General features: G+C 52.2%; 214 protein-coding genes, 7 tRNA genes, 1 other RNA gene, 4 pseudogenes, 1 riboswitch and 1 other annotated feature (2 of these 228 running past the window's edge). Of the genes and pseudogenes, 142 read left to right on the top strand and 84 right to left on the bottom strand.

Features of this window, described 5'->3' with window-relative positions:
- Positions 1-2,091: the 3' portion of a two-component system sensor histidine kinase KdpD gene (gene kdpD, locus ACMHLI_RS03460; protein ID WP_413528300.1), read on the top strand. 609 nt of this gene lie to the left of the window's left edge; the window shows 2,091 of its 2,700 coding nt (coding positions 610-2,700); its start codon lies beyond the left edge, outside the window; it ends in the stop codon at positions 2,089-2,091.
- Positions 2,088-2,777 (top strand): two-component system response regulator KdpE, encoded by a 690-nt coding sequence (gene kdpE, locus ACMHLI_RS03455; protein ID WP_413528247.1) that lies wholly within the window; start codon positions 2,088-2,090, stop codon positions 2,775-2,777. Before kdpD ends, kdpE begins: the two co-directional genes overlap by 4 nt.
- Here kdpE and ACMHLI_RS03450 read toward each other — a convergent pair.
- The 3 genes from ACMHLI_RS03450 to seqA all read right to left on the bottom strand — a co-directional run bounded on the left by ACMHLI_RS03450 (position 2,767) and on the right by seqA (position 5,886).
- Entirely contained in the window at positions 2,767-3,498 is a 732-nt protein-coding gene (locus tag ACMHLI_RS03450; protein WP_413528246.1) for a PadR family transcriptional regulator, read from the bottom strand. The genes kdpE and ACMHLI_RS03450 overlap by 11 nt on opposite strands.
- Before the next feature lie 171 nt (positions 3,499-3,669).
- On the bottom strand, positions 3,670-5,313 hold the full coding sequence (gene pgm / locus ACMHLI_RS03445) for a phosphoglucomutase (alpha-D-glucose-1,6-bisphosphate-dependent) (protein WP_413528245.1): 1,644 nt from the start codon (positions 5,311-5,313) through the stop codon (positions 3,670-3,672).
- Positions 5,314-5,337: 24 nt separating this feature from the next.
- Entirely contained in the window at positions 5,338-5,886 is a 549-nt protein-coding gene (gene seqA / locus ACMHLI_RS03440) for a replication initiation negative regulator SeqA (protein ID WP_413528244.1), read from the bottom strand.
- Positions 5,887-6,124: 238 nt separating this feature from the next.
- Here seqA and ybfF point away from each other — a divergent pair, with 238 nt between their 5' ends.
- Both ybfF and ybfE read left to right on the top strand, forming a co-directional pair.
- Positions 6,125-6,913, top strand: coding sequence for an esterase (ybfF, locus tag ACMHLI_RS03435; protein ID WP_413528299.1), 789 nt, complete (start codon positions 6,125-6,127; stop codon positions 6,911-6,913).
- Positions 6,914-7,168: 255 nt separating this feature from the next.
- Positions 7,169-7,450, top strand: coding sequence for a LexA regulated protein (ybfE, locus tag ACMHLI_RS03430; protein WP_413528243.1), 282 nt, complete (start codon positions 7,169-7,171; stop codon positions 7,448-7,450).
- Between the two features lie 79 nt (positions 7,451-7,529).
- Here the strand turns inward: ybfE and ACMHLI_RS03425 are convergent, their stop codons facing one another.
- Positions 7,530-9,194 (bottom strand): methyl-accepting chemotaxis protein, encoded by a 1,665-nt coding sequence (locus ACMHLI_RS03425; RefSeq protein ID WP_413528242.1) that lies wholly within the window; start codon positions 9,192-9,194, stop codon positions 7,530-7,532.
- Between the two features lie 419 nt (positions 9,195-9,613).
- Here ACMHLI_RS03425 and fldA point away from each other — a divergent pair, with 419 nt between their 5' ends.
- Together fldA and fur are read left to right on the top strand one after the other, a co-directional pair.
- Positions 9,614-10,141, top strand: coding sequence for a flavodoxin FldA (gene fldA, locus ACMHLI_RS03420; RefSeq protein WP_056771565.1), 528 nt, complete (start codon positions 9,614-9,616; stop codon positions 10,139-10,141).
- Positions 10,142-10,455: 314 nt separating this feature from the next.
- On the top strand, positions 10,456-10,911 hold the full coding sequence (gene fur, locus ACMHLI_RS03415; RefSeq protein ID WP_013576469.1) for a ferric iron uptake transcriptional regulator: 456 nt from the start codon (positions 10,456-10,458) through the stop codon (positions 10,909-10,911).
- A gap of 144 nt (positions 10,912-11,055) precedes the next feature.
- Here the strand turns inward: fur and ACMHLI_RS03410 are convergent, their stop codons facing one another.
- The 5 genes from ACMHLI_RS03410 to nagE form a co-directional block, all read right to left on the bottom strand.
- A complete protein-coding gene (locus tag ACMHLI_RS03410) occupies positions 11,056-13,737 on the bottom strand; it encodes a beta-N-acetylhexosaminidase (protein WP_413528241.1) in 2,682 nt (893 codons plus the stop codon).
- A gap of 14 nt (positions 13,738-13,751) precedes the next feature.
- Positions 13,752-14,093 carry a ChiQ/YbfN family lipoprotein gene (gene chiQ, locus ACMHLI_RS03405; protein ID WP_413528240.1) on the bottom strand — a complete coding sequence of 114 codons (342 nt, stop codon included), beginning with the start codon at positions 14,091-14,093 and terminating at the stop codon, positions 13,752-13,754.
- A gap of 13 nt (positions 14,094-14,106) precedes the next feature.
- On the bottom strand, positions 14,107-15,570 hold the full coding sequence (chiP, locus tag ACMHLI_RS03400; RefSeq protein WP_413528239.1) for a chitoporin ChiP: 1,464 nt from the start codon (positions 15,568-15,570) through the stop codon (positions 14,107-14,109).
- A 419-nt stretch (positions 15,571-15,989) separates the two neighbouring features.
- Positions 15,990-17,660 (bottom strand): glutamine--tRNA ligase, encoded by a 1,671-nt coding sequence (glnS, locus tag ACMHLI_RS03395; protein ID WP_413528238.1) that lies wholly within the window; start codon positions 17,658-17,660, stop codon positions 15,990-15,992.
- A gap of 214 nt (positions 17,661-17,874) precedes the next feature.
- Entirely contained in the window at positions 17,875-19,827 is a 1,953-nt protein-coding gene (gene nagE / locus ACMHLI_RS03390) for a PTS N-acetyl glucosamine transporter subunit IIABC (protein ID WP_413528237.1), read from the bottom strand.
- A 394-nt stretch (positions 19,828-20,221) separates the two neighbouring features.
- On the opposite strand from nagE, the gene nagB reads away from it, so the two are divergent.
- From nagB to ACMHLI_RS03335, 11 genes are all read left to right on the top strand, one after another.
- On the top strand, positions 20,222-21,022 hold the full coding sequence (gene nagB, locus ACMHLI_RS03385) for a glucosamine-6-phosphate deaminase (protein ID WP_112169006.1): 801 nt from the start codon (positions 20,222-20,224) through the stop codon (positions 21,020-21,022).
- 78 nt (positions 21,023-21,100) lie between these two features.
- A complete protein-coding gene (nagA, locus tag ACMHLI_RS03380) occupies positions 21,101-22,240 on the top strand; it encodes an N-acetylglucosamine-6-phosphate deacetylase (RefSeq protein WP_413528298.1) in 1,140 nt (379 codons plus the stop codon).
- 20 nt (positions 22,241-22,260) lie between these two features.
- On the top strand, positions 22,261-23,484 hold the full coding sequence (gene nagC, locus ACMHLI_RS03375) for a DNA-binding transcriptional regulator NagC (protein WP_112169007.1): 1,224 nt from the start codon (positions 22,261-22,263) through the stop codon (positions 23,482-23,484).
- A 57-nt stretch (positions 23,485-23,541) separates the two neighbouring features.
- Entirely contained in the window at positions 23,542-24,294 is a 753-nt protein-coding gene (locus ACMHLI_RS03370; protein WP_112169008.1) for an HAD-IIA family hydrolase, read from the top strand.
- Positions 24,295-24,643: 349 nt separating this feature from the next.
- Positions 24,644-26,308 carry an asparagine synthase B gene (asnB, locus tag ACMHLI_RS03365; protein WP_112169009.1) on the top strand — a complete coding sequence of 555 codons (1,665 nt, stop codon included), beginning with the start codon at positions 24,644-24,646 and terminating at the stop codon, positions 26,306-26,308.
- Between the two features lie 228 nt (positions 26,309-26,536).
- Positions 26,537-26,613, top strand: a tRNA-Met gene (locus tag ACMHLI_RS03360).
- Between the two features lie 7 nt (positions 26,614-26,620).
- Positions 26,621-26,705, top strand: a tRNA-Leu gene (locus tag ACMHLI_RS03355).
- A 23-nt stretch (positions 26,706-26,728) separates the two neighbouring features.
- Positions 26,729-26,803 (top strand) — tRNA-Gln (locus tag ACMHLI_RS03350).
- Positions 26,804-26,868: 65 nt separating this feature from the next.
- Positions 26,869-26,943: transfer RNA gene (locus ACMHLI_RS03345), tRNA-Gln, on the top strand.
- A 91-nt stretch (positions 26,944-27,034) separates the two neighbouring features.
- A tRNA-Met gene (locus ACMHLI_RS03340) sits at positions 27,035-27,111 on the top strand.
- 52 nt (positions 27,112-27,163) lie between these two features.
- A tRNA-Gln gene (locus ACMHLI_RS03335) sits at positions 27,164-27,238 on the top strand.
- Positions 27,239-27,335: 97 nt separating this feature from the next.
- Here ACMHLI_RS03335 and ubiF read toward each other — a convergent pair.
- Positions 27,336-28,520, bottom strand: a complete 1,185-nt coding sequence (gene ubiF, locus ACMHLI_RS03330) for a 3-demethoxyubiquinol 3-hydroxylase (RefSeq protein WP_413528236.1) — start codon at positions 28,518-28,520, stop codon at positions 27,336-27,338.
- 192 nt (positions 28,521-28,712) lie between these two features.
- On the opposite strand from ubiF, the gene miaB reads away from it, so the two are divergent.
- The 9 genes from miaB (at position 28,713) to ACMHLI_RS03285 (ending at position 38,148) form a co-directional block, all read left to right on the top strand.
- Positions 28,713-30,137: a tRNA (N6-isopentenyl adenosine(37)-C2)-methylthiotransferase MiaB gene (gene miaB / locus ACMHLI_RS03325; protein WP_413528235.1), complete on the top strand. Its 1,425-nt coding sequence runs from the start codon at positions 28,713-28,715 to the stop codon at positions 30,135-30,137.
- A gap of 244 nt (positions 30,138-30,381) precedes the next feature.
- Positions 30,382-31,452 carry a PhoH family protein gene (locus tag ACMHLI_RS03320; RefSeq protein ID WP_413528234.1) on the top strand — a complete coding sequence of 357 codons (1,071 nt, stop codon included), beginning with the start codon at positions 30,382-30,384 and terminating at the stop codon, positions 31,450-31,452.
- Positions 31,449-31,922 (top strand): rRNA maturation RNase YbeY, encoded by a 474-nt coding sequence (gene ybeY / locus ACMHLI_RS03315; RefSeq protein ID WP_413528233.1) that lies wholly within the window; start codon positions 31,449-31,451, stop codon positions 31,920-31,922. Before ACMHLI_RS03320 ends, ybeY begins: the two co-directional genes overlap by 4 nt.
- A gap of 110 nt (positions 31,923-32,032) precedes the next feature.
- On the top strand, positions 32,033-32,911 hold the full coding sequence (gene corC / locus ACMHLI_RS03310) for a CNNM family magnesium/cobalt transport protein CorC (RefSeq protein ID WP_056771527.1): 879 nt from the start codon (positions 32,033-32,035) through the stop codon (positions 32,909-32,911).
- Between the two features lie 7 nt (positions 32,912-32,918).
- Complete coding sequence (gene lnt / locus ACMHLI_RS03305) at positions 32,919-34,448, top strand: apolipoprotein N-acyltransferase (RefSeq protein WP_413528232.1); 1,530 nt, start codon at positions 32,919-32,921, stop codon at positions 34,446-34,448.
- A gap of 466 nt (positions 34,449-34,914) precedes the next feature.
- Complete coding sequence (locus ACMHLI_RS03300) at positions 34,915-35,811, top strand: amino acid ABC transporter substrate-binding protein (protein WP_112169015.1); 897 nt, start codon at positions 34,915-34,917, stop codon at positions 35,809-35,811.
- 194 nt (positions 35,812-36,005) lie between these two features.
- Positions 36,006-36,746, top strand: coding sequence for an amino acid ABC transporter permease (locus ACMHLI_RS03295; protein WP_413528231.1), 741 nt, complete (start codon positions 36,006-36,008; stop codon positions 36,744-36,746).
- A 2-nt stretch (positions 36,747-36,748) separates the two neighbouring features.
- A complete protein-coding gene (gltK, locus tag ACMHLI_RS03290) occupies positions 36,749-37,426 on the top strand; it encodes a glutamate/aspartate ABC transporter permease GltK (protein WP_112169017.1) in 678 nt (225 codons plus the stop codon).
- Positions 37,423-38,148, top strand: coding sequence for an amino acid ABC transporter ATP-binding protein (locus ACMHLI_RS03285; protein ID WP_112169018.1), 726 nt, complete (start codon positions 37,423-37,425; stop codon positions 38,146-38,148). The genes gltK and ACMHLI_RS03285 overlap by 4 nt, the downstream gene beginning before the upstream one ends.
- A 53-nt stretch (positions 38,149-38,201) precedes the next feature.
- Here ACMHLI_RS03285 and ACMHLI_RS03280 read toward each other — a convergent pair whose 3' ends face one another.
- A complete protein-coding gene (locus tag ACMHLI_RS03280; RefSeq protein WP_112169019.1) occupies positions 38,202-38,696 on the bottom strand; it encodes a zinc ribbon-containing protein in 495 nt (164 codons plus the stop codon).
- 270 nt (positions 38,697-38,966) lie between these two features.
- Between ACMHLI_RS03280 and leuS the strand changes: the two genes are divergently transcribed.
- The 14 genes from leuS (at position 38,967) to lipA (ending at position 54,009) form a co-directional block, all read left to right on the top strand.
- Entirely contained in the window at positions 38,967-41,549 is a 2,583-nt protein-coding gene (gene leuS / locus ACMHLI_RS03275; RefSeq protein ID WP_413528230.1) for a leucine--tRNA ligase, read from the top strand.
- A gap of 14 nt (positions 41,550-41,563) precedes the next feature.
- Complete coding sequence (lptE, locus tag ACMHLI_RS03270; protein ID WP_413528229.1) at positions 41,564-42,211, top strand: LPS assembly lipoprotein LptE; 648 nt, start codon at positions 41,564-41,566, stop codon at positions 42,209-42,211.
- On the top strand, positions 42,208-43,248 hold the full coding sequence (holA, locus tag ACMHLI_RS03265) for a DNA polymerase III subunit delta (protein ID WP_413528228.1): 1,041 nt from the start codon (positions 42,208-42,210) through the stop codon (positions 43,246-43,248). Before lptE ends, holA begins: the two co-directional genes overlap by 4 nt.
- Before the next feature lie 23 nt (positions 43,249-43,271).
- Complete coding sequence (gene nadD, locus ACMHLI_RS03260; protein ID WP_413528297.1) at positions 43,272-43,940, top strand: nicotinate-nucleotide adenylyltransferase; 669 nt, start codon at positions 43,272-43,274, stop codon at positions 43,938-43,940.
- A gap of 207 nt (positions 43,941-44,147) precedes the next feature.
- Positions 44,148-44,465 (top strand): ribosome silencing factor, encoded by a 318-nt coding sequence (gene rsfS / locus ACMHLI_RS03255; protein WP_056771497.1) that lies wholly within the window; start codon positions 44,148-44,150, stop codon positions 44,463-44,465.
- A 3-nt stretch (positions 44,466-44,468) separates the two neighbouring features.
- Complete coding sequence (rlmH, locus tag ACMHLI_RS03250; protein ID WP_013576495.1) at positions 44,469-44,939, top strand: 23S rRNA (pseudouridine(1915)-N(3))-methyltransferase RlmH; 471 nt, start codon at positions 44,469-44,471, stop codon at positions 44,937-44,939.
- Between the two features lie 43 nt (positions 44,940-44,982).
- A complete protein-coding gene (gene mrdA, locus ACMHLI_RS03245; RefSeq protein ID WP_413528227.1) occupies positions 44,983-46,887 on the top strand; it encodes a peptidoglycan DD-transpeptidase MrdA in 1,905 nt (634 codons plus the stop codon).
- 6 nt (positions 46,888-46,893) lie between these two features.
- Positions 46,894-48,006, top strand: coding sequence for a peptidoglycan glycosyltransferase MrdB (gene mrdB, locus ACMHLI_RS03240; protein WP_112169024.1), 1,113 nt, complete (start codon positions 46,894-46,896; stop codon positions 48,004-48,006).
- Positions 48,007-48,015: 9 nt separating this feature from the next.
- On the top strand, positions 48,016-49,152 hold the full coding sequence (gene rlpA, locus ACMHLI_RS03235) for an endolytic peptidoglycan transglycosylase RlpA (protein WP_413528226.1): 1,137 nt from the start codon (positions 48,016-48,018) through the stop codon (positions 49,150-49,152).
- A gap of 139 nt (positions 49,153-49,291) precedes the next feature.
- On the top strand, positions 49,292-50,500 hold the full coding sequence (gene dacA, locus ACMHLI_RS03230) for a D-alanyl-D-alanine carboxypeptidase DacA (RefSeq protein ID WP_413528225.1): 1,209 nt from the start codon (positions 49,292-49,294) through the stop codon (positions 50,498-50,500).
- A gap of 125 nt (positions 50,501-50,625) precedes the next feature.
- A complete protein-coding gene (gene ybeD / locus ACMHLI_RS03225; protein ID WP_112169030.1) occupies positions 50,626-50,889 on the top strand; it encodes a DUF493 family protein YbeD in 264 nt (87 codons plus the stop codon).
- 72 nt (positions 50,890-50,961) lie between these two features.
- Positions 50,962-51,651: a lipoyl(octanoyl) transferase LipB gene (lipB, locus tag ACMHLI_RS03220; protein ID WP_413528224.1), complete on the top strand. Its 690-nt coding sequence runs from the start codon at positions 50,962-50,964 to the stop codon at positions 51,649-51,651.
- Positions 51,652-51,812: 161 nt separating this feature from the next.
- On the top strand, positions 51,813-52,799 hold the full coding sequence (locus ACMHLI_RS03215) for a YbeF family transcriptional regulator (protein ID WP_413528223.1): 987 nt from the start codon (positions 51,813-51,815) through the stop codon (positions 52,797-52,799).
- Positions 52,800-53,043: 244 nt separating this feature from the next.
- Positions 53,044-54,009: a lipoyl synthase gene (gene lipA, locus ACMHLI_RS03210; protein WP_112169035.1), complete on the top strand. Its 966-nt coding sequence runs from the start codon at positions 53,044-53,046 to the stop codon at positions 54,007-54,009.
- Positions 54,010-54,141: 132 nt separating this feature from the next.
- On the opposite strand, the gene tatA is transcribed toward lipA, so the two are convergent.
- The 6 genes from tatA to ACMHLI_RS03180 all read right to left on the bottom strand — a co-directional run bounded on the left by tatA (position 54,142) and on the right by ACMHLI_RS03180 (position 59,240).
- On the bottom strand, positions 54,142-54,345 hold the full coding sequence (tatA, locus tag ACMHLI_RS03205; RefSeq protein WP_112169037.1) for a Sec-independent protein translocase subunit TatA: 204 nt from the start codon (positions 54,343-54,345) through the stop codon (positions 54,142-54,144).
- A gap of 240 nt (positions 54,346-54,585) precedes the next feature.
- Positions 54,586-55,383, bottom strand: coding sequence for an amino acid ABC transporter ATP-binding protein (locus ACMHLI_RS03200; protein WP_413528222.1), 798 nt, complete (start codon positions 55,381-55,383; stop codon positions 54,586-54,588).
- Entirely contained in the window at positions 55,380-56,363 is a 984-nt protein-coding gene (locus ACMHLI_RS03195; RefSeq protein ID WP_413528221.1) for an amino acid ABC transporter permease, read from the bottom strand. Before ACMHLI_RS03195 ends, ACMHLI_RS03200 begins: the two co-directional genes overlap by 4 nt.
- Positions 56,360-57,268 carry an ABC transporter substrate-binding protein gene (locus tag ACMHLI_RS03190; RefSeq protein WP_413528220.1) on the bottom strand — a complete coding sequence of 303 codons (909 nt, stop codon included), beginning with the start codon at positions 57,266-57,268 and terminating at the stop codon, positions 56,360-56,362. Before ACMHLI_RS03190 ends, ACMHLI_RS03195 begins: the two co-directional genes overlap by 4 nt.
- A 194-nt stretch (positions 57,269-57,462) precedes the next feature.
- Positions 57,463-58,263 carry a deaminated glutathione amidase gene (locus ACMHLI_RS03185; protein ID WP_413528296.1) on the bottom strand — a complete coding sequence of 267 codons (801 nt, stop codon included), beginning with the start codon at positions 58,261-58,263 and terminating at the stop codon, positions 57,463-57,465.
- Positions 58,264-58,280: 17 nt separating this feature from the next.
- Positions 58,281-59,240: a nitrate ABC transporter substrate-binding protein gene (locus ACMHLI_RS03180; protein ID WP_413528219.1), complete on the bottom strand. Its 960-nt coding sequence runs from the start codon at positions 59,238-59,240 to the stop codon at positions 58,281-58,283.
- Between the two features lie 219 nt (positions 59,241-59,459).
- Between ACMHLI_RS03180 and ACMHLI_RS03175 the strand changes: the two genes are divergently transcribed.
- From ACMHLI_RS03175 to ACMHLI_RS03160, 4 genes are all read left to right on the top strand, one after another.
- Positions 59,460-60,803, top strand: coding sequence for an aminotransferase class I/II-fold pyridoxal phosphate-dependent enzyme (locus ACMHLI_RS03175; protein ID WP_413528218.1), 1,344 nt, complete (start codon positions 59,460-59,462; stop codon positions 60,801-60,803).
- 22 nt (positions 60,804-60,825) lie between these two features.
- Positions 60,826-60,888, top strand: a riboswitch (Fluoride riboswitch).
- 64 nt (positions 60,889-60,952) lie between these two features.
- Complete coding sequence (gene crcB, locus ACMHLI_RS03170) at positions 60,953-61,336, top strand: fluoride efflux transporter CrcB (RefSeq protein WP_413528217.1); 384 nt, start codon at positions 60,953-60,955, stop codon at positions 61,334-61,336.
- A gap of 417 nt (positions 61,337-61,753) precedes the next feature.
- Positions 61,754-62,410 (top strand): TetR/AcrR family transcriptional regulator, encoded by a 657-nt coding sequence (locus ACMHLI_RS03165; protein ID WP_413528216.1) that lies wholly within the window; start codon positions 61,754-61,756, stop codon positions 62,408-62,410.
- Between the two features lie 9 nt (positions 62,411-62,419).
- Positions 62,420-63,607, top strand: a complete 1,188-nt coding sequence (locus ACMHLI_RS03160) for a multidrug effflux MFS transporter (protein WP_413528215.1) — start codon at positions 62,420-62,422, stop codon at positions 63,605-63,607.
- Positions 63,608-63,671: 64 nt separating this feature from the next.
- Here the strand turns inward: ACMHLI_RS03160 and cspE are convergent, their stop codons facing one another.
- The 5 genes from cspE to ACMHLI_RS03135 all read right to left on the bottom strand — a co-directional run bounded on the left by cspE (position 63,672) and on the right by ACMHLI_RS03135 (position 69,488).
- The gene (cspE, locus tag ACMHLI_RS03155; RefSeq protein ID WP_056772010.1) at positions 63,672-63,881 is read right to left on the bottom strand and encodes a transcription antiterminator/RNA stability regulator CspE; all 210 of its coding nucleotides are present in this window, start codon (positions 63,879-63,881) and stop codon (positions 63,672-63,674) included.
- Between the two features lie 176 nt (positions 63,882-64,057).
- Entirely contained in the window at positions 64,058-64,795 is a 738-nt protein-coding gene (locus tag ACMHLI_RS03150) for a DUF2076 domain-containing protein (protein WP_413528214.1), read from the bottom strand.
- A 204-nt stretch (positions 64,796-64,999) separates the two neighbouring features.
- Positions 65,000-66,130 (bottom strand): ABC transporter substrate-binding protein, encoded by a 1,131-nt coding sequence (locus ACMHLI_RS03145; RefSeq protein WP_413528213.1) that lies wholly within the window; start codon positions 66,128-66,130, stop codon positions 65,000-65,002.
- A 199-nt stretch (positions 66,131-66,329) separates the two neighbouring features.
- On the bottom strand, positions 66,330-68,420 hold the full coding sequence (locus tag ACMHLI_RS03140) for a prolyl oligopeptidase family serine peptidase (protein WP_413528212.1): 2,091 nt from the start codon (positions 68,418-68,420) through the stop codon (positions 66,330-66,332).
- 36 nt (positions 68,421-68,456) lie between these two features.
- Complete coding sequence (locus ACMHLI_RS03135; RefSeq protein ID WP_413528211.1) at positions 68,457-69,488, bottom strand: Ppx/GppA phosphatase family protein; 1,032 nt, start codon at positions 69,486-69,488, stop codon at positions 68,457-68,459.
- Positions 69,489-69,829: 341 nt separating this feature from the next.
- Here ACMHLI_RS03135 and ACMHLI_RS03130 point away from each other — a divergent pair, with 341 nt between their 5' ends.
- Complete coding sequence (locus ACMHLI_RS03130; protein WP_413528210.1) at positions 69,830-70,075, top strand: hypothetical protein; 246 nt, start codon at positions 69,830-69,832, stop codon at positions 70,073-70,075.
- Positions 70,076-70,140: 65 nt separating this feature from the next.
- Here ACMHLI_RS03130 and ACMHLI_RS03125 read toward each other — a convergent pair whose 3' ends face one another.
- The 9 genes from ACMHLI_RS03125 to ACMHLI_RS03085 all read right to left on the bottom strand — a co-directional run bounded on the left by ACMHLI_RS03125 (position 70,141) and on the right by ACMHLI_RS03085 (position 79,623).
- The gene (locus ACMHLI_RS03125; RefSeq protein WP_413528209.1) at positions 70,141-70,656 is read right to left on the bottom strand and encodes a cupin domain-containing protein; all 516 of its coding nucleotides are present in this window, start codon (positions 70,654-70,656) and stop codon (positions 70,141-70,143) included.
- Positions 70,657-70,679: 23 nt separating this feature from the next.
- The gene (locus tag ACMHLI_RS03120; RefSeq protein ID WP_413528208.1) at positions 70,680-71,030 is read right to left on the bottom strand and encodes a hypothetical protein; all 351 of its coding nucleotides are present in this window, start codon (positions 71,028-71,030) and stop codon (positions 70,680-70,682) included.
- A gap of 48 nt (positions 71,031-71,078) precedes the next feature.
- Positions 71,079-72,104 carry a diguanylate cyclase domain-containing protein gene (locus tag ACMHLI_RS03115; RefSeq protein ID WP_413528207.1) on the bottom strand — a complete coding sequence of 342 codons (1,026 nt, stop codon included), beginning with the start codon at positions 72,102-72,104 and terminating at the stop codon, positions 71,079-71,081.
- A 261-nt stretch (positions 72,105-72,365) separates the two neighbouring features.
- Positions 72,366-73,421, bottom strand: coding sequence for an NAD(P)-dependent alcohol dehydrogenase (locus tag ACMHLI_RS03110; protein WP_413528206.1), 1,056 nt, complete (start codon positions 73,419-73,421; stop codon positions 72,366-72,368).
- Between the two features lie 83 nt (positions 73,422-73,504).
- Positions 73,505-73,912 (bottom strand): cupin domain-containing protein, encoded by a 408-nt coding sequence (locus ACMHLI_RS03105; protein ID WP_413528295.1) that lies wholly within the window; start codon positions 73,910-73,912, stop codon positions 73,505-73,507.
- A 248-nt stretch (positions 73,913-74,160) separates the two neighbouring features.
- Positions 74,161-75,318 carry a CfaE/CblD family pilus tip adhesin gene (locus ACMHLI_RS03100; RefSeq protein WP_413528205.1) on the bottom strand — a complete coding sequence of 386 codons (1,158 nt, stop codon included), beginning with the start codon at positions 75,316-75,318 and terminating at the stop codon, positions 74,161-74,163.
- Between the two features lie 15 nt (positions 75,319-75,333).
- Positions 75,334-78,066 carry a TcfC E-set like domain-containing protein gene (locus ACMHLI_RS03095; protein WP_413528204.1) on the bottom strand — a complete coding sequence of 911 codons (2,733 nt, stop codon included), beginning with the start codon at positions 78,064-78,066 and terminating at the stop codon, positions 75,334-75,336.
- 76 nt (positions 78,067-78,142) lie between these two features.
- On the bottom strand, positions 78,143-78,646 hold the full coding sequence (locus ACMHLI_RS03090; protein WP_413528203.1) for a CS1 type fimbrial major subunit: 504 nt from the start codon (positions 78,644-78,646) through the stop codon (positions 78,143-78,145).
- A gap of 179 nt (positions 78,647-78,825) precedes the next feature.
- Positions 78,826-79,623: a fimbrial protein gene (locus tag ACMHLI_RS03085; protein ID WP_413528202.1), complete on the bottom strand. Its 798-nt coding sequence runs from the start codon at positions 79,621-79,623 to the stop codon at positions 78,826-78,828.
- A 498-nt stretch (positions 79,624-80,121) separates the two neighbouring features.
- Here ACMHLI_RS03085 and ACMHLI_RS03080 point away from each other — a divergent pair, with 498 nt between their 5' ends.
- The 3 genes and pseudogenes from ACMHLI_RS03080 (at position 80,122) to ACMHLI_RS03070 (ending at position 83,826) form a co-directional block, all read left to right on the top strand.
- Positions 80,122-80,985: a hypothetical protein gene (locus ACMHLI_RS03080; protein WP_413528201.1), complete on the top strand. Its 864-nt coding sequence runs from the start codon at positions 80,122-80,124 to the stop codon at positions 80,983-80,985.
- A 153-nt stretch (positions 80,986-81,138) separates the two neighbouring features.
- Positions 81,139-82,390: pseudogene (locus ACMHLI_RS03075) on the top strand (MFS transporter).
- Entirely contained in the window at positions 82,387-83,826 is a 1,440-nt protein-coding gene (locus ACMHLI_RS03070) for a glycoside hydrolase family 32 protein (RefSeq protein ID WP_413528200.1), read from the top strand. Before ACMHLI_RS03075 ends, ACMHLI_RS03070 begins: the two are co-directional and overlap by 4 nt.
- Before the next feature lie 12 nt (positions 83,827-83,838).
- Here ACMHLI_RS03070 and ACMHLI_RS03065 read toward each other — a convergent pair whose 3' ends face one another.
- On the bottom strand, positions 83,839-84,834 hold the full coding sequence (locus tag ACMHLI_RS03065) for a LacI family DNA-binding transcriptional regulator (protein WP_413528199.1): 996 nt from the start codon (positions 84,832-84,834) through the stop codon (positions 83,839-83,841).
- Positions 84,835-84,952: 118 nt separating this feature from the next.
- Between ACMHLI_RS03065 and ACMHLI_RS03060 the strand changes: the two are divergent.
- Positions 84,953-85,117, top strand: a pseudogene (locus ACMHLI_RS03060) (hypothetical protein); the annotation flags it as partial.
- Positions 85,118-85,314: 197 nt separating this feature from the next.
- On the opposite strand, the gene ACMHLI_RS03055 reads toward ACMHLI_RS03060, so the two are convergent.
- Positions 85,315-90,900: a DUF3320 domain-containing protein gene (locus tag ACMHLI_RS03055; RefSeq protein ID WP_413528198.1), complete on the bottom strand. Its 5,586-nt coding sequence runs from the start codon at positions 90,898-90,900 to the stop codon at positions 85,315-85,317.
- A gap of 780 nt (positions 90,901-91,680) precedes the next feature.
- On the opposite strand from ACMHLI_RS03055, the gene ACMHLI_RS03050 reads away from it, so the two are divergent.
- A complete protein-coding gene (locus ACMHLI_RS03050; RefSeq protein WP_413528197.1) occupies positions 91,681-92,013 on the top strand; it encodes a hypothetical protein in 333 nt (110 codons plus the stop codon).
- Positions 92,014-92,087: 74 nt separating this feature from the next.
- On the opposite strand, the gene ACMHLI_RS03045 is transcribed toward ACMHLI_RS03050, so the two are convergent.
- Positions 92,088-92,651, bottom strand: coding sequence for a YagU family protein (locus ACMHLI_RS03045; protein WP_413528196.1), 564 nt, complete (start codon positions 92,649-92,651; stop codon positions 92,088-92,090).
- A 1,109-nt stretch (positions 92,652-93,760) separates the two neighbouring features.
- Between ACMHLI_RS03045 and ACMHLI_RS03040 the strand changes: the two genes are divergently transcribed.
- The 5 genes from ACMHLI_RS03040 to ACMHLI_RS03020 all read left to right on the top strand — a co-directional run bounded on the left by ACMHLI_RS03040 (position 93,761) and on the right by ACMHLI_RS03020 (position 96,707).
- Positions 93,761-94,027, top strand: a complete 267-nt coding sequence (locus ACMHLI_RS03040) for a pyocin activator PrtN family protein (protein ID WP_413528195.1) — start codon at positions 93,761-93,763, stop codon at positions 94,025-94,027.
- A 60-nt stretch (positions 94,028-94,087) separates the two neighbouring features.
- Positions 94,088-94,330 (top strand): DinI-like family protein, encoded by a 243-nt coding sequence (locus tag ACMHLI_RS03035; RefSeq protein ID WP_413528194.1) that lies wholly within the window; start codon positions 94,088-94,090, stop codon positions 94,328-94,330.
- Between the two features lie 312 nt (positions 94,331-94,642).
- Positions 94,643-94,882: a DinI-like family protein gene (locus ACMHLI_RS03030; protein WP_413528193.1), complete on the top strand. Its 240-nt coding sequence runs from the start codon at positions 94,643-94,645 to the stop codon at positions 94,880-94,882.
- 132 nt (positions 94,883-95,014) lie between these two features.
- Positions 95,015-95,641 carry a hypothetical protein gene (locus tag ACMHLI_RS03025; RefSeq protein WP_413528192.1) on the top strand — a complete coding sequence of 209 codons (627 nt, stop codon included), beginning with the start codon at positions 95,015-95,017 and terminating at the stop codon, positions 95,639-95,641.
- Positions 95,625-96,707, top strand: a complete 1,083-nt coding sequence (locus ACMHLI_RS03020; protein WP_413528191.1) for a helix-turn-helix domain-containing protein — start codon at positions 95,625-95,627, stop codon at positions 96,705-96,707. The genes ACMHLI_RS03025 and ACMHLI_RS03020 overlap by 17 nt, the downstream gene beginning before the upstream one ends.
- Before the next feature lie 189 nt (positions 96,708-96,896).
- On the opposite strand, the gene ACMHLI_RS03015 is transcribed toward ACMHLI_RS03020, so the two are convergent.
- Complete coding sequence (locus tag ACMHLI_RS03015; RefSeq protein WP_413528190.1) at positions 96,897-97,283, bottom strand: hypothetical protein; 387 nt, start codon at positions 97,281-97,283, stop codon at positions 96,897-96,899.
- Positions 97,284-97,407: 124 nt separating this feature from the next.
- Positions 97,408-97,812 carry a tail fiber assembly protein gene (locus tag ACMHLI_RS03010; RefSeq protein ID WP_413528189.1) on the bottom strand — a complete coding sequence of 135 codons (405 nt, stop codon included), beginning with the start codon at positions 97,810-97,812 and terminating at the stop codon, positions 97,408-97,410.
- Positions 97,813-97,966: 154 nt separating this feature from the next.
- Between ACMHLI_RS03010 and ACMHLI_RS03005 the strand changes: the two are divergent.
- The 3 genes and pseudogenes from ACMHLI_RS03005 to ACMHLI_RS02995 form a co-directional block, all read left to right on the top strand.
- Positions 97,967-98,382: pseudogene (locus ACMHLI_RS03005) on the top strand (transposase); the annotation flags it as partial.
- A gap of 32 nt (positions 98,383-98,414) precedes the next feature.
- On the top strand, positions 98,415-98,681 hold the full coding sequence (locus ACMHLI_RS03000) for a hypothetical protein (protein WP_413528188.1): 267 nt from the start codon (positions 98,415-98,417) through the stop codon (positions 98,679-98,681).
- Between the two features lie 68 nt (positions 98,682-98,749).
- Positions 98,750-99,870 (top strand): IS3 family transposase gene (locus ACMHLI_RS02995; RefSeq protein WP_413528187.1). Its coding sequence is split into 2 segments (ribosomal slippage): positions 98,750-99,008 and positions 99,008-99,870, totalling 1,122 coding nucleotides; the frame shifts between segments, so codons are not numbered across the junction.
- Here ACMHLI_RS02995 and ACMHLI_RS02990 read toward each other — a convergent pair.
- Positions 99,863-100,630, bottom strand: a complete 768-nt coding sequence (locus tag ACMHLI_RS02990; protein ID WP_413528186.1) for a hypothetical protein — start codon at positions 100,628-100,630, stop codon at positions 99,863-99,865. The two genes, ACMHLI_RS02995 and ACMHLI_RS02990, sit on opposite strands and share 8 nt — an antisense overlap.
- On the opposite strand from ACMHLI_RS02990, the pseudogene ACMHLI_RS02985 reads away from it, so the two are divergent.
- Positions 100,619-101,448: pseudogene (locus ACMHLI_RS02985) on the top strand (tyrosine-type recombinase/integrase); the annotation flags it as partial. The gene ACMHLI_RS02990 and the pseudogene ACMHLI_RS02985 overlap by 12 nt on opposite strands.
- Positions 101,449-101,463: 15 nt before the next feature.
- On the opposite strand, the gene ACMHLI_RS02980 reads toward ACMHLI_RS02985, so the two are convergent.
- Positions 101,464-101,540: transfer RNA gene (locus ACMHLI_RS02980), tRNA-Arg, on the bottom strand.
- Between the two features lie 146 nt (positions 101,541-101,686).
- Positions 101,687-102,598, bottom strand: a complete 912-nt coding sequence (locus ACMHLI_RS02975; protein ID WP_413528185.1) for an L-lactate dehydrogenase — start codon at positions 102,596-102,598, stop codon at positions 101,687-101,689.
- A gap of 173 nt (positions 102,599-102,771) precedes the next feature.
- Between ACMHLI_RS02975 and folD the strand changes: the two genes are divergently transcribed.
- Entirely contained in the window at positions 102,772-103,644 is an 873-nt protein-coding gene (gene folD, locus ACMHLI_RS02970) for a bifunctional methylenetetrahydrofolate dehydrogenase/methenyltetrahydrofolate cyclohydrolase FolD (protein ID WP_413528184.1), read from the top strand.
- Between the two features lie 30 nt (positions 103,645-103,674).
- Positions 103,675-103,896: a ribosome-associated protein YbcJ gene (ybcJ, locus tag ACMHLI_RS02965; protein WP_112164341.1), complete on the top strand. Its 222-nt coding sequence runs from the start codon at positions 103,675-103,677 to the stop codon at positions 103,894-103,896.
- Between the two features lie 80 nt (positions 103,897-103,976).
- Here the strand turns inward: ybcJ and ACMHLI_RS02960 are convergent, their stop codons facing one another.
- Entirely contained in the window at positions 103,977-105,047 is a 1,071-nt protein-coding gene (locus ACMHLI_RS02960; RefSeq protein ID WP_413528183.1) for a DUF1176 domain-containing protein, read from the bottom strand.
- Positions 105,048-105,314: 267 nt separating this feature from the next.
- Between ACMHLI_RS02960 and ACMHLI_RS02955 the strand changes: the two genes are divergently transcribed.
- Positions 105,315-106,490 (top strand): hypothetical protein, encoded by a 1,176-nt coding sequence (locus tag ACMHLI_RS02955; protein WP_413528182.1) that lies wholly within the window; start codon positions 105,315-105,317, stop codon positions 106,488-106,490.
- A 75-nt stretch (positions 106,491-106,565) separates the two neighbouring features.
- On the opposite strand, the gene nudK is transcribed toward ACMHLI_RS02955, so the two are convergent.
- A complete protein-coding gene (gene nudK / locus ACMHLI_RS02950; RefSeq protein ID WP_413528181.1) occupies positions 106,566-107,171 on the bottom strand; it encodes a GDP-mannose pyrophosphatase NudK in 606 nt (201 codons plus the stop codon).
- A gap of 70 nt (positions 107,172-107,241) precedes the next feature.
- Positions 107,242-107,526: a winged helix-turn-helix domain-containing protein gene (locus ACMHLI_RS02945; RefSeq protein ID WP_413528180.1), complete on the bottom strand. Its 285-nt coding sequence runs from the start codon at positions 107,524-107,526 to the stop codon at positions 107,242-107,244.
- A gap of 303 nt (positions 107,527-107,829) precedes the next feature.
- On the opposite strand from ACMHLI_RS02945, the gene acrD reads away from it, so the two are divergent.
- On the top strand, positions 107,830-110,985 hold the full coding sequence (gene acrD / locus ACMHLI_RS02940) for a multidrug efflux RND transporter permease AcrD (protein WP_413528179.1): 3,156 nt from the start codon (positions 107,830-107,832) through the stop codon (positions 110,983-110,985).
- Between the two features lie 183 nt (positions 110,986-111,168).
- On the opposite strand, the gene ypfM is transcribed toward acrD, so the two are convergent.
- The gene (ypfM, locus tag ACMHLI_RS02935) at positions 111,169-111,228 is read right to left on the bottom strand and encodes a protein YpfM (RefSeq protein ID WP_112168684.1); all 60 of its coding nucleotides are present in this window, start codon (positions 111,226-111,228) and stop codon (positions 111,169-111,171) included.
- A 199-nt stretch (positions 111,229-111,427) separates the two neighbouring features.
- Here ypfM and ACMHLI_RS02930 point away from each other — a divergent pair, with 199 nt between their 5' ends.
- Genes ACMHLI_RS02930 through ACMHLI_RS02915 form a run of 4 tightly spaced genes read left to right on the top strand, consistent with a single transcriptional unit; the run spans position 111,428 to position 113,812 of the window.
- Entirely contained in the window at positions 111,428-111,811 is a 384-nt protein-coding gene (locus ACMHLI_RS02930) for an ArsC family reductase (RefSeq protein ID WP_413528178.1), read from the top strand.
- 1 nt (position 111,812) lies between these two features.
- A complete protein-coding gene (gene dapE / locus ACMHLI_RS02925) occupies positions 111,813-112,940 on the top strand; it encodes a succinyl-diaminopimelate desuccinylase (RefSeq protein WP_413528177.1) in 1,128 nt (375 codons plus the stop codon).
- Positions 112,937-113,608, top strand: coding sequence for a M15 family metallopeptidase (locus ACMHLI_RS02920; protein WP_413528176.1), 672 nt, complete (start codon positions 112,937-112,939; stop codon positions 113,606-113,608). Before dapE ends, ACMHLI_RS02920 begins: the two co-directional genes overlap by 4 nt.
- An 18-nt stretch (positions 113,609-113,626) precedes the next feature.
- Complete coding sequence (locus ACMHLI_RS02915) at positions 113,627-113,812, top strand: YpfN family protein (protein ID WP_112168618.1); 186 nt, start codon at positions 113,627-113,629, stop codon at positions 113,810-113,812.
- Positions 113,813-113,869: 57 nt separating this feature from the next.
- Here the strand turns inward: ACMHLI_RS02915 and ypfH are convergent, their stop codons facing one another.
- The 7 genes from ypfH to dapA form a co-directional block, all read right to left on the bottom strand.
- Positions 113,870-114,508 (bottom strand): esterase, encoded by a 639-nt coding sequence (ypfH, locus tag ACMHLI_RS02910; protein WP_413528175.1) that lies wholly within the window; start codon positions 114,506-114,508, stop codon positions 113,870-113,872.
- Positions 114,509-114,616: 108 nt separating this feature from the next.
- Positions 114,617-116,635, bottom strand: coding sequence for a tRNA(Met) cytidine acetyltransferase TmcA (locus tag ACMHLI_RS02905; RefSeq protein WP_413528174.1), 2,019 nt, complete (start codon positions 116,633-116,635; stop codon positions 114,617-114,619).
- A 1-nt stretch (position 116,636) separates the two neighbouring features.
- Positions 116,637-117,089, bottom strand: coding sequence for a DUF441 domain-containing protein (locus tag ACMHLI_RS02900; RefSeq protein WP_112168621.1), 453 nt, complete (start codon positions 117,087-117,089; stop codon positions 116,637-116,639).
- 123 nt (positions 117,090-117,212) lie between these two features.
- Positions 117,213-118,088, bottom strand: a complete 876-nt coding sequence (locus ACMHLI_RS02895; RefSeq protein WP_413528173.1) for a neutral zinc metallopeptidase — start codon at positions 118,086-118,088, stop codon at positions 117,213-117,215.
- A 224-nt stretch (positions 118,089-118,312) separates the two neighbouring features.
- Positions 118,313-119,026, bottom strand: coding sequence for a phosphoribosylaminoimidazolesuccinocarboxamide synthase (gene purC / locus ACMHLI_RS02890; RefSeq protein WP_413528172.1), 714 nt, complete (start codon positions 119,024-119,026; stop codon positions 118,313-118,315).
- A gap of 56 nt (positions 119,027-119,082) precedes the next feature.
- The gene (gene bamC / locus ACMHLI_RS02885) at positions 119,083-120,162 is read right to left on the bottom strand and encodes an outer membrane protein assembly factor BamC (protein ID WP_413528171.1); all 1,080 of its coding nucleotides are present in this window, start codon (positions 120,160-120,162) and stop codon (positions 119,083-119,085) included.
- 16 nt (positions 120,163-120,178) lie between these two features.
- Positions 120,179-121,060: a 4-hydroxy-tetrahydrodipicolinate synthase gene (gene dapA, locus ACMHLI_RS02880; protein WP_413528170.1), complete on the bottom strand. Its 882-nt coding sequence runs from the start codon at positions 121,058-121,060 to the stop codon at positions 120,179-120,181.
- Positions 121,061-121,205: 145 nt separating this feature from the next.
- On the opposite strand from dapA, the gene ACMHLI_RS02875 reads away from it, so the two are divergent.
- A complete protein-coding gene (locus ACMHLI_RS02875; RefSeq protein WP_413528169.1) occupies positions 121,206-121,772 on the top strand; it encodes a glycine cleavage system transcriptional repressor in 567 nt (188 codons plus the stop codon).
- 25 nt (positions 121,773-121,797) lie between these two features.
- Complete coding sequence (bcp, locus tag ACMHLI_RS02870) at positions 121,798-122,271, top strand: thioredoxin-dependent thiol peroxidase (protein ID WP_413528168.1); 474 nt, start codon at positions 121,798-121,800, stop codon at positions 122,269-122,271.
- A gap of 75 nt (positions 122,272-122,346) precedes the next feature.
- Here the strand turns inward: bcp and ACMHLI_RS02865 are convergent, their stop codons facing one another.
- Positions 122,347-123,411, bottom strand: coding sequence for an AI-2E family transporter (locus ACMHLI_RS02865; RefSeq protein WP_413528167.1), 1,065 nt, complete (start codon positions 123,409-123,411; stop codon positions 122,347-122,349).
- Positions 123,412-123,671: 260 nt separating this feature from the next.
- Between ACMHLI_RS02865 and ACMHLI_RS02860 the strand changes: the two genes are divergently transcribed.
- Together ACMHLI_RS02860 and arsC are read left to right on the top strand one after the other, a co-directional pair.
- Positions 123,672-125,207, top strand: coding sequence for a M48 family metalloprotease (locus tag ACMHLI_RS02860; protein WP_413528166.1), 1,536 nt, complete (start codon positions 123,672-123,674; stop codon positions 125,205-125,207).
- Positions 125,208-125,232: 25 nt separating this feature from the next.
- On the top strand, positions 125,233-125,589 hold the full coding sequence (arsC, locus tag ACMHLI_RS02855) for an arsenate reductase (glutaredoxin) (protein WP_413528165.1): 357 nt from the start codon (positions 125,233-125,235) through the stop codon (positions 125,587-125,589).
- A 48-nt stretch (positions 125,590-125,637) separates the two neighbouring features.
- Here arsC and hda read toward each other — a convergent pair whose 3' ends face one another.
- The 3 genes from hda to upp form a co-directional block, all read right to left on the bottom strand.
- Positions 125,638-126,345: a DnaA inactivator Hda gene (gene hda / locus ACMHLI_RS02850; RefSeq protein ID WP_013576559.1), complete on the bottom strand. Its 708-nt coding sequence runs from the start codon at positions 126,343-126,345 to the stop codon at positions 125,638-125,640.
- Positions 126,346-126,522: 177 nt separating this feature from the next.
- Entirely contained in the window at positions 126,523-127,815 is a 1,293-nt protein-coding gene (uraA, locus tag ACMHLI_RS02845) for a uracil permease (RefSeq protein ID WP_413528164.1), read from the bottom strand.
- An 82-nt stretch (positions 127,816-127,897) separates the two neighbouring features.
- A complete protein-coding gene (gene upp, locus ACMHLI_RS02840) occupies positions 127,898-128,524 on the bottom strand; it encodes a uracil phosphoribosyltransferase (protein ID WP_056771320.1) in 627 nt (208 codons plus the stop codon).
- A gap of 232 nt (positions 128,525-128,756) precedes the next feature.
- On the opposite strand from upp, the gene purM reads away from it, so the two are divergent.
- The 5 genes from purM to ppx all read left to right on the top strand — a co-directional run bounded on the left by purM (position 128,757) and on the right by ppx (position 135,214).
- Positions 128,757-129,794, top strand: a complete 1,038-nt coding sequence (gene purM, locus ACMHLI_RS02835; RefSeq protein ID WP_112168631.1) for a phosphoribosylformylglycinamidine cyclo-ligase — start codon at positions 128,757-128,759, stop codon at positions 129,792-129,794.
- A gap of 35 nt (positions 129,795-129,829) precedes the next feature.
- Positions 129,830-130,468 (top strand): phosphoribosylglycinamide formyltransferase, encoded by a 639-nt coding sequence (purN, locus tag ACMHLI_RS02830; protein WP_413528163.1) that lies wholly within the window; start codon positions 129,830-129,832, stop codon positions 130,466-130,468.
- A gap of 221 nt (positions 130,469-130,689) precedes the next feature.
- Positions 130,690-131,265 (top strand): spermidine N1-acetyltransferase, encoded by a 576-nt coding sequence (speG, locus tag ACMHLI_RS02825; protein ID WP_112168633.1) that lies wholly within the window; start codon positions 130,690-130,692, stop codon positions 131,263-131,265.
- A gap of 308 nt (positions 131,266-131,573) precedes the next feature.
- Positions 131,574-133,643 (top strand): polyphosphate kinase 1, encoded by a 2,070-nt coding sequence (gene ppk1 / locus ACMHLI_RS02820; protein WP_112168634.1) that lies wholly within the window; start codon positions 131,574-131,576, stop codon positions 133,641-133,643.
- Between the two features lie 23 nt (positions 133,644-133,666).
- A complete protein-coding gene (gene ppx / locus ACMHLI_RS02815) occupies positions 133,667-135,214 on the top strand; it encodes an exopolyphosphatase (RefSeq protein WP_413528162.1) in 1,548 nt (515 codons plus the stop codon).
- Positions 135,215-135,310: 96 nt separating this feature from the next.
- Here ppx and ACMHLI_RS02810 read toward each other — a convergent pair whose 3' ends face one another.
- Entirely contained in the window at positions 135,311-137,542 is a 2,232-nt protein-coding gene (locus ACMHLI_RS02810) for an EAL domain-containing protein (RefSeq protein WP_413528161.1), read from the bottom strand.
- Between the two features lie 524 nt (positions 137,543-138,066).
- Between ACMHLI_RS02810 and ACMHLI_RS02805 the strand changes: the two genes are divergently transcribed.
- The 3 genes from ACMHLI_RS02805 to ACMHLI_RS02795 all read left to right on the top strand — a co-directional run bounded on the left by ACMHLI_RS02805 (position 138,067) and on the right by ACMHLI_RS02795 (position 143,018).
- A complete protein-coding gene (locus ACMHLI_RS02805) occupies positions 138,067-138,264 on the top strand; it encodes a YfgG family protein (RefSeq protein WP_112168637.1) in 198 nt (65 codons plus the stop codon).
- Positions 138,265-138,300: 36 nt separating this feature from the next.
- Positions 138,301-139,740: a magnesium transporter gene (mgtE, locus tag ACMHLI_RS02800; protein ID WP_413528160.1), complete on the top strand. Its 1,440-nt coding sequence runs from the start codon at positions 138,301-138,303 to the stop codon at positions 139,738-139,740.
- A 284-nt stretch (positions 139,741-140,024) separates the two neighbouring features.
- The gene (locus ACMHLI_RS02795; RefSeq protein ID WP_413528159.1) at positions 140,025-143,018 is read left to right on the top strand and encodes a PAS domain S-box protein; all 2,994 of its coding nucleotides are present in this window, start codon (positions 140,025-140,027) and stop codon (positions 143,016-143,018) included.
- On the opposite strand, the gene alkA is transcribed toward ACMHLI_RS02795, so the two are convergent.
- Positions 143,012-143,878 (bottom strand): DNA-3-methyladenine glycosylase 2, encoded by an 867-nt coding sequence (gene alkA, locus ACMHLI_RS02790; protein ID WP_413528294.1) that lies wholly within the window; start codon positions 143,876-143,878, stop codon positions 143,012-143,014. The genes ACMHLI_RS02795 and alkA overlap by 7 nt on opposite strands.
- A gap of 78 nt (positions 143,879-143,956) precedes the next feature.
- Complete coding sequence (cysS, locus tag ACMHLI_RS02785) at positions 143,957-145,348, bottom strand: cysteine--tRNA ligase (RefSeq protein WP_413528158.1); 1,392 nt, start codon at positions 145,346-145,348, stop codon at positions 143,957-143,959.
- A 227-nt stretch (positions 145,349-145,575) separates the two neighbouring features.
- Between cysS and ppiB the strand changes: the two genes are divergently transcribed.
- Both ppiB and lpxH read left to right on the top strand, forming a co-directional pair.
- On the top strand, positions 145,576-146,070 hold the full coding sequence (gene ppiB, locus ACMHLI_RS02780; RefSeq protein WP_056771274.1) for a peptidylprolyl isomerase B: 495 nt from the start codon (positions 145,576-145,578) through the stop codon (positions 146,068-146,070).
- 26 nt (positions 146,071-146,096) lie between these two features.
- Entirely contained in the window at positions 146,097-146,819 is a 723-nt protein-coding gene (gene lpxH, locus ACMHLI_RS02775; RefSeq protein WP_413528157.1) for a UDP-2,3-diacylglucosamine diphosphatase, read from the top strand.
- Here the strand turns inward: lpxH and ACMHLI_RS02770 are convergent.
- Positions 146,803-147,435: a tRNA-(ms[2]io[6]A)-hydroxylase gene (locus ACMHLI_RS02770; RefSeq protein WP_413528156.1), complete on the bottom strand. Its 633-nt coding sequence runs from the start codon at positions 147,433-147,435 to the stop codon at positions 146,803-146,805. The two genes, lpxH and ACMHLI_RS02770, sit on opposite strands and share 17 nt — an antisense overlap.
- A 198-nt stretch (positions 147,436-147,633) precedes the next feature.
- On the opposite strand from ACMHLI_RS02770, the gene purE reads away from it, so the two are divergent.
- On the top strand, positions 147,634-148,143 hold the full coding sequence (purE, locus tag ACMHLI_RS02765) for a 5-(carboxyamino)imidazole ribonucleotide mutase (RefSeq protein WP_413528155.1): 510 nt from the start codon (positions 147,634-147,636) through the stop codon (positions 148,141-148,143).
- Positions 148,140-149,204 carry a 5-(carboxyamino)imidazole ribonucleotide synthase gene (purK, locus tag ACMHLI_RS02760; protein WP_413528154.1) on the top strand — a complete coding sequence of 355 codons (1,065 nt, stop codon included), beginning with the start codon at positions 148,140-148,142 and terminating at the stop codon, positions 149,202-149,204. Before purE ends, purK begins: the two co-directional genes overlap by 4 nt.
- Before the next feature lie 41 nt (positions 149,205-149,245).
- On the opposite strand, the gene ybbP is transcribed toward purK, so the two are convergent.
- Positions 149,246-151,678: a putative ABC transporter permease subunit YbbP gene (gene ybbP, locus ACMHLI_RS02755; RefSeq protein WP_413528153.1), complete on the bottom strand. Its 2,433-nt coding sequence runs from the start codon at positions 151,676-151,678 to the stop codon at positions 149,246-149,248.
- Positions 151,675-152,361 carry a putative ABC transporter ATP-binding protein YbbA gene (gene ybbA, locus ACMHLI_RS02750; protein WP_413528152.1) on the bottom strand — a complete coding sequence of 229 codons (687 nt, stop codon included), beginning with the start codon at positions 152,359-152,361 and terminating at the stop codon, positions 151,675-151,677. The genes ybbP and ybbA overlap by 4 nt, the downstream gene beginning before the upstream one ends.
- Between ybbA and tesA the strand changes: the two genes are divergently transcribed.
- From tesA to ACMHLI_RS02725, 5 genes are all read left to right on the top strand, one after another.
- Entirely contained in the window at positions 152,332-152,961 is a 630-nt protein-coding gene (gene tesA / locus ACMHLI_RS02745) for a multifunctional acyl-CoA thioesterase I/protease I/lysophospholipase L1 (RefSeq protein WP_413528293.1), read from the top strand. The two genes, ybbA and tesA, sit on opposite strands and share 30 nt — an antisense overlap.
- A gap of 121 nt (positions 152,962-153,082) precedes the next feature.
- Positions 153,083-153,859: an SDR family oxidoreductase gene (locus tag ACMHLI_RS02740; protein WP_413528151.1), complete on the top strand. Its 777-nt coding sequence runs from the start codon at positions 153,083-153,085 to the stop codon at positions 153,857-153,859.
- 207 nt (positions 153,860-154,066) lie between these two features.
- Positions 154,067-154,924, top strand: a complete 858-nt coding sequence (locus ACMHLI_RS02735; RefSeq protein WP_413528150.1) for a co-chaperone YbbN — start codon at positions 154,067-154,069, stop codon at positions 154,922-154,924.
- A 243-nt stretch (positions 154,925-155,167) separates the two neighbouring features.
- Entirely contained in the window at positions 155,168-156,088 is a 921-nt protein-coding gene (locus ACMHLI_RS02730) for an SPFH domain-containing protein (protein ID WP_413528149.1), read from the top strand.
- On the top strand, positions 156,088-156,549 hold the full coding sequence (locus ACMHLI_RS02725; RefSeq protein WP_413528148.1) for an NfeD family protein: 462 nt from the start codon (positions 156,088-156,090) through the stop codon (positions 156,547-156,549). Before ACMHLI_RS02730 ends, ACMHLI_RS02725 begins: the two co-directional genes overlap by 1 nt.
- On the opposite strand, the gene cueR is transcribed toward ACMHLI_RS02725, so the two are convergent.
- The 3 genes from cueR to ACMHLI_RS02710 form a co-directional block, all read right to left on the bottom strand.
- A complete protein-coding gene (gene cueR, locus ACMHLI_RS02720; RefSeq protein WP_413528147.1) occupies positions 156,531-156,947 on the bottom strand; it encodes a Cu(I)-responsive transcriptional regulator in 417 nt (138 codons plus the stop codon). The genes ACMHLI_RS02725 and cueR overlap by 19 nt on opposite strands.
- A gap of 89 nt (positions 156,948-157,036) precedes the next feature.
- On the bottom strand, positions 157,037-158,056 hold the full coding sequence (locus ACMHLI_RS02715) for a tyrosine-type recombinase/integrase (protein WP_413528146.1): 1,020 nt from the start codon (positions 158,054-158,056) through the stop codon (positions 157,037-157,039).
- Between the two features lie 84 nt (positions 158,057-158,140).
- On the bottom strand, positions 158,141-158,425 hold the full coding sequence (locus ACMHLI_RS02710; protein ID WP_413528145.1) for a helix-turn-helix domain-containing protein: 285 nt from the start codon (positions 158,423-158,425) through the stop codon (positions 158,141-158,143).
- A gap of 103 nt (positions 158,426-158,528) precedes the next feature.
- Between ACMHLI_RS02710 and ACMHLI_RS02705 the strand changes: the two genes are divergently transcribed.
- The 9 genes from ACMHLI_RS02705 (at position 158,529) to ACMHLI_RS02665 (ending at position 166,352) form a co-directional block, all read left to right on the top strand.
- Positions 158,529-158,939 (top strand): hypothetical protein, encoded by a 411-nt coding sequence (locus tag ACMHLI_RS02705; RefSeq protein WP_413528144.1) that lies wholly within the window; start codon positions 158,529-158,531, stop codon positions 158,937-158,939.
- Positions 158,940-159,156: 217 nt separating this feature from the next.
- Entirely contained in the window at positions 159,157-159,657 is a 501-nt protein-coding gene (locus tag ACMHLI_RS02700; protein ID WP_413528143.1) for a replication protein B, read from the top strand.
- 59 nt (positions 159,658-159,716) lie between these two features.
- Positions 159,717-159,959, top strand: coding sequence for a DUF2732 family protein (locus tag ACMHLI_RS02695; RefSeq protein WP_413528142.1), 243 nt, complete (start codon positions 159,717-159,719; stop codon positions 159,957-159,959).
- Positions 159,959-160,177, top strand: coding sequence for a TraR/DksA C4-type zinc finger protein (locus ACMHLI_RS02690; RefSeq protein WP_413528141.1), 219 nt, complete (start codon positions 159,959-159,961; stop codon positions 160,175-160,177). The genes ACMHLI_RS02695 and ACMHLI_RS02690 overlap by 1 nt, the downstream gene beginning before the upstream one ends.
- 4 nt (positions 160,178-160,181) lie before the next feature.
- Positions 160,182-160,460: a DUF5405 family protein gene (locus ACMHLI_RS02685; RefSeq protein ID WP_413528140.1), complete on the top strand. Its 279-nt coding sequence runs from the start codon at positions 160,182-160,184 to the stop codon at positions 160,458-160,460.
- Positions 160,461-160,462: 2 nt separating this feature from the next.
- A complete protein-coding gene (locus ACMHLI_RS02680) occupies positions 160,463-162,766 on the top strand; it encodes a replication endonuclease (protein WP_413528139.1) in 2,304 nt (767 codons plus the stop codon).
- A gap of 76 nt (positions 162,767-162,842) precedes the next feature.
- Positions 162,843-163,562, top strand: coding sequence for a hypothetical protein (locus tag ACMHLI_RS02675; RefSeq protein ID WP_413528292.1), 720 nt, complete (start codon positions 162,843-162,845; stop codon positions 163,560-163,562).
- 80 nt (positions 163,563-163,642) lie between these two features.
- Positions 163,643-165,370, top strand: a complete 1,728-nt coding sequence (locus ACMHLI_RS02670; protein ID WP_413528138.1) for a hypothetical protein — start codon at positions 163,643-163,645, stop codon at positions 165,368-165,370.
- 424 nt (positions 165,371-165,794) lie between these two features.
- Positions 165,795-166,352, top strand: coding sequence for a hypothetical protein (locus ACMHLI_RS02665; RefSeq protein ID WP_413528137.1), 558 nt, complete (start codon positions 165,795-165,797; stop codon positions 166,350-166,352).
- Positions 166,353-166,498: 146 nt separating this feature from the next.
- On the opposite strand, the gene ACMHLI_RS02660 is transcribed toward ACMHLI_RS02665, so the two are convergent.
- On the bottom strand, positions 166,499-167,509 hold the full coding sequence (locus tag ACMHLI_RS02660; protein WP_413528136.1) for a phage portal protein: 1,011 nt from the start codon (positions 167,507-167,509) through the stop codon (positions 166,499-166,501).
- Between the two features lies 1 nt (position 167,510).
- Positions 167,511-169,280, bottom strand: coding sequence for a terminase ATPase subunit family protein (locus tag ACMHLI_RS02655; RefSeq protein ID WP_413528135.1), 1,770 nt, complete (start codon positions 169,278-169,280; stop codon positions 167,511-167,513).
- A 161-nt stretch (positions 169,281-169,441) separates the two neighbouring features.
- Here ACMHLI_RS02655 and ACMHLI_RS02650 point away from each other — a divergent pair, with 161 nt between their 5' ends.
- The 11 genes from ACMHLI_RS02650 (at position 169,442) to ACMHLI_RS02600 (ending at position 175,117) form a co-directional block, all read left to right on the top strand.
- Positions 169,442-170,287 (top strand): GPO family capsid scaffolding protein, encoded by an 846-nt coding sequence (locus ACMHLI_RS02650; RefSeq protein ID WP_413528134.1) that lies wholly within the window; start codon positions 169,442-169,444, stop codon positions 170,285-170,287.
- Positions 170,288-170,332: 45 nt separating this feature from the next.
- Positions 170,333-171,409, top strand: a complete 1,077-nt coding sequence (locus ACMHLI_RS02645) for a phage major capsid protein, P2 family (RefSeq protein ID WP_413528133.1) — start codon at positions 170,333-170,335, stop codon at positions 171,407-171,409.
- 2 nt (positions 171,410-171,411) lie between these two features.
- Complete coding sequence (gene gpM, locus ACMHLI_RS02640) at positions 171,412-172,182, top strand: phage terminase small subunit (RefSeq protein WP_413528132.1); 771 nt, start codon at positions 171,412-171,414, stop codon at positions 172,180-172,182.
- A gap of 96 nt (positions 172,183-172,278) precedes the next feature.
- Positions 172,279-172,791, top strand: coding sequence for a head completion/stabilization protein (locus ACMHLI_RS02635; RefSeq protein WP_413528131.1), 513 nt, complete (start codon positions 172,279-172,281; stop codon positions 172,789-172,791).
- Positions 172,791-172,994, top strand: a complete 204-nt coding sequence (locus ACMHLI_RS02630) for a tail protein X (RefSeq protein ID WP_413528130.1) — start codon at positions 172,791-172,793, stop codon at positions 172,992-172,994. Before ACMHLI_RS02635 ends, ACMHLI_RS02630 begins: the two co-directional genes overlap by 1 nt.
- A 2-nt stretch (positions 172,995-172,996) precedes the next feature.
- Positions 172,997-173,206, top strand: a complete 210-nt coding sequence (locus tag ACMHLI_RS02625; RefSeq protein WP_217202987.1) for an HP1 family phage holin — start codon at positions 172,997-172,999, stop codon at positions 173,204-173,206.
- Positions 173,190-173,699, top strand: a complete 510-nt coding sequence (locus tag ACMHLI_RS02620; RefSeq protein WP_413528129.1) for a lysozyme — start codon at positions 173,190-173,192, stop codon at positions 173,697-173,699. Before ACMHLI_RS02625 ends, ACMHLI_RS02620 begins: the two co-directional genes overlap by 17 nt.
- Positions 173,696-174,118: an Rz-like lysis system protein LysB gene (lysB, locus tag ACMHLI_RS02615; RefSeq protein ID WP_413528128.1), complete on the top strand. Its 423-nt coding sequence runs from the start codon at positions 173,696-173,698 to the stop codon at positions 174,116-174,118. Before ACMHLI_RS02620 ends, lysB begins: the two co-directional genes overlap by 4 nt.
- Complete coding sequence (gene lysC, locus ACMHLI_RS02610) at positions 174,003-174,245, top strand: Rz1-like lysis system protein LysC (RefSeq protein WP_413528127.1); 243 nt, start codon at positions 174,003-174,005, stop codon at positions 174,243-174,245. Before lysB ends, lysC begins: the two co-directional genes overlap by 116 nt.
- Complete coding sequence (locus ACMHLI_RS02605) at positions 174,208-174,675, top strand: phage tail protein (protein ID WP_413528126.1); 468 nt, start codon at positions 174,208-174,210, stop codon at positions 174,673-174,675. The genes lysC and ACMHLI_RS02605 overlap by 38 nt, the downstream gene beginning before the upstream one ends.
- The gene (locus tag ACMHLI_RS02600) at positions 174,668-175,117 is read left to right on the top strand and encodes a phage virion morphogenesis protein (protein WP_413528125.1); all 450 of its coding nucleotides are present in this window, start codon (positions 174,668-174,670) and stop codon (positions 175,115-175,117) included. The genes ACMHLI_RS02605 and ACMHLI_RS02600 overlap by 8 nt, the downstream gene beginning before the upstream one ends.
- A gap of 135 nt (positions 175,118-175,252) precedes the next feature.
- Here the strand turns inward: ACMHLI_RS02600 and ACMHLI_RS02595 are convergent, their stop codons facing one another.
- Together ACMHLI_RS02595 and ACMHLI_RS02590 are read right to left on the bottom strand one after the other, a co-directional pair.
- Positions 175,253-176,158 carry a hypothetical protein gene (locus ACMHLI_RS02595; RefSeq protein WP_413528124.1) on the bottom strand — a complete coding sequence of 302 codons (906 nt, stop codon included), beginning with the start codon at positions 176,156-176,158 and terminating at the stop codon, positions 175,253-175,255.
- Between the two features lie 18 nt (positions 176,159-176,176).
- Entirely contained in the window at positions 176,177-176,794 is a 618-nt protein-coding gene (locus tag ACMHLI_RS02590) for a hypothetical protein (protein ID WP_413528123.1), read from the bottom strand.
- Positions 176,795-176,942: 148 nt separating this feature from the next.
- Between ACMHLI_RS02590 and ACMHLI_RS02585 the strand changes: the two genes are divergently transcribed.
- The 21 genes from ACMHLI_RS02585 to ACMHLI_RS02485 all read left to right on the top strand — a co-directional run bounded on the left by ACMHLI_RS02585 (position 176,943) and on the right by ACMHLI_RS02485 (position 197,899).
- A complete protein-coding gene (locus ACMHLI_RS02585; protein ID WP_413528122.1) occupies positions 176,943-177,584 on the top strand; it encodes a phage baseplate assembly protein V in 642 nt (213 codons plus the stop codon).
- A 17-nt stretch (positions 177,585-177,601) separates the two neighbouring features.
- The gene (locus tag ACMHLI_RS02580) at positions 177,602-177,952 is read left to right on the top strand and encodes a GPW/gp25 family protein (RefSeq protein ID WP_413528121.1); all 351 of its coding nucleotides are present in this window, start codon (positions 177,602-177,604) and stop codon (positions 177,950-177,952) included.
- Positions 177,953-177,956: 4 nt separating this feature from the next.
- Positions 177,957-178,865, top strand: a complete 909-nt coding sequence (locus ACMHLI_RS02575; protein ID WP_413528120.1) for a baseplate J/gp47 family protein — start codon at positions 177,957-177,959, stop codon at positions 178,863-178,865.
- Positions 178,858-179,388, top strand: coding sequence for a phage tail protein I (locus ACMHLI_RS02570; RefSeq protein WP_217202979.1), 531 nt, complete (start codon positions 178,858-178,860; stop codon positions 179,386-179,388). The genes ACMHLI_RS02575 and ACMHLI_RS02570 overlap by 8 nt, the downstream gene beginning before the upstream one ends.
- Before the next feature lie 14 nt (positions 179,389-179,402).
- Entirely contained in the window at positions 179,403-181,241 is a 1,839-nt protein-coding gene (locus ACMHLI_RS02565) for a phage tail protein (RefSeq protein ID WP_413528119.1), read from the top strand.
- A gap of 1 nt (position 181,242) precedes the next feature.
- Complete coding sequence (locus tag ACMHLI_RS02560) at positions 181,243-181,806, top strand: tail fiber assembly protein (RefSeq protein WP_413528118.1); 564 nt, start codon at positions 181,243-181,245, stop codon at positions 181,804-181,806.
- Between the two features lie 63 nt (positions 181,807-181,869).
- The gene (locus ACMHLI_RS02555; protein ID WP_217202976.1) at positions 181,870-182,013 is read left to right on the top strand and encodes a hypothetical protein; all 144 of its coding nucleotides are present in this window, start codon (positions 181,870-181,872) and stop codon (positions 182,011-182,013) included.
- A 155-nt stretch (positions 182,014-182,168) separates the two neighbouring features.
- Positions 182,169-183,356 (top strand): phage tail sheath protein, encoded by a 1,188-nt coding sequence (locus ACMHLI_RS02550; RefSeq protein ID WP_413528117.1) that lies wholly within the window; start codon positions 182,169-182,171, stop codon positions 183,354-183,356.
- Between the two features lie 11 nt (positions 183,357-183,367).
- A complete protein-coding gene (locus tag ACMHLI_RS02545) occupies positions 183,368-183,886 on the top strand; it encodes a phage major tail tube protein (protein ID WP_217202974.1) in 519 nt (172 codons plus the stop codon).
- A gap of 54 nt (positions 183,887-183,940) precedes the next feature.
- Entirely contained in the window at positions 183,941-184,252 is a 312-nt protein-coding gene (locus ACMHLI_RS02540) for a phage tail assembly protein (RefSeq protein ID WP_413528116.1), read from the top strand.
- The gene (locus tag ACMHLI_RS02535; RefSeq protein ID WP_238485070.1) at positions 184,249-184,404 is read left to right on the top strand and encodes a GpE family phage tail protein; all 156 of its coding nucleotides are present in this window, start codon (positions 184,249-184,251) and stop codon (positions 184,402-184,404) included. The genes ACMHLI_RS02540 and ACMHLI_RS02535 overlap by 4 nt, the downstream gene beginning before the upstream one ends.
- Positions 184,397-186,844: a phage tail tape measure protein gene (locus ACMHLI_RS02530; protein ID WP_413528115.1), complete on the top strand. Its 2,448-nt coding sequence runs from the start codon at positions 184,397-184,399 to the stop codon at positions 186,842-186,844. The genes ACMHLI_RS02535 and ACMHLI_RS02530 overlap by 8 nt, the downstream gene beginning before the upstream one ends.
- A 12-nt stretch (positions 186,845-186,856) precedes the next feature.
- Positions 186,857-187,321 (top strand): phage tail protein, encoded by a 465-nt coding sequence (locus tag ACMHLI_RS02525; RefSeq protein ID WP_413528114.1) that lies wholly within the window; start codon positions 186,857-186,859, stop codon positions 187,319-187,321.
- Entirely contained in the window at positions 187,318-188,481 is a 1,164-nt protein-coding gene (locus ACMHLI_RS02520; RefSeq protein ID WP_413528113.1) for a phage late control D family protein, read from the top strand. The genes ACMHLI_RS02525 and ACMHLI_RS02520 overlap by 4 nt, the downstream gene beginning before the upstream one ends.
- An 85-nt stretch (positions 188,482-188,566) precedes the next feature.
- Complete coding sequence (locus ACMHLI_RS02515; protein ID WP_413528112.1) at positions 188,567-188,785, top strand: DNA-binding transcriptional regulator; 219 nt, start codon at positions 188,567-188,569, stop codon at positions 188,783-188,785.
- A 220-nt stretch (positions 188,786-189,005) separates the two neighbouring features.
- On the top strand, positions 189,006-191,525 hold the full coding sequence (gene copA, locus ACMHLI_RS02510) for a copper-exporting P-type ATPase CopA (protein WP_413528111.1): 2,520 nt from the start codon (positions 189,006-189,008) through the stop codon (positions 191,523-191,525).
- Positions 191,526-191,602: 77 nt separating this feature from the next.
- Complete coding sequence (locus ACMHLI_RS02505) at positions 191,603-192,412, top strand: TraB/GumN family protein (protein ID WP_413528110.1); 810 nt, start codon at positions 191,603-191,605, stop codon at positions 192,410-192,412.
- 384 nt (positions 192,413-192,796) lie between these two features.
- On the top strand, positions 192,797-193,276 hold the full coding sequence (ybaK, locus tag ACMHLI_RS02500; RefSeq protein WP_413528109.1) for a Cys-tRNA(Pro)/Cys-tRNA(Cys) deacylase YbaK: 480 nt from the start codon (positions 192,797-192,799) through the stop codon (positions 193,274-193,276).
- Between the two features lie 103 nt (positions 193,277-193,379).
- Positions 193,380-194,597 (top strand): MFS transporter, encoded by a 1,218-nt coding sequence (locus ACMHLI_RS02495; protein WP_413528108.1) that lies wholly within the window; start codon positions 193,380-193,382, stop codon positions 194,595-194,597.
- Positions 194,598-194,826: 229 nt separating this feature from the next.
- Positions 194,827-196,518 (top strand): YbaL family putative K(+) efflux transporter, encoded by a 1,692-nt coding sequence (gene ybaL, locus ACMHLI_RS02490; RefSeq protein WP_413528107.1) that lies wholly within the window; start codon positions 194,827-194,829, stop codon positions 196,516-196,518.
- A 145-nt stretch (positions 196,519-196,663) separates the two neighbouring features.
- Positions 196,664-197,899: a GGDEF domain-containing protein gene (locus ACMHLI_RS02485; RefSeq protein ID WP_413528106.1), complete on the top strand. Its 1,236-nt coding sequence runs from the start codon at positions 196,664-196,666 to the stop codon at positions 197,897-197,899.
- 54 nt (positions 197,900-197,953) lie between these two features.
- Here ACMHLI_RS02485 and ACMHLI_RS02480 read toward each other — a convergent pair whose 3' ends face one another.
- The 8 genes from ACMHLI_RS02480 to dnaX form a co-directional block, all read right to left on the bottom strand.
- A complete protein-coding gene (locus ACMHLI_RS02480) occupies positions 197,954-199,273 on the bottom strand; it encodes an inosine/guanosine kinase (RefSeq protein ID WP_413528105.1) in 1,320 nt (439 codons plus the stop codon).
- A gap of 38 nt (positions 199,274-199,311) precedes the next feature.
- Complete coding sequence (hemH, locus tag ACMHLI_RS02475) at positions 199,312-200,274, bottom strand: ferrochelatase (protein WP_413528104.1); 963 nt, start codon at positions 200,272-200,274, stop codon at positions 199,312-199,314.
- Positions 200,275-200,498: 224 nt separating this feature from the next.
- Positions 200,499-201,143, bottom strand: a complete 645-nt coding sequence (gene adk / locus ACMHLI_RS02470) for an adenylate kinase (RefSeq protein WP_112168660.1) — start codon at positions 201,141-201,143, stop codon at positions 200,499-200,501.
- A gap of 115 nt (positions 201,144-201,258) precedes the next feature.
- On the bottom strand, positions 201,259-202,587 hold the full coding sequence (locus tag ACMHLI_RS02465) for a hypothetical protein (protein WP_413528103.1): 1,329 nt from the start codon (positions 202,585-202,587) through the stop codon (positions 201,259-201,261).
- 255 nt (positions 202,588-202,842) lie between these two features.
- Positions 202,843-204,711, bottom strand: coding sequence for a molecular chaperone HtpG (htpG, locus tag ACMHLI_RS02460; RefSeq protein WP_413528291.1), 1,869 nt, complete (start codon positions 204,709-204,711; stop codon positions 202,843-202,845).
- Positions 204,712-204,884: 173 nt separating this feature from the next.
- Positions 204,885-205,490 carry a recombination mediator RecR gene (recR, locus tag ACMHLI_RS02455; protein WP_112168662.1) on the bottom strand — a complete coding sequence of 202 codons (606 nt, stop codon included), beginning with the start codon at positions 205,488-205,490 and terminating at the stop codon, positions 204,885-204,887.
- Positions 205,490-205,819, bottom strand: a complete 330-nt coding sequence (locus tag ACMHLI_RS02450) for a YbaB/EbfC family nucleoid-associated protein (protein ID WP_413528102.1) — start codon at positions 205,817-205,819, stop codon at positions 205,490-205,492. Before ACMHLI_RS02450 ends, recR begins: the two co-directional genes overlap by 1 nt.
- 41 nt (positions 205,820-205,860) lie before the next feature.
- Complete coding sequence (gene dnaX, locus ACMHLI_RS02445) at positions 205,861-207,831, bottom strand: DNA polymerase III subunit gamma/tau (RefSeq protein WP_413528101.1); 1,971 nt, start codon at positions 207,829-207,831, stop codon at positions 205,861-205,863.
- Positions 206,464-206,528 (bottom strand) — a sequence feature (DnaX frameshifting element). (Overlaps the previous gene by 65 nt.)
- A gap of 320 nt (positions 207,832-208,151) precedes the next feature.
- Between dnaX and ACMHLI_RS02440 the strand changes: the two genes are divergently transcribed.
- Entirely contained in the window at positions 208,152-210,215 is a 2,064-nt protein-coding gene (locus ACMHLI_RS02440; RefSeq protein WP_413528100.1) for an alpha-amylase, read from the top strand.
- Between the two features lie 47 nt (positions 210,216-210,262).
- Here ACMHLI_RS02440 and apt read toward each other — a convergent pair whose 3' ends face one another.
- Both apt and ACMHLI_RS02430 read right to left on the bottom strand, forming a co-directional pair.
- A complete protein-coding gene (apt, locus tag ACMHLI_RS02435; protein WP_413528099.1) occupies positions 210,263-210,814 on the bottom strand; it encodes an adenine phosphoribosyltransferase in 552 nt (183 codons plus the stop codon).
- 184 nt (positions 210,815-210,998) lie between these two features.
- Positions 210,999-211,367, bottom strand: coding sequence for a DUF454 family protein (locus ACMHLI_RS02430; RefSeq protein ID WP_413528098.1), 369 nt, complete (start codon positions 211,365-211,367; stop codon positions 210,999-211,001).
- 109 nt (positions 211,368-211,476) lie between these two features.
- Here ACMHLI_RS02430 and priC point away from each other — a divergent pair, with 109 nt between their 5' ends.
- Positions 211,477-212,013 carry a primosomal replication protein PriC gene (priC, locus tag ACMHLI_RS02425; protein ID WP_413528097.1) on the top strand — a complete coding sequence of 179 codons (537 nt, stop codon included), beginning with the start codon at positions 211,477-211,479 and terminating at the stop codon, positions 212,011-212,013.
- A 95-nt stretch (positions 212,014-212,108) separates the two neighbouring features.
- Positions 212,109-212,282 (top strand): pleiotropic regulatory protein RsmS, encoded by a 174-nt coding sequence (rsmS, locus tag ACMHLI_RS02420; protein ID WP_413528096.1) that lies wholly within the window; start codon positions 212,109-212,111, stop codon positions 212,280-212,282.
- 78 nt (positions 212,283-212,360) lie between these two features.
- Here rsmS and mscK read toward each other — a convergent pair whose 3' ends face one another.
- Both mscK and acrR read right to left on the bottom strand, forming a co-directional pair.
- Positions 212,361-215,756, bottom strand: coding sequence for a mechanosensitive channel MscK (mscK, locus tag ACMHLI_RS02415; protein ID WP_413528095.1), 3,396 nt, complete (start codon positions 215,754-215,756; stop codon positions 212,361-212,363).
- 166 nt (positions 215,757-215,922) lie between these two features.
- Complete coding sequence (acrR, locus tag ACMHLI_RS02410; protein ID WP_413528094.1) at positions 215,923-216,570, bottom strand: multidrug efflux transporter transcriptional repressor AcrR; 648 nt, start codon at positions 216,568-216,570, stop codon at positions 215,923-215,925.
- Positions 216,571-216,711: 141 nt separating this feature from the next.
- Between acrR and ACMHLI_RS02405 the strand changes: the two genes are divergently transcribed.
- The 4 genes from ACMHLI_RS02405 (at position 216,712) to ykgO (ending at position 221,594) form a co-directional block, all read left to right on the top strand.
- Entirely contained in the window at positions 216,712-217,887 is a 1,176-nt protein-coding gene (locus ACMHLI_RS02405) for an efflux RND transporter periplasmic adaptor subunit (protein ID WP_413528093.1), read from the top strand.
- Positions 217,888-217,903: 16 nt separating this feature from the next.
- Positions 217,904-221,056 carry a multidrug efflux RND transporter permease subunit AcrB gene (gene acrB, locus ACMHLI_RS02400; protein WP_413528092.1) on the top strand — a complete coding sequence of 1,051 codons (3,153 nt, stop codon included), beginning with the start codon at positions 217,904-217,906 and terminating at the stop codon, positions 221,054-221,056.
- Between the two features lie 121 nt (positions 221,057-221,177).
- Positions 221,178-221,432, top strand: coding sequence for a type B 50S ribosomal protein L31 (locus ACMHLI_RS02395; RefSeq protein WP_413528091.1), 255 nt, complete (start codon positions 221,178-221,180; stop codon positions 221,430-221,432).
- A 21-nt stretch (positions 221,433-221,453) separates the two neighbouring features.
- Positions 221,454-221,594: a type B 50S ribosomal protein L36 gene (ykgO, locus tag ACMHLI_RS02390; RefSeq protein ID WP_413528090.1), complete on the top strand. Its 141-nt coding sequence runs from the start codon at positions 221,454-221,456 to the stop codon at positions 221,592-221,594.
- 126 nt (positions 221,595-221,720) lie between these two features.
- Here ykgO and ACMHLI_RS02385 read toward each other — a convergent pair whose 3' ends face one another.
- Genes ACMHLI_RS02385 through ACMHLI_RS02375 form a run of 3 tightly spaced genes read right to left on the bottom strand, consistent with a single transcriptional unit; the run spans position 221,721 to position 224,222 of the window.
- The gene (locus ACMHLI_RS02385) at positions 221,721-222,599 is read right to left on the bottom strand and encodes a metal ABC transporter substrate-binding protein (protein ID WP_413528089.1); all 879 of its coding nucleotides are present in this window, start codon (positions 222,597-222,599) and stop codon (positions 221,721-221,723) included.
- A 40-nt stretch (positions 222,600-222,639) separates the two neighbouring features.
- A complete protein-coding gene (locus ACMHLI_RS02380; RefSeq protein WP_413528088.1) occupies positions 222,640-223,497 on the bottom strand; it encodes a metal ABC transporter permease in 858 nt (285 codons plus the stop codon).
- Positions 223,494-224,222 (bottom strand): metal ABC transporter ATP-binding protein, encoded by a 729-nt coding sequence (locus tag ACMHLI_RS02375; protein WP_413528087.1) that lies wholly within the window; start codon positions 224,220-224,222, stop codon positions 223,494-223,496. The genes ACMHLI_RS02380 and ACMHLI_RS02375 overlap by 4 nt, the downstream gene beginning before the upstream one ends.
- Positions 224,223-224,580: 358 nt before the next feature.
- On the opposite strand from ACMHLI_RS02375, the gene ACMHLI_RS02370 reads away from it, so the two are divergent.
- The 4 genes from ACMHLI_RS02370 (at position 224,581) to ACMHLI_RS02355 (ending at position 226,812) form a co-directional block, all read left to right on the top strand.
- Entirely contained in the window at positions 224,581-224,934 is a 354-nt protein-coding gene (locus ACMHLI_RS02370) for a hypothetical protein (RefSeq protein ID WP_413528086.1), read from the top strand.
- Between the two features lie 248 nt (positions 224,935-225,182).
- The gene (gene tomB, locus ACMHLI_RS02365) at positions 225,183-225,551 is read left to right on the top strand and encodes an Hha toxicity modulator TomB (protein WP_056771141.1); all 369 of its coding nucleotides are present in this window, start codon (positions 225,183-225,185) and stop codon (positions 225,549-225,551) included.
- 45 nt (positions 225,552-225,596) lie between these two features.
- Positions 225,597-225,800, top strand: coding sequence for an HHA domain-containing protein (locus ACMHLI_RS02360; RefSeq protein WP_056771138.1), 204 nt, complete (start codon positions 225,597-225,599; stop codon positions 225,798-225,800).
- Positions 225,801-226,671: 871 nt separating this feature from the next.
- Positions 226,672-226,812 (top strand): hypothetical protein, encoded by a 141-nt coding sequence (locus ACMHLI_RS02355; RefSeq protein WP_413528304.1) that lies wholly within the window; start codon positions 226,672-226,674, stop codon positions 226,810-226,812.
- A 182-nt stretch (positions 226,813-226,994) separates the two neighbouring features.
- Here ACMHLI_RS02355 and ffs read toward each other — a convergent pair.
- An RNA gene (ffs, locus tag ACMHLI_RS02350) (signal recognition particle sRNA small type) lies at positions 226,995-227,091 on the bottom strand.
- A 191-nt stretch (positions 227,092-227,282) separates the two neighbouring features.
- Here ffs and ACMHLI_RS02345 point away from each other — a divergent pair.
- The gene (locus ACMHLI_RS02345) at positions 227,283-227,591 is read left to right on the top strand and encodes an MGMT family protein (protein WP_413528085.1); all 309 of its coding nucleotides are present in this window, start codon (positions 227,283-227,285) and stop codon (positions 227,589-227,591) included.
- Positions 227,592-227,656: 65 nt separating this feature from the next.
- On the opposite strand, the gene ACMHLI_RS02340 is transcribed toward ACMHLI_RS02345, so the two are convergent.
- Positions 227,657-228,238, bottom strand: coding sequence for a YbaY family lipoprotein (locus ACMHLI_RS02340; protein WP_413528084.1), 582 nt, complete (start codon positions 228,236-228,238; stop codon positions 227,657-227,659).
- Positions 228,239-228,484: 246 nt separating this feature from the next.
- Here ACMHLI_RS02340 and tesB point away from each other — a divergent pair, with 246 nt between their 5' ends.
- Positions 228,485-229,244, top strand: partial view of an acyl-CoA thioesterase II gene (tesB, locus tag ACMHLI_RS02335; RefSeq protein WP_213051235.1) — the 5' portion only. It continues 107 nt past the right edge of the window; 760 of the gene's 867 nt are visible here — the first part of the coding sequence; the start codon lies at positions 228,485-228,487; its stop codon lies off the right edge, out of view.

Raw genomic sequence — 229,244 nt, 5'->3', positions numbered from 1 at the left:
GCCATCGAGCACTTTTTCCGTAAAGGCAATCTCATTGCCCTGCGCGAACTTTCACTGCGCCGCACTGCCGATCGCGTTGACGATCAGATGCGGGAATACCGCGACGATCAGGGCGTCAACCGCGTGTGGCATACCCGTGATGCGCTGCTGTTATGCATCGGGCACGGCGGCGGCAATGAAAAGCTGGTCCGCGTTGCATCACGTCTGGCGGCGCGCCTTGGCTGCGTCTGGCACGCTGTGTATGTCGAAACGCCACGTCTGCACCGCTTGCCGGAAGGCCAGCGCCGCGCGATTTTGCATTCACTGAAACTGGCACAGGAGCTGGGTGCTGAAACCGCCACGCTCTCAGAGCCGCACGAAGAACAGGCGATTTTGCGCTATGCCCGCGAGCATCGACTGGGCAAAATCATGATGGGCCGCCGCCGTGAAAAACGCTGGAAACCCGGTGGCAGCTTTGCCGACAAGCTGGCGGATATCGGCCCGGATCTCGATCTGATTATCGTCGGGCTGGAAGATTCCCCTGCCACGCCGGTGCGTAAAGAGCAGGATTCACGCACGTTCGCCGACCGCTTCAGCCGCCAGCTGTGGGGCTGTTCGCTGGCCGTCGCACTGTGCGCGCTGATCACCGTGCTGGCACAGTGGCTTATCCCGGCCTTCGACCAGGCCAACCTGGTGATGGTCTATCTGCTCGGGGTGGTGATCGTCGCACTGTTTTATGGCCGCTGGCCGTCGGTGCTGGCGGCGGTGATTAATGTCGTCAGTTTTGACTTATTCTTTGTGCAGCCGCGCGGCTCGCTCGCCGTCACCGACGCGCAATATCTGGTGACTTTCGGCGTGATGCTGCTGGTCGGTATTCTGATCGGGAATCTCACCGCCGGTGTACGTTATCAGGCGCGTATCGCCCGCCATCGCGAAAAACGTGCACAGCATCTGTATGAGATGTCGAAAAGCCTCAGTCAGGCGCTGACGCCGGAAGCCATCGCGCAAACCAGCCGCCACTTTATTTCCTCCAGCCTGCACGCCAAAACCGCCATTCTGCTGCCGCAGGAAAACGGCGAGCTGGCGCAGCCTGCCGGAGAAGTAACGTCGATTGTGGTGGACGACGCCATCGCGCGCTGGAGTTTTGATAAGAAACTGCCCGCCGGTGCGGGCACCGATACCCTGCCCGGCGTGCCGTATCAGTTGCTGCCGCTGGTGGCGTCCGGCGGATCCTGCGGGCTGCTGGCGGTGGAGCCCACCAACATTCGCCAGCTGCTGGTGCCGGAACAGCAGCGTTTGTTGCAGACATTTACCGTGCTTATCGCCAACGCCCTCGACCGCCTGCATCTGGCCGCCAGGGCGGAATCTGCACGTCTGGAAACCGAACGCGAGCAGCTGCGCAACTCACTGCTTTCGGCTCTCTCTCACGATTTACGTACGCCGCTCACCGTGCTGTTCGGGCAGGCGGAAATCCTGACGCTGGATCTGGCTTCAGAGGGCTCAAAACACGCCCCGCAGGCCAGCCAGATCCGCCAGCAGGTACTGAGTACCACGCGGCTGGTGAACAATTTGCTGGATATGGCGCGCATTCAGTCGGGCGGGTTTAATCTGCGCAAAGAGTGGCAGTCGGTGGAAGAGATCACCGGCAGCGCGTTGCGGATGCTGGAACCGGTGCTGGCCAACGATAATATCGAAATCGATTTACCGGCAGAAATGGTGCTGGTGAACTGCGATGCCAGCCTGATCGAGCGGGTGCTGATCAACCTGCTGGAGAACGCCCATAAATATGCCGGGATCGGCGCAACCATCGGTATCAAAGCCACGCCGCTGGAGGAATGGCTGGAGATCGAAGTCTGGGATAACGGCCCCGGCATTGCGGCGGGAACCGAGCAAAGAATCTTTGAGAAATTCGCGCGCGGGAATAAAGAATCGGCCATTCCGGGTGTAGGGTTGGGATTAGCCATTTGTCGTGCCATTATTGAGGTGCACGACGGACGGATCTGGGCAGAAAACGGTCCGAACGGCGGTGCGCGTTTCCGTTTCAGGCTGCCGCTGGAAGCGTTGCCTGATATGGAGAATGACATGGAAAAAGACATCGGCGAGGCCCCGTGACCGCATCCCCCATCAATATTTTGATTGTTGAAGACGAAAAAGAGATCCGCCGCTTTGTGCGCACAGCGCTGGAGGCGGAAGGCTTACGGGTGTTTGAAAGCGAAACATTGCAGCGCGGGCTGATTGAGGCCGGCACGCGAAAACCGGATCTGATTATTCTCGATCTCGGTTTACCGGACGGTGACGGCCTGACCTATATTCGCGATTTGCGCCACTGGAGCGCCATCCCGATCATTGTGTTGTCGGCACGCACCCGCGAAGAAGACAAAATTGCCGCGCTGGATGCCGGTGCCGATGATTTTCTCACCAAGCCGTTTGGCGTCGGTGAACTGCTGGCGCGGGTTCGTGTGGCGCTGCGCCGTCAGGCAAACAGCTCGCAGGAAAGCCCGCTGGTCACGTTTTCCGATGTGACTGTCGATCTGATTAACCGTCGCGTACAGCGTAACGGTGAGGACTGTCATCTGACGCCGATCGAGTTTCGCCTGCTGGCCGAGTTGCTGGCAAACAGCGGCAAAGTCATTACACAACGTCAGTTACTGAGCCACGTCTGGGGCCCGAATTACGTCGAACACAGCCATTATCTGCGCATCTACATGGGGCATTTGCGCCAGAAACTGGAGGCCGACGCCACCCGTCCGCGTCATTTACTGACCGAAACGGGAGTGGGTTATCGCTTTATGCCGTAGGGGCTTCGGTGGCGTCAGTGTCGTTTTTAACCGGCGCAAATTCCGCTTCAATACTCTCTGCCGCCTGCTGCAAAATCGCGCTTACACGCAGTACCTGCTCCGGCGTTAAATCATCACGCATCATATTGCCGCGCAGCGCGTGTTTCAGCCGATGCATGGTTTCATGGATGCCTGCTGCCAGATTGTTTTCCTTCGGTCGGGTTGCACCGGCCAGACGGGCAAAAATCACATCCACCGCATCCTGATGCTGCGCCAGCTCAGTTTTACCGGCTTCGGTTAACTGATAGCTTTTGCGGCCATTTCCGGTGGCCACGGCTTCCAGAAAATCTTGTTCTTCCAGCAATGTGAGCGTCGGATAAATCACCCCCGGACTTGGCACATACAGGCCAGAAGAGGCTTCTTCGATGGCTTTGATCAACTCATACCCATGACTCGGTTTCTTCGCCACCAGCGCCAGCAGAACGCGGCGTAAATCACCATGCTCAAACAGACGATGCACACCGCGTTCACCGCGAGGACCGCCCCGGCGACCTTCGCCACGACCACCGCGACGTTCACGACCTTCTTCACCACGTTCTTCACCACGATGACGGCCGTCACGACGTAAAACATGACGCTCGCTGTGACCACTCACTTCTGACTCATGACGGCAATGGCCGCGATGCCCCTCTTCCCTGCTACCGTGACCGCGATGACGGCCTTCAAACATTTTGCTAAACATATTTTATGTCCTATTTAGATATATCGAATTATTTCGATATATCTAAATTAGATCGAATTTCAACATCTGGCAAGCCTGGCTGTGCATTTAGATATATCTTTTTTATTTCTTAAATCGCAGACAAAAAAAACGCTGAATAATCAGCGCTTTTGATGAGACAAAGAAACAGGCTTATTTGGCGTCGGCGAGCACTTTGCTGACGATTTCTACCGCTTCTTTCTCGATTTGCTCGCGATGTTCTGCACCGAGGAAGCTTTCACAATAGATTTTGTACGCTTCTTCTGTACCGGACGGACGTGCCGCGAACCAGCCGTTTTTGGTCATCACTTTCAGACCACCGATCGACGCGCCGTTGCCCGGTGCGTTAGTCAGACGGGCGGTGATCGGGTCACCGGCCAGCGTATCCGCTTTCACCTGTTCAGGGGAAAGTTTAGACAGCGCGGCTTTCTGGGCGTGAGTCGCAGGCGCCTGGATACGGTTGTAGCTTGGCGCACCAAAGCGGGCGGCCAGCTCGTTGTAATGTTCCTGCGGATTCTTGCCGGTCACCGCGGTAATTTCCGCAGCCAGCAGGCACATGATGATGCCGTCTTTGTCAGTTGACCACGGCGTGCCGTCGAAACGCAGGAAAGAAGCCCCTGCGCTTTCTTCGCCACCAAAACCGAAGCTGCCGTCAAACAGACCATCGACGAACCATTTGAAACCGACCGGGACTTCGACCAGTTTACGGCCTAAATCTTCAACAACGCGGTCAATCATTGCGCTTGAGACCAGCGTTTTACCGACGGCGACGTCTTTGCCCCACTGCGGACGATGCTGGAACAGGTACTGAATCGCCACGGCCAGATAATGGTTGGGGTTCATCAGACCAGCAGGCGTCACGATACCGTGGCGGTCGTAGTCAGGGTCATTGGCGAATGCCAGATCGAATTTATCACGCAGTGCCAGCAAACCGGCCATTGCGGATTCAGACGAGCAGTCCATACGGATCACACCGTCGTGGTCGAGATGCATGAAACGGAAAGTCTGATCGACGTGATCGTTCACCAGCGTCAGATCCAGTTTGTAATGCTCAGCAATGCGCTTCCAGTATTCAATACCAGAGCCACCGAGCGGATCCACACCCAGTTTCAGACCGGCTTTCTGAATCGCGGCCATGTCGACGATTTCAGTCAGGCCTTCGATAAACGGCTGAACCAAATCTTGTTCAGTCAGATGACCACTTTTCCACGCCTGATCCAGAGACTGACGCTTCACACCAGCGAGTTTCGCCGCCAGCAGTGCATTAGCGCGTTTCTCTATAACCGAGGTCAGATTAGTATCTGCCGGGCCGCCGTTGGTCGGGTTATATTTAATGCCGCCATCTTCCGGTGGGTTGTGCGACGGGGTGATGACGATGCCATCAGCCAGTGCGCCGCCCTTGCGGTTGTGGGTCAGGATCGCGTGAGACACCGCAGGAGTGGGGGTGAAACCGTTGTCTTCCTGCACAATGACGTCAACGCCGTTGGCCGTCAGCACTTCCAGCACGGAGATAAATGCCGGTTCGGACAGCGCATGGGTATCTTTCCCCACGTAGCACGGACCGGTAGTGCCCTGCTCTTTGCGCACTTCGGCGATCGCCTGAGCAATTGCCAGAATGTGCGCTTCATTAAAGCTGTGACGCAACGAACTACCGCGATGGCCGGACGTGCCGAATTTCACCGCATGCGCGGTGTTTTGTGGGTCCGGTTGCAGAACGTAATATTGTGACGTTAACTGCGCCACATTAATCAAATCGCTTTGCTGAGCAGGTTGCCCTGCACGGGGGTGATTAGCCACTGGCGCTTCTCCCTGACGCTGAAATTAGAGGGTGCCGCACACTTTGTCAGTCAGTTCCGCCGGGAACTGCATGAGCTGCATGATGTGTTCGATCATGCTGCGTTTGCGACCTGTGTTGGTATTCGTGATAACCCAATACGGCGTTCCGGGAACGTGTTTAGGCTTGGTATGGATGCCGTTTTGCAGCAGCGTTTGCTGGTCACCGGCAAAATAAGTGCGTGTGCGGCCGGTCAAAGAGTCGGTCGCAGCAGCAAATTCTTTCGCGTTCAGGCTGTACAAGGTCGACAGAATCAGCATAAAGCGATTCACCGCTTTGGTCTGCTCGGCGTATTCATCGGAAAGCAGCAGTTCGCGAACGGCGCGGACTTTATCACGCGACGTCGGTGCCGCAGCGGCAGCCGGTTTTTCCTGAACAACGGTGCCCGGGATGTTAGCCGCTGGCGCGGCAGGTGCGGTCTGACCGGCAGTAAACTTCAACATACGGCGCAGAATATCAGACGCACTTTCACCGATAGCTTGTGTGTGGCTGGCAATGTAGCGGTAGAGTTCTTCGTCAACCTCAATAGTTTTCATCTTTATCCAGTACTGTTTTTCTACTTAATTTGTTCAAAAGGATTATACAAATTTCTACGCGTTTACAAACAGGGAATCGTGCCGCGAAGCAAAAAGCAGAATTATTACCTTTCGCTGCATGCTGGCCCCGGCCTGTTGTTCTCCACGTAGTAAAATCCCGCTCAGGCATCTGGCAGAAAACTTTCTGTTTTAAAAATTATCCGCCACTCATGATAACCTAATGAGATTGTTTATCTGTATGAACTTCGCCATGAAATTACATTATCGCCTGCAAGAACCTGAAGTCTCTGGAAGCACAGCCCTGCCGGTTTTGTTAATCCACGGTTTGTTCGGAACCCTTGATAATCTGGGCGTTCTGGCCCGCGACCTGAAACAACAGCATAGAGTGTTGCAGGTAGATTTGCGAAATCACGGTCAGTCCGGACGCTCGGATGAGATGTCTTACGCCGCGATGGCGCAGGATTTAGTGGAGACGTTAGAAGAAGTCGGTTTCCAAAAAATCATCGTTATCGGCCACTCCATGGGGGGAAAAGCCGCGATGGCGCTGACGGCGCTTATCCCGGACCGCATCGAAAAGCTGATCGCCATTGATATCGCACCGGTGGATTATCACACCCGCCGTCACGACGAAATTTTTGCCGCGATTAATGCCGTGACCACCGCCGGAGTACGCGATCGCACGTCTGCCACCGCCTGCATGCAAGAGCATATAAAGGAAGATGGCGTGATCCAGTTCCTGCTCAAATCCTTCCAGCAGGGAGAATGGCGTTTCAACGTGCCGGTTTTGATAAGTGAGTACGATACGATTATCGGCTGGGAGAATGTGCCCGCGTGGGATCACCCGGCCTTATTCATTCGCGGCGGCCTGTCGCCGTATGTGCAGGACGCCTACCGTGAAGATATCGCCCGCCAGTTCCCGCAGGCAAAAGCCTATGTGGTCGCCGGAACCGGTCACTGGGTTCACGCGGAAAAACCTGACGCCGTGCTGCGCGCTGTGCATCGTTTCATCGATTCGCCTGAGGTTTAACATCCTGGGGATAAATTGTGCAAAAAGTCTGCACAACTTCAGAAGTTATCATGAAATCAGGGCAATCAGGCGTTGTGAACTCCTGGCGCGCTAGGGTATGATTGCGCGCTATAATTTTGCCGCCCCGTTTCGCTCAGGTCGAGTGGCGGGGGGTGAATTGGGTCAGGGTTTCTTAGCCCGAAATGTGTGAAACGCTCGTCAGGAATCGGCTTGCCGTTTTCCGATGTAAAAACTTCCCTGGTTGTACCGCTACCTATGGCAAAAGAACAACTGGATCGCACGACGATTGATCTGTTCGCAGATGACCGCCGTCCGGGGCGTCCAAAAACAAATCCGCTATCCCGTGATGAACAGCTCAGGATTAACAAGCGCAACCAGTTACGCCGCGATAAAGCGAGCGGCCTGCGTCGTGTCGAGCTGAAAATGAACGCCGATGCTGTTGATACACTCAATAAGCTGGCAGAAGAACGCAATATCAGCCGGAGCGAATTGATTGAAGAGATGCTGCTGGAGCATCTTAACGGTCATGAAGGCTGATTAAAAACGGGTAACCTTCTCAGGCTACCCGTTTGTTTTTTCTACTTATACTGCTCAACGTGTCCCTTCACTGCATTACTCAGAACGTTTCCCAGTTTTCCGAACTTTTCGCAGAAATCATGCCCGTATCCGGTCGTAACAACGGCGCAGAAATCATTCCCGCAGGTTTTGACCCGACGCGCGTGACGCTGTCTCGTAGTTTGAACGTCGCAACGGCGTTATTGAGCAATGCGGCCTGCTCTTCCAGAGAAACGGCGGCCTGAGATGCCTGTTCCACCAGCGCGGCGTTTTGCTGGGTGACGCTGTCCATCTGCGTGACGGCCACAGCGACCTGGCTGATGCCTTTGCTTTGCTCATCGGAGGCAGACGCGATTTCCGCCATGATGTCGGTGACATGCGTAATCGAGCGCACCACTTCGTTCATGGTCTGACCGGCGTTCTCCACCAGTTTGGATCCGCTGTCAACGCGGGAAACCGATTCGCTGATAAGCTGCTCAATCTCCTTCGCAGCCTGCGCGCTGCGCTGCGCCAGATTGCGCACTTCGCTGGCGACCACGGCAAATCCGCGCCCCTGTTCACCTGCGCGCGCGGCTTCTACCGCAGCGTTCAGCGCCAGAATGTTGGTCTGGAAGGCAATGCTGTTGATGACCGAGGTTATCTCAGCGATTTTCTTCGAGCTGCCGGAAATATCTTTCATGGTACTGACAACGTCGGCCACAATGTTGCCGCCTTTGCGGGCGGTGCCAGACGCTTCAATCACCAGCTGGCTGGCGTGATGGGCGTTGTCGGCGTTATGTTTCACCGTTGCGGTCAGCTCTTCCATGCTGGCTGCCGTTTCTTCCAGCGCCGAGGCCTGCTCTTCCGTACGGGAAGAGAGATCGTTATTGCCGGCGGAAATTTCGGACGCTCCCTGATAAATGTTGTTGGTACAGTTGCGGATGGTTTGAACCGTGTTCACCAGGCTGGCTTGCATGATGTTAAGTAATGGGATCAGCTTACCGGCACAGTTTTTACCAAACTCTTCCATTTGATTTGTCAGATCACCGCTGGCAATCAGTGCAAACTGATCGCGGATCTTATCCAGCGGTTTCACCAGCGCCATAACCAGATAGCGGTCAGTCAGCAGCAGAATAATCAGACCAATGATGAACGCTGTAATCTGAATCACTTTGCTGACGTAGGTCAGATGGTTAGATTCCGTTTGCGCCGCGCTGAAGTCCACAGCAATCTGGCCGCTGACTTTTTGCATTGCCGCGCCAAAATCACGGCTCAGCGGCGGAACGGTGGTGTTCGCTAACTGATTGTAGACGTCGATATTTTTGTTGCTGGCAGCCTCAAACAACGGGTTGACGCCCTGGGCGACAAGACTTTCCCAGCTGGCAAGCAACTCCTGAACCGCAGATTCTTCCAGGCCCGGATGTGGCGCAGCTTTAAATCCCGCCAGAGCCTGAGTCAGGCCATCGAGAGACTGTTTTGCGCTATCAAAAATTTCCGGCCCTTTGGTCGGATCGGCCTGAAGCTGCGAGACGGCACGGCTCAAACGGGTGACGGTACGAAAATACTGATCATTTCCTTTGCTGATCAGCGCCATGTTGTTGACGAGTTCGGAACTGTTCCTGGTGTTTTGGGTCAGTGTGTTAAGCGAGCTGACGGTGTAAAGCGATACACCGGCCCACATAACGCAAAAAACGCCAAGAATGGCTAATAAAGCGGTCCTGATGGTAATGTTTTTCAAAAACTGCACGATATGCCTCTCTCGAAACATGACTGTTTCTGGTCTGAGGATTGAGGGGGATGCGGAGAATCAAGACATGTAACCAGCGGGCGGGTGCCTCTGGACATGTTTGAACACCTCTCCGGGCATCGATTTCTTTATTATGTTGAGATTGCTCTCGCATCATCTATCGGCTGGGCGTGCTTAAACTTAAGGAGTGCGTCGGACTATTTCTTCACTTTGCTTTTAACCTCAATACCTTTGAGGTTAAACACAGACATTCAAAAGACACGAAGGCGATAACACTTAAAAAGTTTGGCCGATAAACTTATTCGTCAGTTAAGAAGGCGCGCAGAAGCATATTCTCCGCCACGCGAGTTTGCTATTATCAGCGTTATTATTGCCTGCAATGTAGGGCTTATCATTGAGAACAAGAGGTTAGACATCTTATGGCCGTAGTAGGAATCTTCTTTGGATCCGATACAGGTAACACCGAAAACATCGCGAAAATGATCCAGAAACAACTGGGTAAAGATGTTGCTGAGGTGCATGACATTGCGAAGAGCAGCAAAGAGGATCTGGAAAAATTCGATATTTTGCTGATCGGTATTCCAACCTGGTATTACGGTGAAGCCCAGTGTGACTGGGATGACTTCTTCCCTAGCCTGGAAGAGATCGACTTCGAAGGTAAGCTGGTTGCCCTGTTTGGCTGTGGCGATCAGGAAGACTATGCAGAATATTTCTGTGACGCACTGGGCACCGTGCGCGACATCATTGAGCCACGCGGCGCGGTGATTGTGGGTCACTGGCCAACCGAAGGCTACCACTTCGAAGCCTCAAAAGGTCTGGCCGATGATAAACACTTCATCGGACTGGCGATTGACGAAGACCGTCAGCCTGAATTAACCAATGAGCGCGTTGATGCGTGGGTTAAGCAAATTACAGAAGAATTGAGCCTTTCAGAAATTATTGGCTAAAAACCCTGTTGGCCCTGAGGATTTATTCTACAATTGAAGGGCCAAACTATTACTGAAATTAACAATTTAGCCACAACAAAATTGTTACTTTCAGTAGTATCAAGGTACACTGAGTTCATCTGTTTTTTCTATCGATCAAGTCGTTGCATTATCTGGTGTGACTGGCATTTAGTGATCTTTATTAACAGGCAATCGTTTAGGGGATCGGCACACTTCCGTTAAACGAAGGATCCTAAACGAACAATTTTGTGCCGCTGATGCCACAGGCTCCATGCCTCAACTTGATTAGCACATAGTAACAGGACTGAATCCGCATGACTGACAACAACACCGCACTGAAGAAAGCCGGCTTAAAAGTCACGCTTCCGCGCCTTAAAATCCTGGAAGTGCTGCAAGCGCCGGAAGGTCATCACGTGAGTGCGGAAGATCTGTACAAACAACTGATTGATATGGGTGAAGAGATTGGTCTGGCGACGGTTTACCGCGTTTTGAACCAGTTTGATGACGCCGGTATCGTGACCCGTCATAACTTCGAAGGCGGCAAATCCGTATTCGAACTGACCCAGCAACATCACCACGACCACCTGATCTGCTTAGATTGTGGCCGCGTGATTGAATTCCGCGACGAATATATCGAAGGTCGTCAGCGTGAAATCGCTAAGAAACATGGCATCAAACTGACCAACCACAGCCTGTACCTGTACGGTCACTGTGAAGCAGGCGATTGCCGCGAAGATGATTCTTTGCACAATGATAAACCCGCGCAGTAATCTGCCCGGTTCGGCGAAGTTGCCGTCAACGTAAAGACTTAACTAACCGCTGAAAAGCGGTTTTTTTTGGCCTACGCGATGAACATCAGATGTAAAAAACCCCGGAGAACCGGGGTTTTGTTTTTTAGCCTCAGGCGGTTTCGCTTAAAGCTTATCGGTCACCGGCTCTGCACGGCTGAAGCGTTTACCATCGGCAGACGCGGAACGTACCCAGACATCACCGGTGATTTGCGGTTTTTGAACATCATCATAAAGCTGCCATTGCTTGCCACCGTCGACGGAATACTCTATCGCCAGCCCGGGCAGCGACGTATTCGCCTGAAGTTTTCCGCCGTTCACCTGCGCGCCCGGCACAGGCAGACGATAAGCAACGCCTGCCGCATCCATTTTCGGCAACTCTCGCTGCCCCATCAGGTTGGCGAAGCGCAGCCAGTCGGTGTGCAGTGCTTTGGTATCGACGTGATGAGTTTTACCACCGGCGAATTCGCGTCCTGCCTTATAATCCATTTCCCAGTTTGCCCGGTGCCAGGCACGTTCTGCCAGCGGCAACAGTCGCGGATAGATCATGTATTCCATCCGGTCATCGGTACGCACCACTTCGCTCCACAGTTGTGCGGAAATCCCGTACGCGCCCGGCCAGGGTTTGTCACTTTTTGCCTCGAAAGCGTTACCGTCACGATCGACAGAGGTTTCAGCATTCTGCGGCAGGTTATCCGGTGCGAAGCTGAAAACTTTCGCTTCATCGCTGTAACGGGTACCCCAATAGAACCCCTTTTCCAGCGGAGTCACTTCGTACGGGAAGTCGAAGTAAACGTAATCCGGATTCGAAATCGTCACTTCGAAGCCTTTGTTCGCCCAATCGTTTACCGAGTCGAAACCGCCCCAATAGAGCGTATCCCAGAAGTTTACGCCGATACGTTTAGTGGCGAAGGAACTGGCATCTCTGGCATCTTTCAAACCGTCCTGCCATGCCTGCATTCTTTCGATACCGTGGGCATTCACCAGCTTGCTGACTTCCATTGCGAAGTAACTTGGCAGATGCTCTACGTCCGCGACTTTGCCGGAAGAAATCATTATCTGACAGACCTGTGACTGCGCCCAGGGTTTATCCTGCTTGCTCAGATCAATCACGCCTTTTGCCGGATCGATCTTACCGTTTTTATCCTGATAGCCCGGCCCGAGGAAGATGTTTTTCGCCTCGTCACCGCCAAAATGCCAGGTGCTGAGCGGCTGTCCGGCCTCTTTGTGCATTTGGGCGATTTCGCCAATCACTTTATCTGCAAAGCGTTTGGACGATTCCATACAAGGGTTCAGATACCCGTGGCGATCGTAGAACTGGACGCCGGTAGTATTTGAGGTGTCAGTCGGATCCAGCAGGCGGAACTCATTGGCTTCTTCCTCTTTACCCGCTGCATGCAGTTTTCGGTAACGCGCCTCCATTGAAATCACCGCCGCACGGGCGTGCGCAGGCATATCGATTTCCGGGATCACGTTGATCTGACGCGCGTTGGCGTACTTCACAATCTCGATGTAATCGGCACGGGAGAAATGCCCGCTGCCGTTGTTGTCCGAATCAGGGCCAGAACCCAACTGCGGCAACAGGCATTTGGTTTCAGTCAGGTCGTGACAGCGTTTACTACCGATATCCGTGAGCTCCGGCAAGCCAGGGATCTCGATGCGCCAGCCCTCATCATCGCTAAGATGGAAGTGGAAAGTATTCAGTTTGTATGCGGACATCTGGTCGAGTAATCGCAGAACCGCGGCTTTAGAATGGAAGTTGCGGCCAACGTCGAGGAACATCGCGCGGTATTCAAAACGCGGTGCATCTTTGGCGTCGAGGCTGGCGATTTTTTTACTGCCATCGGCAGGCACTAAAGAAAGAATCGACTGTAAACCGTAGAACACGCCGGCCTGATCGAAACCGGTAACCTGTGCACCCTTCTCACCAATATTGAGAATATACGCACCTTCAGTCGCCTGCTTTCCGCTGAATTTATCTTTCTCAATGCGCGTAGTGACCGGATAGCCTTTGGCATTTTCAGTGATGCCCAGCAGCGCAAAGCGTTCGGTCACCGCGATCGCGGCCGGTTTGGCCAGCCCGCTCAGATCGAGTGCCACGCCGCCTGCCAGCGACACATCTTTCGCATGAATTTTCACTTCCAGCGGTGTCGGAATAATTTGCCCGCGCAAGGTCGCCGCAGGCAGCACTTTCAGCTCGTCATTTTTCACATAACGGCTGACCGGCGTCATCAGAACGTTTTTGTCATCCGCCGTGCTCTTCCACTGGTCGCCCTTAAACGGCGTGACGAACTGATGCAAATCTTCGGTATCGGTGTTCGCCAGCACTTTTGGCTGGGCATTTGACGATGTCGCATACCAGCGCGGGATCAGATCGGTTTCAAACAGTTGCCAGTATTCGCCGACCACCGGAATGCTGACCGACTGATTGGCCGGGAAGCCTTTGAATTTGTCGGTCGGCTCGATTTTATGCAGGTCGCCGGTTACGCGGGTGATGGTGAACTGATCGTTATCGACTTTCAAAATACGGCGAACGTTGTGAAAATAAATCGCCCAGTCGTTGCCTTCGATCGCCTCACCGGCATTGGTCAGGGTGATGATGGCCGTGTTGCAGGATGCCCAGTCGGCGCCCAGCAGGCTGCAATCCGTGCCGTGCGCACCGGCCTGATTATCCTGTAATGCATAATTCACTTTCAGCTGGCTAAGCTGGTCTGCCAGCTGCTGATCGGCATTCGCCGCAGACATACCGCCAAGCATCCCGCCCATCAGCGTCGCTGCTGCCAGTGCGTTGAGTCTGAATTTATTCATCTTCAACCTCATCCTTAATTCGTTGGTTTAGGGGAATTATTCGCCCGGATTTCCTGCCAGATTTTGCCGCAGTCGTCGGCGTAAGCCTGGCCGTCACCGGTTTTACGCGCGGTCAGGCAGCGCTGGTAATCCACCACACGCACCGTTTCCTGTTCGGCAAATTGCTTGTGTGCTTTTTCCTGTTTAAGGACGTCCAGTACAGTCTGGCACGAGGCTATTTTATCCGGCGATCCTTCCGCCTTATTGATACAGGCGCTGTAGGCCTCACGCAGTTTGGTGTCTTCTTTTTGCGCCGTTGTCGGAGCACAACCAGCCAACAGAACGGAAGTAACAACGATCATCAATAATTTATTCATCGACATGGCGACCTCAGAAAATAGTGAATGGAGCGATAACGATGAATTTGACGTCTTTTTCATCCTGGAAGATGTTGCCGTAACCGCCTCCCCAGCTCGGAATATCCGAATGGTTGTCGTACTGGGTGTAATGCAGTTTGAACAGCGTGCCTTTGGCTCGACCTTCCTGAATGGTGTACAGCGCATCCAGACTCCAGGCGCTCTCTTTCAGGCGCTGGCTCTGGTCATAAGCCGCGTTAGTGCTTGGCTTGGCGTCCCAGGCGTAAACGTAAGAACCGCCCACCGCGAAGCCCGGCAGATCCCATTTGGCCAGATCGTATAACACCCCGGCATAGACTGCTTTTTCACCATTGGCGTTGAAGTCAGAACGGTTATCCCACCACACATCAAGACGGCCGTTGGATGAGGAATAAGTCGGTGTCATACGCTGCAGGAAATATCCCTGATTCCCTTCTGCCTTAACCATCGTTCCTTCAAGACGCCAGTTGAACTGACCCGTGGTGTAGCCGAATGTCAGCGCCTGCAACCATGCGAGGCCGTCATACAAACTGTTCGGATCGTTCTTGTCGCTGATACGGTCTTGTGCACCGTAGAACTGGTAGCTGGTGGTCAGCGGATTGCCCAGCAGATCGACCTTATAGGACGCTTTGGCGAAGTACTGATCGACGTAGCTTTCCGCTTCGCCATAGGCCGCTTCAAGGACGAAATCATTTTTAAAATCATATTTCGCGCCGAGGGAGTGAATGTAGGAGACACCGGTTTTCTTGTCATTCTGGCGGAAATCATCCATTTCCAGATGCCACGGAGATTTATATTCGTCCGCCCACATGTAGGAGAAGCTCAGCTCGCCCGGTTCGCCGAAATCATGTTTATAACCGGCTTCCGCGCCGCGATAGGTACCCGGCATGAAGCTCCAGTGCGGCGCGATCAGCGTCTGCCCGGTAGGCTGGATATAACCCGCGTGCCCCCAGAAACCGCCATATTTAAATTTACCTGCGGCTTTGTACAGACTGACCCCGCCCTTATCGCCGGAGTAATCTTCGTCGTAGGCGTGGTTTTTGGAAGAGAAAGCGATTTCGTTCGGGTGGCCGCTGTCGCTGGCTTCAGCCAGCTCAATCGCAGTAAAAGCTGCGACGTCGATACCGAACATATCCCACGCATAACCGGAGGAGAAATCCAGATTCAGGTTGGCGGTGGAGTGAGAAAGGTTAGTGGCGTACTTATCGTAATCAGGGTTGTTGACCGTGACTTTCGAGCCGTCAGGTCGGGTTTCTTCTTTGGTCTTGTTCAGATCTTTGCGGTCACGTTCACGTTGCCAGTAGTAAACTCCGCCAGTCAGCGTGGAATCATCAATAAAGCCTTCCGCTCTGACTTCTTTAGAAAATGTCATTCCGCCACCCAGTAAGGTGCCGGCCAGAGTGTACATCACAGGTTTCAGATAAGCCGATCCCCTGCCCCGGTTAAGGTGCTTGTGCATAGAAATTCCTCGTTTTGACTAAAAAAGATGGTGCAAAACCCAAACGGGTATTAAAAGCGGCCGCCAGCGGCGTAACCGTAAAAAGCAGAGTAAGAGTATTTTTCGCGACGCGAATTATCAATGAGTAATTAATCATTGTTCTCTGAAATATGACAAAGTGCACATAAAGATGAAAAAGTGTAACAGAAACGGCACTGAAGGAATTAAACAGGTGGAAAAGAGTAAAGCCATTAATATTCATGATATTAAATAGAATAACCACACACTTTACACGTTTCAGCATTCATAAAGTGGTTAAATCAGGGAGCTAAAAAGTGACCATTAAAAACACATTAATTCGTGATGAAAATCAAATACACCTTTTTACAGGCATAAAAAAACGCAGCCGAAGCTGCGTTGAGTCAGACGTGATATTTCACTCAGGCGACGGGTTTGCTTTCCCAGGTGTCGCGCAGGCCGACGGTGCGGTTGAACACCAGGTGCTCAGCGCTTGAATAGCGGCTATCGGCACAGAAGTAACCTTCACGTTCAAACTGCACACTGACTTCTGCCTGAGCAGCGGCCAGAGACGGTTCAACGAAGCCCTGTGCAATGACCAAAGATTCCGGGTTGATGGTGGTCAGGAAATCTTCAGCCTGGCCCGGATTCGCAACGCTGAACAAACGGTCATACAGGCGGAATTCTGCCGGTTTACCTTCTGAAGCTGAAACCCAGTGGATCACACCTTTCACCTTGCGGCCATCGGCAGGATCTTTGCTCAGCGTTTCAATATCGTAAGAACAGAAGATGGTGGTGATGTTACCTTCCGCGTCTTTCTCGATACGTTCCGCTTTGATCACATAAGCATTACGCAGGCGAACTTCTTTGCCCAGCACCAGACGTTTGTACTGCTTGTTCGCTTCTTCGCGGAAATCAGCCTGGTCGATGTAAATCTCACGGGTGAACGGTACTTCGCGGGTGCCCATCTCCGGTTTGCTCGGATGATTCGGCATTTTCACCATCTGCACGTCATCACCGGTGAAGTTCTCAATGACAACTTTAACCGGGTTAATAACGGCCATGGCGCGCGGTGCATTTTCGTTCAGATCGTCACGGATACAGGATTCCAGCGCCATCATTTCGACGTTGTTGTCCTGCTTGGTCACGCCGATACGACGGCAGAATTCGCGAATAGACGCAGCGGTATAACCACGGCGGCGCAGACCGGACACCGTCGGCATACGCGGGTCGTCCCAGCCTTCGACAATCTTATCCGTCACCAGCAGGTTCAGCTTACGCTTGGACATGATGGAGTATTCAAGATTCAGACGAGAGAACTCATACTGACGCGGATGGCATGGAATAGTGATGTTATCCAGCACCCAGTCGTACAGCCGGCGGTTGTCCTGGAATTCCAGCGTACACAGTGAATGGGTGATCCCTTCCAGCGCATCGGAAATGCAGTGGGTGAAATCGTACATCGGGTAGATGCACCATTTTGTGCCGGTCTGGTGATGTTCGGCAAACTTAATACGGTAGATGACCGGATCGCGCATCACAAAGAATGGCGATGCCATATCGATTTTGGCACGCAGGCAGGCTGCACCTTCGGCGAATTCGCCGTTACGCATTTTTTCGAACAGCGCGATATTTTCTTCCACGCTGCGATCGCGGTACGGGCTGTTTTTGCCCGGCGCAGTCAGCGAGCCACGGTATTCGCGGATTTGATCGGGAGACAGTTCATCAACGTACGCCAGGCCTTTGTTGATAAGCTCCAGCGCGTATGCGTGCAGTTGATCGAAATAGTCTGACGAGTAGTGAATATCACCGCTCCAGTCGAAGCCCAGCCACTGGACGTCGTGTTTGATCGACTCAACGAACTCAATGTCTTCTTTTGCCGGGTTAGTATCGTCAAAACGCAGATTGCACTGACCCTGGTAGTCTTGCGCAATGCCGAAATTCAGGCAGATAGACTTCGCATGGCCGATATGCAAATAGCCATTAGGCTCAGGCGGGAAACGGGTGTGAACGGTATTGTGTTTCCCGGTCGCCAGATCTTCATCAATAATCTGACGGATAAAATTTGTTGGGCGGGCTTCAGCCTCACTCATTGTGCAATTCCTCTACGCAACATTGACTCTACGGATAACCGCTTATGTTCCAACAAGCCACGTCGGGAAACAACCGTTAGTTGCATAAAATCGTGGTTATCCCTTTGCGGGCTGTCCGAAAACAATAAAAAACGGGAAGAGATCGCTCTCTTCCCGTTCTGACTGTCTTTTTTAAAACAGTGCTTTCTGAAACTGCTTCACTCAGACAAAAAGATTATTTGCCCTGAATGTCGAACAGTTTGGTCTGGCCGGCCACCACGGAACCGCTCGCCAGAGAAACAACACCGGTGTAATCATCGATATTGCTGACCACAACCGGGCTTATCATTGAGCGCGCATTGGCGTTCAGATAGTCCAGATCCAGTTCCAGAACAGGCTGACCGGCAGTCACCGTCGCGCCTTCTTCGACCAGGCGGGTAAAGCCCTTACCATTGAGCGTGACGGTATCAATCCCCATGTGAACCACAATTTCAGCACCAGAAACGGTTTCCAGACAGAAGGCATGATTGGTATTGAAGATTTTAACAATAGTCCCCGCAGCAGGCGAGACCACGGTTTTACCGGTCGGACGGATCGCAACGCCGTCGCCGACAGCTTTGCTGGCGAAGGCTTCATCAGGCACTTGATCCAGCGCCACAACATCACCCGTTACCGGAGACACCAGCGTCTCCACCACGGTTTTCATCGTGTTTGGCACTGCCTGAGGGGCCGTTTTGGTGGTCACTACCGGCGCAGCCGTTGCCACACCTGCTGCGACCGGGCCACGTGCAATCACTTTCTTCATAGCATCTGCCAGAGATTCAGCTTTTGCACCAACGATAACCTGAATGCTTTGTTTATTCAGACGAACGATGCCGGATGCGCCAAGGCGTTTACACGCGGCATCATCCACGGTGCCGGCATCTTTCACGTTCAGACGCAGACGGGTAATACAGGCATCAATCCCTTTGAAGTTGTCAGAACCTCCCAGTGCACCGATGTAACTCAGCGCCAGCTGGTTCAGGCCTTCTTCGGTATTACTGTTCGCTTCCGGCGCGCCCATGTTTTCAATGTCGTCTTCACGACCCGGCGTTTTCAGATTGAACATGCGGATAATCACGCTGAACAGAACGAAGTAGATGATGAAGAACACAACGCCCATCACCAGCAACATCCACACGTTTTTACTTGCCGCCGGCAGGTTGTACATCAACGCATAGTCGATGGCACCCGCAGAGAAGGAGAAGCCTGCGTGAATACCCAGAGCCGTTGCGACGTACAGGCTGATCCCGGTCAGGATGGCGTGCACTAAATAAAGCAGCGGAGCGAGGAACATGAACAGGAATTCTAATGGCTCAGTTACACCTGTCAGGAATGCGGTTACCGCTACGGAAACCAGCATACCACCGACCAATGGACGACGTTCTTTAGGCGCTGCGAAGTACATGGCAAATGCCGCACCTGGCAGACCGAACATCATAATTGGGAAGAAGCCGGACATGAACATCCCCGCCGTGCCGTCACCCGCGTAGAAGCGGTTGATGTCACCGTGGAACACGGTACCGGCAGCGTTGGTGAAATCACCAATCTGGAACCATGCGATGGTGTTCAGTACCTGGTGCAGACCGGTTGGGATCAACAGACGGTTAACGAAACCGAAGATGCCCGCACCGAATGCGCCAGCGCCCACGATCCACTCACCACCGGCACGGATTGCATCCTGCACCGGAGGCCAGACGTAACCGAAGATAGCGGCCAGAACCAGACAGAAGAAGCCGGTTGCGATAGGAACGAAACGTTTCCCACCGAAGAAGCTCAGGAAGTCAGGCAGTTTGATGTCAGACCAGCGGTTGTAAACCATACCGCCGACCAGACCAGTGATGATACCCGCCAGCACACCCATATTAACGGCCGGGTTGATGGTGATCATCGCTTTGGTCAGGATGAAGTAACCGATACCGCCGGCTAATGCAGCCGCACCCGCGTTGTCTTTAGACCAGCTCGACGCCACACCGATAGCGAAGATTAATGCGAGGTTATCAAAAATCCCGCCACCGGCTTGCGCGATGAAAGGCATGTTAAGAAGATCAGGCTGTCCGAAGCGCAGCAATAACGCAGCGACCGGTAGTACGGCTATCGGCAGCTGAAGCGCTCTGCCTAAACGCTGAAAGAATCCAAGAATATTCACATTTCCCCCTATCCGCCGTCAGGCGAATCACCTAAGTAGTTTAATTAGTATGGTTACTACCTTTACTGTTTACCGTTCCGATTTAACCGACTGCACTGCGAGTGTAAAAAGATTATTTCGTATCGCAAATTAAAACCTCTCTTTTTGTGATAATTGTCACCAAAAAGAGGTGATAACATGCCATCAGACTGGTCAACACACAAAACTTATTTTATTATTAAAAAAATCTAGACGGTATTGTGCCATCCATAAACTTTCACGGTGGTTTACGCTTAACAAGACCGCCTTTGAATCGAAGAACTTTGCTTTAGCTTTGTCTACGTATATCCGAAGTCATTCGTTACGACTAAGGGTATAAACAGTATATTCAATATTCTGAAACTAGAGGTACGTGATGAGACTGATTCCTTTAAACACCACCACTGAAGTTGGCAAATGGGCTGCACGACATATCGTTGAACGTATCAATGCCTTCAAACCGACTGCCGAACGTCCTTTCATTCTGGGCCTTCCTACCGGTGGTACCCCACTTGAAGCTTACAAACACCTAATCGCTATGCATAAAGCAGGCCAGGTTAGCTTCAAAAACGTCGTAACCTTTAATATGGATGAATATGTTGGCCTGCCACAGGAACACCCTGAGAGCTATCATACCTTCATGTACAAAAACTTCTTTGATCACGTTGATATTCCAAGCGAAAACATCAACCTGCTGAATGGTAATGCGCCAGATATTGACGAAGAATGTCGCCAGTACGAAGCAAAAATTAAATCCTACGGCAAAATTAACCTGTTCATGGGTGGTGTGGGCAACGACGGTCACATTGCTTTCAACGAACCTGCTTCTTCGCTGGCTTCCCGTACGCGTATCAAAACGCTGACGCACGAAACCCGTATCGCGAACTCCCGTTTCTTCGACAACGATGTGTCTCAGGTGCCAAAATACGCCCTGACCGTTGGCGTGGGTACGCTGCTGGATGCAGAAGAAGTGATGATTCTGGTTACCGGTCACGCGAAAGCGCAGGCTCTGGAAGCGGCGGTTGAAGGCAACATTAACCACATGTGGACCATCAGCTGTCTGCAACTGCACGCTAAAGCCGTGATGGTATGTGACGAACCGTCCACCATGGAACTGAAAGTCAAAACTGTTAAATATTTCCGCGAGTTAGAAGCGGAAAATATGAAAAATCTTTAATTTAACTGAATCCCCAAAATCATTTGAGTCGCAGCTGTGATGGCTGCGGCTCGAAAGATGAAGGGGAATGGGGGCATGATGTACGCTTTAATTAACTGCCGGATTTATACCGGTCACGACGTTTTGGATAACCACGCAGTCGTGATTGCCGATGGCAAAATCGAACGTGTCTGTCCGGTCAGCGAGCTGCCGGCAAATGTGGAAACCCGCAGTCTGGACGGTGCCATTCTTGCCCCCGGATTTATCGATCTGCAACTGAACGGTTGCGGTGGCGTGCAGTTCAACGATTCTCTGGAAGCTATTTCCATAGAAACGTTAGAAATCATGCAGAAAGCCAACGAAAAATCCGGCTGTACCAGTTTCCTGCCGACGCTTATCACCTGTAGCGATGACTACATGAAACACGGTATCAGCGTCATGCGCACTTATCTGGAAAAATATCCAAATCAGGCGCTGGGTCTGCACCTCGAAGGGCCATATCTGAGCCCGGTGAAAAAAGGCACCCACAATCCGGCCTTTATCCGCCTGCCAGACAGCGCGATGATTGATTTTCTGTGTGCCAACGCCGAGGTGATTACCCAACTCACCATCGCCCCCGAGCAGGTCGATGCAAATTACATTCGCCAGCTGCGTGATGCGGGCATTGTGGTGTCAGCAGGCCATTCCAACTCAACGTATGAGCAGGCGCGCGCAGGTTTTGCCGCCGGAATCTCCTTTGCTACGCACCTTTATAATGCAATGCCGGCCATTACCGGCCGCCAGCCTGGCCTGATTGGTGCAATTTTTGATACGCCAGAAGTCTATACCGGTATCATCGCCGACGGTCTGCACGTGGACTGGGCGAATATCCGCAACGCGAAAAAGCTTAAAGGCGACAAGCTGGTACTGGTCACTGATGCTACCGCGCCAGCGGGTGCAAATATTGATGAGTTCATTTTTGCCGGTAAAACAATATACTACCGTGATGGACTCTGTGTGGACGAGAACGGAACACTGAGCGGCTCGGCGCTGACGATGATTGAAGCGGTACAAAACAGCGTCGAACATGTCGGGATCGCGTTGGATGAAACATTGCGTATGGCATCACTTTATCCGGCACGTGCGATTGGTTTCGATGACCGATTAGGCAGCATCGAAGCAGGTAAAGTCGCCAACCTCACCGCGTTCACTCATGATTTTAAAATCACAAAAACTATCGTTAACGGTGACGAAGTTTAATTGAGCGGATAAAAGTATTGATGACAACTGGCGGACAGCAGGCACAAATCGGCAACGTTGATCTGGTTAAGCAGTTAAACGGCGCGGCGGTTTACCGCCTGATTGATCAGCAGGGGCCCATATCGCGCATTCAGATTGCCGACGTGAGCCAGCTCGCGCCCGCCAGTGTTACCAAAATTACCCGACAGTTACTTGAGCGCGGCCTGATTAAAGAGGTGGAACAACAGGCGTCCACCGGGGGCCGTCGCGCCATATCTATCATCACCGAAGCCCGCCCGTTTCATACCATTGCTGTCCGTCTGGGACGCCATGACGCAACCATCACACTCTACGATCTGAGCGCTAAATCACTGGCCGAACAACATTACGCCCTGCCGGAACGCACTCAGGAAACGCTGGAGAACGCACTGTTTGAGTCGATCGCGCAATTTATCGAGCTGAATCAACGCAAAATTCGCGAGCTCATTGCCATTTCCGTCATCCTTCCTGGCTTAGTCGATCCGAATAAAGGCATCGTTCGCTACATGCCGCATATCAGCGTCGGTGCGTGGAAGTTAGTGGATGCACTGGAAGCCCGGTTCAAAGTGACCAGTTTCGTTGGCCACGATATTCGAAGTCTGGCTCTCGCCGAGCACTACTTCGGTGCAACCCGCGACTGTCAGGATTCTATTTTGGTTCGTTTACATCGCGGAACGGGTGCCGGGATTATCGTTAACGGACAGATATTCCTCGGCAGTAACGGCAACGTCGGTGAGATCGGACACATCCAGATAGACCCGTTGGGCGAGCGCTGCCATTGCGGGAATTTCGGTTGTCTGGAAACCGTCGCCGCCAACGCCGCCATCGAAAATCGCGTGCGTCATCTCCTGACCCAGGGCTATGCCAGCAAGCTCAGCCTCAATGACTGTTCGATTACCGCTATTTGCAAAGCGGCAAACCGCCATGATGCGCTGGCCACGGAAGTCATCGATCACGTCGGGCGCCAGTTGGGTAAAGCGGTATCTATTGCCATCAACTTGTTTAACCCGCAGAAAGTGGTGATCGCCGGTGAAATTACCGAAGCCGATAAAGTGCTGCTGCCTGCCATTCAGAACTGTATCAATGCGCAGGTGCTGAAGGATTTCCGCCGTAATTTGCCGGTGGTGACCTCGGAACTGAATCATCAGTCGGCGATTGGCGCCTTTGCGCTGGTTAAACGCGCGATGCTCAATGGTGTTCTTTTACAGCGTCTGCTGGAAAATTAAGACGTGCTATAGTCTTTGGCTGCCAGAAATGGAGCTGGAAAAGTGGGTTTAGAAATCATGACGATAAAGAATGTAATCTGTGACATTGATGGCGTGCTATTGCACGACAACACCGCAGTACCCGGCGCAGACAAATTTCTCGCCCGTATTCAGGAACAGGGAATGCCTCTGGTCATTCTCACTAACTACCCTTCCCAGACCGCGCAAGATCTGGCAAACCGCTTCAGCGCAGCAGGTCTGGATGTGCCGGAAAGTGCCTTCTTTACCTCGGCAATGGCCACCGCTGATTTCCTGAAACGTCAGGAAGGCAAGAAAGCCTACGTCGTTGGCGAAGGTGCGCTGATCCACGAATTATATAAAGCCGGTTTCACCATTACCGACATCAATCCTGACTTTGTGATTGTTGGCGAAACCCGCTCTTATAACTGGGACATGATCCATAAAGCAGCGTTCTTCGTCGCCAACGGTGCGCGCTTTATCGCCACGAATCCGGATAACCACGGCCACGGATTTACCCCGGCCTGTGGCGCGCTGTGTGCCCCTATCGAAAAAATCACTGGCCGCAAACCCTTTTATGTTGGTAAACCGAGCCCGTGGATCATCCGCTCTGCCCTAAATAAAATGCAGGCGCATTCTGATGGCACGGTGATTGTCGGCGACAATTTGCGTACTGATATTTTGGCCGGTTTTCAGGCGGGTTTAGAAACCATTCTGGTGCTGTCCGGCGTTTCTACACTGAACGATATTGAGGGGATGCCTTTTCGCCCGACGTGGATTTATCCTTCGGTTGCCGATATCGACATCATTTAATGTCATGTGTTAAGTCTTTGAAAACGAGTCAGGACGCCTGTTCTGGCTCGTTTTTTTTCGTCTTATTGATTGTTTTATATCCACTTTCCTGTTTTTTTGCTGCCATCTCAATTTTTCGCAATATAAATGACGATTCATCAATAATTCCATCACTAAACTGATAATTCGCTAAAGATCTTCATCCCCGAACATACTATTTCTCAGAAGAGTGTTAAACCGCTTGCACAGCATGGGGGTTTTGACGCATTTTCATAGTCAGCAACGCAACATCGCCAGACTAAAACAGAAAGAACGGCAACGTTGACCCTCATAAAAATGACAGCCAGAGAAACGTTAGGGAGAAAGACTTATGTGTTCAATTTTCGGTGTGCTCGATATTAAAACTGACTCCGTCGAGCTGCGCAAAAAAGCGCTGGAACTTTCGCGCCTGATGCGCCACCGCGGACCAGACTGGTCCGGCGTATTTGCCAGCGATAAAGCGATTTTATCGCACGAGCGTCTGTCGATTGTCGACGTCAACAACGGCGCGCAACCGCTGTACAACGCAGCACATACCCACGTTCTGGCCGTTAACGGTGAAATCTACAACCATCAGGCACTGCGCGCTGAGTTAGGCGACAAGTATGAATTCCAGACTGCGTCTGACTGCGAAGTCATTCTGGCGCTGTATCAGGAAAAAGGTCACGACTTCCTCGATGAGCTGCAAGGCATGTTCGCCTTCATTTTGTATGACACAGAAAAAGATGCATACCTGATTGGCCGTGATCATCTGGGCATCATCCCGCTGTACATGGGCTACGACGAACACGGCAACATGTATGTGGCTTCCGAAATGAAAGCGCTGGTGCCGGTTTGCCGCACCATTAAAGAGTTCCCGGCAGGCAGCTATCTGTGGAGCCAAGACGGCGAAATCCGCGAATATTACCACCGCGACTGGTTCGATTATGACAATGTTAAAGACAACGTCACTGATGCTAAAGCACTGAAAGACGCGCTGGAAGAGTCCGTAAAAAGCCACCTGATGTCCGACGTGCCTTACGGCGTACTGCTCTCCGGTGGTCTTGATTCCTCGGTGATTTCTGCGATTACCAAGAAATTTGCCGGTCGCCGCATCGAAGATAAAGATCAAAGCGAAGCCTGGTGGCCGCAGCTTCACTCCTTTGCCGTCGGTCTGGAAGGTTCTCCGGATTTGCGCGCTGCACAGGAAGTCGCCACGCATTTAGGCACCGTGCACCATGAAATTCATTTCACCGTGCAGGAAGGTCTGGACGCTATCCGCGATGTGATTTATCACATCGAAACGTACGACGTGACCACTATTCGCGCCTCAACGCCGATGTATCTGATGTCTCGTAAAATCAAAGCAATGGGCATCAAAATGGTGTTATCCGGCGAAGGTGCCGATGAAGTGCTGGGCGGTTACCTGTACTTCCATAAAGCACCAAACGCCAAAGAATTCCATGAAGAAACCGTGCGTAAACTGCTGGCACTGCATATGTATGACTGCGCGCGTGCCAACAAAGCGATGTCAGCATGGGGCGTGGAAGCGCGCGTACCGTTCCTGGACAAAAAATTCCTCGACGTGGCTATGCGCCTGAACCCGAAAGACAAAATGTGTGGCAACGGAAAGATGGAAAAACATATCCTGCGGGAATGTTTCGAGTCTTATTTACCGCACAGCGTCGCATGGCGTCAGAAAGAACAATTCTCCGACGGCGTGGGCTACAGTTGGATCGATACGTTAAAAGAAGTGGCGTCTCAGCAGATCACCGATCAACAGCTCGAAACGGCGCATTTCCGTTTCCCTTACAACACGCCAACGTCTAAAGAAGGCTATCTGTACCGCACGATCTTTGAAGAGCTGTTCCCGGTACCAAGCGCCGCAGAATGCGTCCCTGGCGGTCCTTCAGTGGCCTGTTCTTCAGCGAAAGCAATCGAGTGGGATGAAGCGTTTAAAAACATGGATGACCCTTCCGGCCGTGCAGTAGGCGTTCATCAGTCTGCTTATAAATAACCGATTGTCGGGTTAATCTCTTTCTCATAAATGGGCCTCTTTAGGTCCATTTTTTTATGTGTAAAGCCAGTAAAAATAATGTCTTTTGCCCAATTAATCACCAGAGTGGTTATAAGCCAGACAAATGGACGCCGTCAGGGCTTTTTCTCCAAAAAAGGTGTTGACGCAAATCGGTCATATACGCATAATGCGCCCCGCAACGCCGATGAAGGTAGCGCGAAAAAAGATGGCTACGTAGCTCAGTTGGTTAGAGCACATCACTCATAATGATGGGGTCACAGGTTCGAATCCCGTCGTAGCCACCATCTTTTTGCGGGAGTGGCGAAATTGGTAGACGCACTAGATTTAGGTTCTAGCGCCGCAAGGTGTGCGAGTTCAAGTCTCGCCTCCCGCACCATTTCCAGACATCGGTAGCACAGTTGGGGTATCGCCAAGCGGTAAGGCACTGGTTTTTGATACCAGCATTCCCAGGTTCGAATCCTGGTACCCCAGCCATTTCTTTCCTCGTCATATTTTTGATATGTGAGTGAAGAAAACCCAGTTTGAAGAAGTTGTACTGTTGGGGTATCGCCAAGCGGTAAGGCACTGGTTTTTGATACCAGCATTCCCTGGTTCGAATCCAGGTACCCCAGCCATACTTCTCTCTTTTAATTGGTAAGCACTTGAAATTTATTATTAAGTTAGTTAAATTAGTGCTTGAAGTTTTGAAGTAAATCAGTAAAATTTGGCTACGTAGCTCAGCTGGTTAGAGCACATCACTCATAATGATGGGGTCACAGGTTCAAATCCCGTCGTAGCCACCATTTTACAACTGAGCGTTTTAAGCAGGTTGTAGAAAGAAGTAAGAAACACCATTGGGGTGTCGCCAAGCGGTAAGGCTCTGGTTTCTGATACCAGCATACCCAGGTTCGAATCCTGGCACCCCAGCCACATTAGAAAGGCCCGAATATATTCGGGCCTTTTGCTTTTCTGCTATTTAAAAACAGATTCAAAAGGCTGATCGTTTTTTAACGTCAGCCTTTTTTCATTAAATCCCCAGTGCGTATTTTAATGCTCTGGTTTTCAGACCACCTGCCCGCTCAGCAGTCATCAGCGCCAGATTACGCAACACTTTTACCGGCGCTAAATCATTGCTGAAAGCGGTATAAAACAAGTCCATTCCGCTTTGCATCATCAAATTATCCAGACGGCGCTGGCGCTGATAGCGCAGCAACACGCGCTCACTGCCCCACGCTTCACCGCCCTCTCGTGCTTTTTCAAGCACCGACAGCAACGCGTCGACATCCCGATAACCGAGATTTACGCCCTGTCCGGCCAGCGGATTAATGGTATGTGCCGCATCGCCCACCAGCGCCAGCCCCGCTAAGACATAACGCTGCGCATGACGCCGGACCAGCGGGAAAGCGCCCGAAGACAACGCGGTGACCTTCCCAAGCCGTGCCGGAAATGCCTGCATGACTTCGGTGGTCAGTTGTTTCATGCTCAGCGTTTGCAGATAACGGATACGCTGCGGGCTGTCGTACCAGACCAGCGATGCCTGATGGTCAAACAGCGGCAAAAATGCACGCGGGCCTGAAGGGAAAAATTGCTGCCAGGTGACATCCTGATCTGGCGTTTCGGTCTCGACGTTAATCAGCATACAGTTCTGCCGGTATTGCCAGCCATCCACGCCGATCCCTGCCAACTGGCGCACCAGCGAATTCGCACCATCGGCGGCGACCACCAACTGCGTGTGCAGCAGTTCACCCGTCGTCAGCTGAAGCGACCAGGTTTTGTCGTCATGCTGTAAAAGATGGCGCAGCTTGGCTGGGCAAAAGCGGGTCAGATTTGAGAAACCATCAAATTGCTGCCATAGCGCCCGCTGGAGCACGCGGTTCTCGACCATGAATCCCAGCTCCGGCAGCCCGAGTGATTGCGCATCAAACTTTACTTCGGAACCATCGACCTCCCAGGTTTCCAGCCGACGGTATGGCACAGAGCGCATTTGCTCAACAGCTGGCCATGCGCCAAGTTTCCTGAGAAAACGCACCGACGCGCAGCCAATAGCGGAAATTCTTAAATCAGCGGACGCTGACGGGTCAAACACGGCAGGCTCTTCATTCTCGATTAATGCCACTTCAAGCCCCTGCTGCGCAAGTCCCAGAGCCGCAGCGGCGCCTACCATGCCACCGCCGACGATCACGGCATCAAATAACTTCTCAGAATTATTCATTTTATTCCGGCTTTTTATTCAGTTCATTAAACAAAGTGTACCGGATTTTTGAGTCAGCATCAGGACCTAAGCTGCTTTCCTGCGCTGGTCACCACCGGAGTGAGGGTTTACAATAGTGCTTCTGAATTGCGCTCTGCGCTGCGGCATTGCCAAACACCCGTATTTTCCTTCGTTTTGAGTACTGACACGCTGATGACTAAAAAACTGCACATAAAAACCTGGGGCTGCCAGATGAATGAATATGATTCATCCAAAATGGCCGACCTTCTCGAAAGCACCCACGGTTACCAGCTCACAGATAATGCCGAAGAGGCGGATATTCTGCTGCTGAACACCTGTTCAATCAGGGAGAAAGCGCAGGAGAAAGTGTTCAGCCTGCTCGGACACTGGAAATTACTCAAAAAGAAAAACCCTGACGTGATTATTGGCGTCGGCGGCTGCGTGGCATCGCAGGAAGGCGAATTATTACGCAAGCGCGCACCGTGCGTGGATATCGTTTTCGGCCCGCAAACCCTGCACCGCCTGCCGGAAATGGTGAATCATGTCCGCGGCACGCACAGTCCGGTGGTAGACATCAGCTTTCCCGAAATTGAAAAATTCGACCGACTGCCGGAACCCCGCGCCGATGGCCCGACAGCATTCGTCTCAATCATGGAAGGTTGCAATAAGTATTGTAGCTTCTGCGTAGTGCCTTACACCCGTGGCGAAGAAGTCAGCCGCCCGTGTGATGACGTTCTGTTTGAAGTCGCTCAGCTGGCGGCACAGGGCGTGCGTGAAGTGAACCTGCTCGGCCAGAATGTGAACGCCTATCGCGGCGAAGCCTATGAAGGGGGCATCTGCACCTTTGCTGAATTGCTCCGTCTGGTGGCCACGATTGATGGCATTGACCGCATCCGCTTCACCACCAGCCACCCGGTTGAATTCACTGACGATATTATCGACGTTTATAAAGACACGCCTGAGGTGGTCAGCTTCCTGCACCTGCCTATTCAGAGCGGTTCGGATCGTATTTTAACGATGATGAAGCGTCCGCATACGGTGCTGGAATACAAATCGACTATTCGCAAATTACGCGCCGCGCGTCCGGATATCCATTTCAGCTCTGACTTCATTATCGGTTTCCCCGGCGAAACCAACGACGATTTCGAACGTACGATGGACTTGATTGCGCAGGTAAATTACGACGTCAGTTTCAGTTTCATCTATTCTCCGCGCCCGGGCACGCCGGCGGCGGACATGGTGGATGACGTCAAAATGGACGAGAAAAAACAGCGTCTGGCGCTTTTACAAGAGCGGATCACGCAACAGGTGATGCGTTTTAGCCGCGCCACGCTGGGCACCGTTCAGCGTATTCTTGTCGAAGGCACCTCGCGAAAAGATATTATGGAACTGACCGGCCGCACCGAGTGTAACCGCGTGGTCAATTTCGAAGGCACGCCGGATATGATTGGCAAATTTGTCGATGTGGAAATCGTTGATGTCTACACCAACTCATTGCGTGGCGTGGTGGTGCGTACAGAAGAGCAAATGGCGCTGCGCCTACATGAGTCTCCGCAGTCAGTCATCGCACGCACCCGTAAGGAGAATGAATTAGGCGTTGGAATGTATCAACCCTGAGCCATCACGATGATGTATGGCAGCACATTCACAGGGCGCTTCGGCGTCCTGTTTCTATTGAGAATTTGTGCAGCGCTAAGGCCTTGAGGGTTTAATTTTCCGAGAAAGGCCGCATATTCGGATGAAGGCATCTGCAACTGTCACCGCGACGCAGCATATTTTGCCAAGGGCATGTATTATTAACTCAGGTATGGTGAACGGCTGAAAGCAGTGTGCAGTCGGGTAACATCGCAACAGGTCCAGAGTGGCCCAGAGGAATAGTTTGAACGTTGTAACACAAGAGATTTTACTGGAGCCCGAAGACAATCAGCGCCTGCTGAGCCTGTGCGGGCCGTTTGATGACAACATCAAACAACTGGAACGCCGGTTGGGCGTTGAAATCAACCGTCGTGATAACGCATTTAAACTGGCCGGCAAAAGTCTGGCCGTCGCTGCCGCCGCCGACATCCTGCGTGACTTATATGTAGACACGGCGCCGGTGCGCGGTGAGACGCAGGACATCAATCCCGAAAAAATCCATCTGGCGATTAAAGAAAGCCGGGTGCTGGAACAAACCGCTGAAAGCGTACCGGATTACGGTAAATCGGTCATCATCAAGACCAAACGTGGCATGGTGAAACCGCGCACGCCAAATCAGGCGCAGTACATCGCCAATATTTTCGATCATGACATCACTTTCGGTATTGGGCCTGCGGGTACGGGTAAAACCTATCTGGCGGTAGCCGCTGCGGTTGATGCTCTGGAGCGTCAGGAAGTGCGTCGCATTCTGCTGACCCGCCCTGCGGTGGAAGCCGGTGAAAAACTCGGCTTCCTGCCTGGCGATCTCAGCCAGAAAGTAGACCCGTATTTGCGTCCGCTCTATGACGCCCTGTTCGAAATGCTTGGCTTTGAGAAGGTAGAAAAGCTGATTGAGCGCAACGTGATTGAAGTTGCACCACTGGCCTACATGCGCGGACGAACGCTCAACGACGCTTTTATCATTCTGGATGAAAGCCAGAACACCTCCATCGAACAGATGAAGATGTTCCTGACCCGTATTGGTTTTAACTCCAAAGCGGTGATCACCGGTGACGTCACCCAGATTGACCTTCCGCGCCATCAGAAGTCAGGCCTGCGCCATGCGATTGAAGTACTGTCGTCGGTCGAAGAACTGAGCTTCAACTTCTTCCACAGCGAAGACGTGGTTCGCCACCCGGTCGTGGCGCGCATTGTTGTCGCCTATGAAGCCTGGGAAGAAGAAGATCAGAAACGCCGTGATGCGATTGCCGCTGAGCGAAAACACGAACACAATTCCTCCCAACAGGTCAGTCAATGAATACGGTAATCCTCGATTTACAAATTGCCTGCGAAGATGCTGCGGGTTTACCGTCAGAAAATGACTTTCAGACCTGGCTGGAGGCGGTGCTTCCGCAGTTTCAGGAAGAATCAGAGGTAACCATCCGTGTGGTGGATATCCCTGAAAGCCATGAACTTAATATGACGTATCGTGGCATGGATAAACCGACCAACGTGTTATCCTTCCCGTTCGAAGCACCTCCGGGTATGGAGATGCCGCTGCTGGGTGATTTGATTATTTGTCGTCAGGTCGTCGAGAAAGAGGCTAAAGAGCAGGAAAAAACGTTATTGGCTCACTGGGCACATATGGTGATCCACGGCAGTTTGCATTTGCTGGGGTACGACCATATCGTTGACGAAGAAGCCGAAGAGATGGAATCGATTGAAACTGAAATCATGCAGGGGCTGGGTTATCCGGACCCGTATATTTCAGAGAAAGAAGATAACTGAGATTAGCGCAGTCAATAGCAACACGGCGGAAGGGAATTTCACCCTTGCGCCGCGTTTACTAAGCTGGCTAAATATTTTTTCACTACTACGAGTAAAACAAACCAAACGCCATGAGCGATGACCATTCACAAAATAGTGACAGCCCCAGTCCCAAGAAGGGCTTCTTTTCCCTTATCCTTAGCCAGCTTTTTCACGGTGAACCTAAAAATCGTGGCGACCTGGTTGAGCTTATCCGTGACTCAGAACAAAACGATCTGATCGACCCCGATACCCGTGACATGCTGGAAGGTGTGATGGATATCGCCGAGCAGCGCGTCCGGGACATCATGATCCCACGTTCACAGATGATCACGCTTAAACGCAATCAGCCGCTGGAAGAGTGCCTCGATGTCATCATCGAATCTGCCCACTCACGCTTCCCGGTGATCAGCGAAGATAAGGATCACATTGAAGGCATCCTGATGGCCAAAGACTTGCTGCCATTTATGCGCACAACGTCTGAGCCATTCAGCATCGATAAAGTGCTGAGAACCGCTGTGGTGGTTCCTGAAAGCAAACGTGTCGACCGCATGCTGAAAGAGTTTCGGTCCCAGCGTTACCACATGGCGATTGTTGTCGATGAGTTCGGCGGCGTTTCCGGTCTGGTGACCATAGAAGACATTCTTGAACTGATTGTCGGTGAAATCGACGATGAGTATGACGAAGCTGAGGATCTGGATATCCGCCAGCTCAGCCGCCATACCTACACCGTCCGCGCGCTGGCACCTATCGAAGACTTCAATGAAGTGTTCCAGACGAATTACAGTGATGACGAAGTCGATACCATTGGTGGTCTGGTGATGCAGTCATTCGGCCATTTACCGGCCCGTGGCGAGAGCATTGAAATTGACGGTTACCTGTTCAAGGTTGCGATGGCTGACAGCCGCCGTATCATTCAGGTTCACGTAAAAATACCGGACGACGCGCCGCAACCGATACTGGAAGAATAATTACTCCATGGCAATTGCCTCTTTATACCAACGCCAGCGGGTTCGCGTCCTGCTGGCGCTTTTATTCGGTGCCTGTGGCACATTCGCCTTTTCCCCTTATGACTTCTGGCCTGCGGCGATTGTTTCGCTTTGCGGCCTGCTGGCATTAACGTCAGACCGCCGCCCTGCGCAGTCCGCATGGGTCGGTTTCTTCTGGGGGATGGGTTTATTTGGTTCAGGCGTAAACTGGGTCTATGTCAGTATTGCGACGTTTGGCGGCATGCCGGAAGCCATCAACCTGTTTCTGGTGGTTCTGCTGGCGGCGTACCTGTCGCTTTACATCATGCTATTCGCAGGCGTATTCAGCAAACTATGGCCAAAAACGACGTGGTGGAAACTGGCTCTCGCCGCGCCTGCCTTATGGCAAATCACCGACTTCCTGCGTGGCTGGGTACTGACCGGTTTTCCGTGGCTGCAATTTGGTTACAGCCAGATCGACGGCCCGCTGAAAGGTCTGGCGCCCATCGCCGGGGTGAACGGCATTACGTTGTTGCTAACCTCCCTGAGCGGCCTGCTGGTGTATGCCCTCCTTCAGCGCCGCATCACACCGGCCGTGATTGCGCTGGCAATGCTGTTACTGCCGTGGCCGCTGCGCTATGTTCACTGGTATCAAGAACAGCCGGACAAAGCCGTGGATATAGCACTGGTTCAGGGCAACATTCCCCAGTCGATGAAATGGGATCCGAAAGCGCTGGAAAGTGCCTTGCAAACCTATCTGGATCTCAGCCGCCCCTACCTTGGCAAATCCAGGATGATCATTTGGCCGGAATCGGCGATTTCCGATATCGAATCCGATCAGCAAGCTTTCCTGAGTATGGTGGACAACATTTACCGTTCTCATGGCACGCAGCTGGTGACCGGTATTATTGATGCACGCCGTAACGAACAAGGCATGAAAGTCTACAACAGCGCGATAGTACTCGGCGGTGAACAGACTTATCGTTATCCCGATGACAACCGTTTTAATAAACATCATCTGGTACCGTTCGGTGAGTTTGTTCCGTTAGAAACGATTCTGCGCCCGCTTGCACCGTTCTTTGATTTACCGATGTCAGGCCTGACCAGTGGTGATTATGTGCAGAAACCGCTGATTGTCAGCGGCCTGAATCTCACAACGGCAATTTGTTACGAAGTGGTGTTTGGCGAACAGGTGCGCGATAACATGCAGCCTGATACCAACTTCCTGCTGACAATTTCCAACGATGCCTGGTTCGGCCATTCTATTGGTCCCTGGCAGCATTTCCAGATGGCGCGCATGCGTTCTCTGGAACTGGGACGTCCGCTGCTGCGCAGCACCAACAACGGCGTCACTGCCGTGGTGAATGCTCAGGGCGATGTGACCGCTGAAATCCCGCAGTTCACCCGTGAAGTACTGAATGTAAAAGTCACGCCGACAACCGGTATGACGCCTTATGCCCGCGTCGGCTGGTGGCCAGTCTGGTTTGCGACTCTGGTGATGGCCTCTGTCGCCCTGTGGCTTGGCCGGCGTAAAGCCTGAGTCCCTCCTATTTTCTGTACTGATAAGTCTTTAAAAACAATGCTGACTGAACAGGCGCGCTGAGCGCCTGTTCTTTTTTGTCGCATCCCCTTCCCTGTTGCCGAAAATCCCTCCCGTTAACCTGCTGCCGATTGTCCAAACGGCGGTATTAAGCGCTGACTTTTTGTTTGCCTTCGAGGTTAAATCAGGTCATCTGGCATGAGTCTTGCTTCATCTAATTGAAAGATATCTGATTAGTGATTTTTTTTGACGCTGTGCATCATTTTGATACAAAAAGGCTATTCCTCATGCACCCTCACAGTGCATAGCCGGTTAATTGCTTTGATTTGGTGCGCGTCGCGTCTCAAAAAAGAAACAATTTAGTTTCATAAATTTCACATTCAGCTATTTTCTAGCTTCATATGACGAGGCATTAGCACTTTCTGATCCCTGAGTTTGGATCCCTAATGACAGCAAGGAGTTGGACATGCAATTGCGCAAATTGGCGTTATCAGTACTGTTGGCAAGCGTTGCCGCAAGCAGCTTTGCCCACGCGGAAGAACTGACCGGCACTCTGAAGAAAATTAAAGACAATGGCGTTATCGTCGTGGGTCACCGCGAATCCTCAGTGCCATTCTCTTACTACAACAACGAACAGAAAGTCGTAGGTTATTCACAGGACTACTCCAACGCTATCGTTGACGCCGTCAAGAAGAAGCTGGACCTGCCAAACCTGCAAGTAAAAATGATGCCAATCACTTCTCAGAACCGTATCCCGCTGCTGCAAAACGGCACGTTCGATTTTGAGTGTGGTTCTACGACTAACAATCTGGAGCGCCAGCAGCAAGCCGCCTTCTCAGACACCATCTTCGTGATCGGCACCCGTCTGTTAGTCAAAAAAGGGTCAGACATTAAAGATTTTGCTGATCTGAAAGGTAAAACCGTGGTGGTGACTTCCGGGACGACCTCTGAAGTATTGCTCAATAAACTGAACGAAGAGAAGAAACTGGACCTGCGCATTATCAGCGCCAAAGACCACGGTGACTCCTTCCGTACGCTGGAAACCGGCCGTGCCGTTGCGTTCATGATGGATGATGCCCTGCTGGCTGGTGAACGTGCGAAAGCCAAAAAACCGGATAACTGGGATATCGTCGGCACACCGCAGTCGAAAGAAGCTTATGGCTGCATGATGCGTAAAGACGATGCGGAATTCAAAAAACTGGTTGATGACACCATTGTGAAGGCGCAGACCTCCGGTGAAGCCACCAAGTGGTTTGAAACCTGGTTCAAAAAACCTATTCCTCCGAAAAACCTGAACATGAACTTTGAATTGTCCGATGACATGAAAGCCCTGTTCAAAGCACCAAACGACAAAGCACTGTAATTAGTAGCAGACGGGTAGTACCGGGTATTAAAAATAAAGGCTGGCCAACCAGCTTGTGATGATGGTCCGAAAGGACAGGCAGACCGGATGCGGGGTGGTCGTTCCCCACCCCGCATTTTTTCCGTCACTCACCCACGTTTTTGGTTACGTCATCACTCAGAGGGGTAGTTTATTACCCGCGTCATGGAGTTTTTATGTCAATAGATTGGAACTGGGGCATCTTTTTGCAACAAGCCCCCTTCGGTAATACCACCTATCTGGGCTGGATTTGGAATGGATTTCAGGTCACGGTCGCGCTGTCGATTTGCGCCTGGATCATCGCTTTCTTCATCGGCTCTCTGTTCGGTATCCTGCGTACCGTTCCCAACCGTTTTCTCTCTGGCATCGGTACCTGTTACGTTGAACTCTTCCGTAATGTGCCGCTGATTGTGCAATTCTTCATCTGGTATCTGGTGGTGCCTGAGCTGCTGCCCGAAAATATCGGTATGTGGTTTAAATCAGAACTCGCGCCGGACGTGCAGTTCTTCACCTCCTCGATGATTTGTCTCGGCCTGTTTACTGCTGCCCGCGTGTGCGAGCAAGTTCGTGCCGCCATCCAGTCACTCCCGAGCGGCCAGCGTAACGCCGGTCTGGCGATGGGGCTGACGCTGCCTCAGACCTACCGTTATGTACTGCTGCCCAACGCCTATCGCGTCATCGTGCCGCCAATGACCTCAGAAATGGTCAACCTGGTGAAAAACTCCGCGATCGCCTCGACCATCGGTCTGGTCGATATGGCCGCGCAGGCCGGTAAATTGCTGGATTACTCTGCGCATGCGTATGAATCATTTACTGCCATTACCGTTGCCTACGTGCTTATCAATGCGGTGATTATGCTGCTGATGCACTTTGTAGAACGTAAAGTCCGCCTGCCGGGCAACATGGGAGGTAAATAATCATGCATGAATTTGACTGGAGTTCTATTGGCCCCGGCCTGCCCTATCTGTGGCAAGGCATGGTCATCACCCTGAAGATAACCTCACTGGCGATTGTTGTGGGTATTCTCTGGGGCACACTGCTCGCCGTGATGCGCCTGTCGACGTTTGCCCCGGTAAGATGGTTTGCAACGGCTTACGTGAACCTGTTCCGCGCCGTGCCATTGGTCATGGTGCTGTTGTGGTTCTACCTGATCGTGCCGGGCTTCCTGCAAAAAGTACTCGGCCTGTCGCCGAAAACCGATATCCGTCTGATTTCCGCGATGGTGGCGTTTGCCCTGTTTGAAGCCGCCTATTACTCAGAAATTATTCGTGCCGGGATCATAAGTATCGCACGCGGGCAATCTTCCGCCGCGCTGGCGCTGGGTATGACACAGTGGCAGTCAATGAAGCTGGTTATTCTACCGCAGGCTTTCCGCGCAATGGTGCCTTTGCTGCTCACTCAGGCGATCGTTCTGTTCCAGGATACCTCGCTGGTTTACGTGCTGGGCCTCGCAGACTTCTTCCGCAGCGCCTCTAACATCGGCGACCGCGACGGTACGCTGGTGGAGATGGTGCTGTTTGCAGGACTTATTTATTTTGTTATCAGCCTTTGTGCTTCCTTGCTGGTGCGTTATTTGAAGAAAAGGACCGTTTCATGATTTCACTGAAGAATGTTTCTAAATGGTACGGGCACTTTCAGGTGCTCACCGATTGCAGCACCGAAGTTAAAAAAGGTGAAGTTGTGGTGGTCTGCGGCCCTTCCGGGTCAGGTAAATCGACGCTGATCAAAACCGTCAACGGCCTTGAGCCCGTGCAGAAAGGTGAGATTCTGGTTAACGGTACGCCGGTTAACGATAAGAAAACCAATCTGGCGCAACTGCGCGCGAAAGTGGGCATGGTTTTCCAGCATTTCGAACTGTTCCCGCATCTGTCGATCATCGACAATCTGACGCTGGCGCAGGTGAAAGTACTGAAACGCGACAAAGCGGAAGCCAAAGATAAAGGGCTGAAACTGCTGGATCGCGTGGGATTATCTGCCCACGCCAACAAGTTCCCTGGCCAGCTCTCTGGCGGTCAGCAGCAACGTGTGGCTATCGCCCGTGCGTTGTGTATGGATCCGATTGCCATGCTGTTTGATGAACCAACGTCGGCGCTCGATCCTGAGATGATCAACGAAGTACTGGACGTGATGGTGGAGCTTGCCAACGAAGGCATGACGATGATGGTGGTCACCCACGAAATGGGCTTCGCCCGTAAAGTGGCAAACCGCGTAATTTTCATGGATGAAGGGAAGATTGTGGAAGACCGTAACAAAGACGACTTCTTCAATAACCCGCAATCCGATCGTGCCCGTGATTTCCTGGCGAAAATCCTGCACTAATAAGAGAAGAGTCTGCCTGCTCCTGGCTGTTGCAGGAGCAGGCAGTCTGCAGATTAAGGCTCGAACGCGTGACGTGAGAATTCAGTATGGCCGCATTTCGGGCATTTACTGAGGATTTCTGGCGTATACACCGCAAGACTAAATTGGCAGTTTTCACACACCAGATTGCCGAGCCCCACGACCTCCCCGCTGTGATAAACCCCGTGATGATTGACGTCCTTAAAGACTTCTTTCCATTCTAGCTGGGTTTTGTCCGTCATGTCCGCCAGCTCTTTCCACAGGCTCTCTTTGATAACCCGCATAAAAACGCTGTCCGTGCCGTCATCCTTCTCCGCTTGCTGATTCTCCGTATAATTGCGGGCAAACTCATGCAAATCACGCCGCACCGCAGAGGTGAGCTGTTCAATCTGAATTTCAGACAGTTGCCCTTCGTCCTGCAGGCGGACGCGCGCATCTTGCACCAGCGCACTGATATCCCGTTCCCCATTTTTCAATCGCTCTGTCAGCGACGTCACTAACTGACGGTAATTTTGAGTAATATTGCTCATTATTTCCTCTCCTTGAACTGACATGACCGTTCGCCCGGCAGATGTTTACTTGTCTTTATTTTAGTCGTAAATCCCTGATCCGTTGTGAAGATTATCCCGGGCTGCTTCGCAGTTTGCGAATAATGGGGCATAAGGAGGCAGAAATCCCCCTTAGCCCGTCGCTGGGTGTTGTTGCCGCCTCTGCTTATCAGCTATGCTATGCGGATCTTTTGATTAAAACTTTTTGAGCTACAGGCGTAGCTGTTTTCACTCACAGGACCACCGGCCGCCATGCAAGAGCAATACCGTCCAGAAGACATCGAGTCACACGTTCAGCTTCACTGGCAAGAGAAGCAAACCTTCAAAGTTACCGAACAGCCTGGCAAGGAGAAATATTATTGTCTCTCCATGTTGCCTTACCCGTCAGGCCGCCTCCATATGGGGCACGTGCGCAACTACACCATCGGTGACGTGATTTCCCGTTATCAGCGCATGCTCGGTAAAAACGTTCTGCAGCCAATCGGCTGGGATGCTTTCGGCCTGCCAGCTGAAGGTGCCGCGGTGAAAAACAATACCGCCCCTGCGCCGTGGACGTACGAAAACATCGAATATATGAAGAACCAGCTAAAACTGCTGGGCTTCGGCTATGACTGGGATCGCGAAATCGCGACCTGCAAGCCGGATTACTATCGCTGGGAACAGTGGTTCTTCACCAAGCTGTACGAAAAAGGCCTGGTTTATAAGAAGACATCCGCAGTGAACTGGTGCCCGCATGACCTGACCGTTCTTGCGAACGAACAGGTGATTGACGGCTGCTGCTGGCGTTGTGATACCAAGGTTGAGCGCAAAGAAATTCCGCAGTGGTTTATCAAAATCACCGCTTACGCCGACCAGCTGCTGAACGATCTGGACACGCTGGAAAGCTGGCCAGAGCAGGTCAAAACCATGCAGCGTAACTGGATCGGCCGCTCCGAAGGTGTCGAAATCACTTTTGACGTGGCTGACAGCGACGAGAAAGTCACGGTTTACACCACCCGTCCTGACACCTTCATGGGCGCGACCTACGTTGCGGTTGCCGCCGGGCACCCTCTGGCGCAACAAGGCGCAGTGAACAACCCTGCGCTGGCTGAATTCATCGACGAATGCCGCAATACCAAAGTTGCCGAAGCAGAAATGGCGACGATGGAGAAAAAAGGCATGGCCACTGGCTTGTATGCAATTCACCCGCTGTCCGGTGAAAAGCTGCCAGTTTGGGTCGCTAACTTCGTTCTGATGGAATACGGCACAGGTGCGGTCATGGCCGTTCCGGGCCATGACCAGCGCGACTGGGAATTCGCCACCAAATACAATCTGCAAATCAAACCGGTCATCCTGACCCTCGACGGCAGCCAGCCGGACGTCACGGCAGAAGCCATGACTGACAAAGGTACGCTGTTCAATTCAGGCGAGTTTGACGGTCTGAGCCATGAAGACGGCTTCAATGCTATTGCCGACAAACTGGTCGCGCAGGGCGTGGGCCAGCGCAAAGTCAATTATCGTCTGCGTGACTGGGGTGTTTCCCGTCAGCGTTACTGGGGCGCGCCAATCCCGATGATCACCCTGGAAGACGGCACCGTTATTCCGACGCCAGAAGATCAGCTGCCGGTGATTTTGCCGGAAGACGTGGTCATGGACGGTATCACCAGCCCGATCAAAGCCGATCCTGAGTGGGCAAAAACCACCGTTAACGGCATGCCAGGCCTGCGTGAAACCGACACCTTCGACACCTTCATGGAGTCTTCCTGGTACTACGCGCGTTACACCTGCCCGCAATACGATGAAGGCATGCTGGATCCGGCTGCGGCCAACTATTGGCTGCCGGTTGATCAGTATGTCGGTGGTATTGAACACGCCATCATGCACCTGATGTATTTCCGCTTCTTCCACAAACTGATGCGCGATGCCGGTCTGGTCGATTCTGACGAACCTGCTAAACGCTTGCTGTGTCAGGGTATGGTTCTGGCTGATGCCTTCTATTACACCGGCAACAGCGGCGAACGTGTCTGGGTTTCTCCGGTCGATGCGACCGTTGAGCGTGACGAAAAAGGCCGTATCACCAAAGCTACCGATCCAGAGGGTCGCGAGCTGGTGTATGCCGGTATGAGCAAGATGTCCAAGTCTAAAAACAACGGCATCGACCCTCAGGTGATGGTTGAGAAATACGGCGCGGATACCGTACGTCTGTTTATGATGTTTGCTTCTCCGGCCGAAATGACGCTGGAATGGCAGGAATCAGGCGTGGAAGGCGCAAACCGTTTCCTGAAACGTGTCTGGAAACTGGCCTATGAACATTCCGAAAAAGGCGCGACCGTTGCCCTCGACGTGGCAGCACTCAACGAAGCGCAAAAAGATCTGCGTCGCGACGTGCATAAAACCATCGCTAAAGTGACAGATGATATCGGTCGTCGTCAGACCTTCAACACCGCCATCGCGGCAGTGATGGAACTGATGAACAAGCTGGGCCGTGCGCCGCAGGAAAGCGAGCAAGATCGCGCTCTGCTGCAGGAAGCCCTGCTGGCGGTAGTTCGTATGCTTTATCCATTCACGCCGCACGTGTGCTTCAGCCTGTGGCAGGCACTGAAAGGCGAAGGTGATGTGGATACCGCGCCGTGGCCGCAGGCTGACGAACAGGCAATGGTCGAAGACTCAAAACTGGTCGTTGTGCAGGTGAACGGTAAAGTGCGTGCTAAAATCACCGTAGCCGCTGATGCTACAGAGCAACAAGTGCGCGAGCGTGCGGCAGAAGAACATTTGGTCGCTAAATATCTGGATGGGGTTACGGTTCGCAAAGTAATCTACGTCCCGGGCAAACTGCTTAACCTGGTAGTAGGTTGAGTCAAGGAGGAGCTGTGCGACATCGTATAGTGACACTGCTGCTGACAGCATCAGTCATGGTTACCGCAGGCTGTGGATTCCATTTACGTGGAAAAACCAATGTGCCTGACGAACTGCAAACTATCGTTCTGGACAGCGGGGATCCTTACGGTCCGTTAACGCGTGATATTCGTACTCAGTTGCGCCTGAGCAACGTGACCATTGTTGATGATCCAACCGGTGAGCGTAAGGATATTCCTTCGTTACGAATTGGTCCTGAAACAAGTGGTCAAAGCACTGCATCGGTATTCCAGGACGGTAAAACGGCTGAATATCAGATGCAAATGAGTGTCAGTGCGACGGTTCTGATGCCGGGTAAAGATATTTATCCGATCAATGCCATCGTGTTCCGTTCATTCTTTGACAACCCGTTGACGGCGCTGGCGAAGGATAACGAACAGGAGATCATTCGCGAAGAGATGCGCCAGCAGATTGCACAACAATTAATCCGTAAACTGTTGTCGGTTCATGCGTCTGAGTTGCGTAAAGCCGATGAGGTGGATGGCAAGGTAGAAGTGATTACTACCGGCTCCTCCGCCAGCAAATCTTCTGATGCAATGACGCCGTCGTCGTCTGTTACCACACCGGTATCAACGGCACCGGCCAGCACTTCTGCACAATGATCCGAGTTTATCCGGAACAACTTGCCGCGCAGCTCCGTGAGGGGCTGCGCGCTTGTTATATATTATGTGGTAACGACCCTCTGCTTCTGCAGGAAAGTCAGGACAGCATCCGCAGAGCGGCACAGCTGGCTGATTTTCAGGAGCATTACACGTTTATTCTCGACGCCCATACTGAATGGGATTCGATTTTCAGCATCTGCCAGGCGCTGAGCTTGTTCGCCAGCCGTCAGACACTGATGCTGATCCTACCGGAAAATGGCCCGACGGCGCCGATGGCAGAACCTCTGCTCAAGCTGACCACGCTGTTGCACGATGACATTTTGCTGGTACTTCGCGGTACCAAACTTACCAAAGGCCAGGAAAACAGCGCCTGGTTTAAAGCGTTGAGTGATAAAAGCGTCTTTGTCAGCTGTCAGACACCTGAGCAGGCACAACTTCCCCGCTGGGTAACACGTCGCGCTAAAGAACTTTCCCTTGAACTTGATGAACCGGCGAATCAGCTGCTGTGCTATTGCTATGAAGGTAATTTGCTGGCCTTGGCGCAATCTCTTGAGCGCCTGTCACTGCTTTATCCTGATGGCAAACTGACGCTGCCCCGTGTAGAGGATGCGGTAAATGATGCGGCGCATTTTACCCCTTATCACTGGCTGGACGCCCTGCTTGCGGGAAAAAGTAAACGTGCCTGGCATATTTTGCGTCAACTGCAACAGGAAGACAGCGAGCCGGTGATTTTGCTGCGTACTGTCCAACGCGAACTCCTGATGTTGCTGAATCTGAAACGTAAAATGGACAGTACACCGCTGCGCACCTTGTTCGATCAACAAAAAGTCTGGCAGAACAGACGTACGCTGGTAACCCAGGCCTTACAGCGTTTATCCCTTGCGGATCTTAATCAGGCAGTACGTTTGCTGACGCAAATGGAAATCACGCTCAAGCAGGATTACGGCCAGTCCGTATGGCCGGAGCTGGAAAGCCTCTCCATGCTATTGTGTGGCAAACCCTTACCTGTCAGCTTCGTCGGACAAGGTTCGTACTGACGCAGGATATTTCCATGCCGACAATGCCCTCTCGTTCCACCGGTGAAACTGCTTCGTTGCTGGCTTTTTTTGGCGGGACGTTTGACCCTATCCATTACGGCCATCTCAAACCGGTTACGCAACTGGCGCAGAACACCGGTCTGGATCACGTAATATTGCTTCCAAACAATGTTCCGCCGCACCGCCCGCAGCCCGGCGCCAGCCCGCAACAGCGCCTGCATATGGTGGAACTGGCGGTCGAAGGCAATGCGCTGTTTTCAGTCGATCCGCGTGAGCTTGCCGTTGATACGCCGTCGTACACCATTGAGACTCTTGCAACGTTACGTAAAGAACATGGCGAGAGTTGCCCGCTGGCGTTTATTATCGGTCAGGACTCGTTGCTGACGCTGCACAAATGGCATCGCTGGGGCTCTCTTCTGGATTTTTGCCATCTGATTGTTATGGCACGACCGGGTTATCACGAGCAGCTCGATACGCCTGAGTTACAGCGTTGGTATGATGTGCATCGTGTCACCGATGCACATAAACTCAAGCTTCAGCCTGCCGGATTCATTTATCAGGCCAATACGCCACTGCTGAATATTTCAGCGACAGAAATCCGTCAGCGCCGTAAGGCGGGTCTTGATTGTTCAGATCTTCTGCCCGTCGCCGTTGAGCGCTATATAGAATCACAGGGCTTGTACCGCGCGTAGCCAACGCGTGGTATACTGCGCCGCTAAATTTCGGCTCTCGATTACGTCGCGTGACTCGTCAATATAATTTATTGATAATTAAACGCTTTGAGGCGTTTTCCTGATTGCCGCTATGCCACTCCTTCATGAGACTGATCATCGTTCAGGTGTTAAACCGGCGGGCGTCTTATGGAGTCAACGTGTTTCAAACATCCCCAGGGGGAACCTTTGCAAGGTAAAGCGCTCCAAGATTTTGTTATCGATAAAGTCGATGACCTGAAAGCACAAGACATCATTGCCATTGATGTTGTGGGTAAATCCAGTATTACTGACTGCATGATTATTTGTACCGGCACGTCCAGCCGTCACGTCGTTTCTATCGCCGGTCACCTGGTGGAAGAAGTTAAAGCCGTCGGCATTGATGCGATGGGCGTTAAAGGCATTAACGAAGCCGACTGGGTTGTGGTTGATCTGGGTGAAGTGATTGTTCACGTCATGCAAGAAGAAAGCCGTCAACTGTACGAGCTCGAGAAACTCTGGGGCTAAGCCGTGAAACTGCAACTTGTCGCCGTCGGCACCAAAATGCCAGACTGGGTACAAACCGGTTTTAACGATTATCTGCACCGTTTTCCCAAAGATATGCCGTTTGAACTGACTGAAGTTCCGGCCGGGAAGCGCGGGAAAAATGCAGACATCAAACGCATTCTTGAAAAGGAAGGCGAACAGATGCTGGCTGCTGTCGGAAAGGGGAACCGCATTGTCACACTGGATATTCCAGGGACACCGTGGGAAACCCCGCAACTGGCGCAACAACTGGAACGCTGGAAACAGGACGGACGCAACGTCAGCCTGTTAATTGGCGGTCCGGAAGGGCTGGCACCGGCCTGTAAAGCCGCAGCGGAACAGAGCTGGTCGCTCTCTCCGTTGACGCTCCCTCACCCGCTGGTGCGGGTCCTGGTGGCGGAGAGTCTTTACCGCGCCTGGAGTATTACCACCAATCATCCATACCACCGCGAATAACGGGTGGTGAATTGAATGTCAGCAACATGAATTAAGTAGTGGGATGAAAATAGATCGTAACCCTTTTCGCGACTATACGGCTGAATCAGCCCTCTTCGTGCGCCGTGCACTGGTGGCGTTTATCGGCATTCTGCTACTTAGCGGTGTCCTGGCCTTCAATCTGTATAACCTGCAAATTGTTCGTTTCCAGGATTACCAGACACGTTCCAATGATAACCGCATTAAGCTGGTGCCCATCGCGCCAAGCCGCGGCATTATCTATGACCGCAACGGAACGCCACTGGCGCTAAACCGCACCATTTATCAGCTCGAGCTGGTCCCGGAAAAAGTGGATGATTTGCAAGCCACGCTGGAAGCCCTCAAGCCCATCGTCGATTTAACCCCTGACGATATCGATAATTTCAAGAAAGAACGCCAGCGCTCCAGACGCTTCACGTCTATTGCAGTGAAAACCGCATTGACGGAAGTGCAGGTCGCCCGTTTCTCCGTGAACCAGTTCCATTTCCCCGGCGTGGAAGTGAAAGGCTATCAGCGCCGCTATTACCCTTACGGTTCCGCACTGACCCACGTCATCGGCTATGTGTCGAAAATTAACGATCGTGATGTGGAGCGTCTGGATAAAGACGGCATTTTGGCCAACTACGCCGCCACGCACGACATCGGTAAACTCGGTATCGAGCGGTATTACGAAGACACGCTTCACGGTAAAACCGGCTATGAAGAAGTAGAAGTGAATAACCGTGGCCGGGTGATCCGCCAGTTGCACGAAGAGCCGCCGCAGGCGGGTAAAGATATTTACCTGACTATCGACCTGCCTTTGCAGCAATATATTGAAGAACTCCTGACCACCAGCCGTGCGGCCGTAGTGGTGAGCGATCCGCGTGATGGTGCGATCCGCGCGCTGGTCTCAAACCCAAGCTATGACCCGAATCTGTTCGTCGAAGGGATCTCCAGCAAGGATTACAGCCGGCTGTTAAATGATGCTGATAAACCGCTAATTAACCGCACCACGCAGGGCGTGTATCCACCTGCCTCAACGGTAAAACCTTATATTTCCGTGTCTGCGCTGACGTCCGGCGTGATAACCAAAAACACCTCATTATTCGATCCCGGCTGGTGGCAGTTACCTGGCTCGGATAAGCGCTATCGTGACTGGAAACACTGGGGGCATGGCCGTCTGAACGTCACCAAAGCCCTTGAAGAATCCGCCGATACCTTCTTTTATCAGGTGGCGTACGATATGGGTATCGACCGCCTTTCTGAATGGATGGGTAAATTTGGTTACGGTCATTACACCGGTATCGACCTTTCGGAAGAGCGCAGCGGTAACATGCCAAACCGTGACTGGAAGTTTAAGCGCTTTAAGAAACCCTGGTACCAGGGCGACACCATTCCGGTGGGTATCGGTCAGGGTTACTGGACTGCTACGCCAATACAGATCATGAAAGCAATGACCACGCTGATTAATGACGGTGACGTCAAAACGCCGCATCTGTTGCTGAGTACCAAAATTGACGGCAAGCAGGTGCCATATCGTCAGGAAGACACCACGCAGATTGGTGACATCCATTCCGGCTACTGGGAAATCGCCAAAGACGGGATGTATGGCGTCGCCAACCGCCCGAACGGCACTGCACGGAAATATTTTGCTGATGCGCCTTATAAGGCAGCGGCCAAATCCGGTACAGCACAAGTTTACGGTTTGAAAGCCAATGAAATCTATAATGCGCATAAGATTGCAGAGCATCTGCGTGACCATAAACTGATGACCTCTTTTGCCCCGTACGATAAGCCTACCGTGGCAGTCGCCGTGGTGCTGGAGAATGGTGGTGCAGGTCCGGCAGTGGGGACGATTTCGCGGCAGATACTCGACCATATTTTATTGGGCGATAACACGACACAATTACCGGCTGACGCGCCTGCGCCGCCGGGAACCGAAGGTGATTAACCAGCAATGACTGAGAATCAACAAAAAAGATCATTGTGGTCGAAAATGCACATCGACCTGACCATGTTGCTGATCATACTTGCGCTGCTGACCTACAGTGCGTTTGTGATGTGGAGCGCGAGTGGTCAGGATCTTGGCATGATGGAACGTAAAGTCGGCCAGATCCTGATGGGCCTGGTGATCATGCTGGTCATGGCGCAAATTCCACCGCGGGTTTACGAAAGCTGGGCGCCCTATCTGTATATCTTCTGCGTCTTTCTGCTGGTGCTGGTGGATGCGTTTGGCAGCATCAGTAAAGGCGCGCAGCGCTGGCTGGATTTAGGCATCATCAAATTCCAGCCCTCGGAACTGGCGAAAATCGCCGTCCCGCTCATGGTCGCGCGCTTTATTAACCGCGACGTGTGTCCGCCTTCACTTAAAAATACCGCCATCGCACTGGCGCTGATTTTCATCCCTACCCTGCTGGTAGCTGCCCAGCCCGATCTGGGGACGTCGATTCTGATCGCCGCGTCCGGCCTGTTCGTGCTGTTCCTCTCCGGTATGAGCTGGAAACTGATCGCTGTCGCCGCCATTCTGGTCGCCGCCTTTATCCCGATCCTGTGGTTCTTCCTGATGCATGATTATCAGCGCGATCGCGTGATGATGTTGCTGGATCCGGAGAGCGATCCGCTCGGCGCGGGCTACCATATTATTCAGTCGAAAATTGCCATCGGCTCAGGCGGTTTTTCCGGTAAAGGCTGGCTGCACGGCACTCAGTCACAGTTGGAATTTCTGCCCGAGCGCCATACTGACTTTATCTTTGCTGTACTTGCTGAAGAGCTGGGTCTGATAGGCGTGCTGGTGCTGCTCGGCCTGTATTTATGCCTCATTATGCGCGGCCTGATGATTGCCGCCCATGCTCAGACAACCTTCGGACGCGTCATGTCCGGTGGACTGATGCTGATTCTGTTTGTTTATGTCTTTGTTAACATCGGCATGGTCAGTGGTATTGTCCCGGTGGTTGGGGTACCTTTGCCTCTGGTCAGCTATGGCGGGTCAGCACTCATCGTGCTAATGGCAGGGTTTGGTATCGTCATGTCGATACATACTCATCGAAAAATGTTGTCGAAAAATTTATAGAGGTGAGCAATGCGTAAGGAGTGGCTTGGAGCTGTCATTATCGGTTTGCTGTTAAGTGGTTGCGCCACTGACGAAACTCAGCAACAACAACCGGCACCACAACAGGCTTACAATGGCCCGGTGGTGGAAATCGGCGGCGCTGATCCGCGTTACGAGCCTTATAATCAGGGTACGATGCAGGATTATACCGTTAACGGTAAAACCTATAAAATCGTCAAAGACCCGTCCAACTTCTCGCAGGTAGGACAGGCCGCCTGGTACGGGCAAGAAAACGGCGGCAACACCACCGCGATTGGCGAAGAATTTGATCCGACTGCCATGACCGCCGCCCACCCTACGCTGCCGATCCCAAGCTATGTGCGCGTCACCAATATGGCCACTGGCCGTATGCTGGTGGTTCGCGTCAACGACCGTGGTCCTTATGTGCCGGGTAAAATCATCGACCTGTCGCAGGCCGCGGCAGATCGTCTGAACCTGACCAACAGCACTAAAGTGCGTATCGATTTCATTAATGTTGCGCAGGACGGCACCATGACCGGCCCCGGCACCATCGGCACTACCGTTGCCAAACAGTCTTATGCCCTGCCCGCGCGTCCAAGCTTAGGGGCAAGCGACATGGGAACGCCTACAATGCAGGCAGAGCCGGTAAGCACTTCCGATGTGCGTCCTATTGATAACAGCACGCTGAGTAATCCAAACGCTGCGCCGCTGACCAATGATGAAGCCGCAAGCGGCAATGCGCCTGCGACAACGATGTCCGGTAACAGCGGCAGCGGCGGTTTCCTCAGCGCACCAACGCCGTTACGTAATGGCGTTCTTGAAAGCAGTGAGCCAGTCTCCACGCCGGTCATGGCTACCGCCGCCCCGGTTGCCGCCGCCGCCGCCGTGGCGGCACCTGCGCACACTACGGCAATCTCAGGCTCCGGCTACATGGTTCAGGTCGGTGCCTTGAGTAATCCGCAGAATGCACAGTTGTGGCAGAAAAGCCTCAGCCAGCGTTTCTCGGTACCGGGCAAAGTGCAGGCGAACGGCAGCACTTACCGCGTACAACTCGGCCCCTTCAGCACGCGTCAACAGGCCGAGCAGTTAAAGCAACGACTGGCCAGCGAAGCGCAGCAGCAGTCGTTCGTGACAGCCAGCAATTAATTCTCAGAGCCAGGGCGTGAGCCCTGTTTCATAAGTAAAAATCAGTAAGCGCCGGTAATCGCAGATGTCTGATTCAGGACTCTTCTGCTATAGTGGCGCACGTTTATCACCTACTCCTACGGATGTTGTTGTCCCGATCATGAAACTTGTAAACACTTCACGTCTCGTCAAAAGCCTCGCATTTGGCACCGTTATCTCCCTCAGTGCAGCGTCCGCTTATGCCGACGATGTTAATTTAAAAACAATGATCCCTGGCGTTCCGCAAATTGATGCTGAAGCCTATGTCCTGATCGACTACAACTCCGGCAAAGTTCTGGCAGAAATGAATGCCGATGCCCGCCGTGACCCGGCAAGTCTGACCAAAATGATGACCAGTTACGTTATCGGTCAGTCCATCAAGGCAGGCAAAATCAGCCCGACGGACATTGTCACTGTCGGTCAGGATGCCTGGGCAACCGGTAATCCGGTGTTCAAAGGTTCTTCCCTGATGTTCCTGAAACCAGGCGATCGCGTGCCGGTGTCTGAACTCAACCGTGGCATTATTCTGCAATCGGGTAACGATGCCTGCGTCGCGATGGCTGACCATGTCGCCGGAAGTCAGGACGCGTTCGTTGCCATGATGAATAACTACGTCAACGCTCTTGGCCTGAAAAACACCCATTTCGGTACAGTTCATGGTCTGGATGCGGAAGGTCAGTACAGCTCAGCGCGTGATATGGCGTTGATCGGCCAGGCGCTGATCCGCGATGTGCCGGAAGAGTACGCGACCTACAAAGAGAAAGAGTTCACCTTCAACAATATCCGTCAGATGAACCGCAACGGTTTGCTGTGGGATCAAAGCCTGAACGTGGATGGCATAAAAACCGGCCATACGGAATCAGCAGGTTACAATCTGGTGGCTTCCGCGACGGAAGGCCAGATGCGTTTGATCTCCGCCGTGATGGGCGGTCATACTTACAAAGGCCGTGAAGTTGAAAGCAAAAAGCTGCTGACCTGGGGCTTCCGCTTCTTCGAAACCGTGTCTCCGCTGAAAGCAGGCAAAGAGTTTGCGTCTGAGCCAGTGTGGTTTGGTGATACCGATCGCGTCGCACTGGGCGTGGAAAAAGATGCGTATCTGACCATCCCACGCGGCCGTATGAAAGATTTGAAAGCCAGCTATGTGCTGAATACGCCAGAACTGCATGCACCATTGCAGAAAAATCAGGTGGTCGGTTCAATCAACTTCCAGCTGGATGGCAAAACGATTGATGAGCGTCCGCTGGTGGTGATGAACGAGGTGAAAGAAGGCGGTTTCTTCGGTCGCATCGTCGATTACATCAAACTGATGTTCCATCATTGGTTTGGTTAAGTTGCCCGCTTGAAATAGTTTGCAACAGTCCCCATATAATGGGTATAGATATTAGCTCCCGCTCCGGCGGGAGTTATACTTTCAGAGACAATACTTAATACGCGGTACAACATGCTGGAGTGCACATGAAAACCAAACTGAACGAACTGCTCGAATTCCCTTGCTCCTTTACCTACAAAGTAATGGGCCTGGCACAACCCGAGCTGGTGGACCAGGTTGTGGAAGTCGTGCAACGCCATGCGCCTGGCGACTACAATCCTCAGGTAAAACCGAGCAGTAAAGGGAATTTCCACTCCGTTTCTATTACGATCACCGCCACGCATATCGATCAGGTCGAAACCCTGTACGATGAGCTCGGCAATATCGAAATTGTCCGCATGGTGCTGTAAGCCCTTTCTGATTAATCCGCGCGGGAGCAAACCTGTCGCGCGGCTTCTTCCCTTCTACTGACGGTAACCGCCGTGCAATCACAAAATCCGCAAGAACATATCGTACTACGCCAGCTTGGCCTTCAGCCTTATGAACCTGTTTCTCTGGCCATGCATCATTTCACTGAACACCGCACAGCCGACGCACTCGATGAAATCTGGCTGGTTGAGCATCATCGCGTCTTTACGCAGGGTCAGGCAGGCAAAGCAGAACACGTGCTGATGCCGGGCGATATTCCGGTTATCCAGAGCGATCGCGGCGGTCAGGTGACGTATCACGGTCCCGGCCAGCAGGTGATGTATGTGATGGTGGATTTGAAGCGCAAAAAACTCGGCGTGCGTCAGTTAGTGACCGCAATCGAGCAAACCGTGGTCGAGACACTGGCCCATTTTTCGATCGATGCCTATCCTCGCGCCGATGCGCCGGGGGTCTATGTCGATGGCAAGAAAATCTGCTCGCTCGGATTGCGCATCCGGAAAGGCTGCTCCTTACACGGCCTGGCGTTGAATATTGATATGGATCTGGAACCGTTCCACCGCATCAACCCCTGTGGTTATGCCGGTCTGGAAATGACGCAGGCCAGCCGTGAAAAGCCAGGGCTGACGGTCGATACGGTGATGCCGGTACTGGTGAAATCCTTTAAACATCATCTTAATTATCAGCAGGTTGATTATCTTCCGTGGCAGATTGAGCAGTATAGCGCCACTGCCTCTGATTCATGATTTGCCTGAAAGAGACGTAACAACGAATCACAGGTTTTACAGATTAATTTGGTTTATTATCATATCGCTAAATCTCTGCCAGCATTTTATCGCTTAAGGATAAGCGCACTCCCCGGCCAGCCGCACGCCGGGACAGTCTTTTACACTGTCAGGAATGTTATATGGATGATAAAGATATCAGTGCCAGCCTGAACAAGCTCCGTAATCTGGATCTTAACCTGCTGACAGTCTTTGAAGCGGTGTATCTGCATAAAGGCATTGTCCATGCAGCCAAAGCGCTGAACCTGACGCCCTCGTCGGTCAGCCAGTCCATTCAGAAATTGCGTAACACCTTTCCCGATCCGTTGTTTATCCGCAATGGTCAGGGCATCAGCCCGACGGCGTACGCGACTAACCTGCACAAACATATCAGTCAGGGGCTCAACTCCATTCTGACCGGGCTGGACTTCACGCACGATAATGACAAATCCCGCGTGCTGACCGTCAGTTGTTTCCCCTATATTGCGCTGATCACTTTTCCGCTGATCCTCAAAGAACTGGAGAAAATTAACTGTAACTACACGCTTAAACATCTGCCGCTGCATGACCCGGAAGATACGCTGATCCAGCATCGTGCCGATTTAGTGATCGATATCAGCCCGTTATTTAATAAGTCACTGAAAGCCATCACTCTGATGTCGGACAGCGCCGTGTTTGTTTGCAGGAAAAACCATCCGACAGTCCACAAAACCCTCAGCGCCGAACAGGCCGTCGCACTGCCGCAAACCACGCTCATGACCAACGCCAGTGACCTGAAGCGAATGCAATTTGAACTCAGTGAATCCCTGCCCGACCGGCCAGTTGTGTTCACCAGTTACAACGCGATCAATATCCTGTCGATGGTTGCCAGCACTGACCTGCTGGGCATCCTGCCGGAAAAACTGGTGGATATGTTTGCCAATACGTTCGAAGTACAGAAGCTTACCTGCGAAATACCGACACTTTCTTACACCATGATGATGTATTACAACAAAGCGGCCAATAGCGATAAAACGCTGAGCATGATTATTGATGCCATTGGTGATGCGTTCGTTCAGCAAGAAAAATCCGCACGGGCGCAAAAAAATTCACACCCTATTAACACCAAGCAACCGCCTCCTGCCATCTGAGTAAAATCATTGTAAATTCAGCTGATTGCCTTCAAAAAACGCCCTTACCGGTGCAAAGATGATGTGACTCAGGTTAAAAAAATGCAGCATTTAGCACTTCAGGCCATGACGAAGGGCTGAACGAAGCGATGCTTCAATGATATAATTTCCGCATTATTTCTACTTTTTTTGATGAATCAGCCAGTTCATTGAATGTCCTGAAAAATCTCGCGTTACGAGAGACAAACCTGGAAGCTGCAAGACTATGAGTAAACCGATTCAGATGGAACGCGGCGTTAAATACCGCGATGCAGATAAGATGGCGTTAATCCCGGTGAAAACCGTGGTCAGCGACCGGCAGGAAATGTTACGTAAGCCGGCATGGATGAAAATCAAATTGCCTGCAGACTCAACTAAAATTCAGGGCATCAAAGCGGCGCTGCGCAAGAACGGTTTGCACTCCGTGTGTGAGGAAGCCGCCTGCCCGAATCTTTCCGAATGCTTTAACCACGGCACCGCGACCTTCATGATCCTCGGCGCCATTTGTACCCGCCGTTGCCCGTTCTGCGACGTGGCACATGGCCGCCCGACCGCGCCTGATGTGAATGAGCCAGAAAAACTGGCACAAACCATTGCCGATATGGGCCTGCGTTACGTGGTGATCACCTCAGTTGACCGTGATGACTTGCGCGACGGTGGGGCTCAGCATTTTGCCGACTGTATCGCTGCCATCCGTGCCAAGAACCCGACGATTAAAATCGAAACGCTGGTGCCGGATTTCCGTGGCCGTATGGATCGTGCGCTGGATATTCTCAATGAGACACCACCGGACGTGTTCAACCACAACCTGGAAAACGTACCGCGCGTTTACCGTCAGGTTCGCCCTGGGGCAAACTACGAGTGGTCACTGACGTTGCTGCAACGTTTCAAAGAAGCGCATCCGGAAGTACCTACCAAATCAGGCCTGATGGTCGGCTTAGGTGAGACTAACGAAGAGATCATCGAAGTGATGCGCGATCTGCGCCGCCACGGTGTGACCATGCTGACCCTCGGCCAGTATTTACAACCAAGCCGTCACCACTTGCCGGTACAGCGTTACGTCAGCCCGGAAGAGTTTGACCAGATGAAAGAAGCCGCGATGGAAATGGGCTTCACCCACGCAGCCTGCGGTCCGTTCGTGCGTTCTTCTTATCACGCCGATCTGCAAGCCAAAGGGATGGAAGTAAAATAATCTGCGGCGCTGAAATGAGTTCAGCGCTTAAATATTTTGTTACTTCTTAATTTCTGAATGCAAAAAAGGTTGTTCGCGAGAACAACCTTTTTTATTTTCTGCAGTAAGGCCAGAGAGCTTATTGCTGACTTCTCAGTCTTTATGCTCTACGCGTTTTTCTTCTGCAGCCGTTTTTTCAGCAGGTGCTGCCGGAGCCGGATCATCGTTCATGGCTTTCTTGAAGCCACGCAGCGCGGCGCCCAGGTCTCCGCCCAAAGAGCGCAGCTTGCTGGTACCGAACAACAGGACGATAAGCACGCCGACCACCAACAATTTAGTAATACTTAGACCTTCCATACATACCTTCTTTACACTGAGTGCCAGAAAACAGCGGTAACAACCTGTCATTATTAACGGCCATTCGCGACGCTAATACAACCCGAAAATGTAACAGAACGGATCCAAACCTGTGCGCATTATGACCAGCGGCGGCTATTATGAGCATGAACCGCCAGCCTATAAAGCAATTCCGTCCTTCGCTGCCCTAAATACGCCGCAAGTTTGATTTAAACCCGCGTTTCGTTGCACCGCTGTCGGTCAGATAAAGCGGCTGAGGAAGGCCTGCGTTCGAGGATGTTGCGGATTAACTAAAACTTCATCCGCCGCGCCCTGCTCGACCACATACCCGCGATCCATAAACACCACGCGGTCTGCGGCTTCTTTCGCAAATCCGATCTCATGAGTGACAACAATCATTGTCAGCCCCTGCTGCGCCAGATCCCGCATTGTCGCCAGCACTTCGCCGACCAGTTCCGGATCGAGCGCGGACGTTGGCTCATCAAACAGCATCAGCTTAGGTTTAACCGCCAGCGCACGGGCAATCGCCACTCGCTGTTGCTGTCCGCCGGAGAGATGGCGCGGATAGGCATCGGCTTTATCACTTAGCCCGACCTTTTCCAGCAGCTCGCGGGCATATTTTTCCGCATCCTGACGGGATTCTTTATGCACGCCGACTGGCGCTTCAATAATGTTTTGCAGCACCGTCATGTGCGGATACAGATTGAATTGCTGGAACACCATACCGATGTCCCGGCGCTGGCGCGCAATCGCCCGCTCAGACAATTTGTGCAGCCGGTCGCCGCGCAGTTCATAACCAATCTGCTCACCACCCACCATGATTGAACCGCGATCGATATCTTCCAGATGATTAATGCAGCGCAGAAACGTCGATTTACCCGAGCCCGAAGGCCCGAGGATCACCACCACTTCGCTCGGCTTTACATCCAGATCGATACCTTTGAGCACTTCGTTGTCGCCGTAACTTTTATGCACATTACGGGCAACCACCAGTGACGCCGTGTCGGATGACTGTACGTCGGATGGCGTATGATTCATAAGTCCTCCTTGCGGGCCATGCCCGGTGAATTCATGATCGGCGCAGCTTTTTCTTGCGCAGCGTTTTGACGACGTTTCACGCTGGGTAACGTACGGCGCGTACCACGGGAATAGTAACGCTCGACGGCAGACTGCCCGAGGTTCAGCAGCGAAGTGATAAACAGATACCAGATAACCGCGACCATCAGCATCGGCACCACTTCAAAGGTACGGTTGTAAATGGTTTGCACGGAATACAGCAGATCGCCCATCGCGATGACGCTGACCAGCGATGTCGCTTTGATCATACTGATCAGCTGGTTACCGGTTGGCGGGATAATGGAGCGCATCGCCTGCGGAATAATAATCCGGCGCAGCGCGCGCCCGCGGCTCATACCGAACGCCTGTGCGGTTTCGCCCTGACCGTTATCCACCGAGAGCAACCCGGCGCGAATGATTTCCGCCATGTACGCGGCTTCGTTCAACGCCAGACCGGCGATCGCGGCGGTCAGCGGCGTGATCAGATCATTGGTGTTCCAGCTCATGTATTCCGGGCCAAAAGGAATGCCCAGTACGACGCGCGGGAATAACGTCGACATGTTGTACCAGAACAGCAACTGCACCAGCAGCGGCGTTCCGCGAAAGAACCAGATGTACAACCCCGCCAGCTGGCGCAGCAACAGGCTGTCAGACAAGCGGGCAATGGCCAGCATCAGACCAATGAACACACCAAGCAACATGGAAACCACGGTCAGGCCGAGCGTTACGCCCAGGCCCTTGATCACCGAACCTTCCATGAACCATTGCGCGACAACGTGCCACTCAAAGTTCTTGTTCTGCGATACGCCCCAGAGCACATCTGCGGCGATCAGCAGTACCACAATCCAGGCAACCCAGCGGCCAAAACTGCGGGGTGCATGGGAGAACTCAACGTTACGGCGTGGATCCTGCGTATAGTCGTCCTTGACTGCCGGCTTTGAACTATACGTTTTGTCGGTCATTTAGGTTGCGCCTTTGCCAGGTTGATGCCCGGTGCCTGGATCATATTGCCTTCCAGACCCCATTTTTTCATGATGATGGCGTAGGTACCGTTATCAAACAGCTTCTGATAACCGGCCAGAATCGCATCGCGCACGGCAGAATCTTTCGGCACTACGGTGCCCTGGAAGATATCGCCGAAGCCGTTAGATTTTCCGGTGCCGGTCAGTTCCAGCTGGCCGTTGGCTTTTTCAACGAAGTAAGTCAGTGGTGCCTGAGAAGAGAAGAAGGCATCAGAGCGGTTTGAACGCACCGCCAGGATGGACGTCGGCTGATCGCTGAACGACTGCACGGTCACGGCCGGTTTGCCGTCTTTCACACACACTTCAGACTGCTTGCGGATCACCTGTTCAGCCGAACCACCCGCCATGACGGCGATACGCTTGCCGCAAGTATCATCGAGCGCGTTAATCTTTTCGGGATTGCCTTTACGCACGCCGAACACCACAAACTCCTTCACGAAATCGACGAAATCATTCTTCGCCTGGCGATCGGGATAGTCACCAATCGGGCCGATACCCATCTGGTAACGCCCCGCGGCCATGCCGCTCAAAATGCCGGACAAACCGGTGACCGATGCGTGTTCAATTTTGACGCCCAGCACTTCTCCGAGCGCGTGGGACAGATCGGCACTGGCGCCATCAAGACCGTTGCTGCCGGTCACGATTTCATAGGGAGGGAAAGAGCCGTTGTTCACAGAGGTCATCACACCTGACTTCTGAATGTCCGCAGGTAATTTGGCGTGGATCGCCGGATCCATTGTCTGAGTCGGAATCGCAACACTTTCAGCAGCAAAGGTATTCAGGGAAGACACGGAAAGTAATGCAGCAGTCAGAACCGCGGCCTGACGTAATTGTTTTGCCATCATCTCTTAATCCTCTGTGTAAAAAATCAGTCTGTGAGTTTATGAATGTTGTGTATTTATAGTTAACGCCTTCCGTGGCGGACTTCTTTAGAGTAATGCTTTCTATTTATAGGTCTTTCTTTACAACGAGTCCCTGGTGAGGCGCTCGCGTTACTGCTTTTAAGCGCTGAATTTCTGCCGTTGAGGACCGGCGGAAATCAGGCTTCGTTGTTGTTCAGTTGCGGCAACCCAAAACGGCGGTTAGCCAGCACCGGCAACACTTTACGGGCATGAGCCAGACGATCTTTGTCCAGCTCGGCAAACACTAAGGCAGGGGCTTCGGCGGCGCGGGCAATGGCCACGCCCAGCGGATCGACCACCATACTGTTACCGATATTGCGCTCGCCACATTCGCCCACCGCCACCATATAGGTGGTATTTTCCAGTGCGCGGGCGGTGACCAGCACTTCCCAATGCATTTCTTTCAGCGGGCCTTTCACCCAGGCGGCAGGCAGTACCAGCGCATCTGCGCCATCGAGTACCAGACGGCGCGCCAGTTCAGGGAAACGCACGTCATAACAGGTCATCAGGCCGACGTTAAAACCGGCAACGTTGACCAGCGGCGGCACGTCGTCGCCGGCGGTAACGTTTTTCGATTCCTGCGAGGAGAACGCATCATACAAATGCAGCTTGCGGTACTCGGAAATAATTTCACCATTACGAATAGAAATCAGGACGTTATACGCGCGACCGTCAGGTGCAGGCGTATGCACGCTCATCATGGTGGTCATCTGATTACCACGGCTGGCGGCCAGCAGCTGGCTGACGAACGGACCGTCCAGAGGCTGTGCGGCTTTCAGTACTAAATCCGGATCGGTGATATCACGCGCTAAAATACCTTCCGGCAGCACCAGTAAATCGGTTCCGGCTTCCAGCGATTTCGCCATCAGCGACAGGCAGGTTTCGACGTTGGCTTCCCATTCGCGGGAAACGGCAAACTGACCTAATGCAACTTTCATCATTACTTCTCCGGCCATTAACGGGTGGCAAACTGCGGGAACAAATCTGCCGGCGTCAGGCGCTGAGCAGTCAGCCCCTGTGCGTGTAATTCATGAGCAAAATCGTCGATCATTTTTTCGTTCGCCGCGAAACCGTTTGCATTCCAGTTCGCCGGTAAATCCACCACCGTGCGACGTAAATCATCCAGCAGCCACGGCGTGGTATCGGCGTATTTCGCGCGCTTATCCATCCAGAGTTCATAGGAACGGTCGATGATGTCGCTTAACGCCTGCGGCAGCCACGGATGCGCTTCGGCCAGCGCCGGTTTGATGGCCAGCAAATGAATGCCGGGGATGTAACCGACGCGGTTGAAATAAGCCAGCTCGGCGGCACGGAAATCGGGCTGGAACTGACGGAAACCGGAATCCGGTTTGAAAAAGCCGTCAGGCATAAACGGCGTGAAAATCGCGTCCAGCCAGCCTTCCTGCAACAATTCCATCATCGGACGTTCACCCGGCACCGTTTCGATGCGTCCTTCGCGGCCAAAACCAGCCAGACGATCGACAATCGGGTGCGCTTCGGTCAGGCGTCCCACGTACCAGTTTGCATCTTCAATCCCCACGCCTTCCAGCGCCAGCAGCGTACGGGTCCAGGTGTTGCCTGAATCCTGCCAGCCGGTCAGGCCGATGCGTTTCCCTGCCAGCTGCGACAGCTCGGTCAGCGGGCTGTCTTCGCGGGTGATGATGCAACGCTGGCGAAAACCGCGCATCAGGAAATGCGGGATAGCCAGCAGATCGGATTCACCACGCGCCCGCCCCTGTGCATAACGGCTGAAAGAAACTTCGCCTGCATCGTACTTCTCGCTGGTCGCCAGGTTATCAACCAGCGTTCCCACACGATCAATCTCGAGGTTAAACCCTTCAGGTTTAAGATCGCCCAACGCCAGCGGCGTAAAATAATCCCAGTCACGTACTGCCAGCCTGATGGTAATCGTCACATCTATCCCCTTAAGTGTCAGCATCTGAAATGCAGAAAAATAACTGTGCGTTCATCAGCTGGTCACAAACCGCTCCACAAACGCACCAAATTCTTTTACGAAGGAGATCATGATTATTGCAACGTGATTATTTTATCGCCTCCGCTGGCTAAGTTTGATACTAATGGCATAAATTAATATGTACAATAGAATCTTTGTTACTGAACAAAAGGCAAAAAGATGGCTGAAAATTCCCCTGAAAAAACGCTGGATGCGCAATGGTTAGCAACACAATTGCAGGATCGTTCGATGCGTGGCATTGCAATTGAAACCGCTGCGCTGATCCGTTCGGGTGTGATCGAGATAGGTACGCACCTGCCCGCCGTTCGCGAACTGGCGCAGGCGTTAGGGGTGAGCCCGGCGACGGTATCCGCCGCCTGGGGGCAGTTGCGCCGCCAGAAAGTCATTGCCGGACGCGGCAGAAATGGCGTCTGGGTCTGCGGCGATATGCTCTCACCGCGCCCTGCCCGTTTTGAGAAAATCGGTAATTTCGGCGAGCATATCATCGCCGATCTGGCGCTCTCCTCGCCCGATCCGACCTTGTTACCGGAATTACATGAAGCCATGCAGCACGGCGTGAGTGCTGACAATCTCAATAGCTATCAGCGTGAAGCCATCGCACCCGCCTTACTCGAAGCAGTCAAACCTGACTGGCCTTATGACGCACCGTCGTTTATGGCTGCCGACGGCGGCTTCGACGCCATGAATCTCACGCTGCAAACATTGCTGATGCAGGGTTCCGTAGTGGCGATTGAAGACCCGACGGCGACGCGTCTGCTCGATATGCTGGATAATCTCGGCGCACAGGTTGTGCCGGTGAAATGTGATGAATTCGGCCCGATCCCGGAGTCGCTCAACATGGCGCTGACTAAAAACCCTTCGGCATTTATCTACCAGCCGCGCACCCATTCTCACTGCGGTCATGCGCTGAATGACGCGCGTGTTGCGGCGCTGGCGAAAATCCTTGGCGAGAGCAATACGCTGATTATCGAAGACGACGGCATCGGGCAACTGTCGGCCTACCCGCCGGTCAGTATGGGCAGCGTCTTGCCGGATCGCACCGTGCATGTGCGGTCTTATTCCAAAGCCTACGGCCCTGATTTACGGCTGGCAGTGCTGTCCGGTTCTGAGGATTTGGTGAAGCAAATCAAATCATTCCGTAATTTCGGCGCTGGCTGGTCGAGCCGTATCTTGCAACAGGCGCTGGCGTGGCTGATTAACGATGTGAAAACGCAGGCCGGTATTACTCACGCCAAAACAGTGTACGCAGAGCGGCGCAAAGCGATGTCGGATGCCCTGCGCATTCGCGGCGTGAATATCCCGGAACGCGACGGGCTGGCGATATGGATCCCGGTACCTTCTGAGCAGTTTGCGCTGGTGACGCTGGCCGCACGCGGGATCGCCGTGTTGCCGGGTGAACGTTGCCGCATTGGACCGGGACAGTTTATCCGCATCAGCACCAGTCAGATCAAGGCCGATAAAGTCGATCTGATTGCCGATGCCATAGTGCTGGCGATGGGTTGACGTTTCACGCTAAAATCAGCGCCTGCTGTATGGAGATGACATTCCTCCCAAACCGCCTTTACCGGCTGATGATGTCTACGCAATCTCGTGAGAGGTTCGTAGCGTCGTGCCCGGACCTTTCTGAATTCAACTTACTTAGAATGGATTATATGCTTAGCACCTTACTTGCAGTCTTTATCGGCGGCGGCATTGGCAGCGTTGTCCGGTGGTATGTCAGCCTTAAAATGAACGGGATGAGCCCGGTGCTACCGGTCGGCACGCTGACGGTTAACCTGGTCGGCGCATTTATCATCGGGCTGTGTATTGCCATTTTCAGCAAGATGACGCACCTGGATCCGGTTTGGAAAATGCTGCTCACTACCGGTTTCTGCGGCGGCCTGACCACCTTTTCGACTTTCTCGCTGGAAGTGGTTTACATGTTGCAGGATGGCCGTTTCGGTGCGGCGATGCTCAACATGGCGCTTAATCTGGCCGGCTCCCTTGCCATGACCTTACTGGCGTTCGCGCTGGTCAGCTGGTACACCGCACACTGATCCTCTCCGGCAGCGGGGCTTTTCTGCGCAAACGCCCCGTTGTTGTGTTCGAACTGTGATGCAGATTCACATCCCTTCTCAGTGTCTTAATGTTTCCTTCATGTTCCTTGCAGATAATGGTGAGCATTAAATCGGACTCATTAATTGCACACTCTGAGGTATGCCATGTTTTCTGCTCCAAAAACGTCATCTGAATATCTGGTTGTGGCCCTTTGTGTCCTGACCGTTGCCGCTTTTTTCCAGGCCTATTTCTCTTAATACCACCGGTTTACACTCCCCTTTTCAAAAAACGGCGCACCTCTCTGAAGTGCGCCGTTTTTGTTGCATTCCGCATACTCATATTTACCTGCCGTGCCTTATTGCCTATAATTGAGAATGATCGTTCACAACCAATGACGGCGATACGCCAGGACACCCATGCTTGCCCCCCAACAATGCAGTAAAGATGCCCGTATCAGCGCCCGGCGTGACCAGATTATCGCCGCCGCCCGACTGTGTTTTCGTAAGCACGGTTTTCACGGTGCCGGCATGGCTGAGATAGCCAAAACGTCGCAGCTCAGCGTGGGGCAGATTTATCGTTATTTCGCCAACAAAGACGCCATCATCGAAGAAATCGTGCGTCGTATGGTGATGAAAAAAATCCAGCTGATCACCGGTAACGCCCATAATTTACAACAGGTGGCTCACAATCTGGCGCACCGGCGCATCGGCAATCTCAGTTCACCGTTTAAGGAAGATTTCTGCACCGAACAAAAAGAGCAGGCCGAAATTGACCACGCGCTGATGCTTGAGGTGGCCGCCGAAGCTACCCGTAATCCTACGGTCGAAAAGATCTGGCGCGATTCAGAAAAGCAGCTGTTTAACGAAGCTAAATCATTCCTGAGTAAAAGTTTCCCGCAGTTTTCGGATGCGGAAATGACAGCAAAAGTCGAAAGCCTCGCCGTCATCTGCGAAGGAACCGCCTTCCGCCGTCTGACCACCGTTCACGCCGATGCGGAGGTTCTGGAAGCGTTATACCATCGCTACTTTCAGGATCTCTTCAACTCGGATTTCACCCCCAGCAAACCGGAATAATCCTTCACCATGAGTGCTCACCTGCAAGATAAACGCCTCGGCTATGCCCTGGTTCTCGGCTCACTCGCCGCTCTCGGTCCGTTATGTACCGATTTGTATTTACCGGCGCTGCCAGAACTGGCCGGTGAACTGAATACTTCCACCGCCAGCGCGCAGCTAAGCCTCACCGCCGGTCTGCTTGGTCTGGGTTTCGGCCAGCTGATTTTTGGTCCGCTAAGCGATCGCTATGGCCGCATTCGTCCCTTGTTATGGTCGCTGGCTTTGCTGCTGGCTGCCTCAGTCTGGTGCGCTGTAGCACCGGATATCCATCAACTGATTGTAGCCCGTTTACTTCAGGGCATCGCCGGTGCCGGTGGCGCAGTACTTTCCCGCGCCGTCGCCAGAGATTTGTACAACGGCCATGAGCTGACACGCTTCTTTGCCTTGTTGATGCTGGTCAACGGGCTGGCGCCCATCATTGCACCGGTGCTGGGTGGCGCGATGCTGAGCTGGATGAACTGGCGGGGGATTTTCGGCGTGCTGGCGGTCATCTCCATTATGCTGTTTGCCTCCGCCGCGCTGAAGTTGCACGAGACGCTGCCGCCGGAGCGACGCTCGCAGGGCGGGATTTTCAGCATGCTCGGCTCAGTCTTTTCATTACTGAAACACCGTCCGTTTATGGGGCTGTGCCTGACGCAAGGCTTCGTGATGGCGGGAATGTTCGCCTATATCGGCGCATCGCCGTTTGTCTTGCAGCAGATTTATCACCTTAGCCCGCAGATGTTCAGCCTGTGCTTTGCAGTCAACGGCATCGGTCTGGTCATTTCCGCGCAGGTATCCACCCGCTTTAGCCGTCGCTATGGCGAAATGGCGCTGGTGAAAACCGGCCTGTGCATTGCTGCCGTGGCGTCTGTCGCGCTGGTGATCGCCGCCAGTCTTGGTGCGCCGCTGATGATGCTGCTGGTGCCGCTGTTCTTCTCGGTGATGGTGATCGGGATTGTCAGCCCGAATGCCGGATCGCTGGCGATGCAAAGTCAGGGGAAAAATGCAGGCAGCGCGTCGGCGCTGTTGGGGGTGTGTATGTTTGCGCTCGGCGCGATTGCCGTACCGGTGACCGGCTTTGGCAGTATGCCTGCGCTCTCAATGGCGCTGACCATGCTCGGCTGCTATGCGATAGCCATCCTGCTGTTCGTCACGCTGGTACGCAAACCGGCGTAAATGTCCCTGATCGACAGGCAAAAAAAAACCCGCTTCGGCGGGTTTTTTAAGAATTCGGCTAAAGTCAGATAGCGATAACGTTAGCAGCCGACGGGCCTTTGGCACCATTGGTGATTTCGAACTCTACGCGCTGGCCTTCAGCGAGGGTCTTGAAGCCCTGGCTGGAAATAGCAGAGAAATGAACGAAAACATCTTTGCTGCCATCTTCAGGGGTAATGAAACCAAAACCTTTAGATTCATTGAACCACTTAACGCTACCTTTAATCTTAGACATCAAACTTACCTTTACGTGAATGTTGGACACAAAATGTGTGTCATTCACAGTACAGCAACAGATCTTCATTTTGTCCAGAATTCTGATAGCAATAAGCGATAAAGCTCTCATTCCTGACTTTTCGTTGCCGCTTTCTTCTGCAAAATCAGCCCTTCACGCCCTGATATCGCGCACCATCAGAAAAATGAATCATCGTCATTATTGAAGTCATCAGAGTCAAAATTATCTGAACCGAAACCCAGATCTGAATTGTTATCACGCAACGACGCATCCTCCCAGGATGGCTGATTACTGTCGAAGCCCTGATTGTTGTTATCCAGAAAACTGCTGTCAGCAGGGTTGAGATCCTGCACCGGCGGTTCTTCGATAATGTTAACAATTTCCTGCGGCTGGCTGTGATGGAACATGCCGGTCAGCATATCCGCCAGCACCACGCCACCGGCGACGCCCGCCGCCGTGCGCAGTGCGCTGCCCAGGAATCCCGGAGCCTGAGGCGCGGCCTGTGCGGGAGCCTGCTGTGACTGCCCGGCGTATTGTGACGGTTGTGGCTGAGCGCCCCACCCTTGCGTGCCGGGGATTGGCTGACTGCCCTGCGACACAGAACGCTGCGGCTCAGGCGCAGAAGCTCCGCCGCCAAACAGCCCGGCCAGAAAACCGCTACTTTGCGGTTTGGCAGTTTGCTGTTGTAACTGATCGACTTGCTGCTGTAAGGCCTGCACCTGACCGTTCAGTTTGGTCAGTGCGGCTTCCAGAATAATCATCGCCTGCGCCATGTAATAAGGTGCCGACGGCTGCTGACGGATATGGGCCTGAATCACACGCTCAGCGTCCGCATCGCGCGGTGCTGTATTGGACTCAGCTTGTTGCAAGCGACTAAAAAGCCCGTCAATTAAACGCTGTTCTTCAGATTGCATAAATTCACCTTGTTGATGTCGTGCGCTTCGCTGGCGGTCGCCCTGGTGACCTATAGCGGGATTCTATGAATCACACTAATACAATTGAATTAAGGTATGAATTAACGGAGTGTCAACGAATGTGACGAATGTAAATGGCGGTCATAACGGGCGCGAGGCGGTAAGGAGCCCGTCTGCCGGAAAGCAGACGGGATGACGCTTAAGTTATTTCTTCGCTGACCAGCCGAGGATGAAATCCTGATCCGGCAGGTTGGTGTAGTTACGCACGATCTCGTGGTAAGTCTTCGCGGGATCCAGCGTTTTAAACTCTTTTGGATAAATAAACTTTGCCAGATATTCCATCCCGACGATGTTGTACGGGTGGTTATAGAACTGGTGATACACCGCATAGACGTTGCCGTTCATCACAGCCGGGATCTGCGCTACGCCGGTGCGGGTGGTCAGCACTTTCGCGGTTTGATCCAGGCTGGCCTGATCCGCGCCGTAACCAAATGGCAGAATGTGGGTCACAGAACCGCCTTTCGGACGCGCAGAACCGGTCATGATGTAAACGTCCGGCTTCATGCTGATCACCTGCTCCAGCGAAACGGTGCCTGAAGCCCCGGGCAACAGCTGGGAGCCGATGTTGTGGGCATCGACCGCCTGAATCAACCGGCCCCAGCCTGCATTACCGTGAGTGAAGCAGCAGGAATCATCGCGACCGGCAATCGGTTCGATGAACACGTTTGGTTTAATTTTGATCGCTGATACGGCTTTCTGAATGCTCTGGAAATGTTCGTTATAGAACTGCGTATAGGCGCGGGCGTTATCCTCCTGATTCATCACTTTGCCTAGCAGATCGATGCTTGGCGCAGTGTTTTTGGCCGGATCCAGTTCATAATCCAGGAACACCACCGGAATGTGCAGCGCGGCCAGTTTGTCCAGCACGCCCGCCTGTGCGAGAGAATCTTTAGCCCGAAGCTGGGCAACCATCAGGTCGGGTTTCTTGGCAATCACGGTTTCGAGATCAACCTGCCCTTTATCACTGAACCCCATATCAAGAATATTGGCAGATTCTGGCCATTTACTTTTCAGCATATCCCAGGTGCCGCTGTCGGTTTTCTTCAGCAGGTTATTCCACGCCACTACGTGCTCAAAAGGGTTGGCTTTGTCCAGCACTGCCAGCGCCAGTAAATCGCGGCCATCCTGCAAAATCACGCGCTGCGGCGCTTTCTCGATAGTGACTTTCTGTCCGGAAATGTCGGTAACCGTCAGCGGATAAGTGGTGGCAAAAACAGAAAAGGAAGCGGCCATCAGACCGGCAACAGACAGCACGCGAGCGGTGTTCTTGTACATGCAAAGCCCCGAAAATGAGAATGAATGAAAAATGATTTTGATAATTGTTATCAAACAAACAGAAATAATAAACAAGGAACGATTGATGAGGCAACGCTTTTACGGGGAATAATGCGGATAAAACATGTCGAAATATGAACGGGATACCAGGCCGGCATCCCGTTTGAGTTAAGTCAGATAATCAATAAAACGGCTGGTCTTACGATTCGCGACCGATGAACTTCAGCAGAAACTCACTGACCATCACACGTTTAAAGGCGGACTGCGCTTTGTCTGCCGCTGCACTGTGGCCACCTTCGGTATTCTCGTAGAAATATACATCAGGAATACCCAGCGCCTGCATTTTAGCCGCCATTTTACGCGCATGATCTGGCCCGACGCGGTCATCGCTGGTCGCCGTAGAGAACAGTACCGGCGGGTATTTCTTCGCCGGATCGATGTTGTGATACGGCGAGAATTCGCGGATAAATTCCCACTCTTGCGGGATCTGCGGATCGCCGTATTCAGCAATCCACGAGGCACCGGCGGAGATCTGCGTGTAACGCTGCATGTCCAGCAACGCGACTTCGCAGACGATCGCGCCGAACAGCTCCGGGTATCGCGTCAGCATATTGCCGACCAACAGACCGCCGTTGCTGCCGCCCTGCGCCGCCAGATGGGCCGGTGAGGTGATGTTGCTGGCAATCAGCGCTTTGGCGACAGAGGCGAAATCTTCATACGCGCGCAGACGTTTTCCTTTCAGCGCCGCCTTATGCCATTCCGGCCCGTACTCGCCACCGCCACGGATATTGGCCACCACAAAGACGCCGCCGCGATCCAGCCATGCTACGCCGCTCACGCCGAGATAATAGGGATCGAGCGACACTTCAAAACCCCCGTAGCCGTAAAGCAGCGTCGGATTTTTGCCGTCGTACACCACATCTTTGCGGCAGACCACGAAATACGGCACGCGCGTGCCGTCGTCGGACCGCGCAAAATGCTGGCTGACCTGATAACGGGATGCATCGAAATGCGACGGATCCTGTTTAAGCAATTGCGCCTCTTGTTCCGCGCCATTATCCAGACTGCCAAGCGACAAACTCGTCGGTTGCAGGAAGCCGCTGACGGTCATGAAATAGTCGTTCGAGTCGTCCGAGACGCCCCAGGCGTTGATTTTACTGAGTTCCGGCACATGTCCGAACGGCTCGCGCTGCCATTCGCCGTCTTTGGGGGTCAGCACTTCGAGGCGGTTCACCACGTCACGCGTGATACTCAAAATGATGTGATCGCAGGCGCAGGAATAACCGTTGAGCTGATCACGCGTGGCAGTCACTCCGCTCAGTGCGCTGTGATCGCCCGGCACAAAAAGCGGTACCAGCGTGCGGTCACCGGCCATAAAGGCGTCAAAATTCATGGTCAGCAGCGAACCGGACGGCCAGCTTTGGCCGTTGACCTGCCACTCGCTGGAAGGCTGGATCAGGATCCATTCGCGCCACGAACTGAATTTGGCATCATCAGGCAAATCGATTTTAATCAGTTCTTTTTCTGCGTTTAACAGGAACACTTCGCGGTGATAGAAATCGATCACCCGTACGATATAATCGTGCTCGAAGCCGGTGAAGCTGTCGTGATAGCCAACGGCCATCATGTCTTTTTTACCCGCGCTGTAGACCGTAGTGGCTTCGCTGAGCGGTGTAGCGCGCGACCAGATTTTCACAATACGTGGATAACCTGAATCGGTCAGGGAGTCTTCGCCAAAATCAGTGGCGACGAACAGGTGGTCATGGTCAATCCAGCCGGTGCGGCTTTTCGCGACCGGCAGGAAGAAGCCGTCGGAGACGAACTCCAGCGTCTGTAAATCAAACTCGCGCACTTCAGAGGCATCGCCGCCGTCCGGGGACAGGAAAACCAGCGCCCGTTTGTATTCAGGTTTCAGCGGAAAGACTCCGTGATACACCCAGTCCTTTCCTTCAGCTTTGCCCAGCGCATCAATGTCCAGCACCGTTTCCCACTGTGGTTCAGATTTACGGTATTCGTCCAGCGTGGTGCGCCGCAGCAGGCCGCGCGGATTTTTCGCATCCTGCCAGAAGTTGTACCACTTTTCGCCAAACCGCCCGATGCCGGGGATCTGATCCGGCGAATTCAGCCCTTTAAGCACTTTCTCGCGAAGCGGGTCAAACTCTTTGCCCTGGGTAAAAGCGGCCAGCGTAATTGGATTTTGCTCATGCGCCCAGGCCAGCGCCTGTTCGTTACGGATCCCTTCCAGCCAGATAAAGTCATCGTGCTGTGGATTGGTTGAGTCAGTTGTCATGCGATTCTGCTCCTTCAGTCATGCGTTATACGGGCCTTATTGCACCAGAATGCCCTGAATCAGGCTGGCTTTCACCACAGTCACCTGCGGAATGTTCAGCGCCTGCATAAACCCTTCGACCAGCAACAAGTTGCTGACGTCGGTCGCCCGATATTCACCGGCCAGTTCGCTGTCGCCTTTCCACACCTGATTTTTCGACACCCGCTGCAGATCTTCTAAGGTGTAAGTATTGTTTGAGCGATGAGTCTTGTTGGCAGAACGCAGCTGGTCTTTGACCGAGTAGCCGTGAACGCCGCCGATACCGATCACACGACGGGTCTTAGCATCCTCTTTGATCTGCGGGCTGACGTGCGTCCGTGCGTAGAAATTCACATAACGCAGCACGGTATTACGCAGCGAACCAATCGGGTTCGGCGACGCCGCTTTGTCGAGTTCCTGATTTTTCAGCACGCTGATGATGAATTCTTTCAGCATCACCGAGGCCAGACGCCCCTGGTAAATATCGGTCACCGTCTTGCCATTTTGCTCGCGAAAGGCGGTCATCTGCATCGATCCGCCGCCGATGTCCCATACCAGCAAATCTTCATTTTTGACGTTGTTGTCATGCAGCGCGGCTTTCGCCGAAATAAACCCCAGCTCAGCTTCCTGCTCCTGCGTGATGATGCGCAGCTGGATCTGTGCCTGCTGGTTGAACTGGTCGATCACCTGCTGGCCGTTTGACGCTGAACGGAACACCGCGGTTGCCACGCCGGTAATGCGCTGAGGATGGAACGTGCGCGCCTTATCAACCATCTCCCTGAGCGCGGTCACGCCCTGCTGCTGCATGGCGGCACTTAACTGATTATTGCCCGATTTTCCTAAATCATCGTTAAAGCCCAGCGGGCGCTGATCTTCATACAGCACTTTCCCCAGCTGGTGGCGGCAAATATCCACCTGTGCGACCTGAATTTTGGTGGTGCCGGAACCCATATCGATACCCGCACGGGTTTCAATACAGTTGTTTGCCCACGCAGAGAACGTGCTTAACGCGAATACAATAACCAGAAGATTTTTACGTGTGTGATTCATCTCATCCTGCCCTGAAAAATATAACAAAAATCATAAAGCATTCAGGAATACCCGTTTTATCCTTGTGATTTCAAGCTTTTTTGCTTTCTGAACACACGGCGACTTTCTTAAAACGTACGATTTCCCTGGCCTAAAAAACCAAAAACCACTGCACTTTGTCCTAAAAAATCCATTCTGAGATCCCACGGAGATCTGGCTATTCCTTTTTGTGAGTCAGCTCATGCATTGAACTTATAGGAACGCCTATAAAGAAATCATTACCTTGTGATGACAAAAAATGACGTGGTTATGAGGTAAAAATGAGGCACGAAAATCAGGCAGTTTCAGAAAGGAGTGGAAGTATGGAATGGAAAATTATAGATATCCTGAATATCCCGCACACAGGACTCAAATACATCTGCATTCAGGCGTTTAAAAACCTGAAGCTGATATTGTCGGTGGATGACAACTTCTCGCTGAAAACCGGTGATACGCTGGAAATCACGCCGGAAGGTTACTCGCTCAACCGACATGAAGCGCAGACGCTAAAGATCCACCGCATGATGCCGTATTGTCAGCAGCGCTGGCAGTCGCTTTCTATCCAATGAAGACCTTTGTTGACATGATGAACTCTGCAAAACCCGCGTCACACGCTCCTTAAAAAAGCCGGTTATCACACCGGCTTTTTGTTGCCTCTTTTTTGATCCGACAGCCCGTCATGCTCACCAAACTCCTGCGGCGGCACATCCTGCCAGCGGTCTTTTCGGGTGGCTTCGTATTGCTGATTCTTCGGATAGTAAATACGGTTTTCCGCTTTGTTCGCCTCACCGATCGTCAGCAAATGCACTTCTTCATCGGTGTTGTTGATGAAGGTATGACAGATACCAGTTCCCTGCGGAAAAGCCACCGAGTCGCCCGGTTTCAGCGGATGCAAATCCCCGTTGATCCATGCATCCGGATGCCCCTCAAGGACATACACAAATTCATCTTCAGCACTTTCCGCATGCGGATAACTGGTGCGACGCCCCGGCAGCAGCCGCTCATGATGGATACCAATGCGCGTCAGCCCGAGTGATTTTCCAAGCGGCGCACCGATTGACATCAGTTCATCATCGCCGGGATAACTGCCGTCGTCCGGGCCTTCGAGCTCCGTCCAGTGACGGATAAAATCAGGTCGTTCCTTGCTCATAGCACCTCAAAATATCAGTAAGCTTAATAATGCGTGGGTAATCCCGGCTGCGCAGAATAATTACTTTGCGCCAGCTCCTTCGGCAGACAGGCAAACCGAATGTTAACCTTTTCGCCGTCATTACTTTCGCCGAGCGTCTGGAATCTGCCGTTACAAAACTCGAAAATCTTTTTGTAAGTCTCCGCCCGACGGTGACGTTCCAGAATGGAAAATACGGAAGAGGTGTAACTCGCCTGCCCCTGGGCAAAAGATTCATCGAACTTTGCCGGGCGATAGGTTTGCTCGCCTACGGGTTCATCAATACTTGAGCATCCTGCCAGAAAACCGGCGTTCATAACCGCTGCAATCATCACTATTTTCATATTTTTCATCATTATTCATCCCGGAAAATGCATTCCAAATCAGTGTAGACCAGGAAAGGCTTAAGCCCTGCCTGCGCTGCCAATACTGTTTTTGCCATTTTGTTTTACCGCCGCTACGGCGTGTTCTGCCGCGGCCAGCCACTGGTGGTAATCTTCCCGCCCGCGCGAGGTTGCTATGCCCGCGCTCAGAGAGCACTGGAAACCGGCGTCCTGCGATAGCCGGATTTCTGAAGCTTTGAGCAATAACCGGTATCCGACTGCGTAGGCCTCCTCTTCGGAAATTCCCGGCAGGATCACCACGAACTCATCGTCACCCAGCAACGCAGGGAAATCGTGCTCGCCGGTTTCCTGACGCAAAATCGTCGCCACCGAGCGCAGCACATAATCCCCGGCCTCACGACCAAACAGGTCATTGACCATTTTTAAATCATCGACGTCGAGCACCATCAGGCAGGAGAGATCGTGTCTGGAACGATCAAACTCCAGCATCAGCCGCCTGTCGAGCAACCGCCTGTTTGGCAGGCCGAGGAACGGATCCATCAGCGCAGTTTTCTCCAGCTCATGCTGTTTATCACGCAACTTTCTGGAGATCGAATAGTTGGCCGCGCTGAAGGCGATGATGTAAATCGTCGAAAGGGGTAACGTCAGCCACAGGGTGCGCACGGTAACGTCGTTATAAAACGTCATCCCCGAGAACGGCCAGCAGACAATAAATCCGATGCAGTAAAACGCCATCGCACGGCGTAACAGACGCCAGCCACCGGCGGAAAAACGATCCGCAATAAGGATGGACGTAATCACCGCAGACGGCAGAGGACAGACGCCCATCAGCGCGACCCATGCGCCACCGGCGACGGCGTCAAACGCCAGATTTCTGAACTCGGCCTGATTGGGCTTTTTAGACCACCGTGCAATCAGCATCGCGACGTGTGGCCAGATAAACCCATTGAACACCAGCAGACTGATCGGCAGCCAGGATGCACCCCGCTCTTCAAGCACAGAGGCAATGGGCAGAAAGCAGAGGAAAGTGCCCAGCATGCGCATCAGATACATTCGTCGTAAAAAACGATCCGAACGTTCACGCACGTGACTTTCATCCGGGAAAAAATGTGGCATACCTGACAAAGCTCGCTGAATGTAATTCTTTTTATAGTAGTCGAGTTAGTGATGAGTCATCTAGTTAAAGCATCGGTTTTAATGGGGGGAATAAGGGGTGTTTTTGACTTATTTAGAGAGAGTTATAGGTTTAGCGCAGAAATTTGGGATAGCGGTGCATTGGGAATAAAAAACGACCCCATCAGGAAGCTTTCCCGAAAGAGTCGTTTTACAGTGTCAGAAGCAGATTTCTTACGCCGTCAGCGTCGCCATATCAATCACGAAGCGGTATTTCACATCGCTTTTCAGCATACGTTCGTAAGCGTCGTTAATGTCCGGCATGCTGATCATTTCGATGTCAGAACCGATGTTATGTTCGGCGCAGAAATCGAGCATTTCCTGGGTTTCTGCAATGCCGCCGATGCATGAACCGGCTACGGAGCGGCGGCCAAGGATCATCGACAGCGTGCTAAGCATCGGGCTGATGTCACCGAGGAAACCAACAAACACCAGCGTGCCGTCGATGTTCAGGGTTGGCATGTACGGGTTGATGTCGTGAACGTAAGGCACGGTATCGATGATCAAATCGAACTCGCCTTTGGTCGCGGCCATCTGCGCGTCATCCGTGGAGACCACGATGTGGTGCGCGCCCAGACGGCGGGCATCTTCTGCTTTGCCGGCGGAACGGGTGAACAGCGTAACTTCCGCACCCAGCGCATTCGCCAGTTTCAGCGCCATGTGGCCCAGACCACCGAGCCCGACCACACCGACTTTGCTTCCCTTGGTGATATTCCAGTGGCGCAGCGGCGACCAGGTGGTGATACCGGCGCACAGCAGCGGTGCGGCTGCTTTGAGGTCGATGCCTTCCGGCATTCTCAGCACGAAGCTTTCGCTCGCCACGATGGATTTGGAGTAGCCGCCGTAAGTCGGCATATGATCATGGCGATCTACGCTGTTATAGGTCTGGGTGTTGCCTTCTAAACAATACTGCTCGAGCCCTTTTTCACACGGGCTGCACGTGCGACAGGAATCGACCATACAACCGATCCCGGCGTAATCACCGACTTTGAATTTGGTGACGTTCTTACCGACTTTCGCCACGCGGCCCACCACTTCATGGCCGGGCACCAGCGGATAAGTGCTGAATCCCCAGTCGTTGCGGGCCTGATGTAAATCTGAATGGCAGACGCCGCAATACATTACGTCGATCACTACGTCGTCGGCGCGGGCTTCGCGTTGTTCAAATTCGAAGGGCGCTAATGGCACTTTCGCTGACTGGGCAGCGTATCCGAGCACTTTCAGGGTCATGATATTTTCCTGTACAGGTAGAAAGTAAGAAATCCCGTCCGGATAATCCGGACAGGATGTTGTCAAAAATGAAAACCTGTTCTTTATTTCTGATACTGCGCGTCGGTCACTTTTTCCATCCACTCTACCGGGCTGCCGTTGAGAGATTCAGCAATCGCGATATGCGTCATCGCGTTTTCCGGCGTCGCGCCGTGCCAGTGTTTCACCCCTTCCGGGATCCACACGATATCCCCCACGTTCATTTCGCGAACATCGCGGCCCTCTTCCTGTAACCAGCCGCGACCGTGAGTGACGATCAGCGTCTGACCCAGCGGATGCGTGTGCCATGCGGTACGCGCGCCGGGTTCGAAGGTCACGGTGGCGCCGCCAACGCGGGCAGATTCCGTACCGCTGAACGGCGCATCAATGCGCACTTTACCGGTGAAGTAACTTTCCGGGCCGCTCTGAGAAGGCGTGGAACCGCTTTTGGTGATTCTGATTGCGTCGTTCATTTTATTCTCCGCTTCGGCAAACGCTGCCGGGGCCATGCAGGACATCATCATTGATAGTGAAAGCGTAGTTGCTTTGAAGGCATTCATGTCACTTTCTCCTGCCACGTTATGCTCGAGCCATTACAGACTCATGATTGATTGAACTACGTTAGCGCCCTTCGCGTGTGCGGACTAGATGGCAAAATATGAAAGCACCTATGAGCAAAATTCATTAATCAACGTCATGAGTTGTGAATATTGTCAGAGAACTATTGCGTCGTCGGGGTATAAATAATCCTCAGAGTACCGCGATAACGCCCCGCCGTTTTCGACGATAACGTGAAAGACGGCGTAATTAATTCCATCGGTGCGGGAACGCACAACACGGAATTTCGCTGCCCCGGTAAAACGACGCGCCGTAATACGCCTTTATTGGTGCCGCTCCAGATGACCTCAGTGCCGTTCTGCACTATCTGCCGCGCTTTGGTCAGCGGATTAATCACCTCTATCGAATAATCCAGACGATCTTGTGCCAGATTTTTATTCCCGCCGATGAGATATAACGAAAACAATCCGGTGGCTCTGGAGGGCGCGGCAGAACCTTCGTCCTGAAAGATCAGGCTTACGCGGTTGCTGTCCGAATTATTGCCATCATAAAGACACATATCCAGCGAACGGCTGCCGCTCACGGTGGTGGTGGCGCGGGCGCCGGGAAAGATTTTCAGTCCGAGATCCACATTCGCCGCCGCATTGCCAAACTCGGGCAGATAGATCTGCTGATTACCGTAATCCGTCACCTTGAATGTCATGCTGGCGATCCAGTCACCCAGCTTGGTTACGTTGGTACAGCCCACGTTCACATTCTGCGAATTCCCGGTACAGGTTATGGGCCATTGCATCAGCGACATTTTGAGCGTTCCGCTCCAGGTTCCGGCGGAAGGGAATTTACTCAGCTCCGACGAAGGGAGATACGCCGAGTAATCCGTACCGTCGCCCCTCGGCGTTACTTCGCCGCCAAAGGCATTCAGCGGCACCAGATTGGTGGCCACGACAATGTTATTAAGCGATCTTCGTTTGGTCATATAGACATTGAGCACCAGCGTCTGTTTGGTGGTGTTTTCGGTAAATAAAACCGGTACGGGATACGGCGCGGGGGACGCTTCCAGCCAGACCGGAAACGTCAGGCAGGCACCATACTGATTGCTGGTTCGTGACTGACAAACCAGCGTGTTTCGCCCCCACTTGGCCGCGTTGGTGGTGTCATAGCCGCCGTTTTCGTTGGTCCAGATGGGCAACTGCGCCGGTACGGACATCCGGTCGAAGGACACGGCGACGCTGGTGTTGCGTCCTGACGGCGTGAGCGAGGCCGCCTGTGCTCCGCACATCAGGCACATCAGCGCCAGACCGGCAAGAAATCTACTTTTCATACAAAATCCCTATTGTTATTCCTGCGAAGAAAACTCTGCCCGGGCAAGAGGACCTTCATCCGTCCGGCGGGTAGCGATCAGCATTTTTGCCTGCTGCTGAACGTCCTGCGGCACCGACGCAAGTTCGACCGTTTTGCAGTCGCTGTCGCCGACGTAACGCACAACGTCATGCGTGCTTTTCACCTTCAATTCGCAGCGGTACATCTGCATGCCACGCGCCATATATAAATTCTTCATGCGGTGATCGGTTTCCGCTGTGAATCCGCCCTGCCCTAATCCCGACCAGCTGGCGACATTCAGCGGCGTGGCGCCTTCCAGCGGCGTTTGCTGATTGATCATCAGCCTGCCGAGATAGGTATAGCGCGAGACGATATTCACCTTGCTGACCAGCATCCGGCCCGGCGCGATAAACAGTGTCCGGCGTCCGGCACCCTGCGTGATTTCACTGCGCATACCGGCGGTGGATTCAATGGAATCATTGATGCTGATATTACTTTGCGTATACGCCGGTACGCTGAACAACGTGCGTCCGGTACCGTGCAGGCTGGCGCTGCCCGCGCCGTCAACGGAGACATCCACGCGGGTATCCCGGCTGTCATCGGTACTCACGACGTTTAGCCCGACAGCGGCACCGGGCAGGCCGTTGCCCCATTTGCCCCAGTACAAACCGGATTTCGCCACCGCCATTGAGGAGTTATAGCTGCCGCTGCTGCTTAAACGCTGGCCAGACGCACCTGAAGAGGCGGAACTGAACGCCAGACTGCCGCTGCCGTACTCGCCGCTGGTTTTCCCGTAGACCGAAGCATTCAGCGTATTGTCCTGATTCCCGTTGAGATTCACGCCGATTTCCTGCTGATTCTGCGCATCGAAATACCAGTTTTGCGCAACGTTATAGCCAACCTGATCCTTACTGCTGCGGTCAGTCTGATAAGTCATGCCTACCGAGCTGTAGTTCGAGCGCGCATTAATCGTCGGCGTGCTGACCCGCGAGAGCGAAACGGAGAGAAACCCGCCATTATCGCGCTTCATGCCGGTGTTGCTGGTGCGCGTAAAAAAGTTGGCGCTGGTATTGATGTTGATGCCGCCGACGCTGAACCCGCGCCCAAATCCGGCCTGCCAGGTGGTTGTCTGCGTTTTGTTATAGCTGCTGCGGCGAGTCCACACCGGTACGATGTCGTTATCATCGAGCTGCGCCGGGATCACGTTGCGACCTTCATTTTTGCTGGCGCTGTAACCGGCATTCACGTACCAACTTTTCACCGGCACGCTGAACATCAGACTGCTGCTCTGATAGCAGCCGCTGAAACCGTATTGGCCGCCGTTATTGCTGTAGCAGTCCTGCGCATACAGCGCGCTGCGGTAAAAGCTGAGGGAAAAACCGTCGTTATAGGTGACTTGCTGAATATTGCCGCGCGAGCCTTCACTGCCCTTCAGGTAACTGAAGCGGGTGGTAAGAATGCCGTCGAGCAGCGGGTTATCAAATCCGTGGCTCCAGTCGAGTGCGCTTTCGACAAAATGGTGGCGGTTGGTCGCGGCCACACCGCCGGTCAGCGCGGCTTCACGGCTGAGCGGCACTTTGATCCCCGCCTGCATCACGCGGCGGTCGGCACCGTTTCGTGATTCTGCGCCGTTGCCCTGTACCTCGCGGTCAGGAATGGCACCACCCTGCACAAACCATTCGATGTTCTGGCTGGTCGCATTGCCCGTGCGGCTGAAAGGCACCTGCTCGGTACGCGACAGCTGGTTATCTTCATACACGCGCAGCGTCACGTTGTAACTGCCATTGGGGAACGCGGTGGTATCAAGGTTCTGTGTCCCCGCATTCAGGTAAAAAGTGCCGAGCAGTTGCTGATCGCGATAGGCATCAATGCGTGACGGGCGGGTGATAAACACTGTCACGGGTGTGCCCTGCGCCGCCTGCGAGTTGTTCATCCAGGCCAGCGTGGAACCGACGCGCGCGCCTTCGATGGTACTGAGCGGCAGCTGGCTGAGGGTAATATTTCCACCCGCGTTGCTGAAAATATCCCGCGAGTCCATACGCCCCGCCTGGACGTAATAGCGTTTGCCGACGTCACGGCGCAGGAAGACGTTGTTAAAACGCACATCCTGATGATTTTGCTGACGATATTTCTGCGCCAGATAATCCCAGTCAATACCGGCATAGCTGTTTTCCGTCAGCCCGAGCGCACCCGCGCCCTGAAGGGACAACGTCTGATCATCATTGTTGGTAACGAAGTTGATATTCTGCTGATGGATAAACGCCGCTTCCGTTTCTGCCGTCTGTTCGTAGTACAGTGAGCTGTTATCGGCGGCGAGCGGTACAAACTCGGGGCCGAGAAACAGCGCGACTTTGGCATTGTTTTCATCATAGATAAGCGCAACCGAATCCGTGTCCAGATAGTCGCAACCTGCCACGCCGCCGTTACTGCTGCACGCCAGATTTCCGTTCCGCGCCAGAGGCTGGCGGATCAGCGTGTCTAACACCGCCTGCTGCTGAGAATTTTTTTGGTAATGCGCCATTACCGCCTGCGCCACCTCTTGCGGTTTAAGGAAGGTGACGGTATCGAGGTTAACGGAGGCTTCAAAAAGTCCAAGCGATTGCCCGTAGACAGAAAGGTTGACCCACAGCGTCTGGCCGGTGACCAGCGATTCAAAACCTGGTGGAACCTGAGTGGCGGCACGGGTTGAAAGAAAGGGGATCAGGGTAATGAAAGAGGCTATTAAAACAATGCGAATATTGACCTTCATTACAGCGTCCTGCTGAAAAAGAATAACAAGGGGGCGAACTGCCCCCCGAAATAATCGATCAGTCAACTCCGGCAAATCAGCTCGACGTCGTTGCCTGTGTGATTAACAGGCTGACCACGCCGGAATAGGTGCCGGTCGCCAGAGGCGATACGGTTGCCGGGGAGATTTTCAGTGGCAGAACGGAAGAACCGTTCGCAGTACCCGCCGGAAACAGGGATGCATAAGTCAGGGAAGTTGCCGTGGTGGTGATCGGTTTCAGATCTGCACCCAGCGTGACTTTCAACGGAACGGCGGTACCGGTCACGGTTTCGTTTAGCTGGGCAGTGCTCACCAGTGCCACGTTGATATTGGCGGTAGAAGAATTCGACCAGATTTTAGTATCCAGTGAATAAGTAGATAAACCACGGCCAGGAATATATTGCATATTAATAGTGCCTGGCAGTGCAGTACCGTCAGCCTGTGTCATATCTACCGTCGAATCAACGTTGGCATTGACAGTAATATCTTTCTGCACAGCCTGTGCATTAAATGCAGCCGTTAACGCAGCAGCGATGAAAAGTGGTTTGATTAATTTTTGCATTTTTAGCTCCATGAAAATCCATGTAATGGCCCTATACGCCAGATAATTCTCGCTACAGGAAGGCGACTGAATATAGCCAACGCACCTGCGGCTTGAAGAATGACGCGCATCAATGACCGTCTCGTTGATAATGAACTGCTTTATAACAAACGGGTTGTTATTCCCTTAGAATAAGCTGATTATTTTCCGAGAATATACTCGTTCATATTTCTCGTTTTCTGATCAACATATTTAATTCGTATTTCCTGTGCTGCGCTTACTTCCGCTGGCGTCCATGCTTTAAACCGCAATGCCTCATCCGGATATACCGTGGCGTGTTCCTGTTTCCACTGGCAGCTGCCGCTGCTATTTTTTTGCAAGCAGAGAGCGACTTCGCGGATCACCATGCGCACGGTGCCATCATTTTTAACTTCACCCGATGATAAGGGTATAAGAGATAACACAGCATGCTTCGGTGGAATATGAACCAGCACGCCCCAGACTAAATTGATACCTACCTGGTTGCTGATTTTATTTTCCTGAACTGTTTTATCTTTCAATTCTTCCGGCGCACCGACGGCCTCGAAGTAAACACGCCAGGCGGTCTCTTTCTCCGGAGGTTGTAACGAAATAAGACGAATGATGCGTTGCGAACCTGATGCCAGCGCGAATTTATCCGGCGTAGCAATCAGCGAGCGTGAAACCGCATCTTCTATCAATGTTTCTTTTTCAAATTGTGTCGCAGGACGATCTATTCGCTTAATACTGACTTTAATAAACTGCGCTTCACCGCTTTGCGACAGGGTCTGTACCTGCGCTGCGCCCTGGCTATTTAGCGTCACTTCCATAGGATAGACACTCATATTTGCCAAAGCAGCAGGGACGGCTAAAAAAGTCATTGATATCAGAGACAAACGAAGTAGCCAGGCGAACTTCTTTTTACAAAATAACGCAAAAGAATTGCCGTGATGCAGGGTCTGATGACGTGACTCTTCCATGATAAATCCTTATAAAATCCATTAAAAAACGTGCCGGTAATTCCCTCTCCTGAGAGAACCCCTGTTAACCCGGACATTTGAACCCACGGGTATAACCTGGCGATAAGAAAATTCTCACACAGGCTTTGTTATGTCACTGTCCATTTTTGTGGTTAATTTTTTCAAGAAAAACGGCAGAAAATCCATGTCGTAAAAAAACTGCCTAACTCAATGAAATAACTGATTAAAATATCCATATAAAAAATAAGACTTTGACTTTTGAAAGTATTATAACTGGTGAAAATAAAATCAGAGTTTATGCAAAATAGTCACTTTAGTGCTAGGATTATCCTGAGAAGGGCAATAAAGACCCTTCCTTATTTTAACAAAAATCGCTAAACACCCAATGTTGCCATATAGCATAATGAACCGTTTCTCAACGGACTTTAAATTAACGCTAAAGAACAATTGCGATGTTTTTTTATTTGTATTATGGAACCAGGCAAAGTAAGCAGCAATATGAAGAGTAAACAACAACTCACAGAATTAATTTCTCACCGTGCAGAAGCAATTAAGTCCCATAAAGATATTGAGGCAGTCATGCAGAAGCACTATAAACTTCTGTTCAGACTTTACCTGACTAAACCTCTCTATTTTAAGGTTATTTTTAAAGCAAATCGTTTTATTATCGGTTCCGCCATCATGGCGTATTTTTTCACGACAGAAAAACCTACGCTTCGCCACGTCAAAGATTTTTGCAAGAAAACGGGTTTAATCAGCGACAATACGATCGATTCTTTTCTGCTCTTTATCCGGGTTGGCGGTCGTATGGACGTTAAAAAGGATCCGCAGGATAAGCGAAAGTTAAACTATCAGGTGACGTCAAAAGCGCTTGATGAAACCCGTGCGTTAATTAATACCATGATGATCCCCTACGGAATGCTTTATCCGGATTTCGATGTATCGGGATGTTTGAAAATGGAAAATTTCATGGCTGATTATTTCCATAAATATGCCGAAATCACCCTCAATCAGGTGTATCTCTTCGATATGGTACCCGATTGTAAGGAGTTCATATTCAGGGATGCCGGGCACATGCTGCTAATGGACCTGTACATCGAGAGCATCAGGCAGCAGACGGCGGTGATCGAGTACAACTACCTGAAAGCCTCGCTCAAGTGTGGAGTGTCCCGTTCGCACATCAAACGATGCCTGAAAGCGGCAGAAGTTGGCGGATTACTGACGCTCGATACACCGAATAACACCATCATCCTGCACCTGACCTTCATGCAGATGGTACTGAACTATTTTGCCGTTTACATGGCAATGGTCGAGCATGGATTGCGCGGCCTGCCCGGTGTCCCCCCGCTTCCGGCGCACTGAACCACAAGATTTTGTGGTTCAGATCACACTTCAATTATGTTAACGTTAACACTTGTGATTAACATCATAATTCCGCATCGTTCAGTCTGGGAAAAGCAATAAGTTAACGTTAACAATGTGGTCTGTCTCTTCGAAACACGCACGGATATGCCCATGAAAAACAGTCACCGAAGTCACTACACATTGCTTAGCGGATTGCTTTTTTGCTTTTTCTACACCTGGTCCTCCGCCTTTTCGCTAATCTCCCTATGGCTCAGTCAAAAGGTCGGGCTGAAAGGTACGGAAACAGGAATGTTCTTTTCCGCCATCGCCCTGACGGCGCTGTGCGCCCAGCCGCTTTACGGATTTATTCAGGACAAACTGGGGCTGCGCAAAAACCTGCTGTGGGCCATCGGCTGTCTGTTACTGGCCAGCGGTCCGTTTTTTATCTTCATCTTCGCCCCGCTGTTGCAGGTCAATATTCTGCTGGGTGCCGCTGCCGGGGGCTTGTACGTCGGCGCGACGTTTTTTTGCCGGGATTGGCGCACTGGAGTCTTACACCGAGCGGGTCAGTCGCATTTTGGGGTTTGAGTTCGGCAAGGCCAGAATGTGGGGATCGCTCGGCTGGGCGGCGGCCACCTTCTTCGCCGGGATGCTGTTTAACATCAACCCGAACCTGAACTTCTGGATGGCGTCATCTTCTGCGGTGATTTTCCTGCTGCTGCTGTGGCGGTTGCGCGAAGTGAAAACCGATGCGCTGAACCAGCTCGAGTACGGCAAGCCCGCCAACCTCCAGCTGGCTGATGCCGTGGCTCTGTTTCGCCTGCCGCGTTTCTGGGCGCTGATCGTGTTTGTGACCGGCGTCAGCGTTTACAACGTTTACGACCAGCAGTTTCCGGTGTACTTCTCCTCGCTGTTCTCGGACGTCAAAAACGGCAACGAGATGTATGGTTTCCTCAACTCCTTCCAGGTGTTTTTAGAAGCCGGCGGAATGTTCCTCGCGCCGTTTGTCGTTAACAAAATTGGTGCTAAAAACGGATTATTGCTCAGCGGCCTGATCATGGCGCTGCGCGTGTTTGGCTCGGGGCTGGCGGCGGATGCCGTCACGATTTCCTGCATGAAGCTGCTGCACGCCGTCGAGCTGCCGATCCTGTTGATTGCCATGTTTAAGTACATCACGACCCGCTTTGACCCGCGCCTTTCGGCCACGCTGTACCTGGTCGGTTTTCAGTTCATCACGCAAGTCTGCGCCAGTGTGTTATCCCCGCTGGCCGGGCACGGCTACGACCTGATCGGCTTTGCCGACACTTACATGATCATGGGGATGCTGGTGCTGGTTCTGACCCTCATCTCCGGCTTCCTGCTCATCGGTGAAAAGAGCCGGACGCCTCCATCTGTGTTATTCAAAAAGAGTGAGATTTTATGAAACAGCGACTGGAACGCGCAGAACAGGCGTTGCGCGATGGAAAATCTACGCGCGGCGATACCTTCTACCCACACTTTCATCTTGCACCACCGGCAGGCTGGATGAATGATCCTAACGGGCTGATTTATCATCAGGGGTTGTATCACGCATTTTATCAGCACCATCCGTTCAGCGAGAACTGGGGGCCGATGCATTGGGGCCACGCCACCAGCCGGGACATGGTTAACTGGCAGCATCAGCCGGTGGCGCTGGCGCCGGGCGATGAGTATGACCGCGACGGCTGTTTCTCAGGCAGCGCCGTGGACGACAACGGTGTACTCAGTCTGATTTACACCGGCCACGTCTGGCTGAGCGGCGAAGGCAATGACAGTGCCATCCGTGAAGTGCAATGTCTTGCCACCAGCAAGGACGGTATTCACTTCACCAAACAGGGTGTGGTACTCACTCCGCCGGACAACATCATGCATTTTCGTGACCCGAAAGTCTGGTACGAATTGGGCTACTGGTGGATGGTTATCGGCGCGCGGGATGAACACGATTGCGGGCAGGTGTTGCTGTACAAAGGCGACAGCCTGCGCGCCTGGACGCTCGATCGCATCCTCGCCAAAGCCGACGGTAACACGGGCTACATGTGGGAATGCCCAGATTTCTTCCCGCTGGGCGATGAACACATTTTGATGTATTCGCCGCAGGGCATCAAAGCGCAAGGCTATGATTACCGCAACCTGTTCCAGAGCGGCTGCGTGCGCGGCAGATGGCAGCCGGGTCAGGATTTTGAGGTACTGGAAGGTTTCACCGAACTCGACAACGGCCATGATTTTTACGCGCCGCAGTCGTTTACCGCTGCCGACGGACGTCGGGTGGTTATCGCGTGGATGGACATGTGGGAATCGGTGATGCCTTCAAAGGCGGAAGGCTGGGCGGGCTGCATGACGCTGCCGCGTGAACTCACGCTGCGCGAGGGCAAGGTTTGCATGATGCCGGTGGACGAGGTGCGGACGCTGCGCCGTGATCATCACCCTCTCCTGCCGCAGGTCATCAAAAGCAGCGTTGTGCGGATAACGGATAACGCGCAGGCAATCGAAATCATCGCACAGTGGGATCTCAGCGCTTCTGATGCGGAGAGCTTCGGTATAAAACTGGGCGACGGCGTCTCCGTCTTCGTGGACGCACAGGCGCAAAGGCTGTGTCTGCGTCGTGATTTCCCGCAGTACGGGATCCACGATCACCGCAGCGTGGCGTTGCCAGCGGGTGACACACTGGAAGTACGGATCTTTATCGACCGCTCATCAGTGGAAGTGTTTGTTAATCAGGGCGATGCAACGCTCAGCAGCCGGATTTACCCGCAGCCCGATCGGCGTGCCCTCTCTTTCTTCGCGGAAAAAGGTGAGGCGCCGTTAGTGCAGAGTGAATACTGGACGTTAAGCGCAGGATAATTCGCGAAGACGTTATAAAGACGCCCGCTCAAGCAAGGGCGAGGCGATTTTTATCAGGCCGTGATTGGGGCGCTGTTCGATAAGATGCAGCACCGCTTCACGGCCGATTTCACGGTGCGGCAGCTGCACCGTGGTCAGCGGCGGCAGAAACAGATCGCCGATGCCGACCATATTGTCATACCCGAGCACGGCGACCTGCTGCGGTATCGCAATCCCTTTCGCCAGCAATACCTGATACGCCAAAAATGCGATGCGGTCATTGCCGCAGACCAGCACGTCAAAATCTGGTTTGCCGTCGATGATGAACTTTTCGAGCATCCCGACAACGTCACGGTAATGCTCATCCCCCAGTTCCATATGAAGCTGACGAAGGTGTTCTTCCGCCAGTCCGGCTTCGCGCCACGCCTGCTCAGCACCTGCGCGACGGCGGATGCCCGCGGGAATGGACTGCGGCAAATAAACGCACAGCGGACGCCGGTACCCTTTACGGATCAGCATATTCATCGCCTGATACTGACCGTCAAAATCATCAGGAATATAGCCCGGCAGAGCGAGCTCACGGCTGAGACAGTTCGCCAGCACCAGATTTTTATCCAACAGCCGCGCCGGGATCTCGACTTCGCGCAGCCCCATGGTGGTAAAAATGATGCCATCCGGGCGTTGCGAGAGCAGCTGACTGACAGCGCGCTCGCTGTCTTCCTTTGACGTAATGCTGACCAGAAAACTGCTCCAGCCAAATTCGCGGGCGGTGAGTTCTATCGAGAGAAGGAGTTCAACCGAGAACGGTGTTGTGGCGGTATCGAGCGCAAGTACGCCAAGCGTGGATACTTTGCTGCTTTTACCGCGCATTTTCCGTGCGGAGAAATCGGGCACATAATTCAGTGCATCAATGGCCTGCTGCACGCGCGCCAGGGTTTCCGGCTTCAGCCTTTGCGGCTCATTAATGGCGCGGGACACGGTCATCAACGAGACCGATGCCAATTGTGCTACTTCTTTCAGCGAAGCCATACCTCTCCCTATCAGCGAATTTTACAGCCCTGATCCTACACAAAAAAACGACCGCAGCGTAAGCCTATATCTTTGCAGATGAGAGGCCGCAGGGGGTTTGCTCTGAAAGGCTGCACAAGAAACGCAGCTTTCACAGATAACGCCGGTCGATCTCATCAGCAACGTTGTTTTGGGCAGAATTATCGGTGGCGTCATTTATAACGATGTTATCCCGCAGTACCAATGTATTTTCGTGCTGACGATCGGCGTCATGCTAACCTCTCTTTTGTACACAATCAGTAAGACAAAGAATGGTTGAATAAGAAGATCAGGGCACTGGATGTCAAGGAAATCAGCGACATTTTCCTCGCCGAATTGTGACCGGAACCGATGACGTTGGTCATGACGTACGGGAAAGTATGTCGGTAGGGTTGTCTAAGGATAATAAAAGACACCTTCACAGGTGTCTTTTATTTAAGAGTTATTTAGTGCATTGGATAATTATATAGCTAGATGAACAGGGATGATCATCCCCGCTACTTCGTCACTTTTTGATCTGTTATCAATAAGCATCATCTCGTCACGTAATAATATGTTGTTTTTCAACATATCCTGAATAACATCGGTAATAACTTTTCTCAAGGTACCGCTCGTTGCTTTAAACCCAAGCATTCGCGAAACTGAGACAATTAACTCATCCTCAGATGCACCAAAATTACTTTTGATCACCTGAAAAATCCCCACTGCAATTTCCTGAGGTGCAATCATTTCTGGTTTACGGATCCCTGCAGAATGGACATCTTGTCTGTTACGAATCGTCACGGAAGAAGCGGGATATAAAAGAAACGCATTATTTCTGACAATATGACCTTTGGAGCAAGCTACTTTAAGAGCCTGTTCAACAGCAGCTTCAATACGAACACCCGAGCGTTGTAATCCCCATGCGGTTCTTAACCGGGTAACGACTTCACTGAAATGGACAGGCGATTCTATAATAACAATTTGCTCCGCTAAATCGGCCAGAATCCCTGTGGGAGTTTCATGCAGTTCATAAGCTAAGTTAGCCTTAGGCTCTGCTTCAATGTAATTATTTGATACAAAGATAGAAGATTCAACATCTCCAAGCCCAATCTCGGTGACAGGTCCGCGGTCAACAGTCACAATCTCAACCGGAACTGCACGACTGATTTGCGCGCCTCGCTCAAGTCTGGCTGCGAGTTCAGTCTTAGCAGTTTCAATTGCGACCAACGTACGAGCCAGTTGCTCTTCAGGTCTCTGGAACCAGTCAGTACTCCAGATCCGATGGATGATCCATCCATGATCTTCAAGAACAGCCTGGCGCAGACGATCTCGCTCGCGTGCCGACCGCGATGAGTGATATGACATCCCGTCGCATTCGATTCCGATCAAGTACCGCCCTGGCATTTCAGGATCGGCAATACCGAGATCAATATAGAAACCAGCAATACCTACCTGAGGATGAACCTGATACCCGGCTAACTGAAGTGCATCAGCTACCTGCTCTTCGAAAATACTGTCCATTTCCCGATGACTGGCATGTGCAACCGATAGTCTCCCTGTTCTTGCATAGTGTAGGAACAATTTGAATGCGAAAACGCCCTTTCCTTTCGCCCTCTCAAGATCAATATCTTCATCAGTTATTGAAGCATAAACTTCACACCTGCGTTTTGCCCTGCTGATTAATACATTAAGCCTGCGCTCCCCGCCTTCAGCACCAAGTGGACCAAAGCGCATTGCCATGTAACCATGCTCATTTTTGGCATAACCTACTGAGATCATGATGACATCGCGTTCATCACCCTGAACGTTTTCCAAGTTTTTAATGAAGAAAGGTTCGCTTGGATGAGAGTAGAAGAAACTCTCCAAATCAGGATTCAAGCGGCGTAATACTTCAAGTTCATCCTGAATCGCAGTGCGCTGGGAAACTGAAAACGTGGCAACACCTAATGACAGTTCAGGATTATTTTTGGCATGTTTCAAGACTGCCTCGGCAACCTGTTTTGCCTCAACAACATTAGTTCCCTTTCCTCCAGCCCCGAAAACGCCCCCGGTCACGGGATAAAACTGTAACCCCATTCCCGCTTCCTGAGTGTAAGGACTTGGAACGATGAAGAGTTTGTTCTCATAAAATTGACTATTTGAGACGGCAATCAAGGATTGATGACGGCTGCGATAATGCCAGCGCAACATACGTTGCGGTAAACCACGTGCAACAAATAATCCAAGAATGCTTTCAATATCCGATACCTGAGTGGATTCATCATCATCGTCATTGCTCGATTCCGTCATTTTGCTGAAGAATTTCGTTGGTGGCAGTTGCCGTTCATCACCCACTACAACCACTTGTCTGCAACGTGCAATCGCACCAATTGCATCAACTGGCTGTATCTGGCTGGCTTCATCCATCACTAACAAGTCAAAATTCTGTCTGCCAGGAACGAGGAACTGTGCCACGGAAAGAGGACTCATCATCATGACAGGCTTCAACGCCTGAATTGCAGAACCCGCTTTCTGCATTAGTTGCCTTATCGGCATATGGCCTCGCTTACGCGCCATTTCACCTCTCAAAATGCCGACAGGGCCTGCACCACCTTCTTTAGAAGGTATGCGGCGATGATGCGCACGCACAACTTCAAAGCTTGCCGCCTTAATTCTCTGAAGATCAAACTTGGCAAAATCTGACGCCAGCCTTGAATGCAGTTCACCATCAAAACGAGCCAGTTCAGGTTGTTGTTGAACCATATTAGCCAGAACCGATTCGTAATATGCCCTTTCCATTGTCAGCCTGGCATGAGTTAAAGAAATCCGACCATCTGCCAGCCTATCAACCAGTTCATTAAGACCAGAACTACGCGCCTTAGTCGCACGATGTTGGTATGCAACCCATTTAGATAATTGCTCAGAATGAAGCAACCACGAGCCGAGGACATCACTAACACTTTGCATTGCTAATTTTTCAGAAGACGTAGCTTTAAATAGCATGGCGGGTGATGCTTTCAGCTCATCAGCTATTATTCGAATTGCTGCCAGCAGAGTATTTTTATGATCAGAAAGACCGTTGACAGATTCAATGATCTCGTGTCTTTCACTGTAAACTTTAGCGGCGACAAAACGATATTGTGAATATTTTTGCATCCAGTCAGTTGCGCTTTCCAATTGCAACCAGTCAGATTCTGTTCCTTGCCAGATATCACCAAATGCTTGCTGAGCTAAGGGGGCATAAGCGGATATTTTCTTTCCTAACTCCTGTAATTCCTTCAGGCGAAGTACTAACTGAAGACGCGCGCCAATGTTCTGTGGAGGATTTTGTAAAACCTGGCGGGAAAGTTCATCAATCTCACCCAGGTGTCTGGCCCGCATTTCGATAGTGCTGAGATGGACGCGTGTAATAGACAGTTCATTACAGAAGTTATCACTCGCGCGTTGTGAATAGGCATTCCAGAGATTCATCAACTCTGGTTCTGCTTGTTGCATTAAATTGAAAACGCTCTGAGCACGTGACTGAACGATACTACGGTCAGCCAACTGACTGACTAAGACGCGTGGTTCAGAGCCGAATCCTTTAAGTGTTCTCATCCAGTCGACAAGCGCTCTCAATGGCTCACTGTTACTACGTTCGCTCCTCCAGTCACTACCAAATGCAGACTGACCCAACGTATCTCCCTCACGTATTTTGGCTACCGCTGCTTGGCCTTTAATAAGTTCATCGAGTAATCTTACAATATCCGGAACGGGGAGATTAGCATCCTGTAAGATTGATCGGCTCAGTGCACGTGCGCTGCGCCATTTGCTACTGAGAAAACGAAAGGCTCCGGTTTCAGTAGCCAAAACTTGTCTGGCATATTTAACCTCCGTGTCCCATGCAATATCCAGTAAACCAGAACCCACATTCTTTCTGACGGTTTCCAGATTCTCGATCGCATCAACAATGTCAGAAGCTTGTTCAACCCCGTAGTCCCATACAGTAGCAATAAAAGCATCCGAGCTGGCTTCAGGCGCGTCAGCAACACGTTGTGCTAGCGAGGCCAGACGAGAAATATCCGTAAATGTGCCATAAATTCCCTGAGCCCCCAGCTCTTGTTGAAGGCGTTCAGCCTCAGCGAGTAATCTGGGAAGTAAATCTTTTAACAGCTCCGCAGCTTTGAAACCTGAAAAAATAAAGTCCTGAGGTAACGCAACCAGATATTTTGATAAGTCATCTACAGAGACTTTTACAGCTTCTGAGGTGATGACATCCGAAATATCAGCAATATATTTTTGATATAAAAACCCTTGCGAAACCGACGTTTTAATTGTTTCGAAATCAGTATTCCACACAGTTGAAGTTAATGCTTCCACACCCAGCGAGGGAACGTTATCTACAATGGCCGCAACGGTTTCAAGAAGGTCAACATCATTGAATAATATAGGCGCTGAAGTTATTTCCAGTGCAATAGCCATACTTTCCATTTTGGACTGATACAATTCAATTTGTTGTTTTTGTTCAGCCAATCTTGGTATCAGCCTCTCGACTTCAACAGGTAATATTTCCTCTCGCCCTACGCCAAACCAAGGATGTTCATCCGGCAAACCAATATCTTGAATTCGCTGAACTAACTCATCCACTAATTCAAGTCGTTTGTTGTATTCATTTTTAGACCAGCTTAATATCCCGCTTAATGTTATATCAGAAGGCTGCTGACCCGTTCTGCGTAATCGAACCAACTGCCCCATCACCTGATAAGGTGTGAGTTCAGAGGGTAAATATTGTTCATGTAACCTGCGCGAGTGTTCATTTAACTCATCGCGTGCGCTTGTCAGATTTTCCAAAAGTACATCGGGGAATTCACCGCGTGGAGAACCCAGTTCCCATACTCTTTTTAATTCATCTAAAAAAGCACGTTTGTTGGCTTTATTACTGTGCAGTTCTAAACACGCATCCCCTACTCCTGCCTGATCCAAACGACGCTTAACTACTTCAAGAGCAGCCATTTTTTCGGCGACAAAAAGGACTGTCTTTCCATCAGCAATAGCTGAAGCAATAACATTGGCTATTGTCTGAGATTTACCCGTTCCAGGTGGCCCTTGAATGACAATATTTCGCCCCTGCCGGACGTCATTTACTGCCAGAGTTTGTGAGCTATCGCTATCCACAATGTGGAGCATTTCTTTGGGCTGAATATAGGGATCAATAGAGACATCATCCGGAATCAATGACTCACTGCCTTCAAATCCATCCGCAAGTAATGCACGAACAATCGGCTGATCGGTGAGTTTATTACCTTCTGGCCAGTTATCTGGATCCAGATCTCTGTACATTAAAAACTTAGCGAAAGAGAAAAAACCTAGGGTGATATCGTTGTTCTGCACGCTCCAGTCAGTTTTAGTGCTGACTGCATCAGCAATAGCGTCCATATACCCTATAATGTCAAAATCATCCCCTATATCAAAAGCGGGTAATTTGAGCTTATGAATTTTATCCAAAAATGACTCAAGAGAAAGGTTAGCCAATAATTCTTCTGGCCTGATTTTAAGTTTAAACCTTTCACCAGCAGTTCCTCGCTCCAGAGTAACGGGGAGTAAAACCAGAGGAGCAAATCGAATGTTTTCTTTATTATTGGGATCTACCCACTTTAACGTACCTAACGTCAGGAACAGGATATTTACCCCTTGTTCCTCTTCTAGAATTCTTGCGTCGTGATAAAGATCTAATAATCTTTTTTGCAAACCTTTTGGCGTCATTCTGGTTTGTAATTTTGTATCAGTTTGACCGGTTCGTAACTGCCAGGCATCTTCATCAGGCTGTAGCAGGTTTGTTTCGGTTAACTCCTCTGTAAGCTCATCCTTTCCGTCGTCATCAGAAGCACCACGCCCGGGCAAAAATGTAAAGGCCTTGGATTCATTAAAGAGAAAACGGTATACCTGCTCGGAACTCTCACCGATTATTTCTACACTTTTAGAAGTTTTCGAACGGGGGATATTTAGAAGCTTATTGCGTGCGCCGAGATCCAACAGCTCAGTACGAGCTCGCTCAAGCTTATCTTCTAGGGAAAGACGACTTTGAAAAAGTGAACTATCTACGTCCATAATCTCTATATTTTCCAGTGAGTTAATATTAAAGTCAGCGCAAATGCAGATATCACCCTGTCTTGCAGCAACAGAATAGTCAGAAATAAATTTTTAGTAGGGCGGGAATTAACAAACATATTACTACTGAAAAAGTAGCAGGTGTATTGGAAATTTAACATCTGATCATTTTACTATAAATGAAAACTATACGTTTAAGAAAACTTTGAGAAAATCAAAAAGCCATATACTTAATAGATAAAGAAAATAATTTGATTCACAACGTCAATAGAAAACAATCCGTCAAGATAATCATGCTACTAGATATAATTTGAATTATTGCAAAAAAAATAATTTACTACAGTTATTTATGCCTGATGTGATAATTCCTACAAGAGCTGGAGCAATTTATCGAATGGCATCATGTAGAAGCGTTCGTGACAGAAGGGCTTATCGGCTAAACACTCAACGATTAATAGCCCCACCTTTGCGAGACATCTTCCAAATCTGAATACAACTCCCTGTAAATTCATCCAGCCTGTTTCTTTGTTTCGTTGGCAGGAATAAAGTCTCCTCGCTGCGGCAAAATCCGCAGTCGGAGTTAGCGTTCCGAGACTTACACGGTGGCGTTATGTGATAATGCCGCGCGCTTTGATTCACCCCAAATAATGGTGGCTCAGGCAGGGGCTTCGCAAGAAGCGCCGGATCCGTGTAAGCCGGTACGCTAACCCAGTCTGAGCTGCCACCCGAGTTTAGCGTCTCAGGTGGTCGTTTTAATCTTACTTACACGGAATTTAAATAATGACTAACACTGAAACCGCATTCACAGAAAACTCTATTACCGTATTCCGTTCGCTGATTAACGAAATGGATATAAGCAGCTTTAAGGATACTCAGCTCTATGACCTCAGTGCGCTGGCGTCTGAATCCGCCGAAGGGCTGTGCCACGGCTTGCTCTGCCTGAGTGAAGGGCTGGAGAACAGTGAGATCTTGCCGCCAGAGGGTATCCTTCAGGTGAGCGCTTATCTGAAAGCCACCGCGCATGTCCTGCCAGTATTGTTTGAGCTGTGCGAACGGGCGAATGACGGACTGGGAAAGGCGAGAGTAATCAACGCTGACGCCATTAGCGGATAGCGTATCCTGTCTGACAACACACAGACAAAAAAGCCCGCCAGACAGCTCAGGCGGGCTTAGGAAAAAAGAAAATGTTAACGGAACGGTGAATTCATCGGTACTTCGGCGTCTGGTTCATGCGTGATGCGGTTTCGCAGATCACGGCGAATCATTTCAATCGCCCAGAACCAGAAGATGTGCCCCACTAATTCTGACACATATTCATCCAGCGGAAGCCCGGATAATGGTGGTGTCAGCCCCAGCAGCGGGAAACTGATCCAATGAACACACACGGTGGCAATAATACCCGCCAGCGCGCCCTGCCATAATTTCACTTTCGGAAAAACTTCGGCCACCAGGCAATAACCTATCGCGAAGACCAAAGAGAAAATAATGTGGGTAATATGAACAGGGTTAATGATGTGTTCAGAAAACTGGTAAACCGTATGAGTCGGATCAATACCCAGATAATCTCTCAGGAACAGAAAAGGAGGATTGAACTGGTCGCGCCCCCCTGAGAAAGTGCGCGGTGGCAAAGGCACTTCCGCGCCCCATTTCACAAAGGCAGACATCATACCTGCGATGATTCCGACAAACAGAGCTACGCCATAACGACGTCGGCCCGGTGCAGTCATAACAAAAAATTCCTTGATTTTCATAGATCCCCAGTGGCTAATAAATTTCCGTTAAGGGTAAAACTTTACAGATTGTCATAGTTGATCTTGATCAGGGTTTTGGGATATTTGTAAATAATTGTGTAGTTTAGGATTAATTGCTGCCAGAGTTTTATTTCTGGATGCTGCTATATTTTTATACTCTTCAGAGATAACGAATAAACATCAAACGCGGTTAACTGCCACCTTAAAAACAACAATCATCTTCAGATATGATAAGCAGAGTGAATATAGCCTTCACTTTCCGCTGTTTTTACATGAAGTAGTAGCACTATTAGTATTTGTTAGATACGCCTTAAATAAACGCTAAAATACCTATTTTTACCTGCATTGCTGGGTAATACTGTTTGTTCCTTGAGGACATACATCGGAGGATACCGGACGCAATAACGACTCCCATGTACAGGCGGACAATAGTAAACACAAAGCAGTAATTAAAATTGTTCTCATAAATTATATCCCAGTTGTCTGTTAATGAAATCATATCAAAATACTGAAAATCCGTCTTAAATGACTAACAAGCGGTACGAAGTTAATTTTTACTGACGCCAGTCATTTTACAAAGCCGGGTAGAGAGACTTAAGAAATTTAGGAGAAGTTAAAATAAGTTAGAATGGTCCCTACAGGAGCAGAATGAAAACAACATCAACTTGATTAATAACGATTTATTTTATGAACAAAAACACACATACCCCCAATGATACCCCCAAATGTTTTCGCTTCAACTTAAAGTGTGGTTTCTCTACAGCTTTGCAGTATACCATTAGAGTGAGCATCTGGTGTTCAGATGGTGCTAGCGTACCAATTTTGACCATCACTTTAACTCTCGATTACGAATTTTCTTTCCCAAAAAACCTCATATATAACCAGAAAGTGGTGGGTTCGGTAGGTTCAGTCGGTTCACGTGGATAATTTACTGATAAATATAAGATAAATTTTTATTTTTGAACCGACCTTGGGTTGGTTCATTAAGCTCCATCGTAGGTTCACCTGGCACGCGCCCTGTAAATTTTAGACTTTAATTTGCGTAAATTACCCATCCTATTAGATGATTAAAACTCTATGTTATTGATGTTCATCAGGAAGGGAGGCATATGAATACATCATTTCTTCTTCTCGCGGAATTCGATACTGCAACTATCGCACTTTCAGACGTTGCTGAACGCTACTTTGGAATGAAGCCTTCAACAGCTGAAAACAAAGCTGCAATAGGTCAATTTCCGGTACCCACCTTCCGCGCAAGCGATAGTCAGAAGGCCCCGCGTTTGATTCACATTCAAGATTTAGCAGAGCATTTGGACAAACAAAGGCAAAAGGGAATTGACCTCTTTCAGAGCATGCAATCCAAATCTTCCTGTTGAACAAACCTCAAAACAGCAACACTGTATGAATAACCAGTTGAATCCAAGTGGAGAGTTTTCATGTTTGTTGAGCTGATTTATGACAAAAGAAATATGGCCGGTGTGCCGAACGCCAACGCGCTGATTCTGGCTGAATTGACCAAGCGCGTGCATGGCACCTTCCCTGACGCTGAAGTGAAGGTTAAACCGATGGTGACGCTCAGCAGCATCAACACGGACGCCAGCAAAGCACAGAAGGCGGTTCTGGCGGGAATAGTTGAAGAGATGTTTGATGATGCCGGTAACTGGCTGGCGGCTGATTAGAGCAAAACTTGAGGCAGTAGTAACAGACTTCGCAGGATATACCATATCAACTGGAAGCCCAGTTTGAAGATATGAGGTTGCCATGCTTATCTCGAAACATGAAGTTATGAAACTACTGCACATTAAGTCGAGGGATACGCTCTATCGGTATGAGCGTGACAGAGGATTCCCTACCCCAGTTAAAACTCACCCGACATTTTACGTCAGAAAACATGTTGCGGAATGGATTGAAAAACAGAGTTACAGCCCATTATCTTAAGGCTCGTTGGTTTGAAGACGCACCGCGCTGTAGCATTCGAATGAGGAAAATTTATGCACGTTGAATTGCTGATCGATAAAACTAAGCAGCTGCCCGCTGGCGCGGTCGAGGCTTTCAAAGTTGAGTTTGAGAAAAGGCTTGAAAGGAATTATCCAGGCGCTACGTTCAGCATTCGCCGAGCAGGCAGTGATGGGATGTCGGTGATGGGCGGAACTACTTGTGATAAAGAAGTGATTGATGTGAAGTTGCAGGATACGTGGGAAAGCGCGGATGATTGGTTTCAGCCCGATTGATAAGGGAAATATAATACAAATCAATTAATTAACCCGTTATGAATAATTTCTGGAATATTTTGTTGTTTGTTTTGTGGTTGCTGCATATACTCAACTTAACATTTCACAACAAAATAAATCACAGGATCCTGCATGTCTCTCATTACCAAAGAAGAAGCACACGCTATCTTTAGCCCCTACTATCGTGTGTTCACGTCGGTCTTCGATAACGTCTGGAAAAATTGGTTAGAAAACGATGTCGCCCACAGACTGATGGATAAAAGAGTTCGTGGTGCGATTCTTCGCAACGATGCACTCTATTTTCTTAAGGACGAAATTGAAACAACTAGTCTTAAGGACATTAAATATACAAAAGTCCCTCACCAAACTGGTTTTTTGATTGGTGATAAATACTTTGTCCGCATAAAGAAAGGTGATAAAAGCTTCCGCTCTATGAACTACCCCACTCAAAGTGCTCTGGACTTCCATAATCCAGAAGTAGACATCTTTGGGGGGCTGGTGAGGCTAGAGCTTTTGTATATTCTTAGTGACGATGGCGTTGGAATCGATAAAATAGTCCTCACACAGAGAAACATGAAGTACGTAGCCTGGGCGATAGATTTAACTGGTGCTAACGTTCTTGAGATGCCTGTTAACAACAATGAGTTTGATTTCGACGCTGCTCAAACGATTAAGAAAACCGAGCCAGCAAAAACCGTTATCAAACGCAAGTCAGCGAAGAAAAAAGAAACGAAGGTAGCAAATGAACGGGGAGATTAAATCAACTTCTGCACGCCCTGAAATGATTGAGCTTCGTCGTAGAATGCTTGGGATCAGCCAAAAAGAGCTGGCGTCTCGCATTTCTGTTTCACAAGGGACTCTTTCTAAAATAGAACAAGGGCTTAAGCAAGTGACGGACGAGCAACTGAGAAGCTTAACCTTTGCTTTATCCTGTCCTGTTGATTTCTTTATGCTTCCAGAACGCCTTTATGGTGGCCCTATTAGCGCTAGTCCCATGTATCGCAAAAAGGCTTCTGTAAGCATTAAGCTTTTGGATCGTCTGATCGCTGAGGTTAATTTACGTATAGCCCACATTAGAAAACTATTGCAGTTTGTGGACTTCGAGCCTGAGTATGAATTGCCCTACTATGATCCGGACGATTATCAAGACAATATTGAACTTATCGCACAAAGTGTCAGAAGGTCTTGGCATTTACCGCGTGGACCAATAAAAAATTTAATAGAGGTGCTTGAACGCGCAGGGATCATCATCATTGATTGTGATATGGAAGATACTGGCCTATCAGGTTTAAGTTATAACCTTCCGGGGTTGCCTCCACTTGTTTTTATGAACAAGAACCTTCCTATGGATAGATACCGATTCACTTTAGCCCATGAATTAGGGCATTTAGTGATGCATAAATCTCCAAGCCATACGATGGAAGATGAAGCCAATACTTTCGCTGCTGAATTTCTCATGCCAGCTAGTGATATTTTAGGTCAGCTCCGGGACATTAATATTGAAAAGGCTGCATATTTAAAACCTTTTTGGCGCGCATCAATGGCCTCTTTACTGTACCGAGCCAAAACGTTGAATACGATCACAGCCGGACAAAGTGACTGGATATGGCGTCAAATGTCTATGAAAGGTTACAAAACTGATGAGCCAGTGAAATTGGAAGTTAATGGGGAGCAGCCGACGCTCTTGGCTGCGATCATTGACCACCTAAGAGAAGAGCTTGGCTATAATTTGGATGAATTAGCCACGGTGTTTAGTTTACATCTTCCTGAAGTGAATAAGCTTTACGGCATAGGTTTGACCAGCCATCTACGGATTGTCAATTAACCAGCACCTAAACTTAAACCCGGCCACCGAGCCGGGCTTTTTGTGCCTTCAATACAGTGATCGTCGGCAAGGATAGGAAGTTATGATGTTGGTGCGAGGTTGAGATAATAAAGCCCTCCTGAGAGGGCAATGAGCATGATAGGAGTAAGCGTTCGGGGCTTTTCAGGCCACCACTTCTAAGAGGGCATCTTACAGAGAAGATTCGCCTGCTTTTGCATCGGTGTTTATCATCAAATAACTCAGAAGTCCTTCGTTTGAAGATTTTTTTGTGACTTCATTTTCGGCCACCAGATAAAAAGATGTCGCTACTTCGTAAGGGGCTTTTTCTGAAGGAAGAACAGAAAATGCTAGGGCGGCAGGTGTATGCCTGGAATCGCAGGAAATGCTCCATGTGCCGACATCTCGCTGACTTGCCTTACATTTTGAAGGACCATAATTATACGACATCTTATTGCTTACAGCTTTAACAGCATCAACAACATAGTCTGGCTCACTGCCACCACTTAAACTGCTGTATGCAAACCCAGCTACTAATAAGAGTGGTAAGGCATATAAATAAATTTTTTTGATCTTCACTTTCGAGCTCCCCAAAAACATGAAAATTTTCCCTGTGATTAAGAATACTCCCAATAGAATTGCAAATAAATGTCAATTTATGGATTTTTTTAATCATGGTAAGTAACTATTCATTTCGTATGGGTTATTCTGCAGGGGGTACTGGCCAATTGATATCGGGCACCTGAGTGGGATCTACTACATTCAGCTCATCGATATAATCTAGCCAGGCGTTAAGTTGAGCTTTTTCCAAGTCGGTCAAAGTGCGACCAACAAGTAGCTTAGTTTGCCACACGACAACTTCCGATGTGGCCTCATTCAGCAAAGATTCTTTTTGCTGTTCAGTATCCTCCACCATTTCGTCATGGCTTTTTTCAGGCTCTTTTGGCGGGTGGAAATTCTTCCCATCATAGGTCCATCCCGGCCCAGCAGTAATGCCGTCCGTGAGTATAATAGTTTGGTATTCCGCGAACATTTCTCCCTCACCATCCCAGATTACCGTATTCGCCACAAAACCATCTTTGACAAGTGCGTAATTATTGTCTGACATTAAGCATACTCCCAAATGATAACAATACCTTTGCCGCCGCTACCGCCGAGATTGAATAGACCCGGGCTTCGCAACTGTAAGTATCCCGCTTAACCGAACCATTCACTTTTAGAGATCTTCCGACATACTGATTACGTCACCTGAGGAGATCGCTATGCGTAAGATCCGATTCACCGAGCACCAGATCATCGCCGTTCTGAAGTCTGTCGAAGCCGGGCGCACCGTCAAAGATGTGTGCCGCGAAGCCGCTATTTCCGAAGCCAGCTACTACAACTGGAAGGCGAAATATGGCGGGATGGAAGCCGCTGATATCAAAAAAATCAAAGATCTTGAGGACGAGAATCGTCGTCTGAAGCAGATGTTTGCCGATCTGAGTCTGGAATGCCGGGCGCTGAAGGACGTTATTGAAAAAAAGCTCTAAAACCAGCGATAAAGCGGGAGCTTGTCAGCTATCTGACTGCACAATTTTCCATGAGCATCCGCCAGGCATGCAGGACAGTATCGCTGAGCAGGACGGTGTATTTTTATCAGCCCGATACCCGGCGTGATGAACCGGTGATCCTGGCGCTACTCTACCATCGCCCTCAACTCAAGCGCCGGTGATGAAGTTTGGGGAATACTTTAAAAAATACTTTGACCCAGCAGGTTCATATCCTATAAGCGTAGTAAATAGATCAGTAGATGGCTCCGTAATAACTGCAGGGTGTGATACACACTGGCCCGCGTTAATTGCTGATGGCGTAAAACCTGATGCGGTTTTGCTATGCTACGGAATGAATGATTTTTTCACGGCTTCTTTTAATGCCGGTCAAACCGTTACATATTTCAAGTGGAAGATGAAACAACTTATTCAGAAAATTCAGGACTGACCTGCTCCCCGTTGATTAGTACACCCCGATATTAGTAATGTCTTCATAAGCCACATGAGGACATCCCCATGAAGATGCGTTTTTCCGACCAACAGATCATCAGTATTCTCCGCGAGGCTGAAGCCGGGGTATCCGCCCGTGAACTCTGCCGCAAGCACGCCATTTCCGATGCCACGTTTTACACCTGGCGTAAGAAGTATGGTGGTATGGAGGTGCCTGAGGTTAAGCGCTTGAAGTCGCTTGAAGAAGAGAACGCCAGACTCAAGAAGCTGCTTGCCGAAGCCATGCTGGATAAGGAGGCGCTTCAGGTGGCTCTGGGGCGAAAGTACTGACGACAGACCAGAAGCGGGAAGCCGTGGTGTTGATGTGTGATGCGACCGGTCTGTCGCAACGTCGTGCCTGCATACTCACAGGTTTATCCCTGTCGACCTGCCGCTATGAGGCTCAGCGTCCGGCTGCAGATGCACATTTATCAGGGCGCATCACTGAGCTGGCACTGGAGCGCAGGCGTTTTGGCTACCGTCGCATCTGGCAGTTGCTGCGCCGTGAAGGGCTTCATGTTAATCATAAGCGCGTGTACCGGCTTTATCACCTCAGTGGCCTGGGCGTAAAACGCAGAAGACGTCGTAAAGGGCTGGCTACAGAACGTCTGCCGCTGCTCCGTCCGGCGGCGCCCAATCTGACCTGGTCGATGGATTTCGTCATGGACGCATTGGCCACCGGTCGCAGGATCAAGTGCCTTACCTGCGTGGACGACTTCACGAAGGAATGCCTGACGGTCACTGTTGCCTTTGGGATTTCGGGTGTGCAGGTCACGCGTATTCTGGACAGCATTGCGCTGTTTCGCGGCTACCCGGCTACGATAAGAACTGATCAAGGCCCGGAATTTACCTGCCGCGCGCTCGATCAATGGGCCTTTGAGCATGGCGTAGAACTGCGGCTTATCCAGCCCGGCAAGCCTACACAGAACGGATTTATTGAGAGTTTTAACGGACGCTTTCGCGATGAATGCCTGAATGAACATTGGTTCAGTGACGTCAGTCATGCCAGGAAAACCATCAGTGAATGGCGTCAGGATTATAATGAGTGCCGCCCGCACTCCGCGCTGAATTATCAGACGCCGTCTGAATTTGCGGCGGCCTGGAGAAAGGGTAATTCTGAGAGTGAAGGATCCGACATTACTAAGTGAGCGTTGTATCTAATCCTGGGGGCAGGTCACATGCTGTCGCCGTCTGGGTTGCCGCAGCGCTTGACGAGTTAGCTTGCATTTTATCTGCAATCATCGCCATTGCCGCATTTTTCAGGTATTGAATGCCAACTTCCACCAATGCCTGAATAACACTATTGATAATGGATGTTCCTAAGTTTTGGAACGCCTCAGATGCGCTTTGAGTACCATCTATCAATCCTGTTAGTGAGCTGGCTGCTTGACTAGCAAATCCATCAACAGCTGATGCCATTAATTCATTAGTCACGCTCTGGTTGCGATACAACTCCCACATTGCATCCGTACGCTGCTTCTCATAGACGGTATTTGCCGCATTTCGCAGAGCTATACCTTGCTGCTCGGTGAGGGTTTTATTGGTTTCAAATTGCTGAATGAGCGCTAATTTCTTGGCGTTCTCATTTGCCAACTGCTGAACTGGGTCAACAGTGCCAGCGGCCTCGGCTGCAGGTGTTACAACAGAGTTTGCATTGGCCTTGGCGATATCATTCGCATGGTCTTGAGCTAGCTTCAACGACTCCTGGTTGAATTGCTGCTGGTCAACGATCCCCTCGTCAAGCTGGCGTTTTAGCTGCTTGGTTGCATCAGAGTAAGTTTTGTCAGCGTTTCTAACCGGGTCAGCAGCAATAGCGGCGTTGAGGTCTGCCTGTTTTTGCTTAGCATCGAACAGGGCGCCCGCATACTCACCAATGGCTTGTTTCTGAAGTTCGGTAACAGGAAGCACAAGCAGATATGGGAATCGCGCAGGGATGCAGCTCTGAGGAAAGGAAAGCCAGTACCTGAGTACAAAGAGAAGCTGATTTCAGCGGCCACGCGCAGCCAATACCTTTCATTCATTCGCGGATTATTTCGGATCGCCGCCGATGAATGGAAATGGCTAAGCAAGGCACCCGTCATCAAGACGAGAAAGCCAATCTCACGCCGCGTCAAATGGCTGACACGCGAAGAGGCATTAACACTCATCGAATGTATGCCTGACAGCTTCAAACCGATTGTGATCTTCGCGCTGGCCACAGGACTGCGCAGGTCTAACATTTTGGATTTGGAATGGTGCAGATTGATATGCAGAGGAAGGTTGCATGGATACATCCGGAAAACGCCAAGGCGGGCAAGGCTATTGGCGTCGCACTGAATGATACCGCATGCAAAGTCCTGAAAGAGCAGATTGGTCGTCACCACAAGTTCGTGTTTGTTCACAATACAGCATGGCACCGCGCTGATGGAACAAAGACTGCCGAGGTGAGAAAGATGCGCGTTGATGATAACACGGCTTGGAGAACTGGTTTAAAGCGGGCAGGTATTACAGATTTCCGTTTCCACGACCTGAGGCACACTTGGGCAAGTTGGCTGGTTCAGGCTGGAGTGCCACTTTCTGCATTGCAGGAAATGGGAGGTTGGGAATCTATCGAGATGGTACGCAGGTATGCACACCTGTCACCAAATCACCTGACCGAGCACGCACGCAAAATCGATGACGTTATGGCGATTCATGTCACTAATCTGGCACTTTTGGATTTTGATTGTGAAGTGAATAAGGCTTAACTACTTGATTTATAATGGTACGCCCTACAGGGCTCGAACCTGTGACCTACGGCTTAGAAGGCCGTTGCTCTATCCAACTGAGCTAAGGGCGCATTGTTGTCCCGATTCGGGAGCGTTGCGGGTTCGGATTATACGGGCAGACCGGGTTGAGTCAATGGCTTTCGAACTCTCTGCTTAATACCTGAACAATTTGGCGTTCTTCCCGGCCTGGCCTGCCGCACAATGTGGGGCGCTTACCTTATTTCTCTGACTTCAGCGCCGCAGTAATCACGCGTGCCGACGCATGGTAGGCCACGCTTTCGTAGGCAGTCAGTTCCGGTTGCAGGGTCTGCACGATGCCGTACTTGCCGATTACCGCAGGCTGGCCGATATAGACGTTCAGCCCTTCATCCCATGCCGAAACCGGATACACGCTGTGCGCATCGGACAAAATCGCGTCCACCAGACGTGCCGTCGCTGTAGCGATGCCGAAGCTGGTCCAGCCTTTGCCTTGCAGAATTTCCCAGCCGCCGCCGCGTACGGCGTCATTCATTTTCGCCCAGTCGACGTCACGGCTGCCCGCCACCTCGGCGACCGGACGTCCGCCGAGCGTGACGGTGCTCCACGCGACAAACTGGGATTCGCCGTGTTCGCCCATCACGTAGCCGGTGACGCTTTTCGGGTCGATATCAAAAAACTCACCGACGACGCGTTTCATGCGCGCAGTGTCGAGAGACGTGCCGGTGCCGAAGACCTGCGAATGCAGGAAACCGCTGGTCTGCTGAATAATCTGAGTGATGACGTCGCACGGATTGGTGATGTTGACGATAACGCCACCAAAACCGCTGCCGATCACGCGGGGAATGATGTCCCGCACGGCGGCGCGAGTCTCGGCCAGCTCTTCGAGGCGGTCTTCACGGAGTAACGTTTTTGGGCCAACGGCAATCACCAGCACACTGGCGTCGTGCAGCTCGCTGTAATCATTGGTGATTACCTTAACGCGTGAGGCGGTCAGCGACGCCATGTCGCGCAACTCCAGCGCCTGACTGGCGGCTTTCTTTTCGTCTTCATCCAGCAGAACAATCACGTCGCACAAACCCTGTGTAACCAAAGAAAATGCAACATCTGCGCCCACGTGGCCTGCGCCGATAATCCCCACTTTGCGTGTCATTGTTTCCTTTCCTTATGATTTAAAAAGCCCTGTTTCTAAAATAGACACTTTTAAAGAGACTGTCTCAGTGAATCTTCGGGAAAGTTATTCGCATTCAACGCCTGACAGCGCCCGCCGCTTCTGACAAAATAGGCGCATCCCCTGCATTTATTAATTGATGGATTTACTCCCTGATGGCAGCAAAGATTATTGACGGTAAAACGATTGCGCAGCAAGTCAGAAACGAAGTTGCAGCGCGTGTTCAACAACGACTGGCGGAAGGTAAACGCGCCCCTGGCCTGGCCGTGGTGCTGGTGGGTGAAAATCCTGCGTCACAGATTTATGTCGCCAGCAAACGCCGCTCGTGCGAAGAAGTCGGGTTTATCTCCCGCTCGTATGATTTGCCTGCCACCACCACGGAAGGCGAACTGCTCAAACTCATCGACCAGCTAAACAATGACGGCGAAATCGACGGCATTTTGGTACAGCTTCCGCTGCCAGCAGGTATCGATAACATCAAGGTTTTGGAAAGCATTCATCCGGATAAAGACGTCGACGGGTTCCATCCGTATAACGTCGGCCGCCTGTGTCAGCGTGCGCCTACCCTGCGTCCTTGCACACCGCGTGGCATCGTTACCCTGCTCGAACGCTATGGCATTGATACTTTCGGGCTGAATGCCGTGGTGATTGGCGCATCCAATATTGTGGGCCGTCCGATGAGCATGGAGCTGCTGCTGGCCGGTTGTACGACGACCGTGACGCACCGCTTCACCAAAAATCTGCGTCATCACGTCGAAAATGCCGATCTGGTCGTGGTAGCCGTCGGTAAACCAGGCTTTATTCCGGGTGAATGGATTAAACCGGGCGCGATTGTCATTGATGTCGGTATTAACCGTCTGGAAAGTGGTAAAGTTGTCGGCGATGTGGAATATGATGCCGCCGCTGAGCGCGCTTCCTTTATCACACCGGTGCCGGGCGGAGTTGGCCCGATGACGGTCGCGACGCTGATTCAGAATACCTTGCAGGCGTGCGAGGAATATCACGACATCAGCGCCATTAAGTCTTAATTCATTCGTACCAAACAAAGTCAGGAATACATGGAAACTTTTTTTCTCGAAAAGCACCCGCACGTTGAACTCTGCGACCTGCTCAAATTTATGGGCTGGTGTGACAGCGGCGGTAGTGCGAAATCCGTCATTAGCGAAGGCCAGGTAAAGGTCAACGGTAAAGTTGAAACCCGCAGACGCTGCAAAATTGTAGCCGATCAGCAGGTCGAATTTGCCAGCAACACGGTCGTCGTTAAAGCGTCTGCTGAATAATATTCACCGCGCTTTAAGATAGAAAAGAAAATGCCCTGAAAGCGTCATGCTTGCAGGGCATTTTTGTGATGTAAAGAAAGTTACGGATTCTGAGTCACCCACAGCACCGGCCATTCACCGCCACTGCTGTAGCCGTCGCAGGCCGGTTCCGATGCGAACGCCGCCAGCCTGAACGCTTTACCGTCAAACACCCAGCGCGAAGATACGCCGCAGTCGCCAATCCCGCGCCCTTTATCGTATGTCGACAGCATGCCGGTTTTTGGATCGAAATCTGCGTTAATCAGCTCGGGTGACTGTTCGTCGTCGCCCAGCCTGAACGGCATATTGAGTGTCAGGTTCTCCATTTTGTAAGGAGCCTGTCGTGACACCATGAACCCTAATGCGAACAGGTTGTAGGCCCCCATATCGCAGTTAACGGTCATCAGCGCTTTATCATTGCTGAGGGCGAAAATATGCACTTCGCGTTCGGAAGGATCGAGGCTGCAATCGTTGTTCTCGATGGTGGTCGCGGCATTTTGCGTGATGGCGGAGATCTCCGTCTCGGAGAGCGCGTGCGGTTCGCTAAAACGCGGCAGCACCAGCGCTGCCGGGGCTGGCGGCACGGTGCTCACCGGCTTATTGCCGCGGTTCGCCCAGGCGGTTTTAGTGCCGACGCGGCCCTGCCGATCGTCAATGACCAGCAAAGCGGCTTTCAGGCCTTTGAGCGAAATCATTGGCCTGACCGGTTGTGCGGGATCGGCTTTGCCAGCCAGCTGAATGCTGCTGCCTTCGCGAATTTCGGCGATAAAGTCGTTGACCACCAGACGGTTACTGGTGGAAAGGCGTTTTTTACTGACATCCCATTCGCGGTGATTAAAACTCAGCGTTTTACCGTTCATCTGTAACCGGTTAGCGATGGGCGCGTCGGTGCTCTGCTCATCGCTGTTGCGCTGGTAATCAATACTGATTGTCGATTTGCCTTCCGGCCCGGCTTCGCGGGTGAGCTTCATCACCAGCTCCTGTCCGTCCTGGCTGTTGCGCGCGGTACAGTGATTGAGGTTGTCGCAACTTACCTGCCAGTCGTTATACATGGCCTGCATCGGTTCGGCCTGCGTGCGAAAAGTCAGCATTGCGGCCAGCAGGCATAAAGGGGCGGTTATCCATCTGCTCATTATGAGGTTCAGCTCTTCTCGAAGTTATCTTTTTGATAATAGCGTAACCTCTGCGGGGAGACTGCTAACAAAGCAGCATTTTTTTATTCGATTTTAGAAAGAGATACCTTGCCAGACTGGTTTTTGAGTCACGAAAAATTTTTAACATTAACCAAATCACGTCATGGTGGCGTAACAAAACTTTCAGTACACTGGCTTTCGCACGCCGTTGCCTATAACAAAAAATAATGGCGTAAAGGATGATGTTCATTTCTCCGGGAGAAACAGATGAAGTTGTGGATTTGGTTGATAGCCCTGCTGGCCCTGCCTGCGCTGGCGGAAGAGCCGCCGGTGGTCTACTCCGGCACGCTGGGTAAAACCGCTATTGTCGTCGAGCTGGATTTAAATAAACCTGATGAAGTCACGGGTCGCTACTTTTATCAGAAATACCGTCTGGATCTGCCGTTAAACGGCGCACTCGATGGTCAGGAACTCAAACTTCAGGAAGGGCTGGATGATTTTGACGACACGCCGCGCCCTGAGCTTTCACTGACCAAAGACGAAAAAGGTGGCTGGCAAGGGAGCTGGACCAATCCGCAGGGCAAAACGCTGCCGGTGAAACTTCAACCGGCGCAAATCCCCGCCTCACCGGCGGATGATGCCTGGCTGACCACCCTCGCCCACACCGAGCCTTATGAGTTTTTACGCCTTTCCGGGTTGCAGCTGACCGCCGGTAAAAGCGAAAACTTCATGGGCTATCAGTTGCAATGGTGGACTGAGCCGAAATCCAAAATCACGCTGTTTGAAATTGCCTCCGGTTATCCGGAACCAGCGCTGCACGCGATCAACCAAAAGCTGCGCGCCCGCCTGTGGCAGGAAGTCAGCGGCTGGCATGCCTGTATGCTTGGCGCCAGCCGGTTCGGCAAAGGGGAATATATGCAGACCGTGACGCCGAAATTCCTGAGCAATGACGTGGTCAGTATCAGCATTTTTACATCCTACGACTGCGGCGGTGCGCATCCTGATTTCGGCGAAGCGCCGGTGAATATGAATGCGAAAACGGCTGAATCGCTGACGCTGGAAGATGTGGTCTGGGTCGGCGAAGGTACGCCGTTCCATTATCTCAATGCCGAAGACGGCGTCTCTACCGGCAAAAATGATGTGGATTTTGATACGTTCGCCGAGTACCGCGACAAGAAATGGGCACCGTGGCTGGTGAAACAGCTGACCGAAGCCTATCCGCAGGAAATGAAGAAACCGACCGAAGAGAGTGATGACGATTGTGATTACTCTCAGCCGGAGATCTGGCAGTTCCCGGCATGGTATTTCACGCCAAAGGGGCTGTATTTTGATCCGTCATTCGCCCGGGTTCAGCGTTCGTGTGAAGGGCCGGAGTGGTCGGTTCTGCCCTGGTCAGCCATCAAAAGTCATGCTGTCAGCACGCCGGTTGCAGCGGCTCAGTAAACGTTAATCCAGCTCAAAACACCAAAGGCACCCGCGGGTGCCTTTTTCATTCATCACATTGCCGTTTCAAAACGGTTACGCCATCCAGCCCTGAATTTGCGCATACTGCAACAGCATGATGGTTTTGCCGTCTTTGATGCGGCCATCTTTGATCATCTCAAGCGCCTCGGCGAACGGCACTTCCAGAACATCAATATCTTCGTCCTCTACCCCGCCGCCGGCGTTCTGACGCTGCGACTCATCGTACTGCGCCGCGAAGAAGTGAACGATCTCAGTGACGCTGCCCGGTGACATGTAAGCCTCAAACAGCTTATCGACTTTACCCACCGCAAAACCGGTCTCTTCGATTGCCTCTTTGCGGATGCAGTCTTCCGGCGAATCGTTATCCAGCAGACCGGCGCAGGTTTCCAGCAGCATGCCGGTGGCATTGCCGTTGACATAGGTCGGCATACGGAACTGTTTGATCAGCAGGACGGTTTTTTTGATTTTGCTGTAGAGCAGGATCGTCGCGCCGTTGCCCCGGTCATACACTTCGCGTGTTTGCGGCTGGCGTTCGCCATTGCGCTTGATTAAATCGTAAGAGAATTTACGCAGAACGTACCAGTTGTCGGACAACAGCTCGCTTTGGACGTTTTCGATCTTTGATGACTTGTCAGATAAACAATCGTCTTGAGATGACATTCAATGCCCCCGCTCAGAAGTAGTGAGAGAAGCCCGTCATCTTAGCCGGATTATTCTCCCCCTGCTATCCTCATCCTTGCGAAATCGCCTCAAGAAGTTGTTCACGATGGCGTGTAATCCACTGCCTGTCGAGCGGCCCCCAGCTGGAAAGCTGATAGTAGCCGTCATTGTTGCGGATACCCTGCTGCACAAAATCGAGTTCGACGCCCATGCCCGGCAGCGCTTTAAGCACGTCCTGTAAGGTCCGGCGTGGCCAGCCGGTGATTTCCATCAACTTCGGCACATTAGGTTTTTGTTCATTTTCCAGCAACCAGCAAAGATACAGACGGCGGGCAAACACCGAATTCAAATTCATCAAACGTACTCCGGTCGTGTTATTTGGAAAGGATCACACCAAGCGTAGAAGATTTTAAGCAACATAACCCCGTGTCAGGAGTGGGTTTTTTACATTATCTCCTTTATTTCTCCACGTTTTATTCAATGTGAGCAGGTAAAGTGCTTGGACGTAGAACTACACTCTAACACTCGCTCCGTCCTCTTTGGACAGTACTGCCGCTGGGAAACGCTTCTCAGTGGATTTTTTTGTCAGATTACTGACGTTCTGTTTGTTTGCTGATGTTCTTCACTCCCGCCTGAGTGATAACGAGGTTCTTGACGCATGGCCAATTTTTTCATCGATCGCCCGATTTTTGCCTGGGTTTTAGCGATCATCCTTTCCTTATCCGGCGCACTGGCTATTTACTTTTTGCCGGTCGAACAATATCCCGATCTGGCTCCGCCCAATGTCCGTATCTCTGCGACTTACCCCGGTGCATCAGCACAAACTTTAGAAAATACCGTCACGCAGATTATCGAGCAGAACATGACCGGCCTCGACAATCTGATGTACATGTCTTCGCAAAGCAGTAACGATGGCAAATCACAAATCACCCTGAGCTTTACCGCCGGGACAGACCCGAACGAAGCGCTGCAACAGGTACAGAATCAGCTGCAACAGGCGCTGAAGCGTTTGCCGCAGGATGTTCAAACTCAGGGCGTAACGGTGTCCAAAACCGGTGATACCAACCTGATGATGGTGGCGTTCGTCTCCACCGACGGCAGTATGGATAAGCAAGATATCGCCGACTATGTGGCCTCAAACATTCAGGATCCGCTGAGCCGCGTGGACGGCGTCGGCAGCATCGATGCCTATGGTTCACAATACGCGATGCGCATCTGGCTCGATCCGGACAAGCTGAATAACTATCAGCTGACCACTGCCGACGTAGTAGCGGCCATCAAAGCTCAGAACAGTCAGGTGGCGGTGGGCCAGCTCGGCGGTGCGCCTTCAGTGGATTTTCAGGCACTGAACGCCACCATCAACGCCCAGTCCCAGCTACAAACGCCGGAGCAGTTCCGCCAGATCACGCTGAAAGTGAATCAGGATGGTTCGCAGGTGAAACTCGGCGACGTGTCCGAAATTGGTCTGGGTGCGGAAAACTACAGTCTGCTCAGCCGTTACAACGGTCAGGCGGCATCCGGTATGGGCGTGAAACTGGCGTCAGGTGCCAATGAACTGCAAACCGATAAAGCCGTGCGCGCGCGTCTTGAGGAACTTTCTCACTACTTCCCCCACGGCCTGAAAGCGGAAGTCGCTTATGAAACTACACCGTTCGTTAAAGCGGCAATCACCGACGTGGTGAAAACGCTGTTTGAAGCGATCGTGCTGGTGTTCTTAGTGATGTACCTGTTCCTGCAAAATTTCCGCGCGACGCTGATCCCGACTATCGCAGTGCCAGTGGTGCTGCTCGGGACCTTCGCCGTGCTGCATCAGTTCGGCTACAGCATCAACACGTTAACCATGTTTGCCATGGTGTTGGCGATCGGGCTGCTGGTGGATGATGCCATTGTAGTGGTGGAGAACGTCGAGCGCGTGATGAGCGAGGAAGGGCTCAGCCCCAGAGACGCCACACGTAAATCGATGGGGCAAATTCAGAGTGCGCTGGTGGGGATCACCATGGTGTTGTCGGCAGTCTTTGTGCCGATGGCCTTCTTCGGCGGTACCACCGGCGCGATTTACCGTCAGTTCTCGATAACTATCGTCTCAGCCATGGTGCTTTCAGTGTTCGTCGCACTGACGCTGACCCCGGCGTTATGCTCCACCATTCTCAAACCTATTGCACAGGGCCATCATCACGGCAAACGCGGGTTCTTTGGCTGGTTCAACCGCATGTTTGACCGCAACGCCCGTCGCTACGAAAACGGCGTGGCGGGTATCCTGAGAAACAGTGTGCGCTGGATGCTCGGTTATGCGCTGCTGGTCGCAGCGCTGGCGTTCATGTTTATCAAATTACCGACCTCATTCCTGCCGCTGGAAGACCGCGGCGTGTTTACCGTTCAGATCCAGTTGCCGCCGGGTTCAACGTTGCAGCAGACGCAGAAAGTGGTCGAGAAAGTCGAAAAATACTTTCTTAATACCGACAAGAAAGATGTGCTGTCGGTGTTCTCCACCATCGGTGCAGGGCCTGGCGGAAACGGGCAGAACGTGGCGCGTATGTTCGTACGTCTGACCCCTTGGGATGACCGCACCGGCGCGGGCGACTCCTCGTTCGCCCTGATTGAGCAGGCCACTAAAGAGTTTAATAAGATTACCGAAGCCCGCGTGATCGCCAGCAGCCCGCCGGCCATCAACGGCCTTGGCAGTGCCACCGGTTTTGATATGGAATTGCAGGATCACGCAGGGCTGGGCCACGCCGCGCTGATGTCTGCCCGCGATCAGCTGCTGGAGATGACCGCCAAAGACAGCAGTCTGACCCGTGTGCGTCACAACGGGCTGGATGACAGCCCGCAGTTGCAAATCGACATCGATCAGGTCAAAGCACAAGCGCTGGGCGTGGCTGTCTCTGATATCAACAGCACGCTGAGCACTGCGTGGGGGTCTTCCTATGTCAATGACTTCGTCGATCGCGGCCGCGTTAAAAAAGTGTACGTTCAGGCCGGGGCGAAATTCCGCATGTTGCCGGATGATATTAACCGCTGGTATGTCCGAAACTCTGCCGGAACCATGGTGCCGTTCTCCGCATTCGCCACGTCGTACTGGCTGACCGGATCGCCGCGTCTGGAGCGTTACAACGGCTACTCGGCACTGGAAATTGTCGGTGAACCGGCCGAGGGCGTCAGCAGCGGTACGGCAATGGACAATATGGAAAAACTGGTGGCGAAGCTGCCGGTGGGGATTGGCCTCGAATGGACCGGTCTGTCATATCAGGAACGTTTGTCCGGTTCGCAGGCTCCGGCGCTGTATGCAATTTCCCTGCTGGTGGTGTTCCTGTGTCTGGCGGCGTTGTATGAGAGCTGGTCGATTCCGTTCTCCGTCATGCTGGTGGTGCCGCTCGGCGTGCTCGGTGCAGTGATCGCCACATGGATGCGCGGGCTGGAAAACGACGTGTATTTCCAGGTCGGGATGCTGACCATCATCGGGCTGTCGGCGAAGAACGCCATTCTGATCGTCGAATTTGCCAATGATCTGAACGTCAGAGGTAAGGAGTTGCTGGCGGCTACGCTGGAGGCCTCGAGAATGCGCCTCCGCCCTATCCTGATGACCTCGCTGGCGTTTATCTTCGGCGTGTTACCGATGGCGACCAGCACCGGCGCAGGTTCCGGCAGCCAGCATGCAGTGGGAACCGGCGTTATCGGCGGGATGATTTCTGCAACTGTGCTTGCCGTCTTCTTCGTACCGCTGTTCTTCGTGCTGATCCGCCGCCGTTTTCCGGGAAAATCCGGTGAACCGCTGATTGCCGACATCGTAGAAACAGCACCCGCCGACGCGAAATAACGGCGAAAAAAGCCCACAAAAAAGGCGTTAATGTGAATTAACGCCTTTTTTATTAGTGATTTACTGGTGTAAGAATCGTCGCTAAATCGGACGTAATGGTCTTCCTGAACAAACGTTTTTATAATGACGTGCTGACACTACGAATAAATCTGTCTTGCTTTAAGGGCCTGAGTTTTACAGCAATTACGCGTTCAACATACGGTCGATAAAGTCTTTCCAGTTACCTAATTCTTGCTCTAACATTTGACTCCCCTTTATTGGACGCGGGCATTATACGTCTGTTTTTTGTACAAACCAAACTTCTCGCATGTTTCTTTAATCACGATCACATTCCCGCCCCGTCTGGATCCTGCCTGCGTTTTGCCTCATTATGTGCCCTATCCTCGCGCCAGCATTCTGTGCTGGTGAAAAGTTCATAATTACTGACAGGTTACGTTTTTCTATGGCAACGACTTCAGCTTCAGCCTCATTTATTCTCTATGGCATCAAAAATTGCGATACCGTCAAAAAAGCCCGTCGCTGGCTGGAAGAAAACGCGGTCAGTTATCAGTTTCATGATTATCGTGTGGAGGGGCTGGACGACGCGCTGTTGCAAAAGCTGATCGACAAACAGGGCTGGGAAGCAATGCTGAACACCCGTGGCACCACCTGGCGCAAACTTGATGACGCCACCCGCACCGCCTGCGATAACGAAACCAGCGCCAAAGAAGTGATGCTTGAACATCCGGCCGTCATCAAACGCCCGTTTTTGCTGGCCGCCGATGGCCAGTCTCTGCTGGGATTCAAACCAGAGAGCTATCAGCAATTCCTCGCGGAGGTGAAATAACATGAGCTGCCCCGTTGTCGATCTCGCCCAACAGTTAATTCGCCGCCCGTCCCTGAGCCCGGACGACGCTGGCTGTCAGGACATCATGATTGCCCGCCTGCGCGCGGTGGGTTTTCATATCGAACTGATGCCTTTTGGCGATACCCTGAATTTTTGGGCCACGCGCGGTGAAGGTAAAACGTTGGCGTTTGCCGGCCATACCGACGTGGTGCCAACCGGCGATCATAAGCTGTGGGTTACCGGTCCGTTCGAGCCAACGTTGCGCGACGGGATGCTTTATGGTCGTGGTGCGGCGGATATGAAGGGTTCGCTGGCGGCGATGGTCGTCGCTGCCGAACGTTTCGTGGCTGCCAATCCTCATCATAAAGGCCGTCTGGCGTTTCTCATCACCTCCGACGAAGAAGCCAGCGCGGTTAACGGCACGGTAAAAGTGGTCAATGCGCTGATGGAGCGCAACGAACGTCTGGATTATTGCCTGGTCGGCGAGCCTTCAAGCACCTCACGCGTCGGCGACATCGTAAAGAATGGCCGTCGCGGCTCAATGACCGCCAATCTGCACATTCACGGGGTTCAGGGCCACGTCGCCTATCCGCATCTGGCCGATAATCCGGTGCACCGCGCGATGCCTGCACTGAACGAACTTGTGGCTACCGTCTGGGATAATGGCAATGAATTCTTCCCGCCGACCAGCATGCAAATCGCCAATATCAACGCCGGCACCGGCAGTAATAACGTCATTCCCGGCGAGCTGTACGTGCAATTTAACTTCCGCTTCAGCACCGAACTGACCGATGACATCATCAAACAGCGTGTGGCGGAGTTACTTGATCGTCACAATCTGCAATACACGCTGAACTGGGTGGTCTCCGGCCAGCCGTTCCTGACCTCGCGCGGCGAGCTGGTGGATGCGGTGGTCAACGCAGTCCGCCATTACAGTGAAATGACGCCAGAGCTGCAAACCACCGGCGGCACCTCCGACGGGCGCTTTATCGCGCTGATGGGCGCACAGGTGGTCGAACTGGGGCCGGTCAACGCCACCATCCACAAAATCAACGAGTGCGTACATGCCGCCGATCTTCAGGTGCTTAGTCGCATGTATCAGCGCATCATGGAACAGTTAGTCGCATGATCACCAACGAGATGCTGACCGGGCGCTCAACCGCGCATCTGGTCACATTGGGCGACGGGCCGCACCGTCTGCAAAAGCAGGCGGCGGAAGCGTTCGCCAGGATGCAGCAGGCAGCCCGTGAAGCCGGGTTTGATTTAAAGCCTGCCAGCACTTTTCGTGATTTTGAGCGCCAGCAGGCTATCTGGAATGGCAAATTTCGCGGCGAGCGACCAGTATTAGATAAAGACAGTCAGCCGGTGGATATCAGCGAGTATTCTGATGCCGAACGCTGCGGGCTTATCCTGCGCTGGTCGGCGCTTCCGGGCGCCAGCCGTCACCACTGGGGCAGTGATCTGGATGTGTATGATCCGCACCTGCTGCCCGAAGGAAAGACGTTACAGCTGGAGCCGTGGGAATATGAGCCAGGCGGGTATTTTTATCCACTGAACTGTTGGATGTCGGACCATATGGCGGAGTTTGGTTTTTTCCGACCGTATGCCGAAGACCGTGGCGGCGTTGCCATTGAACCCTGGCATCTGAGTTATCGCCCACTGGCCGCATTGTGCGCAGCGCAACTAACGCCGGACGTACTTATCAGTGCATGGCAAGGACAAGATTTAGCGGGCTGCGACTGGATAATCAGCGAGATCGCGACTATCTTCCCAAGATTCATCGCCCTACCTACATAACAATTTAAGGAGCACGCCATGGAGTGGATTAAAGATTACTGGTGGATCATTCTGATCATTCTGTTCGGGATGTTGATCAGCGGCATTAAAGAACTGCGACGCGTTGATGTGAAAAAGTACCTCAACGACAAACCTGAAATCCCGCCTCATCGCGATAATAATGCAGAGTGGGATAAAGACGATGACTGGCCGAAGAAGAAGTAAGGCCGGTAAAAATGAAGGCAGCCGGGATGGCTGCCTTTTTTGATGGCGATGACCAGATCACTGTGGCCGGTCGTTTTGCAAATGCGAGATGGCGGTATTGATCATCTGCGAGTCCAGCCCGTGCGCCATGCCCGCCTGAATGTTCAGGGTACAAATGCTGCCTAAAGATTTCAGTCGCTCAGCGGCAGTTTTAGACTGGAACGGGTTGATCACCGGATCCTGCTCACCGTGAATAAAGTGCACCACGGTACCTGCGGCAATCGGTTTTTCCGGCAAATTGGCGAAACGCCCGCTGAACGCGACGATGCGCGATGCCAGATGCTCTTCCACTTTGGTAGATTCCAGCGCCATGATAGTCCCCTGCGAGAAACCAATCAGCGTGGTGTGTTCCGGCGACACGCCGGTTTTCTGCTGCCAGTCACGCACAATCTGAATAAACAGCGGCATCGCGGCATCAATGCGCGGCTGACGATTTTTCTCGGTCACACCCTGCACGGAAAACCACTGGAAGCCGCGGCCAAAATCACAAATATCCGGGCTGCCGATGCTCACCACCTGCGCCTGCGGAAAGGGCACCGCGAAAAACTTGCCAATTTCGCCCATGGAAATCGGGTTATCGCCCACGCCGTGAAATAATAAAATCAGCTGTTTTGCACGCTCTTGCGGCTGCTGGACAATAATCTGTTCTGAGCTCATGGTTCTCTCCTGTTTTAGGCTAATTCCGCCACTATACGCCCCCTGCCGGACAGTGAAACCGGGATTTATTGAACGTGTCTTTCCATTTTTTGCAATGACTCCGCGCGGCTAAATCCCTTGCCTCCAGTGTTCACACGATGCGGGATCCAGTTCCGCCATCGCCTGCTGCGTCTCTTGTCGCCAGCGCTGAACGAGCGCTTTTCTCCCCGATATCCCCTCCGCCTGCACAACTTCCGCCGCATTTTTCCCTTGCTGCAGGTGCGCACGCAGCGCCGTAAGTGGCAGCTGACTGTTGATCAGCAGGCGGTTAAGCGCCGGCTGACTGCTTTCCAGCGGCCGGTGCGCGAAGGCGAAGCCGGCCAGCTCGCGCCAGTCAGCCTCAGTGAGCGCTGTCTCTGCGGCAAATGGAAGCGGCAAAGTAACGTCTATCAGCGGTGCCAGCCAGCGCCAGTCACGATGAAGCTGTTGTTCAGCCGCCTGCGCCAGCGCCTGCCCTCCCGGGCTCAGCGGTAATATCGCCATCACGGCATAACATCCGCTGCTGGCCTCTTTTTGTGTGCTGATACGCGCAAGGCGAAAACCCGCCTGCTGCCACAGCGCCGTCAGCTCATCGGTGTAACCAAAACTCACCGACATGAAATCCAAACCTTGCTCAGTTGCGCGCTGTTTTTGTTCCGCCAGCAACGCACGGGCGATGCCCTGACGCCTGAATGCCGGATGCACCGCTATACGGCTGACGCGCCGCGACCGCAATATTGCAGCCTGCACCAATCCGGCGTGGGCCGCGAGTGACTGCGCCACCAGATTGCCGCGCGGACGTCGTCTTCCAGCCCAGACGTCATGCGCAAGCGCCGGGCTCAGCGAACCTTCTTCCACCAGCCACAGCGCGCCGGTTAAGGTTTCGTCCTGTCGGGCAGCGCTGAAGGTCATGCCCGGTGCATCCAGCAAACGACGTAAATCCAGCGGCGACGTGCGGTAATGCGCACTGGTCAGCAGGCCATAGAAATCCTGTAACAGGGCGGGTTCGCTCAGCCAGTCTTCAGCATCGGGGGAGAAAATAGCAGAGGGTTCGCCTGTGTTTTTACCCTCTGTCAGAGGTTCGTCGAACAGCAATGCCTGGCTTATCAGGGGTTCGAGTAAATCCTGTTCCGACCAGCGAATGGGCGCGGTCAGCCGCAGATCGTGCCAATGCGGCAGCGAAGCGCAAAACTTCAGCAGGAATCCACGCCCGGTGCCTTCATAACCCTGCACCGTGGTAGTCAGTAATATGCGCGGAAAAGCCGCCACCAGCTCCGTCAGCATCGGGGCGGGAATAGCAGCAGCTTCATCGATAATCAGCCAGTCGGCATCATCTACCGTGGCTTCACGGCATCGCGCCAGCAGGGCATCGGGGGCGATAAACCGGGTGGATTCAGACGCATGAATGAGGATCTGACTCACAGCACCTTTGCCCGGCGCCGTTACCCGGCAGGTACCCGACCACTGTGCGGCCAGCATTCCCGCAAGACGCGACTTGCCGCGTCCGCGTGGCGCAGTCAGTACCCACACACCGGATTTGGCCTCCATCAGCCGCTGTAAAATCTGTTGCTGCTCAGGCGTCGGCTGGCCGTCGGGCGGCAGCCAGTCATGCGCAGGCGGTAAAGGGGAAAGTAAAAAAGGATGATGTTGCCTGCACAGCGCGACGTGCGGCGTGCTTTCCAGTAATGCCTGAAAACGGCGGATAAAACGCGGCGTGGGGATCGCCTGTGGTTGTTCGCTCCAGCGCAGGCTGTCGGCGTCGGGCAACTGCGACCAGCGACACCAGTCTGGCACCAGCAAAATCAGCCAGCTTCCGGCCTTAAGTGTTCCGGAAAACGCCGCCAGCGCGTCCACGTTCAACCCGGCGCGGGCATCAAAAATGCCGTGCAAAATATCCTGGCCGAGCAGCGAATGCGCCGCAGACGGTGAGCAGGCGCTCACTGCCACGGGCGGCGAATCACTGATCCACAACCAGTCTCCGGCGTTATGGCCCGAAAATTCCAGAGCCTGCGCCATGCACCAGTCCGCTTCACCGCTGAACACCAGCACCCGCCGCACGCCCTGGCGCAGCATCTGTTGTTGTAACGATGTGGCCGATACGGCAGTCATCTCAGGTTTTCCCGACCAGCATGGAGAGCAGTCCGGCGGCGATAAGCGGCCCGACCGGCACGCCTTTAAACAGCGCGACGCCAAGCACCGTGCCAACCAGCAAACCAGCGACCAGATGCGGCTGCGTACCCATCAACGTCAGCCCGCGTCCGCCGAGCCACGATACCAGCACGCCGACCAAAATGGCGGCGATGGATTTCCAGTGGAAAAATGAATGCACGACAGTGCTGGCGCTGATTTTTCCACTGGCTATCGGGGCCATCACTCCGATGGTCAGAATAATAATGCCGATGGTCAGGCCATATTTTTCAATCCACGGGAAGAAGGTATTGAGCGGCGTGATGCGCACCGTCAGCAGGAAAAACATCGCGATAGTCACTGCGCTGTTGTGGCTGATGATGCCCAGTCCGGCGAAGACCAGTAAGATCAAAAGGGTTGGATCGAGAAAAGCCATAGCGTTCCCTGCGTTTCCTGTCAGAAAGGCAGAAAGGCTCCGCAGAGCCTTTCTGTATCGGTCGTTGATTATTGAACAGTTTTTGCAGGCAGACCAGAACTGAATGGTCGCGACGCCGCGAAATCAGCGGCTGGCGAAGGTATTGCACTGATCCGGATTACCGGTATCGAAACCACGTTTGAACCAGTCATAACGCTGCTGTGACGTGCCGTGCGTAAAGCTGTCCGGCACCACGCGCCCCTGACTTTGCTGTTGCAGACGGTCATCGCCGATTGCCTGCGCAGCGTTCAGCGCTTCTTTCAGATCGCCCTCTTCAAGAACATTTTGCTCCTGCATCGAATGCCCCCAGACACCGGCGTAGCAGTCGGCCTGCAATTCCATTTTCACCGACAGCTGATTCACCACCGCCTGCGACGCCCCCTGCTGCATCTGTCGCACCTTGCGCTCAATGCCCAGCAGATTCTGCACGTGATGGCCCACTTCGTGGGCGACGACGTAACCCTGTGCAAAATCACCGCCCGCGCCCAATTTGTTCTGCAATTCCTGATAGAAAGAGAGATCGATATACACTGTGCTGTCCGCCGGGCAATAGAACGGCCCCATGACCGACTGTCCGGTGCCGCATCCGGTGCGGGTCGCGCCACGATACATCACCAGTTTCGGTTCGCGATACGTCATCCCCTGTTTCTGGAAAATCTCTTTCCACGTATCTTCCGTCGAAGCGAGGATGACGGAAGTGAATTTCGCCTGCTCATCATCTTTCGGGCTGATGGATTGGGATTGCGTCTGATGCTGTGCATTGCCGGACTGTCCGCCGTCAATCAGCGGAGAAAGGTCGATGCCGTAATACCCGGCGACCAGCACGACGATGATAATCACAATGCCGCTTTTGCCGCGCAGAGGGATGCGCATACCGCCGCCGCCCAGACCACCGCTGCTGGATCCCTGTCCGCGTCTGTCTTCTACATTGTCGCTTTCGCGACGCCCTTGCCAACGCATACTCCACCTCCAGACTGTTTTTATAAAGACTAGCCAGCGCGCGCGGTTAATACCATCCGCGCAGGGACGTAATTTTAGGTCAGAAGGAATTAAATGAAATAAAACAGGGCGAAAAAGAGAAAATTAAATTCGGGATAAAAAATCGGGTGGCGAAACTACCACCCGTTCTGGCATAAGCCCGCGACGGAAACGATTGCGCGTCCGGGCTAAAAACTAAGCGTTGCTTAGTCCAGTTTTACGCCGATACGATGAGCGACTTCTTCGTAAGCTTCGATCAGGCCACCCAGACTCTGGCGGTAGCGATCTTTATCCATCTTGTTCAGCGTCTCTTTGTCCCACAGGCGGCTGCCGTCTGGTGAGAATTCATCACCCAGCACCACTTCACCGTTGAACAGCCCGAACTCAAGCTTGAAATCAACCAGGATCAGACCGGCGTCGTCAAACAGCTTGGTCAGCACGTCGTTAGCTTTGTAGCTCAGCTCTTTCATGCGCGCCAGATGCTCTTCGTTCACCCAACCGAAAGTTTTGCAGTAAGACTCGTTGATCATCGGATCGTGCATCGCATCGTTTTTCAGGAACAGATCGAACAACGGCGGATTCAGAACCAGACCTTCTTCAATGCCCAGACGTTTTACCAGCGATCCGGCAGCACGGTTACGGATAACGCATTCAACCGGGACCATATCCAGTTTTTTCACCAGCACTTCATTGTCAGACAGCAGGCGTTCCATTTGGGTAGGAATCCCGGCTTCTTCCAGCTTAGCCATGATGAAATGGTTAAATTTATTGTTAACCATACCTTTACGGTCGAACTGCTCAATACGCTGACCATCCAGTGCTGACGTATCGTTACGGAATTCCAGCACCAGCAGGTCCGGGTTTTCAGTGGTGTAGACGGTTTTCGCCTTGCCGCGATACAACTCAGCTAACTTTTGCATCTTTACTTACTCCAGTGGAAAAAACAGATGTAAAAAGGGGCCGGAGCCCCTTGGTATTATTTTGCACTACTCTGGCTAAATGCGGCCTGCATGACCGCCACCATCGCGTCGTTCTGCGACTGGCTGAGAGCATGTCCTTTCGGATCAAGGAACTGCAAGCTACTGCGGTTGTCGAGGTCGCCAACCTGAAGTTTGTAATCACCGGAAGTGAGGCCCGGATCTTTCGCACCCAGTGTCTGCCACGCATCGTCATTCAACGGTTTGTAGGTGACGGACAATGTCCCCTGCGGACGGCTGCTGTCGGTCACTTTCATGCCGGCTTTCGCCAGTGCATTCGGTAAGCGATCCCACACGACGCCGTAGCTGGAACGCACGATAAGTACCGGCAGACCGGTATCATCCGCGCCGCTCTGCACGTCGATTTCGCCAACGCGACGGTTATCGAGACGGGCTTGCGTATCCTGCTGCACTTTATCCAGGCTAGAGGTGATGGAGTTCATCATCTGGCTGTTATAACGCTGGATTTCAGCTGATGCGGTCACCGCTTTATCCTGCTGTTTCAGTTCAAGCGTTTTCACAGTCAGCGCTAACTGGTAGCTCTGCTGTTTCACGCTAATCTGGTAACGGCCCTGATACTGGAAGTCTTCATCTGCACGATTCCAGTCGACGAAATCGGTGGTCAGCGTCTGGTTAGCGTCATCGCGGTTTGCAATTTTGTAATTATTTTGCTGAACGGCTTTCACCACGCTGTTCCACAAATCGCGGTTTTGCGCGGTGTTTTCCAGCAATACGGTACTGCTGTCACCGGAGAACTGCGTTTGTGAACCGTTCAGCAAGGCCAGTGGCTGCATTGGTGGACGGATATCGAGCTGTTTGCCCACCGCGCCCTGCATTGCGCCCTGACGGATTTCGTAAGTGCCATTCTGCACAGGCAGAATCATGCCCGCCGGCGCTTTCAGCTCGCTAAGAGCAGGGGCATCGAGGTAGGACTCATCACCGCTGACCTGACGCTTGTAGCGCTGGTCGCTGGAGCAGGCCGCCAGCAGCATAATCAGGGAAACCCCGACCACTTTGGCTACGGCTGTTTTCTGCAAACGGGTCATCTGGAAACTATTCTTGTCAAATAAAGAGGCCATCAAATCTTCCTAAGAGTTACAGCAAACCGGCGCTTTTTAATGCTTGTTCCACGACCGGACGGGCAGCATCTGTTAACGGCGTCATAGGCAGACGCAGAGTATCGGTTGCCATCAATCCCAGTGCCTTACAGGCCCATTTCACCGGGATTGGGTTTGCTTCTACAAACAAATGCTGATGCAACGGCATCAGGCGCTGATTCAGGCGACGTGCTTCGGCGAAATTGCCACTGGCCGCCAGTTCACAAAGTTGGGCCATTTCACGGGCAGCCACGTTGGCTGTGACGGAAATGACGCCTTTGCCACCAAGTTGCATAAAGTCCAGACCGCTGGCGTCATCGCCACTCAGCAGAATGAAATCTTCATCATCAACCAGCACTTGGATCTGACTAACACGACTTAAGTTCCCTGTTGCTTCTTTAACAGCAACAATATTCTTTAATTTAGCTAAACGCGCGATGGTCGGCGGCAACATATCGCAGCCGGTACGTGAAGGCACGTTGTAGAGAATTTGCGGCAGCGAGGTGTTTTCAGCGATGGCTTTGAAGTGCTGATACAGGCCTTCCTGCGTCGGACGGTTGTAATACGGTGTGACTGTCAGACAGCCCACAACACCACTCTTTTCAAAACGTTGCGTCAGAGAAATCGCTTCGGCGGTGGCATTAGCACCGGTGCCTGCGATAATAGGGATGCGCCCATCGGCCAGTTCCAGCGTTTGCATGACCACGTCACCGTGTTCGTCATGGCTAAGCGTAGCCGACTCGCCTGTCGTGCCAACGGAAACGATCGCCGCAGTACCACTGGACACATGATAATCAATCAGTTTTTTCAGACTCGCGCGATCGACAGCACCTTTGGTGTCCATCGGCGTAACCAGTGCAACAATACTTCCCGTAAACATTGACCTTCCCCTCCACAAACAGGTCACTCATGGTACTTTTGACACCACTGCAAAAGCAAGCAATCAACGTGTTGTAAGCGCTTGTCCGACGGTTTTTTTTATGTTTACCTTGGGAATACTCCCAAGCACGACAGGAACAGCCATTTTGCCGCAGCCACAACAACATTATCTGGTTATCACCGCCTTAGGTGCCGATCGCTCTGGTATCGTCAATACCATTACCCGCCAGGTCAGCAGCTGCGGCTGCAATATCGAGGATAGCCGTCTGGCGATGCTCGGTGACGAGTTCACCTTCATCATGCTGCTCTCCGGCAGCTGGAACGCCATCACGCTGATTGAATCCACCCTGCCGCAAAAAGGCGCCGAGCTGGAATTACTGATCGTGATGAAACGCACCAGCGCGCCGGTTCGCCCGCCGATGCCTGCCACCGTGTGGGTGAAAGTGGAAGTCAAAGACTCTCCGCACCTGATCGAGCGCTTTACCGATTTGTTCGACACGCACCAGATGAACATTGCAGAACTGGCCTCAAAAACCCGGCCGGCAGATGCCACCACGCCCGCGCAGCTCTCTATCCAGATGACGGCGCACAGCGCGGCGAATACCGATCCGGTAATTATTGAGCAAGCCTTTCATCAGCTATGTACAGAACTGAATGCGCAAGGCAGTATTAACGTCGTTAGTTATTCTGAGAATGAAAATAAACTGCAGTAATCGCTAAGTGATACGGAGAAAGACAATGAGCCCACTGAAAGCCGGTGATCCTGCGCCGCAATTTAGTTTACCCGATCAAGACGGTGAACAAATTAATCTGGCCGACTTCCAGGGACAGAGAGTCCTGGTCTATTTTTATCCAAAAGCTATGACCCCGGGCTGTACCGTACAGGCCTGCGGACTGCGCGATAACATGGATCAGTTGAAAAGTGAGGGTGTAGAAGTGCTGGGGATCAGCACCGATAAACCTGAAAAACTGTCGCGTTTTGCCGAGAAAGAGCTGCTGAACTTCACCTTGCTGTCCGATGAAGATCATCAGGTATGCGAGGCGTTTGGCGTCTGGGGTGAGAAATCCTTTATGGGCAAAACCTACGACGGCATTCACCGCATCAGCTTCCTGCTCGACGGTAATGGCAAGGTTGAGAAAGTGTTCAACGACTTCAAAACCACTAATCACCATGACATCGTGATGGCCTATCTGAACGAGAAATCGGCCTGATTATTCAAGCCTGATCCACGTTCATAAAAAAAAGCGCAGACGCGCTTTTTTTATTTGAGTGGGATAATGTTGGCCTCAGACCGTTTCGTTCAGCAATTCATCCGGCCAGACGTGAACGACGGCTTTGACCAGCGTCGCCAGCGGTATCGCAAAGAACACGCCCCAAAATCCCCACAGACCGCCGAACACCACCACCGACAAGATGATCACCAGCGGATGCAGGTTCACCGCTTCGGAGAACAGCAAAGGTACGATCACATTGCCATCCAGCCCCTGCACTACCAGATAGGCGACGATTAGCGTCCAGAAATCTGCGCCGAGCCCCCACTGGAACATCGCGACAATCACCACCGGAATGGTGACCAGCATCGCACCGATGTAGGGGATCAGCACCGAAATCCCTACCAGAACCGCCAGCAGCAACGAATAACGCAAATCCATCACCCAGAACACCAGATAAGTCGCAACGCCGACGATAATCATCTCAAGGACTTTGCCGCGAATATAATTGGTGACCTGTTGATTCATCTCCGCCCAGACCTGCCCTGCCAGCCCGCGATCGCGCGGCAACACGCGGCGCACAGCGTTGAGCATTTGCTCTTTGTCTTTGAGCAGGAAGAAGACCATCATCGGCACCAGAATCAGGTAAATCGCCAGCGTCAATAACCCGACCAGCGACGCGAGGGAATATTTCACCACTGATTCACCCAGCCCCGAGAGCTTGCTGCGCATATTTTCGGCCATCATGTCGATAATGCCTGCATCCACCAGCGCCGGATAACGCTTGGGCAACGTGGCGGCAAAATCGTAGAAACGGTTAAGCATGCTCGGTAAATCCGCCAGCAGATTGACGCCCTGCTGCCACGTTACCGGCGCAATAACCAGAATCCCTAACATCAGGATCCCTGCAAACAATAGCAGCACCACGCTCACTGCCAGCGTGCGTGAAAGCCCGATGTGTTGCAGGCGCACGGTCGGCCATTCCAGTAAATATGCCAGCACAATCGCTACCAGCAGCGGTGCTAAAATACCGTTCAGAAAATAGAGGATACAAAAACCGGCGACCAGGATCGCCAGCAGCGCAATGGCCTGCGGGTCGGTGAAGCGGCGACGATACCACTGTAATAACATGTCTAACATCTGAGAAGGCTCCTGAGATTTGTATTGCCTGTTGGGTTGCGCTGTTCGTTCCCTGCGCGCTCAGACACAAGTAACTATCTTTTAAATTCGTTGTCACACAACTGTAGCCAGCGGAGTGTTTTAAACTCCCACGAGGATAGCTACTATAGAGTTCAGCGCCAATAATAGCGCCAGAAAATAATGCTCACTTCGCCAGTTCATGAAATAAAAGCTCTTAAAGCTCATCGATGTGCGGTTCACTTATTGGGAAGCAAATGTTTATGGTAATGCGGTTGAAAAAAACGGTGATCGCCCTGTGTTTAGGCAGTCTGTTCACTGGTGCAATTTTCCCGGCAGGCGCTGACGACAGTTCATTCTGGTCAACGCCGGTGACCTCTTCCTCCAAAAACACCAACTCGCCTTTGGCACCGCCGGTGAGCGATCAGTTACCGGATATCGGTACCACGGCGGGCGGCACGCTGAGCATTAATCAGGAATTACAGATGGGCGATTTTTACGTCCGTCAGATGCGCGCCAGTACGCCACTGATTAACGATCCGCTGCTCAATCAGTACATCAATGAACTGGGGCAGCGTCTGGTGGCACACGCCTATTCCGTGCGCACGCCGTTCCATTTCTTCATCGTCAATAATGACGAGCTGAACGCCTTCGCCTTCTTCGGCGGTAACGTCGTTCTGCACTCGGCGTTGTTCCGTTACACCGATAACGAAAGCCAGCTGGCCTCGGTTATGGCGCATGAGATCTCCCACGTTACCCAGCGCCATCTGGCCCGTGCGATGGAAGATCAGCAACGTAATGCGCCGCTGACCTGGGTCGGCGCGCTCGGTTCGATCCTGCTGGCAATGGCCAGCCCGCAAATGGGTATGGCAGCGCTGACCGGTACGCTGGCCGGCACGCAGCAAGGGATGATCAGTTTCACGCAGGGCAACGAGCAGGAAGCCGACCGTATCGGTTTGCAAGTTCTCCAGCGCTCAGGCTTTGATCCGCAGGCAATGCCCGCGTTCCTGCAAAAACTGGCCGATCAGGCGAGTTATTCCACCCGTCCGCCGGAAATGTTGCTGACGCACCCTCTTCCCGATAGCCGTCTCGCCGACGTACGTAACCGTGCCAATCAGATGCCACACATTGTCGTACAGTCTTCGCAAAATTACCTGATGGCGAAAGTGCGTATGTTAGGAATGTACGGTTCTGAAAGTTTCCCGCTGACCGATGATTATCTGCAAAAGTTGAGCGACGGCAACGTGCGCGAACAGCTGGCGGCGAAATACGGTCAGGCGCTGCAATTTTACAAAGCGAAGAAATACGATCAGGCGCGGGCAATTCTGGAACCGCTGATGGTGCAGAATCCGGGCAATGAATGGTTGCTGGATCTCTCCACCGATAACGATCTGGAGAGCAAACGCGCACCGCAGGCCATCGCCCGTCTGGAGCAGGCCGGTGCGGCCACCAGTTCTAATCCGGTGCTTCAGCTCAATCTGGCGAATGCCTATCTCGAAGGCGCGAAGCCGGCTAACGCCAGTAAGATCCTTAACCGCTACACCTTCACCTATCCGGGCGATCCGAACGGCTGGGATCTGCTGTCGCAGGCGTCTGCCGCACAGGGTTTACGCGCACAGGAGCTGGCCGCCCGCGCGGAAAGCATGGCGCTGATCGGACGTCTGGATCAGGCTATTGAAATGCTGAGTAACGCCAGCGCATTGCAGAAATTAGGCAGTCTGGAACAGGCCCGCTACGACGCGCGTATCGACCAGCTTCGTCAGCTACAGGGCCGTTTCCGTCAGTATCAGAAAGGCTGATTTTGAATCTTTAAGGGAGAACGTTATGGCAAATGATGTCGCGATTTATCACAATCCGCGCTGCTCCAAGAGCCGCGAAACGCTGAAATTGCTGGAAGACGCCGGGATCGAACCGCAGGTGATTTTGTATCTGGAAGCGCCGCCGACGGTTGCCACGTTGCAGGATTTACTGAAAAAGCTGGGGTTCAGCTCTGCGCGCCAGCTGATGCGTAAAGGCGAAGAGATTTATAAGGAACTCGGCCTGGCCGATAAAAGTCTGAGCGAAGCGCAGCAGTTGCAGGCAATGGCGGAAAATCCGAAGCTGATTGAACGCCCGATCGTGCTGGCCAACGGCAAAGCCCGTTTAGGGCGCCCGCCGGAACAGGTGAAAGAAATTTTGTAACTCCGCTCGTCCGTTCGGGTTCGTGATGCGAACCCGGACATCCTGCGATCACAACCCCAGAATTTCCTTCACGAACGGGATCGTCAGTTTACGCTGCGCGGTGATAGAAGCACGGTCGAGCTGATCGAGCGTCATAAACAGCGTGCGCATTTCGCGATCCAGACGTTTGAGCAGGAAACGCCCCACGTCTTCCGGCAGTTCAAATCCGCGCAGTTTCGCACGCAGCTGCAAAGCCTGAAGTTTCTCTTCGTCGGAAAGCGGCTGAAGTTTGTAGATTTGTCCCCAGTCGAGACGTGACGCCAGATCCGGCAGGCTGAGATTCAGCTGACGCGGTGGACGATCACCGGTAATAAACAGACGCGTGCGGCCAGTTTCAAGAATGCGGTTATACAGATGGAAAACCGCGGCTTCCCATTCGTCATCGCCGGCGATCCCTTCGATATTATCGATACAGACCAGTGCAAGATGCTCCATGCCGTCCAATACTTCAGGCACAAAATAGGCGCGTTTGTCTAAAGGTACGTAACCCACGGCTTCGCCGCGCTGGGATAATTCTGCGCAGGCTGCGTGAAGAAGATGGCTGCGGCCGCCGCCTTCGCGTGACCAGAAATAAATATAAGTGCCGTGTTCCTGATGCAATGCGCTCTGAATCGCAGAAAGCAGAGAGGGATTCTCACCCGGATAAAAACTGGCAAAGGTTTCATCATCGGGAAGATAAAGTGGCAGGGAAAGCTGTGCCGGCGTATTCAGAAGCACCTCAACCGAAGCGGTATTAAGACCGCAGATGTTGTCATGTCAATAAAAAGGAACGACAGAATTCTAGCAAGGATCCGCAGCAAATTGAACTGTGCCGAGTGCAACCGCTTGTGATCCGAGCACCTGACCGGAAAGCACTGCGCCCGCCGGTCAGGTGTTTTGGCTGAAATTCACCGATCAGACTGGCGGATTTTCCCGCTCGTCTTCAATATCAATGATCTTTTCTTCACCGCGGAAGATCTCAATCACTTTAAACAGCAGGCTGAGGAAGATGCCGACGATCGTCGCCAGCGCCATGCCCTTAAGCTCCGCCGCGCCGATGTGGATCTTGGCACCGCTGACGCCGATGATCAGGATAACCGCCGTCAGGATCAGATTCTGCGCTTTGTTGTAATCGACTTTCGATTCAATCAGCACGCGGATACCGGATGCGCCGATCACGCCGTACAACAGCAAGGAGACACCGCCCATCACCGGCACCGGCACAGCCTGGATAGCCGCCGCTAATTTTCCGATGCACGACAGCAGGATCGCCAGAATCGCCGCACCGCCAATCACCCAGGTGCTGTAAACCTTGGTGATGGCCATCACGCCGATATTTTCGCCGTAAGTGGTGTTCGGCGTGGAGCCGAAGAAACCAGACAGTACGGTGGACAGGCCGTTTGCCAGCATCGAACGGTGCAGGCCCGGATCGCGCAGCAGATCTTTTTTGACGATGTTTGCCGTCACCACCAGATGCCCGACGTGTTCAGCAATGACCACCAGCGCGGCAGGCAGAATGGTCAAAATCGCCACCCACTCAAAGCGCGGGGTGTAGAACGTTGGCAGCGCAAACCAGTGCGCATTCGCGATGGCAGACACATCGACCACGCCCATAAAGAACGACAGCGCGTACCCGACTAATACACCGATGAGGATCGGAATGATCGCCAGGAAACCGCGGAACAACACTGAACCCAGAATGGTCACCGACAACGTGACGACGGAAATGGTAACCGCCGTAGAATCCACCGGTGCGCCATCGGCTGGCAGCAGGCCGGCCATATTCGCCGCCACGCCCGCCAGCTCCAGCCCGATGACGGCAACGATTGCGCCCATCGCCGCCGGCGGGAACATCACGTTGATCCAGCCGATACCGGCCTTCTTGACGATCAGCGCCACCAGACAGAACAACAGCCCGCAGGCGATAAATCCGCCCAGCGCCACTTCATAACCCATCGGCAGCAGTAACAGCACCGGTGAGATAAACGCAAAACTGGAGCCGAGATAAGCCGGTATCTTCCCTTTACACACAAATAAGTACAGCAAAGTCCCTATGCCATTGAACAGCAGCACCGTTGCCGGATTGATTTTGAACAGAATGGGGACCAGAACGGTGGCACCAAACATGGCAAACAGATGCTGGAAACTCAGGGGGATTGTCTGCAGCAAAGGCGGACGTTCGCTTACCCCAATGACACGACGGGTCATGGATTGATCCTCTGTGAAATGATGTTGTCTTTGACGAGTAAAAAAAAATCAAAAAAAAGCCGACTTCTCAGTCGGCTATTGCTTATTTCGTACCAAATATCTTATCGCCCGCATCACCGAGTCCCGGGATGATGTAGCCTTTTTCGTTCAGCCCCTGATCGATGGAGGCGGTGTACAGCTCAACGTCCGGGTGCGCGGCTTCCAGCGCGGCAATCCCTTCCGGTGCAGCCACCAGCACCAGCACTTTAATGCTCTGGCAACCGGCTTTTTTCAGCAGGTCGATGGTCGCGATCATTGAACCACCGGTCGCCAGCATCGGGTCAACCACCAATGCCAGACGTTCTTCGATATTAGAAACCAGCTTCTGGAAATAGGGTACAGGTTTCAGGGTTTCTTCATCACGGTACACGCCCACCACGCTGATACGCGCGCTCGGTACGTGCTCCAGAACACCCTCCATCATGCCCAGACCGGCACGCAGGATAGGGACAACGGTAATTTTCTTACCCTTGATCTGATCGATTTCAACCGGACCGTTCCAGCCTTCGATGGTGACTTTCTCAGTTTCTAAATCGGCAGTCGCTTCATACGTCAGCAGACTTCCCACCTCAGAAGCCAGTTCGCGAAAACGTTTCGTGCTGATGTCGTTCTCACGCATCAGGCCCAGCTTGTGTTTCACCAGCGGGTGTTTCACCTCGACGATCTTCATTGTTTATTCTCCTAAGGTGGTTGAGCTGCAAAAAAAAATCGCGAGATTATAACGCCATTTTTTTTCAATGCTACAGCCAATTGCCTGATCTGGATCATCAGGAACCCGGATAGAGTATAGACAGCCCAAAAAGCGTCATCGCATAAGGCGCTCGCAAACGTTTGCCTGCGCTGTTAGAATTGCCCCGCTTTATTCTTCAACCACCAACCCAAACCGCCGTGGGGACTTCGCAGTGACCGACAAAACCTCTCTCAGCTATAAAGACGCAGGCGTAGATATCGATGCCGGTAACGCATTGGTAGATCGCATTAAAGGTGTAGTAAAACAGACTCGCCGCCCTGAAGTAATGGGTGGACTGGGCGGTTTTGGTGCCCTCTGCGCATTGCCGCAAAAATACCGTGAACCCGTACTGGTTTCGGGCACCGACGGCGTTGGCACCAAGCTGCGTCTGGCGATGGATTTGAAACGCCACGATACTATTGGTATCGATCTGGTCGCGATGTGCGTCAACGATTTGATCGTTCAGGGTGCTGAACCGCTGTTCTTCCTCGATTACTACGCCACCGGCAAACTGGACGTCGATATCGCCGCCAGCGTGATAACCGGTATCGCCGAAGGCTGCAAGCAGTCTGGCTGTGCGTTAGTCGGGGGTGAGACCGCTGAAATGCCGGGTATGTATCACGGCGAAGATTATGACGTGGCAGGTTTCTGCGTCGGCGTGGTGGAAAAATCAGAAATTATCGACGGCAGTAAAGTTGCTGACGGCGACGTGCTGATCGGTCTTGCCGCCAGTGGCCCGCATTCCAACGGCTACTCTCTGGTGCGCAAAATTCTCGAAGTCAGCAACACTAATCCGGAAACCACCGATCTGGCAGGCAAACCGCTTGCCGATCACCTGCTGGCACCGACCAAGATTTACGTGAAATCGATCCTGAACCTTATCGAAAACGTTGATGTTCACGGCATCGTACATCTGACCGGTGGCGGCTTCTGGGAAAATATCCCACGCGTTCTGCCGGACAACACCCAGGTCATCATCAACGAATCCAGCTGGCAGTGGCCGGATGTATTCACCTGGTTGCAGACCACCGGTAACGTCAGCCGTCACGAAATGTACCGCACCTTTAACTGTGGCGTGGGCATGGTCGTGGCACTTCCGGCAGAACTCGCCGATCAGGCGATTGCTTTACTCAATGACAATGGCGAGAAAGCGTGGAAAATTGGCTATGTTAAAGCCTCTGACTCCGCTGAACGCGTGGTAATTGAGTAATCCGGTAAATCAACTGACTGAAGACAGGTAGCGATATGAAAAGGATTGTGGTTCTGGTATCAGGCGAAGGCAGTAATCTTCAGGCCCTGATTGATGCCTGCCAGCAGGGACGAATTAACGCAGAAATCACCGCTGTCTTCAGCAACAAATCCGCCGCTTACGGTCTGGAACGTGCACGACTGGCAAACATTGCAGCGCATGCGCTGGATGTCAAAGCTTACGAAGACCGCGCGGCGTTTGACGTCGCACTGGCCGACGCTATCGATGAGTACCAGCCGGACCTGGTCGTGCTGGCGGGGTACATGCGTATCCTGACTGCCGACTTCGTTCAGCGCTTTGCCGGACGCATGATCAACATCCACCCTTCCCTGTTGCCGAAATATCCGGGTTTACACACTCACCGTCAGGCGATTGAAAATCAGGATACGGAACACGGGACCTCGGTGCATTTTGTGACGGAGCAGCTCGATGGCGGCCCGGTGATTTTGCAGGCCAAAGTGCCGGTATTTAGCGATGACAGCGAAGATGATTTGGTGGCCCGCGTACAAACGCAGGAGCACAATATCTATCCGCTGGTGGTCAGCTGGTTCGTTGAAGGCCGTTTATCCCTGAAAAACGATCGGGCATTGCTGGATAACAATCCACTCCCTGTTCAGGGTTACGCAGCGGATTAATCTGCTTAAGCACGATGATTTCACTATAAACCGGCTTCGTGCCGGTTTTTTATTTCCTGTCATTTGACACTTGTTTACAGTTCAGCCGATATAATGGCGTTCCCGGCGCACGTTTAAACGTCGTTTGTGCGCCGACCTTCATCTGGAACACGGTTGTTTCAGATTTCATTTCCAAGAAGGTTACCTCAGGTAAAACGGCTTTATTTTTTGAGGAACACCCCATGTTTAGCAATAACAGCGTCAGATTACGTCCCCTGGAAAAGGATGACCTGTCGTTTGTTCACCGTCTTGATAATAACGCCAGCATCATGCGTTATTGGTTTGAAGAGCCTTACGAGGCATTCGTCGAACTGACCGATCTGTATAACAAACATATCCATGACCAAAGCGAACGCCGCTTTATTATCGAATTCCAGGGCGGGCCGGTCGGCCTTGTCGAACTGGTGGAAATTAATCATATTCACCGCCGTGCAGAATTCCAGATAATCATTGACCCGCAACATCAGGGCAAAGGATTTGCAGGCGACGCCGTGCGCCTGGCGATGGATTATGCCTTCTCGGTGCTTAACCTCTACAAACTGTATTTAATCGTCGATAAAGAAAATAAAAAGGCGATCCACATCTACAGTAAATTAGGGTTTGAGCTGGAAGGCGAACTGAAACAGGAATTCTTTGTGAACGGCGAATATCGCAGCGCCATCCGCATGTGTATTTTCCAGCCGCAGTTCCTGGCAAAATACAAAACCAAACCGGTACAGATCAAACCAGAAGCGGTGATTGGTGCCAGCGCGGTCTGATTTGATATATACAGTCCGGGTCAATTTTCTGCTGGTGAAGGGCGTAAATGTCCTTCACCGGTAAGACTTTTCCTGCGTTTTCCCCTCTTTTATTTCATCTGATAAATCTCTCCCTGTTATGTTGGACTTTCCTGTCAATCTTTCGCAATATTGTTAGTAGACACTAGGCCCCTCACACAGAAAGCTTCCTGTTACGCTGACCGTTGGAAAAGCGAACAGCACGAAGATGATGGTGAGCTAAATTGCGGTGTTTTCAGGCGAATTTCGCCTGTATGGGCCAGGTTGCACGCTAAACGAACGGAGTGAAAATGGGTCAGGAAAAGCTTTATATCGAGAAAGAACTAAGCTGGCTGTCCTTCAATGAACGCGTTTTGCAGGAAGCAGCGGACAAAAGTAATCCCCTGATCGAACGGATGCGGTTTTTAGGCATTTATTCCAATAACCTTGATGAGTTTTATAAAGTCCGCTTTGCCGATTTAAAACGACGGATCCTCATCAGTGAAGAGCAGGGTTTTCTCGGCGCATCGCGGCATTTGCTGAAAAAGATTCAGGCGAAAGTCCTGAGGATCGATCAGGAATTCGACAGCCTCTATAACGACCTGTTACTGGAGATGGCACGTAATCAGATCTTCCTGATTAACGAGCGTCAGGTGTCGGAAAATCAGCAGCTCTGGCTGCGTCAGTATTTCAAACATCACCTGCGTCAGCACATCACGCCTATCCTCATCAATCACGACACCAATCTGGTGCAGTTTCTTAAAGACGATTACACCTATCTGGCGGTCGAAATTATTCGCGGCGATGAGATCCATTACGCGCTGCTGGAAATTCCGTCAGACAAAGTACCGCGCTTTGTGAATTTGCCGCCGGAAGCGCCGCGTCGTCGCAAGCCGATGATCCTGCTTGATAACATCCTGCGTTATTGCCTCGACGACATTTTCAAAGGCTTCTTTGATTACGACACGCTGAACGCCTATTCGATGAAAATGACCCGTGATGCCGAATACGATCTGGTTACGGAAATGGAATCGAGCCTGCTGGAGCTGATGTCTTCAAGCCTGAAACAGCGACTGACCGCGGAGCCGGTGCGTTTTGTTTATCAGCGCGATATGCCTAATGAAATGGTGGAATTACTGCGCGGCAAGCTCGGGATCTCCAATTACGATTCGGTGATAGCCGGTGGCCGTTACCACAATTTCAAAGACTTCATCGGCTTCCCGAACGTCGGTAAAGCCAATCTGGTGAACCGTCCGCTGCCAAGACTGCGCCATCTGTGGTTCGATAAATTCCGCAACGGCTTCGCTGCCATCCGCGAGCAGGACGTGTTGCTGTATTATCCGTATCACACCTTCGAGCATGTGCTGGAGCTGCTGCGTCAGGCATCGTTCGATCCGAACGTGCTGTCGATCAAAATCAATATTTACCGTGTCGCCAAAGACTCGCGGATTATCGAATCGATGATCCATGCGGCGCACAACGGCAAGAAAGTGACCGTAGTGGTCGAATTGCAGGCGCGTTTCGACGAAGAGGCGAATATTCACTGGGCGAAACGTCTGACAGAAGCCGGTGTACACGTTATTTTCTCTGCGCCTGGCCTGAAAATTCACGCCAAACTCTTTCTTATTTCCCGCCGCGAAGGCGACGAAATTGTCCGCTATGCTCATATTGGGACCGGAAACTTTAACGAAAAAACCGCCCGTCTTTATACCGACTATTCGTTGCTTACGGCTGATGCGCGCATCACCAACGAAGTCCGCAGGGTGTTTAACTTCATCGAGAACCCTTACCGCCCGGTTTCATTCGAGCATCTGATGGTGTCGCCGCAAAACTCGCGCGACATGCTTTACCGTCTGATAGACCGTGAAATCGCTAACGTTCAGGCCGGTGGAACCGGTGGTATTACGCTGAAAATCAACAACCTGGTGGATAAAGGACTGATTGACCGTCTCTACGTGGCGTCAAACGTGGGGGTAAAAATCCGTCTGCTGATCCGCGGTATGTGTTCACTGGTGCCCAATTTACCGGGGTTTAGCGAAAACATTCAGGTTACCAGCATCATCGACCGTTATCTCGAGCATGACCGCGTTTACGTGTTCGAAAACGGCGGCGATGCCAAAGTCTTCCTGTCGTCCGCCGACTGGATGACGCGCAATATCGATTACCGTATCGAAGTGGCGGTGGCGCTGCTCGATCCGCGTCTCAAACAGCGCGTGCTGGACATTCTGGAGTTGCTGTTTAATGACACAGTCAAAGCCAGAGTGATTGATAAAGAACTGAGCAACCGGTATGTTCCACGCGGAAATCGCCGCAAAGTCCGTGCGCAACTGGCGATTTACGAGTATTTGAAAGATCTGGAACAACAGAGTCAGCAAGCCTGAACCCCCTGGAGCGTTACACGATTATGCCCCTTAAAAACAGCTCATTGAGTGCCAAGCCACAGGAAATTGCGGCGATCGATCTCGGGTCGAACAGTTTCCACATGGTGATTGCGCGCGTCGTCAACGGCGCCTTGCAGGTGTTAGGCCGCCTGAAACAGCGCGTTCATCTGGCTGACGGCCTCGACAGTAAAAATGTGCTCAGTGAAGAAGCCATTCAACGCGGGCTGGATTGCCTGGCTTTGTTTGCCGAACGCCTGCAGGGCTTTCCGGATAACAACGTCACTATCGTCGGGACGCATACTCTGCGTCAGGCGGTGAATGCTGAGGAATTCCTCAAGCGCGCCGCAGAAGTCATCCCCTACCCGATCGAAATCATCTCCGGTCAGGAAGAAGCACGTCTGATTTTCATGGGCGTGGAACACACGCAACCAGAAAAAGGCCGCAAACTGGTCGTTGATATCGGGGGCGGATCCACAGAGCTGGTTATCGGCGAAGACTTCGAGCCGTTGCTTGCCGAAAGCCGCCGCATGGGCTGCGTCAGCTTTGCGCAGATGTTTTTCCCGAACGGGGAAATCACCCGCAGCAATTTCAAACGTGCGCAGCTCGCCGCCGCACAAAAGCTGGAAACGCTGGCGTGGCAGTATCGTCTGCAAGGCTGGCAATATGCGCTCGGTGCGTCCGGCAGCATCAAAGCCGCCCATGAAGTGCTGGTGGAAATGGGCGAGAAAGATGGCCTCATCACGCCGGAACGCCTGGAAATGCTCACCGAAGCGGTGCTGGATTTTAAGAGTTTCGATGCGCTGGATTTACCGGGGCTGTCGGAAGATCGTCAGTCGGTATTCGTGCCGGGCCTGGCTATTTTGCGTGGCGTGTTTGATGCGCTGGCGGTTAAAGAACTCCGCCTTTCCGATGGTGCGCTGCGCGAAGGCGTGCTGTACGAAATGGAGGGCCGCTTCCGTCATCAGGATATCCGTACCCGTACCGCGAAAAGTCTGGCCGAGCATTACAATATCGACCGGGAACAGGCGCGCCGCGTGCTGGAAACCACCGAGCAGCTCTACAGCCAGTGGCTGGCGCAAAACACCAAGCTGGTTCAGCCACAGCTGGAGTCGCTGCTAAAATTCAGCGCCATGTTGCATGAAGTGGGCCTGAGCATTAACCACACCGGTATGCACCGCCACTCTTCTTACATCCTGCAAAACACCAATCTGCCGGGGTTTAATCAGGAACAACAAACGTTGCTGGCAACACTCGTGCGTTTCCATCGCAAAGCGATCAAGCTGGAAGAACTGCCGCGCCTCAACCTGTTCAAGAAGAAGCATTATATTCCTCTGATCCAGTTATTGCGCCTCGGTGCCCTGCTCAATAACCAGCGTCAGTCCACCACCACACCGGAGTCACTGCGGTTGTCGACGGATGACAATCACTGGACGCTACGCTTCCCCGCGGGATATCTGGCGCAGAATAACCTGGTTCAGCTCGATTTTGAGCGCGAACAAAGTTACTGGGATGACGTGACCGGCTGGAAACTGATGCTGGAAGAAGAAGACGGTGAAGCTAAAGAAAGTTAAGCGGTTTTGCGTCACGCCATGACGCAGGATAGCGAAACAAAAAGCCCTCAGGCACGTTGTGCACTGAGGGCTTTTTCTTACGTGCCATCTCTGCTGTCAGGCTTGCGGTACTTCCAGCAGCGCCGATAAAAGCTGCGGTTTTCCGACCAGATAACCCTGCATGTAATCCACGCCCAGTGCGTGCAACGCCGCTTTCTGCTCTTCGGTTTCCACATATTCCGCCACAATCGCCAGATGCTTCATCCGCGCCACCTGACAAATCGACTGCACAATGTAACCATCCAGCGAATCTGTCAGCATGTTGCGCACAAAGCTGCCGTCAATCTTGAGGATATCGGCCTCAATCGCTTTGAGGCGGCCATAGCTGGCGTAACCTGTACCAAAGTCATCGATAGCGATACGGCAGCCGTAATGGCGCAGCTCACGCATGGCGTAGTCAGCGTACTTCACATCCTGCAATAAGTGCGACTCGGTAACTTCCAGCACGATCTGGAAGGGTTCCACCTCGAACTCCTTCATCAGCGCTTTGAAATCGCGGGTGAAGGTCGGGCGACACAGAGTCGATGGCGTAAAGTTGACGGCAAAACGCAGGCTCGGCAGGCGCACACGGTTCTGACTGATAAACATCAGCGTGTGCCTGAGTACCCACATATCCATCTGATACGACAGACCAAATTCGTGCACCACCGGCAGGAATTTATCCGGCGTGATCAGTGCGTTATCTGAACCTTCCGACAAGCGCAGCAGAATTTCATGATAGCTGTCCCCGCGCACGCCCAGGATCGGTTGTGCCATCAGTACAAAGCGGTCATCATCCAGCGCGCGCTGGATCTTATGCAGCATATCAACTTTATCTCTGATTTCAGTCTGCACCTGGCTATGATCGCTTTTATTCGATTCCGGCTTCCCGGTGGTCAGCGACATTTCGGCAATTCCGCTCAGTTCACCCAGTAAAATCGGCAGATGTTCGACCGGCGAATAGACGGTGCAATATGACAAACCGATATTCGGATGCAGCGGCAGACCGTTCCAGATCAGCCGAAAATCTTCAACGTACTCATATAGCTGAATCAGCTTTTCTTCGACATTGTCACAGTTCAGCCGCAGGACCAGATCGTAGCCCGGCAGGTGATAGACTTTTTCACCGGGCCGTAAGTAAGGCCTCAGCCCCATCGCCAGCTGCCGTTTGAACTGGATACGCAGTTGCATCCCGTAATTACGGCTCAGCACATCCATATCTGAAACACGCACAAAGCACAGCAGCGAACGCGGATGTACCGCCAAATCCCGGTTAAAAGCGCGCAGATTAGGCAGTCCGAATACCGGATCCTGCAGCGCTGCCGCTTTGAACTTTTTCATCAGCAACCGCTGGCGCGAAGAAATCACCGCCATCAGCAACAGCGTGGAGGTATAAACCGGCATAAGGGCAGAGACAAAAACCAGATTATGAATAAAGTTTTGCTCAGTAATAAAGCCCTGATAGTTATGAAATAAAATGGTGAGGGTGACTGTCCACACGATGCTGATGAAGTAATAGCCGTAACGCAGTGCGCCGAACAGCAGCACCGGGAACAACAGTGTGAGCGTATAATCGCTGAGCAGAATTTTCATGAAAGGCTCGCTCAGCCCCTCGATGCACAGCAACGCGACCATCGCACAAAGGAGAGTAAACCACACCACGATTTCCAAAGGCTTCACACTGGGCGCGCACTGCTTACGCAGCATCATGCGTAACACGCGCCAGTAACGTGGCTGTCGCAGAATACGGATCACCAGATAGATCAGATGCGAGTTAAGCAGTATCCCCAGAATCATGGACTGAAGATTAATCAGCGTGCGCAGCGTAATGAATTCACGGGTCGCCATGCCCAGATACTGCGGCAGCAGACCACTTTCCACTACGATTTGCAGCACGATGATGAAGAAGAACGTCAGGAAAATCAGCAGCCAGCCGACGCGCACCCACGGCTGATTCATCAACCCAAGCGGGGCGGACCAGCGACTTCCCGCCTGCCAGCGATATCCCAGCCAGGCAAGAAACAGTGACGTGAAGTAAATCACTGTCATCAGCGTGCCCATTTCCGCCCCTATGCGCAGGTAATAGCGCAGAAACAGCGCCAGCACAATGCCGGGGAACGCCGCCCAGTCAAAGACCATCAGCAGCGCCACGCAGGTCGCGAGCGGCATGTATATCAGATACGTTCGACCTTCCGGCAACATAATGATCGGAGAGAGCGAAGAGGTGATGGGGATCAGCACCAGCGCGCAGAAGATCGGAAGTCCCCACCATTTGTGGCGCAGTTCATTCCAGGAAAAGAATTTTTGCATCGGGTTCATCGTAAGTTTTGCGGACAGGAGTCATGCCGCTGTAAAAGGTATCAGGATGAAACGGGCGTCATGAAATCGCCGGGCGACAGTGACGACAGGCTCCGCATTCAATTATCGTCACAAAAATGTCATTTCAAAGAAACCAGCAGAAAAAAGAAAAACAGCGGAGGTCGGTGTCAAAAATCTTAAAATAGAGCTGAATTCTAATCGGCTTTATATTAATGCTCTTGATACTGATCAATAAACACATTCTTCAATTTTTTGACCAAAAAGACCTTAAACAATTTCTCACGTTATTAACAAATTAACAAATACATTCAAATCCATGAGATTAACTTTAAACGTATAGATTATCTGAATGGTAATGTCATCGTGCGACTTCACTTATCAGTGAAAATAAACCGCACTTTTTGCTTTTTGCCTTTATCTGGAGAGTCGTTTAGTTGTGCGTTATATTGTAACCGTTATCATTTACATCTTTTATCACTGCCACCGGAGCAAAGATCCCCTTAACGGACTTTACTATGTCTCGAAAATCCAACATCAAGTTGATGACGAAAATCGTGTTGTCGATAAGCTTTATTATTTTGTTCGGACGTCTGGTCTACTCCGCTGTCGGCGCGTATTCGCATCATCAGAATCAAAAGCAAACTCAACGCGAAGCGCAGACCGAAGCCCGTCCTGAACACACCGATACGACGAAATCCATACCGGCGCCCTGAAGGCCTGCCGGACGTAAAAAAGAGAAAGGACCCTGAATGTCTGCCGAAAAACCAAAGAATTACGGCCAAAAGCTGGCGGAAAGTCGCCGCCGGATCCTCGATCTCCTGCTTAACACCGATGAACTCGCCGACAGTATTCTCGGGGAAGAGATTGAAGTTGATGACGCCACGCGCGCACAGCTTATGGACTACACCGCAGAGCTCAGCGCGCGGGTACAAAAACTCCACGCAGCCGACGTCGCCGACGTACTCGAAGCGTTACCGATCCGCGAACGTCTGGCGCTGTGGCGGCTGGTCGAACCGGCCGCGCGCGGTAAAGCGCTGGTCGAAGTCTCAGAAACCGTCTGGGACAGCCTGATCGAAGAAATGAGCGACAAAGACCTGCTGAAAACCATGTCGCTGCTCGACGTGGACGATCAGGTATATTTGGCGGAATACCTGCCGCGTGATCTGACAGGCCGCGTACTCACGTCGCTGGAACCGAAGCAGCGGGAAAAAGTCCGCGAAGTCATGAAGTTCAACAAAGATTGCGTGGGCCGTATCATGGATTTCGAGCTGATGACCGTCCGCCCGGACGTCACGCTCGCGACCGTACAGCGCTTTCTGCGTTTGCAAAAACGTATTCCGCAGGCCAGCGATAAGTTGTTTATCACCGATCGCAAAAACACCCTGCTCGGCGAACTGCCGCTTACCGCGATCTTGCTTAATCCGCCGGAGACGAAAGTCGCCGACGTGATGATTACCGATCTCACCAGCTTTGAACCGGAAGATAAAGCCGAAGATGCCGCCAGCGCGTTCGAACGTTATGACCTGATTACTGCACCGGTAGTAGATAAAAAGGGCAAGCTGATGGGGCGACTTACGGTTGAAGAAATCGTCGACTTCGTCAATAACGATACTGACAGCAATCTGCGCCGCATGGGCGGTCTGAGCCCGGAAGAGGATGTGTTTTCTCCGGTCAGCAAAGCGGTACGTAACCGCTGGGCGTGGCTGGCGATCAATCTTTGTACCGCCTTTATTGCATCGCGCGTTATCGGCCTGTTCGAACACACGATTTCGCAGCTGGTAGCACTGGCCGCGCTGATGCCGATTGTCGCCGGAATTGGTGGTAACACCGGTAATCAGACCATCACGATGATCGTGCGCGGTCTGGCCTTGCACCATGTACAGGTAGGAAACCTGAAATTTCTGATGTTCAGGGAACTCGGCGTGGCGCTGATCAACGGCCTGGTCTGGGGCGGCCTGATGGGCATCGTCACCTGGCTGCTTTACGGCGACTGGGAGATGGGCGGTGTGATGACGCTGGCGATGATTCTCAACCTGCTGCTGGCGGCTCTGATGGGTGTAATTATTCCGTTAACCATGGTGCGCATCGGCCGCGATCCGGCTATCGGTTCCAGCGTGATGATTACCGCGCTGACCGACACCGGCGGCTTCTTTATCTTCCTCGGCCTCGCCACAATCTTCCTGATCTGATGGCGTTTTTCCGGCCCTCGGGCCGGGGATTCCCCTTTTCGCAAAACAATCATAACAATAGCTCTGAAAACCTCGTTTTATTTCGATTAACGGATTATTCGTTATCGCCGAAAGAGTGATGTAGAATTCATACTAATATTCCTAAAATAATAATCATTCACACCGACACAAAGTGAATCGCCTGAACAGGCCTTATCTCCAGTGAGCCGGTGATAAATAACAGCAAAAACAAACGTCAATGTTACTGCCTGCTGCTCATTGCCAGACAGAAAAAGGTTTTCACCGTGGAAAAAAGCAAACCGACCGCGTTCCTTGTGGAAAAGGTCAACTGGAAAGTGCCTCTGCTGACTGGCATCGCCATTTGTCTGCTGGCTCTGGCCTGTCTGAATATCATCCAAAAAACCTCCAGTCTGGCAGGATTGTGGTTACCCACGGCGTTTCTGATCCCCGTGCTGTTCCATCACCGTTATCTGGACTGGATCCCGCTGCTTTGCGCTGCGGCGTTAGGTATTGCCGCCGCGCATACCCTGATGGGATCGCACATCCTGGGTTATCTGCCCTACACCCTCAACAATCTGATCGAGGCCACGCTGTGCGCCCTGCTGCTGCGTCGGGCATTGCCGCAACAAGATCCGCTTTCCGGCCTGAGTCACTGGGTAAAATTTTTAGTCATTGCCGTGATTTTCTGTCCACTGGTCAGCTCAGTGGTCATGGTGATGTACATTCTGCACATCCACACCTCGGCGCAATTGCAGGAGCGTTTTGCGACCTGGTTTATGTCCGAAGCGGTGGCAATCCTCGCGCTGACCCCTCTGGGGCTTATCTATCAGCGAGGTTATTTCACGCAAATTCTGACTTCCCGCCGTCTGGTTGAATTGCTGGTCACGCTGATTGTGACGCTGTCGCTCGGTTTTATGGCGCTCAAATGGCTGCCTTATACCTTCGCCTTTATCACGATCCCCCTGCTTTGGGCTGCCATTCGTTTGCCGCGCATTGAGGCATTTATTATTTTCCTGTCGATGACGCTGATGATTGCCCTGCTGCAAACCAGCGGCATTATTACCGTCCAGCCTCATGCCATCCAGATCCCACAAGGGCTGATCTTCCTGCCGCTGTTACTGATTCTGCTCCCCGCGAATGCGATGGCGATGGCGATGCATGCCCTGCGCACGGAAAAATCGCACATCACACAGAGCGAAAACCGTTTTCGTAACGCGATGGAGTATTCGGCGATTGGCATGGCACTGGTCTCGCCGCAGGGCAAATGGCTACAGGTGAATAAATCACTGTGCAAACTGCTGGGCTATGAGGCGGATTATCTGAAAACACTGTCGTTTCAGGAGATCACTCACCCGGAAGATTTAGGTAAAGATCTCGCTCTGCTCCAGCAGTTGTTAGACGACGATATTCAGAGCTACAACATGGAGAAACGTTACCTGTGCCGCAGCGGCGAAATGGTCTGGGTGCTGTTGGCGGTTTCTCTGGTGCGCGATGAGAACCAGAATCCGCTCTATTTCATCTCTCAGATTGAAGATATCACCGAGCTGAAACACACCGAAATCACCAATAAACGTCTGTCCGAAGCATTGCATGAAGAGAAAGAGCTGCTGCACATCACGCTCAATTCCATCAACGAGGCCGTGATTTCGACCGACCGGGATCTCAACATCACCTTTATGAATCCGGTCGCCGAGAAGATGACCGGCTGGAAAGAGTCTGAGGCGCAAGGGCAGCCGGTTGGCCGTATCGTGCATATCACCAAAGGGCCGGAAGGGCCGTTGCTCGATAATTTGCAGCAGTTCGATATCAGCGAGAATCTGCACTCTTCGGTCGAGCAGTCTCTGGTATTGCACGGCCACGGCACCGGCCTGTTTGACGTTCAGCTGGCAGTATCGCCGTTGCGCACGCTGAAAGATGAACCGATCGGCATTGTGCTGGTCTTGCAGGACGTCAGCAAATCCCGTGAGCTGATGCGCAAACTCAGCTACAGCGCCTCGCATGATCTGCTCACCGGTTTAGCCAATCGCGGCAGTTTCGAAAAAAGCCTGAAAAAAGCCCTCAGCCTGACGGCGGTACAGCAGCAGGCGCACAGTCTGGCGTTTATCGATCTCGACCGTTTCAAGGCTATAAACGATACGGCGGGCCACGCGGCAGGCGACGAATTACTGCGTCAAATCAGTACGCTGATGAAGGATCACATTCGCAACAGCGATCGTCTGGCGCGGCTGGGTGGCGATGAATTTGCGCTGATCCTTTTCGATTGTCCGCTGGATCAGGGGCTGAATACCCTTCAGCAGTTGGTCAATAAGATCAATGCGTACCAGTTTATCTGGGAAGATCAGATTTACCGCATCGGCGCCAGCGCCGGGCTGACGCTGATTAACAATGCCAATATCAGCGGCAGCGAGTACATGGCGCAGGCTGATGTCGCCTGTTACACCGCCAAACATAACGGGCGCGGACGGGTTTTCACCTTTGAATCACGGCAAAAACTGCAACTTTCCTCGCACACGGCGCAGTTCCGCCCCGAAGACGTCACCCGTATTTTGAGTGAAAATCAGATAACCCTGCACTGCCGTGCGGCGTCGCCGCCCAAAACGCCGCTGTCGGTGTGCTTCTATCAGATGTCTTTACAGCTCGCGCTCCCTAATCAGATGGCGCAAACCGCCGATCTGTTCCTGCAGGCCGCTCATTTCTACGACATGATGCCGCAGGTTGATCGCTGGTTGTTACACCGCGTGCTGATTGATTACGGACAGGGCATCGCTAATAAAGGCATTTGCGTGGCGATCCCGGTGTCGACGGAAGGCTTGTTGCTGCCATCGCTGCGCGCTGATTTACTGGAGATGCTCAATGAAACGCCGCTGCCAATGTCATCAATCAACCTGATGATTGACGACGCAGTCCTGCTAAAGCATCCAGATTTAAGGGTGTTTATTGCACAAATCCGCCGTCGGGGCTGCAAAATTGTGGTGCAGAACATTGGTAAGAACATGGTGGAATTTAACCAGCTGCCGGCTGATACGGTGGATTACGTGCAGATCGACCCGAGCTTTATGGCGCAGATCCATTACAACCAGATGCATGAAGTACTGGTGACTATTTTGCACGGCAACACCCACCGGCTGAATGCTCAGACGCTGGCGGGACCGGCCGATATTACCGAGACGCTGGAGAAACTGACCGGGATCGGCATCGATCTGGTTGGCGGCGACACCATCGCCCCGGAAACCTCACTGGAAAAACTGCTCAACACCGGCTATTTCGGCATTCACTGAGGTGTGTCCGGCTGCCAGTCATGGTTGAACCATAAATGCAACGTGGCGTAAGTGCGCCACGGCTGCCAGATTTCGGCGTAGCGGGCAATTTTACCCGGCGTCATGCCCGGAAAACGCTGTTTGATCAGATAATCTCCACCAAGGAAAATATCCGGCGCTGACCATGCACGCATCGCCACATAACTGGCGGTCCAGCTGCCAATGCCGGGCATCGCCAGCAGCATTTTGATTCCTTCCTGCGCATCGGTCATTTCATCAAGCGGCAACCGCCCCTCTTCCACCGCCTGCGCCAGCCCGATCAGACAGGCCGCGCGTTTCGCCTGCACGCCAATTCCGCGTAAATCGTCCACCGTCAGTTGCCCGAGGGTTGCCGGGGATGGGAATAGATGCGTCAGCGCCGCAAAGGGCGTCCTCACCGGTTCACCCCACTTTTGCGTCAGCCGCGTCGCCAGCGTCGCGGCCATTTTCACGCTGACCAGTTGTCCGAGGATCGCCCTGACCACCAGTTCAAAACGGTTCACACAGCCCGGCAATCTCAGCCCGATGGCATTTTCCGCCAGCGCCCCCAGCCCGGCGGCGATCTGCTCCGGTTCAGCATCCAGATCCAGCAACCGCCGCACCTGCTTCGCCACGTTATCCGCAACGGGTTCCAGCGACGGCGAGACCTCGAGTTCAACGCTGTTGAGATCAGGCAATGGTCGGATCCTGAACCAGCCGGTCAGCCGTTCGCCCTTGTGCATTACCGCCAGTGTGCGCTGGTAGAATTCGCCGTCCTGCTGCTCAACGCCCAGCAAAGCTCGCGCGCCAAGAAAGGCTGTCATCCACTGCCAGTCATAGGGTGGCTGATAGGTCAGAAGCATGGTTGTCACAGGACGATCCTTATAAAAATGGCCCCCGGTTGGGAGCCATTGAGCGTAGCTGAAAAAACGGAGAAAGGACTACTTTCTGCGCCAGGTGGTGCCTGCCGCTCCATCTTCCAGAACGATACCCATTTCATTCAGACGGTCGCGCGCTTTATCCGCCATGCCCCAGTCTTTGCTGGCGCGGGCGTCGTTACGCTGTTTGATCAACGCTTCGATTTCAGCCACTTCGTCGTCGCTATCCGCCTGCGCACCGGATTTGAGGAACTGCTCCGGATCCTGCTCCAGCAAGCCGAGCACCGCCGCCAGCTGACGCAATTCTGCCGCCATACCATTGGCCGCCGCCATGTCTTCCGTTTTCAGGCGGTTGATATCACGCGCCATATCGAACAACACGGAATAGGCTTCCGGCGTGTTGAAATCGTCGTCCATCGCCGCACGGAAGCGGGCGACAAACGCCTCGCCACCGGCCGGAGTCGCACTGGCGTCGGTGCCGCGCAGTGCGGTGTACAGACGTTCCATCGAGGTTCGCGCCAGTTTCAGATTCTCTTCGCTGTAGTTGAGCTGGCTGCGGTAATGGCCGGACATCAGGAAGTAACGCACGCTTTCAGCATCGTAATATTTCAGCACGTCGCGCACGGTGAAGAAGTTATCCAGTGATTTTGACATCTTCTCACGGTCGATCATTACCATGCCGGAGTGCATCCAGGTATTCACATACGGGCCGTCGTGCGCGCAACTTGACTGAGCGATTTCGTTTTCATGGTGCGGGAACATCAGGTCAGAACCGCCACCGTGGATATCAAAATGATCGCCCAGCTGTTTGCAGTTCATCGCCGAACATTCGATGTGCCAGCCTGGACGGCCTTCGCCCCACGGGGACGTCCAGCTCGGTTCGCCCGGTTTGGACATTTTCCACAGCACGAAGTCCATCGGGTTGCGTTTCACATTCGCTTCAACTTCCACGCGCGCGCCAGCCTGCAGCTGATCCAGATCCTGACGGGACAGCAAACCGTAATCAGGATCGCTTTCCACCCAGAACATCACGTCGCCGTTCGACGCCACGTAAGCGTGGTCGCGATCGATAAGCTTTTGCACGATGTCGATGATTTCATCAATGTGCTGTGTGGCACGCGGTTCAGAATCCGGCGGCAGAATGTTCAGTGCAGCGAAATCATTGTGCATTTCGGCAATCATACGGTCGGTTAAGGCCGAAAAATGTTCGCCCTTCTCAGCGGCACGTTTGATGATCTTGTCGTCGATATCGGTAATATTACGCACATATTTCAGGTCGTAACCGAGGTAACGCAGGTAGCGCGAAACCACGTCGAAAGATACAAAGGTGCGACCGTGGCCGATGTGACACAGGTCGTAAACAGTGATCCCACACACGTACATCCCGACTTTACCGGCATGAATTGGTTTGAATTCCTCTTTTTGGCGACTCAGGGTATTAAAAATCTTCAGCATCAGGCTATTCCGTGTGTTGGGCGTAGAAAATGATGGTTGTGCGCTTACGCGACACTCCGCTTCATAATATAACGAAAACGCCTTCACCGAAACGGCATAAGGCCGCAGGACGGGCTTTAGTCGTCACAAACCGTCTGCTTACGGCAACTTTTGAGTTATGGTATAAGAAAAGGCTATAGTAGCGACTCTTACTAAGAGCACACATCAACATAAGCAGGATGATTAATATGGTCACTTTCCACACCAACCACGGCGACATCGTAGTAAAAACTTTTGCTGACAAAGCGCCCGTTACGGTTGAAAACTTCCTGAACTATTGCCGTAAAGGCTTCTACGACAACACAATTTTCCACCGTGTTATCGACGGTTTCATGATCCAGGGCGGCGGTTTTGAGCCAGGCATGAACCAGAAAAATACTGATGCTCAGATTAAAAACGAAGCAGACAACGGCCTGAAAAACACCAAAGGCACCCTGGCGATGGCGCGTACCAACGATCCGCACTCTGCCACTGCACAGTTCTTCATCAACGTGACTGACAACGATTTCCTGAACCATAGCGGCAAAAACGCGCAAGGTTGGGGTTACTGCGTATTCGCAGAAGTGGTTGAAGGTCAGGACGTGGTTGATGCGATCAGAGCGGTAAAAACCGGTCGCAGCGGCATGCACCAGGACGTTCCAAAAGAAGATGTTGTGATCAAAAGCGTTACAGTCAGCGAATAACCGACGTTTATTAAGAACACGTCGGGATGACCACGTTTTTTATCGCAGATATTCATCTTTGCGCACAGGAACCGGCAATCACTGCCGGTTTTCTGCGTTTTTTACGCGAAGATGCGCCGCAGGCCGACGCGCTGTACATTCTCGGTGACTTATTCGAAGCCTGGATTGGTGACGATGATCCTGAGCCGTTGCATAAGCAAATCGCTGCGGCGTTAAACCACCTCCATCAGCAAGGCGTGCCCTGTTTCTTCATCCACGGCAACCGCGATTTTCTGCTCGGCAGACGTTTCGCGCGCGACAGCCTGATGACGCTTCTGCCGGAAAAGAAAGTCCTCGAACTCTATGGTCGCCGCGTGCTGATCCTGCACGGTGACACGCTGTGTACCGATGACGTCGCCTATCAGAACTTCCGCAAAAAAGTGCACCATCCGCTGATCCAAAAGCTGTTCCTGATGTTGCCGCTAAAATGGCGTCTGGGCATTGCCGCCAAAATGCGCGCCAATAGCAAAGCCTCAAATCGGGGAAAATCACTGGCAATTATGGATGTCAATCCTCAGGCGGTGGTCAGCGAAATGCAGGCGGCAGGCGTTGAATGGATGATTCACGGCCACACGCATCGCCCCGCAGTCCACGACGTCCCGCTCGGTGATAAAACCGGCCACCGCGTGGTATTGGGCGCATGGCACGAAGAAGGATCGATGGTCAAAGTGACTGCAGAAAACGTGGAGCTGGTCAGCTTCCCGTTTTGAGACCGCACACGGGTGTTCCGCTGTGAAAACGGAACTGTTCATCCGGCGACAAAATTAACTCCGCTTCAATCCTCCCGAAAAATTCCACCCGATCGCTGATATCCGTGCCGGCATACTGCTCCGCCAGCGCCAGATAATCGGCGAAGTGCCGTGATTCCGAGCGCAAAAGTGACGTGTAAAAACGCGACAATGTGTCATCCAGATGTGGCGCGATTTTAGCGAAACGTTCGCAGGAACGCGCCTCGATGTAGGCACCGATAATCAGCCGGTCCACCAGAATATTCAGATCGTCGTGATGCCGGGTGTGTTTGATCATGCCGCTGGCATAGCGCGACGGCGAAAGCTGGGTGTAAGTGACGTTGCGCTTTTGCATGATTTCCACCACCTGCTCGAAGTGGTGCAGCTCTTCGCGTGCCAGCCGCGCGGCACAAAATAATAATTCGGTACGGTCGAGGTATTTGGTCATCAGGCTCATCGCCGTGGCCGCCGCCTTCTTTTCGCAGTTGGCGTGGTCAATCAGCATCACCGCCTGATTTTCCAGCGCAACATCCACCCACAGAGCCGGTGTTTCACAGTGCAGAAAATCATAAATCGGTGCCAGTAAAGCCTGCGTCATAAATCAGTTTCCCGTCGTGTGAGCTATCAATAGAGTGGATGGGATTATACAAATCTGCCGACAACTTCTCAGCAAAAAAGCGCGGTTCTGCGGCGACGCAACCGTTTTCCTTGCTTCATGAGCGTGATATCATTTGCGCCCTCTCCGCCAGAACCTGTCCTCTGGCGATGCTTGCATAATCACAGGAGCTATACAGACATGTCATCCAACGTTACCCCGGCAAAAATCGCCATCGTTATGGGGTCTAAAAGTGACTGGGCGACCATGCAGTTCGCCGCCGAAGTGCTCACAACGCTGAATATTCCTTTCCATGTCGATATCGTCTCCGCTCACCGCACGCCGGACAAATTGTTCACTTTCGCGGAACAAGCTTCGGCCAACGGGTTTGATGTAATCATCGCAGGCGCAGGCGGCGCGGCGCATCTTCCGGGCATGCTGGCCGCGAAAACGCTGGTACCCGTGCTGGGCGTGCCGGTGCAAAGTGCTGCGCTGAGCGGCATCGACAGCCTGTATTCCATCGTACAAATGCCGCGCGGCATTCCGGTGGGTACGCTGGCTATCGGCAAAGCAGGTGCTGCGAACGCCGCCCTGCTGGCCGCACAAATTCTGGCACTGCACGATACTCAAATCAGCAAAAACCTGGCCGCATGGCGCAAGGCACAAACCGATGAAGTCCTGAATAATCCGGATCCGCGGGAGGAAGCATGAAGCCCGTCTGCGTACTCGGAAACGGTCAGTTAGGCAGAATGCTGCGTCAGGCGGGCGAACCGCTGGGGATTGCCGTTTATCCGGTGGGTCTTGATGCCGAGCCGGAAGCCGTGCCTTATCAGCAAAGCGTCATCACCGCCGAAATCGAACGCTGGCCGGAAACCGCGCTGACCCGCGAACTGGCGACGCACACCGCGTTCGTGAACCGCGACATTTTTCCGCGTCTGGCCGATCGCCTGACGCAAAAGCAGTTACTGGATAAGCTCAGTCTGGCCACCGCGCCGTGGCAGTTACTGGCTGATGCCGCCGAATGGCCGCAGGTATTCTCAAAGCTCGGTGAACTGGCGATTGTAAAACGTCGCGTCGGCGGTTACGACGGCCGCGGCCAATGGCGTCTGCGTTCTGGCGAAGAAGCGACATTGCCGAAAGACTGCTACGGCGAATGCATCGTTGAACAGGGCATCAATTTTTCCGGCGAAGTGTCGCTGGTCGGTGCGCGCGGTCACGATGGCAAAACTGTCTTTTATCCGCTCACCCACAACCTGCATCAGGACGGCATTCTGCGCACCAGCGTAGCGCTGCCGCAGCCCGACGTCGCCCTGCAACAGCAGGCGGAAAACATGTTGTCGGCAATCCTTAATGAACTCAATTATGTCGGCGTGATGGCGATGGAGTGTTTTGTGGTCAGCGAAGGTTTGTTGATCAACGAGCTGGCACCACGCGTACATAACAGCGGGCACTGGACGCAAAACGGCGCATCTTATAGCCAGTTTGAAATGCACCTGCGGGCGATCCTTGGCCTGCCACTGCCGAAACCTGTCGTCAGTACGCCGTCGGTGATGGTCAATCTGATTGGTACAGATGTCACTACGCAGTGGCTCAGCCTGCCGCTGGTGAACCTGCACTGGTACGAGAAAGAAGTCCGTCCCGGACGTAAAGTCGGACACCTGAATCTCAACGATGCCAGTGCCAGCCTGCTGAAAGATAACCTGTCCGCACTGATCCCGATGCTGCCGCAAGAGTACGCCAGCGGGATCGAATGGGCGATGGCAAAGCTGTAACTTTAAGCTCCCTCCCCTGCAAAGGGGGAGGAGTAAAACCATTAACTGTCATACTGCCGAAACAACGCCCTTCCCCGCAGCAACCGCACACCCAGCCAGCCGCCGCAGACCGAGAGCAGTAGTGCGCTGACTACCGGTACGGCAATCCACATCAGGTAATTCGGTTCCCAGGGGAAATCGAACACTTTGCGCTGCAACAGCCATAATGCCGCTTCCGCCCCGATGGCCGCCGCGATACCGGCGACCAGCCCGAGTACCGCAAACTCACACCACAGCGTGCGGTGCAGCATCTTTTTACTGGCACCGAGCGTGCGATAAACGATCAGCTCCTGACGCCGCTGACGCATCCCAACCTGAATTTGTGCCAGCAAAAGCAGGCCGCCACACAACATCACCAGAATCACCATCACTTCCAGCGCCCTGCTCACCTGCTGCAGAACCTGTCCAACCTGACGCAAAATCGAGCCGATATCCAGCATGCTGACCGTCGGAAACTGGCGGTTGAACTGCGTGATCGTGCTGTCGTCGCCGTGATAGCGGAAGCTGGTCAGCCAGCTTTGCGGCTGGCCGTCGAGCGCGCCCGGTGGGAAGATGAAGTAGAAGTTTGGTTTCAGGCTGTCCCAGTCCACTTTACGCAGGCTGGTAATTTTGGCGCTGAAATCCTGCGTATCACCGTTGAAAGTTACGGTATCGCCGAGCTTCACGCCCAGACGCCCCGCCAGCCCTTCGTCGATAGACACTTCACCGGCTTTCGGCGGCCCGTTGCCTGCGACCAGCGGATTGTGATCCGGCAGGCCGTTCATCCACGTCAGGTTCAGCTCGCGGTTCACCGCCTCACCGCCCGCATCGTCAGGTTTGATGATATCGGTAGCAATCTTGTCGTTAATTTTGGTCAGACGTACACGCACAATCGGATAGAAGGTTTCCGGCGCGGCTTTGTGCTGATGCAGGAAATCCGTCACCTGCGGGATTTGCTCTTTAGTGATGTTGAGCAGGAAATAATTCGGGCTGTCCGGCGGCAGTTGTTGCTCCCAGCGATCCAGCAAGTCCCCGCGCATCACCAGCAGCAAGGCCAGCAACATAAACGACATCGAGAACGCCGCCAGCTGGCTCAGCGTTACCCAAGGCTGACGCAGAAGGCGGTTCACCGCCAGACGCAGCGGCAGCTGGCGGAATGTCAGGCGGCGCAGTAATAACAGCGCGCCCCAGCCGATCACCCCCAGCAACAGAGACAGCACCAGTACGCCTGCCAGCAGTGACCAGAGCAGCGAACTTCCGCCCATCAGCGCCGCCAGCAACCCGACCACCACCAGCACCATCACCGGCAGGAAATAGCGCAGCGGCCAGACGTTGGCGACTACGTCGTTACGCAACACGCGCAGTGGCTGAGTCGCCAGCAGCTGGCGGTACGGGCGGATACCGATCAGCAACGAGATCACCACCATCGCGCCCATCGACCACACCCACGGCCAGACGCCGGCGGGCGGAAGCGCCGCAGGCAGAACCGGTGCCAGTACCTTCATCAGCCCCGCTTCAAACGCCAGCCCGACCACACTGCCGCAAATGCCTGCCAGCACCATTACCGCTATCCACTGGCCGATGATCAGCCTGCGCAGCGCCTTCTTACCGGCGCCGAGCGTTTTGAGCACCGCCACCAGATCGTAACGGCTGCGGCAATAATGCCCCATCGATACGGCTATCGCGGCAATCGACAACATCAGTGTCAGCAATGCCGAGAGCGTGAGGAACTGCTGCGAACGTTGCAGGGATTTGCCCAGCGCACCGTCGGAATCTTCCATGCCGGTCCAGCGCTGATCGGGTTTCAGCAATCCTTTAATGGCGTCGCCGTAGCTCTGAATCGCCTCAGGCGTTCCGGCAAACATATAGCGATAGGTCAGACGGCTGCCTGGCTGGACGGCACCGGTTTTCGGCACATCTTCCTGATTCATAATTACACGCGGAGCCGTCTGGAACGGATTAAAGCCCGAGTCCGGTTCCTGCACAATCACGCCGGCAATTTTCAGCGTGGCATCGCCGACATCCAGATTGTCACCCACTTTCACGTTCAGCAACGCCAGCAGACGCGGCGCGACCAGCACGGTGCCCGGTTCCGGTTTCAGCCCGACCGGTTCAGTCTGTAATGTTCCGTACAACGGATAGGCCAGATCGGTGGCTTTCACCGACGCCAGCTGAGGCGTGTTTCCGGCGAACGTCATGGTCATGAAAGAAAGCTGGCGGCTGACCTTCAGCCCCTGCTTTTCCGCGTCCTGCAACCAGGCTTCGGTGATCGGATGCGAAGATCGCAACACGCGGTCACCGACGATAAACTCGCGACTTTGCTGGCTCAGCCCTTTATCCATTCGGTCACTGATACTGCCGAGCGCCAGCACGCAGGCCACCGCCAGCGTCAACGCCAGCCAGACGATCAGTAACGAAGGCGAACGCCATTCACGCCAGAACCATCGCCAGATCATGCTTCCTCCCACAACTTACCGTCACGCAGACGCAGACGCCGCTGGCAGCGCGCAGCCAGTTGCTCGTCATGGGTGACCAGAATCAGCGTGGTGGCCGCATCGCGGTTCAGAGAGAACAAGAGATCGACGATGCGCTCGCCGGTAGCGCGATCCAGATTGCCGGTGGGTTCATCGGCGAACAGTAATTTCGGCTTGCCGATAAATGCCCGCGCCAGCGCAACACGCTGCTGCTCGCCGCCGGAAAGCTGTGCCGGAAGATGATGCAAACGCCCGCCCAGCCCGAGGCTTTCCAGCAACTGCACTGCCTGCTGACGGCTGTTGCTGTCACTTTCACCGCGCAGCAACGCCGGAAGCTGAACGTTTTCCAGCGCATTCAGCGTCGGCACCAGCATGAAGGACTGGAACACAAAGCCGACATTTTTCGCACGCAGCGCGGCGCGGCCTTCTTCGTTAAGCGAACTGAGAGATTTGCCGAGCAATACCACGTCGCCGCTGGAGCCGTCGTCCAGCCCGGCAAGAATTCCAAGTAACGTGGATTTGCCGGAACCTGACTCGCCGATCAGCGCAATTGTCTGCGCCGGTTTGACAACCAGCTCCACACCGGACAGGATGGTTAGCTGTCCTTCACCCTGACCGACGTGCTTATTAAGATGATGAACTTCAAGAACGTTTTCCGCTGGCATCTCCCCTTCCTTATGTTGTTAGGATTATTGAGTTTTCGCGCCGTTGCTGCTGATAACTTGCTGATTATTGGCGACAGTTTGAGTGCTGTCTATCGCCTTCCGGTAGCCGAATCGTGGCCGTCACTGCTTAATAACAAATGGAAAAAAGAGGGGAATAAACCCACCATTATTAACGCCAGCATCAGCGGCGATACCGCCGAACAAGGGCTGGCGCGACTGTCTGCGCTGCTGCAACAACATCATCCACGCTGGGTGCTGATTGAACTGGGTGCCAACGACGGGCTGCGGGGTTTCCCGCCACAAACTATTTCACAAACGCTGACGCAGATTATCAGCCAGATAAAGCAGGCCGATGCCCAACCGTTGTTGATGCAAATCCGCCTGCCGCCAAACTATGGCCGCCGCTACGGTGATGCGTTCTACGCCATCTATCCCGCGCTGGCGAAGCAGGAAAACGTGCCGCTGGTGCCGTTCTTTATGGAACAGGTCGCCGCGAAGCCGGAATGGATGCAGGACGACGGTTTACATCCTGCGCTGGCCGCTCAGCCGTTTATCGCCGACTGGATGGCTGAGAAACTGGCTCCGCTGCTGAGTAATTAGGTTTAAAATACGATAAATAAAATAATACCGGGACGTGAGTAAAACCAAGACGTTACCTTTTTCACCCGACTCCCTAGTAAATCACAGCTATAAAAAATAGGGACACCTCACAGGTAAAGTTATGCAAAAAGCAGTATTAATCACCGGTTGTTCCAGCGGTATCGGGCTGGTTGCGGCGCAGGATTTGCGCAGTCGTGGTTATCGGGTGCTGGCCGCCTGCAGGAAAGCGCAGGATATTGACACACTTGAGCAGATGGGATTTGAGACCGTACAGTTAGATCTCGATGACGAACACAGCGTCGCACAGGCCGCTGCCGAAGTCATCGCGCTGACCGGCAACCGCCTGTATGGCCTGTTCAACAACGCCGGATATGGCGTTTACGGCCCGCTGAGCAGCATCAGCCGGGCGCAATTCGAGAAGCAATTTTCCACCAACCTGTTCGGCACCCATCAGCTGACACAGCTTTTGCTGCCTGCCATGTTACCGCACGGCGAGGGGCGCATTATCCAGACCAGTTCGGTGATGGGGCTGATTACCACGCCGCGCCGTGGCGTCTATGCCGCAAGTAAATTTGCGCTGGAAGCCTGGTCCGATACGCTGCGCATGGAGCTGCATGGCACCGGCATTCAGGTCAGCCTGATCGAACCCGGCCCGCTGAGCAGCAATTTCACCGCCAATGTGAATCAGTCACAGGCTGACCAGCCGGTGGAAAATCCGGGGATCGCGCAACGTTTTACGCTCAAGCCGGAAGCAGTTTTGCCAAAACTGCACCATGCTTTAGAAAATCCGCGCGCACGCCTGCGTTATCCGGTGACGCTGGTCGCCCATGCACTGACCGTACTTAAACGTCTGTTGCCTGGCCGCTTGCTGGACAAAGTTTTACGCGGAAACAGCTGAGTAAAAGCAGTCAGGGGTTGAAGCAGCGATTGCCCGCCCCCACTTGTTTCTTAATACTTTAATTTTAAATACCCAAAATAATTTGAGTTGCAGTAAGGCGCCAGGCGCATGAGTCCCCGGGAGCTGAGATAACTCAGTGAGCCGGGTGAATGAGCGTAGCCACGCATCTGCAGCTCGAAGTATGAAGGGTAGCGAGAGAACGAATTCATGCTTGCACAACCGACTATTATCGATATCGACGAAACCAATCTGCAACAGGCGCTGGAGCAATCCATGTCTGTCCCGGTGATGTTCTACTTCTGGTCCGAACGCAGCCAGCACTGCCTGCAACTGGGGCCAATTCTTGACCGGCTGGCCGCCGAATACGCCGGTCAGCTCATTCTGGCGAAGGTCGATTGCGATGTGCAGCAGATGATCGCCCAACAGTTTGGCCTGCGTTCCATTCCTGCGGTTTACCTGTTCAAAGACGGTCAGCCGGTGGATGGTTTCCAGGGGCCGCAGCCGGAAGAGGTGATCCGCGAACTGCTGCAAAAAGTCCTGCCTAAAGAAGAAGAGCTGAAACTGGCTCAGGCGCAGGAACTGTTGCAGGAAGGCAACGTGCAGGAAGCGCTGCCGTTGCTGAAAGACGCGTGGCAGCTGAGCAATCAGCGCAGCGATATCGGTCTGCTGCTGGCTGAAACACACATTCATCTGAACCGCATCGATGACGCCGAAGCCGTGCTGGCGACCATTCCGTTGCAGGATAAAGATTCCCGCTATCAGGGACTTATCGCGCAGATTGAACTGCTGAAGCAAGCGGCGGATACCCCTGAGATTCAACAACTTCAGATGGAACTGTCAGGCGATCCGGATAACGCCGAGCTGGTGGTGAAACTCAGCCTGCAACTGCATCAGGTCGGGCGTAACGAGGAAGCGCTGGATCTGCTGATGGCACCGCTGAAGAAAGATTTAGGTGCGGCGAACGGTACTGCGCGTAAAACGCTGATGGATATTATGGCCGCATTAGGCACCGGCGATGCGCTGGCCGCAAAATATCGCCGTCAGCTATATTCTCTGCTGTACTGATTGATTAGAAAGTAACGAATTAAGACCCTGGCGCACACCGGCCCTCCCCCAGCCGGTGTGCGTATTTTTGTGCCCTTTTTCCTGTCTTTTTCCCCTCTGAACTATCCTTTATTAATACGATGACTCACGTAAGTGTGCGACAATTGACCTCGCGTCTTGCCATCGGTAAACGCTCAGGGACTTGTTTTATCGCGATATTCCAGCCGGAATATTCAGGACACAGTTTTACAGGAGTTTCATACTATGTTTGACCTTATTCCCATCCCAATCATCATTCTAATCGTGCTCGCGCTGCTGGTGGTTTATGCCGGGATCAAGATAGTGCCGCAAGGCTACCAGTGGACCGTCGAACGCTTCGGCCGTTATACCAAAACCCTGATGCCGGGGCTGAACCTCGTTGTACCTTTTGTTGACCGCGTCGGTCGCAAGATCAACATGATGGAACAGGTGCTGGATATCCCCTCCCAGGAAGTGATCTCCCGCGATAACGCCAATGTTGCCATCGATGCTGTGTGTTTCATTCAGGTCATCGACCCGGCGCGTGCCGCCTATGAAGTCAGTAATCTGGAACAGGCGATCGTCAACCTGACCATGACCAACTTCCGTACCGTTCTCGGTTCAATGGAACTCGACGAGATGCTGTCGCAGCGCGACAATATCAACGCACGTTTGCTGCATATCGTCGATGAAGCCACCAATCCGTGGGGGGTAAAAATCACCCGTATCGAAATCCGCGACGTGCGTCCACCGGCTGAACTGATTTCTGCGATGAACGCGCAGATGAAAGCTGAACGTACCAAGCGTGCCGATATTCTTGAAGCGGAGGGTGTGCGTCAGTCGGCTATTCTGCGCGCTGAAGGTGAAAAGCAGTCGCAGATCCTCAAAGCAGAAGGTGAACGTCAGTCGGCATTCTTACAGGCTGAAGCGCGTGAACGTGCAGCAGAAGCCGAAGCGCAGGCGACCAAAATGGTGTCTGAAGCCATCGCGGCGGGCAGCGTTCATGCCATCAATTACTTTGTGGCACAGAAATACACCGACGCACTGACCAAAATTGGCTCCGCCAACAACAGCAAAGTGATTATGATGCCGCTGGATGCCAGCAGCCTGATGGGCTCGATTGGTGGTATCGCTGAATTACTAAAAGAAACTAAAGGCGGCAAATAATGCTGCAAAACCTGATGGCAACGCCGCATCTGTTCTGGCTGTCGCTCGGCGGCCTGTTACTGGCAGCTGAGCTCGTCGGGGCCAGCGGTTATTTGTTGTGGAGCGGCGTCGCTGCGGCGCTGGTAGGGTTAGTTACCTGGATCCTGCCGCTGCCGTGGGAATGGCAGGGTGCGGCGTTTGCCGTACTCACCATTATCGCCGCGTGGTTGTGGTGGAAGTGGCTAAATCAGCGCGTGGATAAAAACAGCAACAACGCGTCGCTGAACCAGCGCGGCCAGCAGCTGGTGGGCACTTATGCCACCGCGATTGAGCCGCTGGTAAATCACTTCACGCGGGTAAAAATCGGCGACAGCAGCTGGCGGGCAATCTGTACCTCGCCCTTAAGCGTCGGTGACGAAGTCATTATCACCGGTGTGGAAGGCGCGACGCTGCGGGTGGAACCTCAATCCCGCAAATCCTGAGGATTGTGACAACAGCCACTGAGATTGTCGATGATCGGGCAGTTTGCACCGTCATCTCCCGGACAGGACTCCGCCAGCGTGAGCAGACGCTGGCGCATCACTTTCAGCTCTTCAATGTGCCGCGCAATTTCCGCGGCCTTTTCCAGCGTACGAGCTTTCACATCGGCACTGTGGCGCTCGGGATTATGGAACAGCGCCACTAGCTCCTGACACTCATCAAGCGTAAATCCCACCTGCCGCGCCTGACGCAGCAGCGTCAGCTCTTCAATGTGTTTTTGCGCGTAGCTGCGATAACCGTTTTCACTGCGCATCGGCGCAGTCACCAGCCCTTTCTCTTCGTAAAAACGGATCGCTTTGCTGGTCAGCCCGGTTTTTTTCGCCACATCACTGATATTCATTTTGACTCCTTGACCTTCCCCTTGCTGGGGGGAATTGGTACCCCGTAGCCACCTAAGTGACTACGGAGAATCAATAAGTTAAGACCCCGCTATACCCCATTTACCCCCTTTTGACCTTCAATGTGTGGTCGCAATGTGGACACTTTTGATAGCGGGTTAAAACTTACCGCATCGGCCAGATAGTCCGGGGAGAAGTGAGCGTATGTCATAGTTTGCGAGACATCCGCATGGCCTAATATTCTTTGCAGCGTGATTATATTTCCGCCCTTCATCATGAAATGAGTGGCAAAAGTATGACGCAGAGCATGTGCAGCTTGACCATCCGGCAGGTTTGGCTTTGCCGCTTTCATCATTTTACGAAACCGACTGTAACTTACTTTGAATAAGCGGCCTGTTTCACGGTTCTTAACGATGTCTGCAACTTCTTGTGAGATAGGGACAACACGTTTTTCTCCATTTTTAGTATGGGAGAACATCACGTTATTCTGGATGATATTTTCAGCCTTGAGACCGTATGCCTCACCCCACCGCGCACCTGTTGCTAAACAGAGAATAGCTATCCGGTAATAATCACCCTTTATCGAAGATAGAAGAGTATCGATCTCGACGTCTGTGAGATATGACATCTCTGAGCGAACCTCTCTCAGTGGGGCGAGCGTAGCAACTAGATTTTCACCATGGAACTCATCAATCGCTCCCATTGCTTTGAAAATACCACTCAAGGCAAAAAGGTCATGATTAATAGTGGATGCCTTAATCCCTCTCTCTAAGCGATCGGCTCGGTATTCAATCAAGCACCGAGAATCTATTTGATAGAGCATCGGATCGTTCATGTCTCGGCAAATCCCGTTCACTGTGCTTAATCTCCGCCTTGCATATGGCAGGTTCCGACCTAGCAAAATCCACCAAGTTTCGATGAACTCACTCAAGCGACGTTTGTCAGCGGGTCGGTTGAGATAATCATAGTTCTGGTATTTTGCAATAATGCTTCGCTCGTAAGCATGGGCATCAGTTTTACGGTCAAACTTTTTACGGATGCGCTTTCCTTCGCGTCCCCGTGGTCTTACATCTACTTCAAAGCGACCATCTTCGAGTTTCTTAATCGACATAAGATAACCCTCGGATGTACTGCTCAATTTCTATCTCTAGTTCTTCAGCCCAAAGATAGTAAATATCTAACCAATTTTCCGCTGTTAGCGGGTGGAGCCTGTTTCGTCTGGCAAATAGTGTGCGAGAGCTGGAGCGATTTGCCCCTTCGCTGGGTCTATCTCATCGAACATAAACCAATCGCGGTACTTTCTGAAACGAGGATGTTTGAAAAACTTCATTGCTGACTCTAAAGACATCTTTGCTTTTCCACTCTCATAGCCATGATAAGTCACGTAGTTTATCCCGACCAATTCAGCAGTTTGCTTAACATTTAGTCTTTCTGACTCACGGATGAGCTTAAGCTTGTCGCTATCGAATGTTGACAACATTATAGAGATCTCTTATTTTATAAGCGTAGTCTATACAGGAGGCATCTAAACGCCTTCTGTACCCATCAGCCCCCTCTGGGGTTCAATTTGGAATCTTAGCACAATGAAAAACATCAGCGAAATTGACACACAATTTGCAAGGCAATTCCCTGTTGATACAGGACGTGCGTTGCGAGTGTGTCGGATGACAGAGAAGCAAATCCAAAAATTGCGCGACATGTCGCGAGATGAGCTGGCAAACCAAATTTTTGTTAACGCAGAAGAATTTGCTTACCTCACTGGCCGTACCCTTAAATCAGTGCAACATCTGATGGACAGAAATCAGATTCCAGTGCACCGGGAAGGAATGCCGGGTTCTAAACGCCCGAAGCGTTTCATCATGATGCAGGAATATCTGGATGCTTTACGTCATTGTCGCGCCATCATCACGGCTGACGAGCGCTATCACATTGACCGCCTAATGCGTGACAAAGCTACATACCGTCGCTCCTCAACCAGAAGAAAATCAGCCTGAATTAATCCGTAAAGCAATTGGCTAACAGCCAAGGGTCGGGAGGAACGATGCAACACACCCCAATCTCAGTAGCGAATTTTTTGCTTAACCATCAAGTCACACGTGCTTTAGATACCAGAATCACTCACGGAAAAGGCCGAAAAGGAATAATTATCCGCTGCCGTCGCAAGTACCCATTTTCTCAGTTACGCAATATGGCTTTATTAAGGTGGGCTAAATGACAGTAATCACTACGGCTATTGTGATGAACCAACCAGCAGGACTACGGGCTGTTGTAGGTGAACGCCTTGCATCGGCTCGCTGGCAAAGTTCCTGTAATTACTACAATAAAATGAGTGAGCGCGAACGTTTGACTATTTGTTTTCACGCTCAGCTAAGACAACGCCATTCAGTTATGAAACTGGAGGAAATGAATGATTGTGATCGGGAGCGCATTGTATGTGCGATAGATGAACTTCGCTCTGCTTTTGCTAAGTACCGAAGCTTTAGAATCACCAAGTCATGTTTCATTGGCCGCTTGAGTATTAGTGAACGTCGAACTTTATATTTTCACGCTGGACTGTCGGAAGAGGAATTCAGCCAGCCATATTGGCGTATAGAAGATGAAAATTGTACATGGCGCGAGGCTTTATTCAGGGCACTACGGGAATTATTTAGCTTATTTGAAAACGCACCAACAGTATTAACTTCGGTTCGACCCGAAACATACCTCCATTAAATAATAATTTTTCATTCTGCGCTTGATTGCGTAGGAGTTCCCTTTGTCTGGAATCAGATATGAGCTTAAGCGTTGGTCAAGAAATGAGAAACAAAGCAGATAGCGAAGCAACGAATTGGATGTTAAATCAGGCGCGAAATCAGGCCAAAGCTGATGCAGCAATCACCTTTTCCGCACATCTAGATTTGTTAATCAATTACGTCATACAAGAGCAATTAGACAGAGTTGAAATCCTTGAATTACTCGGACAAGAGTCCATCCGCTTTCACAACGAAGGTTTAGAAAATAAAGGAGTCTCGTAATGCCAGATTTAATGTATTTAGTTCAGCAAAGAAACCTCGATATCTTGTCTCATCAAGTGGCGGCATGTCGCATTAATTCCATTAGGGTATCAGCCAGCATATGTGAGGATTGTCAACAACCGATCCCAGCGGCTCGGCGAGCAGCATTTCCGGGAGTTGAGCGCTGCATATCTTGCCAAGAGATTACTGAACAGAAACTGAAGCATTACAGAGGGTAATTTTATGTTGAGGATTTCAGTCGGTAATAAATGGGTTATAACGAGTGACCGTTATCAGTTTATTTTAAATGAAAGGAAAATAGTCCTTTCTGGTGAAAAGAAAGGACAGCCGTATCTTGAGGCTGTCGGTTATTACTCCAAGATAGACCAGTTGGTTAGTGGCCTTGTACATTTTGATGTTAGAACGGCAGAAATAAAATCAATTTCAGCCTTGGTTGATAAAGTAGAACATGTCTGCAAACTATGCCAAGAGGCATTTCCTGCTGCGTTAGTGGGCAGATAATAATGCAGGATTTAAATAGGGGGCGTCATGCGCCCTCACCTCCTCCGAAATATAGCAACACTAACAAAATTAAATTTGTTGGAGTCTACTCTTGGAATGCGCCCAAAGAATCTATCGGCAAAGAAAGACCGCTTACCCGTGATGAATTCCATCAGGGGCAAGCGATTTTAAATAAAATTCATTCCCTTCCTCATTTTCTGAGCGGCATCTTTGCCGGTCGTCATGAGTATCTACGTAAAACCTCCGGCTTGCTGACCGCGCACCGTTTCCTGTTTAACGTTTTTATGCCACGCATCTGGCCACGCATTGAGATTGTTAACCATAAATATGCGAAGGAATTCGACGGTAGAGCGTTGCAATTATTCAGCGAAGAGACTGAAATCTATCGTCAGTTGCCGGGCATGAATGACCGCGAGCTTAAGCGGCTGGCCATGCGGATATCATCACGGCTGTTTACCGAATATGAAGATTTAAGCGACCAATACGTTGCTAACCACAATGGTGAGCAATCAACAGTATTTACTGACCGGGCACAGCAAGAAATATACGGGCAGATTGCCGGGATTGCCCGTCGCTTTAATGTCCGCCCTTTGCACTGGAAAAAATACTGTAAGCGCAAAATGAACATGCGCGCAGCGTTCTCCAGCATTGCGCGACTGGTAAATGACGAATGGTGGGTTCGCCAGTTAAAAGCGCAGCGGATGCAGTGGCGTGAGGCACTGCTGATTGCCGTTGGTGAGGTCAATCTGCAAAAGTCAGGCTATGCCAGCAAGCAAACCATTCGTGATGTTCGCGCGCGCCGTCTTGCCGCAATGGAATATCTGAAATCCTGCGATTTGGAGAACGTCGAAACCGGCGAGCGTATCGACCTGATTGATAAAGTCATTGGCAGTATTTCTAACCCTGAAATCCGCCGTATGGAACTGATGAGCACCATTGCAGGAATAGAAAAGTATGCAGCGAGCGTGGGGCATATCGGTATGTTTACCACCATCACTACGCCGTCAAAATATCACCCAACACGTCAGGTCGGAGCGAAAGAAAAGCGCCAAGTTAATTTTAATCACAAGTGGGATGATACGGCGTTTTCACCAAAAGACGGTCAGCGCTATCTGGTGAAAATCTGGAGCAAAATGCGCACGGCGTTCAAGGATGCCGGTATACGTGTTTATGGTATGCGCGTTGTTGAACCGCACCACGACGCCACGCCCCACTGGCACATGATGCTGTTCTGCGACCGTGCGCAGCGTCAGGCGGCTGTCGATATCATGCGTCGTTATGCACTAAAAGAAGACGGCCAAGAGCGCGGCGCTCAAAAGCAACGCTTTCAGTGCAAGCACATGAATAAAGGCGGTGCAGCAAGTTATATTGCTAAATATATTGCGAAAAATATTGATGGTTACGCCCTTGATGGCGAATTGGATCACGACACCGGACGCCCATTATCTGAAACGGCCGCAGCGGTTACCGCATGGGCTTCTACTTGGCGCATCCCCCAGTTTAAATCTATCGGCGTTCCTACCATGGGAGCCTATCGCGAACTGCGCCGTTTACCGCGTGGGGTGAGTATCGCCAATGAGTTTGACGAACTGGTCGAAGCTGCCCGCGCAGCAGCCGATACGGGCGATTTTGCTGCATATATTTCGGCACAGGGTGGAGCAAACGTGCCGCGTGATATGCAAACCGTCAGAACTGCCCGGCATGTTGTTGATGAGCTCAACGAATATGACGAAGAGATCCAAAAGGTCATCGGTATTTATGCCCCGCATCTTGGCGCTGGCCATATCCATGAAACCCGTACAACACAATGGCGTATTGTCTCTAAGGCCGTTGACGTTGCTGTTCATCCTTTGAATTTACTAAGCGCCTCCGGCGCGCCTTGGAGTCCTGTCAATAACTGTGGGGAGGTTGAGACAGGACTCCGGCAGAGTTTGCCCCCAACACCTTCTGAGTACGCCACTGCGGTAATGAAATTAGTTGAGCGCGGCGATGTTGGGTGGAATGAGTCGGATGTGGCTAAGGTGTTGGGAAATGCTGCCAGACGACAATCGCCGTCGGTTAATCATCAGCAGCAGAGCTTTAATCCGTCGAAACCGTGTGAACTTGCCCCATCTGCACGATTAACAAAAGAGGAGCGAGCCAGAGTGCCGCAGATTTACCGTGAGTTAGTAAGCAATGGCATCACTCCAAAGCGCTGGGAGTTGGAGGCGTTGGCTTGTGGCGCGTCGGTGAGGTTTAACGATAAGACATTTTCATTTTCGGTATCAAAGGGTTGGCCCGGTTTTTCCAATAATGTTCACATGTAAATAAATGTTTTGCTAACATACGTATGTAGATAACACACTGTATACACATGATAATTAATTTCTCATGGGGATTATTTTGGAGCTAATACTTTCATTCATTTCTTTATTTTGTCTTCTGGCTTTTATTTTAGGCTTAATCAAACCTCAATGGGTAAAAATGCCGAGTAGGAAACACTCAAGTGCAATATACGGGCTGGCTTTCGTGTTTGTCGGTTTGTTGAGTGCGTCACTGTTCCCAACGGTTCAGAAAGATGTGGCTAAAAAAGCCGAGTCTATGGAAGAAAAGCCACCAGCTTTTGAGTATGCCGATTTAAAGCTTGTTGAGTACCGCCGGAAAACGCAAGCAGAACGCCATGAGATAGTGAACGATTACGTTAAATTTAATGAAATACCAGCGAGTGACAGTGATGGATTCTATGCTTGCATGAGTCAGCACAGTATCACCAAATCTGAAGAGTTGCCGCTTAGTGAAGTTCTTGGGTGGTGTAATAACGATTATCAAAAAGACCCTAAATCACTAGCTGTTTTCACGAATCTTGATGTTTTTCAAAGCAATTTTAGCGGCTGGAATGGTGCATATCGACCACTCGAGAAGTTGATTAAGAAAAGTATGAATGATGATTCATCTTATAAACATGTAGAAACCACTTCGCGACTTATTTTAGGCAAAGACCCTTACGCTGTAGTAAAAACACGCTTCAAAGGGACTAACCCTTACGGGGGGATTGTCACGCAGACAGTGGCAGCTCGCGTGGATGTTAAAACTGGAAATCTTGTTGAAATGATTGAAGAGTAATAATTTATCTTATAATGCTTCGCTGAGTTTAACCTCGGTTAGCCAATTCGTAAGTTTCATATAAATCATTAGAGGGTATCATGGAGAGAATTTTCCGAGCTAGACCATTTAAGACACGAAATGCAGATGAGTACGACATTAGCACTTTATTGAATTTGTTTGTTAATCCTCTAAATGGATTGTCAACGCCCTTTGACTATGAAAATTCAATAATCAAAGGGCGTATGGGGTCTGGTAAGACGATGTATCTTCGAGCTAATCAAGCCTTCTATCTTTCATCTTTGTTACCCGCCTTAATGGAAGGTGCAGATGAAATTATTCTACCGATCATGATTAAATTAAATGATTTCCAGCACTTAACTGAACCAAGCGAAATATATAGACAAGTTGTAATCAAAATAGTGGAAGAACTAACTTCAATTTACTTGCATTTTGAAGGGGTGAAGAACCTTAAGGATATACATGGTAACCTGCGTCTTATTCCGAGAGATTTGATTACGCGGCATAAGAATTCTGAAATGATGCTTAAAATATCAGCGCTGAGTAGCGATGAGTATTTGCAGAGAATTAATATTGATAAGCAAAATAAAGGAAGTGTTAAGGTAAGGTTTTTGGAGGCCTCTAGTGAGTGGAAAAAAAATTATTTTCAGGAGTTTAAGAAAAAAGCCAATCCGGGGATAAAAGACATAGAGGAGTGCTATAAGTATTTACTCCAAGAGAATGATGGTAAAATTCTCCTTTTAATTGATGAGGCAGGAGCGTTAGATAAAGGTTTTTTTAAAGGCGAACAAGAAAAATCCGGACTGTTTGAAACTTTAATGAACCAGTTCAGAACAGCGTCATTTATTAGAACTAAAGTTGCTGTTTATCCTAATTCATATTCTGACATGTTAACTGAGACTCGCTATGGGGATGTTATTATGTTGGAAAATAATATTAAGGATGAAGCAGGCTATGTCAAATTGCGTTCCAAGGCTATAAGTATAATTAATAACTATATTAACCCCAAAAACGATGAAGAGTTGCCTTTTAGAGCTGATGACATATTTGAAATTAAAGGTGGAGAACAAATATATGGAGACGCACTAGAGATGATTCTCTATGCCTCTCATGGTAATATGCGAAGATTAATTCATCTCTTTGATTTAAGTATGGACATGGCTTATTCTGAAAATTCTTATGCCAGCCGCGTTGAAAAAAGCCACGTCATTGAAGCCTTAAAAAAACATGCAATAAATAATGAAAGTACTTTAACTAATCAGGATCGTGAATTTTTGCAAAATCTTGTTTCTGTTTGTCGCAGTCGTTCAGCATATCAGTTTTCTTTTCCTAATGTCCCGCTTTACAAATACACCAGTCGTTCAAAGGAATATAATATTGTAAATATTGAGGATCCGGGATCTGGTCGTAAAGCTACGGTATATTCTTTTGATTTTTCCTTTTGTATCTTGAAAGACATCCCAACACATAGAATGAATGACGATGAAAGAGTTTATAAAGAAAGGTCTGGAGACATTGGCCGCTGGTCATCAAGGAAAGCAGTGATTACACAAGGAATGATTGAGCAGGCATCTTTGCCAGGGAAAATAGAAGGTAAGGTCACATTTTATGATGCTGTAAAAAAACACGGATTCATTTTGCTCGATGAACCTTCTGACGAGCCTTCTAATGAGCGTTTTTTCTTTCAATGCAGTGATATTATCGAAGATGATAAAAGTAAAAACATTCATATTGGCAAACGACTTCGCTTTTACCCATCAGAGTTAAGTAATGGTATGAATTATGCCAATATGATTGAAGTTTTATGATTTCGGGTTTGGTTGTTAGATAGCCCTAAAAAGAAATCATTGAATTGCGTTCTTCTGCATCTTATTGCACTGGATTTGATGACTAACTTGTGAAGACCGTGTCAGTTCTGACGCGGTTTTAGTTAGATGATGCAACTGCATCAAAACCGACGTACAAAGCGGGCAGGCGTGGCGGGGATAGCATTGCGCGCATACCCACTTTTTAATATTCATTCTCGTGCCTGAGCGCGCCGGTTAGGCATGTGGAGAGTTTCATACAGCGGTACTCGTGACCTTGCTAACTCTGGAGCATTCGGACATTTTTTTAGCTCAGGGTTATACCTAGTCTGACAGTAGGTTTTGTGCCTGTAGCGGATGTTCCTTACAGTGCGGTATGTTAATTTAAGGGGAGCAGGTCAAAGGTTCTAAACAAAAGGAGAATAAGATGGAGAGTAGTGATCGGCTTGCAATAACCAGCCTGATTGTCGCGGGGTGTGGTGTCTTCATTGCGCTCTGTGCGCTGGGTCTTTCGGTGTATATGGGCTGGATGCAAAAAAATTATTACGAGATTTCAGTTCAACCTTACATTACCCTTGTGCCAACCGTTGAACCGGGTAAGAAAGAGTATGGTTTTTATCTTTACAACGCGGGTATGGGAAAAGGATATATTGAAAATGTTGAGTATTTCCTCAATGGTAGGCAAGTTGAGGGCGATAACTCGTCTGCCTTAGTACAGGTTGTTAGTTATTTGGGCTTCAATAAAGACTGTTTTGCTTATGGCAACCCAAGGAAAGGTGATTCGGTATCGCTGGATGAAATGAACACTCTTCTTACAGTCAGCACGGGGGCATCTTCATTATCTCAGTGCAAAAGCACATATGAAGAGTTTTTCAAAGTATTAATTGGCAAACATAATGCGTTCACGATTAAGTTAAAATACAGATCGATTTACAATATCTCATATCTTTACGATTCGTCAGATAACTCTCAGAAAAAACTTTAATAATCTTGAGGGAGATGGCACCACTCCATCCCTTCTTAATGGCTGGATGCATCGCTTGAATAATGTCAGATTCGGCGCTTTTATACGGCTTTTAGCGCATGATAATGCTGCCAATATTTCGGCAGCATTATCTGGCAGGACAGTGCTTACAGCTCGTATTCAGTGAACCGCACCACCTTTTTTCCTGCCCACTCGTTTAACTCTTTCATACGTTCCTGCAAGGGAACCAGCTCATTACGCACAAAAACCTTTGCCGCTTTCTCAACATCCCCAAACCCTCCGGTGTTGTTCGGGATAATACCCATCATCTGCGGTGGCACCCGGTGCGCGCTGAGCAGGTCGTCGCGTGTTGCGTTCTTGATGTTAAAGAAATCATCTTTCGTGGCCACCTCACTGAGCGGGATGATTTTAATGGCGTCGGCTTTCCCGCCGGGCGCATGGTAGAAAATATTTTTAAAATTACCTGAGCCCTTAGATTTGGTCATCATGTCGCGCAGTGCGGTAACGTCCTGAGAGTTTTGCGCCGGGTCGGTCACGTACATGACATAGCCCGCGTGAGCCCCGTTGAGAAAATACTTGCGGCGATACAGTGTGGCTGATTCATTGAGCCACGCGCTATTTAACGCGCTGAGGTATTCTGGTAGGCCGTAGAGCTCCTGATTAATGTCCGGCTCTTGCAGATGGAACACGCTCCCTTGGTCGAATGTGTGCGGGGTAGTCATGTCCTCCACAAACCAATAGACATCACCTTCAACGCCTCGGCGGGTGTATTTGGCCGGTGAGGTCTCAAGTTTGAGCAGCTTGCCGGTCACGCTCATACGTTTTTCAATAAATGCGTTACCAAAAACAATGTAATCAAGCGCATAACGGCTAAATTGCTGCTGTGAAAGCATTGGGTGCGGGATGAACGTGCTGGCCAGAATGTTGCGCTTAACGTACATCGGCGAACTGTGATGCACGGCGGCGCGGAAACTTTTAGCCAGCCCGGAGAATGTCACCGGCGGTTCGTACCACTTCCCGTTACTCATACACTCCAGATAGTTAAGAATGTCGCGCCTGTCCATTACCGTGGCCGGTTCGTCAAAGCGAAACATCTCGCTTTTCTGCGTATCATTTTTCGCTGTCAGTTTTTTTGCCCTGCGGTTTCTTTTGCTCATATCAGTACATCACCAATGTGGATTTCATTTGCCTGCCGGAGGCGGCTGTCAGCGGCTCGTTGATTAATACGTGCATGGTTGCCCACGCAACGTCGGCGTGACTGGCTTCTTCACTGCGGCTGGCTCGGAAGGTTGATTTAGCACCGCTGGCGGTCATTGTTTTTTGAATGGCCATAAAAGAGGCGGTGATATCGGTGTGTCCGGCGTCATATTGCAGGCACCCGCGATGGATGGTGTTTTTGGCTTTTAGCACCATTTCGGTTTTGATTTCCGGCGTGTATTTAATTTCGCGCGCAGCCGGATAAAACTGCCTGACGAGCTGGTAAACACCCTGCCCTACGGTGGTTGCGTCAATGCCGATGTACTCGACGTTATATTTTTCCGTCAGTGCCTCAATGGCCTTAGCCTGTGCATCAAAATCCATGCCCTGCCACTGGTGCCGCTCCAAAATACGGAATATGCCGCCCGGCTGTTCCGGTGGAGCGATGACGACGCAACCGGCACTGTCGCCGCCGTTCGCCTCCGACGGGTCGTAACCAATCCACACCGGATTATTATCAAACGGATGATGAACGTAGGGATTAAAGTCCGGCCATTCTTCCAGACTGTCCACCATGCAGCTCTGCAAAGATTCGAACGGAAATACCGACGCTTTATCATCGACAAATTCGCACATCAGCAGGTTCTGATATTCCGACGGCGCATATTCCAGACAAAGCTGGTCGAGGTCGAACAGGTCGCAGCCACCTGCCAGCGCATCATCTATGGTGACAATCTGCCGCCACTGGCCGTCGTCACATTTAACCCCTGCGGCTAAATGGCTGTGGCTGAGGTCAAGCTGAATGCGCTTACTTTTATCGCGCTGACCTTTGTTAAAGAGCTCTCCCGACCAGAACGGGTAAGCGCTGTGGGCTAGGCTCGACGGCGTGGAAAAATACGTGGTACGCCATTTTTTATGCAGCGACATCCCGGAGGCCACCTTGCGCAGCTCCTGAAATTTCGGGATCCAAAAATATTCATCCAGATAAAGATTACCGGTGTAGCTCTGCGCGGTGCGGATATTTGTCCCCAGAAAGAACAGGCGCGCGCCGTTTGAAAGCTGCATCGGATCGCCTTTAAGGTCTACGTCCACCTGCCGGGCAAAGTCGATGATGTAATTTTTAAAGACGTGCGCCTGCGATTTACTGGCCGAGATGAATATCTGATTACGCCCTGTGGTCAGCGCATCAAGCAGCGCCTCGCGGGCAAAAAAGAAGGTCGCGCCAATCTGTCGGGATTTAAGAATATTGCGGATACGATGCTGCAAACCCGCCTGATGCCAGCCGCGCTGATATTCAAACGCATCATCGAGAAAGATATCGCTGAGTTTCGCGATCGCCTCGTCAGAGAAAACATTTTTCTCAACCTTCTTACGTTCTCCTTTATTGCGGTTGGCCACGTTGGGATTTAAATCCGCCTCGCTGCCGGTGGACATGTAGCGGTTAACCCTTGCGAGGCGCTCAATCTGTCGGCCTAGCAGGTCGATTTCTTTAAAATCCTGCCCCTCTTTTTTACTCTTCATTACCAGTTGGATGACCCGCGCCTCAATGCTGGTTTCAATGCGTGAAATCGGGGCAACGGCGTCCCATTTCTCGCGCTGCTTCCAGCTTTGCACTGTGGGTTTTTTCAGGCTTAGCATTTCCGCTATTTGCGTGACGGAAAAACCCTGCCAGTAAAGCAGTGCCGCCTGTCTGCGCGGATCGCTGATTAATCCTGCGTTGTTCTCGTTCATTGTGTCGCTCCGCTGAATGGATGTGCGTCACGCTACGCAACCGCCCGCCCCCTCGCATTAAGCCCCTGTTGTGTAACAGATCGTCAGACGGCAACCGCTGGCCGTTGTGGCGTCTGGTCGGGAAACTAAGTCCGAACCCAACCCAAACAGGACAGCGAACAATGGCAAAGAAAGTATCTCAATGGTTTCGTATCGGCGTTGAGGGGGACACCTGCGACGGACGCGAAATCGACGCCAACGATATTCATCAAATGGCGGCGTCATTTGACCCGCGCGTCTACGGTTGCCGCATCAATCTGGAGCACTTCCGGGGGCTGATGCCAAACGGCGATTTTAAACGCCTTGGCGATGTGGTCGAGCTGAAAGAAGAGCTGATTGATGATGATTCAATCCTCAATGGCAAATGGGCGTTGTTCGCCAAAATGACCCCCACTGACGAGCTGGCTACCATGGTCAAAGCCGGTCAGAAAATTTATACCTCCATGGAAATTCGCCCGAATTTCGCCAACACCGGTAAAGCCTATCTGGTCGGTCTGGCCGTCACAGATGACCCGGCAAGCCTCGGCACTGAAATGCTGGAATTCAGCGCCCGCGCCAAGGTGAACCCGTTCGCCGGTAAGAAAGACCACCCCGATGATTTGTTCTCTGTGGCCACACTTGCCCAGCTGGTATTCGAAAATCAGCCCGACGGCGCGATTTCCAGCCTGACAGGCAAAATCAAAGGGATGTTTAAAGCAAAGCAGGCCAGCGACGACGCGCGTTTTTCTGACGTGCAGGGAGCAATCACCATCGTCGCCGAAGAGCTGCAAAACACGGGCGAAGCCACCGCTCAGCGTTTCAGCGCTATGGAGCAGGAAATCACCGCGCTGAAAGGTCAGGTCACTGCCAGCGAAACGGCGCTTTCTTCCCTGCAATCGTCTCTTGACGATACCGAAAGCTTTAAGCAGCCGAAGCGTCCGGTATCGCCCGGCGGCGATGGTGCCAGCACCTTTATGACCAACTGCTGACCGGCAGCGTTATCCCTGAATTCCTGATAAACAGAAGAGAGAAATATGCGCAAGAATACCCGCTTTAAATTCAATGCCTACCTGTCCCGCGTGGCTGAACTCAACGGCGTTGACGTGGAAGACCTGAGCCACAAATTCAGCGTGGAGCCGTCGGTCACGCAGACCCTTATCACTACCGTGCAGGAGTCATCAGAGTTTCTGACCCGCATCAATATGGTGCCGGTGGATGAGCAGGAAGGTGAAAAAATCGGCCTCGGCGTGACGGGCTCTATTGCCAGTACCACCAATACCGACGGCGACAAAGAGCGTAAAACCGCTGATTTCCAGTCGCTGACCTCGCGTAAATATAAATGCGAGCAGGTGAACTTCGATTTCCATATCCGTTACAACACGCTAGACCTGTGGGCGCGTTATCATGACTTCCAGATCCGTTTGCGTGATGCTATCGCCAAACGTCAGGCGCTGGATTACATCATGGCCGGTTTCAACGGCGTGAGCCGCGCGGCAGACTCAGACCGCAGCAAATACCCGATGTTGCAGGATATCGCGGTGGGCTGGCTGCAAAAAATGCGCAACGAAGCCGCCGAACGTGTGATGGATAAAATCACCGATGATGACGGCGCAGTGGTCTCCGCCACCGTGCGTATCGGTAAGAATGGCGACTTCGAAAACATCGACGCCGCCGTTATCAACGCCACCGATTTTCTGCTGGATGCATGGCACTCCGAAGATCCGAATCTGGTTGTCGTGTGTGGCCGCAAAATGCTTTCCGATAAGTATTTCCCGCTGATTAACAAGTCACAGGAAAACACCGAAAAACTGGCCGGTGACATCATCGTCAGCCAGAAACGCATCGGTAATTTGCCTGCGGTTCGCGTGCCCTACTTCCCTGACAATGCCCTGCTGATCACCCGTCTGGATAACCTGTCTATTTACATCATGGACAGCTCACACCGCCGCCATATTGAAGAAGTGGCGCGCCGTGACCGCATCGAAAACTACGAGTCACTGAAAATTGACTATGTGGTCGAGGACTACGGCTGCGCGGCGATGATTGAAAACATCCAGCTAGGTGATTTCACCCCGGAAGAAACCCCAGCCGAAACAGAAAGCGAGGCATAACCATGCTGAGTCCCGCACAGCGTCACATGATGCGGGTCTCTGCTGAAAAAGCCTCGTCGCAGCGGGTGAGTAATCCGCTGCGTTCGGCACTGCCCTACGGCCAGATGCTGATGAAGCTGCGCGGAGACCGCCAGATATTGAAAACAATTTATTCCGTGGAAGACAAAGCCCGGCGTAAGCGCGACATGTTGCCGTCGTATGCGCCGTGGATCGCCGGTGTACTGGCCAGCGACGCGGGCAGTCAGGACGACATTCTGATGACCATGCTCCAGTGGTCGCTGGATGCCGGAGACATTCGCGGGTCATTTGACATGGCGCGCTATGCGCTGAAACACGGTCTGACCGTCCCTAACAACAAACGCCCCGCGCCGTACCTGTTTGCCGAAGATGTTGCGCTGGCGGCAATGCGCGCCCGCAGTGCCGGTGTGCCCGTCAGCGTTGATGACCTGCTGACCGCCATTGATATGACGCTACCGTTTGATATGCCAGACCCTGTGCGCGCCAAGCTGCACAAAATCACCGGTCAGGTTTTGCGTGATGACGGCCAGCCTGAGCAGGCACTGATTCACCTGCAACGTGCCATGCAGCTCGACAGCGCCGCCGGTGTGAAAAAAGACATAGAACGGTTGGAGAGAGAATTGCGGCCAGCGCCCGAAGCTGTGAAGCCTAAAGCCGCCCCGGCTAAGCGCGGACGTCCGGGCAATGCCGCAAAGCCTACTGCGACACAGGCCAAGCGTGGACGCCCACGCAAAACCACACTCTCCGGCAGTTAACCGAAAGCGCCCCGCGCCGGACGGCACGCAGGCTGATGCAGGTTTTTACCTCGTCTGACGCCTGCGTCCACCGTCCACCTATTTGAGGTTTAAGAAATGGACATTGTTATGACCACCGCCCCGGCGCGATCCGCTGTGGTTATTCCCCCTAACTTGGTTATTCCGCCTGATGCGGTGGTGAGTCCGGTTATCACTAATACCTTTTTTTTCCCTGACGTTGACCCGGAGCTGGTGAGTGAAAACATCCGGCTTGGCCACGTTGTCACGCCTGCGCGTTTTCGCCGCGCAATTAAGGCCGCGATGGCCGAGGTGAACGCCGAGCTTTATCCCTATCGCGATGCGCAGATTGAGGCGGGTTTTAAAACGCTGGCGGAGGTTCCCGCCGAACAGCTCGACGGTGAAAGCGTGAAGTGTTTCCACTATTTGAGCGCGGTCTGTGCGATGACTACCGCCGTGATTTATGAGCGTTACCGCAGCTATGACGCCAGCGCGAAGGGGGACAAAAAGGCCGAAGCGCTGGAGGTTTCTGTAGATGACCAGTGGCGCGATATGCGCTGGCACGTCTCCCGCCTGCAAGGTCAGGCGCGCGGCATGGTGAGCCAGCTCTGATGCAGGTTATCGCGCAGCAGGGCGACACGCTCGACGCCCTGTGTTATCGCCACTACGGGCGCACCGGCGGCGTGGTTGAGTCCGTGCTTGCTGCCAATCTCGGACTGGCTGAGCTGGGCGAAATTTTGCCACATGGCACCGTGGTGATTTTGCCCGCCGTTGACGCCGCGCCGATATCTGAAACCGTCCAGTTATGGGACTGAAAATGGAAAAAATCACATCACAGATTGCCTACGGCCTTGCCATGTCACTGGCGTTTATTGGTGCGCTGACCCCGCAGGACATTGCGTTTCTGGTGGGGGCTCTGGTTGCGGTGGGGACATTCTTTGTTAACTGGTATTACCGCCGCAAAAGTTACAAATTGCTGGAGCGTAACGGCCTGAGTCGGAGGGTTTTCGATGAGCTCAATCGTTAAGCGTTGCAGCGTGGCCGCAGTGCTGGCTCTGGCCGCACTGATGCCCGATTACCGTTATGTAAAAACCTCCGATGAGGGGCTGGCACTGATTGCTGACCTTGAGGGGTGTCGCCTGAGTCCTTACCAGTGCAGCGCAGGCGTATGGACATCAGGTATCGGCCACACGGCGGGGGTGAAACCGGCAAATAACATCACCGAACATGACGCCGCCCGCAATCTGATCGCCGACGTCATCATGACCGAACGCGCCGTGGATAAGTGTATGCCGGTGGCCATGCCGCGACCGGTATATGACGCGGTGGCCAGTTTTGCGTTTAACGTTGGCACCGGCGCAGCCTGTCAATCCACGCTGGCCAACTTCATCAGGCTTGGTGAATGGGCGAAAGCCTGCCAGCAGCTTCCGCGCTGGGTGTATGTCAACGGCGTGAAAAATACGGGGCTGGAAAACCGGCGCGCGCGCGAGCTGAAACACTGCCTGAAGGGGGTGCCATGAAATTTATCATTGCCGCGTTACTGCTCTCACTGGTGGCATCCCTTGCCGGTTGGCGATGGGCGAATAATAAGGTCACTGAGGCAAGCCGCACCATTGCGCAAATGCAGGGGGCGCTTGCGGCCAACGCGGTGGCCATCAGTGAACTGCAAGCCAGCGGTCAGCGTAACGAGCGGGCACAGGTGGTGCTGCGTCAGCAAGTCACCGCAGCGGGTCAGCTTGCTAGCCGTCGTAATCAAACCATCACGAGGTTACTGAATGAAAATGAAGCCCTGCGCCGCTGGTATCAGTCTGCTCTGCCTGACGATGTTGTCCGGCTGCACACGCGACCCGAATTTACCAACCCCGGCGATTATTTACGTTGGCTGTCCGAAAGTCAGCAGTTGCCCGATACCGGCCAGCAGCCCGAAAACCAACGGTGACTTAGGCGAAGACAATCGCCAACTTGAGGGCGCGCTGGTGAACTGTGCGCTGCAAGTCGAAGCCGTTAAAGAGTGTCAGGAGTCCTACAATGTTGAAGCCCGCCAGCCTGAGAAAGGCGCTCTTTAAATCCGTGCCGCTGCTGCGTGATAACCCGGACATGTTGCACATGTTTGTGGACGGCGGCGTTATTAACGCCACGCTGGCCGCGTCGCTTTCATTCGAGAACCGCTATACGCTGGATATTGTGGTAACCGATTACACCGGTGATTTAAACCTGCTGATTGTGCCGGTCAACGTCTGGCTGCGTGAGCATCAGCCGGACATTATGACCACCGAAGAAGGGAAGAAGCGCGGCTTCACCTACGTGGCGGATATTAACAGTGCCGATAGCAAAGACGTGCGCATGAGCCTGCAACTGACCGAGCGCACTATCGTCAAAGAGGTTGACCACAGGCTAAGCGTGACGCCACTGGACGAACCCCCGCCACCGGTGCCGGTACACCGGCCTAGGGAGTTGTATGTGCATGGCGAGCTGGTGAGTCAATGGGATGAATGAGCTCAAGCCTTTTGACGATAAGTTATCCGGGCTGCTGGAAAGCCTGTCACCGGCTGGCCGTCGCAAGATGGCCTCAGACATTGCCAAGAAACTGAGAGCCAGCCAGCAGCAGCGCATCAAGCGACAAAAAGCCCCGGACGGTACGCCGTATACCTCCCGAAAGCGTCAGCCTATAAAGGCTAAAAAGGGACGGGTAAAGCGCGAAATGTTTGCCAAGCTGCGCACGGCGCGATACCTCAAGGCCAAAGGCTCGGGGGATGCGGCGACGTTGGAGTTTGTGGGTAAGGTTCAGCGCATTGCGCGCATTCACCAAGAGGGGCTAAAAGACCGGCCAAACCGGCACAGCCAGCCGGTGAAGTACGAAGCCCGTCTGCTACTGGGCTTTAGTGCCGCTGACCGCCAGATTGTTGAAGATGTGATCCTCTCCCAGCTCATTGAATAAAGAGCTGGGAGAGGGGTTATTTAATTGTATTTCCGGCGACAGGACATGACAGTATGCTGTGATTGAACACGATTAAATCCGATCGACGATTAAGAACCAAAGTTGGACGGAGATAATTTATTTTTATAGATAAATTCATCTTTCAGTTGAGACTCTGGCAACACGATTCCCAACATCCCAACCATTTTCGTCTGGAAGTGACATCCCACCCATGGGCATTAACAAAAAGTTACCAATAGTGGGTCCAAATGATTCAGTCGTGTTAATTCCAGCATAAGTCATGCTAAAGGTATTAGCATTTAGATTGGATAAGTATGAAATTCTAGTGCCAATAACACTCGATTGGGATAGCTGTATATACCCACCGATAGTATCTGCGGTGTTTTGATTTATCCAGTTATTTAAAGCTATAAATGGAGTGCGCCACCAATTTATTGTGTCAATCGCAAAGCGCTGTCTAGTGGTATCAATTAATCTATGAAACTCATCTTGATGATTGCCTAATAAAACAGGGTTCCCTAAATCAAGGTTTTGGCAATCTTCAATATCAAGAGTTGCTGGGCTTGCACCAGAATTATTGAGTTTAATGATCTTGAGGGCTTGTGTTCTTTTGCAAAATCCAAAAATCACTATTTCCACTTGGACTGCACTGGGGAAAAGTTGACCAACATCCATCATGTATTTTTCAGCGATATTTTTTGCTAATAAAGCAATTTCATACAAGCTTGGGTAATTTTCAGTAGGCAGTTCCTGTTCTGTAGAGTTATTACCTATCTCATGTAGCTGAGAGAGCGATGTTGCGAGAATTTCTTTAACATTAATACCTATTACTGTACTCCCAGCGAAACCGAATCCAAATTCTAATATTTTCTGTGGGAATATACGATATACGTCCGTTGAGCGGATGACTGATACTGGGATTGAGAATAACTTAGGGCAGTGATCAGTAAGAGTGCTATTTTGTTGGTTAATTCTCGAGTCGCTCACAGCCCAAATACTTTCATGTTCTTCTCTATTAATCCAACATGCAATTGCGGTCATATTTCCACTCCTCTAAGTCTATTTATTATTTTCATCATCATGATACATATCATAAATTTCCACGTAGTTATCGTTCCGAAGATCAGATATTTTTGAAAGTATGTCTCTTGGGGCTTCATCATAAAAAGTAAGAGATATACCGTTAGGCAGTCCGCTATGAGTTTCTAGATGGTTAACTTCAAACATACCCTCTAATTCAAGCATTTCAGTGTAGCGTAAGCCTAAGTTTTGGGCGTGCCATATTGTCAGTTCGGTTTCATCATCAGGTGTATTTAGTCCGCGTGGAAGCACTTCTAATTCAGCTTTAATGATTCCTTTTTCTTTCCAATTACGAAGATATCCAGACCAGAGATTGGCTCTTAAATTCGACTCTTGATTGAATCTTCCAGCATTCCAAACTGTAATTTCTCGGCTACCGTCGATTTTGTGAAGAGTGATTTCGGCACGTTTATCAGCAATCAATTTTTCCTTGAAGGCCTTCTCAGAAGGAATGAACAGCAGGAGTGGTTTAATTTCTTGTTTAAATTCCACCTCATCTAACAGACGCTGGATTACTTGGTCAGGGGTATCAAAACCTACTGCTCTGGCGGCAAGTCGTTCAAAAACACTGTCCGAAACGGCAATATCTTTACTCATAATTCATTCCATATATGATTAAAAAATCTATCATATATGATTACGTAGTGTTTGCAAGAAGAGTAAAGAACTCATCACCACTGTTGTACCACCGATAGTCCTACGCCCACACGTTGTCGCCGGATCTCCCCGGCGGCATCCTTTCCTCATGAATACACACGAAACTCTTTCCGAACTTGCGCGCACAGTGCGAGACATCATCCGTATTGGCGTGGTTGCCGAAGTGGATACCACGCTGGGACTTTGTCGTGTCCAGTCCGGTGAGCTTGTAACTGACTGGCTGCACTGGTTTACGTCACGCGCCGGTAGTTCGCGTACTTGGTGGGCACCTTCCGTAGGTGAGCAGGTTTTGCTGCTTTCCCTTGGCGGTGAGCTTGATACCGGGTTCGTGCTGCCGGGCATTTATTCCGATGATTTCCCCGCGCCGTCGGCATCACCGCAGGCGTATCACGTCAGTTTTTCTGACGGTGCGGTGCTGGAGTACGAGCCGAAAACTGGCGCGCTGACTGTGAGCGGTATTCAGACCGCTGATATTTCCGCTGCAACGTCAATCAGTGCCACCGCGCCTAATGTCACCGTCACGGCCAGCAGCAAAATCACGCTTGATACGCCGGAGGTGGTGTGTACGAACAAGCTGACCACCGGCTCATTAGAGGTGAAAAAAGGCGGTGCGATGAAAGGCAATATTGCGCATAGCGGCGGCACGTTTACCTCCAACGGTGTGCAGGTGGATACCCACACACACGGCGGCGTCCAAACCGGTGGCGGAAACACCGGTAAACCGAATTGATAGCTGAGGTTTTGATAATGACTAACGCGAAATATCTCGGCATGTCACGCCAGTCAGGGCGCTCGGTTGAAGACATGGCGCACATCAACCAGTCAGTCAGTGACATCTTGCGAACGCCGTTAGGCTCTCGGGTCATGCGCCGAAATTATGGCTCGCTGCTTTCCGCGCTGACCGACCAGCCGCAAAACGCGGCGCTGCGGCTGCAAATCATGGCCGCGTGTTATTCGGCGATCCTTCGCTGGGAACCGCGCGTCAGCCTGACCGGCATCACCTTTGAAACCACTTACAGCGGGGAAATGGTGGTCAATATTACCGGCGACCGCACGGATTCCCCCGGCGGTTTCTCTTCTTCCATCTCACTGAGTTAACGCTATGGCCACGATTGATTTAAGCCAGCTCCCTGCGCCGGATGTGGTCGAAGAGCTGGACTATGAAACCTTGCTGGAAGAACGCAAAGCCACGTTGCTGTCACTGTATGACGAGAGCGAACGGGAGGCCGTCGCCCGCACCTTGGCGCTGGAATCTGAGCCTATCGTCAAACTGTTGCAGGAGAATGCTTACCGCGAGGTGATTTTGCGTCAGCGTGTCAACGAGGCGGCGCGCGCCAATATGCTGGCCTACGCCACCGGCGCTGACCTCGACCAGCTCGGCGCAAACTATAACGTTGCGCGGCTGGTTATCACGGAGGCTGATGATACGGTGCTGCCGCCGGTTGCCGAGGTACTGGAAAGTGACAGTGATTTTCGTGTGCGTATTCAGCAGGCTTTCGAGGGTCTGAGCGTGGCCGGTTCAACGGGCGCTTATCAGTTCCATGGCCGCAGTGCTGACGGTCGGGTTGCGGATGTGTCGGTGATTAGCCCGGAACCTGCCAGCGTGACGATTTCTGTGCTGTCGCGTGAGGGAGACGGCGCAGCCAGCGCGGAGCTTATCGCGATTGTGAATGCGGCGCTCAACGCCGAAGACGTGCGCCCGGTTGCTGACCGCGTGACCGTACAGTCAGCAAAGATTGTGCCTTATCAGATTATTGCCGAGCTCTACGTTTATCCGGGGCCGGAATTAGAGCCCGTTAGGCTGGCCGCGCTGGATAAGCTTAACGCTTACACGCAGGCACAGCACCGGCTGGGGCGTGATATTCGTCTCTCTGCGATTTATGCCGCGCTGCACGTTGAGGGCGTTCAGCGTGTCGAGCTTACGCAACCGGTGGCCGATCTCGTACTGGACGACACGCAGGCGTCATTTTGCACCGAATCCTCCATCACTATCGGAGGGACTGATGAGTAATGCAAGGCTCTTGCCCGTAGGTTCATCGCCGCTTGAGGTTGCCGCCGCTGCGGCCTGCGCCGAACTGACCGCTGTACCCGTCCCGCTGCGCGATTTGTGGAACCCGCAAACCTGCCCGGCAAAATTCTTACCCTATCTGGCGTGGGCATTTTCCGTTGACCGGTGGGATGAGAAATGGCCGGAGGCGACCAAGCGCAGCGTTATCCAGTCGGCTTATTTCATCCATACCCATAAAGGCACCATCAGCGCGATCCGTCGGGTAGTTGAGCCGCTCGGTTACGTCATCAACATTTCTGAATGGTGGGAAACCAGCAGCCCGCCCGGCACGTTTCGCCTTGATATCGGCGTGCTGGAAAGTGGCATCACCGAAGAGATGTATCAGGAGATGGAGCGGCTTATCGCCGATGCCAAACCGGCCAGCCGCCACCTTGAGACGCTGACCATCATTCAGGATATTCCCGGCCATATTTTTGTTGGTGCGCTTTCTTACGACGGCGACGTCATCACCGTTTATCCGGCCTAATCAGAGGACAACTCATGGCGACTTATAAAGCATTACTGACTACAGCCGGAGCGGCCAAAATCGCCGCCGCCACGGCAGGCGGAACGCAGGTCAAAATCACGCGCATGGCCGTCGGTGACGGGGGCGGAAAACTCCCAACGCCTGACCCAAAACAGGCCAAACTTGTTAATGAAGTTTATCGCGCCAATCTCAATCGGCTAAGCATTGATGCCAAAAACAGTAATTATCTCGTGGCCGAGCAGGTGATCCAGCCTGACGTCGGCGGCTTCTGGATGCGTGAAATGGGCTTATACGATGCTGACGGCGTGCTGATTGCCGTCAGCAACATGGCTGAAAGCTATAAACCGCAACTGGCCGAAGGGTCAGGCCGGTTACAGACGCTGCGCATGGTGCTTATCGTCAGTGAAATTGAGTCCGTGGCGCTGAGCATTGACGGCTCCACGGTGATGGCCACAAAAGATTATGTAGACGACAAGCTGGCAGAGCATGAGAAGTCACGTAATCACCCCGACGGCACCACAGTGGCAAAGGGTTTTGTCCAGCTTAGCAGCTCGGTCAGCAGCGACAGCGAAGTGCTGGCCGCGACTCCAAAAGCGGTAAAAGCCGCCAACAATAACGCTAACGGGCGTTTACCGTCCGGCGGAACGGCCGTTGCGGCGAATAAACTCGCCACCGCACGCAAGATTGCAGGTGTAGCGTTTGACGGTACGGCGGATATCAGCATTCCACCTGCAAACGTCGGGGCACTGCCTGCGGGCGGGACTGCCGTTGCGGCGAACAAACTCGCAACCGCACGCAAGATTGCAGGTGTGGCGTTTGACGGTACGGCGGATATCAGCATTCCACCTGCAAACGTCGGTGCATTGCCGTCTGGCGGGACTGCCGTCGCTGCGAACAAGCTCGCCACTGCACGTAAAATTGCTGGTGTAGCTTTTGACGGTACTTCTGATATTAATCTGGGAGCCGGTAACGTAGACGCAGTACCCACAACTGGCGGTGAAGTCAGTTATCTAAAAAATGCAACATTCTATGGCACAAGCCCAGATTCATGGGAGGGGGCAGGAGGCTTTGCCAGTCAGTACACAACCCCCTCAGCGCCTTTCTTTATCCCGTTAGGTTATCGAGCCCCCGCAGGTGTCAGTAATTACCTACCTATCATTAAAGGGCTCGTGCAAACCGCAACCCATGGCTATGGCACGGCAGTAAGCTTTGGGGCTGTAACCTCTGGGACAGCCAAATTTGCGCAGGCTGTCATTCATGTTATCGGTGATAACGGCGTTTCACGGGAATGGTTTTTTGACCCTACTGATGGGGCATTCTCAGCACCCGGAGGGAATATTGTAGCGGGGCAAGGCTTGTACGAATCAGGTGGGGCAGTTCGGGCTTACAGCTCAAATTACAAACCAACACCTGAAGCAATAAACGCCATTCAGCGCGATATGTGCGATATCGCAGGTTTTGCCGCAGGCAATGTTAATGACCCTTATATGCGCCGCTCGGCAACTTATGAAATTGTGCGAATTGCCCGCAGGGATTGGGTGGAGAACAATTTTGCAACTACCACACTCTTGAGCAACACAGATAGCGCTGCCCGCAATTGGGCAAATAACGATTTACGCAATGACATCTATGCCTACGGTAATAACCGATATGTCTACGACGTTCAGCGCGGCAGTCAGGCGCTGGAGAATGCAGGCTGGACTGCTCAGCAGGTATGGGAAGCGCCGACCGGTTGCTTCATGACGGGATTAAACATCCGAACGGATTTAGGCGACTGCCGAATGATGGGGAAATACTACCGCGCGTTAATGATTAGATCGGCCAGCGGAAGCTGGCGTCAGGTGGGGAACTAAGATGATTGCATTCAAAAATATTAAAATGACCAAACAGGTTTTAGAGGATGGTTTGCCGCTGCCCGTACTTTATTTTGAAGATGAAAACGGCAATGACTGGTACACCCTGCGTGACGAAAATTGGAAAGGTAAGAATAGTTTTATTGCTGTGGGGCAGGATGGGTTTATTACGACGTGGGCGGAGAATCCGAACTTCCTCACACTCAGCGAAGGTGTGAGCGTTTATGAAGTGGCGCATACAAATTTACCCGCCGATATTGGGCAAGGCACGTACAGCTATCAGAACGGCCAGTTCATCAAGTTTGAGCCGGTAGCGTCAGAAGTAGCTGAGCAGAAAAGAAATAACTTGCTGAGCAACGCGGCCAACGCCATTACGCCGTTACAGGATGCTGTAGATATTGATGACGCCACAGAGGCTGAACTGCTCCAGCTCAAAGCATGGAAAACGTATCGGGTTGCCCTTAACAGGCTGGATTTAACCACTGCACCTGATATCGCTTGGCCAGAAATGCCGTCGTTAGCAACGATCGGTGAAAACGATCGGTCTGCACTTATTGATCAGTAATAACTATTTGAAAGGTGTGGGTATTAAATCAACAATCCCTTAACAGTTAATTAAGGGGTGAACGTGGAATTAAGTAAAGAAGAGGCCGAATTGCTGGCGTGGTTCATTGGTCTGCACTGGATTGAATTTTCTGAACGTGCAGAGGAAATGGTCAGCGTCTGCGCACTGCATCGGTTGGCTGAAAAATTAGGCCTGAATAATACGTAATTCATCAATAACAACCTAGCCCGGCAATTGCCGGGCTTTTTAATGCTGCGCTTTTTATATGTGCTGTTGTACTGACTCCCTCCCAACGCTCACGCCTCGCCCTGCCCCCCGTTAAACAACAAAATTACCTTGTCTATTTTAACGGAGTTAACCCGATGAGTGATTTTCACCACGGCGTGCAGGTCGTCGAAATTAACGACGGAACGCGCGTTATTACCACCGTATCCACGGCAATTATCGGCATGGTCTGCACGGCCAACGACGCTGACGAAAAAGTCTTCCCACTCAATACGCCAGTCCTTATCACCGACGTGATCGCCGCGCAGGGCAAGGCGGGAAAAACCGGCACCCTGTTACCGGCGCTGACGGCCATTGGTGACCAGTGCAAACCGGTCACGGTCGTGGTGCGCGTTGCTGAATCAGAAGAGGAAGATACTGATGATGCCGCTGCCGAAACGCTGTCTAACATCATCGGCGGTGCGGATGAACGCGGGCAGTACACCGGCATGAAAGCCCTGCTTACCGCCGAAGCCGTCACCGGCGTAAAACCGCGCATTCTCGGCGTGCCCGGTATGGACTCGCAGGAAGTGGCCACGGCGCTTGCCACCGTCTGCCAGTCGCTGCGCGCATTCGGTTACATCAGCGCATGGGAATGCAAAACCATTTCCGACGCCATTAAGTACCGTGGCAACTTTAGCCAGCGCGAGCTGATGCTCATCTGGCCGGACTTTATTGCATGGGATACCACCGCGAACGCCAGCACTACGGCCTACGCTACCGCCCGCGCCTTGGGGCTGCGCGCCAAGATTGACCAAGACACCGGCTGGCATAAAACCCTGTCAAACGTCGGCGTGAACGGCGTGACCGGTATCAGCGCCTCGGTATTTTGGGATTTGCAGGCGTCGGGGACTGACGCTGACCTGCTCAACGAGGCCGGAGTCACCACGCTGGTGCGCAAAGACGGCTTCCGCTTTTGGGGAAACCGCACCTGCTCTGATGACCCGCTTTTCCTGTTTGAGAACTACACCCGCACGGCGCAGGTGCTGGCCGACACGATGGCCGAAGCGCACATGTGGGCAGTGGATAAACCGATGACCGCCTCACTTATCCGCGACATCATCGACGGCATCAACGCCAAATTCCGCGAGCTCAAATCCAACGGCTACATCATCGACGGCAGTTGCTGGTTTGATGAATCCGCCAACGATAAAGACACCCTGAAAGCCGGGAAACTCTATATCGACTATGACTACACGCCGGTGCCGCCGCTGGAAAGTCTGACCCTGCGTCAGCGTATCACCGACACCTACCTCGTCAATCTGGCCGCATCCATTAACAGCTAAGGGCATTCAATATGGCACTTCCTCGCAAACTGAAATACCTCAACCTGTTTAACGACGGCCTGAGTTACATGGGCGTGGTGCAGTCGGTCACGCTGCCAAAGCTGACCCGCAAGCTTGAGAACTATCGCGGCGGCGGGATGAACGGCTCCGCGCCAGTGGATTTTGGGCTGGATGACGACGCTCTCACCGTTGAATGGTCAATTGGTGGGCTCCCGGACAGCGCTCTGTGGGCGCAGTATGCCGCCGCCGGTGCTGCGGATATTCCGTTGCGGTTTGCCGGGTCTTTCCAGCGTGACGACACCGGCGACGTCTCCGCCGTGGAAATCGTTATGCGTGGTCGTCACAAAGAAATCGACACCGGCGACATGAAGCAGGGCGAAGACACCGAAAGCAAAATCACCACGCAGTGTACGTATTACAAGCTGGTGGTTGACGGAAATACGCTAATTGAAATTGACACCGTAAACATGGTCGAAATCGTCAACGGTACCGACATGCTGGAAAAACACCGCCGCAATATTGGTCTGTAATTTTGCGTGGCCGGTGCGCTGGCCACACTCCCCTTACCTACTCTGAGAAAAACCATGAAAAAGACCGACACAGTTACCGCAGACAACAACCAAGAAAACGCCAACGTCGTTACGCTGGATACGCCTATCAAACGCGGCGACACCCTTATCACCGAAGTAAACGTGATCCGCCCGAACGCCGGTGCGCTACGCGGCGTCAGTCTGGCCGACGTGGCCAGCTCAAACGTGGACGCGCTACTGATGGTTCTGCCGCGCATCACCTACCCGACGCTGACAAAAGAGGAGTGCGCCGCGCTGTCGCTGCCGGATATGGTCGGGCTGGCCGGAAAGGTGATTAATTTTTTGTTGCCGAATTCGGAACGCTGACGTTTCCACCGCGGCTGTCGGTTGATGACCTGATGGCCGACGTGGCGGTGGTCTTTCACTGGCCACCGTCAGAACTCTATCCGCTGAGCCTTCCCGAGCTCGTCACATGGCGCGCTAAAGCGCACGAACGAAGTGGACACGCCAATGAGTAACAATGTGACATTGCAGGTTTTACTCAAGGCTGTTGACCAAGCGACCCGCCAGTTTAAATCCATCCAGACAGCGAGCAAGTCGCTGTCTCAGGAAATCCGAACCACCCAACAGTCCATCAGGCAGCTAAACACCCAAGCCGGGCAGATTGAGGGGTTTCGTAAAACGAGCGCACAGCTTGCCGTCACCGGCCAGTCACTAAAAAACGCCAAGCAGGAAGCCGCCGCGCTTGCCCTCCAGTTTAGAAACACCGCCAATCCTACGCGCGCGCAGACGCAGGCAATGAAAGCGGCCAAGCGCACGGCCTCCGAACTTCATCTCAAATACAACGGCCTGCGGCAGTCCGTTCAGCGTCAGCGACAGGAGCTGTCGCATGCGGGTATCAATACCCGTAATTTGTCAGCCGACGAGCGCCGACTGCGCACCTCGCTGAGTGAGACTAACGCACAGCTTAATCGTCAACGGGAGGCTCTGGCTCGGGTCAGCGCGCAGCAGGCGAAACTTAACGCGGTAAAAAATCGTTATGAGTCGGGTCAGCGGCTGGCCTCCGGGGCGCGCAGTGCGGGGATGGCCGGTGTGGGCGTTGCCGCCGCTGGTCTGTACGGTGAGGCTAAATTTATTGCGCCGGGCATCGGCTTTGACAAACAAATGTCAGGAACGCAGGCCATTCTCGGTTTGAATAAGGGCGAGGAAAAGCTCGGCCAAATCCGCAAACAGGCGCGCGATATTGGTGCGACAACGGCGTTTTCTCCGGGCGACGTTGCCCGCACGCAGACCACGCTTGCTCGCTCCGGGTATGACGCTGATTCGGTGCTGGCGGCGACGGGTTCGACGGTCAACCTCAGCCTTGCGGCGGATGTCGATATTGCCGAGGCGGCAGACATCATCACCAATATGCAGTCTGCGTTTAACCTGCCGACCACGCAGATTGAGCGTGTCGCAGATGTCATGACCAAGGGCTTTACCTCGTCGAACACCGGCCTGATTGAGCTGGGTGAAGCAATGAAATACGTCGCCCCTATCGCGGAGGCGGCGGGTGCCAGCATTGAGGACACCACCGCCTTGCTGGGCATTCTTGCGGATAACGGCATCAAAGGCTCAATGGCCGGTACCGGCGCGAGTGCTATTTTCAGCCGACTGCAGGCACCGGTGGGACAGTCTCCTGCGGCGCTCAACGAGCTGGGGGTGAAAACGCGCGACGGCAAAGGGGACATGCTGCCGGTCGAGAAAATCCTTAAATCCATCAACCAGTCGTTTAAAAAAAATAAGCTCGGTACGGCGCAAAAAGCGGAATACCTGAAAGTCATCTTCGGTGAAGAAGCCATGAAAGGCGCGGTCAAGCTGGTGGCCGCAGCCGGAAACGGCAGTCTCGACGCGAAGCGCAATGCGATACAAAACTCATCCGGCACCACGGAGCGTATTGCAAAAGTCCAGACCGACAACCTCGACGGCGATTTAAAAAACCTCGCTTCGGCGTGGGAAGATTTGCAGATTGAGGTTTTCGAAAAGCAGGACACCGCGCTGCGACGCCTGACCACCTCCGTAACCGAGTGGCTCGGCCAGGTCGGCCAATGGACGAAGGAAAACCCGGAGCTGACAAAAACCCTGTTTGCAGTGACCACCGGCGCGCTGGCGATCCTTGGCGTGCTGGGCGGTATTGGCCTCATCGCGTGGCCGGTCATTGCCGGGGTAAACGCGATTATCGCCGTTGCCGGTACGCTGGGCGTGGCGTTCAGCACGGCGGGAGCAACCATTGTGACCGCGCTTGGAGCGATCACCTGGCCTGTCGTTGCCGTCGGTCTGGCCATCGTGGCCGGCGCGCTGCTCATCCGTAAATACTGGGAGCCTATCAGCGCCTTTTTCGCCGGTGTGGTTGAGGGGCTGGGCGTGGCGTTTGCGCCGGTAAAAGAGCTCTTTGCCCCGCTTAAACCGGTCTTTGAATGGCTGGGAGAGAAACTTAAAGCGGTCTGGCAATGGTTCAAAGATTTGGTTGCGCCGGTGAAGTCCACGAAGGAAACCCTCGACGGCTGCAAAAATGCCGGTGTGCTGTTCGGACAGGCGGTGGCCAATGCGCTTACCGCGCCGCTGCGGGCGTTCAATAAACTTCGGGAGGGCGTGGACTGGCTGCTAAACAAGCTTGGCCTTATCAAAGATGAATCTGCCGATCTGGATAAGAACGCTGACAAAGCGCAGCAGCGCGCGAAAAATGATGCCGGGCGCGAGCCGCAGTCTTTACCGCCGGGTGGCCTGCTCGGCGGCGGCTATGCCCCGGTATCCGCAGGCGGTGGCCGAAGCTATACCGACAACAGCAAAAACAACTACCAGATTTCCGTGGGTGCCGGAATGGGTGCGCAGGATACCAGCCGTCAAGTGATTGACGCACTGGACGCCCGCGAACGTCAGCGCCGGGCTGAGCTGCGCTCCCGCCTTGGATACGATTAAGGAGAATTTCGCATGATGTTAGCGCTTGGGTTATTTGTGTTTCAGCTACAAACCGTCCCTTATCAAAGCCTGCAACGCAGCGTTGATTACCGCTGGCCGTCAAACAGCCGTATTGGCCAGCGTCCCGCACTGCAATTTCTCGGCGTGAACGAGGAGAAAATCACCCTATCAGGTGTGTTGATGCCTGAAATTACCGGCGGAAGACTGTCCCTGCTGGTACTCAACCAGATGGCCAATGAGGGTAAGGCGTGGCCGCTGCTGGAGGGCTCGGGCACAATTTATGGGATGTTCGTCGTGGAGAGTCTCAGTGAAACCCGCAGTCAATTCTTTGCCGACGGCAGCGCGCGCAGCATTGAGTTTACGCTGACGCTCACGCGCGTGGATGAGTCCCTGACCGCCATGTTTGGTGATTTGCAGCAGCAGGCTGACGGATTGCTGAATAAGGCCAGTGCGGCCGCGCAGGGAGTGCTGTCATGATAACGGGGCTGACGGTTGACGCAGGGGCAACGCTGGCACCGGCATTTATGCTGACGCAGGCGGGCAATGATATTACGCAGGACATCAGCGCCCGGCTGTTGTCGCTGACGCTGACCGATAATCGCGGATTTGAGGCTGACCAGCTCGATATTGAGCTGGACGACAGCGACGGACAGGTAGAAATGCCGCCGCGCGGTGCGGTTCTCTCCCTGTTCTTGGGCTGGCAGGGCTCGGCACTGCTGGGTAAGGGGGAATTTACGGTGGATGAGATTGAACACCGTGGCGCGCCGGATACGCTGACTATCCGGGCGCGCAGCGCTGACTTTCGCGGCACTCTGAATTCACGGCGTGAAATGTCCTACCATGACACCACGCTCGGTCAGGTGGTTGAGCAAATCGCCGCGCGTAATAAGCTGACGGCCAGCGTGGCCACGCAACTGAATGCCATCAGTATTCCGCACATCGACCAGTCTCAGGAATCTGACGCCAAGTTTTTAACCCGTCTGGCCACGCGCAACGGCGCGGATGTTTCGGTGAAAGCCGGTAAGTTACTTTTTCTGAAAGCGGGGAGCGGCACCACCGTCAGCGGTAAACCTATACCGGCCATGACGATTGAACGCGCCGACGGTGACCGGCATCAGTTCGCCATTGCTGACCGGGGCGCATACACCGGCGTAACGGCTAAATGGCTGCATACCAAAGACCCTAAGCCCAAAAAGCAAAAGGTTAAAATTCAGCGAAAGCCCAAGTTTAAACAACTGCGCGCACTGCAACACCCCAAAGCGAAACCGGTTAAAGCCAAAGCATCGGCAGTCAAAACACCCGAAGCCAAAGAAGGTGAATACATGGCCGGTGAGGCGGATAACGTTTTTGCACTGACCACTATCTATGCCAGCAAAGCGCAGGCCATGCGCGCAGCGGCGGCAAAGTGGGATAAGTTGCAACGCGGTCTGGCGGAGTTCTCCATTAGTCTCGCCATGGGGCGCGCAGATTTATATCCTGAAACGCCGGTGCAGGTTAAAGGGTTTAAGCGCGTCATAGACGAGCAGTCATGGATTATCGCTAAGGTGATTCACTCACTCAGTAATAGTGGCTACACGACGTCACTAGACCTTGAGGTGAGGCTTTCAGACGTAGAGTTTGACATACAGGAGGAATGACCACTATATTTCTTAACTATTTGTTTTAAATGAATTTAATGGTTAAAATCAACGCATCTTAAAGTGATTCATTGAGGTGGTGATCATGTTCCATTGTCCAATCTGCAAATACGCTGCACATACCCGTTCCAGCCGTTACCTGAGTGAGAACACCAAGGAACGTTATAACCAATGCCAGAACATAAATTGTGGCCATACCTTCAAGACAATGGAGTCATTTGACGGCTCAATTATGAAGCCGGGGCATATCAACGCAGTGATGCCTCACCCTACTTCGCAAGGTCAGCAAACCTTCCTAATGTAATTGCATGACAACTAAACCAGCCTCTGCGCTGGTTTTTTTTGCCAAAGAAAAGCCCGCAAAAATGCGGGCTTTATATCGAAGTGTGGTCGCTATGTGGACACTGATTTTATAAATCCTTTTAAATCAGTAAATTAAACGCTTGACCTTCCCCTTGCTGGAAGGTTTATCCTCTATAACTAATGAAAGTTCACTATCGGGTCAAGACAAAAAGGAAATCATCATGACAACAACCGTTTTATCCCTGCAAGGTTTATCCTGCGGACATTGTGTCGCTTCGACGCGTAAGGCGCTGGAAGCCGTGGAAGGCACCACAGCGGTGGAAGTGTCTCTCGACAAAGCTATCGTCACAGGCGATGTCAGCAGCCAGACTCTGATCGACGCCGTGGTGAACGCTGGCTATGAGGCGCAACTGCTGGAGGATCCATCCCCAAAATCTGAGCCGCTGACCGATAAGGCGAGTGTTTTGCCGGAACCCCTGTCAGCGGCTGCGTCACCCGTTCCGGCACAAATTCCTGCCACTGATGACAGCGTACAGCTGTTGCTCAGCGGGATGAGCTGCGCCAGCTGCGTCAGTAAAGTACAGCGGGCGCTGGAAGGCGTGACCGGCGTCGAACGGGCACGGGTCAATCTGGCAGAACGTAGCGCGCTGGTCAGCGGCGACGCCGATCAGGCGGCTCTGGTTGCCGCCGTTGAACGTGCCGGTTACGGTGCTGAAATTATTATTGATGAAACCAAACGTCGCGAGCGCCAGCAGCAAACCGCGCGCAGCAGCATGATCCGCTTCAGTTGGCAGGCCGCCGTCGGTCTGACTGCCGGTATTCCGCTGATGTTATGGGGATTACTGGGCGGTGAAATGATGGTCACCGCCACAAATCAGACCGGCTGGCTTATTGTCGGCGTTCTGACGCTGGCTGTCATGGTGATCGCGGGCGGTCATTTCTATCGCAGCGCGTGGAAAAGCCTGATGCACGGTAGCGCCAACATGGACACGCTGGTGTCACTCGGTACCGGTGCGGCGTGGGCGTTCTCCTTCGCCGTCAGCCTGTGGCCGGACGCCTTCCCCATGCAGGCACGCCATCTTTATTACGAAGCCAGCGTAATGATCATCGGCCTGATCAATCTCGGCCACGCGCTGGAACAACGCGGGCGCCAGCGGTCTTCACAGGCTCTTGAACGTCTTCTTGATCTCACCCCGCCGACCGCGCGTGTGGTTACAGATCAGGGAGAAAAATCTATCCCGCTGGCAAATGTTGAGCAAGGTATGACGCTGCGTCTGACCACCGGCGATCGTGTGCCGGTTGATGGCGAAATACAGAGCGGCGAAGCCTGGATGGATGAGGCGATGTTGACCGGCGAACCTGTCCCGCAGCAAAAATCGCAGGGCGAAAAAGTGCATGCCGGAACGCTGGTAAAGGACGGCAGCGTGCTGTTTCGCGCAGACGCTATCGGCAGCCAGACTACGCTTTCGCGCATTATCAAACTTGTGCGTGAAGCGCAAAGCAGCAAGCCGGAGATAGGTAAACTCGCGGACAGAATCTCTGCCGTGTTTGTCCCTGCCGTGGTGCTGTTCGCGCTGTTCAGCGGCGCGCTCTGGTACTTCTTCGGCCCCCAGCCACAGCTGATGTACACGCTGGTTATTGTCACAACAGTGCTTATCATCGCCTGTCCTTGTGCGCTGGGACTCGCCACACCAATGTCTATTACCGCCGGTGTCGGGCGTGCCGCGGAGTTCGGCGTGCTGGTACGTGATGCCGATGCGCTGCAAAAGGCCAGTACACTCTCGACGCTGGTCTTTGACAAAACCGGGACGCTGACCGAAGGCCAGCCAAAAGTGACGGATATCCATATCTTTGGCGGCATCAGCGAACCCGAGGCGCTTCGCTTTGCTGCCGCGCTGGAACAGGGCTCTCATCATCCGCTGGCGCAGGCCATTGTCGAAAAAGCACAAGGCCAGACACTTCCTGAAGTGCAAAACTTCCGCACGCTTGGCGGTCTGGGTTTACGCGGCGACGTCGAAGGCAAAACGCTGCTGCTGGGCAATCAGGCGCTCATGCAGGAAAATAGCGTTGATGCTCAGGCGGCTGATGGATTGCTTAATGAGATGACAAAGCAAGGCGCGACACCGGTTCTGCTGGCGGTCGACGGGCAGATGGCGGCGCTGTTCGGCCTGCGCGATCCGCTGCGTGAAGACAGCGTCGGGGCGTTGCAGCGTCTGCATCAGCTCGGCTACCAGCTGGTGATGCTGACCGGCGACAACCCGCGCACCGCGCAGGCGATTGCGGCGCAGGCAGGTATTGATACGGTGATTGCCGGTGTACGGCCGGACGGAAAGGCCGACGCCATCAAAGCGTTACAGGCCAAAGGGCAACAGGTGGCGATGATTGGCGATGGGATTAACGATGCGCCAGCGCTGGCGCAGGCGGACGTCGGTATTGCGATGGGCGGTGGCAGCGATGTGGCGATTGAAACCGCCGCCATCACCCTGATGCGCCCGAGCCTGCACGGCGTCGCCGACGCACTGGCGATGTCGCAGGCTACGCTGCGCAACATGAAACAGAACCTGTTTGGGGCATTTATCTACAACGTGATTGGCATTCCTATCGCCGCCGGTGTCTTATATCCGCTGACCGGCACCCTGCTCAGCCCGGTGATTGCCGGTGCGGCGATGGCGCTGTCTTCCATCACCGTGGTGGCAAATGCCAACCGGCTTTTAAGATTCACGCCAAAAAAACAGGCCTAAAAAACAAGACGTTTCCTCTGTTCGCCCAACGTCTGACGCGATAGCATGGTCTCTCATTTTTCGGGAGACCATGCTATATGGCACAGTTTTTTAAACAGACATTCAGCTGGCTACGCAGGCTGCTTCCCGTCGAGTATTCTTATCCCGCCATTGATATTCAGCTTCCAGGCCACCGCTCCCTGCATCTGGTCGGCAGCATCCATATGGGCACGCAGGACATGCAGCCGCTCCCAGCGCAGCTGTTGCGCCGTATGCAAAAAGCCGATGCATTGATTGTCGAAGCGGATATCAGCGGATCCGAATCCCCTTTCGAAATGTCCGGCGAATTTCCGCCGCTGGCCGAACGGCTGCCCGAAGCACAGTATCTGCACGTCGAAAAGTTATGCGAAGAGCTGGGTGTGTCGATGTGGACGCTCAACCCGCTGCCATCGTGGCAGGTCGCGCTGATGTTACAGGCGACGCAGGCACAGCGCCTCGGATTACGCGGAAATTACGGTATTGATTATCAGCTGTTGCAAAATGCCAAACAGCAGAGCATGCCGGTCATTGAGCTGGAGGGTCCGCAGGAACAGTTTGCGCTGTTGCAGCAACTTCCCGACAACGGTCTGGGACTGCTGGAAGATACCCTGACGCACTGGCACACCAACGCCCGCTTGCTACAAACTATGATCAGCTGGTGGCTGGATACTAAGCCGGTGACAACGTTGGATCAGTTACCTAACACCTTCAGCAGTGAGCTGTACGATGTGCTGATGAATCAGCGTAATGTGCGCTGGAAACAACAACTGTCCGATCTTCCGCCGGGAAATTATGTGGTCGCCGTTGGCGCGCTGCATTTGTACGGCGAGGGAAATTTGCCGGACTTGCTGGCAGATAAGAAAGTGTAGATATCGACAGCCCGCATCCTTATTTGGCAAGAATCAAACCCAACCTGGTCTCCCCTTCTGTTTGAAGCCTGTGCGTCCGCCTTCCCTTTTCAAAAGAAAAGCCAGGATGGGTTTGATGTTAAGTTTGAGGAGATCAAAAAAATGGCCGGTGTTTAGGCCGGCCAGTCAAAGAGGAATTTCATTTTATTTTTATAGCTACAGTGCCAGTCTTTGCGGACACGGCACCGGCGGGCACAGGGTAACAACCTGCGCTGGGTCTTGGCAATAACCATTCATTGCACTACTATTTCTCACTCGCTTAATAATCATACTTTATTGTTTAATTTCATCGAATTGAACTGCCGACGATTTTTCGAACAAAAAAGTAATCAGAGATGAAAGATCATGACCCCAGCGGTACTTCTTCTGGAAAAAAATAAAGTCAGCTTCACTCTTCATCCGTACGAGCACAGCAGCGACGAAACTAACTTTGGCGACGAAGCCGTGAAAAAGCTTGGGCTGGATGCGCGTCAGGTCTACAAAACGTTGCTGGTTTCCCTCAACGGCGACGCCAAAAACCTGGCCGTTGCCGTGACGCCGGTAGCCTCGATGCTGGATCTGAAGAAAGTCGCCAAAGCCCTCGGCGCGAAAAAAGCCGACATGGCGGATCCGGCGATCGCCCAACGCGTGACCGGTTATCTGGTTGGCGGCATCAGCCCGCTCGGGCAAAAAAAATTGCTGCCGACGGTGATCGATAGCCCGGCGCAGACGTTTTCCACTATTTATGTTTCAGGTGGTAAACGCGGGCTTGATATTGAACTGGCGGCAGGCGATCTTTGCCGTTTACTGAAAGGCCAGTTTGCTGAGATAGCTAAAGTCGACTGACCCCCAATCACATTGTCTTATCCTCTAAATAATTTGAGTTGCAGGAAGGCGACCCAGGCATCGGCAACTTGAAGTATGACGGCGATAATAAGGTTTACCTGCTATGACCGATAACACGGCAACGCCGGGAAGCCCGCAGAAAGACGCAGTCAAAAAGACTGCGTTTTCTATTCTGGCGGCGATCAGCGTTTCTCATCTGCTTAATGACATGATTCAGTCGCTGATCCTGGCGATTTATCCTTTGCTGCAAAATGAATTTGCGCTCAGTTTCACCCAGATAGGGATGATCACCCTGACGTACCAGATCACCGCGTCGCTGCTGCAACCGCTGATCGGCTATTACACCGATAAACATCCGCAGCCCTATTCGCTGCCCATCGGCATGGGCTTTACGCTCTCCGGCCTGCTGTTGCTGGCGGCAGCGCAGAGTTTCCCGGTGGTACTGCTGGCGGCGGCGCTGGTAGGGACCGGTTCTTCGGTGTTTCATCCGGAATCATCCCGCGTGGCGCGCATGGCCTCCGGCGGACGTCACGGGCTGGCGCAATCGCTGTTTCAGGTGGGCGGTAACTTCGGCAGCTCCCTCGGCCCGTTGCTCGCTGCGCTGATTATCGCGCCTTACGGCAAAGGCAACGTTGCGTGGTTTTCGCTGGCGGCGTTGCTCGGTATTGTTGTGCTGCTGCAAATCAGCAAATGGTATCGCCAGCAAAATCTGATCGCCAAAAAACGCGGCCCGGTGAAAAATACGATAACCGTACTCCCGCGCCGGACGGTGGCGATGTCGCTGGGTATTTTGCTGGTGCTGGTGTTCTCGAAGTATTTCTATCTAACCAGTATCAGCAGCTATTACACCTTTTATCTGATCCACAAATTTGGCGTCTCGGTGCAGAGTGCACAGATCCACCTGTTCGTATTCCTGTTTGCGGTCGCGGCGGGCACGATCATCGGCGGGCCTGTGGGTGATAAGATTGGGCGCAAATACGTCATTTGGGCATCAATTCTCGGTGTCGCGCCATTTACACTACTTTTGCCGCACGCCAATCTTATGTGGACCAGCGTGCTGAGCGTGATTATCGGCGTCATTCTGGCCTCGGCCTTTTCAGCCATTCTGGTATTTGCTCAGGAGTTGATGCCGGGAAAAGTCGGCATGGTATCCGGCCTGTTCTTCGGGCTGGCTTTTGGCATGGGCGGGCTGGGCGCGGCGGTGCTGGGCTATGTGGCGGATATCACCAGTATCGAACTGGTGTATCAGATTTGTGCCTTCCTTCCGTTGCTTGGGATATTTACCGCTTTCCTGCCGAATTTAGAACGTAAAGAGACCTAATCTCCCGACTTATGCTGCCGATACTCAGAATATCGGCAGCATCCAATCCCCTCTCTGCTTGAGTTCTGCCCGATAAAACCCATTTAAATCATCTGTTCAGATTTTTTTTGTTCTCTGTTGGGGATTTACTGCAAAAAGGCCAAAATTCCTCAACGCAGAAATGATTTTTACCATAAACTTAGAAACAATCTGCAACATATCGCCCTGAGCATAACCAGAAGGAGTCTGAATGCATCATTCTACGCCCTTGATTACCACGATTGTCGGTGGCCTGGTACTGGCCTTTATTTTTGGCATGATCGCCAATCGTTTACGTATTTCCCCTTTGGTTGGCTATATCGCCGCAGGCGTTCTGGCCGGGCCATTTACACCAGGCTTTGTTGCTGATACCTCTCTTGCTCCCGAACTGGCTGAAATCGGCGTGATATTGCTGATGTTTGGCGTTGGTCTGCATTTCTCTTTAAAAGATTTACTGGCCGTAAAGGCGATCGCCATTCCCGGCGCTGTAGCGCAAATCGCAGTAGCGACGCTGCTGGGAATGGGATTATCACGCCTTATGGGCTGGGATCTCGCCACCGGGCTGGTGTTCGGGCTGTGTCTGTCTACCGCGAGTACCGTGGTGCTGCTGCGCGCTCTGGAAGAGCGGCAGTTAATTGAAAGCCAGCGCGGACAAATCGCCATCGGCTGGCTGATTGTTGAAGATCTGGTGATGGTACTGACGCTGGTCTTGTTACCGGCCTTCAGCGGCATGCTGGAAAGCCATCACGCCAGCCCGACCGAACTGCTGATTGAGCTGGCTGTCACCATCGGTAAAGTCGTGGCCTTTATGACGTTGATGATGGTGGTCGGGCGTCGCGTAGTGCCGTGGATCCTGGCGAAAACCGCCAGTACCGGTTCGCGCGAACTGTTCACGCTGTCGGTTCTGGCGCTGGCGCTGGGTATCGCGTACGGCGCGGTCGAGTTCTTTGACGTCTCTTTCGCTCTGGGCGCCTTCTTCGCCGGGATGGTGCTGAACGAATCCGAACTGAGTCAGCGGGCGGCGCATGACACTCTGCCACTGCGCGATGCGTTTGCCGTGCTGTTTTTCGTGTCGGTCGGGATGTTGTTTGATCCGATGATTCTGGTGCGCGAGCCGCTGACCGTGATCGCCACACTGGCGATTATCGTGTTCGGCAAATCCATCGCCGCCTTCTTACTGGTGAAAATGTTCGGGCACTCGAAGCGAACCGCGCTGACAATTTCAGTCAGTCTGGCGCAAATTGGCGAATTCGCATTTATTCTGGCGGGGCTTGGGATCTCTCTGGGGCTGCTGTCCGAGCCGGGTCGGAATCTGGTGCTGGCGGGGGCGATTTTGTCGATTATGTTTAACCCGCTGCTGTTTACACTGCTGGAAAAATATCTGGCGAAGACCGAGACCATCGAAGATCAAAGCGTCGAAGAAGCGGTGGAAGACGAAAAACAGATCCCGTTTGATTTATGCAATCACGCGCTGTTGATAGGTTATGGCCGCGTCGGCAGCCTGCTGGGCGAGAAACTTCAGGCCGCCGGCATCCCGCTGGTAGTGATCGAAAATTCCCGTCCGCGAGTCGAAGCGCTGCGCGAGCAAGGGATCAGCACGGTTCTGGGCAACGCCGCCAATCAGGAAATCATGGATCTGGCGCGTCTCGACTGCGCCCGCTGGCTGCTGGTGACTATCCCTAACGGTTACGAAGCCGGTGAAATCGTCGCGTCAGCGCGCACCAGGCGGCCGAATATTGAGATCATTGCCCGTGCGCATTACGATGACGAAGTGACGTACATCATGGAGCGCGGCGCAGATCGCGTGGTGATGGGAGAACGTGAAATCGCCAACAGCATGCTGGATATGTTACAAATCGATATTATGACCGAAGATGAAAAACGGCCGTTTTGCCCGGTCTGATTTCATCAATAATGGCGGGCGCAGTTTATTCCTGCGCCCGTTTTAAATTCTGACATTTCCCCTCACCCTGCCCCAGATAAAAAACCCCCAATCAGTTCAATTCGCTGTACTCTGTTGCTATGCCAAATTGAGTTCGGTAGGCGCAATGTTGTTAACCCATCTGGAAACGTTAAACATTTTGAGTACGCCGGTCTGGGTTGTTTCGGCGCACAGCCAGCACATCCTTTTCGCCAATACGGCGGCCAGAAACCTCGCAGGCAACAGTCTGCTCGGGCCGCTGCGCAACGGCCAGTTCTCCGTTCATTCTCAGTTGTCCCTCGAGTCCTATTTGCCGAATCTGGCAAAAGGCGATCAGATCGTCGAAATCTGGACGATCCACAAGGAAGGCCGCGCTTTCCCACTGAGCTGCAGGCTGTCTTCGGTCCAGCTGGACACGAACGAAGCCGCCATCGTTTTCGAAGGCGCACACACGTCCGCCGCCAATGTGCCGATGCCCACTCCGAGCGCCACGCCTTATCGTCGTGATGAAAGTGGTTTTTACGAACGGCTGTTCCAGACCAATACCGCGCCGATGTTGCTCATCGATCCGGTCAACAACGGTCTGATTGTCGATGCGAATCAGGCGGCGACACGCTTTTACGGATATACGCGCGACGAGATGTGCACCAAACATACCTGGGAAATCAATGCGATGGGCATGGATGTGCTGCCGGTGATGCATGAAATCGCCCGGCTGCCCGGTGGACACAAGCCGCTGACGTTCGTGCATAAACTGGCTGACGGCAATCTGCGCCACGTCCAGACCTATGCCGGTCCGGTGGAGGTGAATGGCGTACGGCTGATGCTGTGCATCATTCACGACATCACCGAGCAGAAGCGTCTGGAGCAGGAGCTGGAACACGCGGCACTGCGCGATCCGCTGACCGGGCTGGGCAACCGCCGTCAGTTCATGCAGCTGGTAGAAAATGCGCGGACGCAGAATCCGCAGCGAACACACAATTTCAGCCTGATGCTGGTGGACGCCGATCACTTTAAGGCGATAAACGATGAGCATGGCCACAATACCGGCGATGATGCGCTGGTCATGCTGGCGCGAACGCTGGAAACCGGCATCCGCGAGAGCGATACGGTATTTCGCTGGGGCGGCGAGGAGTTTTTAATTTTACTGCCGCTAACGCCGCTGGAGGGCGCGATGCACGTCGCTGAGGATTTGCGCGAAGCCGTAGAGCAATTATCCCGGCCGGAGCTGCCTGCGCTGACGGTGAGCGTAGGTGTGGCGCAGTATGAAGCGGGCGAGGATTTTACCAGCCTGTTTAAACGTGTGGATGACGCACTGTATCGCGCGAAAACGTCAGGCCGTAATCAGGTTCAGGCAGGGTAAACAGGATTCATGCGCAGGGGGTGCTCTTCAATTGAGGCCCCCTGCCCTTTTCACTTAACGTTCCCAGTAGCTCTCTTCGAGACTGTCTTCACGCTCAGGCAAGCCACGCGTCAGGCGCGGTGAATGCTGATTCAGTACCTGATAGCTGACGCGGTTAGCATATTTACACACCTGCGCCAGCGACGAATAGGTCAGGTATTCGCGGGAATGTTTACTGGAGTTCGGTACCGAGGTTCGGTGGAACCCGTTCGCAGCAATATCATGCAGCAACGCGGAAAGCGCGCCATCTCCGGCACCGTTAGTGTTCATGATTTTTTCCGGTCCGCCCATGTACGGCGCGATGTGGGAGAAAATCTTCAGCGGCTGCTCACAGCATTCACGACGCATTGCACGGCTGAATTCATACTGGTTGAATTCGGCAATTGCGCCCGGCAACAGCGGATGCTGGGTGGTGCGTTTGAAGGCCTCTTCGGTGTAGCTCGCCATAAACAGGCCGTTCGGCCCGGCGGTGCATAACACCAGATCGACCCATTCCAGCGCCTTGTCGGCCGCCATCAGCGGATCTTTCAGTCCGGTCAGCGCAAAACCTTCGTCTTCATTCATCGCCAGAATCGACACGTGGTCGCGCAGAAAATCGCGCCAGGCCTGTGGATCATCGGCGATCACATATTGCGTCCCCAACGTTAAGACCACCGGCACATGATATTTTTTCGCGTATTCAATCGCCTGCATTGTTGCTTCGGGGATCGGCTCACCGGGTTTGCAGCGCAGCAGATAGGACGTCAGCAACAGCGCAGAGGCGCCAGCGATCACGTCTTCCGGTACGCTTTCAGCTTTCAGACCGTTCATCTTGCCGGGACTGATGGCAAACGTACGTTCTCCGGTGTCGCTGATCAGCGTAAAGCAGCGGCCAATCGCGCCGTCCACGCCCTGCAGGAAATTGAGATCCACGCGGCTGGAGGTATTACACAGATAGCGGTAGGCGTAATCGCCAATCTTAACGTTATTACACATCACGCCGAGCAGCACCGAACGGTCATCGGCCAGCACGGAATAGTTGTGCAGCGTATTGCCGACGGTACCGCCAGCGAACTGATGAGTAATCAGCGCATTTAGCATCAGTTCCTGGTACAGCGCTTCCGACATTTCATCATCCAGAATATTGGACTCGCCGGGCGTTAGCCCGTAGCGGGCGACAAAATGTTCATCCACGCGCGCTTCGATATCCACCATCGTCTGGTCGATACCGACGATATAAGACGCGCCGCTTTCGGATTCTGGCTGCATCTCCTGCAGCATAGAATCACGTAATAAAGGGTCGCGCGCGCTGACCGGAAAATAGTGTTTAGACTTACGCTTACCAGGAAATTTCATTCGTTATTCTCGGGAAATTCAAAAAACTCAGCCTTCTGTCAGAAGTGCTGAGTGACCAGTTGTTGCAGCAGATCGATATGCTCCGGCTGGTCGTTTAAGGCGTCAATATATTCGAAGCGCTCGCCGCCTGCATGAATAAAAATCTCACGGTTTTCTTCTTTGATTTCTTCCAGCGTCTCCAGACAGTCTGAGGCAAAGCCCGGACAGATAATCTGAATGTACTTAACGCCCTGAGCCGGAAGGCCTTTCAGCGTTTCGTCAGTGTACGGCGTCAGCCATGGCTCGCGACCAAAGCGCGACTGGAAGGTCAGCATGATTTTGCCGGTCGGCAGTTGCAGCGCGTCGGTCAGCGCCTGCGCAGTGTCACGGCAGCGCTGTTCGTAATCATCGCCTTCTGCCACAAAACGTTTCGGAATACCGTGGAACGACAAGACCAGACGGTCAGGTACGCCGTTTTGCGCGAAAGAGCGTTCGATGCTGGCTTTCAGTGCGGAGATGTACGCCGGATGGGTAGCGTAATCGCGGATAAAACTGATTGAAGGCAGGCGACGCTGGGATTTCAGCACGCGCGCCACGCCGTCAAACACGGCAGCGCTGGTGGAACACGAATATTGCGGATACAGCGGCAGAACAACCATTTTGGTGACGCCCTGAGCCAGCAATTTTTCGATCGGATCTTTCATTCCCGGCTTACCGTAGCTCATCGCCAATTCAACGGGCGTGCCCGGCAGGCGTTCGGCCAGCGCTTTTTGCTGACGACGGCTGAAGACCATCAGCGGCGAGCCTTCTTCCATCCACACTGACTTATACAGTTTTGATACGCGCGGAGAACGCAGAGGCAAAATCACCAGATTCAGGATTGGCCACCACAGCAAACGCGGGGTATCCACGACGCGGATATCACTCAAAAACTCACCCAGATACTTTCTCACGGCCTGCGGAGTCGGTGCTTCCGGCGTCCCGAGATTAACCAGAAGAACCCCGAATTTGGTCTGCGTCATGCTGAATATCCTAAATTGATGGCGTTGAAGCCAGGGTGAAAAATATGGGCGCTTCCGTTTACGAAGAATCAGAAAGAGGCGCACGTCATTGTAACGAAAACAAAGAGGATCGGAACAACGGCAGTGGCTATCAATGCGAATTGTGGCTGTTTCTGGCAGGGAATGGTTGAAAAACAAACGGGGTGACCGAAGTCACCCCGTTGGCTGAACAGATACAGTACGAATCAGCTTAAGATTGCCGCCAGTTCGTCACGCACGGCAGAAACCTGCTGGGTGCCGTCAATTTTGACGTACTTAGTATTGCCGGCTTCTGCTTCTTTACCGTAGTAGGACACCAGTGGCTCTGTCAGCTCATGGTATTCCACCAGACGTTTACGCACGGTTTCTTCCTGATCGTCTTTACGGGTGATCAGGTCTTCGCCGGTCACATCGTCTTTACCTTCCACTTTTGGCGGATTGTACTGAATGTGGTACACGCGGCCAGAGCCCGGGTGCACGCGGCGACCCACGATGCGATCCACGATCAGTTCGTCAGGCACGTCGAATTCCAGAACGTAATCGACTTTGATACCCGCGTCTTTCATAGCATCGGCTTGCGGAATAGTGCGAGGAAAACCATCTAACAGGAAACCGTTACGGCAATCTTCCTGCTGAATGCGTTCTTTCACCAGTGCGATAACCAGTTCATCCGTCACCAGTTTACCGGCGTCCATAATCTCTTTTGCTTTCTTGCCGAGTTCACTTCCGGCCTTAACAGCAGCGCGCAACATATCGCCGGTAGAAATTTGTGGAATACCAAATTTCTCCATGATGAATTGAGCCTGTGTTCCTTTACCAGCGCCAGGAGCCCCCAGCAGAATGATACGCATTGCGTAGTTCCCCATACATTTGGATTTTGTTTATGCCGTTCTGAGGCGATGACCTTACCATTAAAGGCGATGTTACCTCAAGAAAGCCCACAGTATCAGCCCACGTTATGACAGCTTAACTCCAGACTCGCCAACGGTTTTGGTGGTAGTCGGCGATACAGTAAAGGTTAAGCACATTGCCTTTGCGCTCAATTAATAACCGCCACGCACCTCGTCCGGTTCCACCCAGTCCCGTAACATCACTCACATAATAACCAGCCACTGTTTTTTCCGGCAAACGTCCACTTTGCAGATCCTGACGGATAGATTCAATCTTGGCCAATGCAGCCTGGAACATCCCGGATTTAATTGATTGCAAGATAGCAAGTTGCTCTTTAAAAGTAGCGCTTTCGGTGATCGTAAAATGAAGTGCTGGCAGGATAGAAGTTGAGCGAGCTCTATTTTGTACTGCCGGCGTATTTGCTGCGGGTCGTGGGACTTTACGGTGGGTAAGAGTGTAACTCGTCGACGGCTCATTCTGAAAACCAGAGATAGACTCATTCCCGACACTGATTTCAGGACCTTTGGGCAAGACTATTTTATTTGACGGGTAAAGAATAACGAAAGCCACTTCTTTGGTATCAAGCATCTGAGCAATTCCTTCCTCACTGAAGTCCGTCATAGTATGTGGATAATAAACAAAGATGTATGACTCGATATCATTTTGAGGCTGTAAAAACGTATAACAGTAACCCGAAGTTTTATCTGAAATTAATTCTGTAACACGACTTTTTGACGAGGACATTTGGGGGTGACGGCGAAACCAGTCGTCAATAAATGCCTTACTTCTCTGCTCCCTGAGCAACCTGGATTTTATTAGAAAATTATTTTGATTAACAAAGTAATTCAATTCAGAAAAGCTTGTTTCAAAAGAACTGACATTACCGCTGTTCAAATCAAGTCTGACTACCCAACACGTATGGAAACAACGCCATTTATTGGGCAACAGATGCCACGTATTCCAGGTAACGTTTATGACGTTTACTGGGGAAATAATATTCAACACCTGACTAGCTAGTATATTTCTCGAAAGCGTTGCGCCACCAGTAAACGTGACAAAAATACGCTTTCCGGAATTTTCATCAAAAGACGCGAGGAAAGAAACAATATCGTCCAGCACACCTTTTATCCGCGAATTTTCTTTTAAATACAATATTATTCCACGTTTCGACAATTGCTCATAAATCGTAACGATAAGTTCACTTTCAAAACCATCACCAATACAATATACCGAATCATTCAAACCAGTTTTGTATTTACCACGCATAGAACCAGGATAAATCAATGTATTTTCAGGCTGAGAGGAATTCTTTAGCACGCCAATATCAGAAAGCCCACCACGAAAAGATGAAAAATAGCCACGATGCCTGATTATAGGCTGAGGTAATCTTTGAGGTGATAACATACAAAATCCTTATTGTTAATTAATACCTCATTTATTTAACCACGGCAACAAAAGCCACATCAAACAAAAAATGCGAATATAAAAACATCCTTAGATAAAAAAACAATTAAAATCGATATATATTAGAAATACAGTGTGAAACATTTCACAGAAAGCAGAATTTTATTTAAACAGATCACTTAGGAATATCATTAATTAATTAATATAAAAAAGGCGTCACTTTCGCGACGCCTTTTTTAGTTTTATTTACAGTGTTTATGCCTGAAGCAAGGTGTTCATACGACGGATAAACAGGTTTGGATCTTCCAGCGTGCCGCGTTCTGCGAACAGCGCCTGATCCAGCAGCAGTTCGATCCACTCACCAAACTGCGCTTCGTCCGCCACGTCAGAGGCGCGTTTCACCAGTGCGTGATCAGGGTTCAGTTCGAAGATGTATTTCACTTCTGGTGCATCCTGACCGGCCGCAGCAAACAGTTTTGCCATCTGCGTGGTCATTTCATCGGCACCGGTGGTGACGATGGCTGGGGTGTCGGTCAGACGATGCGTCAAACGCACTTCTTTCACACGGTCGCCCAGCAGAGATTTCACACGCTCGACGAACGGCTCCAGCGCTTTTTCCGCTTCTTTCTGCTCTTCCGTTTCTTCGTCGGCCAGTTTATCCAGCGAATCATCGGCTTTACTGACCGACTGGAAGACTTTGCCATCGAACTCGGTCAGATAGCTCATCATCCATTCGTCGATGCGGTCAGACAACAGCAGGACTTCAATGCCTTTTTTGCGGAACAGTTCCAGATGCGGGCTGCTCTTCGCGGCGGCATAGCTGTCGGCGGTGATGTAATAGATCTTGTCCTGACCTTCCACCATGCTCGCCGCATACTCTTCCAGCGACAATGTCTGCTCGCTGCTGTCGTTGCGGGTGCTGGCGAAACGCAGCAGTTTAGCGATAGTTTCTTTGTTCGCGCCGTCTTCTGCCGGACCTTCTTTCAATACCAGACCAAACTGTTTCCAGAATTGCAGGTATTTTTCGTTGTCATCTTTCGCCAGTTTTTCCAGCATTTGCAGGACGCGTTTGGTCAGCGCACTGCGCAGGTTCTGGGTGATGCGGCTGTCCTGCAGGATTTCACGGGACACGTTCAGCGGCAAATCGTTGGAATCGATCAGACCACGCACAAAGCGCAGGTAGTTCGGCATGAACTGCTCAGCTTCGTCCATGATGAACACGCGCTGCACGTAGAGTTTCAGACCGTGTTTGTGATCGCGATTCCACATATCCCACGGCGCCTGCGAAGGGATGTACAGCAGGCTAGTGTATTCCTGCTTACCTTCAACGCGGTTGTGGCTCCAGCTCAGCGGATCGCTGAAATCATGGGAGATATGCTTGTAGAATTCGACGTATTCTTCGTCGGTGACCTCGGCTTTACCACGGGTCCACAGGGCCTGCGCCTTGTTGATTTGTTCCCAGGTGACGGTGCCGTCTTCTTCGTTGCGGGTTTCCACTTCAACCGGCAGCGCAATGTGGTCAGAATATTTGCTGATGATGGAGCGCACGCGCCAGTCATCCAGGAACTCATCCTGATCTGCGCGCAGATGCAGGGTAATTTCAGTCCCGCGATCGGCTTTCTCGATGTCGGCCAGAGTGTACTCACCTTCACCGGCAGATTCCCAGAACACGCCTTCTTCCGCGCTGGCACCGGCGGCGCGGGTGCGTACGGTCACTTTGTCCGCCACGATAAAGGCAGAGTAGAAACCGACACCAAACTGGCCGATCAGCTGGCTGTCTTTCGCCTGCTCAGAACCGACAGACTGCAGGAACGCTTTGGTGCCGGATTTCGCGATAGTCCCGAGGTTATCGATCACTTCATCGCGGGTCATGCCGATACCGTTGTCGCTCAGGGTCAGGGTGCGTTTTTCTTTATCAAACGCCAGACGCACGTGCAGTTCGCCGTCGCCTTCATACAGCTCAGGGGTGGACAGCGCGCGAAAGCGAAGTTTGTCAGCCGCATCGGAAGCGTTGGAGATCAACTCACGCAGGAAAATTTCTTTGTTTGAATACAGAGAATGGATCATCAGATGGAGAAGTTGTTTTACTTCAGACTGGAATCCGCGTGTCTCTTGTCCTTTCATACTCATCAAATTACCTCAATCCAGATACTGTTATTGACCAAATCAGACGTTGAGGAATAAGTGGGGTTAGAGGCGTGGCTTTTCAAGCATAAGAAGAAATTTTTACGAAGAAATGCCGAAGGGATCGGCAGAAAGTAAACCGGGTGCGGTGATCAGCACCCGATCTATAACAGTCAGAACTTGAAGGGATTCCGCCCGGCGAGGGAATGTGACAGCGTGGTGCCATCCACCATATCCAGCTCGCCGCCAACCGGCACACCGTGCGCGATGCGGCTCGCCAGGACGCCGTACTGGCCGCACATCTCAGCGATATAGTTGGCGGTGGCTTCACCTTCAACCGTCGGGTTAGTCGCAAGGATGACTTCCTGAATGCTTTCGCTTTCAAGACGCTCTTCCATGCGGCCCAGACCAATGTCATCCGGCCCGATGCCATCAAGGGGTGACAGGTGGCCCATCAGCACAAAATAGCGACCGGAGAACTGACCGGTTTGTTCTATCGCATGAATGTCTGCCGGGCTTTCTACCACGCAAATCTGGCCGTTCTCTTTACGCCGTGGATTGGCGCAGATCGTACAGATTTCCTGCTCGGTGAAAGTACGGCAATCGGCACAGTGGCCAATTTCAGACATCGCACGCGTTAACGACTGCGCCAGCCGCATTCCGCCGCTGCGATCCCGCTGCAACAGCTGGAATGCCATACGCTGCGCTGACTTCGGGCCAACGCCCGGCAGGCAACGCAACGCCTCCATTAATGATTCAAGGAGTGGGCTGGTTTGCATCAGAACGGCATCTTAAAGCCTGGTGGCAACTGCATGCCGCCAGAAACGGCTGCCATTTTTTCTTTCTGAGTTTCTTCGATACGACGTGCTGCGTCGTTGAACGCCGCAGCGATCAAGTCTTCCAGCATGTCTTTGTCGTCTTCCAGCAGGCTTGGATCGATTTCAACGCGACGCACATTATGCGCACCGTTGATGGTGATTTTGACCAGACCAGCGCCCGATTCACCGGTGACTTCGATCAGCGCGATCTCAGCCTGAGCCTGTTGCATTTTTTCCTGCATTTGCTGGGCCTGTTTCATCAGGTTACCAATGCCGCCTTTTCCAAACATAGTCTTCTCTCTCAGCAATGGCCGCGCTAACGTCGCGGCGTTTAAATTGGGCGGATACTTTCTTCATCCAGTTCTGCGTCGAAGAAACGGCGCAGCGTCTGAATGTTGTTATCCGCAATGATCGACTGACGCGCCTGCGCCAGTTTTTCTTCGTAAATGGCCTGTCGCCATTCCAGTGGCGTCTTCACCGCCAGATTATCATCTTCCAGCACGGTGAGTTCAACCGGTGTCTGATGCAGCCCCGATAAGGCATCCGCCAGCACTTTCTGCGCCGACGGCGAATTGAGATGCTTTTGCGATGAACGCAGATGCAGGCAAATCTTGCCAGGTTCTGGCTGTTCGCGATAAGCATTCAGCGCCAGTTGCTGAACCAGCTTCGGAATGGTTAAGCGGCTGATTTCTGCCGCCCATTCGTCACGCTCTATGGCTTCTTCTGCCAGACGGGACGTCAGTTCCGGGGATTTTTCATGCTCCAGCGCTGTCCGTAACGCTTTCGGCGTCGCGATCGGTTCCGGCGATTCTTCCGGCTCCGTCAACGCTTTCCAGCGGTACGCTTCTTCTTTTACCGGCGCCGCGGGTTCTTTCTTCACGCTGGCCAGGGTTTGCGCACGTTCAGTCACCGAAGCGAGACGCTCCAGTGCTGAGTTTGCCGGCCGCGCTTTTCCTGGCGCTGCCGGCTCAGCTTTTTTTGGGGTGGTACTCCCCTGCTGCCTGAGTAATTGTGTTCGCGCCTGCAAGAGCTGGGCGGTGGAATCCGGCATCGACGCCGGTTCCGCGCTGCCGTGTGGCGGAGGTGAATCATTATTAAATTGTTGCGCTGACGGCTGTTGCGCCTGCACGGCGCGTGGTGCATGCCCCGCAGGAGCAGGCGATGCCTGACCGACCGGTGCAGCGACCGGCTGCGGAGCCGGTTCAGCAATAATCACTTTCGGGTGGAAGGCCAGCGCGCGCAGCAGCGTCATTTCGACACCCATGCGTTTATCCGGCGCATACGCCAGCTCTTTGCGGCCAATCAGTAATGTCTGGTAGTAAAGCTGAACGTCGGCAGGCGGGATCACGCGAGCCAGTTCACGCAAACGTTGTTCGATGGCGGCGTAATGGTTGTCGAGCACTGACGGCAACAGCTGAACCATCGCAATGCGGTGCAAAAGTGCCAGCGTTTCTACCAGCAGATTTTCCCAATCCACGCCGCGTGAGGCTGCCTGCTCCACCTGCGCCATCATCTGACCGCCGTCGGCGCTGACCAGCGCCTCAAGCATCGCCAGCGGCTGTTCGTCATCGAGCGTACCGAGCATTTGCGCCACGGTCTCTGTGGTGACCGCGCCCTGCCCCATCGCAATCGCCTGATCGGTGAGACTCAGCGCATCACGCATACTGCCGTCGGCAGCGCGGGAAAGCAGCTGAAGCGCACGTGGCTCAGTAGCGATGGCTTCCTGAGTTAATACATTTTCGAGCTGTTTGCGGATTTGTTCCGGATCCAGTGCTTTCAGATGGAACTGCAAACAACGCGATAAAATCGTGACGGGTAATTTCTGCGGATCGGTGGTCGCCAGCAGGAATTTGACGTGCGCAGGCGGCTCTTCCAGCGTTTTCAACAGCGCATTAAAGCTGTGGCGCGAGAGCATGTGCACTTCGTCAATCAGATAAACTTTGAAGCGGCCGCGCGCCGGTGCGTACTGGACGTTGTCCAGCAATTCGCGGGTATCTTCAACTTTGGTACGGGAGGCGGCATCGATTTCAATCAGGTCGACGAAACGGCCCTGCTCGATCTCACGGCAGTTATCACACACGCCGCACGGCGTGGAAGTGATGCCGGTTTCGCAGTTAAGCCCTTTCGCCAGCAGACGGGCAATGGTGGTTTTCCCCACGCCACGGGTACCGGAAAACAGGTAGGCATGATGAATGCGCCCGAGCGACAGGCCATTAGCCAGTGCGGTCAGCACATGTTCCTGTCCGACGACGTCGGCAAAAGTTTGGGGGCGCCACTTACGGGCAAGAACCTGATAGCTCATTAATACTTCATCGTTGATTTATAATGAATAATTTGACGATACACGAAAAAACATCGTTTAACCCGTCTTTCTGCGCTGGTCTGCGTAACGGAGACTGAAGACTCAGCATAATGATGCCGGAGCCAGACTGCCACTTCTTAGTGTACCAGCAGGGTCACTATCATTCCTATTACTTTACTTTTTGCGTGCTGCGCCGCAGGTTCTCCCCCTTCCTCCTCCTCCTGAGATTTTCCCCACAGGGATGAGGGCGGACCTGGCATAAGGATTACACTGTTTTCACCTCTGCCAAAGAATGCTTCCTGCCACGCGTAAGGAGAGCCATGAAACGTCTGACACTGCCTCTGTTATTGTTGATTTCCCCTGCCTCACAGGCGAACTGGTCGCTGCAAGGCTTCCCCGACTTTTCTGAGACGTCCTCAGGAATTCTCATCACGCACGCCACCTTACCAAAAGGCCAGCGCACGCTTGAACTTCTTCAGGATAATCAATGCTGGCAGCCTGCAGATGACGTGAAACTTAACGTCATGCTCTCGCTGCAACCGTGCGCGAGCAAAGCGGCGGTGAACTGGCGACAATTTCGCGCAGGGGATTATCAGGTACGGATCGACACCCGCAGCGGCACGCCGACCCTTCAGCTGAGTCTTAATACCCCGCCGGAAACGGTTGCTGAAGTGACGCAAACCTGCCCGCGCTGGAACGGAAAACCGCTTTCTGTGGACGTCTCTTCGACGTTTTACGAAGGTGAAACAGTACGTGATTTTTATTCCGGCCAGACTGCGACGGTTAACAAGGGGCGCATACAAATGATGCCGGCTCCGGCCAGCGGCGGTTTGCTATTACTGGAACCGGCTGCGGATAAAAAACCGGCTGCCTTTAGCTGGCAAAACGCCACGGTGTATTTCGTACTGACCGACCGTTTCGAGAACGGCAATCCGGCCAACGATCACAGCTATGGGCGCCACAGCGACGGATTACAGGAAATCGGCACATTCCACGGCGGCGATCTGGCTGGCCTGACAAATAAACTGGATTATCTGCAACGACTGGGGGTCAACGCCCTGTGGTTAAGCTCACCGCTGGAGCAGATCCACGGTTGGGTCGGCGGAGGCACCAAAGGCGATTTTCCACATTATGCTTATCACGGCTATTACACGCTCGACTGGACAAAACTCGATGCCAATATGGGCACTGCCAAAGAGTTGCATCAGCTGGTGAGCGAAGCGCACAAACGGGGGATCCGCATTCTGTTTGACGTGGTCATTAATCACACCGGCTACGCCACGCTGGCCGATATGCAGACTTACCAGTTCGGATCGCTGTATCTGAAAGGTGATGAAATCGGAAAAACGCTGGGTAAAAACTGGACCGACTGGACACCAGGTCCCGGCCAGAACTGGCACAGTTTTAATGATTATATTAATTTCGGCGACAAAGAGGGCTGGAACTCGTGGTGGGGCAAAAAATGGATCCGCACCGATATCGGCGATTATGATTCGCCGGGATATGACGATCTCACCATGTCGCTGGCGTTTCTGCCTGATATCAAAACCGAATCAAAAGAAGCCAGCGGCTTACCGGTTTTTTACCGACATAAGTCTGACACCGCCGCGAAAGAAATCCCCGGCGCAACGCCGCGCGATTATCTGGTGACGTGGCTCAGCCAGTGGGTCCGTGATTACGGCATTGACGGGTTCCGCGTCGATACCGCTAAACATGTCGAAAAACCGACGCTGGCACTGCTGAAAGCACGTTCTGTCGAGGCGCTGAAAGAGTGGAAAGCGGCTAATCCTGAACTGGCACTTGACGATGCACCGTTCTGGATGACCGGTGAAGCCTGGGGTCATGGTGTGATGAAAAGTGATTATTACGACAATGGTTTCGATGCGATGATCAACTTTGATTTTCAGGATCAGGCCGCGGCCGCGCTGAGTTGCTTCGCCAGCATCGATGCGACTTATCAGCAAATGGCAGAAAAAATGCAGGACTTCAACGTGCTGAGCTATCTCTCTTCACATGATACCCGGCTGTTTTTCAACGCTGACGCGAAAGGCGCGCTGCCTTTACAGCAGCGGGCAGCAGATTTGTTGCTGCTGGCGCCGGGTGCGGTGCAGATTTACTACGGCGATGAAAGCGGGCGCGCATTTGGTCCGACGGGATCGGATCCTTTGCAGGGAACGCGTTCTGACATGAACTGGAATGAGCTGAGCGGCGCGAAGCAGACCCTGCTAACGCACTGGCAAAAACTGGGAAAATTCAGGCAACAACATGTCGCTCTCGGCGCGGGCGTTCAGACATCGCAACACACACCAGACTATTACGCATTCAGCCGCGAAAAAGGGAATGATAAAGTGATGGTGGTTTGGACGGGAGAGTTGGAAAAATAGCAGTGAATAAATGGCCTCGCGCTAAAAACGAGGCCCTTTATCATTCATCAATGCCCGTCGAATGAAACCAGACTGTAGCAGTTGATGTTCAGGGAATTCAGGCGTTTTTCTCCGCCCAATTCCGGCAGATTGATGATGAACGCGGCATCGGTCACTTCTCCACCCAGACGGCGGATCAGTTTCGCAGTGGCTTCAATAGTGCCACCCGTTGCCAGCAGATCGTCGATCACCAGAATTTTTTCGCCCGGCGCAATCGCATCAACGTGGATTTCCAGGCTGTCAGTGCCGTATTCCAGATCATAGGTTTCGCTGATGGTTTCACGCGGTAATTTGCCCGGTTTGCGCACGGGAACAAAACCCACGCCCAGAACCAATGCCACCGGGGCGCCGAACAGGAAACCGCGTGCTTCGGTGCCAACCACTTTGGTCACACCGGCATCGCGATAACGATCGGCCAGTAATTTAATGCTTTCAGCGTAAGCTTTCGGGTCTTCCAGCAAACTGGTGACGTCGCGAAACAGTATGCCTGGCTTAGGATAGTCAGGGATGGTTTTGATACTGTCTTTAATTAACTGAAGCTGCTGTGCGGTAGCGGTCATAATGTCATTGCCTGATATAGCTGCTGTTCATACTTAAACGCGGGCGGTCAAATGTCCCCCGTCATGCCTGATATAAAGCATGTCGTCTAAGGAAGGAAATTGGGAGCGCACCGACGTACGAGATGCCCAAATCTATGCAAAGCCGCCTTAAAAAGCAACCCGCAGCCGGACATGATCGCCTTTTTTATTGCTCAAGGTCAACCACTGGTAATCGCCACATCATGATCAGCAACATAAACATCATGCAGAGCAATAAAATACGCACCCATAATAACGGAACGAAATAGATCGAAACGGCGAACGTCACCACAATCAGCACCACCGCTTTCGATTTAGCGCCTTTTGGTAATGCGCGATACTGTTGCCAGTGGCGCAGATAACTGCCAAACCACGAACGGTGCAGCAGCCAGTGGTGAAAACGCGGTGACGAGCGGGCAAAGCTCCAGGCGGCCAGCAACAGAAATGGCGTTGTGGGCAAAAGCGGCAGCACAACACCCAGCGTTGCTAATACCACGCAGATCCAGCCAAGAATGATCAGTAGTACGCGTTTCATTCAATTCCTTTTAATTCGGATAAACCACGGCAAGTATTCTTCTGGCCAGTGTAAACTGACGCAGCAACACTGTCATATTTGCCGGACGCGTCATCAATGGAGATTTCCCGTGAGCACAGAACGAATTTTACATGTCCTTGATCAGCAGATTGAAACACTGTCGCGGGAAATCGAACCGATTGGCCACGTCTCCGCCACGCAGGCGCGGTTTGATATCGCCTTATTCTCCACTAAAGGCACACGTCTGCGGGATTATCTGGCAGAGATAAAAAATAATCTGCGCCAGCTCAATCAGGAAGTGGTGGAAAAGCGTTCCGCGCAGGTGGCATTTATCGCTGAACGGCTGGTGGCGCAAATCACCGCCATGCAGCGTGAACTCGCCACGCAAACGCTGCGCAAAACACATCAGACACCGGAGCGTAAGAGCCATGATAATTACACCCGACTGGCGGAAACGCAGCAGTTTGAGCGTCGGCTGATCGCCATGATTGAAGACCGGGAAACCACACTCGGGCAACTGGCGACGTTCAGCGATCAGCAACGTGTACAGAAGGAACTGGCCGCGTTAGAAGGACGACTTATGCGTTGCCGTCAGGCGCTGGCGAAATTTGAAAGGCAGATTGAACGGCAGGAAAAAGGTTTTTGAATCTTTATCACATTTTTTGAATCCAGCGTGCTTCGTTGACCTTTTCTTATCTATAATGATAAGTCCAAAACCTGCTAATTATAATGTTGGCCAATATGTCAGTAGAAAATGCGCCTCCCGAACTTCAGCTTGCTGTTGATTTGATTTACCTGCTCGAGTGCAACGAGATTGCGCCTGAAACCGCCCTTGCCGCACTGGAAATTGTGCAGCGCGATTATCAGGAAAAGCTGAAAAACAATAAAAGTTCGCTTTCCATCAGTTATCTGTAAGCTCGTCAGCCTGCATTAATGGCTGCCGGAGGAAATATCAGGGGATTTCATCGTTTTCCCCTGATATGAAAATCACCCTCAGCCTTGCGTCACCGCATCCGGTTCATCTCCTGGCTGTCTCAGCACCCGCTTCACTTCCTGAACTTCACTTCCGTCCTGATTATGCAGATATACTTCCAGCTGATTAAAGGCGATATTAATGTCGTTTTCTCGGCAGAGTTTATCGATACTGCGGTTGAGTTCATCGACGGTGTAACTGCGGTCTCCCAGCTCGCGGACATACACACGCAATTCATGATCGAGCGTGCTTGCGCCAAAATTGAGGAAGAAGACCAGCGGCGACGGATCGTTCATCACCCGCGGATTATCATGCGCCGCCTGCAATAAAATCTCTTTCACTTTGTCGAGATCCGAACCATACGCCACGCCAATTTTGATCAGCACGCGGGTCACGGTATCTGTCAGCGACCAGTTGATCAGCCGCTCAGTCACGAAAGCTTTATTAGGAATGATCACTTCTTTGCGGTCGAAATCGGTGATGGTCGTTGCACGAATGCGGATGCGACTGACAGTGCCTGAGAATGAGCCAATGGTGACGGTATCGCCGATGCGCACCGGGCGCTCAAACAGAATAATCAGACCCGACACGAAGTTGGCGAAGATCTCCTGCAAGCCGAACCCGAGTCCGACCGACAGCGCGGCCACCAGCCATTGCAATTTATCCCACGACACGCCCAGCGATCCGAGGGCCGTCACGGCACCGATCACCGTGATCGAATAGGTCAGGATCGTGGTGATCGCATACGATGTCCCCTGCCGCAGTTGCAGCCGCGAGAGAACCACCACTTCCAGCAACCCCGGTAAGTTGCGCGTGAGGACATAGGCCACAATCACCGCCAGGAATCCGAGCAGTAAATTTCCCAGCGTGACGGTTTGCTGCGTCACCGTGCCCGCCACCGTGCCGGAGTAATGCCACAGCGAAATACTGTCGAGATAGGAAATCACCGTCAGCAAATCCGACCAAATCCAGTAGAAAACTGTCGCGAAAATAAAGAACAGCACCATAGTCGTCAGGCGCAGCGACTGCTGGTTGATCTGATCCAACCCCAGTGGCGGTTCCTCGACCGGTTCACTGCCTTCCACTCCGTCTTTGGTCGCTGCCGTCTGACGTCGCGCCAGCGCACGCCGGTAAGCCAGCCGTCGCGCAGCCACGCTCAGACCGCGCAGCGCGGTGAGATAGGTGATGTTCCAGAAAATAAGCAGATACAGGCTGTAAATCCAGCGACCAGCCAGCCGCAGCGTGGTGTAGAAGTAACCGGTAACCATCAGGCCAATCAAAAATACGGGAGCCAGCGCAATGGCGGTCACTACCACCAGACGAATATTGTGCGAATCTTTTTCGCGCCAGCCATCGCGCGCAATCGGGAAGACCAGCACGGTCAGCGCGGTGAGCGTCAGTAAAATCACCACCTGCCCAATAATGTCATCCACCAGCCCGAGCGGCGCTTTCTCACCGCGTACCGACCAGAAGATCAGCGGCAGCATCACCAGACTCAGGCGGATCACCGAGCGGCGATAATGTGCACAGGTGGTCGCCGGCGTATTGAAATGGCGTTCGTTGATGCCGCCCGGTTTGAGGATGCGGTAACAGAACCCCATTACCAGCTGGAATACCGCCAGCCGCTGAGAAAGCGTCCATAAAAAGTCGCTCAGTTCGATATCACACTGCGAGAACCAGTAGCCAACGCCCAGCATCAGCAGGACTCCCGGCAGAACGTTGAGCACCATCAAGAGCAAAGCCTGCGGCGTGTGCAGCTGGCTGTCACGCTTGAGCTGCCCGACGTCATTGCTCAGGCTTTCTATCCGCTGGTTAATGTATTTTTTACGCCACAGTAAGAGAAGAATGACCACCAGCAGCGGGACGGTCACCGGCAGGGAATGAATCGCCCCGAGCATCAGTTCGCCGCGCGGAAGATTAATGCTCAGGCTGCTCAGCTGGCTTTTAACGTCATCGGGCAGGGATTTAATGAAATCCCAGTTCATTGGTTTGTTGCTACTCACCCAAAAAATCTGCTGGGTCAGCGTTTCGGTCAGGGACTGGTTGATGCTTTGCAACTGTTGCTGGTTGATCTGCAAGTTGATCGCCAGAGACAGCTGATTGCCGAGCTGTTTATTCAGCTGATCGAGCAGCTCACGGCGCATATCCACAATTTGATCCAGCGCGTCGCTGATGTCGTCATTAATGGTTTCTTTGCTGTTAGTCACTACGCCCTGAATGTAGCTGTCACCCTGAAACAACGCATCTCTCTGCTGGTTGATGGTGAACTGCTCAAGACGTAAATCTGCAATTCGCGTGCTCATATCGGTGATAAGGCCGGAAGGCGGAATGGTATTTTGCTGCTGCTGATACAAAATACGGGAAAGCAACAGACTGCCCTTGAGCACGGTGATTTGTTCTTTCAGGTCATGCTCTGACTGCGCAGAGCGATCTAACCAGTTTTTCACCGTGATATTTTTCTGCACCAGCTGATTGCCCTCTTCCGTCGCGGCAATCAGGCGTTCACTCAGCTTGCGGTTGATCCCCAGTTCCTGCGCCACCAGCGGATCATTCTGGATACTGGACGTATCGTCTGGGGTCTGCGCCTCCTTTGCCGTGCGCTCAGAGAGGATCAAGCGTTTGCCGTTGACCACTTCCTGCAACAGCTGGGCCGTGTGCTCCAGCTGATTGATGTGAGCGTTGGTGTAATCACGCTGTTTTTGCAGTAAATCCTGCAACGTGGTGTTGGCTTCCAGACTTTTGCGTTGTAAATCGATTTGCGCATTCAGTAACGCTTGCTGGGTCACCAGCATGGTTTGCTGAGTAGTGCGTAAATCCTGCTGCCCTGGCGACATTCCGTTGAGCTCATTGCGGATTTTCTGGATACCCAGTGAATAGGTATACATCGCGTTCTGGACACGCTCCGGCTGGGTTTGTAGCGAAATCAACTGCGTATTGAACGTCGAGAGGTCTTCCTGTGAGGACTGAAGGTCGTCGAGGGTATCGTTGAGGCGATTTTCGAGCTGACGCAGAGAAAGCGCGGAAAGCTGGGCTTTGTTGACGTCGTCTTTAGTGCTGTTTTTCAGCTGTTCAAGCCCGTCTATTGCCGCGCGCAGTTTTTGGGGTGCCTCGGTGACCTGCTGATGCAGTTGCGTGGCGTCCTGCCTGACCCGATCGAGCGCATCAAGGTACTCCAGCGTGTGGATTAAATCCTGTTGCGACAGTTTATCGACCGGCGTGAGATTTTTTTGCCGGTTAAAGGTATCGAGCTGGTTTTGCACTTCATTGCGGGTCGGGACATCATTACTGCCCGCATAAGAAGGAAGAGAGACAAGTAAAAGTGCGAGACATATCACGAGTGTATAAATTCGTAATATCCCATTTTTTGTCAGGGTTAACATGCTGTCAGAAGGTACGGCCAGAAACCGGTTAAACATACGTGAGCTTCAACTCATTTACCGAATGAATAGTATGGTGACGACAATAGCAGCCTTCCGGCTTAAAGAAAGAGGAAAAGCGTTTCTGAATACAACATGCAATTGTTTATTTTATCCGCACAACGCTCCATAAACATTGCAGGCTTATTGTTTTTGTCTGGGAATATTATTGAGACTTTAGAGCGGCGGAAAGGAAGGATGAATGGCGGAGCATATCGATGTAAGTGTCAACAAATTTCCCGGCATTGGCTTCTAAATCAAAGCTTTCGGGGATGAATAACCAGTTTTCCATCAGGCCGGTCAGGTAGGCGCGCAGAATAATAGCAGCCTGACGGGTATCGAGTGTGGCGGGCAATTGTTTTTCTTCTATACAACGCAGCAGAATACGCTCGATTTTGCCGTATCCTTCCATATATAGCGATTTTCGGGCTTCGTGGACGGATGTCATCTCCCCAACAAATTCACATTTATGGAATATAATCTCCATCAGTGCTTTACGTTGTGTATCGGTGACCGTAGAAACAAGAATGTAAATTAAGATTTCACGTAAAATACGCAGTGGATTATTAGGAAACTTTGTCTGATACTCTACTTCGAGCACTTTTACCCGGGATTCGTAGGCTTCCCAGATCGCATTAAAAAGTTCTACTTTGTTTTTGAAATGCCAATAAATTGCGCCCCGCGTCACACCGGCTGCATTTGCAATATCAGTCAGTGATGTCGACGATACCCCACGGGCCGAAAACTCTCGCACAGCAGCATCCAGTATCTGTTGTCTGGTTTCCAGCGCCTGCGATTTGGTTTTTCGTGCCATAGGTTTATCTTTCAGGGGAGTTTGATTTACATACATTCTTGAATGTATGTAACATAGCACGCACATACTATAAGCGCAGCAATGGATTTGGAATGTTGTGATCCATTGGACAATTTGAAATCGGACACTTGAGGTTTATTTATGAACAAAAACAGAGGGTTAACGCCTCTGGCGGTAGTTCTGATGCTATCCGGAAGCTTAGCACTTACAGGATGTAACGATAAAGAAGCTCAACAAGGTGCGCCACATGCTCCGCAGGTTGGCGTCGTTACCCTGAAAACTGAACCGCTAAATGTGACTACCGAACTTCCTGGTCGTACTGCTGCTTTCCGCATCGCTGAAGTACGTCCGCAGGTTGGCGGCATCATTCTGAAACGCAACTTCGTTGAAGGCAGCGAAATCAAAGCCGGGACCTCTTTATATCAAATTGATCCAGCCACTTATCAGGCCGCGTATGACAGCGCTAAAGGCGATCTGGTAAAAGCTCAGGCCAACGCACAGATTTCCCGCGTGACCGTGAATCGCTACAAACCTCTTCTCGGCACTAACTACATCAGTAAGCAGGATTACGACACCGCTGTCGCTACCGCTGCGCAGGCTGATGCTGCGGTCGTCAGCTCTAAAGCGGCTGTTGAAACTGCGCGTATCAATCTCGCATACACTAAAGTCACCTCCCCTATCAGCGGACGTATTGGTATTTCGTCTGTGACTGAAGGTGCGCTGGTGTCGAACGGTCAGGCCACTGCATTGGCCACCGTGCAACAACTCGATCCTATCTACGTTGACGTGACTCAGTCGAGTAACGACTTCCTGCGTCTGAAGCAGGAACTGGCTGACGGTTCACTGAAACAAGCCAACGGCAAAGCACAAGTCAAACTGCTGATGGACAACGGTAAGGAATATTCACAGGCGGGTACATTAGAATTCTCTGATGTGACTGTCGATGAAACCACCGGCTCTATTACGTTACGTGCCATCTTCCCGAATCCAAATGACTCACTGCTGCCAGGAATGTTTGTGCGTGCACGTCTGGATGAAGGCGTAAACAACGACGCTCTGCTGGTTCCTCAGCAAGGTATCACCCGTAACCCACGCGGTGATGCCACGGCGATGGTAGTTGGCGCTGATAATAAAGTTGAGCTTCGTACCGTCACCACAACGCAAGCCATCGGCGACAAGTGGGTCGTGACCGATGGCCTGAAAAGTGGCGATAAAGTCATCGTGACAGGTCTGCAAAAAATTAAGCCCGGCGTACAGGTTACTGCACAGGAAGTTGATCAAAAAGCAGCTGCATCCGATACAGCGACGAAGTCTTAATAGGAGCCGGTAATTCATGGCTAAGTTTTTTATAGATCGTCCCATCTTTGCATGGGTGATCGCCATCATCATCATGTTGGCAGGGGCATTGGCAATTCTTAAATTGCCTATCGCACAGTATCCAACGGTTGCGCCACCGGCTATCCAGCTGACCGCAACTTATCCGGGCGCCGATGCGCAGACGGTGCAGGATACGGTGACCCAGGTTATCGAACAGAACATGAACGGTATCGACAACATGATGTACATGTCGTCGACCAGTGATTCTTCAGGTACTGTCCAGATCACTATCACGTTTGCTTCCGGTACCGATGCGGATATCGCACAGGTTCAGGTGCAGAACAAACTGCAGCTGGCAACACCGTTGCTGCCGCAGGAAGTTCAGCAGCAGGGTATCTCCGTTGAGAAATCGAGCAGCAGCTTCCTTATGGTCGCAGGCTTTATTTCCAATAACGGCACCATGACACAGGATGATATCGCCGACTACGTGGGTTCTAACATCAAAGACCCGGTCAGCCGTACTTCAGGTGTGGGTGACGTTCAGCTGTTCGGTGCTCAGTACGCGATGCGTATCTGGATGGATCCGAACAAACTGAATAACTTCCAGCTGACGCCGGTTGATGTCATCAATGCGATTAAAATCCAGAACAACCAGATTGCAGCAGGTCAGCTCGGTGGTACGCCTCCGGTCCCTGGTCAGCAGCTGAACTCCTCTATTGTGGCGCAGACCCGTCTGAAGTCCGCTGATGAGTTCGGTAAAATCATTCTGAAAGTCAATCAGGACGGCTCTCAGGTTCGCCTGAAAGACGTGGCAAAAATTGAACTGGGTGGTGAAAACTACGACGTTATCGCTCGCTTCAACGGACAACCGGCATCAGGTTTGGGTATCAAACTGGCAACCGGCGCGAACGCCCTTGATACCGCAGCATCGGTCAAGTCAACGCTCGCCAAACTTCAGCCGTTCTTCCCGGCCGGCTTAGAAGTGGTTTATCCGTATGACACCACGCCGTTCGTTAAAATCTCGATTAAAGAAGTAGGTAAAACGCTGTTCGAGGCCATCGTCCTGGTATTCCTGGTAATGTTCTTGTTCCTGCAAAACTTCCGCGCAACGCTTATCCCGACGATTGCCGTGCCGGTGGTATTGCTCGGTACCTTTGCCGTCCTTTCTGCGTTTGGCTATTCGATAAACACCCTGACGATGTTCGGGATGGTGCTCGCGATAGGCTTGCTCGTCGATGACGCCATTGTCGTCGTCGAGAACGTAGAGCGCGTGATGGTCGAAGACGGCCTGCCACCGAAAGAAGCCACCAAGAAATCCATGGAGCAGATCCAGGGTGCATTGGTGGGCATCGCGATGGTGCTGTCTGCCGTATTCATCCCGATGGCGTTCTTCGGCGGTTCGACCGGCGTTATCTATCGTCAGTTCTCCATCACCATCGTTTCAGCCATGGTGCTGTCAGTTCTGGTGGCGATGATCCTGACGCCAGCCCTGTGTGCGACCATGCTTAAACCGATTGCCAAAGGTGAGCATCACGAGAAGAAAGGTTTCTTTGGCTGGTTTAACAAGAAATTTGAGCAAAGCACGCACCACTACACCGACAGCGTAGGCAACATTCTGCGCAGCACCGGTCGTTATCTGGTGATTTATCTGCTGATCGTTGTTGGCATGGCATTCCTGTTTATCCGCCTGCCAACCTCCTTCCTGCCGGAAGAAGACCAGGGTGTATTCCTGACCATGGCGCAGTTGCCAGCAGGTGCTACCCAGGAACGTACGCAGAAAGTGCTCGATGAAGTCAGCAACTACTATCTGACCAAAGAAAAGGCCAACGTAAACTCTGTGTTTACCGTTAACGGCTTTGGCTTTGCGGGTCGTGGTCAGAACACCGGTATCGCGTTCGTCAGTCTGAAAGACTGGTCTGAGCGTAGCGGTGCTGAAAACAAAGTTCCTGCGATTGCAGGCCGCGCAATGGGCGCGTTCAGCACCATTAAAGATGCACTAGTGTTCCCGTTCAACTTACCCGCCATTGTTGAATTGGGTACGGCCACAGGCTTCGACTTCCAGCTGATTGACCAGGCTAACCTTGGGCATGACAAACTGACGCAGGCACGTAACCAGTTACTGGGCATGATTGCTCAGCATCCGGACTTGCTGACTCAGGTGCGTCCAAACGGTCTGGAAGATACGCCACAGTTCAAAATCGAAATTGATCAGGAAAAAGCAACCGCACTTGGCGTTTCTATTTCCGATATCAACACTACGTTAGGTGCATCGATTGGTGGTAGCTACGTCAACGACTTTATCGACCGTGGTCGCGTGAAGAAAGTGTACGTACAAGCTGAAAACAAGTACCGCATGTTGCCTTCAGACATCAACAATCTGTACGTCCGCGGCAGCGCGGGTCAGATGGTGCCGTTCTCCGCGTTCTCGAGCGCGAAATGGGAATACGGTTCACCGCGTCTGGAACGTTACAACGGTCTGCCATCGATGGAAATCCTGGGTCAGCCGGCACCGGGCAAGAGTAGTGGTGATGCAATGGCGATGATGGAGTCTCTGGCTTCCAAACTCCCAAGTGGCATCGGCTATGACTGGACGGGTCTGTCTTATCAGGAACGTTTGTCAGGCAACCAGGCTCCGGCTCTGTATGCTATCTCGTTGATCGTGGTCTTCCTGTGTCTGGCCGCTTTGTATGAGAGCTGGTCGATACCGTTCTCCGTTATGCTGGTTGTGCCACTCGGGGTTGTCGGTGCGCTTCTGGCGGCAACGATGCGCGGTCTGAGTAACGACGTTTACTTCCAGGTGGGCCTGTTAACCACCATCGGGCTATCAGCGAAGAACGCCATATTGATTGTCGAATTTGCCAAAGATCTGATGGATAAAGAAGGTAAAGGGCTGATCGAATCGACGCTGGAAGCAGTCCGTATGCGTCTGCGTCCGATTCTGATGACCTCACTGGCCTTTATCCTCGGTGTTATGCCGTTGGTTATCAGCTCCGGTGCAGGTTCCGGTTCTCAGAACGCCGTAGGTACCGGCGTGATGGGCGGGATGATCACCGCAACGCTGTTGGCGATCTTCTTTGTTCCGGTCTTCTTCGTGGTGGTTCGTCGCCGCTTCGGTAAGAAGAACGAGGATATTGAACACACCCATAAAGTAGAGCATCCGACGTTATAACCGGATCCCCTACCCTGACGAAAGGCCGCTGATGCGGCCTTTTTTTTCGTCTGAACCTTGAACATGAAGTAAGATGGGTGCATAATTATTGTTACAGTATAACATAACACTTAGAGGCATTATGAAACCCATTATCCATCCTGCTTATCGCACCGTTGTATTTCACGACACCAGCGCTAACGAGTACTTCAAGGTCGGTTCAACAATATCCACTGACCGCACCATTGAGCTGGAAGGCGTGACTTTCCCGTATATCACTATTGAAGTGTCTTCAGCCTCGCATCCGTATTACACCGGCAAGCAAAAAGAGTACTCAAAAGAAGGCAGCACCGCGCGCTTCAACCAGCGTTTCGGCAGCTTCCTCGGTAAGAAATAAACAACATCAGGGAGACGTGTTATGCAGGTTCTGAGTTCATTACGTTCGGCGAAAAAACGCCATCCGGATTGCTGCGTAGTCCGCCGTAAAGGCCGGATCTATGTAATTTGTAAAAGTAATCCGCGCTTTAAAGCCGTTCAGGGTAAGAAGAAAAAACGCTGAGTCTTTTTCTTCACGGCCTGACTGGCTTAAAAAAACAAAAGCCCCGTCGCTTGCCCGACGGGGCTTTTTCTTATGCAAAAACATGATGTAAATCTCCCCACGGCAGTGCCGTGAGGAGGGAAAATCTTATTTCATGCTGGCGACAATCGTCTCAACGTTATGCTTAAACGCTTTCACGTAAGTCGTTGCCGGGCCTTGCGGGCCAGACAATGCTTCCGGATACAACTCTCCGCCCGGTTGCGCGCCACTGGCAGCGGCAATCTGTTTCACCAGACGCGGATCGGTTTGATTTTCAATGAAGTAGGTTTTTACCTTCTGTTCTTTAATCTGCTTAATCAGAGATGCCACACCACTCGCGCTGGCCTCGGCTTCGGTCGAGAAGCCGACTGGCGCCATAAAACTCACATGATATTCCTGGCCGAAATAGCCAAACGCATCATGACTCGTCAACACTTTGCGTTTCGACTGAGGAATGCCGGTGAACTCGGTTTTAGCCCATGCATCCAGTTTTTGCAGTTGCTCAATGTATGCCGTGCCGCGCTGACGGAAATAATCAGCATCTTCGGGATCTGCTTTGATCAACGCATTCATTACATTGGTCGCGTAAATCACCCCGTTTGCCATGCTGTTCCACGCATGGGGATCGGTGATTTGCTTGCCGTCTTCTTCCATTTTGCGTGAGTTTACGCCTTCCGATGCGGTCACCAGATGCCCTTTATAACCGGACGCAGTGACCAGACGATCGATCCAGCCTTCCAGCCCTAAACCGCTGACGAAGACGACATCAGAGGCGTTAATCGCTTTGCTATCCTTTGGTGAAGGTTCGAAACTGTGCGGATCGCCATCCGGGCCGACCAGCGTCGTCACCCTGACGTGCTCGCCACCCACTTCCTGAACGATATTACCGAGAATCGAAAAGCTGGCCACCGCCTTCACGGTTTTAGCCATTGCCAGCGGGCTCGACAGCAGGGCAGCTACTGCGAGTGATACAGGTAGTACTTTCATCATGTCCCCTTATGGTACGACTTTTACATTGTGTGACTGCTTAACATCGCGAGGCGGTTAACATCCCGCCACGCTTTCCAAATAAAACTGAAATAAAGAAAATGACCGTCGCGCTGAGCACAATCGCCGGGCCTGCCGGCAGCGAGGCGTAATACGACCAGATAAGTCCGACGACGCTGGAGATAACGCCGATAATCATCGCGCTCAGCAAGGTGTGGGGTAAATCACGGGCCCAGAAACGTGCGCTGGCTGCGGGCAACATCATCAGCCCGACAGACATCAGCGTGCCAAGGATCTGGAAACCGGCAACCAGATTAATCACCACCAGCGCCAGGAAAATACCGTGGATCGCCGCCAGCCATTTACCGGCACTTACTCGCAGAAAGAGCGAGTCAAAAGACTCAATTACCAGCGCACGATAAATACAGGCCAGCATCAGCAACGACACACTGCTGATGATCCCAACCATGATCATCGCCGAAGAATCGATAGCGAGAATGGAGCCAAACAAAACATGCAGGAGATCGACGCTCGAACCGCGCAGCGAAACCAGCGTAACGCCCAGCGCGAGCGAGCCGAGATAAAAACCGGCAAAGCTGGCATCTTCTTTCAACTGCGTTTTGCGACTCACCAGCCCTGACAACATCGCAACCGCCAGCCCGGCGATAAAACCGCCAATTCCCATCGCCACCAGAGACATGCCTGAAATCAGATAGCCGATCGCAGCTCCAGGTAAAACAGCGTGGGACAGCGCATCACCGACCAGACTCATTCGCCGTAACAGAAGAAAAACACCCAAAGGAGTAGCGCTGATCGATAACGCAATACAGGCGATCAGCGCGCGGCGCATGAAGCCAAATTCAATAAAGGGGTCGGCCAGCAAATGGAAAAGCATCATGAATTTGCTACTCCCGCCGCCATTGAAAAGGGTTCTGACGAAACACAGGCATGCGCCGGGTGAGGAAAGTGGCTCAGCACGTCGTGTGCACTTCCCCACTGATTGTGTTGGCTACTGAGGTAAAGCACCTGTGGAAAGTGCCGTGCGACCATTGAGATATCATGCAACACCGCAATGACGGTCTTGCCTTCCCGGTGCCATTGCGCGATGACCTTAAGAAGTAATTCGGTTGTCTGACTGTCGATGCCGGTAAATGGCTCATCAAGCATGATGAGCGGCGCCTGCTGGACCAGTAAACGGGCGAATAACGTGCGTTGCAGCTGCCCGCCGGAAAGCGAACCCACTGGGAAATTCGCCATTTGCGTCATCCCTACCGTCTCCAGTGCCTGTGCCACATTCGCCGCTGACTGGCGATTAATGCCGCCAAATAAACCACTTTGCGGCCAGCATCCCATCGCCACAATATCGAACACGCTGATAGGAAAACTGCGATCCAGTTCAGCCTGCTGCGGTAAATACGCCAGACGCGGGCGCTTGCCTTCGCTGAAGGCGATATCACCGGTAACGGCCTGTTGCAGACCCGCAAGTGTTTTCAGAAACGTTGATTTTCCCGCGCCGTTGGCACCAATCACCGCCGTTAACGATCCAGACAAAAATCGTCCGCTCAGCGGCATCGCTACCGCGCGACGGTCATAGCCGACTTCAACATTGTTAACAAAAATCATGGTAGTGAAATCGCCCAGTAAATCGCGGCCCAGAGCACAACGAGTGCGGCCAGTACACCAATGCTGCGTACTGGCGAAGAAATCGTAAACAGTGTTTTGGTCATAGCCCCTCCAAATAGTTATAATATAACATCACATGAGGGGGTTTTTATCAATACATGAACTGTTTCAGTTTCTTAACGACGTCACAGAGCGCCCTAAACTGTCAGAAAAGGGTAAAAATTGATGTGCTTATCATAAAACCTATGAAAATCAAATCACTACATACCCGGACAGTGCGAAATTTTTTTCGTACTTAAAACACATAATCCAGAAAGTATGTAATAATGAAAGGACAGGGCTTAAGAGGAAATTACCCATGCTGAAAATGATCCCCAGCGATATTTATGGGAAAAATCCGTCTGTCAAAGAGTTACAAGAGATTATCCAACGTTCTTTATCTGAAATTGAACAACCTTTAATTGGCGATTTATCTTATTTTTCAGAAAATGCCCGTTATGAGCCGAATTCTTTGCAAATTGTGTCGATAACTCAAACAGACACAAACCAATATTCAATGAGTTACCGATACAAGTGGACGATTTTTAATGGTTGTCTGGACATTAATGCGGATGAGTTTACGACGCAAAATGTCACATTCACGGTCAGGGCAGAAGGCCTTGAGTTTGATATTATTGATACGTCCCGAGGAACCACTGCAGACGAATTGTAAGTTTGAGTAATACGTTTGCACAGCGTTCTAAAAATGAATTATATTTAAACTGTTAACTGTATAATAATCCCTGGTGAAACCTCCTTCAGATACCGGTTTATTGTAATTGTTACTGATGTTTAACTGAGTTTGTGATGTTTGCAGTTCATAGAATTTGTAGTGAGAGCTGTTTCCTGTAAGCCATTAAGTTTTGTTGTTTACTCACAGAGTGTTATCAACACCGAATAAACCATTACGGAGGGGATGATATGGATGAGTACTCGCCTAAGCGGCACGATATCGCTCAGTTACGATTCCTGAATGAAATGTTGTATGATGAGGGGATTGCAACACTGGGCGACAGTCATCATGGTTGGGTTAATGACCCTACTTCAGCTGTTAACCTGCAACTCAACGAACTGATTGAACACATTGCATCCTTTGTGATGAGTTTTAAAATTAAGTACCCCGACGATAACCATTTAAGTGATCTGGTTGAAGAGTACCTGGATGATACCTACACCCTGTTCAGTAATTATGGAATAAATGATTCTGACTTACGCCAATGGCAGAAGACCAAAAAGCGATTATTCAGAATGTTCTCAGGGGACTACATCTGTACGCTAATGAAGACTTGAGTAATAATTTATATGCTGACATCAGAAAAAAATGAAAAGGCCACGATGAACAAAATCGACTATTTGATGCGTTTAAGAAAATGCACCACTATTGACACACTTGAACGTGTTATTGAAAAAAATAAGTATGAACTTTCAGACGACGAACTCGAATTGTTTTACTCGGCAGCTGACCACCGTCTGGCAGAACTGACGATGAATAAACTGTACGATAAAATCCCTGTTGCCGTGTGGAAATTTGTACGTTAACAGTTTGCATTGAGCCGAATAATCGCTCGGCTCAATGTTTATTATTTCAACGATACAACGTTAGCTTTGTTTAACATTTCTTTTAGCGCAATCCGTCTTTCTTTTCTTAACTCGTCGTTGATACGTCTTTAAGAGAAATTGAAAACATTGTTCCGTTTTTTCAGAACGCAATGGAACCGGTTTAGGCATCATCGCAACCGTATGTCTTAGGGTCGGCTGCTGCAGATGAATTATTGTTAATTCATTATCGTTAAGCGTTGCAGTATATAATTCCTGCAGAAGTGCCAGGGCTAAACACGACCACACCAGCCCATACAACGTTTTCTGAAAATCCACCCGATATTTTACCTGCTAATTCAGGCGATGAGTCTCATTCTTCGACGTCACCACCCTGCTGATATTTCCCTTTAAAAACAATGCAAAATCTCTTTTCGCCAGCTGCCACCACGGGGTATCATGTTCTTTGCCCAGCGTATCATCAGGTCTGATCACCACCACAAACGGGTTTCAAGCAGCGGATAAAATGCTATTGATTCCGGCATCGCGCTGTAGTCACGCCGATACCAGAATCAACCGATCCCTTCTCCAGTTCCGGTAATAATGCATCATTGGTCAGATCATATAAATCCACAGACATACCAGGGAAATATTCTCAGAGTAATTGTGGAACGGTCGGAAATAACAGCGTGCTGACCGAAAGCACTAATCCGATTCGAAATGTTCCAATCCCGCCCTGTTGCATGATTTGCTGCATATCATCGAACGCGCTGTGAGCCATATTCAATAAGCGTTCTGCATATGGCAGTACCACTCGCCCTGTTCGGTGAGTCTCACATTTTGTGCCGGACGGTGGCTAAACGGCAGCGAACGGATGATGGAGACCCTCGACGCCGGGCTGACGTTGCAGATTCGCGGTTCTCATCCTAATTTGTCGCCGGAGATCACAGCTCCCCTGCTGACGTTACCCCATCTTTCATCCGGTCTGCGGGCTGCCGTTTTACATCGTCATTAAAGCGTTGGCGGAAGCGCCCGAGACTCCATTGAAGCTGTATATGCTGGCGATACCGCGGGTGTATTACTTCACAACGTTAGTGCACTACAGAAAGTAATAAAAGGTCTAAGGCGGTATTTTAGCGTTGTAATTTCAGGAGATTAGAGGAAAGAATAACTTTGGAGGGTCTGAATTGGTGGAGGCCCTGCCAGCTACATCCCGGCACACACGACACCTGCTATGGCTGCTTCCTTCCGGACCTGACCGAGTTAACAAGTTAGTGTTGCGGGAGAACCAACAGAGCCCCCATTGTCGTTGTTGGCTTCCTTTCTCTGTGGGAGAACTGAAGCGGTGGGCATTATCAGTGATGCCCGACTCAAAAGCAAGTTAACTGCCGACAACCGTTGTTTTCTTAAACAATACCGCTCAAACCTGCCTGCCTGAAGCGTGAAATTACGTCATACTGTGCGGCAACCACTGAGGAGGATGTGATGCCGGAACCCGATAACTTTCGCCAGCGCGTATTTCAAATTATAGCTGCAATTCCCGCCGGACAGGTCACTACCTACGGTAACGTCGCGCAGCTGGCAGGCTCGCCGCGAGCGGCACGGCAGGTGGGCGGTGTCCTCAAAAAATTACCCGAAGGCAGCACCCTTCCCTGGCATCGCGTCATTAACCGTCACGGTGAGATTTCCTTGCAGGGCGAAGATTTTAAACGCCAGCGTCAGGCGCTGCTCGCCGAAGGGATTGTCTTCAAGAAAGGTAAAGTCGATTTAGAGAAATACGGCTGGAAGTGGTAATCCATCCAAAGGTGTAAATAAAAAAGCACCGCCTAAGCGGTGCTTCAGTCTTACAGCTTTCGTACTTAGTACGTTGACTGCGTCGGTACTGCACTCACCGGAGCAGGTGCTGTACCCAATCCAGTCGGCTCAGACGGATTACTCAACGGCCCCAGCGCGCTTGGCTTGGTGGCAACGGGAACGGCGACAACCGGCACCAGCTGTAGATCTGCACGGGTACCCTGACCATTGTTAATCACTTCTTTGATGCTGTCAGTCACGAACGTCATCTGACCATTGATGGTCACCGCTGCGCTCAACAAGACACGGGCATTCGGTGGAATGTCCTGTGGGTTATACGGCAGGATAAACGTGAATGGTGACTGTTTGCCCTGCGTTCTCGCCACTTTCTGCGATATCACTTTGGATGGCGCATCCGCCAGAGAGGCATCTGATAATGTCACGGTCAGCACCGCATCAGGCGGTAAAGCGACACGCTGATTGATGAACACACTACCGGATACATTCGGGCCAGTTATTGCAGGCTGGCTGGCCGGACTGGCTGCCGAATTCACCGGAGCCTGCTGAGCGGGTGCCTCGTGATGCTGTGCACACCCGGCAAGAGTCAGAGACAGCGCGGTTCCACCTACTATCTGCCAAAGTTTCATAGATCGTACTCCCTTTTTATTATTCGCTTGTCGACAAGCTGTAATAAACGCCGACATGAAAATGGTTTCTTTAACCAGCTTACCCATTAATCATGGCACAATAATCTGGTTTTTTCCTCCCGATGGCGAAACAGGTCTTCTGAGTGCTCATAAGATCCACTATCATTAACAGGTTAGACCTGTTCGACAGTGTCATTTATGCGCTGCTTTCAGCATGAATCAACCGGTAACTTTCATGAGGCCACTATGAGTCAGGCATTAAAAAATCTGCTGGATCTGCTCGATCTGGAAAAAATTGAAGAAGGACTGTTTCGTGGTCAAAGTGAGGATTTGGGCTTGCGCCAGGTCTTTGGTGGGCAGGTTGTCGGTCAGGCGTTATATGCCGCTAAACAGACTGTTCCGGTTGATCGCGGGATCCACTCTTTTCACAGCTACTTTTTACGTCCAGGTGACAGCAGTAAGCCTATCATTTATGACGTTGAAATCCTGCGTGACGGCAACAGTTTCAGCGCCCGTCGTGTAAAAGCGGTGCAAAACGGCAAACCGATTTTCTACATGACCGCCTCTTTCCAGAGCCACGAAGAAGGCTTTGAACATCAGAACACTATGCCAGATGTGCCGCCGCCGGAGTCGTTGATCTCGGAGTCAGATATCGCCCAAAATCTGGCACATCTGATCCCGGAAAAAATCCGCGATAAATTTCTCGGCCATCGCCCCATCGAGATGCGCCCGGTGAAATTCCATAATCCGTTAAAAGGCAGCGTCGAAGAACCGCACCGTGCGGTGTGGTTCCGCGCTAATGGTGAAATGCCGGACGATCTGCGCATCCATCAGTATCTGCTGGGTTATGCGTCTGACTTCAATTTCCTGCCGACAGCGCTTCAGCCGCATGGCATCGGTTTTCTGGAACCGGGCATGCAGGTTGCAACTATCGATCACTCGATGTGGTTCCACCGCCCGTTCCGCATGGATGACTGGTTGCTGTACGCCGTAGAGAGTACCTCGG

Source organism: Rahnella inusitata, from assembly GCF_965118895.1.
Classification (GTDB): Bacteria; Pseudomonadota; Gammaproteobacteria; order Enterobacterales; family Enterobacteriaceae; genus Rahnella; species Rahnella inusitata_A.
The sequence above is the reverse complement of the archived record's forward strand: the minus strand, read 5'-3'. Positions and strand labels throughout refer to the sequence as shown.

Excerpts from the sequence above, each read along its gene's own strand:
- ACMHLI_RS02735 (WP_413528150.1), top strand. The coding sequence starts at position 154,067 with ATGCTTGCACAACCGACTATTATCGATATCGACGAAACCAATCTGCAA.
- dapE (WP_413528177.1), top strand. The coding sequence starts at position 111,813 with ATGAGCTGCCCCGTTGTCGATCTCGCCCAACAGTTAATTCGCCGCCCG.
- ACMHLI_RS02395 (WP_413528091.1), top strand. The coding sequence starts at position 221,178 with ATGAAACCCATTATCCATCCTGCTTATCGCACCGTTGTATTTCACGAC.
- ACMHLI_RS02530 (WP_413528115.1), top strand. The coding sequence starts at position 184,397 with ATGAGTAACAATGTGACATTGCAGGTTTTACTCAAGGCTGTTGACCAA.
- arsC (WP_413528165.1), top strand. The coding sequence starts at position 125,233 with ATGGCAAATGATGTCGCGATTTATCACAATCCGCGCTGCTCCAAGAGC.
- ACMHLI_RS02590 (WP_413528123.1), bottom strand. The coding sequence starts at position 176,794 with ATGAGTAAAGATATTGCCGTTTCGGACAGTGTTTTTGAACGACTTGCC.
- ACMHLI_RS02630 (WP_413528130.1), top strand. The coding sequence starts at position 172,791 with ATGCAGGTTATCGCGCAGCAGGGCGACACGCTCGACGCCCTGTGTTAT.
- ACMHLI_RS02900 (WP_112168621.1), bottom strand. The coding sequence starts at position 117,089 with ATGGCTTTTCTCGATCCAACCCTTTTGATCTTACTGGTCTTCGCCGGA.
- ACMHLI_RS02770 (WP_413528156.1), bottom strand. The coding sequence starts at position 147,435 with ATGACGCAGGCTTTACTGGCACCGATTTATGATTTTCTGCACTGTGAA.
- adk (WP_112168660.1), bottom strand. The coding sequence starts at position 201,143 with ATGCGTATCATTCTGCTGGGGGCTCCTGGCGCTGGTAAAGGAACACAG.
- ACMHLI_RS02465 (WP_413528103.1), bottom strand. The coding sequence starts at position 202,587 with ATGTTATCACCTCAAAGATTACCTCAGCCTATAATCAGGCATCGTGGC.
- ACMHLI_RS02360 (WP_056771138.1), top strand. The coding sequence starts at position 225,597 with ATGAACAAAATCGACTATTTGATGCGTTTAAGAAAATGCACCACTATT.
- purC (WP_413528172.1), bottom strand. The coding sequence starts at position 119,026 with ATGCAAAAGTTAGCTGAGTTGTATCGCGGCAAGGCGAAAACCGTCTAC.
- dapA (WP_413528170.1), bottom strand. The coding sequence starts at position 121,060 with ATGTTTACGGGAAGTATTGTTGCACTGGTTACGCCGATGGACACCAAA.
- ACMHLI_RS02695 (WP_413528142.1), top strand. The coding sequence starts at position 159,717 with ATGAGCTTAAGCGTTGGTCAAGAAATGAGAAACAAAGCAGATAGCGAA.
- lipA (WP_112169035.1), top strand. The coding sequence starts at position 53,044 with ATGAGTAAACCGATTCAGATGGAACGCGGCGTTAAATACCGCGATGCA.
- ACMHLI_RS02505 (WP_413528110.1), top strand. The coding sequence starts at position 191,603 with ATGGCACAGTTTTTTAAACAGACATTCAGCTGGCTACGCAGGCTGCTT.
- upp (WP_056771320.1), bottom strand. The coding sequence starts at position 128,524 with ATGAAGATCGTCGAGGTGAAACACCCGCTGGTGAAACACAAGCTGGGC.
- gltK (WP_112169017.1), top strand. The coding sequence starts at position 36,749 with ATGCATGAATTTGACTGGAGTTCTATTGGCCCCGGCCTGCCCTATCTG.
- folD (WP_413528184.1), top strand. The coding sequence starts at position 102,772 with ATGGCAGCAAAGATTATTGACGGTAAAACGATTGCGCAGCAAGTCAGA.
- ACMHLI_RS03200 (WP_413528222.1), bottom strand. The coding sequence starts at position 55,383 with ATGAATCATACGCCATCCGACGTACAGTCATCCGACACGGCGTCACTG.
- dacA (WP_413528225.1), top strand. The coding sequence starts at position 49,292 with ATGAAACTTGTAAACACTTCACGTCTCGTCAAAAGCCTCGCATTTGGC.
- ybfF (WP_413528299.1), top strand. The coding sequence starts at position 6,125 with ATGAACTTCGCCATGAAATTACATTATCGCCTGCAAGAACCTGAAGTC.
- ACMHLI_RS03135 (WP_413528211.1), bottom strand. The coding sequence starts at position 69,488 with ATGAATCACACACGTAAAAATCTTCTGGTTATTGTATTCGCGTTAAGC.
- htpG (WP_413528291.1), bottom strand. The coding sequence starts at position 204,711 with ATGAAAGGACAAGAGACACGCGGATTCCAGTCTGAAGTAAAACAACTT.
- ACMHLI_RS02805 (WP_112168637.1), top strand. The coding sequence starts at position 138,067 with ATGTCTCGAAAATCCAACATCAAGTTGATGACGAAAATCGTGTTGTCG.
- ACMHLI_RS02635 (WP_413528131.1), top strand. The coding sequence starts at position 172,279 with ATGGACATTGTTATGACCACCGCCCCGGCGCGATCCGCTGTGGTTATT.
- ACMHLI_RS03280 (WP_112169019.1), bottom strand. The coding sequence starts at position 38,696 with ATGAGCAATATTACTCAAAATTACCGTCAGTTAGTGACGTCGCTGACA.
- ACMHLI_RS02575 (WP_413528120.1), top strand. The coding sequence starts at position 177,957 with ATGGCCACGATTGATTTAAGCCAGCTCCCTGCGCCGGATGTGGTCGAA.
- miaB (WP_413528235.1), top strand. The coding sequence starts at position 28,713 with ATGACTAAAAAACTGCACATAAAAACCTGGGGCTGCCAGATGAATGAA.
- crcB (WP_413528217.1), top strand. The coding sequence starts at position 60,953 with ATGCTTAGCACCTTACTTGCAGTCTTTATCGGCGGCGGCATTGGCAGC.
- purN (WP_413528163.1), top strand. The coding sequence starts at position 129,830 with ATGAAAAGGATTGTGGTTCTGGTATCAGGCGAAGGCAGTAATCTTCAG.
- ybeD (WP_112169030.1), top strand. The coding sequence starts at position 50,626 with ATGAAAACCAAACTGAACGAACTGCTCGAATTCCCTTGCTCCTTTACC.
- rlpA (WP_413528226.1), top strand. The coding sequence starts at position 48,016 with ATGCGTAAGGAGTGGCTTGGAGCTGTCATTATCGGTTTGCTGTTAAGT.
- ACMHLI_RS03035 (WP_413528194.1), top strand. The coding sequence starts at position 94,088 with ATGTTTGTTGAGCTGATTTATGACAAAAGAAATATGGCCGGTGTGCCG.
- mrdB (WP_112169024.1), top strand. The coding sequence starts at position 46,894 with ATGACTGAGAATCAACAAAAAAGATCATTGTGGTCGAAAATGCACATC.
- ACMHLI_RS02430 (WP_413528098.1), bottom strand. The coding sequence starts at position 211,367 with ATGAAACGCGTACTACTGATCATTCTTGGCTGGATCTGCGTGGTATTA.
- ACMHLI_RS02340 (WP_413528084.1), bottom strand. The coding sequence starts at position 228,238 with ATGAAACTTTGGCAGATAGTAGGTGGAACCGCGCTGTCTCTGACTCTT.
- ACMHLI_RS03215 (WP_413528223.1), top strand. The coding sequence starts at position 51,813 with ATGGATGATAAAGATATCAGTGCCAGCCTGAACAAGCTCCGTAATCTG.
- gpM (WP_413528132.1), top strand. The coding sequence starts at position 171,412 with ATGCTGAGTCCCGCACAGCGTCACATGATGCGGGTCTCTGCTGAAAAA.
- ACMHLI_RS02685 (WP_413528140.1), top strand. The coding sequence starts at position 160,182 with ATGTTGAGGATTTCAGTCGGTAATAAATGGGTTATAACGAGTGACCGT.
- ACMHLI_RS03070 (WP_413528200.1), top strand. The coding sequence starts at position 82,387 with ATGAAACAGCGACTGGAACGCGCAGAACAGGCGTTGCGCGATGGAAAA.
- ACMHLI_RS02495 (WP_413528108.1), top strand. The coding sequence starts at position 193,380 with ATGACCGATAACACGGCAACGCCGGGAAGCCCGCAGAAAGACGCAGTC.
- ACMHLI_RS03175 (WP_413528218.1), top strand. The coding sequence starts at position 59,460 with ATGGCTGAAAATTCCCCTGAAAAAACGCTGGATGCGCAATGGTTAGCA.
- purK (WP_413528154.1), top strand. The coding sequence starts at position 148,140 with ATGAAGCCCGTCTGCGTACTCGGAAACGGTCAGTTAGGCAGAATGCTG.
- ACMHLI_RS02520 (WP_413528113.1), top strand. The coding sequence starts at position 187,318 with ATGATAACGGGGCTGACGGTTGACGCAGGGGCAACGCTGGCACCGGCA.
- ACMHLI_RS03150 (WP_413528214.1), bottom strand. The coding sequence starts at position 64,795 with ATGCAATCTGAAGAACAGCGTTTAATTGACGGGCTTTTTAGTCGCTTG.
- ACMHLI_RS03160 (WP_413528215.1), top strand. The coding sequence starts at position 62,420 with ATGAGTGCTCACCTGCAAGATAAACGCCTCGGCTATGCCCTGGTTCTC.
- fur (WP_013576469.1), top strand. The coding sequence starts at position 10,456 with ATGACTGACAACAACACCGCACTGAAGAAAGCCGGCTTAAAAGTCACG.
- ACMHLI_RS02380 (WP_413528088.1), bottom strand. The coding sequence starts at position 223,497 with ATGATGCTTTTCCATTTGCTGGCCGACCCCTTTATTGAATTTGGCTTC.
- ACMHLI_RS03085 (WP_413528202.1), bottom strand. The coding sequence starts at position 79,623 with ATGGAAGAGTCACGTCATCAGACCCTGCATCACGGCAATTCTTTTGCG.
- ACMHLI_RS02905 (WP_413528174.1), bottom strand. The coding sequence starts at position 116,635 with ATGACTGCCGTATCGGCCACATCGTTACAACAACAGATGCTGCGCCAG.
- ACMHLI_RS02920 (WP_413528176.1), top strand. The coding sequence starts at position 112,937 with ATGATCACCAACGAGATGCTGACCGGGCGCTCAACCGCGCATCTGGTC.
- bamC (WP_413528171.1), bottom strand. The coding sequence starts at position 120,162 with ATGGCCTCTTTATTTGACAAGAATAGTTTCCAGATGACCCGTTTGCAG.
- holA (WP_413528228.1), top strand. The coding sequence starts at position 42,208 with ATGATCCGAGTTTATCCGGAACAACTTGCCGCGCAGCTCCGTGAGGGG.
- speG (WP_112168633.1), top strand. The coding sequence starts at position 130,690 with ATGTTTAGCAATAACAGCGTCAGATTACGTCCCCTGGAAAAGGATGAC.
- ACMHLI_RS02655 (WP_413528135.1), bottom strand. The coding sequence starts at position 169,280 with ATGAACGAGAACAACGCAGGATTAATCAGCGATCCGCGCAGACAGGCG.
- nagA (WP_413528298.1), top strand. The coding sequence starts at position 21,101 with ATGTACGCTTTAATTAACTGCCGGATTTATACCGGTCACGACGTTTTG.
- recR (WP_112168662.1), bottom strand. The coding sequence starts at position 205,490 with ATGCAAACCAGCCCACTCCTTGAATCATTAATGGAGGCGTTGCGTTGC.
- ykgO (WP_413528090.1), top strand. The coding sequence starts at position 221,454 with ATGCAGGTTCTGAGTTCATTACGTTCGGCGAAAAAACGCCATCCGGAT.
- asnB (WP_112169009.1), top strand. The coding sequence starts at position 24,644 with ATGTGTTCAATTTTCGGTGTGCTCGATATTAAAACTGACTCCGTCGAG.
- ACMHLI_RS02705 (WP_413528144.1), top strand. The coding sequence starts at position 158,529 with ATGAAAAACATCAGCGAAATTGACACACAATTTGCAAGGCAATTCCCT.
- alkA (WP_413528294.1), bottom strand. The coding sequence starts at position 143,878 with ATGCTTCTGACCTATCAGCCACCCTATGACTGGCAGTGGATGACAGCC.
- lpxH (WP_413528157.1), top strand. The coding sequence starts at position 146,097 with ATGACCACGTTTTTTATCGCAGATATTCATCTTTGCGCACAGGAACCG.
- ACMHLI_RS02725 (WP_413528148.1), top strand. The coding sequence starts at position 156,088 with ATGCTGCAAAACCTGATGGCAACGCCGCATCTGTTCTGGCTGTCGCTC.
- ybbA (WP_413528152.1), bottom strand. The coding sequence starts at position 152,361 with ATGCCAGCGGAAAACGTTCTTGAAGTTCATCATCTTAATAAGCACGTC.
- ACMHLI_RS02450 (WP_413528102.1), bottom strand. The coding sequence starts at position 205,819 with ATGTTTGGAAAAGGCGGCATTGGTAACCTGATGAAACAGGCCCAGCAA.
- ACMHLI_RS02730 (WP_413528149.1), top strand. The coding sequence starts at position 155,168 with ATGTTTGACCTTATTCCCATCCCAATCATCATTCTAATCGTGCTCGCG.
- ybaK (WP_413528109.1), top strand. The coding sequence starts at position 192,797 with ATGACCCCAGCGGTACTTCTTCTGGAAAAAAATAAAGTCAGCTTCACT.
- ACMHLI_RS03045 (WP_413528196.1), bottom strand. The coding sequence starts at position 92,651 with ATGAAAATCAAGGAATTTTTTGTTATGACTGCACCGGGCCGACGTCGT.
- ubiF (WP_413528236.1), bottom strand. The coding sequence starts at position 28,520 with ATGAATAATTCTGAGAAGTTATTTGATGCCGTGATCGTCGGCGGTGGC.
- ACMHLI_RS02700 (WP_413528143.1), top strand. The coding sequence starts at position 159,157 with ATGACAGTAATCACTACGGCTATTGTGATGAACCAACCAGCAGGACTA.
- ACMHLI_RS02620 (WP_413528129.1), top strand. The coding sequence starts at position 173,190 with ATGAGCTCAATCGTTAAGCGTTGCAGCGTGGCCGCAGTGCTGGCTCTG.
- ACMHLI_RS03410 (WP_413528241.1), bottom strand. The coding sequence starts at position 13,737 with ATGAATAAATTCAGACTCAACGCACTGGCAGCAGCGACGCTGATGGGC.
- ACMHLI_RS03300 (WP_112169015.1), top strand. The coding sequence starts at position 34,915 with ATGCAATTGCGCAAATTGGCGTTATCAGTACTGTTGGCAAGCGTTGCC.
- ACMHLI_RS02710 (WP_413528145.1), bottom strand. The coding sequence starts at position 158,425 with ATGTTGTCAACATTCGATAGCGACAAGCTTAAGCTCATCCGTGAGTCA.
- ACMHLI_RS02690 (WP_413528141.1), top strand. The coding sequence starts at position 159,959 with ATGCCAGATTTAATGTATTTAGTTCAGCAAAGAAACCTCGATATCTTG.
- ybfE (WP_413528243.1), top strand. The coding sequence starts at position 7,169 with ATGGCAAAAGAACAACTGGATCGCACGACGATTGATCTGTTCGCAGAT.
- ACMHLI_RS02625 (WP_217202987.1), top strand. The coding sequence starts at position 172,997 with ATGGAAAAAATCACATCACAGATTGCCTACGGCCTTGCCATGTCACTG.
- lysB (WP_413528128.1), top strand. The coding sequence starts at position 173,696 with ATGAAATTTATCATTGCCGCGTTACTGCTCTCACTGGTGGCATCCCTT.
- tesA (WP_413528293.1), top strand. The coding sequence starts at position 152,332 with ATGAACTTCAAGAACGTTTTCCGCTGGCATCTCCCCTTCCTTATGTTG.
- ACMHLI_RS03010 (WP_413528189.1), bottom strand. The coding sequence starts at position 97,812 with ATGTCAGACAATAATTACGCACTTGTCAAAGATGGTTTTGTGGCGAAT.
- acrB (WP_413528092.1), top strand. The coding sequence starts at position 217,904 with ATGGCTAAGTTTTTTATAGATCGTCCCATCTTTGCATGGGTGATCGCC.
- ACMHLI_RS02570 (WP_217202979.1), top strand. The coding sequence starts at position 178,858 with ATGAGTAATGCAAGGCTCTTGCCCGTAGGTTCATCGCCGCTTGAGGTT.
- ACMHLI_RS02865 (WP_413528167.1), bottom strand. The coding sequence starts at position 123,411 with ATGTTAGACATGTTATTACAGTGGTATCGTCGCCGCTTCACCGACCCG.
- ACMHLI_RS02565 (WP_413528119.1), top strand. The coding sequence starts at position 179,403 with ATGGCGACTTATAAAGCATTACTGACTACAGCCGGAGCGGCCAAAATC.
- ybaL (WP_413528107.1), top strand. The coding sequence starts at position 194,827 with ATGCATCATTCTACGCCCTTGATTACCACGATTGTCGGTGGCCTGGTA.
- ACMHLI_RS02345 (WP_413528085.1), top strand. The coding sequence starts at position 227,283 with ATGCCGGAACCCGATAACTTTCGCCAGCGCGTATTTCAAATTATAGCT.
- acrD (WP_413528179.1), top strand. The coding sequence starts at position 107,830 with ATGGCCAATTTTTTCATCGATCGCCCGATTTTTGCCTGGGTTTTAGCG.
- ppiB (WP_056771274.1), top strand. The coding sequence starts at position 145,576 with ATGGTCACTTTCCACACCAACCACGGCGACATCGTAGTAAAAACTTTT.
- ACMHLI_RS02650 (WP_413528134.1), top strand. The coding sequence starts at position 169,442 with ATGGCAAAGAAAGTATCTCAATGGTTTCGTATCGGCGTTGAGGGGGAC.
- ACMHLI_RS02975 (WP_413528185.1), bottom strand. The coding sequence starts at position 102,598 with ATGACACGCAAAGTGGGGATTATCGGCGCAGGCCACGTGGGCGCAGAT.
- bcp (WP_413528168.1), top strand. The coding sequence starts at position 121,798 with ATGAGCCCACTGAAAGCCGGTGATCCTGCGCCGCAATTTAGTTTACCC.
- ACMHLI_RS03020 (WP_413528191.1), top strand. The coding sequence starts at position 95,625 with ATGAACGGGGAGATTAAATCAACTTCTGCACGCCCTGAAATGATTGAG.
- nadD (WP_413528297.1), top strand. The coding sequence starts at position 43,272 with ATGCCCTCTCGTTCCACCGGTGAAACTGCTTCGTTGCTGGCTTTTTTT.
- acrR (WP_413528094.1), bottom strand. The coding sequence starts at position 216,570 with ATGGCACGAAAAACCAAATCGCAGGCGCTGGAAACCAGACAACAGATA.
- ACMHLI_RS02715 (WP_413528146.1), bottom strand. The coding sequence starts at position 158,056 with ATGTCGATTAAGAAACTCGAAGATGGTCGCTTTGAAGTAGATGTAAGA.
- ACMHLI_RS02665 (WP_413528137.1), top strand. The coding sequence starts at position 165,795 with ATGGAGAGTAGTGATCGGCTTGCAATAACCAGCCTGATTGTCGCGGGG.
- ACMHLI_RS03090 (WP_413528203.1), bottom strand. The coding sequence starts at position 78,646 with ATGCAAAAATTAATCAAACCACTTTTCATCGCTGCTGCGTTAACGGCT.
- cspE (WP_056772010.1), bottom strand. The coding sequence starts at position 63,881 with ATGTCTAAGATTAAAGGTAGCGTTAAGTGGTTCAATGAATCTAAAGGT.
- ACMHLI_RS02550 (WP_413528117.1), top strand. The coding sequence starts at position 182,169 with ATGAGTGATTTTCACCACGGCGTGCAGGTCGTCGAAATTAACGACGGA.
- ACMHLI_RS03130 (WP_413528210.1), top strand. The coding sequence starts at position 69,830 with ATGGAATGGAAAATTATAGATATCCTGAATATCCCGCACACAGGACTC.
- uraA (WP_413528164.1), bottom strand. The coding sequence starts at position 127,815 with ATGACCCGTCGTGTCATTGGGGTAAGCGAACGTCCGCCTTTGCTGCAG.
- nagC (WP_112169007.1), top strand. The coding sequence starts at position 22,261 with ATGACAACTGGCGGACAGCAGGCACAAATCGGCAACGTTGATCTGGTT.
- ACMHLI_RS03095 (WP_413528204.1), bottom strand. The coding sequence starts at position 78,066 with ATGAAGGTCAATATTCGCATTGTTTTAATAGCCTCTTTCATTACCCTG.
- ACMHLI_RS03040 (WP_413528195.1), top strand. The coding sequence starts at position 93,761 with ATGAATACATCATTTCTTCTTCTCGCGGAATTCGATACTGCAACTATC.
- ACMHLI_RS03140 (WP_413528212.1), bottom strand. The coding sequence starts at position 68,420 with ATGACAACTGACTCAACCAATCCACAGCACGATGACTTTATCTGGCTG.
- ACMHLI_RS02585 (WP_413528122.1), top strand. The coding sequence starts at position 176,943 with ATGAATACACACGAAACTCTTTCCGAACTTGCGCGCACAGTGCGAGAC.
- ACMHLI_RS02915 (WP_112168618.1), top strand. The coding sequence starts at position 113,627 with ATGGAGTGGATTAAAGATTACTGGTGGATCATTCTGATCATTCTGTTC.
- ACMHLI_RS03065 (WP_413528199.1), bottom strand. The coding sequence starts at position 84,834 with ATGGCTTCGCTGAAAGAAGTAGCACAATTGGCATCGGTCTCGTTGATG.
- mscK (WP_413528095.1), bottom strand. The coding sequence starts at position 215,756 with ATGTTTAACCGGTTTCTGGCCGTACCTTCTGACAGCATGTTAACCCTG.
- ACMHLI_RS02540 (WP_413528116.1), top strand. The coding sequence starts at position 183,941 with ATGAAAAAGACCGACACAGTTACCGCAGACAACAACCAAGAAAACGCC.
- ACMHLI_RS02515 (WP_413528112.1), top strand. The coding sequence starts at position 188,567 with ATGTTCCATTGTCCAATCTGCAAATACGCTGCACATACCCGTTCCAGC.
- ACMHLI_RS02670 (WP_413528138.1), top strand. The coding sequence starts at position 163,643 with ATGGAGAGAATTTTCCGAGCTAGACCATTTAAGACACGAAATGCAGAT.
- ACMHLI_RS02405 (WP_413528093.1), top strand. The coding sequence starts at position 216,712 with ATGAACAAAAACAGAGGGTTAACGCCTCTGGCGGTAGTTCTGATGCTA.
- ACMHLI_RS03370 (WP_112169008.1), top strand. The coding sequence starts at position 23,542 with ATGACGATAAAGAATGTAATCTGTGACATTGATGGCGTGCTATTGCAC.
- ACMHLI_RS03185 (WP_413528296.1), bottom strand. The coding sequence starts at position 58,263 with ATGAAAGTTGCATTAGGTCAGTTTGCCGTTTCCCGCGAATGGGAAGCC.
- seqA (WP_413528244.1), bottom strand. The coding sequence starts at position 5,886 with ATGAAAACTATTGAGGTTGACGAAGAACTCTACCGCTACATTGCCAGC.
- ACMHLI_RS03100 (WP_413528205.1), bottom strand. The coding sequence starts at position 75,318 with ATGAAAAGTAGATTTCTTGCCGGTCTGGCGCTGATGTGCCTGATGTGC.
- lysC (WP_413528127.1), top strand. The coding sequence starts at position 174,003 with ATGTTGTCCGGCTGCACACGCGACCCGAATTTACCAACCCCGGCGATT.
- ACMHLI_RS03450 (WP_413528246.1), bottom strand. The coding sequence starts at position 3,498 with ATGTTTAGCAAAATGTTTGAAGGCCGTCATCGCGGTCACGGTAGCAGG.
- corC (WP_056771527.1), top strand. The coding sequence starts at position 32,033 with ATGAGCGATGACCATTCACAAAATAGTGACAGCCCCAGTCCCAAGAAG.
- purE (WP_413528155.1), top strand. The coding sequence starts at position 147,634 with ATGTCATCCAACGTTACCCCGGCAAAAATCGCCATCGTTATGGGGTCT.
- ACMHLI_RS02680 (WP_413528139.1), top strand. The coding sequence starts at position 160,463 with ATGCAGGATTTAAATAGGGGGCGTCATGCGCCCTCACCTCCTCCGAAA.
- ybeY (WP_413528233.1), top strand. The coding sequence starts at position 31,449 with ATGAATACGGTAATCCTCGATTTACAAATTGCCTGCGAAGATGCTGCG.
- ACMHLI_RS03285 (WP_112169018.1), top strand. The coding sequence starts at position 37,423 with ATGATTTCACTGAAGAATGTTTCTAAATGGTACGGGCACTTTCAGGTG.
- ybcJ (WP_112164341.1), top strand. The coding sequence starts at position 103,675 with ATGGAAACTTTTTTTCTCGAAAAGCACCCGCACGTTGAACTCTGCGAC.
- ACMHLI_RS03195 (WP_413528221.1), bottom strand. The coding sequence starts at position 56,363 with ATGACCGACAAAACGTATAGTTCAAAGCCGGCAGTCAAGGACGACTAT.
- glnS (WP_413528238.1), bottom strand. The coding sequence starts at position 17,660 with ATGAGTGAGGCTGAAGCCCGCCCAACAAATTTTATCCGTCAGATTATT.
- mrdA (WP_413528227.1), top strand. The coding sequence starts at position 44,983 with ATGAAAATAGATCGTAACCCTTTTCGCGACTATACGGCTGAATCAGCC.
- nudK (WP_413528181.1), bottom strand. The coding sequence starts at position 107,171 with ATGTCATCTCAAGACGATTGTTTATCTGACAAGTCATCAAAGATCGAA.
- ACMHLI_RS02955 (WP_413528182.1), top strand. The coding sequence starts at position 105,315 with ATGAAGTTGTGGATTTGGTTGATAGCCCTGCTGGCCCTGCCTGCGCTG.
- ACMHLI_RS02930 (WP_413528178.1), top strand. The coding sequence starts at position 111,428 with ATGGCAACGACTTCAGCTTCAGCCTCATTTATTCTCTATGGCATCAAA.
- ACMHLI_RS02595 (WP_413528124.1), bottom strand. The coding sequence starts at position 176,158 with ATGACCGCAATTGCATGTTGGATTAATAGAGAAGAACATGAAAGTATT.
- chiQ (WP_413528240.1), bottom strand. The coding sequence starts at position 14,093 with ATGAATAAATTATTGATGATCGTTGTTACTTCCGTTCTGTTGGCTGGT.
- ppx (WP_413528162.1), top strand. The coding sequence starts at position 133,667 with ATGCCCCTTAAAAACAGCTCATTGAGTGCCAAGCCACAGGAAATTGCG.
- ACMHLI_RS02440 (WP_413528100.1), top strand. The coding sequence starts at position 208,152 with ATGAAACGTCTGACACTGCCTCTGTTATTGTTGATTTCCCCTGCCTCA.
- ACMHLI_RS03025 (WP_413528192.1), top strand. The coding sequence starts at position 95,015 with ATGTCTCTCATTACCAAAGAAGAAGCACACGCTATCTTTAGCCCCTAC.
- mgtE (WP_413528160.1), top strand. The coding sequence starts at position 138,301 with ATGTCTGCCGAAAAACCAAAGAATTACGGCCAAAAGCTGGCGGAAAGT.
- ACMHLI_RS02485 (WP_413528106.1), top strand. The coding sequence starts at position 196,664 with ATGTTGTTAACCCATCTGGAAACGTTAAACATTTTGAGTACGCCGGTC.
- ACMHLI_RS03105 (WP_413528295.1), bottom strand. The coding sequence starts at position 73,912 with ATGAACGACGCAATCAGAATCACCAAAAGCGGTTCCACGCCTTCTCAG.
- lnt (WP_413528232.1), top strand. The coding sequence starts at position 32,919 with ATGGCAATTGCCTCTTTATACCAACGCCAGCGGGTTCGCGTCCTGCTG.
- ACMHLI_RS02545 (WP_217202974.1), top strand. The coding sequence starts at position 183,368 with ATGGCACTTCCTCGCAAACTGAAATACCTCAACCTGTTTAACGACGGC.
- ACMHLI_RS03165 (WP_413528216.1), top strand. The coding sequence starts at position 61,754 with ATGCTTGCCCCCCAACAATGCAGTAAAGATGCCCGTATCAGCGCCCGG.
- ACMHLI_RS02600 (WP_413528125.1), top strand. The coding sequence starts at position 174,668 with ATGAATGAGCTCAAGCCTTTTGACGATAAGTTATCCGGGCTGCTGGAA.
- ACMHLI_RS03295 (WP_413528231.1), top strand. The coding sequence starts at position 36,006 with ATGTCAATAGATTGGAACTGGGGCATCTTTTTGCAACAAGCCCCCTTC.
- ybbP (WP_413528153.1), bottom strand. The coding sequence starts at position 151,678 with ATGATCTGGCGATGGTTCTGGCGTGAATGGCGTTCGCCTTCGTTACTG.
- ACMHLI_RS02525 (WP_413528114.1), top strand. The coding sequence starts at position 186,857 with ATGATGTTAGCGCTTGGGTTATTTGTGTTTCAGCTACAAACCGTCCCT.
- ACMHLI_RS02375 (WP_413528087.1), bottom strand. The coding sequence starts at position 224,222 with ATGATTTTTGTTAACAATGTTGAAGTCGGCTATGACCGTCGCGCGGTA.
- ACMHLI_RS02355 (WP_413528304.1), top strand. The coding sequence starts at position 226,672 with ATGATGGAGACCCTCGACGCCGGGCTGACGTTGCAGATTCGCGGTTCT.
- ACMHLI_RS03120 (WP_413528208.1), bottom strand. The coding sequence starts at position 71,030 with ATGATGAAAAATATGAAAATAGTGATGATTGCAGCGGTTATGAACGCC.
- ACMHLI_RS02740 (WP_413528151.1), top strand. The coding sequence starts at position 153,083 with ATGCAAAAAGCAGTATTAATCACCGGTTGTTCCAGCGGTATCGGGCTG.
- leuS (WP_413528230.1), top strand. The coding sequence starts at position 38,967 with ATGCAAGAGCAATACCGTCCAGAAGACATCGAGTCACACGTTCAGCTT.
- tomB (WP_056771141.1), top strand. The coding sequence starts at position 225,183 with ATGGATGAGTACTCGCCTAAGCGGCACGATATCGCTCAGTTACGATTC.
- ypfH (WP_413528175.1), bottom strand. The coding sequence starts at position 114,508 with ATGAGCTCAGAACAGATTATTGTCCAGCAGCCGCAAGAGCGTGCAAAA.
- ACMHLI_RS02645 (WP_413528133.1), top strand. The coding sequence starts at position 170,333 with ATGCGCAAGAATACCCGCTTTAAATTCAATGCCTACCTGTCCCGCGTG.
- ACMHLI_RS03190 (WP_413528220.1), bottom strand. The coding sequence starts at position 57,268 with ATGATGGCAAAACAATTACGTCAGGCCGCGGTTCTGACTGCTGCATTA.
- ACMHLI_RS02895 (WP_413528173.1), bottom strand. The coding sequence starts at position 118,088 with ATGCGTTGGCAAGGGCGTCGCGAAAGCGACAATGTAGAAGACAGACGC.
- dnaX (WP_413528101.1), bottom strand. The coding sequence starts at position 207,831 with ATGAGCTATCAGGTTCTTGCCCGTAAGTGGCGCCCCCAAACTTTTGCC.
- chiP (WP_413528239.1), bottom strand. The coding sequence starts at position 15,570 with ATGCACAAGCACCTTAACCGGGGCAGGGGATCGGCTTATCTGAAACCT.
- ACMHLI_RS03050 (WP_413528197.1), top strand. The coding sequence starts at position 91,681 with ATGACTAACACTGAAACCGCATTCACAGAAAACTCTATTACCGTATTC.
- ACMHLI_RS03125 (WP_413528209.1), bottom strand. The coding sequence starts at position 70,656 with ATGAGCAAGGAACGACCTGATTTTATCCGTCACTGGACGGAGCTCGAA.
- fldA (WP_056771565.1), top strand. The coding sequence starts at position 9,614 with ATGGCCGTAGTAGGAATCTTCTTTGGATCCGATACAGGTAACACCGAA.
- ACMHLI_RS02810 (WP_413528161.1), bottom strand. The coding sequence starts at position 137,542 with ATGCAAAAATTCTTTTCCTGGAATGAACTGCGCCACAAATGGTGGGGA.
- ACMHLI_RS02960 (WP_413528183.1), bottom strand. The coding sequence starts at position 105,047 with ATGAGCAGATGGATAACCGCCCCTTTATGCCTGCTGGCCGCAATGCTG.
- ACMHLI_RS02560 (WP_413528118.1), top strand. The coding sequence starts at position 181,243 with ATGATTGCATTCAAAAATATTAAAATGACCAAACAGGTTTTAGAGGAT.
- ACMHLI_RS02945 (WP_413528180.1), bottom strand. The coding sequence starts at position 107,526 with ATGAATTTGAATTCGGTGTTTGCCCGCCGTCTGTATCTTTGCTGGTTG.
- tatA (WP_112169037.1), bottom strand. The coding sequence starts at position 54,345 with ATGGAAGGTCTAAGTATTACTAAATTGTTGGTGGTCGGCGTGCTTATC.
- ACMHLI_RS02605 (WP_413528126.1), top strand. The coding sequence starts at position 174,208 with ATGTTGAAGCCCGCCAGCCTGAGAAAGGCGCTCTTTAAATCCGTGCCG.
- hemH (WP_413528104.1), bottom strand. The coding sequence starts at position 200,274 with ATGACGCAGACCAAATTCGGGGTTCTTCTGGTTAATCTCGGGACGCCG.
- ACMHLI_RS03055 (WP_413528198.1), bottom strand. The coding sequence starts at position 90,900 with ATGGACGTAGATAGTTCACTTTTTCAAAGTCGTCTTTCCCTAGAAGAT.
- ACMHLI_RS02660 (WP_413528136.1), bottom strand. The coding sequence starts at position 167,509 with ATGAGCAAAAGAAACCGCAGGGCAAAAAAACTGACAGCGAAAAATGAT.
- cysS (WP_413528158.1), bottom strand. The coding sequence starts at position 145,348 with ATGCTGAAGATTTTTAATACCCTGAGTCGCCAAAAAGAGGAATTCAAA.
- ACMHLI_RS03110 (WP_413528206.1), bottom strand. The coding sequence starts at position 73,421 with ATGACCCTGAAAGTGCTCGGATACGCTGCCCAGTCAGCGAAAGTGCCA.
- ACMHLI_RS02580 (WP_413528121.1), top strand. The coding sequence starts at position 177,602 with ATGACTAACGCGAAATATCTCGGCATGTCACGCCAGTCAGGGCGCTCG.
- rsmS (WP_413528096.1), top strand. The coding sequence starts at position 212,109 with ATGTCAGTAGAAAATGCGCCTCCCGAACTTCAGCTTGCTGTTGATTTG.
- ACMHLI_RS03030 (WP_413528193.1), top strand. The coding sequence starts at position 94,643 with ATGCACGTTGAATTGCTGATCGATAAAACTAAGCAGCTGCCCGCTGGC.
- nagB (WP_112169006.1), top strand. The coding sequence starts at position 20,222 with ATGAGACTGATTCCTTTAAACACCACCACTGAAGTTGGCAAATGGGCT.
- ACMHLI_RS02385 (WP_413528089.1), bottom strand. The coding sequence starts at position 222,599 with ATGAAAGTACTACCTGTATCACTCGCAGTAGCTGCCCTGCTGTCGAGC.
- ppk1 (WP_112168634.1), top strand. The coding sequence starts at position 131,574 with ATGGGTCAGGAAAAGCTTTATATCGAGAAAGAACTAAGCTGGCTGTCC.
- ACMHLI_RS02480 (WP_413528105.1), bottom strand. The coding sequence starts at position 199,273 with ATGAAATTTCCTGGTAAGCGTAAGTCTAAACACTATTTTCCGGTCAGC.
- ACMHLI_RS03000 (WP_413528188.1), top strand. The coding sequence starts at position 98,415 with ATGAAGTTTGGGGAATACTTTAAAAAATACTTTGACCCAGCAGGTTCA.
- ACMHLI_RS02860 (WP_413528166.1), top strand. The coding sequence starts at position 123,672 with ATGGTAATGCGGTTGAAAAAAACGGTGATCGCCCTGTGTTTAGGCAGT.
- copA (WP_413528111.1), top strand. The coding sequence starts at position 189,006 with ATGACAACAACCGTTTTATCCCTGCAAGGTTTATCCTGCGGACATTGT.
- ACMHLI_RS03145 (WP_413528213.1), bottom strand. The coding sequence starts at position 66,130 with ATGTACAAGAACACCGCTCGCGTGCTGTCTGTTGCCGGTCTGATGGCC.
- cueR (WP_413528147.1), bottom strand. The coding sequence starts at position 156,947 with ATGAATATCAGTGATGTGGCGAAAAAAACCGGGCTGACCAGCAAAGCG.
- ACMHLI_RS03080 (WP_413528201.1), top strand. The coding sequence starts at position 80,122 with ATGAAGAGTAAACAACAACTCACAGAATTAATTTCTCACCGTGCAGAA.
- ACMHLI_RS02370 (WP_413528086.1), top strand. The coding sequence starts at position 224,581 with ATGCTGAAAATGATCCCCAGCGATATTTATGGGAAAAATCCGTCTGTC.
- apt (WP_413528099.1), bottom strand. The coding sequence starts at position 210,814 with ATGACCGCTACCGCACAGCAGCTTCAGTTAATTAAAGACAGTATCAAA.